Source organism: Staphylococcus capitis subsp. capitis, assembly GCF_040739495.1.
GTDB classification, from domain to species: Bacteria; Bacillota; Bacilli; order Staphylococcales; family Staphylococcaceae; genus Staphylococcus; species Staphylococcus capitis.
Window position 1 is genome coordinate 57,672 of record NZ_CP145263.1, and the last position, 230,686, is coordinate 288,357.

At 33.6% G+C, this 230,686-nt stretch carries 187 protein-coding genes, 1 tRNA gene and 19 pseudogenes (2 of these 207 only partly in view); 145 read left to right on the forward strand and 62 right to left on the reverse strand.

The features are described from left to right. Positions 1–275, reverse strand: the beginning of a protein-coding gene (locus V6C74_RS00370) for a sensor histidine kinase KdpD (protein ID WP_016898477.1). The gene continues 2,380 nt to the left of window position 1, outside the view; the window shows 275 of its 2,655 coding nt (coding positions 1–275); the start codon lies at positions 273–275; its stop codon lies beyond the left edge, outside the window. A 166-nt stretch (positions 276–441) separates the two neighbouring features. On the opposite strand from V6C74_RS00370, the gene V6C74_RS00375 reads away from it, so the two are divergent. The 15 genes from V6C74_RS00375 to V6C74_RS00445 all read left to right on the forward strand — a co-directional run bounded on the left by V6C74_RS00375 (position 442) and on the right by V6C74_RS00445 (position 14,684). Next, positions 442–522, forward strand: a complete 81-nt coding sequence (locus tag V6C74_RS00375; RefSeq protein ID WP_100209055.1) for a potassium-transporting ATPase subunit F — start codon at positions 442–444, stop codon at positions 520–522. A gap of 20 nt (positions 523–542) precedes the next feature. Next, positions 543–2,225: a potassium-transporting ATPase subunit KdpA gene (gene kdpA / locus V6C74_RS00380; protein WP_016898478.1), complete on the forward strand. Its 1,683-nt coding sequence runs from the start codon at positions 543–545 to the stop codon at positions 2,223–2,225. Between the two features lie 19 nt (positions 2,226–2,244). Next, a complete protein-coding gene (locus tag V6C74_RS00385; protein WP_016898479.1) occupies positions 2,245–4,266 on the forward strand; it encodes a K(+)-transporting ATPase subunit B in 2,022 nt (673 codons plus the stop codon). A 15-nt stretch (positions 4,267–4,281) separates the two neighbouring features. Continuing rightward, on the forward strand, positions 4,282–4,842 hold the full coding sequence (gene kdpC / locus V6C74_RS00390; RefSeq protein ID WP_016898480.1) for a K(+)-transporting ATPase subunit C: 561 nt from the start codon (positions 4,282–4,284) through the stop codon (positions 4,840–4,842). A 170-nt stretch (positions 4,843–5,012) separates the two neighbouring features. Next, on the forward strand, positions 5,013–5,705 hold the full coding sequence (locus tag V6C74_RS00395) for an ABC transporter permease subunit (protein ID WP_016898481.1): 693 nt from the start codon (positions 5,013–5,015) through the stop codon (positions 5,703–5,705). Beyond that, positions 5,705–6,622, forward strand: coding sequence for an ABC transporter ATP-binding protein (locus V6C74_RS00400; protein ID WP_016898482.1), 918 nt, complete (start codon positions 5,705–5,707; stop codon positions 6,620–6,622). The genes V6C74_RS00395 and V6C74_RS00400 overlap by 1 nt, the downstream gene beginning before the upstream one ends. 658 nt (positions 6,623–7,280) lie before the next feature. Further along, a complete protein-coding gene (locus V6C74_RS00405) occupies positions 7,281–7,829 on the forward strand; it encodes a TetR/AcrR family transcriptional regulator (RefSeq protein ID WP_016898483.1) in 549 nt (182 codons plus the stop codon). Positions 7,830–7,965: 136 nt separating this feature from the next. Beyond that, complete coding sequence (locus V6C74_RS00410) at positions 7,966–8,856, forward strand: 3-keto-5-aminohexanoate cleavage protein (protein WP_016898484.1); 891 nt, start codon at positions 7,966–7,968, stop codon at positions 8,854–8,856. After that, complete coding sequence (locus V6C74_RS00415; protein ID WP_016898485.1) at positions 8,853–9,815, forward strand: 3-hydroxyacyl-CoA dehydrogenase NAD-binding domain-containing protein; 963 nt, start codon at positions 8,853–8,855, stop codon at positions 9,813–9,815. Before V6C74_RS00410 ends, V6C74_RS00415 begins: the two co-directional genes overlap by 4 nt. 5 nt (positions 9,816–9,820) lie before the next feature. Continuing rightward, positions 9,821–10,288, forward strand: a complete 468-nt coding sequence (locus V6C74_RS00420; RefSeq protein WP_002454290.1) for a thioesterase family protein — start codon at positions 9,821–9,823, stop codon at positions 10,286–10,288. A 175-nt stretch (positions 10,289–10,463) separates the two neighbouring features. Beyond that, positions 10,464–11,651, forward strand: coding sequence for a betaine/proline/choline family ABC transporter ATP-binding protein (locus tag V6C74_RS00425; protein WP_002454289.1), 1,188 nt, complete (start codon positions 10,464–10,466; stop codon positions 11,649–11,651). Then, positions 11,648–12,283 carry an ABC transporter permease gene (locus V6C74_RS00430; protein WP_002454288.1) on the forward strand — a complete coding sequence of 212 codons (636 nt, stop codon included), beginning with the start codon at positions 11,648–11,650 and terminating at the stop codon, positions 12,281–12,283. The genes V6C74_RS00425 and V6C74_RS00430 overlap by 4 nt, the downstream gene beginning before the upstream one ends. An 18-nt stretch (positions 12,284–12,301) precedes the next feature. Continuing rightward, positions 12,302–13,264 carry an osmoprotectant ABC transporter substrate-binding protein gene (locus tag V6C74_RS00435; protein ID WP_016898487.1) on the forward strand — a complete coding sequence of 321 codons (963 nt, stop codon included), beginning with the start codon at positions 12,302–12,304 and terminating at the stop codon, positions 13,262–13,264. After that, the gene (locus V6C74_RS00440; protein WP_002454286.1) at positions 13,254–13,901 is read left to right on the forward strand and encodes an ABC transporter permease; all 648 of its coding nucleotides are present in this window, start codon (positions 13,254–13,256) and stop codon (positions 13,899–13,901) included. The genes V6C74_RS00435 and V6C74_RS00440 overlap by 11 nt, the downstream gene beginning before the upstream one ends. A gap of 21 nt (positions 13,902–13,922) precedes the next feature. After that, positions 13,923–14,684, forward strand: a complete 762-nt coding sequence (locus tag V6C74_RS00445; protein ID WP_016898488.1) for an alpha/beta hydrolase family protein — start codon at positions 13,923–13,925, stop codon at positions 14,682–14,684. A 241-nt stretch (positions 14,685–14,925) separates the two neighbouring features. On the opposite strand, the gene V6C74_RS00450 is transcribed toward V6C74_RS00445, so the two are convergent. Beyond that, positions 14,926–15,963 (reverse strand): PTS sugar transporter subunit IIC, encoded by a 1,038-nt coding sequence (locus V6C74_RS00450; protein WP_002454284.1) that lies wholly within the window; start codon positions 15,961–15,963, stop codon positions 14,926–14,928. A 294-nt stretch (positions 15,964–16,257) separates the two neighbouring features. Here V6C74_RS00450 and brnQ point away from each other — a divergent pair, with 294 nt between their 5' ends. Beyond that, positions 16,258–17,616, forward strand: a complete 1,359-nt coding sequence (brnQ, locus tag V6C74_RS00455; RefSeq protein ID WP_002454283.1) for a branched-chain amino acid transport system II carrier protein — start codon at positions 16,258–16,260, stop codon at positions 17,614–17,616. A 120-nt stretch (positions 17,617–17,736) separates the two neighbouring features. Here the strand turns inward: brnQ and V6C74_RS00460 are convergent, their stop codons facing one another. From V6C74_RS00460 to argF (V6C74_RS00470), 3 genes are all read right to left on the reverse strand, one after another. Then, complete coding sequence (locus V6C74_RS00460) at positions 17,737–19,293, reverse strand: YfcC family protein (protein ID WP_002469856.1); 1,557 nt, start codon at positions 19,291–19,293, stop codon at positions 17,737–17,739. A gap of 210 nt (positions 19,294–19,503) precedes the next feature. Then, complete coding sequence (gene arcC / locus V6C74_RS00465; protein ID WP_002454281.1) at positions 19,504–20,436, reverse strand: carbamate kinase; 933 nt, start codon at positions 20,434–20,436, stop codon at positions 19,504–19,506. Positions 20,437–20,457: 21 nt separating this feature from the next. After that, positions 20,458–21,459: an ornithine carbamoyltransferase gene (gene argF, locus V6C74_RS00470; protein WP_002454280.1), complete on the reverse strand. Its 1,002-nt coding sequence runs from the start codon at positions 21,457–21,459 to the stop codon at positions 20,458–20,460. A gap of 457 nt (positions 21,460–21,916) precedes the next feature. On the opposite strand from argF (V6C74_RS00470), the gene V6C74_RS00475 reads away from it, so the two are divergent. From V6C74_RS00475 to V6C74_RS00530, 12 genes are all read left to right on the forward strand, one after another. Continuing rightward, positions 21,917–22,141, forward strand: coding sequence for a hypothetical protein (locus V6C74_RS00475; protein ID WP_002435040.1), 225 nt, complete (start codon positions 21,917–21,919; stop codon positions 22,139–22,141). 23 nt (positions 22,142–22,164) lie between these two features. Beyond that, positions 22,165–22,821, forward strand: a complete 657-nt coding sequence (locus V6C74_RS00480; protein WP_100209056.1) for an MBL fold metallo-hydrolase — start codon at positions 22,165–22,167, stop codon at positions 22,819–22,821. Between the two features lie 141 nt (positions 22,822–22,962). Then, positions 22,963–24,162 (forward strand): MFS transporter, encoded by a 1,200-nt coding sequence (locus V6C74_RS00485; protein WP_002454277.1) that lies wholly within the window; start codon positions 22,963–22,965, stop codon positions 24,160–24,162. 117 nt (positions 24,163–24,279) lie between these two features. Continuing rightward, positions 24,280–24,690, forward strand: a complete 411-nt coding sequence (locus V6C74_RS00490; RefSeq protein ID WP_002434957.1) for a MerR family transcriptional regulator — start codon at positions 24,280–24,282, stop codon at positions 24,688–24,690. After that, on the forward strand, positions 24,683–25,240 hold the full coding sequence (locus tag V6C74_RS00495; protein ID WP_002454276.1) for an NAD(P)H-dependent oxidoreductase: 558 nt from the start codon (positions 24,683–24,685) through the stop codon (positions 25,238–25,240). Before V6C74_RS00490 ends, V6C74_RS00495 begins: the two co-directional genes overlap by 8 nt. 37 nt (positions 25,241–25,277) lie before the next feature. Next, on the forward strand, positions 25,278–25,700 hold the full coding sequence (gene fosB / locus V6C74_RS00500; RefSeq protein ID WP_002454275.1) for a FosB/FosD family fosfomycin resistance bacillithiol transferase: 423 nt from the start codon (positions 25,278–25,280) through the stop codon (positions 25,698–25,700). A gap of 298 nt (positions 25,701–25,998) precedes the next feature. Continuing rightward, a complete protein-coding gene (gene bioB, locus V6C74_RS00505; RefSeq protein WP_002454274.1) occupies positions 25,999–26,964 on the forward strand; it encodes a biotin synthase BioB in 966 nt (321 codons plus the stop codon). A 138-nt stretch (positions 26,965–27,102) separates the two neighbouring features. Continuing rightward, the gene (locus V6C74_RS00510; RefSeq protein ID WP_002454273.1) at positions 27,103–27,717 is read left to right on the forward strand and encodes a hypothetical protein; all 615 of its coding nucleotides are present in this window, start codon (positions 27,103–27,105) and stop codon (positions 27,715–27,717) included. 371 nt (positions 27,718–28,088) lie between these two features. Next, positions 28,089–28,334 carry a hypothetical protein gene (locus V6C74_RS00515; RefSeq protein WP_367141514.1) on the forward strand — a complete coding sequence of 82 codons (246 nt, stop codon included), beginning with the start codon at positions 28,089–28,091 and terminating at the stop codon, positions 28,332–28,334. A gap of 135 nt (positions 28,335–28,469) precedes the next feature. Then, positions 28,470–29,108, forward strand: a complete 639-nt coding sequence (locus V6C74_RS00520) for a hypothetical protein (protein ID WP_002435020.1) — start codon at positions 28,470–28,472, stop codon at positions 29,106–29,108. 307 nt (positions 29,109–29,415) lie between these two features. Then, positions 29,416–30,084: a hypothetical protein gene (locus tag V6C74_RS00525; protein WP_229716963.1), complete on the forward strand. Its 669-nt coding sequence runs from the start codon at positions 29,416–29,418 to the stop codon at positions 30,082–30,084. A 367-nt stretch (positions 30,085–30,451) separates the two neighbouring features. Then, positions 30,452–31,897: an MDR family MFS transporter gene (locus V6C74_RS00530; protein WP_016898490.1), complete on the forward strand. Its 1,446-nt coding sequence runs from the start codon at positions 30,452–30,454 to the stop codon at positions 31,895–31,897. Positions 31,898–31,978: 81 nt separating this feature from the next. Here V6C74_RS00530 and V6C74_RS00535 read toward each other — a convergent pair whose 3' ends face one another. After that, positions 31,979–32,191, reverse strand: coding sequence for a hypothetical protein (locus V6C74_RS00535; protein WP_002454270.1), 213 nt, complete (start codon positions 32,189–32,191; stop codon positions 31,979–31,981). Positions 32,192–32,582: 391 nt separating this feature from the next. Here V6C74_RS00535 and V6C74_RS00540 point away from each other — a divergent pair, with 391 nt between their 5' ends. The 7 genes from V6C74_RS00540 (at position 32,583) to V6C74_RS00570 (ending at position 48,831) form a co-directional block, all read left to right on the forward strand. After that, positions 32,583–33,359 (forward strand): 3-hydroxybutyrate dehydrogenase, encoded by a 777-nt coding sequence (locus V6C74_RS00540; protein WP_002454269.1) that lies wholly within the window; start codon positions 32,583–32,585, stop codon positions 33,357–33,359. Positions 33,360–33,454: 95 nt separating this feature from the next. Further along, a complete protein-coding gene (locus tag V6C74_RS00545) occupies positions 33,455–34,702 on the forward strand; it encodes an MFS transporter (protein WP_016898491.1) in 1,248 nt (415 codons plus the stop codon). Positions 34,703–34,893: 191 nt separating this feature from the next. Further along, positions 34,894–42,060: a non-ribosomal peptide synthetase gene (locus V6C74_RS00550; RefSeq protein WP_016898492.1), complete on the forward strand. Its 7,167-nt coding sequence runs from the start codon at positions 34,894–34,896 to the stop codon at positions 42,058–42,060. After that, entirely contained in the window at positions 42,057–42,680 is a 624-nt protein-coding gene (locus V6C74_RS00555; RefSeq protein WP_002454266.1) for a 4'-phosphopantetheinyl transferase superfamily protein, read from the forward strand. The genes V6C74_RS00550 and V6C74_RS00555 overlap by 4 nt, the downstream gene beginning before the upstream one ends. A gap of 366 nt (positions 42,681–43,046) precedes the next feature. After that, positions 43,047–45,377 carry a YSIRK-type signal peptide-containing protein gene (locus tag V6C74_RS00560; RefSeq protein WP_002454265.1) on the forward strand — a complete coding sequence of 777 codons (2,331 nt, stop codon included), beginning with the start codon at positions 43,047–43,049 and terminating at the stop codon, positions 45,375–45,377. A 233-nt stretch (positions 45,378–45,610) separates the two neighbouring features. After that, positions 45,611–46,951: a sugar porter family MFS transporter gene (locus V6C74_RS00565; protein WP_002434924.1), complete on the forward strand. Its 1,341-nt coding sequence runs from the start codon at positions 45,611–45,613 to the stop codon at positions 46,949–46,951. A 170-nt stretch (positions 46,952–47,121) separates the two neighbouring features. Next, positions 47,122–48,831 (forward strand): ABC-ATPase domain-containing protein, encoded by a 1,710-nt coding sequence (locus tag V6C74_RS00570; RefSeq protein WP_049390870.1) that lies wholly within the window; start codon positions 47,122–47,124, stop codon positions 48,829–48,831. Positions 48,832–49,072: 241 nt separating this feature from the next. On the opposite strand, the pseudogene V6C74_RS00575 reads toward V6C74_RS00570, so the two are convergent. After that, positions 49,073–50,731: pseudogene (locus V6C74_RS00575) on the reverse strand (FAD-binding dehydrogenase). 224 nt (positions 50,732–50,955) lie between these two features. Here V6C74_RS00575 and V6C74_RS00580 point away from each other — a divergent pair. Together V6C74_RS00580 and V6C74_RS00585 are read left to right on the forward strand one after the other, a co-directional pair. Next, positions 50,956–51,378, forward strand: coding sequence for a MarR family transcriptional regulator (locus V6C74_RS00580; protein WP_002454260.1), 423 nt, complete (start codon positions 50,956–50,958; stop codon positions 51,376–51,378). A 42-nt stretch (positions 51,379–51,420) separates the two neighbouring features. Beyond that, the gene (locus V6C74_RS00585; RefSeq protein WP_103175466.1) at positions 51,421–51,909 is read left to right on the forward strand and encodes a MepB family protein; all 489 of its coding nucleotides are present in this window, start codon (positions 51,421–51,423) and stop codon (positions 51,907–51,909) included. An 8-nt stretch (positions 51,910–51,917) separates the two neighbouring features. On the opposite strand, the pseudogene V6C74_RS00590 reads toward V6C74_RS00585, so the two are convergent. Beyond that, positions 51,918–53,064, reverse strand: a pseudogene (locus V6C74_RS00590) (MFS transporter). Between the two features lie 125 nt (positions 53,065–53,189). Between V6C74_RS00590 and V6C74_RS00595 the strand changes: the two are divergent. The 5 genes from V6C74_RS00595 to rarD all read left to right on the forward strand — a co-directional run bounded on the left by V6C74_RS00595 (position 53,190) and on the right by rarD (position 57,252). Further along, on the forward strand, positions 53,190–54,005 hold the full coding sequence (locus V6C74_RS00595; RefSeq protein ID WP_103175467.1) for a LysR family transcriptional regulator: 816 nt from the start codon (positions 53,190–53,192) through the stop codon (positions 54,003–54,005). Between the two features lie 155 nt (positions 54,006–54,160). Further along, complete coding sequence (locus V6C74_RS00600; protein ID WP_016898495.1) at positions 54,161–54,670, forward strand: YfiT family bacillithiol transferase; 510 nt, start codon at positions 54,161–54,163, stop codon at positions 54,668–54,670. Between the two features lie 209 nt (positions 54,671–54,879). Continuing rightward, complete coding sequence (locus tag V6C74_RS00605; RefSeq protein WP_103175468.1) at positions 54,880–55,884, forward strand: DUF418 domain-containing protein; 1,005 nt, start codon at positions 54,880–54,882, stop codon at positions 55,882–55,884. A gap of 80 nt (positions 55,885–55,964) precedes the next feature. Next, entirely contained in the window at positions 55,965–56,174 is a 210-nt protein-coding gene (locus tag V6C74_RS00610) for a zinc ribbon domain-containing protein (RefSeq protein ID WP_002454254.1), read from the forward strand. A gap of 175 nt (positions 56,175–56,349) precedes the next feature. Further along, positions 56,350–57,252 (forward strand): EamA family transporter RarD, encoded by a 903-nt coding sequence (rarD, locus tag V6C74_RS00615; RefSeq protein WP_002454253.1) that lies wholly within the window; start codon positions 56,350–56,352, stop codon positions 57,250–57,252. A 75-nt stretch (positions 57,253–57,327) separates the two neighbouring features. Here the strand turns inward: rarD and V6C74_RS00620 are convergent, their stop codons facing one another. Both V6C74_RS00620 and V6C74_RS00625 read right to left on the reverse strand, forming a co-directional pair. Continuing rightward, entirely contained in the window at positions 57,328–58,746 is a 1,419-nt protein-coding gene (locus V6C74_RS00620; protein WP_002435042.1) for an anion permease, read from the reverse strand. Between the two features lie 120 nt (positions 58,747–58,866). After that, positions 58,867–59,202, reverse strand: a complete 336-nt coding sequence (locus tag V6C74_RS00625; protein WP_002434996.1) for a helix-turn-helix domain-containing protein — start codon at positions 59,200–59,202, stop codon at positions 58,867–58,869. 103 nt (positions 59,203–59,305) lie between these two features. On the opposite strand from V6C74_RS00625, the gene V6C74_RS00630 reads away from it, so the two are divergent. Both V6C74_RS00630 and V6C74_RS00635 read left to right on the forward strand, forming a co-directional pair. Beyond that, positions 59,306–59,977: an MBL fold metallo-hydrolase gene (locus tag V6C74_RS00630; RefSeq protein ID WP_002454251.1), complete on the forward strand. Its 672-nt coding sequence runs from the start codon at positions 59,306–59,308 to the stop codon at positions 59,975–59,977. Then, positions 59,974–60,753, forward strand: coding sequence for a carbon-nitrogen family hydrolase (locus tag V6C74_RS00635; RefSeq protein WP_002454250.1), 780 nt, complete (start codon positions 59,974–59,976; stop codon positions 60,751–60,753). The genes V6C74_RS00630 and V6C74_RS00635 overlap by 4 nt, the downstream gene beginning before the upstream one ends. 1,026 nt (positions 60,754–61,779) lie before the next feature. Here V6C74_RS00635 and V6C74_RS00640 read toward each other — a convergent pair. Next, positions 61,780–62,244 (reverse strand): bacillithiol transferase BstA, encoded by a 465-nt coding sequence (locus tag V6C74_RS00640; RefSeq protein ID WP_103175469.1) that lies wholly within the window; start codon positions 62,242–62,244, stop codon positions 61,780–61,782. A gap of 154 nt (positions 62,245–62,398) precedes the next feature. On the opposite strand from V6C74_RS00640, the gene V6C74_RS00645 reads away from it, so the two are divergent. Further along, a complete protein-coding gene (locus tag V6C74_RS00645; protein ID WP_002454248.1) occupies positions 62,399–62,968 on the forward strand; it encodes a hypothetical protein in 570 nt (189 codons plus the stop codon). A gap of 84 nt (positions 62,969–63,052) precedes the next feature. Continuing rightward, positions 63,053–64,042, forward strand: a complete 990-nt coding sequence (locus tag V6C74_RS00650) for a ketoacyl-ACP synthase III (RefSeq protein ID WP_002454247.1) — start codon at positions 63,053–63,055, stop codon at positions 64,040–64,042. 78 nt (positions 64,043–64,120) lie between these two features. Here V6C74_RS00650 and pcp read toward each other — a convergent pair whose 3' ends face one another. Together pcp and V6C74_RS00660 are read right to left on the reverse strand one after the other, a co-directional pair. Then, positions 64,121–64,759, reverse strand: coding sequence for a pyroglutamyl-peptidase I (pcp, locus tag V6C74_RS00655; RefSeq protein ID WP_002454246.1), 639 nt, complete (start codon positions 64,757–64,759; stop codon positions 64,121–64,123). Between the two features lie 125 nt (positions 64,760–64,884). Further along, positions 64,885–65,847 (reverse strand): rhodanese-related sulfurtransferase, encoded by a 963-nt coding sequence (locus V6C74_RS00660; RefSeq protein ID WP_002454245.1) that lies wholly within the window; start codon positions 65,845–65,847, stop codon positions 64,885–64,887. A gap of 414 nt (positions 65,848–66,261) precedes the next feature. Between V6C74_RS00660 and V6C74_RS00665 the strand changes: the two genes are divergently transcribed. Next, positions 66,262–67,239 carry an SMP-30/gluconolactonase/LRE family protein gene (locus tag V6C74_RS00665; protein WP_002454244.1) on the forward strand — a complete coding sequence of 326 codons (978 nt, stop codon included), beginning with the start codon at positions 66,262–66,264 and terminating at the stop codon, positions 67,237–67,239. 168 nt (positions 67,240–67,407) lie between these two features. Here the strand turns inward: V6C74_RS00665 and V6C74_RS00670 are convergent, their stop codons facing one another. Beyond that, the gene (locus V6C74_RS00670; protein ID WP_002454243.1) at positions 67,408–67,923 is read right to left on the reverse strand and encodes a YceI family protein; all 516 of its coding nucleotides are present in this window, start codon (positions 67,921–67,923) and stop codon (positions 67,408–67,410) included. 249 nt (positions 67,924–68,172) lie between these two features. Between V6C74_RS00670 and V6C74_RS00675 the strand changes: the two genes are divergently transcribed. Then, on the forward strand, positions 68,173–68,697 hold the full coding sequence (locus V6C74_RS00675) for a VOC family protein (protein ID WP_002454242.1): 525 nt from the start codon (positions 68,173–68,175) through the stop codon (positions 68,695–68,697). 301 nt (positions 68,698–68,998) lie between these two features. On the opposite strand, the gene lqo is transcribed toward V6C74_RS00675, so the two are convergent. Together lqo and V6C74_RS00685 are read right to left on the reverse strand one after the other, a co-directional pair. After that, entirely contained in the window at positions 68,999–70,531 is a 1,533-nt protein-coding gene (gene lqo, locus V6C74_RS00680) for an L-lactate dehydrogenase (quinone) (RefSeq protein WP_256277536.1), read from the reverse strand. 320 nt (positions 70,532–70,851) lie between these two features. After that, complete coding sequence (locus V6C74_RS00685) at positions 70,852–71,346, reverse strand: hypothetical protein (protein ID WP_229716953.1); 495 nt, start codon at positions 71,344–71,346, stop codon at positions 70,852–70,854. Positions 71,347–71,707: 361 nt separating this feature from the next. Between V6C74_RS00685 and V6C74_RS00690 the strand changes: the two genes are divergently transcribed. Further along, positions 71,708–72,226: a GNAT family N-acetyltransferase gene (locus V6C74_RS00690; protein WP_002454239.1), complete on the forward strand. Its 519-nt coding sequence runs from the start codon at positions 71,708–71,710 to the stop codon at positions 72,224–72,226. A gap of 253 nt (positions 72,227–72,479) precedes the next feature. Beyond that, a complete protein-coding gene (locus tag V6C74_RS00695) occupies positions 72,480–73,613 on the forward strand; it encodes a polysaccharide deacetylase family protein (RefSeq protein WP_029625744.1) in 1,134 nt (377 codons plus the stop codon). A 140-nt stretch (positions 73,614–73,753) separates the two neighbouring features. On the opposite strand, the gene V6C74_RS00700 is transcribed toward V6C74_RS00695, so the two are convergent. Together V6C74_RS00700 and V6C74_RS00705 are read right to left on the reverse strand one after the other, a co-directional pair. Continuing rightward, complete coding sequence (locus V6C74_RS00700; RefSeq protein WP_002435025.1) at positions 73,754–74,344, reverse strand: type 1 glutamine amidotransferase family protein; 591 nt, start codon at positions 74,342–74,344, stop codon at positions 73,754–73,756. A 16-nt stretch (positions 74,345–74,360) separates the two neighbouring features. Then, entirely contained in the window at positions 74,361–74,768 is a 408-nt protein-coding gene (locus V6C74_RS00705; RefSeq protein WP_002454237.1) for a YjdF family protein, read from the reverse strand. A gap of 305 nt (positions 74,769–75,073) precedes the next feature. On the opposite strand from V6C74_RS00705, the gene pbp4 reads away from it, so the two are divergent. Next, complete coding sequence (gene pbp4 / locus V6C74_RS00710) at positions 75,074–76,240, forward strand: penicillin-binding protein PBP4 (RefSeq protein WP_002454236.1); 1,167 nt, start codon at positions 75,074–75,076, stop codon at positions 76,238–76,240. Between the two features lie 431 nt (positions 76,241–76,671). On the opposite strand, the gene V6C74_RS00715 is transcribed toward pbp4, so the two are convergent. From V6C74_RS00715 to V6C74_RS00730, 4 genes are all read right to left on the reverse strand, one after another. Beyond that, a complete protein-coding gene (locus V6C74_RS00715) occupies positions 76,672–77,259 on the reverse strand; it encodes a TetR/AcrR family transcriptional regulator (RefSeq protein ID WP_002435036.1) in 588 nt (195 codons plus the stop codon). Positions 77,260–77,601: 342 nt separating this feature from the next. After that, positions 77,602–78,192, reverse strand: coding sequence for a TetR/AcrR family transcriptional regulator (locus V6C74_RS00720; protein WP_016898499.1), 591 nt, complete (start codon positions 78,190–78,192; stop codon positions 77,602–77,604). Between the two features lie 656 nt (positions 78,193–78,848). Next, positions 78,849–81,104, reverse strand: coding sequence for an excinuclease ABC subunit UvrA (locus V6C74_RS00725; RefSeq protein WP_002454233.1), 2,256 nt, complete (start codon positions 81,102–81,104; stop codon positions 78,849–78,851). A 49-nt stretch (positions 81,105–81,153) separates the two neighbouring features. Further along, positions 81,154–81,939 (reverse strand): arylamine N-acetyltransferase, encoded by a 786-nt coding sequence (locus V6C74_RS00730; protein ID WP_002454232.1) that lies wholly within the window; start codon positions 81,937–81,939, stop codon positions 81,154–81,156. Between the two features lie 408 nt (positions 81,940–82,347). Between V6C74_RS00730 and V6C74_RS00735 the strand changes: the two genes are divergently transcribed. Beyond that, positions 82,348–84,711: a YSIRK-type signal peptide-containing protein gene (locus tag V6C74_RS00735; RefSeq protein WP_103175470.1), complete on the forward strand. Its 2,364-nt coding sequence runs from the start codon at positions 82,348–82,350 to the stop codon at positions 84,709–84,711. 186 nt (positions 84,712–84,897) lie between these two features. On the opposite strand, the gene icaC is transcribed toward V6C74_RS00735, so the two are convergent. From icaC to icaA, 4 genes are read right to left on the reverse strand one after another with little or no spacing between them, the layout of a single operon-like run. Continuing rightward, complete coding sequence (gene icaC, locus V6C74_RS00740; RefSeq protein WP_002454230.1) at positions 84,898–85,971, reverse strand: polysaccharide intercellular adhesin biosynthesis/export protein IcaC; 1,074 nt, start codon at positions 85,969–85,971, stop codon at positions 84,898–84,900. Beyond that, positions 85,964–86,827, reverse strand: a complete 864-nt coding sequence (gene icaB, locus V6C74_RS00745) for an intercellular adhesin biosynthesis polysaccharide N-deacetylase (RefSeq protein WP_002434961.1) — start codon at positions 86,825–86,827, stop codon at positions 85,964–85,966. Before icaB ends, icaC begins: the two co-directional genes overlap by 8 nt. Continuing rightward, complete coding sequence (gene icaD, locus V6C74_RS00750) at positions 86,824–87,129, reverse strand: intracellular adhesion protein IcaD (protein ID WP_002454229.1); 306 nt, start codon at positions 87,127–87,129, stop codon at positions 86,824–86,826. Before icaD ends, icaB begins: the two co-directional genes overlap by 4 nt. Further along, positions 87,093–88,331 carry a poly-beta-1,6 N-acetyl-D-glucosamine synthase IcaA gene (gene icaA / locus V6C74_RS00755; protein ID WP_103175471.1) on the reverse strand — a complete coding sequence of 413 codons (1,239 nt, stop codon included), beginning with the start codon at positions 88,329–88,331 and terminating at the stop codon, positions 87,093–87,095. Before icaA ends, icaD begins: the two co-directional genes overlap by 37 nt. Before the next feature lie 164 nt (positions 88,332–88,495). On the opposite strand from icaA, the gene V6C74_RS00760 reads away from it, so the two are divergent. Both V6C74_RS00760 and V6C74_RS00765 read left to right on the forward strand, forming a co-directional pair. Continuing rightward, positions 88,496–89,056 (forward strand): TetR family transcriptional regulator, encoded by a 561-nt coding sequence (locus V6C74_RS00760; RefSeq protein WP_002454227.1) that lies wholly within the window; start codon positions 88,496–88,498, stop codon positions 89,054–89,056. A 535-nt stretch (positions 89,057–89,591) separates the two neighbouring features. Continuing rightward, positions 89,592–90,236: a hypothetical protein gene (locus V6C74_RS00765; protein ID WP_016898501.1), complete on the forward strand. Its 645-nt coding sequence runs from the start codon at positions 89,592–89,594 to the stop codon at positions 90,234–90,236. Positions 90,237–90,498: 262 nt separating this feature from the next. Here V6C74_RS00765 and V6C74_RS00770 read toward each other — a convergent pair. Together V6C74_RS00770 and V6C74_RS00775 are read right to left on the reverse strand one after the other, a co-directional pair. Next, a tRNA-Thr gene (locus tag V6C74_RS00770) sits at positions 90,499–90,588 on the reverse strand. Positions 90,589–90,687: 99 nt separating this feature from the next. Next, a complete protein-coding gene (locus V6C74_RS00775; RefSeq protein WP_002435053.1) occupies positions 90,688–90,819 on the reverse strand; it encodes a hypothetical protein in 132 nt (43 codons plus the stop codon). A gap of 382 nt (positions 90,820–91,201) precedes the next feature. Here V6C74_RS00775 and V6C74_RS00780 point away from each other — a divergent pair, with 382 nt between their 5' ends. Then, on the forward strand, positions 91,202–92,371 hold the full coding sequence (locus V6C74_RS00780; RefSeq protein ID WP_002454225.1) for an MFS transporter: 1,170 nt from the start codon (positions 91,202–91,204) through the stop codon (positions 92,369–92,371). An 80-nt stretch (positions 92,372–92,451) separates the two neighbouring features. On the opposite strand, the gene V6C74_RS00785 is transcribed toward V6C74_RS00780, so the two are convergent. The 3 genes from V6C74_RS00785 to V6C74_RS00795 form a co-directional block, all read right to left on the reverse strand. Beyond that, positions 92,452–92,829: a DUF1801 domain-containing protein gene (locus tag V6C74_RS00785; RefSeq protein WP_002454224.1), complete on the reverse strand. Its 378-nt coding sequence runs from the start codon at positions 92,827–92,829 to the stop codon at positions 92,452–92,454. Positions 92,830–92,841: 12 nt separating this feature from the next. After that, entirely contained in the window at positions 92,842–94,377 is a 1,536-nt protein-coding gene (locus V6C74_RS00790; protein WP_002454223.1) for a bifunctional UDP-sugar hydrolase/5'-nucleotidase, read from the reverse strand. A 168-nt stretch (positions 94,378–94,545) separates the two neighbouring features. Continuing rightward, positions 94,546–96,105 carry an Ig-like domain-containing protein gene (locus tag V6C74_RS00795; RefSeq protein ID WP_002454222.1) on the reverse strand — a complete coding sequence of 520 codons (1,560 nt, stop codon included), beginning with the start codon at positions 96,103–96,105 and terminating at the stop codon, positions 94,546–94,548. Positions 96,106–96,339: 234 nt separating this feature from the next. On the opposite strand from V6C74_RS00795, the gene V6C74_RS00800 reads away from it, so the two are divergent. The 17 genes and pseudogenes from V6C74_RS00800 (at position 96,340) to V6C74_RS00880 (ending at position 118,463) form a co-directional block, all read left to right on the forward strand. After that, positions 96,340–97,305, forward strand: coding sequence for a phosphate/phosphite/phosphonate ABC transporter substrate-binding protein (locus V6C74_RS00800; RefSeq protein ID WP_016898503.1), 966 nt, complete (start codon positions 96,340–96,342; stop codon positions 97,303–97,305). A gap of 119 nt (positions 97,306–97,424) precedes the next feature. Continuing rightward, positions 97,425–98,198, forward strand: a complete 774-nt coding sequence (gene phnC, locus V6C74_RS00805) for a phosphonate ABC transporter ATP-binding protein (RefSeq protein WP_002435031.1) — start codon at positions 97,425–97,427, stop codon at positions 98,196–98,198. Position 98,199: 1 nt separating this feature from the next. Then, positions 98,200–99,006 carry a phosphonate ABC transporter, permease protein PhnE gene (gene phnE / locus V6C74_RS00810; protein WP_002454219.1) on the forward strand — a complete coding sequence of 269 codons (807 nt, stop codon included), beginning with the start codon at positions 98,200–98,202 and terminating at the stop codon, positions 99,004–99,006. Next, entirely contained in the window at positions 99,003–99,812 is an 810-nt protein-coding gene (gene phnE, locus V6C74_RS00815; RefSeq protein ID WP_002434989.1) for a phosphonate ABC transporter, permease protein PhnE, read from the forward strand. The genes phnE (V6C74_RS00810) and phnE (V6C74_RS00815) overlap by 4 nt, the downstream gene beginning before the upstream one ends. Positions 99,813–100,004: 192 nt before the next feature. Then, positions 100,005–100,655 (forward strand): SDR family oxidoreductase, encoded by a 651-nt coding sequence (locus V6C74_RS00820; protein ID WP_002454217.1) that lies wholly within the window; start codon positions 100,005–100,007, stop codon positions 100,653–100,655. Between the two features lie 525 nt (positions 100,656–101,180). Beyond that, positions 101,181–101,771 (forward strand): hypothetical protein, encoded by a 591-nt coding sequence (locus tag V6C74_RS00825; protein WP_229716951.1) that lies wholly within the window; start codon positions 101,181–101,183, stop codon positions 101,769–101,771. A gap of 144 nt (positions 101,772–101,915) precedes the next feature. Further along, a complete protein-coding gene (locus V6C74_RS00830) occupies positions 101,916–102,323 on the forward strand; it encodes a hypothetical protein (protein WP_016898505.1) in 408 nt (135 codons plus the stop codon). 622 nt (positions 102,324–102,945) lie between these two features. Then, entirely contained in the window at positions 102,946–103,347 is a 402-nt protein-coding gene (locus V6C74_RS00835; protein ID WP_064262714.1) for a hypothetical protein, read from the forward strand. Positions 103,348–103,702: 355 nt separating this feature from the next. After that, on the forward strand, positions 103,703–107,695 hold the full coding sequence (locus tag V6C74_RS00840; protein ID WP_219727473.1) for an LPXTG cell wall anchor domain-containing protein: 3,993 nt from the start codon (positions 103,703–103,705) through the stop codon (positions 107,693–107,695). Between the two features lie 146 nt (positions 107,696–107,841). Further along, positions 107,842–109,079, forward strand: a pseudogene (gene secY2, locus V6C74_RS00845) (accessory Sec system protein translocase subunit SecY2). Between the two features lie 10 nt (positions 109,080–109,089). Further along, entirely contained in the window at positions 109,090–110,658 is a 1,569-nt protein-coding gene (gene asp1, locus V6C74_RS00850; RefSeq protein ID WP_103175472.1) for an accessory Sec system protein Asp1, read from the forward strand. Next, entirely contained in the window at positions 110,642–112,201 is a 1,560-nt protein-coding gene (gene asp2, locus V6C74_RS00855) for an accessory Sec system protein Asp2 (RefSeq protein WP_002454205.1), read from the forward strand. The genes asp1 and asp2 overlap by 17 nt, the downstream gene beginning before the upstream one ends. Beyond that, positions 112,188–112,760, forward strand: a complete 573-nt coding sequence (gene asp3, locus V6C74_RS00860) for an accessory Sec system protein Asp3 (RefSeq protein ID WP_016898509.1) — start codon at positions 112,188–112,190, stop codon at positions 112,758–112,760. Before asp2 ends, asp3 begins: the two co-directional genes overlap by 14 nt. Beyond that, positions 112,753–115,143 carry an accessory Sec system translocase SecA2 gene (gene secA2, locus V6C74_RS00865; RefSeq protein ID WP_367141516.1) on the forward strand — a complete coding sequence of 797 codons (2,391 nt, stop codon included), beginning with the start codon at positions 112,753–112,755 and terminating at the stop codon, positions 115,141–115,143. The genes asp3 and secA2 overlap by 8 nt, the downstream gene beginning before the upstream one ends. Before the next feature lie 18 nt (positions 115,144–115,161). Beyond that, positions 115,162–116,670 (forward strand): accessory Sec system glycosyltransferase GtfA, encoded by a 1,509-nt coding sequence (gtfA, locus tag V6C74_RS00870; RefSeq protein WP_002454202.1) that lies wholly within the window; start codon positions 115,162–115,164, stop codon positions 116,668–116,670. Then, positions 116,663–118,000 (forward strand): accessory Sec system glycosylation chaperone GtfB, encoded by a 1,338-nt coding sequence (gtfB, locus tag V6C74_RS00875; protein ID WP_016898510.1) that lies wholly within the window; start codon positions 116,663–116,665, stop codon positions 117,998–118,000. The genes gtfA and gtfB overlap by 8 nt, the downstream gene beginning before the upstream one ends. Before the next feature lie 103 nt (positions 118,001–118,103). Continuing rightward, entirely contained in the window at positions 118,104–118,463 is a 360-nt protein-coding gene (locus V6C74_RS00880; RefSeq protein WP_016898511.1) for a membrane protein, read from the forward strand. A 107-nt stretch (positions 118,464–118,570) separates the two neighbouring features. Here the strand turns inward: V6C74_RS00880 and V6C74_RS00885 are convergent, their stop codons facing one another. Then, on the reverse strand, positions 118,571–118,807 hold the full coding sequence (locus tag V6C74_RS00885; protein ID WP_227489900.1) for an LPXTG cell wall anchor domain-containing protein: 237 nt from the start codon (positions 118,805–118,807) through the stop codon (positions 118,571–118,573). A gap of 527 nt (positions 118,808–119,334) precedes the next feature. On the opposite strand from V6C74_RS00885, the gene V6C74_RS00890 reads away from it, so the two are divergent. Beyond that, the gene (locus V6C74_RS00890; RefSeq protein ID WP_016898512.1) at positions 119,335–119,682 is read left to right on the forward strand and encodes a DUF4064 domain-containing protein; all 348 of its coding nucleotides are present in this window, start codon (positions 119,335–119,337) and stop codon (positions 119,680–119,682) included. Positions 119,683–119,969: 287 nt separating this feature from the next. After that, entirely contained in the window at positions 119,970–120,449 is a 480-nt protein-coding gene (locus V6C74_RS00895; protein WP_016898513.1) for a peptide-methionine (S)-S-oxide reductase, read from the forward strand. Positions 120,450–120,560: 111 nt separating this feature from the next. On the opposite strand, the gene V6C74_RS00900 is transcribed toward V6C74_RS00895, so the two are convergent. Next, on the reverse strand, positions 120,561–120,917 hold the full coding sequence (locus V6C74_RS00900) for a hypothetical protein (RefSeq protein ID WP_002436380.1): 357 nt from the start codon (positions 120,915–120,917) through the stop codon (positions 120,561–120,563). A 13-nt stretch (positions 120,918–120,930) separates the two neighbouring features. Beyond that, positions 120,931–121,983, reverse strand: coding sequence for an LLM class flavin-dependent oxidoreductase (locus tag V6C74_RS00905; RefSeq protein WP_016898514.1), 1,053 nt, complete (start codon positions 121,981–121,983; stop codon positions 120,931–120,933). 244 nt (positions 121,984–122,227) lie between these two features. Between V6C74_RS00905 and V6C74_RS00910 the strand changes: the two genes are divergently transcribed. The 4 genes from V6C74_RS00910 to V6C74_RS00925 all read left to right on the forward strand — a co-directional run bounded on the left by V6C74_RS00910 (position 122,228) and on the right by V6C74_RS00925 (position 126,126). Further along, the gene (locus V6C74_RS00910; protein ID WP_002454195.1) at positions 122,228–123,403 is read left to right on the forward strand and encodes an MFS transporter; all 1,176 of its coding nucleotides are present in this window, start codon (positions 122,228–122,230) and stop codon (positions 123,401–123,403) included. Positions 123,404–123,565: 162 nt separating this feature from the next. After that, entirely contained in the window at positions 123,566–124,252 is a 687-nt protein-coding gene (locus V6C74_RS00915; protein ID WP_002454194.1) for a flavin reductase family protein, read from the forward strand. A gap of 156 nt (positions 124,253–124,408) precedes the next feature. Further along, entirely contained in the window at positions 124,409–125,425 is a 1,017-nt protein-coding gene (locus tag V6C74_RS00920; protein WP_016898516.1) for an NADP-dependent oxidoreductase, read from the forward strand. A 14-nt stretch (positions 125,426–125,439) separates the two neighbouring features. Further along, positions 125,440–126,126, forward strand: a complete 687-nt coding sequence (locus V6C74_RS00925) for a type 1 glutamine amidotransferase domain-containing protein (protein WP_016898517.1) — start codon at positions 125,440–125,442, stop codon at positions 126,124–126,126. A gap of 81 nt (positions 126,127–126,207) precedes the next feature. Here the strand turns inward: V6C74_RS00925 and V6C74_RS00930 are convergent, their stop codons facing one another. From V6C74_RS00930 to V6C74_RS00950, 5 genes and pseudogenes are all read right to left on the reverse strand, one after another. Continuing rightward, positions 126,208–126,783 carry a TetR/AcrR family transcriptional regulator gene (locus tag V6C74_RS00930; RefSeq protein ID WP_016898518.1) on the reverse strand — a complete coding sequence of 192 codons (576 nt, stop codon included), beginning with the start codon at positions 126,781–126,783 and terminating at the stop codon, positions 126,208–126,210. 188 nt (positions 126,784–126,971) lie between these two features. After that, a complete protein-coding gene (locus V6C74_RS00935; RefSeq protein ID WP_016898519.1) occupies positions 126,972–127,928 on the reverse strand; it encodes a glycine betaine ABC transporter substrate-binding protein in 957 nt (318 codons plus the stop codon). Positions 127,929–127,951: 23 nt separating this feature from the next. Beyond that, entirely contained in the window at positions 127,952–128,206 is a 255-nt protein-coding gene (locus tag V6C74_RS00940) for a hypothetical protein (protein WP_016898520.1), read from the reverse strand. Positions 128,207–128,266: 60 nt separating this feature from the next. After that, positions 128,267–130,798 (reverse strand): annotated as a pseudogene (locus V6C74_RS00945) (MMPL family transporter); the annotation flags it as partial. Between the two features lie 225 nt (positions 130,799–131,023). Then, positions 131,024–131,200, reverse strand: coding sequence for a hypothetical protein (locus V6C74_RS00950; protein WP_002454188.1), 177 nt, complete (start codon positions 131,198–131,200; stop codon positions 131,024–131,026). Positions 131,201–131,472: 272 nt separating this feature from the next. On the opposite strand from V6C74_RS00950, the gene V6C74_RS00955 reads away from it, so the two are divergent. After that, the gene (locus tag V6C74_RS00955) at positions 131,473–132,270 is read left to right on the forward strand and encodes a hypothetical protein (protein WP_002454187.1); all 798 of its coding nucleotides are present in this window, start codon (positions 131,473–131,475) and stop codon (positions 132,268–132,270) included. A gap of 105 nt (positions 132,271–132,375) precedes the next feature. Here the strand turns inward: V6C74_RS00955 and V6C74_RS00960 are convergent, their stop codons facing one another. Continuing rightward, positions 132,376–133,275: a LysR family transcriptional regulator gene (locus V6C74_RS00960; RefSeq protein WP_002454186.1), complete on the reverse strand. Its 900-nt coding sequence runs from the start codon at positions 133,273–133,275 to the stop codon at positions 132,376–132,378. Positions 133,276–133,412: 137 nt separating this feature from the next. Here V6C74_RS00960 and V6C74_RS00965 point away from each other — a divergent pair, with 137 nt between their 5' ends. The 3 genes and pseudogenes from V6C74_RS00965 to V6C74_RS00975 all read left to right on the forward strand — a co-directional run bounded on the left by V6C74_RS00965 (position 133,413) and on the right by V6C74_RS00975 (position 137,805). Further along, on the forward strand, positions 133,413–135,500 hold the full coding sequence (locus V6C74_RS00965) for an extracellular solute-binding protein (protein WP_016898522.1): 2,088 nt from the start codon (positions 133,413–133,415) through the stop codon (positions 135,498–135,500). A gap of 1 nt (position 135,501) precedes the next feature. Then, positions 135,502–137,152, forward strand: a pseudogene (locus V6C74_RS00970) (ABC transporter permease). Positions 137,153–137,187: 35 nt separating this feature from the next. After that, positions 137,188–137,805 (forward strand): metallophosphoesterase, encoded by a 618-nt coding sequence (locus V6C74_RS00975; protein ID WP_002454182.1) that lies wholly within the window; start codon positions 137,188–137,190, stop codon positions 137,803–137,805. Positions 137,806–137,944: 139 nt separating this feature from the next. On the opposite strand, the gene V6C74_RS00980 is transcribed toward V6C74_RS00975, so the two are convergent. Next, on the reverse strand, positions 137,945–138,373 hold the full coding sequence (locus tag V6C74_RS00980; RefSeq protein WP_002454181.1) for an organic hydroperoxide resistance protein: 429 nt from the start codon (positions 138,371–138,373) through the stop codon (positions 137,945–137,947). A gap of 251 nt (positions 138,374–138,624) precedes the next feature. Here V6C74_RS00980 and V6C74_RS00985 point away from each other — a divergent pair, with 251 nt between their 5' ends. Together V6C74_RS00985 and V6C74_RS00990 are read left to right on the forward strand one after the other, a co-directional pair. Continuing rightward, positions 138,625–140,589, forward strand: coding sequence for a hypothetical protein (locus tag V6C74_RS00985; protein ID WP_002454180.1), 1,965 nt, complete (start codon positions 138,625–138,627; stop codon positions 140,587–140,589). Between the two features lie 150 nt (positions 140,590–140,739). Then, on the forward strand, positions 140,740–141,300 hold the full coding sequence (locus V6C74_RS00990) for an isochorismatase family cysteine hydrolase (protein ID WP_002454179.1): 561 nt from the start codon (positions 140,740–140,742) through the stop codon (positions 141,298–141,300). Between the two features lie 165 nt (positions 141,301–141,465). Here V6C74_RS00990 and V6C74_RS00995 read toward each other — a convergent pair whose 3' ends face one another. Further along, the gene (locus V6C74_RS00995) at positions 141,466–143,562 is read right to left on the reverse strand and encodes an amidase domain-containing protein (protein ID WP_002454178.1); all 2,097 of its coding nucleotides are present in this window, start codon (positions 143,560–143,562) and stop codon (positions 141,466–141,468) included. Between the two features lie 294 nt (positions 143,563–143,856). On the opposite strand from V6C74_RS00995, the gene V6C74_RS01000 reads away from it, so the two are divergent. Continuing rightward, positions 143,857–146,709 carry a YhgE/Pip domain-containing protein gene (locus V6C74_RS01000; protein WP_002454177.1) on the forward strand — a complete coding sequence of 951 codons (2,853 nt, stop codon included), beginning with the start codon at positions 143,857–143,859 and terminating at the stop codon, positions 146,707–146,709. A gap of 67 nt (positions 146,710–146,776) precedes the next feature. Here the strand turns inward: V6C74_RS01000 and manA are convergent, their stop codons facing one another. The 7 genes from manA to V6C74_RS01035 all read right to left on the reverse strand — a co-directional run bounded on the left by manA (position 146,777) and on the right by V6C74_RS01035 (position 154,559). Next, positions 146,777–147,712 carry a mannose-6-phosphate isomerase, class I gene (gene manA / locus V6C74_RS01005; RefSeq protein ID WP_002454176.1) on the reverse strand — a complete coding sequence of 312 codons (936 nt, stop codon included), beginning with the start codon at positions 147,710–147,712 and terminating at the stop codon, positions 146,777–146,779. A gap of 13 nt (positions 147,713–147,725) precedes the next feature. Further along, on the reverse strand, positions 147,726–149,702 hold the full coding sequence (locus tag V6C74_RS01010) for a fructose-specific PTS transporter subunit EIIC (RefSeq protein ID WP_002454175.1): 1,977 nt from the start codon (positions 149,700–149,702) through the stop codon (positions 147,726–147,728). A 79-nt stretch (positions 149,703–149,781) separates the two neighbouring features. Continuing rightward, entirely contained in the window at positions 149,782–151,659 is a 1,878-nt protein-coding gene (locus V6C74_RS01015) for a PTS sugar transporter subunit IIA (RefSeq protein ID WP_002454174.1), read from the reverse strand. Between the two features lie 309 nt (positions 151,660–151,968). After that, a complete protein-coding gene (locus V6C74_RS01020; protein WP_002454173.1) occupies positions 151,969–152,880 on the reverse strand; it encodes an aspartate carbamoyltransferase in 912 nt (303 codons plus the stop codon). Between the two features lie 180 nt (positions 152,881–153,060). Further along, entirely contained in the window at positions 153,061–153,696 is a 636-nt protein-coding gene (locus V6C74_RS01025; RefSeq protein ID WP_103175474.1) for a ThiF family adenylyltransferase, read from the reverse strand. Continuing rightward, positions 153,645–153,773, reverse strand: a complete 129-nt coding sequence (locus V6C74_RS01030) for a hypothetical protein (RefSeq protein WP_256277531.1) — start codon at positions 153,771–153,773, stop codon at positions 153,645–153,647. The genes V6C74_RS01025 and V6C74_RS01030 overlap by 52 nt, the downstream gene beginning before the upstream one ends. Positions 153,774–153,881: 108 nt before the next feature. After that, positions 153,882–154,559: a winged helix-turn-helix domain-containing protein gene (locus V6C74_RS01035; RefSeq protein WP_002454171.1), complete on the reverse strand. Its 678-nt coding sequence runs from the start codon at positions 154,557–154,559 to the stop codon at positions 153,882–153,884. A gap of 110 nt (positions 154,560–154,669) precedes the next feature. Here V6C74_RS01035 and V6C74_RS01040 point away from each other — a divergent pair, with 110 nt between their 5' ends. The 6 genes and pseudogenes from V6C74_RS01040 to V6C74_RS01065 all read left to right on the forward strand — a co-directional run bounded on the left by V6C74_RS01040 (position 154,670) and on the right by V6C74_RS01065 (position 162,041). Then, the gene (locus V6C74_RS01040; protein WP_002454170.1) at positions 154,670–156,052 is read left to right on the forward strand and encodes an MFS transporter; all 1,383 of its coding nucleotides are present in this window, start codon (positions 154,670–154,672) and stop codon (positions 156,050–156,052) included. A gap of 158 nt (positions 156,053–156,210) precedes the next feature. Next, positions 156,211–159,024: pseudogene (locus V6C74_RS01045) on the forward strand (type I restriction endonuclease subunit R). 260 nt (positions 159,025–159,284) lie between these two features. Further along, the gene (locus tag V6C74_RS01050; protein ID WP_103175475.1) at positions 159,285–160,841 is read left to right on the forward strand and encodes a type I restriction-modification system subunit M; all 1,557 of its coding nucleotides are present in this window, start codon (positions 159,285–159,287) and stop codon (positions 160,839–160,841) included. Beyond that, positions 160,834–161,265, forward strand: a complete 432-nt coding sequence (locus tag V6C74_RS01055; RefSeq protein ID WP_016898526.1) for a restriction endonuclease subunit S — start codon at positions 160,834–160,836, stop codon at positions 161,263–161,265. The genes V6C74_RS01050 and V6C74_RS01055 overlap by 8 nt, the downstream gene beginning before the upstream one ends. 5 nt (positions 161,266–161,270) lie before the next feature. Continuing rightward, a pseudogene (locus tag V6C74_RS01060) lies at positions 161,271–161,357 on the forward strand (hypothetical protein); the annotation flags it as partial. A gap of 144 nt (positions 161,358–161,501) precedes the next feature. Continuing rightward, positions 161,502–162,041, forward strand: coding sequence for a restriction endonuclease subunit S (locus V6C74_RS01065; protein ID WP_256277538.1), 540 nt, complete (start codon positions 161,502–161,504; stop codon positions 162,039–162,041). Between the two features lie 254 nt (positions 162,042–162,295). On the opposite strand, the pseudogene V6C74_RS01070 reads toward V6C74_RS01065, so the two are convergent. The 4 genes and pseudogenes from V6C74_RS01070 to V6C74_RS01085 all read right to left on the reverse strand — a co-directional run. After that, a pseudogene (locus V6C74_RS01070) lies at positions 162,296–162,455 on the reverse strand (recombinase family protein); the annotation flags it as partial. 371 nt (positions 162,456–162,826) lie between these two features. After that, a complete protein-coding gene (locus V6C74_RS01075) occupies positions 162,827–163,084 on the reverse strand; it encodes a hypothetical protein (protein WP_229716949.1) in 258 nt (85 codons plus the stop codon). Between the two features lie 62 nt (positions 163,085–163,146). Continuing rightward, complete coding sequence (locus V6C74_RS01080; RefSeq protein ID WP_016898528.1) at positions 163,147–163,245, reverse strand: type I toxin-antitoxin system Fst family toxin; 99 nt, start codon at positions 163,243–163,245, stop codon at positions 163,147–163,149. A gap of 163 nt (positions 163,246–163,408) precedes the next feature. After that, entirely contained in the window at positions 163,409–163,768 is a 360-nt protein-coding gene (locus V6C74_RS01085; RefSeq protein ID WP_016898529.1) for a hypothetical protein, read from the reverse strand. 215 nt (positions 163,769–163,983) lie between these two features. On the opposite strand from V6C74_RS01085, the gene V6C74_RS01090 reads away from it, so the two are divergent. After that, complete coding sequence (locus V6C74_RS01090; RefSeq protein ID WP_229716982.1) at positions 163,984–164,715, forward strand: (S)-acetoin forming diacetyl reductase; 732 nt, start codon at positions 163,984–163,986, stop codon at positions 164,713–164,715. Positions 164,716–164,764: 49 nt separating this feature from the next. On the opposite strand, the gene V6C74_RS01095 is transcribed toward V6C74_RS01090, so the two are convergent. Next, the gene (locus V6C74_RS01095) at positions 164,765–165,325 is read right to left on the reverse strand and encodes a hypothetical protein (RefSeq protein WP_002454163.1); all 561 of its coding nucleotides are present in this window, start codon (positions 165,323–165,325) and stop codon (positions 164,765–164,767) included. 267 nt (positions 165,326–165,592) lie between these two features. Between V6C74_RS01095 and V6C74_RS01100 the strand changes: the two genes are divergently transcribed. The 17 genes and pseudogenes from V6C74_RS01100 (at position 165,593) to V6C74_RS01180 (ending at position 183,980) form a co-directional block, all read left to right on the forward strand. Continuing rightward, the gene (locus V6C74_RS01100; RefSeq protein WP_016898531.1) at positions 165,593–166,135 is read left to right on the forward strand and encodes a hypothetical protein; all 543 of its coding nucleotides are present in this window, start codon (positions 165,593–165,595) and stop codon (positions 166,133–166,135) included. A gap of 62 nt (positions 166,136–166,197) precedes the next feature. Further along, on the forward strand, positions 166,198–166,719 hold the full coding sequence (locus V6C74_RS01105; RefSeq protein ID WP_002454161.1) for a hypothetical protein: 522 nt from the start codon (positions 166,198–166,200) through the stop codon (positions 166,717–166,719). A 443-nt stretch (positions 166,720–167,162) separates the two neighbouring features. Next, positions 167,163–168,401 (forward strand): ArgE/DapE family deacylase, encoded by a 1,239-nt coding sequence (locus tag V6C74_RS01110; protein WP_002454160.1) that lies wholly within the window; start codon positions 167,163–167,165, stop codon positions 168,399–168,401. A 202-nt stretch (positions 168,402–168,603) separates the two neighbouring features. Further along, positions 168,604–169,443 carry a M23 family metallopeptidase gene (locus V6C74_RS01115; protein ID WP_016898532.1) on the forward strand — a complete coding sequence of 280 codons (840 nt, stop codon included), beginning with the start codon at positions 168,604–168,606 and terminating at the stop codon, positions 169,441–169,443. A 332-nt stretch (positions 169,444–169,775) separates the two neighbouring features. Further along, a pseudogene (locus tag V6C74_RS01120) lies at positions 169,776–171,295 on the forward strand (M4 family metallopeptidase). A gap of 735 nt (positions 171,296–172,030) precedes the next feature. After that, positions 172,031–172,234 (forward strand): hypothetical protein, encoded by a 204-nt coding sequence (locus tag V6C74_RS01125; protein ID WP_002454155.1) that lies wholly within the window; start codon positions 172,031–172,033, stop codon positions 172,232–172,234. Between the two features lie 26 nt (positions 172,235–172,260). Continuing rightward, on the forward strand, positions 172,261–172,461 hold the full coding sequence (locus V6C74_RS01130; protein WP_002454154.1) for a hypothetical protein: 201 nt from the start codon (positions 172,261–172,263) through the stop codon (positions 172,459–172,461). 201 nt (positions 172,462–172,662) lie between these two features. Continuing rightward, the gene (locus V6C74_RS01135; RefSeq protein WP_002454153.1) at positions 172,663–173,124 is read left to right on the forward strand and encodes an arginine repressor; all 462 of its coding nucleotides are present in this window, start codon (positions 172,663–172,665) and stop codon (positions 173,122–173,124) included. A gap of 337 nt (positions 173,125–173,461) precedes the next feature. Beyond that, positions 173,462–174,696 (forward strand): annotated as a pseudogene (arcA, locus tag V6C74_RS01140) (arginine deiminase). A gap of 132 nt (positions 174,697–174,828) precedes the next feature. Beyond that, a pseudogene (gene argF, locus V6C74_RS01145) lies at positions 174,829–175,828 on the forward strand (ornithine carbamoyltransferase). A gap of 375 nt (positions 175,829–176,203) precedes the next feature. Then, positions 176,204–177,634 carry an arginine-ornithine antiporter gene (arcD, locus tag V6C74_RS01150; protein ID WP_002454148.1) on the forward strand — a complete coding sequence of 477 codons (1,431 nt, stop codon included), beginning with the start codon at positions 176,204–176,206 and terminating at the stop codon, positions 177,632–177,634. Between the two features lie 29 nt (positions 177,635–177,663). Next, positions 177,664–178,595, forward strand: a pseudogene (arcC, locus tag V6C74_RS01155) (carbamate kinase). 161 nt (positions 178,596–178,756) lie between these two features. Then, a complete protein-coding gene (locus V6C74_RS01160; protein ID WP_023351014.1) occupies positions 178,757–179,443 on the forward strand; it encodes a Crp/Fnr family transcriptional regulator in 687 nt (228 codons plus the stop codon). Positions 179,444–179,673: 230 nt separating this feature from the next. After that, a pseudogene (locus V6C74_RS01165) lies at positions 179,674–179,784 on the forward strand (YSIRK-type signal peptide-containing protein); the annotation flags it as partial. A 627-nt stretch (positions 179,785–180,411) separates the two neighbouring features. Continuing rightward, positions 180,412–181,494, forward strand: a pseudogene (locus V6C74_RS01170) (LPXTG cell wall anchor domain-containing protein); the annotation flags it as partial. 113 nt (positions 181,495–181,607) lie between these two features. After that, positions 181,608–182,366, forward strand: coding sequence for an alpha/beta hydrolase family protein (locus tag V6C74_RS01175; RefSeq protein WP_002454143.1), 759 nt, complete (start codon positions 181,608–181,610; stop codon positions 182,364–182,366). Positions 182,367–182,831: 465 nt separating this feature from the next. After that, positions 182,832–183,980 (forward strand): annotated as a pseudogene (locus tag V6C74_RS01180) (CapA family protein). 63 nt (positions 183,981–184,043) lie between these two features. On the opposite strand, the gene V6C74_RS01185 reads toward V6C74_RS01180, so the two are convergent. From V6C74_RS01185 to V6C74_RS01195, 3 genes are all read right to left on the reverse strand, one after another. Next, positions 184,044–184,409 carry a DUF4870 domain-containing protein gene (locus V6C74_RS01185; protein ID WP_002454140.1) on the reverse strand — a complete coding sequence of 122 codons (366 nt, stop codon included), beginning with the start codon at positions 184,407–184,409 and terminating at the stop codon, positions 184,044–184,046. A gap of 143 nt (positions 184,410–184,552) precedes the next feature. Next, positions 184,553–184,822, reverse strand: coding sequence for a Txe/YoeB family addiction module toxin (locus V6C74_RS01190; RefSeq protein ID WP_002436254.1), 270 nt, complete (start codon positions 184,820–184,822; stop codon positions 184,553–184,555). Further along, the gene (locus tag V6C74_RS01195; RefSeq protein ID WP_002436168.1) at positions 184,815–185,072 is read right to left on the reverse strand and encodes a type II toxin-antitoxin system Phd/YefM family antitoxin; all 258 of its coding nucleotides are present in this window, start codon (positions 185,070–185,072) and stop codon (positions 184,815–184,817) included. Before V6C74_RS01195 ends, V6C74_RS01190 begins: the two co-directional genes overlap by 8 nt. 184 nt (positions 185,073–185,256) lie before the next feature. On the opposite strand from V6C74_RS01195, the gene V6C74_RS01200 reads away from it, so the two are divergent. Continuing rightward, complete coding sequence (locus tag V6C74_RS01200) at positions 185,257–186,114, forward strand: ABC transporter substrate-binding protein (protein ID WP_002454139.1); 858 nt, start codon at positions 185,257–185,259, stop codon at positions 186,112–186,114. Between the two features lie 114 nt (positions 186,115–186,228). On the opposite strand, the gene V6C74_RS01205 is transcribed toward V6C74_RS01200, so the two are convergent. Continuing rightward, on the reverse strand, positions 186,229–187,869 hold the full coding sequence (locus V6C74_RS01205; protein ID WP_002454138.1) for an alpha-keto acid decarboxylase family protein: 1,641 nt from the start codon (positions 187,867–187,869) through the stop codon (positions 186,229–186,231). Between the two features lie 172 nt (positions 187,870–188,041). On the opposite strand from V6C74_RS01205, the gene V6C74_RS01210 reads away from it, so the two are divergent. Both V6C74_RS01210 and V6C74_RS01215 read left to right on the forward strand, forming a co-directional pair. Further along, on the forward strand, positions 188,042–188,497 hold the full coding sequence (locus V6C74_RS01210; protein ID WP_002454137.1) for a MarR family winged helix-turn-helix transcriptional regulator: 456 nt from the start codon (positions 188,042–188,044) through the stop codon (positions 188,495–188,497). Between the two features lie 372 nt (positions 188,498–188,869). Then, on the forward strand, positions 188,870–189,619 hold the full coding sequence (locus tag V6C74_RS01215) for a hypothetical protein (RefSeq protein ID WP_029625748.1): 750 nt from the start codon (positions 188,870–188,872) through the stop codon (positions 189,617–189,619). Here the strand turns inward: V6C74_RS01215 and V6C74_RS01220 are convergent. Continuing rightward, positions 189,514–189,771 (reverse strand): hypothetical protein, encoded by a 258-nt coding sequence (locus tag V6C74_RS01220; protein ID WP_016898538.1) that lies wholly within the window; start codon positions 189,769–189,771, stop codon positions 189,514–189,516. The two genes, V6C74_RS01215 and V6C74_RS01220, sit on opposite strands and share 106 nt — an antisense overlap. Here V6C74_RS01220 and V6C74_RS01225 point away from each other — a divergent pair. Continuing rightward, complete coding sequence (locus tag V6C74_RS01225; RefSeq protein ID WP_002454134.1) at positions 189,761–190,441, forward strand: poly-gamma-glutamate hydrolase family protein; 681 nt, start codon at positions 189,761–189,763, stop codon at positions 190,439–190,441. The genes V6C74_RS01220 and V6C74_RS01225 overlap by 11 nt on opposite strands. A gap of 212 nt (positions 190,442–190,653) precedes the next feature. Next, positions 190,654–191,499 (forward strand): poly-gamma-glutamate hydrolase family protein, encoded by an 846-nt coding sequence (locus V6C74_RS01230; RefSeq protein ID WP_002454133.1) that lies wholly within the window; start codon positions 190,654–190,656, stop codon positions 191,497–191,499. 103 nt (positions 191,500–191,602) lie between these two features. On the opposite strand, the gene V6C74_RS01235 is transcribed toward V6C74_RS01230, so the two are convergent. Next, positions 191,603–192,229: an FMN-dependent NADH-azoreductase gene (locus V6C74_RS01235; RefSeq protein ID WP_002454132.1), complete on the reverse strand. Its 627-nt coding sequence runs from the start codon at positions 192,227–192,229 to the stop codon at positions 191,603–191,605. Positions 192,230–192,499: 270 nt separating this feature from the next. Here V6C74_RS01235 and V6C74_RS01240 point away from each other — a divergent pair, with 270 nt between their 5' ends. Beyond that, entirely contained in the window at positions 192,500–192,601 is a 102-nt protein-coding gene (locus V6C74_RS01240) for an SE2200 family small protein (protein ID WP_016898541.1), read from the forward strand. Between the two features lie 184 nt (positions 192,602–192,785). Further along, positions 192,786–194,328: pseudogene (locus V6C74_RS01245) on the forward strand (NAD(P)H-binding protein). Between the two features lie 193 nt (positions 194,329–194,521). Here the strand turns inward: V6C74_RS01245 and V6C74_RS01250 are convergent. Further along, positions 194,522–196,006: an alkaline phosphatase gene (locus V6C74_RS01250; RefSeq protein ID WP_002454130.1), complete on the reverse strand. Its 1,485-nt coding sequence runs from the start codon at positions 196,004–196,006 to the stop codon at positions 194,522–194,524. A 326-nt stretch (positions 196,007–196,332) separates the two neighbouring features. Between V6C74_RS01250 and V6C74_RS01255 the strand changes: the two genes are divergently transcribed. From V6C74_RS01255 to V6C74_RS01385, 27 genes and pseudogenes are all read left to right on the forward strand, one after another. Then, positions 196,333–196,485 (forward strand): hypothetical protein, encoded by a 153-nt coding sequence (locus V6C74_RS01255; RefSeq protein WP_002436229.1) that lies wholly within the window; start codon positions 196,333–196,335, stop codon positions 196,483–196,485. 30 nt (positions 196,486–196,515) lie between these two features. Then, complete coding sequence (locus V6C74_RS01260) at positions 196,516–197,181, forward strand: response regulator transcription factor (protein ID WP_002436233.1); 666 nt, start codon at positions 196,516–196,518, stop codon at positions 197,179–197,181. 5 nt (positions 197,182–197,186) lie between these two features. After that, a complete protein-coding gene (locus V6C74_RS01265) occupies positions 197,187–198,083 on the forward strand; it encodes a sensor histidine kinase (RefSeq protein ID WP_002454129.1) in 897 nt (298 codons plus the stop codon). A 109-nt stretch (positions 198,084–198,192) separates the two neighbouring features. Beyond that, entirely contained in the window at positions 198,193–198,942 is a 750-nt protein-coding gene (locus V6C74_RS01270; RefSeq protein WP_002436183.1) for an ABC transporter ATP-binding protein, read from the forward strand. Between the two features lies 1 nt (position 198,943). Then, entirely contained in the window at positions 198,944–200,959 is a 2,016-nt protein-coding gene (locus V6C74_RS01275) for an ABC transporter permease (RefSeq protein WP_002454128.1), read from the forward strand. A 224-nt stretch (positions 200,960–201,183) separates the two neighbouring features. Continuing rightward, positions 201,184–202,002, forward strand: a complete 819-nt coding sequence (locus V6C74_RS01280) for a DUF4064 domain-containing protein (RefSeq protein ID WP_064262697.1) — start codon at positions 201,184–201,186, stop codon at positions 202,000–202,002. 307 nt (positions 202,003–202,309) lie between these two features. After that, on the forward strand, positions 202,310–203,902 hold the full coding sequence (locus V6C74_RS01285) for a solute:sodium symporter family transporter (protein ID WP_002454126.1): 1,593 nt from the start codon (positions 202,310–202,312) through the stop codon (positions 203,900–203,902). A 135-nt stretch (positions 203,903–204,037) separates the two neighbouring features. Next, complete coding sequence (locus V6C74_RS01290) at positions 204,038–205,213, forward strand: hypothetical protein (RefSeq protein ID WP_002454125.1); 1,176 nt, start codon at positions 204,038–204,040, stop codon at positions 205,211–205,213. Continuing rightward, positions 205,213–206,337 (forward strand): hypothetical protein, encoded by a 1,125-nt coding sequence (locus tag V6C74_RS01295; protein ID WP_016898547.1) that lies wholly within the window; start codon positions 205,213–205,215, stop codon positions 206,335–206,337. The genes V6C74_RS01290 and V6C74_RS01295 overlap by 1 nt, the downstream gene beginning before the upstream one ends. Before the next feature lie 250 nt (positions 206,338–206,587). Next, on the forward strand, positions 206,588–207,313 hold the full coding sequence (locus V6C74_RS01300) for a zinc ribbon domain-containing protein (RefSeq protein WP_002454123.1): 726 nt from the start codon (positions 206,588–206,590) through the stop codon (positions 207,311–207,313). A 480-nt stretch (positions 207,314–207,793) separates the two neighbouring features. Next, positions 207,794–208,019 (forward strand): annotated as a pseudogene (locus V6C74_RS01305) (NAD(P)/FAD-dependent oxidoreductase); the annotation flags it as partial. Between the two features lie 12 nt (positions 208,020–208,031). After that, positions 208,032–208,517, forward strand: a complete 486-nt coding sequence (locus V6C74_RS01310; RefSeq protein ID WP_002454122.1) for a glutathione peroxidase — start codon at positions 208,032–208,034, stop codon at positions 208,515–208,517. Positions 208,518–208,727: 210 nt separating this feature from the next. Beyond that, positions 208,728–209,459 carry a phosphoadenylyl-sulfate reductase gene (locus V6C74_RS01315; RefSeq protein ID WP_002454121.1) on the forward strand — a complete coding sequence of 244 codons (732 nt, stop codon included), beginning with the start codon at positions 208,728–208,730 and terminating at the stop codon, positions 209,457–209,459. Between the two features lie 271 nt (positions 209,460–209,730). Further along, positions 209,731–211,596, forward strand: coding sequence for an assimilatory sulfite reductase (NADPH) flavoprotein subunit (locus V6C74_RS01320; RefSeq protein ID WP_002454120.1), 1,866 nt, complete (start codon positions 209,731–209,733; stop codon positions 211,594–211,596). A gap of 19 nt (positions 211,597–211,615) precedes the next feature. Next, positions 211,616–213,334 (forward strand): annotated as a pseudogene (gene cysI / locus V6C74_RS01325) (assimilatory sulfite reductase (NADPH) hemoprotein subunit). A 21-nt stretch (positions 213,335–213,355) separates the two neighbouring features. Continuing rightward, complete coding sequence (cobA, locus tag V6C74_RS01330) at positions 213,356–214,135, forward strand: uroporphyrinogen-III C-methyltransferase (protein ID WP_002454118.1); 780 nt, start codon at positions 213,356–213,358, stop codon at positions 214,133–214,135. An 83-nt stretch (positions 214,136–214,218) separates the two neighbouring features. Next, positions 214,219–214,827 (forward strand): NAD(P)-binding protein, encoded by a 609-nt coding sequence (locus V6C74_RS01335; protein WP_002454117.1) that lies wholly within the window; start codon positions 214,219–214,221, stop codon positions 214,825–214,827. A 23-nt stretch (positions 214,828–214,850) separates the two neighbouring features. Further along, on the forward strand, positions 214,851–215,747 hold the full coding sequence (locus V6C74_RS01340) for a sulfite exporter TauE/SafE family protein (RefSeq protein ID WP_103175477.1): 897 nt from the start codon (positions 214,851–214,853) through the stop codon (positions 215,745–215,747). Between the two features lie 23 nt (positions 215,748–215,770). Continuing rightward, positions 215,771–216,948, forward strand: a pseudogene (sat, locus tag V6C74_RS01345) (sulfate adenylyltransferase). A gap of 21 nt (positions 216,949–216,969) precedes the next feature. Continuing rightward, positions 216,970–217,569 carry an adenylyl-sulfate kinase gene (gene cysC, locus V6C74_RS01350; protein ID WP_016898551.1) on the forward strand — a complete coding sequence of 200 codons (600 nt, stop codon included), beginning with the start codon at positions 216,970–216,972 and terminating at the stop codon, positions 217,567–217,569. A gap of 246 nt (positions 217,570–217,815) precedes the next feature. Then, on the forward strand, positions 217,816–219,186 hold the full coding sequence (locus V6C74_RS01355; protein ID WP_016898552.1) for a citrate:proton symporter: 1,371 nt from the start codon (positions 217,816–217,818) through the stop codon (positions 219,184–219,186). Positions 219,187–219,575: 389 nt separating this feature from the next. Further along, positions 219,576–220,340, forward strand: a complete 765-nt coding sequence (locus tag V6C74_RS01360; RefSeq protein ID WP_002436224.1) for a CHAP domain-containing protein — start codon at positions 219,576–219,578, stop codon at positions 220,338–220,340. A 195-nt stretch (positions 220,341–220,535) separates the two neighbouring features. Further along, positions 220,536–220,775 (forward strand): hypothetical protein, encoded by a 240-nt coding sequence (locus tag V6C74_RS01365; protein WP_002454110.1) that lies wholly within the window; start codon positions 220,536–220,538, stop codon positions 220,773–220,775. A 265-nt stretch (positions 220,776–221,040) separates the two neighbouring features. Then, a complete protein-coding gene (gene nrdD / locus V6C74_RS01370) occupies positions 221,041–222,891 on the forward strand; it encodes an anaerobic ribonucleoside-triphosphate reductase (RefSeq protein ID WP_002454109.1) in 1,851 nt (616 codons plus the stop codon). Continuing rightward, entirely contained in the window at positions 222,888–223,418 is a 531-nt protein-coding gene (gene nrdG / locus V6C74_RS01375; RefSeq protein WP_002454108.1) for an anaerobic ribonucleoside-triphosphate reductase activating protein, read from the forward strand. The genes nrdD and nrdG overlap by 4 nt, the downstream gene beginning before the upstream one ends. A 214-nt stretch (positions 223,419–223,632) precedes the next feature. Beyond that, on the forward strand, positions 223,633–224,931 hold the full coding sequence (locus V6C74_RS01380) for an anaerobic C4-dicarboxylate transporter family protein (protein WP_002454107.1): 1,299 nt from the start codon (positions 223,633–223,635) through the stop codon (positions 224,929–224,931). Between the two features lie 383 nt (positions 224,932–225,314). Then, entirely contained in the window at positions 225,315–226,937 is a 1,623-nt protein-coding gene (locus tag V6C74_RS01385) for a BCCT family transporter (RefSeq protein WP_002454106.1), read from the forward strand. A gap of 88 nt (positions 226,938–227,025) precedes the next feature. Here V6C74_RS01385 and V6C74_RS01390 read toward each other — a convergent pair whose 3' ends face one another. Then, positions 227,026–227,580: a GbsR/MarR family transcriptional regulator gene (locus tag V6C74_RS01390; protein WP_016898554.1), complete on the reverse strand. Its 555-nt coding sequence runs from the start codon at positions 227,578–227,580 to the stop codon at positions 227,026–227,028. Between the two features lie 293 nt (positions 227,581–227,873). On the opposite strand from V6C74_RS01390, the gene betB reads away from it, so the two are divergent. Continuing rightward, positions 227,874–229,364 (forward strand): betaine-aldehyde dehydrogenase, encoded by a 1,491-nt coding sequence (gene betB, locus V6C74_RS01395; RefSeq protein WP_002454104.1) that lies wholly within the window; start codon positions 227,874–227,876, stop codon positions 229,362–229,364. 166 nt (positions 229,365–229,530) lie between these two features. Continuing rightward, positions 229,531–230,686, forward strand: partial view of a choline dehydrogenase gene (gene betA, locus V6C74_RS01400; RefSeq protein WP_002432573.1) — the 5' portion only. Its footprint extends 563 nt past the window's final position; only the first 1,156 of its 1,719 coding nucleotides appear in the window; the start codon lies at positions 229,531–229,533; the stop codon falls past the right edge of the window.

A 230,686-nucleotide genomic window follows, 5' to 3' on the forward strand; every position in this document is an offset into this window, starting at 1 on the left:
ACAACATCTGGATGTGCCTCAACAATTTGATTCACGTCGATAAAATGAAAGAGATGACTCCCAAATTTTCGGCTAGATGTCTTAATTTCTGGTAGTTGTTTAGCGAGCGCACTTGTCTCAGGACGTTGATGTGGCTCAATATAGCCAATCTTAATATCTACACCTTCTTTATAAAGATCGATACCGTTCGATAGCATTTCATACGTCTTTCCAACACCAGGGCTATAGCCTAAATAAATGGTGAGTTTACCTCTGCTTCTATGTGAACTTTCCATATGCCACCACCTCTTAATTACATATTAATTAAGATTAATCCATTTATCCATTTATATTTTTATTTAATTTCTTATCTTTATGTTTCCTTTATAACTTTGTTCAAATATTAATACTTTAATTACAATGCTCTTGATAAGATGTCCATGAAAGTGAGGAGAAAGCACAATGATTACATTTTTAGTCTTCATAACCATCGGAATAATTTTATTCCTATTTTATGCATTACTTTGGAGTGAAAAATTCTAGTAGCGAAAGAAGGAAAGATTATGAGTATGATACTATTTTTAATCACATTTATCGTGCTCTCATACGTGATGAGCCGATATTTATATACAGTGGCTTTAATCGTACCGTCTAAGATGGATGTCTTATTCACACCTATTGAAAAGGGACTCTACAAATTGATTGGTACATCATTAGAGCACATGTCATGTAAAACCTATTTAAAACACTTTTTATGTTTTAACGGTTTAACTTGCGCTTTAGCATTTATCTTACTACTGACACAACAATGGTTATGGTTAAACCCCAATCATAATTTTAGTCAATCAGTGTCTTTGGCATTTAATACAGCAGCATCGTTTTTAACGAATACAAATTTACAACATTATGCTGGTGAGACGGGATTAACGTATTTCACGCAAATGGGTGTCATCACGTGTCTCATGTTCACTTCAGCCGCTTCAGGTTACTCAGTATGCATCGCAATGTTGCGTAGACTAACAGGGATGACAGACGTCATAGGTAACTTCTATCAAGACGTAGTGCGATTTATTATACGTGTTTTAATACCATTCGCACTCGTGTTGAGCATATTTCTTATCAGTCAAGGGACGCCTCAAACGTTACATGGCAATTTAGTTATTGAAACCATGTCAGGCGTGAAACAAACCATTGCATATGGGCCTATGGCTTCACTTGAGTCAATTAAACATCTTGGAACGAATGGTGGAGGGTTCCTAAGTGCTAACTCATCTACACCATTTGAGAATCCAACCTACTGGTCTAATTTCGCAGAAGCTTTAAGTATGATGCTAATTCCTGGGTCGCTTGTCTTTTTATTTGGGAGAATGCTGAAAGCTAAACAACATATCCATTCCCATGCGGTAATGATTTTTATAGCGATGTTTACGATGTTTGTTGTGCTTTTACTTATTTGTCTTCATTATGAAAATGCAGGAAATCCAATCTTACACCACTTAGGAATTGATGGAGGCAATATGGAGGGCAAAGAAACGCGTTTTGGTATCGGTCAATCAGCTTTATTTACAACGATTACAACTGCTTTTACGACTGGGACCGTCAACAACATGCACGACAGTCTCACTCCTATGGGTGGCATAATCCCAATGATTCTTATGATGTTAAATGCTGTCTTCGGTGGTGAAGGTGTCGGTCTAATGAATATGTTGATCTATGTCATGCTCACTGTCTTTATTTGCAGTTTAATGATTGGAAAGACACCAAGTTATTTAGGGATGAAAATCGAATCTAAAGAGATGAAGTGGATAGCACTGACATTTTTAGTCCATCCATTACTGATTTTAATATTTTCAGCATTAGCATTTATCATTCCAGGCGCTAAAGATGCGATAACAAATCCACAGTTTCATGGCGTTTCACAAGTCATCTATGAATTTGCATCCTCGTCTGCTAACAATGGTTCAGGTTTTGAAGGTTTAAAAGATAACACTGTATTCTGGAATATTTCGACAGCAATAGTGATGCTCATTGCACGTTATATTCCAATCATCTTGCAACTGATGATTGTGTCTAGTCTGGTCAACAAGAAAACCTATCAACATACAGATTACTCACAAGATGTACCGATTAGTAACCTGTTCTTTAGCACCGTGTTGATTATCTTCATCATCTTACTCAGTGGTTTGACCTTCTTACCAGATTTAATGCTTGGACCAATAGGAGAACAACTACTGTTGCATTCATGATGAAAGGAGATTGTAGAAAATGATGAAAACATCAAAAATATTTGAATCAAGTTTGGTTAAACAAGCACTTAAAGAAAGTGTTGTGAAATTAAACCCAAAATATATGGTGAAGAATCCCATCATGTTTGTGGTAGAAGTGGGCATGCTATTATCATTTTTATTAATTTTTGTGCCTAATTTATTTATACAAGAACATGTATCACGTATGTATGTGTTAAGCATTTTTATCATCTTATTGCTAACACTTATTTTTGCTAACTTTTCAGAAGCGTTAGCAGAAGGGCGAGGAAAAGCGCAAGCGAATGCCTTACGTCAGACACAAACAGAAATGACGGCGCGATTGATTAAAGAGGACGGCGCTTACGAAATAATAGATGCTAGCAACTTGAAAAAAGGAGACCTCGTTCGTGTAGAAACTGGGGAACAAATACCCAATGATGGTCAAGTTATTAAAGGTTTAGCAACTGTCGACGAGTCTGCGATTACCGGTGAATCAGCACCAGTGATTAAAGAGAGTGGTGGAGATTTTAATAATGTGATTGGAGGCACCTCTGTCACTTCCGACTGGTTAGAAATAGAAATCACTTCCGAACCAGGTCAATCATTCTTAGATAAAATGATTCATTTAGTCGAAGGCGCAACAAGAAAGAAAACACCAAATGAAATTGCATTATTCACGCTCTTAATGACGTTAACTATTATCTTTCTAGTTGTGATTGTAACGATGTACCCGTTAGCACAATTTCTTCATTTCAATTTATCGATAGTTATGTTGATTGCTTTAACGGTCTGCTTAATTCCTACAACAATTGGTGGATTGCTATCAGCTATCGGTATCGCTGGGATGGATCGTGTGACGCAGTTTAATATTTTAGCAAAAAGTGGGCGTTCCGTAGAATCATGTGGCGATGTAAATGTGTTGATTCTAGATAAAACTGGAACTATTACTTATGGCAACCGTATGGCAGATGCATTTATTCCTGTGGCATCAACGAGTTATGAAAGATTAGTGCGAGCAGCGTATGAAAGTTCCGTAGAAGATGATACACCGGAAGGAAGTAGTATTATTAAACTTGCACAAAGTCAAGGCATTGAGTTACCTCAAGAAAGAGGCGAATATTTCCCATTTACTGCGGAGACACGTATGAGTGGTGCGAAATTTGATGACCATGAAGTGTATAAAGGTGCACCTAATAGTATGATTAAGCGTGTTAAAGAAGCGGGTGGGGCTATTCCTGATGATTTAGATGAACGGGTCACTGAAGTGTCTAAAAAAGGTGGAACACCACTCATTGTTATTGAAAATAATGAAATATTAGGTGTCATCTACTTAAAAGATGTAATTAAGGATGGACTTGTTGAACGATTTCAAGAATTACGCGAGATGGGTATCGAAACCGTGATGTGTACCGGCGATAACGCACTTACTGCAGCAACAATTGCGAAAGAAGCGGGTGTAGATCGCTTTATCGCAGAATGTAAACCAGAAGATAAAATTAATGTTATTAGAGAAGAACAAGCTAAGGGTCATATTGTGGCAATGACAGGTGATGGCACAAATGACGCACCTGCTTTAGCAGAAGCTAATGTTGGTTTAGCTATGAACTCTGGTACAACAAGTGCGAAAGAAGCGGCGAATTTAATTGATTTAGATTCTAATCCTACTAAGTTAATGGAAGTAGTACTAATAGGTAAGCAATTATTGATGACACGCGGTTCTTTAACAACGTTTAGTATAGCGAATGATATCGCTAAATATTTCGCAATTCTACCAGCCATGTTTATGTCTGCCATGCCAGCAATGAATCGCTTAAATATAATGCATTTACATTCACCTGAATCAGCAGTGCTATCGGCACTCATTTTCAATGCATTCATTATTGTGCTACTCATACCCATTGCGATGAAAGGTGTTCAATTTAAAAGTGCTTCAACACAAACGATATTAATGAAAAATATGATGGTCTATGGATTAGGCGGTATGATTGTGCCATTTATAGGTATCAAATTCATTGATTTAATTATTCAATACTTTGTCTAAAGGAGGAGTCGCAAGATGGCAACAATACGAAAAAGTGTTGGACTTGTAGTCGTATTATTTGTACTATGTGGGTTTATATTCCCGCTAACAGTGACAGCAATAGGTCAAGTCGCATTTCCACATCAAGCCAATGGGAGTTTAATCAAGTATGGTGGGAAAGTAATTGGATCAGAACTGATTGGTCAACAATGGAACGATTCTAAATACTTTCACGGTCGAACAAGCGCTGTAAATTATAATATGGACAAAAAACTTTTGAAAGAGAACGGTGGACCTTTATCAGGTGGTTCAAATCTAGCAAATTCGAATCCTCAATTCAAACAACGTGTTGACGATGAGATTCATAAAGAAGGCCATCAACTTACTGCAGATGCTGTTACTGCTTCAGGTTCAGGATTAGATCCAGATATCACTGTTTCCAATGCAAATGCGCAAGTGAAAAGGATTGCAAACGAACGTGGACTTGAGGAAGCATCAATTAAACGCACGATTCAACAACATAAACAATCCTCTCCTATGACTGAGGACTACGTGAACGTACTTAAACTGAATATTGCACTTGATAAGATGAAATAGCTTTAGAAATTAAACTATGAAACATTTGAGCGAGATGATGAAACCAGCCATTGATTATATATTGAGGTTTCTACCTCGCTCTTTTTGGTTTTTTAAAAATTAATGATAATATATAAATATAATTGTAAAGTAATTATTTTTTAAAACAATTAGTTTATGGAGGAAAATATATGCTTTCGATAGCACGAAAAGAGTTTGTTTCATTATTTAAAAGTATTAAGTCTATCTTAATAGTTTTAATCATGATTGCTATAAGTTTAGGTATAGCTAAAATATTAAGCTTATTCGGTAGTCAGTTAAGTAGTGAAATTGGTATTCACAAAACACCATATCAATTAGCGCTTATGTTAACTGTAATACTTACCAGTCCGTTATTTGCATTTACACTATCGCATAACATTATCAATGAAGAAGTTAAAAATAGAACGATGCGATTCTTAGCTACTAAAACGACTAGAAATAATATTCTATTTGGTAAATTTTTAGGCGCTTTATTATTTTGGATTACTTGTTTATTGATTACTACACTATTGTTGATTATTTATTCACATGAGTTTTACTTTTTAGAGTTAATGCAAAGCATTGCATTTGTAAGTTATTTCTTAGGAATGGCAACATTATTATCTGTGTTTATCGATAACACAATGTTAACCAATTTCTTAGGGATAGCACTTTCTATAATATTGACTGTCTTAGGATTATGGAGTACTGAAACAAATAGAATCTGGTTAAAATTACTTAAATACATCATGCCATATTTCTATTATTGTAGTGAAAACAGGGCTGTTCCTTTTGTGATATTAATCTTTACTATTATTTTTCTGATCATCAGTCTATACATATTTAGAAAGAGGGATTTATAATGAATGCAATTCAAACTCATAACTTAACAAAAATGTACCAGAATAAAACTGTGGTCAATCATATCAACTTAAGTGTTAAAGAAGGTACGATATTTGGTTTCTTAGGTCATAATGGAGCAGGTAAATCAACATTTATTAATATGTTAACAGGGTTATGTCAGCCCTCTGATGGCACGTTCAACTTAAATGTTCAGAATAAGAGAGAAATGGGAGTTTTACCAGATTATTCTTCTTTCTATAATAATATGACTGGAAAAGAGCATGTAAAATACTTTTGCAGCATAATGAAATATGATGTTTCGAATAGCGAGATAGAAAACCTCTTTCAATCAATTGGATTAGAAAATGGTCTAAATTTAAAAGTTAAAAAGTATTCTTTCGGTATGAAAAAGAAACTAGGAATTATACAAGCAGTAGTTAATAAACCTAAAATACTATTCCTAGATGAACCTACTTCAGGGGTAGATGCTAATTCAATTTTATCTATACACAAACTTATTAAGACTATTGCAGAATCAGGGACTACGATATTCTTAACGTCACATAATTTGGATGAAATCCAAAAATTATGTGATGAAATGGCGATTATGAGTCAAGGTAATATCGAAGTGCAAGGTAATTTAACACAGTTAAGAGAAACTTATGAAGATAGTTTATCTTTAGACATCGTTCATAATGAATTAAATGAAAATCAAAAACAACACGTTAAAGAAGAATTAAATAAATTAAGTCAACAAATTAAAGACATAGATATTCATAGTGACCATACCAATTTAAAAATCAAAGATAAAAACACTATTCCATCCATTGTTAGGCTATATGTTTCTTTAGATATAGATATATTCAAAGTAGATTTAGAAGAGCTTTCGTTAGAAGATATATTTCTTAAAAGTAGTAAACATGAAAAGCAACATTAAAACGTTGATGTCTATGATTGAATTATAATCACTTATCTATAAGTGTAAGTGAGAAAAAAATTACTTTAAATCCTCTTCATTATAGCTTCTTGAAGGTTATAGGTAAGCCTTCGGTTTGTCTGACGTAACACATCGGGAAGTCTAATTATATACCCCTTTTAAGCTAGCATTGGCTTGTTTTTCAGTCTAAAAATTAATTCATTGAATTTGATTTATTAAAAAAACATCTACCTTGTTTGCGTTCTGATCTTACAATGGGTAGATGTTTCTTTATATATTATGACTGACTTTTACCTTCATTCCATGGCATTGGAATATGTAAGTGTAATAAGTCGAACTTTTTAATTAATGAGCCAATAATAAATGCTAAGACTAAGGATACTTGCAAGTACCAAATGTGGGGGTCTAGTCACGTGCATAATGTTAATGAGTATGATGAAAGCACGAAGTGTGCGTTAAAAATTCATAAGTTATAAATGTCCATTTTATTAGTACTAAAGCTTGAAGAACTATAACTTGTGATAAATCTAATTTTCACAGTTGGACTTTTACGAGAAAAAGTATTTATAATGAAACATACTATCTTAGTCATATTAATTGTTAAACGTTTATGAAAACATTGATTATAACAATTTTCAAAATAAAGGAATGAGGCGTAATGGCTAGAGTATCGAAAAAACAATACATTCTTGAATCCGCAGCCAGTATTATAAATGAACAAGGTGCAGACTATTTAACTTTAGATGCTGTAGCAAAGAAAGCTGGCGTAAGTAAAGGCGGTTTACTATATCATTTCAAAAGTAAAGAGGGGCTCATTCAAGAACTTGTGAATTATGCAAATAATCTTTACCAAGAAAATGTTAATAAATATGTCAATTCTGATTCTGAAGAGTCTGGACAATGGCTAAATGCATTTATAGAAGCGACGCGAGAACATAGAACGGAAAATGCGCCAATTACTTCAGGAATGCTTGCCGCCCAAGGTTCAAATAAGCTATTGTTATCACCTTTACGTGAATCCTATCAAGAATGGCAAAATCATATTGAAGGTGATGGTTTAGACGAAGTAGATGCGACCATCATTAGGCTAGCGGTAGATGGTTTATGGTTGTCAGAGATATTTGGTATTAGCGCAATAGATGAAAAAATGAGAGAACAAGTCATTCAAAGATTAAAAGAACAAGTTCAAAAAAATAAAAAAGTTTAAAATTTCTATACGCATAGAGCTGAGTGGTGTTAGACGCATTACTCAGCTCTATTTTTTTATTAAGCTGTTGAAACTAAACCGACTGGTTGGTATAGTAACTACTGTCTTAAAACTAAAAAATATAGAGGTGTTAAAGATGAATAAAGTTCTATTAACAGCAGCCATCACAGGGGCTGGCGATACAATTCAAAAAAATGAAAATGTTCCAGTTACACCACAAGAACTCGCTGATTCAGCAATTAAATGTGCCAGAGCAGGAGCTACAGTTGCTCATATTCATGTTAGAGATCCAGAAACTGGAGGCGTAAGCCATGATCCAGAACTTTACGCAGAAACAGTAAGACTTATAAGAGAAGCAGAAGAAGATATTATTATCAATATTACTTCTGGAGGTGGGGGTGACTTTATTCCAAGTCTAGAACATCCAGAAACAGGTGGAGAAGGCACTTGGATTCAAAGCCCAGAAGAACGTCATAAACCCGTTGGAGATTTATTACCAGAGATGTGTACATTAGATTGTGGCAGTGTCAATATGGGCGATTCTGTTTATTTAAGCCCCGCATCTTGGTTACGTAAACAAGCTGAAATGGTTAAAAATGCTGGGGTTAAACCTGAACTAGAATGTTTTGATACAGGCCATGTTAGTTTCGCTAAACAAATGATTGAGGAAGGCCTTATCGAAGGCGATCCAATGTTTCAATTCTGCTTAGGCATACCTTGGGGCGCTGAAAATGATCCAGAAACAATTGATTATTTAAAATCACGTATCCCTGATAATGCACATTGGTCAGCATTTGGTATTGGGAAAATGCAATTACCGACAGTGAGAGAAGCTGCTCAACGTGGCGGAAACATACGTGTGGGCTTAGAGGATAATATTTACATTTCTAAAGGTGTTAAAGCAACAAACGAAGCACTTGTCGAAGAAGCTAAAAAGATCTTAAAAGAACTAGATATCGAACCATTAACACCAGCAGAAGCTAGAGAAAAATTCAATCTTAGAACTCCTAAAGGAGGCCAATCATGAAAGTAGCAGTTGTAGGAACAGGTGTTATAGGAAGTGGTTGGATTACTCGAATGCTTGCCCACGGACATGAGGTCATCGCTACAGATCCAAGTGAAGGCGCATATGAGAGAATGTTGGCGCAAGTGAAACAGAATTGGCCATATGCTGAACAAATGGGACTTGCCGACAACGCATCTCTAGAGAATTTGACATTTAGCACAGATTTAAAAGAAGCTGTTAAAGAAGTTGAACACATACAAGAAAATGTACCTGAAGTTGAGGAAATTAAAGATACAGTTTTAAGAGAGATTGATTTTTATGCATCACCTTATGCAACAATTGGCTCAAGTACTTCAGGAATTATGCCTTCAGAATTACAGAAAAATTTATCACACCCAGAGCGCTTAGTCGTTGCACATCCATTCCATCCTGTGTATATCTTGCCACTTGTAGAAATTGTACCTGGTAAACAAACTTCAGAGGAAAATACTATAAAAGCTAAACAATTCTATGAAGGTATTGGAATGGACGTGTTACATGTACGCCATGAAATTGAAGGTCACATTGCCGACCGTCTAATGGAAGCATTATGGAGAGAAGCATTACACATTGTTAACGACGGTATTGCAACAACTGAAGAGGTAGATAAAGCTTTCACTCACGCAGCCGGTTTACGTTATGCACAATATGGCCCATTTATGACTTTCCACTTAGCTGGGGGCGAAGGTGGTATGCGTCATATGCTTAAACAGTTTGGTCCGGCACTCAAAAAGCCATGGACGAAACTTGTTGCACCTGAGTTAACAGAAGATTTATACGACAAGGTAGTTACAGGAAGTGAAGCATCTTCACAAGGTTATACAATGTCAGAATTAGACCAAAAACGTAATGAATTCCTAATAAAAGTCAAAGCGTTGGCAGAACAATATTGGCCTGAAGGTTCAGATATACTTAAAAATTCGAGTCAGGAGGTACGTTAAACGTAATGAATCAGTATCAATATGACACGAAAGTGATTCAAGAATGGGTGGATCATAATGGACATATGAATGATGCAGAATACAATCGCGTATTAAGTGATGCAACAGATGATTGGTTAGCACATCTAGGTTTAACTCTAGAGACCATTAAAACGTTGCATTATACTGTCTTCACTTTAGAGAATCATTTGACCTTTTTAAAAGAAATGAAACTTGATGAAGATATTAGTATTAAAGTCCACCTTTACGATTATGACAGTAAACGACTCCATGTATTTATGGAAATGTTGAATTCTGAACAAGCGCTTACATCGACTTATGAAGTGATGTTAATGGGGATAGATACTGAAAACGGAAGACCTTCGCCATTCCCTGATTCAATAGCTCATAATATTGAGGCATATTACAAGAAAGATGAGATGACAACTCGACCTAAACAATTAGGTCATCAAATTGGTATTACAAGAAAATAGCATGCTTAGTGTTAAGCACGACGCACTTGATTAGTGCGGTGAGATTACAAGTTCAACTTGATACATTTAAGGACTTACTGTGCCTTGTTTTTACTTAGTTACCTTTGTATAACATCCACATTAAGTCCTTAATTTTTAAGCAAAATCATTAAAATAAACAGAAAGGAATGGACGTATGTTAAGTATTAAACACTTATCAAAAGTCTATGCAGGTAAAAAAAGAGCTGTAGACAACATGAATATCGATATTGAAGAAGGAGATTTCGTTGCGTTTATAGGTACAAGCGGTAGTGGTAAGACGACGGCGTTGAGAATGATTAACCGCATGATTGAATCAACAGAAGGTGAAATTACTATCAATGGCAAGAATATTCGTCAGATGAACGCAGTGGAGTTACGTCGCAGTATTGGTTATGTCATTCAACAAATCGGACTCATGCCACATATGACTGTCAAAGACAATATTGTATTGGTACCCAAATTATTAAAATGGTCGCAAGAGAAAAAAGATCAAAAAGCGAAAGAACTAATTCGTTTAGTAGACTTACCTGAAGATTACTTAAATCGCTATCCTTCAGAATTATCAGGAGGACAACAACAACGTATCGGTGTAGTTAGAGCACTTGCTGCCGAACAGGATATCATTTTGATGGATGAGCCTTTCGGAGCACTTGATCCTATTACAAGAGATACATTACAAGATTTAGTAAAGAAACTTCAGAAACAGTTAGGTAAAACCTTTATATTTGTCACACATGATATGGATGAAGCGATTAAGCTTGCTGACAAAATTTGTATAATGTCTGAAGGTAAAGTCATTCAATATGATACACCTGATAACATCTTACGTCAGCCAGCGAATGATTTCGTCCGTGATTTCATAGGACAGAACCGTCTTATTCAAGATAGACCCAATATTCGTACAGTCGAAGATGCCATGATTAAACCAATTACTGTTCATGTGGATCGTTCTTTAGATGAGGCAGTTAATATCATGAGACAACGTCGTGTTGATACGATATTTGTTGTAGGTAATGATGAGCATCTATTAGGTTACTTAGATATTGAAGATATTAATCAAGGTCTACGTAAGAAAAATGAATTAATAGACACAATGCAAAGAGATATTTATAGCGTTCGAATTGATAGTAAGTTGCAAGATTCTGTTCGTACAATTTTAAAACGAAATGTAAGAAATGTTCCTGTAGTTAGTGATGACAATAAGACACTTGTAGGTTTAGTAACAAGAGCGAATCTTGTTGATATTGTCTATGACAGCATTTGGGGAGAAGACGGTAACGTGAGTTCCCAGGAGAATGATGGAATCATTGAACCTCATACATCAGGGGTTGATGAACGATGATTAAATACTTAACCGACAATGCAAGTGCACTATTTGAGAAAACGCTAGAGCATCTTTATATTTCAGTATTTGCTTTGTTAATAGCAATTATTATAGCTATTCCTTTAGGTATTTTACTGTCTAAAACTGATAAACTCTCGAAAATTTCGTTAACAATTGCTGGTATATTACAAACGATTCCAACTTTAGCAATCTTGGCACTTATGATTCCTTTATTTGGTGTCGGTAAAACACCAGCAATTATAGCTTTATTTCTATATGTTTTACTACCGATATTAAATAATACGATTATTGGCGTTCAAAATATCGATAGTAATGTTAAAGAAGCGGGACGTAGTATGGGGATGACAGGTATTCAACTAATGAAAGATGTTCAATTACCACTTGCATTACCAATGATATTGAGTGGTATTCGTTTATCTTCAGTATATGTAATTAGTTGGGCAACACTTGCAAGTTATGTTGGTGCTGGAGGACTAGGTGACTTTATTTTTAATGGTTTAAACTTATTTGAACCAGCGGTGATTATAACTGCAACAATTCTCGTTACATTATTGGCACTTATCGTAGACTTCTGTTTATCAATGATTGAGAAATGGTTGGTCCCTAAAGGTTTAAGAATTACCGGATAATTAGAGAAGGAGGACACTATGAACAAGTATAAAAAGTATATAGTAGTTTTAGTATTATGTTTAACCGTGTTATCTGGATGTAATTTACCCGGTTTGAAAAATAGTAATTCAGATGACGACGTTAAAATTACAAGTTTAGGTACTAGTGAATCACAAATTATTTCACATATGATGAGATTACTTATTGAACATGACACACATGGTAAAATCAAACCTACTTTAATTAATAATTTAGGATCTAGCGTCATACAACATAATGCAGTGGCAAGTGGTCAAGCAAATATGTCAGGTACTCGTTATACCGGTACAGATTTAACAGGTGCACTTAATGAAAAGCCAATTAAAGATCCTAAAAAAGCAATGAAAGCTACACATAAAGGCTTTGAAGAGAAATATCATCAAAAGTTCTTTAATTCATATGGGTTTGCTAATTCGTATTCTTTTATAGTGACAAAAGAGACAGCTAAAAAATACCATTTAAACACGGTCTCAGATTTGAAAAAACATGCCAAAGATCTACGTGTAGGTATGGACAGCTCTTGGAAAGATAGAAAAGGAGATGGCTACCCTGCATTCAAGAAGGAGTATGGCTTTGACTTTGGTACAGTAAGACCAATGCAAATTGGTTTAGTTTATGATGCATTGAATTCAGGAAAATTGGACGTTGCGGTGGGGTACTCAACAGATGGACGTATCGCAGCTTATGACTTAAAGGTATTAAAAGACGACAAAAAATTCTTCCCTCCATATGATGCAAGTCCACTCGCAACTGATCAACTATTGAAAGAACACCCAGAATTAAAACCGATATTAAAGAAAATGGAAGGCAAAATTTCAACTAAACAAATGCAAAAATTAAACTATCAAGCTGATGGTAAAGGTGAAGAGCCCGCTACAGTAGCTGAAAAATTCTTAAAGAAACATAATTATTTTGAAGATGATAATTCTAAGAAGAAAGGTGGTCAAAATAATGAAAGGTAATTTACTTCAACAGTTGGGACATTATTATCAAACGAACTTTGGCTACCTTTGGGAATTATTTGTTAATCATTTACTTATGTCAGTTTATGGTGTGATATTTGCTTCAATTGTTGGTATACCACTTGGAATACTTATTGCGCGTTTCGGTAAATTATCAACGCCAATAATGACACTTGCTAATATTATTCAAACGGTACCAGTAATCGCGATGTTAGCCATCTTAATGTTAAGTATGGGACTCGGTATGAATACAGTTATATTTACTGTGTTTTTATACGCACTTTTACCTATTATCAAGAATACTTATACCGGCATAAATGGTGTAGACGCGAACATTAAAGATGCTGGTAAAGGAATGGGAATGACACGTAATCAGGTACTTCGAATGATAGAATTGCCATTATCATTGTCTGTAATCATAGGTGGTATACGCATTGCACTTGTGGTTGCTATTGGTGTAGTGGCTATTGGTTCATTTATTGGTGCGCCTACATTAGGAGACATTGTTATTCGTGGTACAAACGCAACAGATGGTACATTATATATTCTTGCTGGTGCAATTCCGATTGTAATTATTGTCGTACTTATTGATGTGATTTTACGTTTGCTTGAGAAGAAGTTGGACCCTGCAAATTAATATTTCGGGAGGAACAAGATTATGGCACTTTTACAACTTAATTATTTATCTAAAACGATTGGAGCACACAATTCTCTAAATGTGATACTTCCAGAAGATGAGAGCTTTTTTGATACAAATCGAGAAGCCAAACCTTTAAAATCTATGCTAGTGCTACATGGACTATCAAGCGACGCCAACTCTTATATTAGATATACAAGTATTGAGCGATATGCAAATGATCATCAACTTGCAATTATCATGCCTAATGCAGATCATAGTTTCTATACTAATATGATTTATGGCCATAGTTATTACGACTATATTTTGGAAGTGCATGACTATGTCCATCAAATTCTACCATTATCTAAGAAGAGAGAAGATAACTTTATAGCTGGTCATTCAATGGGAGGCTACGGTACGTCTAAATATGCTTTAACACAGTGCCAACGATTCTCTAAAGCAGCAATGTTATCTGCTGCATTCAATGTTTCATTACTTAGAGAGTATGAGTATTATGACTTTTGTCCAGAAGCCATTGTTGGTGAAAATGAGGACATCAAAGGTACGCCTTTCGATCCTTATTACTTAGTTGATAAAGCTGTTACTAATAATGAAGACTTACCTGAATTATTAATCATGTGTGGCACTGAAGATGCATTATATCAAGATAACTTAGACTTTATTAGATATTTAAATGAAAAGGGTGTGAACTACCACTTTGAGAAAAGTTCAGGTGATCATGATTATGCCTATTGGGATAAGGCAATTAAACAAGTTATCGAGACCTTTACACGTGGATAGTACGTGTAATGTGAAAAGTTAGATTGTAATCTTTAATGAAGAAAGCTCTAAGACATTTCAAAGTGAAGTGATCTTAGAGCTTTTATTATGAGAGTAATTATTCAATATTGAAGTGACCTGAAATGTTTAGTTTAGTATTTTAAATAGTTTACTTATATATCTATGTAATTTGCATAATAAAATAAAAAACATCTACCTTGGTTGCATTTTAATCTTACAACGGGTAGATGTTTCTTATATATTACGACTGACTTTTACCTTTATTCCATGGCATTGGAATATGTAAGTGTAATAAGTCGAACTTTTTAATTAATGAGCCAATAATAGATGCTAAGATCAATCCAGTTACTGCAACTGCAGCAATCGTGATAATTGATTTAATTGGACTATTGAATCCGAATAGTACAATCGCACCTGCCATAGGTGTTGCCATACCAGTGACACCTATTTTTAATCCACTGAATGCGATGATACAAGCGTTAACCATACCAATAATTGCATTCGTTCCGTATAAGACGGGGGCGTATTTTACGATTAAATCAATTTGTGTCAATGGTTCGATAAATACTGCAAAACGGTTTGGTTTGTCGCCAATTTTTAGGATATTAAATAACGTAAAGTTAACAAATGATGCGCCAGTACATACAATTGCGCCAATTGCCATTGGTAAACCTGTTAGTCCTAAAATACTTGCAAGTACCATTGAACTTAATGGTGTCATACTTGTAACTGGGATGATGAGTCCTAAGATAATAGCTAAGGCATATGGACTGCTATCACCAACAGAGTTTACAGCTTTCGCAATTTGATTTAATACTGCAGTGACGCTAGGATTAATCAATGATGCCAAACCGTATACGAGGGCTGGAGCTATAAATATAACGACGATTAAGTCTAAGCCTTCTGGAACTTTCTTTTCAATAAATTTAATCACAAATGCTGTGAGGTATGCTGCGATAAATGCAGGTAGTAAGCTAAAGTCCTTTAATACTAACCCTACGATAACTGAGAATACAGGTGAAACACCTAAATTAATACATGCAAGGATACCCACTGCAATCCCGCCAAGACTTCCTGCAAGGTCACCAATCTCCTGTAGGAATTTAATATGGAAAATGCCTCCAATAGCGTAACTTAAGAAAGCCTGTGGTAGAAATGTAGCACAAGCAGCCCCTGACAGTGCTTGTAGACCTTCCTTACCATAAGGTGCAAACTTTAAGAACAATGTCATAATGATTAAAACTACGACTAATGTTCCTACTCCTAATAATATATTCATTTTTCTGACCCCTTTAGTATAAATCTAAATATGTTTCCCAAAACATTTCATAATTGTAACACAGTTAATAGAATTAAAATTAAATTACATTTAAGTATTAATACGAATTTAATATTTTTGAAAATTCGAAAGTGCAACAATAATGTAAAATTAGTTGCGCAGCATTTTAGAAAAATAAAAATTAACAGTATCTTAAGGAGAAAGATGTCATACTTTTTTCTGAAAATTGGCATTAATTTATAGAGAATTTCATGTATAATGGCTAATAACATAGACATAGGAGATATACATATTATGATGAAAAACAAACTCACGATTAAAGAAAATATTTTTATTGGATCGATGTTATTTGGCTTATTCTTTGGTGCAGGTAACTTAATCTTCCCAATTCATTTAGGGCAGACTGCCGGCGCTCATGTGTTTACTGCTAATTTAGGATTTTTAATCACAGCGATAGGATTACCATTTCTAGGTATTATTGCCATTGGTGTGTCTAAAACGAACGGGATTTTCGAAATTTCCTCAAGAGTAAGTAAAATATATGCGTATTTATTTACGATTGGTTTATATCTTGTGATTGGGCCATTTTTTGCATTACCAAGGTTAGCGACAACGTCATATGAAATTGCATTCTCGCCTTTTATTTCGCCAGTCCAAGCTAAATTTGTGTTACCAATATTTAGTATTTTATTCTTCTTGGTTGTATGGTTCTTTGCTAGAAAGCCTTCAAAAATTTTAGATTATATAGGTAAATTCTTAAATCCTGTATTTTTAGTTTTACTTGGTATTGTAGTGTTACTTGCGTTTATTCATCCTATGGGAGGCGTGAGTCATGCGCCAGTGAGTGCGCAGTATAAAGAAGGTGCTCTACTTAAAGGATTTATTGATGGTTATAATACTTTAGACGCTTTAGCATCTCTAGCATTCGGTATTATTATCGTTACAACAATTAAGAAACTAGGAGTCACTCATCCTAACATAATAGCTAAAGAGACATTTAAGTCTGGTACGATTAGTATCGTAGGTATGGGACTTATTTATAGCTTGCTAGCCATTATGGGTACGATGAGTTTAGGTAATTTTAAAGTTAGTGAAAATGGAGGCATCGCACTCGCACAAATCGCTCAACATTATCTAGGTGACTACGGTATCATAGTGCTTTCACTTATTATTGTTGTGGCATGTTTGAAAACAGCTATTGGTTTAATTACAGCATTTTCAGAAACATTTACTGAGCTCTTTCCTAAACAGAAATACATTATGTTCGCGACAGTAGTCAGTGTATTAGCATGTATATTTGCGAATGTTGGTTTAACAAAGATTATTATGTATTCAACACCAGTACTAATGTTTATCTATCCACTCGCAATTACATTAATTCTGCTGACTTTAGCAAGTCCATTATTCAATCATTCAAAAATTGTGTATCGATTTACAACATTCTTTACGATGATTGCTGCATTTATCGATGGAGTAAAAGCGAGTCCTGAATTCTTCGTGAAGACAAGTTTCGCGCGTTTTATTATTTCTTTAGGTGAAAAGTATTTACCATTCTTTACGATAGGAATGGGTTGGATTATTCCAGCATTGATTGGGTTCATCATCGGATTGATAGTGTTTAAAGTTCGAGGAAGTAAGCAACCACAATCGTAATAAAGTTCATAACATTAAAAGCTATGTTCATCTTTCATTTGTGTGATGAACATAGCTTTTTTTCTACCATAATACAATATGGTGCTATTTTGGAACTTCATTTTCCGAAAGGTCATTAATCTAAGAATAAATTAATACTTGTGCGATGAGTAGACCTCCACCGAAGACAAGCACGAAAGCGACCACAGGCCAGACGAACTTCAACCAGTGGGAGTAGCGCATGTTAAGCATCTGTAAGGTTGCCATGACGAGCCCTGTTGGTGCAAGGAATAACATAGCATATTGTCCAAATTGATAAGTGGTAACAATAACGAATCTAGGTATGCCAACTGTATCGGCAAGTGGTGCGAATATTGGCATAGATAGTACGGCTAAACCAGATGATGACGGTACGATAAAACCTAGGAAGAAGAAAATAACTAATAGAACGATAATAAATAATGGACCACTCATATGTTGCACGATGGAAGATGAGAAGTGCAAAATCGTGTCTGAGATTAACCCTTTATTTAACACTAAGTTGATGCCACGTGCTAGACCAATGATGAGTGACACTCCGACAAGACTTGATGCGCCGTTAACAAATGCATCTACAGTACCTTTCTCTCCTAGACCATATCTGCCCATGCCTGCAATAAACATAATAATAATAGTAAATATTAGGAATGCAGACGCCATAACTGGGAACCACCAGCCTTGAGTCATAACGCCCCATACCATGATAGGGAAGGGTATAACGAACAAGGTGAGGATGATTTTCTTACGTAATGTAAATTCTGATGAACTGTTTTGGTCCATCACTGACCATTGTTTCTCAAATTCAGCTTTATCTTCATATGCGTATGACGCTTTAGGTTCTTGCTTAATTTTTTTGCAGTACCAATAGAGATAACAAACAACGAATATCGTTCCGACGACACATGCACCTATTCTCCAGTACAACCCGTCTGTAAATGTGGTTCCTGCTGCGTTAGACGCGATGACTACTGAGAAAGGATTAATCGTTGAAAATGTACTACCAATAGAACTTGCTAAAAAGATGGCTCCCACAGAAACGATGGAGTCATATCCTAGTGCGATGAAAATGGGAACGAGTACAGGATAAAAGGCGACAGCTTCTTCCTCGATGCCACAAAGCGTACCTCCTAGAACCATTAAAATAGCGACGAAAGCAATTAACATGAATTCATGACCTTTGGTCTTTTGAGTTAAAGCGAGTAAACCGGATTCGAACGAACCACTTGCTTGGACTACGCCAATAAGTCCACCTAATACAAGTATGAATACCATAATATCTACAGCTTCTATGGTACCTTTAACCATACTACTCGTAATTTGATCGAGCCCTGCAGGATGTTGTTTTAAACGCTCATACGTATTTGGAATTGAAACAGGTTTATTAATCGCGCCAGATTTAAATTGTTCAATTTTAATTTTTACGCCCATCTTATCAAGTTCTTTTTGAGTTCCTGGGACTTTTTTAACATGATGATGTGGATTGACGATTTTTAATTCCTGTGAAGCGGGTTCGTACGATAATTTTGAATAGGCTCCTGCAGGAATAAGCCATGTTGCTATTACAGCAACAACAGTTAATAAGAATAGAATCATAAATGCCCCGGGCATCCGCAACTTGAATCGCTTTTTCTTTTTATCTGGTTTGATAGCATCTTCCAATTGAGTCATCTCCTTTATAATCTAATAACCGAGAATCATGAAGATTATGTTTATTTATCAAGAATTATTGATTAAATTTCCATTAAATAAGTGCACCCTGTTTCATTTGGGGAGTGGAGGGATGCAGGGTGCACCATTTTGTCAGTATTCATCATGAAAATTGCATATATAATAGTTAAATGATGTTAGTTTCTAGTACAACTTAAGATATTATTTTTTGATAAGGGTACCAATTTTACCTTCAAGTGCGTTGTCTAATTGATCTAATGAAGTAATTAAAACGCTACCTTTAGGATTGTTCTTAATAAATGAAATGGCCGATTCTATTTTGGGAAGCATGCTACCTTTAGCAAATTGATCCTCTTTAATATAAGCTTCCAATTCTTCTGGTGTTACCGTTTTGAGGGCTTTTTGATTGTCAGTGTTATAGTTAACGTAAACATAGTCAATAGCTGTCAAAATAATTAATTGATCACAGTGAATATCTGCGCCAAGGAGAGCACTTGTTTTGTCCTTGTCTATGACCGCATCAACGCCTTTAAAGCTATCGTGTTGTTCACGAATGACTGGTACGCCTCCGCCACCTGCTGCAATTACAAGTGTGCCATTCTCGATTAAAGTCTTGATACTTTCTAGTTCAACAATGGACTTTGGTTGAGGTGAAGGGACCACACGTCTGTAGCCACGACCGGCATCTTCAACGAAGCTATAATGTTTTTCTTTTTCAATACGTTCAGCAGTCTCTTTATCATAAAAGAGACCAATGGGTTTTGTAGGATGACTAAAGGCTTTATCATCTGGATCAACTTCAACTTGCGTCACTAGTGTAACCACTTGTTTGTCTATGCCCAACGCATGTAATTCATTTTGCAAACTTTCTTGGAGTTGATAGCCTATATACGCTTGACTCATTGCACCACATTCTGCGAAAGGAAAGGCAGGACCTTGATCATGTTCAGCCGCGTAGTTTAATCCTAAATTGATGCTACCGACTTGAGGACCATTACCATGACTAATAACAATTTCATGCCCTTTAGTTATGAGTCCAACGAGTGATTTAGCAGTGTTTTTTACTAATTCGAGTTGTTCTTTTGGCGATTGACCTAACGCATTACCGCCTAATGCTACAACAATTTTTGCCACTTGAATAACCTCCTGTCTGTCTTAGAATTCACCTAAAGTAGCAACCATAACTGCTTTTATTGTGTGCATTCTATTTTCAGCTTCTTGGAATACTACAGACGCTTTACTTTCAAATACCTCATCTGTAACTTCCATTTCACTTATGCCGTATTGTTCATAAATCTGTTTACCGATTTTAGTGTCAGTATTGTGGAATGAAGGTAGACAATGTTCAAAAATCACATTTGGATTGCCTGTTTTATCCATTAATTCTTTGTTTACACGGTATGGTTCTAATAATTTAAGACGCTCTTGCCATACCTCGTCTGGTTCACCCATAGATACCCATACATCTGTATAGATAACGTCAGAGTCTTTAACCCCTTTATCGATATCATCTGTAATAAGGATGTTGCCTCCATTCTCATCGGCGATACGTTTGCAACGGTTAAGTAATTCATCAGTAGGATTTAATTCTTGCGGACAAACAAGGTGGAAATTCATGCCCATGATAGCAGCGCCTTGCATTAATGCGTTTGCAACATTATTACGGCCATCACCGACATAAGTGAAGTTGATTTCGGAGTAGTCTTTCTTCAATACTTCTTTAGCAGTTAAGAAATCTGCAAGGACTTGCGTTGGGTGGTCTTCATCAGTTAAGCCATTCCATACTGGCACCCCTGAAAATTCAGCCAACGTTTCAACTATACGTTGTGAGAAGCCTCGGTACTCAATACCATCATACATGCCTCCTAGAACTCTTGCAGTATCTTTAGCAGTTTCTTTTTTACCCATTTGAGAGCCTGTAGGGCCTAAATACGTAACATTAGCTCCTTGATCATGAGCTGCGACTTCAAATGAACAACGTGTTCTTGTAGAGTCTTTTTCAAAAAGAAGAGCAATATTTTTATTTTTAAGCATAGGTTTTTCATTACCTATGTATTTGGCATGTTTCAAATCTTCAGCAAGATTTAATAGAAACTCCACCTCTTTCTGTGAAAAATCTAATAAAGTAAGAAAACTTCTGTTGCGTAAATTTTGCATTCTTTACAACTCCTTAAATTTGATTTCAAGGTCATTGTAAGCGTTAACTAATTAATATCAATAAAATTAAAAAGTTGTCATTTTTTATTAATAAATAATTGAAAATTTTTTTAAAATTTTATGTAATTTATGAAAAATTTGAATAAAAGGAGTATGTTTGTGGTATATCTGTTTTTAGATTGACGAATTTTTAAAGAAAATCATTATTATTTAAATATGATTTTCTTAATTTTAAAAAGTAAAAAAATCGTAGATAATAACATGAATTGTTAGCTTTTAAGTCATTGAAATTTAAGACAGACGTCAGTCTATTTAATAAGATTGTGACGCAAAATATTAATAAACTTTTAAAAACGTTTGGCACGTTTGGTTTTCTAGAAAAAGGGCATATGACACTATTGATAGAAAAAATACTTTAGAAAGATTCGGGCATATTAAATTTGAGGGGGAATTTCTCATGAAGATTTATAGGTTAGATTATCAACATCATAAAGATATTGTAGATGACAATGTGTTAACTGTATTTGTAGCGGCTAAAAATAAGAGTGAAGTAGAGGCATTTGCTAAAAAGTTAAGTTATTCTATTGAAACAATTACTAAGTTAACGCATAAAGAATTTGAGGAACAAAAAGCTGAAATCGAGCATTATAAACTTGAACATGCTGATCAATATTTAGATTAAATTGTTTATGGGGGAGAAACGTTATGGCTAATAAGCAATTCGAAACATTAACGGAAATCGCAAATGGTTTATATGTAACGCCTACATCAGAATTGCCATTTGATAAACGTTTCCGTTTTAAATCATTTATACTTCAACGTTCAGAAGGTAATGTAATGATTTATCATTCTGGTAGAATTGATGAGGCTGCAAAGGATATACAAGAATTAGGTGGCGTTGATAAAGTATTAATGAATCATCAACATGAATCGTTAGGTGGAGAGACAAATTTTGATGCACCTTACTATATTCACGAAGATGATAAAAAGGACGTTACCGATACCCTTCAAGTTACTGGTACATTTAAAGAACGGCAACATTTACATGAAGATTTAGAGGTGATACCTGCCCCTGGACATACACCTGGAACGACATTATATTTGTGGGATAATGGTGAGCATCGCTATTTATTCACTGGTGACTTCCTATGCTATGAAGGTGATGAATGGCGCACTGTAATACTTCCTTCAAGTGACAGAGAGGCTTCAATTAAAAGTCTTGAACTGATTCGTGATCTTGACTTTGATGCACTCGTACCATGGGTGTCAATTGAAGGTGAATCGAAGGTGAATCACCTGTGTTCTTTGTTGAAGATGACGAGGATAAAAAACAACGTGTACAAAAAATTATCGACCGTGTAAGTGACGGGGAAAATACTTAAAACATGATAGTAAATTGAAAGGTATATCTGGCTGAATGTTGGATGTACCTTTTTAAAATTAAAAATTTATAATGTTTCATTTCACTGCGATAGAGATATACAAATGTTGAGGTGAAGCAACTTGCAAAATTCTAAACATCAAAATCATAAAGTAAACTGGGGATTAATCAGTGCAGCCTATGCATTTCTTATTGTGATGATGGGGACGACATTACCTACACCACTCTATCCAATTTATAGTAAAGTATATGATTTATCACCATTAATGATTACAATCATTTACGCTGTCTATGCTGCTGGTGTGATTGGAGGATTACTTGTATTTGGTCAATTGTCAGACCGCATAGGACGACGTTATGTACTTATTCCAGGAGTGATTTTATCTGCAATCAGTGCGCTAGTGTTTTTATTTGCTACCAATGTAGGTTTATTACTTGCTGGACGAGTGATTTCCGGACTGTCAGCGGGACTTTTTACAAGTACAGCAACGACAACGATTGTTAATTTAGCTGCTGATGATAAAAAGGGCAGAGCCTCTACAATTGCAAGTAGCGTGAATATGCTTGGTTTAGGCTTTGGTCCGTTGCTATGTGGCATACTCGCACAATATCTTCCATGTGCGATGCGTTTAGTCTTTATCGTTGACTTTATTCTTATCATTCCGGCATTTATTGGAATATGGTTTATGCCAGAGCCTGTTAAGAATAAACAAAAATTTAAAATTGAAGTTCAAAAGTTGAGTGTACCGTCAGACATTCGCTCTACATTTATTTATGCTGTTATTCCTGTATTCGTAGGATTTTCAATGCTTGGTTTATTTACTGCGATTTCACCAAACTTTTTAGGAGACATATTGAACATTACAAATAAAGCAGTCATAGGTGTCATGGTATTCTTGATATTCTGTGCATCAACGCTAGGCCAATTATTGTTTAAAAGTAAATCTGATTATCACATATTGATGTTAGGTAGTGGCACATTAATTGTAGGCGTAATATTAGTAGGTTTATCTATTCAATTAGAATCATTCTTAATTTTATTTATTGGAGCTATTATTTCTGGATTTGGACAAGCATTCAGTTTCCGAGCTGGATTGTCCACAGTGAATGCCGTAGCACCTGAAGACAAACAAGCCGAAATTACGTCCACTTTCTTTACCATTGCGTATATAGCCATTTCAATACCAGTTGTAGGTGTAGGGTTATTAGAACTAGGATTAGGCATCAAACTTGCAGGTATTGTGTTTAGTATCATAATTGTGATTCTTGCGATACTTTCTTTAATTCTTCTACTAGCTAATAAGAAAAAATCAAATTCTTAAGGTAATTAGAATGGAAATCTCTATTTATTTAAGTAGAGATTTCCATTTTTATTTTTGACATTAAAGTATGGTTTAATGATAAGTTTCAAGTATCAAATTGGTAGGGGGGGGCTAAAAATGAAAATTAGTGAAGTTTCATCTATGTTGAAAATACCAAAGTCCATGATTAGATACTATGAAGAAAAAGAAATAATTAATATTCCTAGAGATGAAAATAATTATAGATATTTTGATGAGGAAACTATATCGTACTTGAAACTAATTATTGATTTAAAGCGATTGAATTTACAATTAAAAGATATAGCATATGTAATAAATCTGTTTAAAAAACCTGTTTCTAAGGACTGTAATAACAAAACGCTGAATTACCTAGATGATCTTATAAAACAAATCAAAATAGATATTAATCGTCAAAACACAATTTTAAATCGATTGGAATCAGTTAAAGATTTATCAAAAGATATGAATTATGAAAAAAATAAGAGTTTGATTTTAAATAAACTTTCAGGGGTGGAAGAAATTGATTAGTCTAATATATGGTGGAAATCAAAAAGGTGTTGGCTTTGATATCTATAATAAGTTAAAAGAGGAGCTTTGTAATAAAAAATTAGAAATTTTCAATTTACAGGAGATGGTTGGCGACATTCCTATTTTATCCGAAGGCTATAATTCAGAAATAAGCGAAGCTCAGTTTCGAAATACTGAAATAATAGATAATAGTAATATGTTGATTTTTATTTACCCTATCTATTGGTTGAATGTGCCTATGCTATTGAAAGGTTTTATTGATAGTACCTTTTGGCCTAATAAAGCATTTAGTTTTAATAATAAACAATACTTTAAAAGAGGATTATGGAAAGATAAAGATGCAATAGTTATATATACTATTGGAGGTTCAGAGTGGTTTCATAAGTTTAAAGGACATCTAGGTTATAAAGTTATTAAATATCCATTAAATCTCGTTGGAATTTACAATATTAAAAGATTTTATATAGATAATTTAAATAAATCGAATGCTCAAAGTATAAGTAATAAAGTTGAAAATATCGTAAATCAAGTAACGAAGTTAGTTGATTAAAATTATTTTTCTTAGTAATAAATTGGGTGGTGTAGTTATGAATATTCAAGGTATTAATCATATATGTTTTTCAGTTAGTAATTTAGTTGAATCAATTAAATTTTATAGAGATGTTTTAAAAGGGGAATTATTAGTTAGTGGCAAAACTACTGCGTATTTTGATATTGGTGGTTTATGGGTTGCTTTAAATGAAGAGGTTAATGTACCTAGAACAGAAATTAAATATTCTTATACACATATTGCATTTTCAATTAATGAAAATGAGTTTGAAGAATGGTACAAATGGCTTCAAAAACATAATGTAAATATATTAGAAGGACGAAAGAGAAGTCATCAAGATAAAAAGTCAATTTACTTTACTGATCCAGATGGTCACAAATTAGAATTACACACTGGTACTTTAAACGATAGATTAGATTATTATAAAAAAGAAAAAACACATATGACTTTTTATTACTAGTCTCTAAAATACTATTTAACTTCATAATAAAAGGTTGAAAACATCGAGAGTTAAATAAAATTTAAATCGAATAAACAAATTGATTTTTAATATATGGGAAATTAGACGGTTCATAAAATGTAAATATATGCTAGATAGCTATGCCTATACGCGTACGTATTGGCATGGCTTTTTTTATTTTAGTAAGCAAGGTTTCATTTATCAAAGTATTAATGTAAACTTATAAATATATAAAGTTTACATTAGTAAGAGCATCACTTGCTGAACTTTAATTTTCAAAAATGAGGGGTTAATTATCATGAATTTAAACTTAGCTGAACGTGTACTTTATCGCGAAGGATTATCACAAGATGAATGTTTGAAGATATATGAAGATCCAAATATCGATACGTTTGAACTCTTGAATGAAGCGTACATCGTAAGAAAGCATTACTATGGTAAAAAAGTGAAATTAAATATGATTCTTAATGCGAAAAGTGGAATTTGTTCTGAAGATTGTGGTTACTGCGGTCAATCGGTAAAGATGAAGGAAAAACAACGCTATGCATTGGTAGATCAAGATCAAATTAAAGCGGGAGCACAGGTTGCTACAGACAATCAAATTGGCACATATTGTATTGTCATGAGTGGACGAGGACCCACAAATCGAGAAGTAGATCATATTTGTGAAACGGTTGAAGATATTAAAAAAGTGCATCCACAATTAAAAATTTGTGCATGTCTAGGACTTACAAAAGAAGAACAAGCTGAAAAACTTAAAGGAGCGGGCGTAGATAGATATAACCATAATTTAAATACAAGTGAGCGATATCATGATGAGGTGGTGACTACGCATACATATGAAGATCGAGTGAATACAGTTGAAATGATGAAAGCTAATAACATTTCTCCATGTTCTGGTGTTATTTGTGGCATGGGTGAAACGAATGAGGATGTAATTAATATGGCATTTGCATTGAAAGAGATTGATGCAGACAGCATTCCGATTAATTTCCTACATCCAATTAAGGGAACGAAATTTGGAGGTCTAGACTTATTGTCACCAATGAAATGTTTGCGAATTATAGCAATGTTCCGTTTAATCAATCCCACGAAAGAAATTAGAATTGCTGGTGGACGAGAAGTTAATCTGCGCTCACTACAAGCAATAGCCTTAAAAGCAGCTAATTCTATTTTTGTTGGAGACTACCTTATTACGGGTGGTCAACCTAACGAAGAGGATTACCACATGATTAAAGATTTAGGGTTTGAAATAGATAGTTAAAGCAGATATTTAGAATTGTATTATAGCTATAGACGGAGTGCATAAACGCTGTCTATGGCTTTTTTAAACAGTGGTTAGTAAATTTATTGAGGTGTAATATTCGTTATTAGGGATATTGAACATGTGGGAGGGAGAACGATGGAGGATTATATACTATCTTTAAATCTATTAGATAATCGTTTAAATAAATTAGTTCATATTCATAATGATTTACATGATGAAGCAGACCAAACTTTAGATGAAAAAGAACCAAGTAATATAACATACATTAAAAACGCGACTTTGATTTTAATAAAGCTTTATTTATATAAACTCTCTAAAAACAAAGCACGTTATGGTAAAGCAATATCTAAAAACAGCTTAATACATATGTTAAATGATGAAGAAGCTTATTATGCATTTCATGAGTTTAATAGTGATTTAGAAATTGAAGAGCTTGCACTTACACCAAATTTAGAAAAAAAGTATGAAGAAGATGCATTGAGTTTGTTAAATATTAGAGGCAAACTAACACCTTTTATGAATGTAAATGAAGATGTTTGGGAATTTGAGAAATTTAACGAAGATATAACTCTAGTTATGAGAAACATTATAAAAAATAATGATGGCATCCTGACAGAAATTCTAGAAGATAACTATAGAAAAGAAAAATTAGACGAGGTTATTAAACTTACATTTATAGACACATACCAAACAAGAAATATGAATAATAAAGCTAGCAATGTAGCTGAAAAATTAATATCTGATTCATAAAAAATTTGAAGAAGGCGAGTTTTTATATTTATAAAGACACGTTTCTAGATAAATTTTTAAGATGTTGGGACAAAGCTGTTAATAACTGCACTTCGAATTAATGTATTTTACATACAAATGTTTTACGTGAAACATGTTTAACTTTTATGAGGCGTAATGAGCGTTAATTATAAGTGATAGTTTTGGCAACTTTAGACCATTTAAATTTGTATTTGTAGCTATACTTGATAAAGCTAAATATAAAGAGGAGGCGACAAGAGAATTCAAAAATTATCTAAAAAAGCAATGAATAAATATCTAAATTACGTTATTATGAAAAATGATAATACATAAAATATAATAGTTTTAAATATTGGAGGATACTTAAGTTTATGGAATATTTACATAAATTTTTACCGATAATCATTTATGTTCTTATTATGGCAATTCATTATGCTTTATCTAGAACAGGTATAAAACTTTTAGGATTTGTAGTACCTGTGATTGTTACGGCTGGATTAATCTATACTTATAAGACCGGAGATATACAATTAAATTTAGTTGGAACGATTATAATGATAGTTATTTCACTACTAATTTTATCTGTAGAATGGGAAGATGCTCAAAAACGTAATTAAGAGAAATAAATTTTGTGGTTTTTGATAAAAATAAGTTAGCTTTACATAAATAATTTTATTATAATAAAAAAATAATTATACAAAATAAAAGTAACCCACCACACCATGACTAAACACCGAGAGGATTTACATTTTATGAAGAAAATAATAATACTCATCACAGTATTTTCACTATTTTTAGGCGCGTGTAACACCGACAATTCTACAGATCATAAAAATGATAAAGCAGAAAATCCGACTAAAAAAGATAAAAATAACAAAGCATCCAATAAAGACGAGTCAATGACTAAAAATAAGGATGATAAGCACACACAAACAACATTAGAGAAAAAAATAGATGTGAAAGATTTAAGCGATAAAACTAGAATAGCGCTAGCATTTTTTGCGGATAAAAAAGGAGAATACTTAATAACTAAAGAAGAGATTCTCTCAGGAAAATATTATGCCGAACCACCTTTTAATAAAATTGAAAAATTAGAAAATATTTCCATAAGAAAGAGTGAATTAGTATTTAAAAATGCACCTCAGGGTATGAAATTTTTTAAAGTTGAACCGCCAAAAGGAAATTTTGCTTCAATAGTAGGAATTAATGACGAAAAGTTATTTATTGGAGGCACTCAAGGAGGAATTGAATATTTTGATCAATTAGCATCGCATAGCAAGATGTATAATTTAAGTGAAATTTATGATCAATACAAAAATAATCCTGAATTATATGCTGTTGAAAACAAAATTCAGTTTACTAATAATTATGTTGGTTCAAGCTCTTATTGATAAAAAATACCCACCTATACCCACGTTTAATTTCAGTAAATCAGATTATTAAAAAGTAACCCACCACACCATGACTAAACACCGAGAGGATTTACATTTTAATGAAGAAAATATTAATACTCATAACAGCACTTTCACTATTTTTAGGCGCATGCAATACAGACAATTTTACAGAACATAAAAAAACAAAGCAGAAACTTCTACTAAAAAAGATAAAGACAACAAAACATCCAACAAAGAAGCTTCATCAAAAAATACTAATACTGATATCAAAGCTAAAGATAAAGTGGAGAATTTATCAGAAAAGATGAAATTAGCACTTATCTTTTGCGCTGATGATAAAGGGAAATACACATTAACTAAAAATAATATTTTGATAGGTTCTTTTAGAAATGATAAAGATGAATATCGAAAGATAGGACAATTTGTATTAGTTAACTATCCAGAATTCACCAACGCGCCTAAAGGTATGAAGTTTTATTCAATATACCCTAGTAATCATGAAGCCCAAGCAATAGTTGGTATTAGTGACAAAAAGATTATCCTAAGTGGATCTCAAATTCGTATCAAAGATTATAAACAGTTATTAGAGCATGGTAAAGAGTATAGTACCCAAAAGGTCTATGACAAAGTTAAAAATAATAGGGCCCTTCCAGAACTTGCGAATAAGATGCATGTAAGCAATCAATTACCTATTTCAAATGATGAATGGAAATATAATGGATTATCACCGAGAGAATTGTATGAACGTGGTGGAGTCATGGCTCATGGAAGTAGCCAAGTATATAAATTTATTTCTGAACTTGAAGGTGGTTCATTAGATAATGATAAATATCTATGGGATGTTGTTCATTGGCTAAAAGATGGAAACTGGAAAGTTAATTGTCGTAATAAAGATGGTGAAATTGTAGCTACTTATACAACTGTTAATGGCAAAGTAGCTAAGTTTGATGAAAATGGTAAAAGAATTAAATAAAATAAGCTAAACTGGTTCTCAATATTTATAGAGAACCAGTTTTTATGTGTTGACCAAATAACAGTTAGGTATTCTAACTCAACTTTTAAGAATAATGATTCACTGTCCTATTTATTTTTGTTACATTATTCAATGGATATTTTTAGCATTCAACATTAAAAAGTTTGTTCACTTCATACACCATGCTCACTTCATAAGCTTCTTAGCAACGATGTTAACTCAATTTACAAATCCAAAAGCTATCAAGAAAATACTTTTTAAAAATCAAATTAAACTGAAAATCAAAATATAAACTTAAATAGTTTGCTAGGCTAACCAAAAGTGATACAGTTTTTAATGGACTTATTTTTGAAAGGGGTAAGATGTCATGGCGAGTAATGAAATGACAACCGCCAAACGTAACACCATTGTGTTAGTGATGCTTATTAGCGCATTTGTAGCAATGTTAAACCAAACGATCTTAAACACTGCATTGCCCGCAATTATAAAAGGATTGAACATTACAGAAACTACTGCACAATGGTTGATCACAGGTTTTATGCTAGTGAACGGAATTATGATACCACTCACAGCATTTTTAATGGATAAATATACGACACGTAAACTTTATATCTTTTCTATGGCAGCGTTCCTTATTGGTTCAATTATAGCTGCTTTATCTCCAGGATTTGAAATCCTAATGGTTGCTCGTATTATACAAGCAATCGGTGCTGGAATATTACTTCCACTAATGCAATTTACAGTGTTTACACTATTCCCTGTAGAAAAACGCGGATTCGCAATGGGTCTCACAGGTATAGTGGCGCAAACAGCACCAGCGATTGGGCCAACACTTACAGGATTACTTATCGATTTCTTTAGTTGGAGAATGCCATTCTACATCGTTGCAGCAATCGCACTTATCGCATTCGCAATTGGGTTCTTCTTTGTTGAGAATAACGGTCAAACTAAAGAAACAGTACTCGATAAAATATCAGTCGTTTATTCAACATTTGGTTTCGGCTTAATTCTATTCGCATTTAGTAGTGTAAGTACATTTGGAATCGCATCGATCCCAGTCATCAATACATTTATTTTAGGTTTAATCGTGATTGCTATTTTTACATTCCGTCAATTAAAAATCGACCATCCATTATTAAACTTAAGCGTATTTAAAAGCAAAGTATTTACATTATCTGCTATAGCTTCAATGCTTGTCTTTATAGGTATTGTTGGACCTGCTCTACTTATTCCTATGTACGTTCAAACTGGATTAGGTCTCTCAGCATTACTTTCAGGTTTAGTGATACTACCAGGTGCAGTGTTCAATGCATTTATTTCAGTTTATACTGGTAAGATTTTTGATAAATATGGCATCAAGGTACTTGTTATTCCTGGATTTACAGTATTAATCATAATGACGATATTACATGCATTCTTAACTACAGAAACGCCATTCTGGTATGTTGTAGTGATTTACGCAATACGTATGATTTCTGTAGGTTTACTTATTATGCCACTTAATACAGTAGGTCTTAATGCGCTTAAACCAGAAGAAATTTCACACGGCACAGCAATTATGAACTCTCTACGTATCATTGCAGGTGCGATGGGAACTGCTATCAGTATTACAATATTATCAATTGTAGCTAAGAATTATACGGCTACGCATCATACGATGTCTAAAGTGAAATTAGCACGAGAATCAACAGTTCAAGGTGTCGATGCAGCATTTATCTTCACCACAGTATTAATTGTGATTGGCTTTATACTTGCGTTATTTATTAAAGAGAATCGCAACGCCAAAGATACAGATTCTTCCTCTGAAAAATAAAACTCACAATTAAATAGCACAAAGAAAGATGGTAATTTCCTAGGTAATAGGAAACTACCATCTTTCTTTTTATATATGTAATTAAGCATCTTTTTGTCGTGCGCGTTCTTCTCTATGTCTTTGACGTCTTTGTTCTTCTTTCGAAAGGTGATTTGGGTATTTCTCAGGGTGTTTATAACCATCGATTGCACCTAAAAACATGCCTTTAACAAAACTTGTAATCCCTTTACCAATACCGAAAACAAATCGAATCATACCATAAATCGCAAAAATCCATAGCAATATATAGCCCATATTGAAACTCCTTTTTTATTTTACAATAACATAAAAAGACAATTTCGATGAAATTTATAAAAAACTTTGCTGGTAAATTTTTTAATACATAAAATATCGTAGCTACTAGTCTAAAAAAATTTAGGGGTAAGACTGCGCACCGTATGCATTAATTCCATTCTTATCGTGCTTTTTTAAAAATATCCTCAAGTGATATTCACGTTTTTTATAGAAAGTTAAAATGCAGTTGCCTATTGTATAAAATGTTACATCACACTATGATGTTGTTAATAGTTTTAAATAAAAAAAGAGATAGAAAAAAATTACATGTCGATATTTAATTAATTTAATGTAATATAAATATAACTAATACATTATTTGATATCTTAATAAAGTGAAGGGAGTTATACATATGATTAAAGATCAAGTAGCTATTATTACTGGCTCAGCGAGTGGTATTGGTTTAGAAATTGCTAAATCCTTTATTGAACAAGGCGCCAAAGTTGTCTTCTCAGACATTAATGAAGAAGGCCTTAATAACGTCTTCCACCAATTTCAGCGACAAGGCTATGACTGTCGGGCTATCAAAGCGGACGTCTCTAATGAGGAAGATGTGAAGCATCTTATCGCTGAGACGAGACATCAATATGGTCGTATAGATATTGTTATTAATAATGCTGGTTTACAGAATGTAGCTAATATAGAAGACTTTCCAACTGAAAAGTTTAAACAGATGATAGATATCATGCTTGTTGGTACCTTTTTAATGACAAAGCATGTTCTTCTTATTATGAAGGCGCAACACTATGGCAGAATCTTAAATATGTCATCTATTAATGGTGTCATCGGTTTCGCAGGAAAATCAGCTTATAATAGCGCTAAACATGGAATTATTGGTTTAACAAAAGTAACAGCTTTACAAACAGCTGAGGACGGTATTACAGTGAATGCGATTTGTCCTGGATATATCGACACACCACTTGTGAGAGGACAAATGGAAGACTTAGCACAAATGCGAAATGTAGACGTAGCGCAAGTGATGGATGAGGTGTTGTTCCCATTAATTCCTCAAAAACGATTGATCGATATTCAAGAAATTGCTGATTATGCCATATTTTTAGCAAGTAAATCGACAAAAAGTGTGACAGGACAAGCTATTATTATAGATGGTGGTTATACAGTCCAGTAATAGTATGACCTCTTAATTAAAAATAAAATACTGTTAAGCTAAGAAAAGTATCTACTATTAAATACTTATCAAGCTTAAGGGGGAGAAAAGATAGAATGAGAAAAATGAGCATCACCTTAAAAGTAAGATTAATATGTAGTTTCTTTGAGAATTTAATTGTTATGGCATTTTTGCCTTTTATAGCTTTATACCTAACGGATATGGTCAATCAGGCCTTTTCAGGTATATTTCTTTTTATTTTAGTTTTAATCAATTTTCCAATTTCGATGATTTCGGGGCATATTATTGAGCGTTATCCTAAAAAACGCACAATGCTTATATATCAAATTATTGAGTGTATAAGTTTGCTTGCAATGGCATTTTCAGTCTCTAATCAGACATTGCTTATCATGATATTTTGCATAGCTTATACGGTTTTTAGTATTTCGTCTGGTATGATTGCACCGCTTATTGAAACGATGATCATGGACGCGATTACACCAGAAGTTGAACATTACATATATAAAGTAAGTTATTGGCTTACTAACGTAGCCGTTGCTTGTGGTGCATTTTTAGGAGGAGCCATGTATCACGCGAATAAATCGGCGTTGTTTTTGATCGCTTTTGTGATTTTCGTACTAGTATTCGTGGCTTTATATATTTGGATTCCTAATGATAACGCCAAACCGTTGAAGAAAGAGGGACAAACTTTTGATAATGTATTAAGTTTGAAAGGCTTTTTACGTAATTATCAGCTTGTGCTAAAAGATAAATTATTTATGTATTTAATTATCGGCTCAAGTATTCTTTTAATGGGTGAATTATCCACGTCTTCATATGTTTCAATTAGACTTAAAAAGGAATTCGAAACTTTATCAATGTTTCATGTCTCAATTGATGGAGTTAAAATGTATTCAATTTTAATTATGACTAATACGCTAGTTGTAATAGCTTTAACGTATTTTGTATCTAAATATATCTTGAAAATGAATAATCAAAAAGCGTTATTTGTAGGTCTCATCATGTATGTAGTAGGTTATTCAGGCATTACCTATTTAAATGATTTTACTTTACTTATCATAGTTATGGTTATAGCCACGTTAGGTGAGATGATTTACTCTCCGATTACTGAAGAACATAGATATAAGATGATTCCTGCACATAAGAGAGGCACATATTCTGCAATACGTGCATTAAGTTTTAACTTTGCGCAATTAATTGCAAGACTGGGTATTATTTTAGGTGTATTGATGAACGCCCTGGGTATGACGATTTATATGGCACTGATTCTCACTTTAGGAAGTATATTGCTCTATCGTGCGGTGTACCAATTTAATTTAAAGGCTAATAATGAAAATCATTAATTGTGAATTTTATAACCTACTAAATTGCTCGTGATTAAAAATAAAATATATTTATTAAGATTTTGTAAAAAATTCACTTTAGTAATTGTTTTCAAACCTTTGAATGTACTAATATATAGCTTATCTAGAGAATATATGTAAGTTATTTGTTAGTGAGTATTATAAAGTATGAGTACGAAAGAAGGACTTGAATGACTATTGAAACATTGCATTTTCAACACTATTTTTATCAAAAATATTTACAATCAACTTCAACTACAAAGAGGGTGACGTACTGGGTTCGATTAGATCAAGATATCGAGCGTCATCGATTGATGTATGCACTGCTAGATGTAGTACAACATCAGCCGCAGTTGAGGGCGACATTCAAGCATTGTAACGACCAATTGCGCATCAATGTGCGAGAATTTTTCCCATTTATACAGATCAAAGAAGTGAATCAATGTTCTAAAAAAGTTGATATCACGACTTACCTCAACCAAGAGTTGAATTCCTACTATTTCAATCAATTACCTCTATTTAATTTTACAATTTATCAATTTTTAGATGAAACGTTCTTACTTTTAGATTTCCATTCCATGATTTTCAATGATAGCCAGTTAGATGATTTCTTTAAACAACTAAATATCGCGTATAGCTATGGTCTATTTCATGAACATACTGTATCGGATTTTTATCACATGATTAAAGAAATGAATGTAGCGACTGATGCTTCAAATGAGGACAATCAACAGCATTTAAATCACTTTGAAATGGCTCATGCCGATCAAGATTGTGAATCATACATGCCTATAAAACGAAATTCAGAACAACCACAAGTTGAACATACAAGTGTAGATCTTGAATCATTTGATATGACTCGTCTAGTTACAAGCACTTATTTAGCAAACTACTTTTTGAGTCAGTCTAATCAAGTGACGTTGGGAATTCATTTTCCAATGGAATATGACAAAACTGACGATATGATGTTACTTAACACACTTGTAGCACCACTGAGTTTAAATATAGACACTACGCTTTCTGCAGACGTAATTATGAATGAATGGGAATTAGCGATAGATGATATGAAAGCCAACGGGACAGGTTTCTTAAGTGAACCTAATGCAAGTGATATGGAATTCGAAACAATCATACATGCAACGCAATTTAACGAATACTTTGAGTTAAATCACACCGAACATAAAGTACATCGATTGCATAGTGATAGTTCTTTATTAGCTGACATAGAAATATATCCACGTCCTCACCAAGGCTTTGATATTGTATACAATACAAATGCCTATGATGAGCTAACGATTCAAACATTAGTTAGTTTAATTAGAAGTATTAATATGCAATTAACACATAATCCTTCAAAGATAATTAAAGATATAGAATTATGTAATGAAAATGATTTTGAAATCTATCAAAACATCAACCATTCAACAAGTTCATCACATTATCAAACGGTAATGGAACGTTTTGAATATCAAGTAGAACAGTATCCAAATCAAATAGCATTGCAATATGAACAACAATCCATGACATATGCGGAATTAAACCACCACGTGAATCGCTTGGCACAATATTTGCGACACACTTATCATGTACAGCCCAATGATATTATCGCGCTCTTGGCAGAACGAAGTATCGAAATGGTTATAGGCATGTTAGGTATTTTAAAGGCAGGCGCTGGATACTTACCGATTGATCCAGATTATCCGGAAGATAGAACAACCTTTATTATTGAAGATGCACAGCCTAAAGCAATCGTGACATATCATGCGACATTACAATCTGACATTCCTCAAATTGAACTAGACACATTTGATTGGAATGGCGACGAAGCGGAAACTGACAATCCAAGTCATATCAACACTGATGAGGATACTGCATACATCATTTATACTTCAGGTACAACAGGTAAGCCTAAAGGGACAGTGGTTCCTCATAGAGGGATTGATCGTTTAGTTCATGAACCTAATTATGTTGAATTAAATAATCAAACGGTCATTTTATTATCGGGAACTGTAGCGTTTGATGCTGCCACATTTGAAATTTATGGTGCGCTATTAAATGGTGGATGTTTAGTGTTAACGTCGAAAGATACTTTACTTAATCCTGTTCAATTAGGTCAAACGATTGTGAATCAACAAGTCAACACGATGTGGTTAACGTCATCCCTTTTCAATCAAATTGCAAGTGAACGTATCGAGGCGCTAGAACCCTTAACTTATCTATTAATTGGTGGTGAGGTGCTAAATGCGAAATGGGTGAATCTATTAAACTCACGTCAACGCCATCCTCAAATCATTAACGGTTATGGACCTACAGAGAATACGACATTCACGACGACTTATGCGATACCTGATGAAATGCCAAATCGAATTCCTATTGGTCAACCAATTAATGGAACGACGGTTTACGTGATGCAAGGCGAGCACTTATGTGGTGTAGGCGTGCCTGGAGAATTATGCATAGGTGGCGCTGGTCTGGCTAAGGGATATTTAAATCAACCAGAGCTCACTGCTGAAAGGTTTATCACCTCTCCCTTTGAAAATGAGTGCCTATACCGCAGTGGGGATTTAGTACGTCTTCAAGAAGACGGTCATATTGATTATCTCAGTCGTATCGATAAACAAGTTAAAATTCGTGGCTTTAGAATTGAACTATCAGAAATTGAAAAAGCAATTGAAGCGATTAGAGATATTAATAAAGCAGTCGTTATTGTGCGTGAAGAGGAGCAAGATAAACAAATTGTGGCATATTATGAAGCGCAACAATCTCAATCGACGAGTCACTTGAAAGAAGTGTTAAGTGAAACATTGCCACAATACATGATTCCAGTTCATTTCATGAAAATAGATAAAATACCTATCACTATCAATGGTAAATTAGACAAGCGAGCTTTACCGGATATTGATAGAGTTGATTTATCAAACTATGTGGCGCCACGTAACGAAGGTGAACGTATCATATGCCAAATCTTTGAAGATATCTTACATGTCGACCAAGTAGGTATTAAAGATAATTTCTTTGAACTTGGTGGGCACTCATTGCGTGCAACGTTAGTTGTAAATCGTATAGAATCTCAACTTAAGAAACGTTTAAAAGTCGGAGATATTATGAAATTACCGACTGTTGAACAATTAAGTCAACACATTATGGAAATGCAAAATGAAGACTATGAAGTCATACCTAAAGCGCAAAGAGCTGAGCAATACGAATTAAGTGCTGTTCAAAAAAGTATGTACTTATTGTGGAGTGTTAATCCTGAAGACACTGTTTATAATATTCCGTTCTTATGGCGATTGTCTTCTGAATTAAACGTAGAGCAATTGAAGCGAGCGTTGAACCAACTTATTGCACGTCACGAAATTTTAAGAACACAATATATAGTGGATGGCAATGAAGTGAAACAAAGAGTAGCAGAAAATGTTGCTGCTGATTTTAAAGAAGTGACGACACGACTTACAGATGAACAACAAATTATTCAGGCCTTTATGCAACCGTTTAATTTAGAGCAACCTAGTCAAATGCGTGTAAGATATATCCATGGTCCACATGAGGATTATTTGTTTATGGATACGCATCACAGTATCAATGACGGTATGAGTAATACGATTTTATTAGCAGATTTAAATGCTTTATATCAAGAAAAATCACTTCCTAATCTATCACTGCAATATAAAGATTATAGTGAATGGATGGCTCATCGAGATTTATCTATTCAACGTCGCTATTGGTTACAACAATTTGAAGATGGTGTTCCTGTATTAAATATGCCAACAGATTATCCAAGACCTAGTATTAAGACGACACATGGTCAAATGTTGACGTTCCATTTTGATAAGAACTTAAAATCACAGTTGCAAAATTATGTGGAGAAACATCAAATGACTGATTTCATGTTCTTTGCAAGTGCAATAATGGTATTGCTTCATAAATATACACGCCAAGATGACATTGTCATAGGGAGCGTTATAAGTGCCCGCACTCATCGTGACACTGAAAATATGCTTGGTATGTTTGCGAATACACTACTTTACCGTGGCCATCCAACGAACGATAAAACATGGGAACAATTGATGTCTGAAGTGAAAGAGACAAGTCTTGGTGCGTATGAACATCAAGAGTATCCATTTGAAAGCCTTGTTAACGATTTGATGGATGAACGAGATGCTTCGCGTAATCCGTTATTCGACGTAATGCTTGTATTACAAAATAACGAAACAAACCATGCTAACTTTGGACATAGTCAACTGACGCACATTCCACCTCAAACGACAACAGCTAAATTTGACTTGTCGTTTATCATTGAGGAAGATCGAGACGACTATGTGGTTAATATTGAATATAATACAGATTTATATGCGGAAGAGACGATTCATAATCTTGCTTACCAGCTTGAAAATATCATCCAACATGTGACATCTACTCAAGCTTTAAAAATTCAAGATATTCAAGAATCTCCGGATATGCTGGAATGGGTTGAAACAAATGTTAATCATCATACCCTATATTTCCCGGAAAATAATTCCCTACAGCAATTATTCAATCATGTAGTTAATGAGAAGAAAGATGAGATTGCACTGAAAATGAATGGGCAGTCAATGACGTATGATGAATTAAATCATTATGCAAATCGTATAGCCAATGAGCTTATGAAAAATGGAGTGACATATGGAGAGCGAGTTGCATTATTAATAGATAGAAGCTTTGAAATGATTGCGAGTATGATTGCATCATGGAAGATAGGTGCGTCGTATGTTCCAATTGATATAACGCATCCTGATAAACGTATTGAGTTAATGATTGAAGATGCTCAAGTTTCAGCCATTTTAACTTATGGTAAGGAGTTTGATTCTAACCCATTAACGATTGCATTAGAGTCTATTGATAAAGAATCGCCCGTTGAAAAGTCATTTTCAGAATATGAGGGTAGTCTAGAAGATGAACTTTATAGCATTTACACATCTGGAACAACTGGCATGCCTAAAGGTGTGGCCGTAAGACAACGTAATGTCTTAAACTTGGTAAATGCTTGGACAGAGAGACTTGAACTATCGGAAGATGAAACGTTTATTCAATATGCAAATTACGTCTTCGATGCATCTGCGATGGATATCTATTGCAGTCTGTTAAATGGTTATACACTTGTGATTGCAAACAATGAAGAACGTACTGATACAGAGCAGCTACAACAACTAATCGAAAGAGAACGTATTACGGTTGCATCTATACCACTTCAAGTTTGTAACGTAATGGAAGATTTCTATATACCTAAGTTAATTACTGGTGGTGCAACAAGTACTCCAACGTTTGTGCGTCATATTTCAGAGCATTGCGATACGTACTTTAATGCGTATGGACCTTCTGAATCCACAGTGATTGCTTCAAATTGGTCATACACTAAAGGTGAGCCTATTCCATCAACAATACCTATAGGACAACCTTTAGCTAACATTCAAGTATACATTTTATCGGGTATGCAATTGTGTGGTGTAGGTGTTTCAGGAGAATTGTGTATCGCAGGTGAAAGTTTAACGGCTGGTTATTTGAATCGACCTGAACTTACTGCTGAATCTTTCATAGATAATCCATTTGGTGAAGGCAAATTATATCGCAGTGGTGACCTTGCAAGATATACACATGATGGTCAAATTGAATTTATGGGACGAATAGATAATCAAGTTAAAGTCAATGGTTACCGTATCGAACTTGGAGAAATCGAAAACATTATCAATTTAGTAGAGGGCGTTTCTGATAGCGTAGTTATCGTTGATCAACAAGGAGAACATGAAGTTCTACATGCCTATTATGTAGGCGATAAAGACATTAAGTCAGACATCGTAAGACAGTTAAATCAATACTTACCTAAGTACATGATTCCAAAAACTGTCACAGCAATTGATGTTATTCCGTTAACACGTAATGATAAAGTAGATGAATCAAAATTACCTCGTCCACAAATTCAAAGAAATGGATATGTAGAACCTAGAAATGATATGGAACGCCAATTTGCTTCAATATTTGCTGACGTGTTAGAGCTTCCGACGATAGGCATAGACGATGACTTCTTCGAAATAGGTGGTACGTCACTAGATGCGATGGTTGCGGTATCTAAGCTTAAATCTCATGATATAAATCTCACTATGCAAGATATATATCAATATAAATCAATAAGACATTTGGCAGAAGTATTTGAAGGCGGAAAAGAGCTAGTGGAAGTTGAACTTCCAGATCACTTGTCTCAACTTCAAGCATTAGTCAAACGTCGTTACCAATTGAATGTAAGTAATGAGACTCAAAACTCGCTTGGAAGAGTTCTCCTTACTGGAGGTACTGGTTTCTTAGGTGCATATCTAATTAATGAGTTACAAGACCAAGCTACTAAAGTGACATGCTTAGTAAGAGGTCAAGATATCAAAGATGCACATGCTAAAGTTGAAGCGAATTTACGTAGCTACTTCGAGACAGATAAAGTTGAAGAACTCATGGATAAGGTAGAGGTAGTTCTAGGAGACTTAGCAAACTTAGATGCATTTAACGTTGAAGATACAATTGATACAATCATTCATGCTGGGGCGCGTACAGATCATTTCGGAGATGATGAAAACTTTATTCACGTAAACGTACAGAGTACCGAAGCTTTATTAGCTCTAGCACAGCAACATCAAGCGAAATTTATATACATTTCGACAATTAGTGTTGGAGCAGTCTTTGATGTCCACACCGAGGATAAGGCTTTTTCTGAAAAAGATGTTTATAAACAACAATTATTTACATCACCTTATACAAAAAGTAAATTCTATAGTGAAATCAAAGTTTTAGAAGCGGTTAATGATGGTTTAGATGCTCAAATTATGAGACTAGGGAATTTAACAAGTGCTTATTCTGGCGCGTTAAACATGACAAATCTTACGACAAACCGTTTTTCAATTATGATGCATGAATTATTAAAAATATCATCTATTGGAGAATATTTCGGTAAAACATCTGTAGACTTATCATTTATTGATATTACCGCACGTCATGTTGTGAAGATTGCTGCATCCCAAGCGCAATCAATTATTTATCATATTTATTCTCCTCATACGAGAACTATGCAAAGCGTATTAGAGAATGCAAAACAAACTCAGATGAATATCATTAGTGACGAGGAATTTGAACAAATGTTGCTTAATAATGGTATGCATGAGGTTATCGGTTTAAGTAGCGGAGATACAACCCAAGTTCCCGCACAAATCGAATCTGAGATGACCCAACATGTTATAGCACAGTTAGGTGACGGATGGCCTCATGTCACTTCTCAATGGTTACGTGCTTGGAGAGATTTACTCATTGAAAAATTTAAAGAATCTGAGGAACATGAATGACACTATTTTTAACGAAAATAAATGATGACATAACAAATATTGAACATCGTTTATTTCAATCATATCGACAATTAAAGAAACCTGAACGTTCAAAATATCGTTTTAAAAAAGATCGTGTCATGCATCAAATAGGAGATATGTTGATTCAGTACTGTATCGAGCAATGTTATGGTCTGAACATAAATCAGTGGAAGTATCATGTTACAAAGAATGGTAAGATTGAGATTCAAAGTAGGAAACATATTAATGTGAATCTTTCATACAGTTTTCCGTATATTGTATGCGCCATTGATCAACATCCAGTAGGCGTCGATATTGAAGAAATTAAAGATTTGAATTATTTAAACTTGGCTACACAATTTTCCGTAAATGAATTTAACCAAGTACGACAATTAAAAGATTTTTATACAATTTGGACGAAAAAAGAAAGTTATACGAAATTGATAGGAGAAGGGTTACTCAAAGGCTTAGATGTTTATGACGTAACACAGCCCTTATACTATCAAGATGACAAGGTGTTCTTTCAAGAATATATATGCCAAGATAGAATGATTCATTTGTGTTCAAATCATAGCCGTAAACATGAGATAGTTAAAAAATCACTAGATTGTTTATTTTAATCACTAGTAATTGAAAAGTCATCCATACTTCTTTATTCAACTTAATACTTATACATTAACGTGCAGCTGTACGTCTAAATTATAAATCATAGAATTTTATCAAAGACACTTTCTATTTGAGGTAATAGGAAGTGTCTTTTTGTATGTCTTTAACAAGATGTAAAAGTAACTTCATGCTAGCTTAATGTTCGTATTTTATGATAAAGGTACCTTTAGGTATTTGTAAGGTATTTTTAATAGAAAGGAGTATGAAGATGATAAAAGCATGGTTGAGTAAAATATTTGAGTTAATTCCACGCGCTATCGTAAATATTTTCGTTTAAAGCAAGCTTCTAAACTAAAAAATTAAAACTGAGGTGCTAAAAAATGAAAAACAGAAAGAACTCTTACAGTATTCGTAAATTAAGTGTTGGTGCGTCTTCAATCATTGTCGCATCGATGTTATTTATTGGGGGCGGCGCTGCACACGCGGCAGAACAGGATGTACAAGGGAATTCTGAAAGTCATACAGCACAATCACACGGGGCAGATAATGAAAATTTAAGTGAGCCACAAACGAATGATCAAAAAGATAGCCAAACAGTTGAAACTAAGAATGATACTTCATCAGCTATACATAAAGATGAAACACAAAACCAAGCGCAAACAAACACTGCGAACCATCCATCAAACAATGATAATCAATCTAATGAAGACCTAACGACAGATCAATCTACTTCGGAACAGACAGATAAAGATCAATCAAAAGAACAACCAGTTGATAATCAAACTACAGAAGATAAACAATCAAAACAAGATATTAATCAATCAAACTTACAAAAGCAATCACCTGAAAATAATGATGGACAAGAAAGTAAAACTCAACAAGATACAGTAAATAAGCAGGAAAGTGCAGCTAAAACAACACCTGCAAAAGAAAATCAAGATAATAAACAGCAAAATTTAGATGAAAATGCTAATACAACAACACAAGAGTCAAATTCAGAAGTAGCAAAGGTTCGAAATAATGAGGAAACTTCAAAATCTGAAGATACTCAATCAGATAATGAAAAAGAGCAAACAACATCTGAGGACGTGAAAGATCAAGCATCTTCATATGAAAATACATCAGAGTCTTCTCAAAATAATAAAGCTGATGAAACAACACCTAATAACGACAAAGATAAAACAAATAAAACTCAACCAGAGCAACGTAATCATAAAGTATCATCTTCAACTCAAAATAAAGAATTAAATCGTGAAACAACACAGCAATCTAAAGATAATGAACAACAAAGCGATGTTGCAGAAAAAGAAGCTCCAGTAGAAGCTTTAAATAATGATCAACAGTCAAATTCATCTCAAAAAGATGCAAAAGATAAACAACTTAAAGTAAATGATTTAAAGAATGATAAAGCGACAGACCATCCTTCACCTAGTGATAAAGATGATCAATCTAAAAAAGGATTAAATACGTTAACACGCAATGCGATTGCTACACCTAAAAAGAAATCAGCACAACAAGCTGAAACAAAAGTTAAAAAGCAAGGCGATAAATCCTTCCCACAAATTCAATATAAAAACCATGATCCAATCATACTTGTTCATGGTTTCAACGGATATACTGCAGATAATGGACCAGTACTAGGTCATAACTACTGGGGTGGTAAACGAATTAAACTTACACAAGAGCTAAGAGCTAAAGGTTACAACGTTAGTGAAGCGAGCGTGAGTGCATTCGGCAGTAACTATGATAGAGCCGTGGAATTATATTACTATATTAAAGGCGGTACAGTTGATTACGGTGCTGCACATGCTGCTAAATACGGTCATGATCGTTATGGTAAAACATATGCTGGGGCGTATCGCGATTGGAAGCCTGGTCAAAAAATTCATTTAATTGGTCATAGTATGGGTGGACAGACTGTTCGTTTACTAGAAGAAATGCTTCGAAAAGGTAACCCTGAAGAAGTTAAATATCAAAAGAAACACGGTGGCGACATTTCTCCTTTATATAAAGGTGGCCAAGATAACATGGTTTCTTCAATCACGACATTAGCAGCACCACACAATGGTACTCATGCAGCTGATATCGGCAACGAACCATTTATTCGCCAACTTGCATATGATTACGCTAAATTCCAAGGTAGTAAACATTCAAAAGTTGACGTAGGTTTAAAACAATGGGGTCTTGCTCAAAGAGACGATGAAACGAATGCTGAATATCTAAAACGTGTTAAGAATACTAGTAAGATATGGAAAACGAAAGATAATGCATTCTATGATTTAAGTCGTGAAGGTACAAGTAAGTTAAATCACCATACGTCACTCAATCCAAATATTGTATATAAAACATACAGTGGGGAATCAACAAGACCAGCATTGAATGGTAGACAAAAAGCTGATATTAATATGGGTATGTCCTATATCGTTACAGGCAATGTGATTGGTAAAGTTCCTGAGAAAGAATGGAGAGTGAATGATGGCTTAGTTTCAGTTGTTTCAGCACAACATCCATTTAACCAAGCATACACACCTGCAACGAAAGATATTAAAAAAGGTGTATGGCAAGTAATGCCTGTAAAACATGAATGGGATCACGGTGATTTCGTTGGATCAGATGGTACAGAAGCACGTATTTCAGTAGATGATTTAAGAGCATTCTGGGACAGCATTGCTGAAGAAATTGTTCAAAATGAAAAAGTAACAGATAAATAACTTTTCAATATATGCACGTCGTTGATAGAGAGGACCTTTATCTTCGGCGTGTTTTTTATGTAAGAAGCTATATGAAGATCGCAATCAAACAACACGATATATTGTGTCTAATGATATTTAATATCTAAAAGACTAAATAAACTAGTCGTAATTAAATTTTAATAAATTATAAATTGAAACGCTTTCATTTTAGGCGTATAATTGTTTTAGTTTTTAAAAAAGGGATGATTTACATGAAAGTGAATAAGTATTTAATATTCATATTGGGAGCATTAGGAGGTTTATTATACGGTTATGATAACGGTGTAATCTCTGGTGCATTACTTTTTATACATAAAGATATACCTCTTAACAGTACGACAGAAGGGATTGTCGTATCATCCATGTTAATTGGTGCCATTATCGGGGCGGGAAGTAGTGGTCCATTAGCCGATAAATTAGGACGTCGTCGTCTTGTAATGTTAATTGCCGTCGTTTTCATTATTGGTGCATTAACACTTGCATTCTCTACAAATCTCGCACTTTTAATTGTGGGACGATTGATTATTGGTTTGGCAGTCGGTGGTTCAATGTCTACAGTACCAGTGTATCTAACTGAAATGGCCCCTACAGAATATCGTGGCTCACTCGGTTCATTAAACCAATTAATGATTACTATTGGTATTTTAGCAGCATATCTTGTGAACTATGCATTTGCCAATATTGAAGGTTGGCGTTGGATGCTTGGTTTAGCAGTTGTACCATCTGTGATTCTACTTATTGGAATTTACTTTATGCCTGAGAGTCCAAGATGGTTACTTGAAAATAGAAGCGAAGAAGCGGCTCGTAAAGTTATGAAGATTACTTATGACGATAGCGAAATTGAAAAAGAGCTTAAGGAAATGAAAGAAATCTCAGCTATTGCTGAATCATCATGGTCAGTAATAAAATCGCCTTGGTTAGGTAGAACACTTATTGTAGGTTGTATCTTTGCGATATTCCAACAATTTATCGGTATTAATGCGGTTATCTTCTATTCTTCATCTATCTTCGCTAAGGCTGGTTTAGGTGAAGCGGCATCTATTTTAGGTTCAGTTGGTATAGGTATAATTAATGTTCTTGTTACAATTGCAGCATTATTTGTAGTTGATAAAATTGACCGTAAGAAATTATTAGTCATTGGTAATATTGGGATGATTGCATCACTTATCATCATGGCAGTATTGATTTGGACAATAGGTATAGCATCGTCAGCGTGGATTATTATCTTATGTTTATCTCTATTTATCGTTTTCTTCGGTATTTCATGGGGACCTGTGTTATGGGTCATGTTACCAGAGCTTTTCCCTATGCGCGCTCGCGGTGCAGCAACTGGTATCTCAGCATTAGTGCTTAATATTGGTACATTAATTGTGTCATTACTATTCCCAATTTTAAGCGATGCGTTAAGTACAGAATGGGTCTTCTTAATTTTCGCTGTAATTGGTATACTTGCAATGCTATTTGTTATTAAATTCTTACCTGAAACACGTGGACGTAGTCTTGAAGAAATTGAGCATGATTTACGCGAACGTACAGGCGCTAAAACACATTAAAACATCTAAATTACACTCCGTTTTCAATTTATGATTGAGAACTTGGAGTGTTTTTTAATTTTAAGTATGCGCGCATAGCTTAATTATTATTAATGAAAAGAACGTTTAATAGTTTTCATGTTCAGGGTAAAAAATGAAAGTTGGAAATATATTGAATGGAGGTGTCTATCTTGAAAAGTGCTCAAGCGCTAGAACGCACTTTAAAGTCATTAGATGGGCAAAAATATGGTGCCTATAAACGTACGAAAGGTGTGTATGAATTCGATCAATTTAGACTTGCGATAGACCATGTACAAGTCGATCCGTTTGCACCACCTTCTAAAATGAGATGTATCGTAGCTAGGGATGAGGCAGGCATACCTGATCAATTATTAGATGACAAATATAAACGTATTGCTGTGAGTGATTTCTTAACGCGAGCAGTGCACAATAAGGTGAGAGAGCTAACAAAAAAGGATAAAAAATCTGGGAAGATACAAATCGATCGTTGTGGACAAGAGATGTTAGAGCGTACCTCTGTGGTGATTAATGATACTGACATTGAAGCGCGTATCGAAGTGGGATTACCTGCAGCAGGCCGTAAAATTCTTGGTAAAGCAGTTGCACATACAATTATCGATACCTTACCAGAAATTGTTGATCAAGCATTACACTATCAACATCTTGACCATTCTAAACTTCAAGATCAAGTCAATCTCATTAAAGATCAGATGTATATTCGAGAAGAATTAGACAAACGCAACCTTGTTTCGTTTGTTGCTAACGATGCAATCTTACCTCGACAAAGTGGAGTATCTGACCGTCCTATGCATCACGCTATTCAGTTTCAAAGTCCAGAAAAATTTGAGATTCAATTAGACTTGCCTAGTGGAAAATCTATTAAAGGTATGGGCATACCTAAAGGAATTACTTTAATCGTAGGTGGCGGTTATCATGGTAAATCCACATTACTCGAAGCACTTGAGCGTGGTGTATATAATCACATTGACGGAGATGGTAGAGAGTATGTCATCACACAACATGATGCGATGAAGATTCGTGCTGAAGATGGCAGAAGTATTGAGAAAGTCAATATTCAACCATTTATCGATCACTTGCCAGGTAAGAAAGATACTACGGAATTCTCAACAGAAAATGCAAGTGGCAGTACGTCTCAAGCAGCAAATGTGATGGAGGCTTTAGAAGCTCAGACATCGCTTTTACTTATCGATGAAGATACATCTGCGACGAACTTTATGATTCGAGACGGACGTATGCAAAAGTTGATTGCTCCCGAAAAAGAACCGATTACACCATTTTCAAATAAAGTTAAACCATTATATGAGGATTACGATGTCTCAACAATTCTTATTGTTGGTGGCTCAGGAGATTACTTTGATGTGGCTGACCAAGTATTAATGATGGATGAATATCATTTGAAAGATGTGACAGTTGAGGCAAAAGACATCGCACAATCTACAGGATATGAAAGACTTGATATGTCCAACAGTGAATTTGGTAGCATTCCGTCTAGAGTCCCTCTTAAATCTACCTTCAATAAGAAAGGCAAAGATGGTCGTTTTAAAGCTAAAGGGCTTAATGCAGTTACTTATGGTAAAGAACCTATCCAAATCTCTGGTTTAGAGCAACTTGTCGATGATAGCCAGACTAATAGTTTAGCAGTGATGTTAGATTATCTTAACAACGAATTACTCAATGATAATGATACATTGATTGAAGCAACAGATCGTTTATATCAACGTATTGAAGCAGAAGGTTTAGAAGTTATTTCACATCATCAAGGTCACCCAGGTAATTTAGCCTTACCACGTAAACAAGAGTTGATAGGTACAATTAATAGATATAGAGGATTACACATTCGTAGCGATAAAACTGAATAGAGATAATGATTAAGCGTATTGTTAAATCTCACTTTGTTGAGTAAATTAACAATACGCTTTTTATGGTCCATTATGTATGCTATTTATAGCTCGGTTTTTCGCATCGTAGATATGACTTATTAAATTATTGCGAAAATAACATCACAAAATGTTAGTAAAATAGCAGAATACAAATTCGAGGAGTATAAAACCTAAAAAAAGGTTACCCATATCCTAAATGAGTAACCATAATTTCAAAATATTATAAGTTATGTTTATCGATACCTTCAGCAGCTCTAATATCACTAAAGATACAACCACCTAAGAAGGTACCTTCAAGTGCACGATAACCGTGAAGACCACCGCCACCAAAGCCAGATGCTTCACCAGCAGCATATAAACCTTGTATAGGTTCACGTTGTTGGTTGATAGCACGTCCATCTAAATCGGTTTGAATACCACCTAGTGTTTTACGACTAATAATGTTAAGTTTTACTGCAATTAATTTACCACTTTGATTACTTAGGAAAGGTTTAGGTTTTGCAGTTCGTACAATTTTATCTCCTAAAAACTGTCGTGCATTATGAATAAATGCTACTTGAGGGTCTTTACTAAATGAATTGGTAATTTGCAAATCACGTGATTTAATTTCAGCTTTAATATCTTCGTATTTTAAAAGATCACCATCTACGAGTTCATTCATTTTCTTAACGAGCGTGCCTAAATCATCGGCAACCACAAAGTCTTCACCTTTTTCCATAAATGCATTCACTGGTGAAGTCGCTTGTTTGCTTAATCGCTCTTTAATTAACAACTGAATGTCTTTGTTAGTTAAATCTGGATTTTGTTCTGAACCTGATAACACAAACTCTTTTTTAATGATATCTTCAGTCAAAATAAACCATGAATAGTCATATCCCGTTTTCATAATAGTTTCCAAAGTGTGTAAAGTATCAAAACCAGGATAATCTGGTGCAGACATACGATGTCCTTCAGCATCAAACCACATTGATGAAGGACCAGGAATGATGCGAATCCCATGTTGAGTCCAAATTGGACTATGGTTTTTAATACCTTCTGTATAATGACACATACGATCTTTATTAACGATGTTGACGCCTGCATTTTCAGAAATACCAATTAAGCGTCCATCAGTAGAGTCAGGCACACCTTGAATCATATGTTCAGGGGCTTGGCCTAGACGTTTAGGCCAATACTTCTTAATTAATTCGATATTTGCGCCAATACCGCCTGATGTAATAACAAGATGTTCGACATTATATGAAAATTTATCAATTACTTGTCGAGAGGAAGGGGCGCCACGTTCAACATCACTATCTTCGAGAATATTCCCAGAAATATGGCGTACTTGATTATCTTCAATGTCGATAGATGTGACTTGATGTCTAGGTAAGAAAGTGACGCGACCTTCTTGCTCTTGTTGAAGGACATAATTACTAAATGGTTCTACAAGACCAGGGCCTGTTCCCCATGTAATATGGAAACGAGGAACTGAATTACCGTGACCCGATGCTGAAGCGCCACCACGTTCAGCCCAACCTAAAATTGGAGTTAATTTAACGCCCATACGATTTAAGTAGTCTTCCTTTTCATATGTTGCGAATTTAACATAAGCTTTTGCCCATTGTTCAGCTCAATAGTCCTCGCCATCAAGACGGTCGAACTGTGCTGAGCCTAACCAGTCATTGAGTGCTAATTCATAAGAATCTTTGACACCATAACGACGTTGCACTTTTGAATTGACTAAGAATAAGCCTCCGAATGACCAGTATGCTTGGCCACCAATAGCTTGTCTAGGTTCTTGGTCGATTAAAGTCACATGGTACCCCTTCTTAAGAAGTTCCGTTGCAGCTACGAGACCACTTAAACCGGCACCGATGATATGTACAGTTTTAGTCATGAATATACTCCTTTATAAATTTTCGATTTTTATATGTAATATGCACAAGTTAACACATATTTTATCATTAAGTTCCCCTGACGCATAACCTTTATATGAAAATGAACACCACTATTGTGAACTTCATTTTCAAATGAATAAAATAATCCATGTTTATTTCTACAAAAGAAGCAACAATGTATAATAAGATTAAAATAACCAAAGACATCAATGGAGGTGCAAGAATGACACAAATCAACGGAATAGACGAGTGGGTTGAAGTTACAGAATATTTTCGATACATCGAGGACATGATTGAGCGTAATTTCAAACAAAACTATGGTGTTAGTTTAAGAGAGTTCTATGTACTTCATGAATTATATAAAGCGCAAGATAATAAGTATAAAATTAATGATTTAATAAAAGAAGTGAAATTGAGTCAGAGTGCGATGTCGCGTCTCATAGATCGACTGCGGTCTCCGAAGAAAGCATTAATATGTAAGGATATGAGTGAAGAAGATCAACGTGCGACGTATATTTATCTTACAGACAAAGGCAATTCTATTGTTCAACAACTCATGAAAGATTATAGAAAGTTAATTAGCAAAGTCGATATCGAAAGTATTGAACGACAAATAAAAAGAGCTAAACGTGCTAATTTATCTTAAATCATAATAGCGTTAATTATTAAACAAAAGGTGCGACTGTAAATGACATTTAAGTCTGTTCAATTGATGGAAGATTTAGTGAGAAATTTGAATATAAACTTTGAAATATATGCTAATGAAAAATGGAATAAAGAATATGAAGCACTAGATTTGAGTATTAATCATATAAAATGTAAAAGCAGATTAGCTAAGAAAACGAATAAAAAACAGGGATATTTCAAAACATTATGGACTAAAGATTCGATGTCAGTTAATCAACCATTTGAGTATGCTAATTTTCCTGAGAAATTAATAGTAAATGTGATTGATAAGGACAAACTGGGCCAATTTATCTTTCCAAAAGATGAATTATTAAAACGAGAGATATTAAGTAATCATTTTAAGAAAGGTAAAATGGCCTTTAGAGTTTATCCTAGTTGGGTTACACACTTAAATTCTACTGCCCTAAAAACGCAAGTATGGCAGAGTAAATATTTTATAGACTTAACGGAAAACATTGATAAACAGACTATATTAAGGTTATATGGGTAGATATGAATTTAAAATGACTGCTTTTTATCTATTAATATATTTGCTAGTTGGACTAATAAACCAATACTACAAATAAAAATAGATAAACTAGCATGTTTATATTGTGAGTGATAAATAATAATGAACCACATAAAGCTGATCCAATACTACTTCCCAAGTAATTAACTGAGCTATTTAATGCTACTGCAGTCTCACCATAACTTTTATAATTTTTAATAAGTATATGTTGTTGAGGAGCCTGTGTAGCCCAACCCATAGCGCCCCAAAGTAAAAAAGGGAGGCAGCTCGCGATAGGTGTGTGGATTGAGATAGGTAGAAGTATGAAGCTAAATAAAAGAAGTATCATTATACTTAGCACAATTAGGTTAGTAAACTTAAACCTATCTATAATAAACCCAATACTAAAGCTTCCTATCAAGCCTCCAACACCCCACAACATCAAATAAGTAGTAAGAGAATAGATACTTTGATAATGTTCAACAATTTTACTTAAATAGGTATATAAACCTAAACTAGCGATTGCTGCACACACTGTAACTGTCATTATTCGAATAATATGAGGATGTATAAATAGCTTAAATCTTTCTTTGATACTTTTGGTGGAGTCGGGGCAAATATTGCTCTAAAGTGAATAGCTATAAGTACACACGTTAGGGTACTTATTAAGACAATAAATAATAAAGTGACTCTCCAAGAGGTTAAATTTGATATTTGAATACCTAAAGGTACCCCGATGACAGTACCTATACTCATGCCTCCAACCACAGTTGCAAGAGCTTTCCCTCTATTTTTATTCTCCACTAATTGACTGCCTGTACTAACTGCCATTGGAGAAAAGATGCCTGCACCTAATCCAGCAATTGCTCTTGCCAAGAGATAAATAGGTAAATTAACTGCCAAAGATGTCATGATGTTCGCAAAAATAAAGATGATTAGAGCGAATATAAGTGTTTGCTTAACATTAATCTTAGCTAAAAAGATGGAAAATAATGGCGCAGAAATTGCAAATACAAGTGTAAATATTGTTACACCTTGTCCGATTGCAGTACTTGATTGATTTAAACTTCTACTCATTTCAGGGATTAAGCCTGCGACGATATAAGTATCCATACCTAATGAAAACATTCCCAAGGCTAATATTAGTATTTTCTTCATAATAACCTCCTGTGCAAAACTAAATAGTTTTTAATAATGTAAATTAAGGTTAGTATTTAAATATAAAACTTGGAATAATAAAAGAGTTTCATGGTGTATTAACTAAAAGTTTCAAGGGGATTAATATGGAGACAGATTATATTAGAGATATATTGGAAGTGGCTAAATATAATAGCTTTAACAAAGCATCAGAGGTAATGAATATCAGCACGCCTGCAATACGAAAAAGAGTTACTTCAGTCGAAAATGAATTAAATCAACAAATATTCATAAGAAACAGAAAAGGTGTGTTCTTAACTAAAGAAGGTCAATCAATACTAGAGAAACTAAATAAAATTTATGAAGAAGTTGAAAAAGTAAAAATTAGTAACTCACAGATAAACAAAAGAGACATAAAAGTAGGGTTACTTCCGAGTATTAACCCACATAATATTAAAAAAATTGAAGAAACTGAGGATTTGAATTTTCAATATATAATTAATGATAATACAGCTAGCTTGATAGAATCATTAAAAATTAAAGAAATAGATGTAGCTATTGGCGATATCGGTAACGTGGCGATAAAGAACTTTTATGCTCAAAAGTTTTATGAAGAAGATTACTTCATAGTCTATTCTAAAAGACGAGAAAAGTTGAATAATTCATTGTTAAATCTTGGTAATGAAAGAATTTACATTCAAACACCACCATGTGACACACTGCATTTTTTAAACAAAGTTTTAAAAATTAAAGAAGATCTATTAGTTTACAACGATTATTTTGAGACAATTTTAGCCAATGTCTCTGCAAATAAAGGTATAACTCTTTTACCAGAATCATACTTGGATAAGGTAAGTGATAACCTTAATTATATAAAGCTTGAAGAATACGTACGTGAAATAGGTCTCATATCATCTAGTGAATCGTCAAACGCGTATGTAAATGAGATATTAAGCAATTAGTTTATACAAGGATCTCAGCATAAAAGCAATCATTACACAAAAGTTTTAATGAAAATTATATCTATGATAAATGCCTTTGTTGCAAAAGTGTAATCTTTCTTTCGCTCAAATTATTCATTATACTGGATGTGTAATTATGAAAAGGGGTGGAGGATATGGATGTTAGATTTCCTATAGGAGAATTAGAGTTACCGAACAAAGTAACTTTAGTTGATGTGAACCAATGGATGAGTGAAGTAGAAACATATATTGATCAACTAAAAAATGTTGTTAATGACCTATCAGATGAGCAACTAACTAAAAAATATCGAGAAGGTAGTTGGACAGTTAGACAACTTGTACATCATATTGCAGACTCTCAAATGCAATTATTTAGCCGCTTAAAGTTAGCCTTAACTGAGGAACACCCATCAGCACCTGAGTTTGACCAAAATCAGTGGGTGGATTTAGCAGACTCAAGTTTACCTATCGAAATTTCTATACAATTACTAGATGCCCTAAATCAACGTGTTGTTGCTATTGGTAAAAACGTATCAAACTCGGACCTTGAAAGGAAAGTTAATTTAGAGGGAACAGGTGACTTAACCGTAGCATTCTTATTGGCTAAATTATCATGGCATGAGCGTCATCATCTAGAACACATTAAAATTGCACTTTCAAATTAAGACAGAGGGTTGTCTAATAATATGACGAAAGTCAAAAGGATGGGACAATATTGTCTTATCCTTATTACAATGATGTATTAATATTACTCTTGTTTAGACGCACTTTGGACAAACCTTTCATCTATGAAAGAAACTAACTGCAAAATGTAAGATTAGGTAAATGCACGAAATTTTTCAGCCTCCTATCATAAAGATAAGGAGGTTATGTTATGGATAAGAAGCGTATAGTTGAGTTAGATATTATTCGAGGCATAGCGATTTCAGTCGTTCTTTTTGCAAATGTTTCAGAAGTGTTGCCCATTTTCGGAGATGAAAAGAAACCTCATTTTACAAGTCTAGATTGTATGATTAAACAATTTTTCTCACTATTTATAGATGGACGTTTTATTATGTTGTTTACTTTATTATTTGGTATCGGAATGGGCATATTTATGAATAATGCGCGTAAAAAATCACTTTCACCGTTAAAGCTGATGTTTAGACGTTTACTCTTTCTATTTGTCGTAGGTATCTTTGGTATGATTTTATCATTACCATACGCAGAATATGCAATATGTGGCGCTGTCATCATGTGGTTATTCTTATTACCTCAAGCACGCTATAATTTATGGATTTCAATTCTTACACTATTAAGCATCATTATCATGACATTTGTAGATACGAATTCCAACTTATATTTAATTGATGCAATGGCAGTGATGCTATTTGGGATGTACATGTCACAAAGTGGTATGATTTATAGATTTAAGCACCATCGTAAGTTTTTCTTAAATACATTCCTTATTTGCTTAGCAGCTATTATTGTTTTAATCGGAATAAAGTATATTGGTTCTAATTTATCATGGATGAATATAGAAGACTTAGTCACACCATTCCAAACGCTCATTTACTTCATAATACTATTATTCATTACTGATAAAGAGAGTGTTCAACGTCTTTTAGTACCTTTTGAAAAGTTAGGTAAAACAGCGTTTACGAATTTTATGGCTCAAATGTTATTACTATATTTCTTTATAAGATTTGTGTTCCCATATAATCATCCAACACCAATTCAATCAATCTGTATTGCGCTACCTATCCTCATAATAAGTATGTTAGTGACACATTGGTGGCTTAAACGTTATCGTAAAGGCCCTCTTGAAGCGTTGTGGCGTAAATGGACCTATAAAAATGTACCTAAGAAAGTAAAAGTCGCTAAAGAAATTAATTCATAAAGTCCCTATTAAGAATAGTGTTTTATAAACCTTTCAATGTGTAATAGGTTAATTAATAAAAGAATTAAGGGGGAATAAAAATGACTAAAGAGAAAGGTTGCGTGAAGTGTGGTCATACGGAAATAGAAGAAGGAACACTATCTGCTACAGGATCAGGTTTATCGAAAATGTTTGATGTTCAGCACAATAACTTTAAAACAATCACATGTACGAATTGTGGTTATACCGAGTTTTACAAGGAAAGTTCTAACCGTGCAAGTGACTTCATAGACTTATTCTTTGGGGGATAATCATTTTTTTGAATCCAAATCTCATGCGTTATTAATTAAAATTCATTTTTTACCAAATATCTTTAAACAGATTTGTATCATTCATAGTAAAGAATTAGTAAACTAAATAAACATACTATAAAATGAGCTGAAATAACGCTCATTTTTTATTTTACATAAAGTGAGGGGGCTTCTAATGACATCTGAGTATAAAAAAGGAATATTTTTTGCGTTAGGTGCTTACGTTTTATGGGGGATACTCCCTATTTATTGGGAACTTATAGATCATATTGGTGCATTTGAAATTCTTGCTTTTAGAATTATTTTCTCAATGATATTTATGATTCTTCTGCTTGTAGTAGGGCGCAAACAACGAGAGGCGTTCCTTAGAGATGTGAATCAATTATTTATACATCCTGTACAACTTGTAGCAATTATTGTAGCGGGATATGTAATCACGATAAATTGGGGAACTTTTATATGGGCAGTAACAAATGGTCATGTACTTCAATCAAGTTTAGGTTATTATATTAATCCACTTGTCAGTATCGTGCTAGCACTCATTTTCCTAAAAGAGAGATTTAACAAATTTGAATGGTTAGCCATCATCTTTGCATTAATAGGTGTACTCTATATGACTATTAAAATAGGTGAATTTCCATTCGTATCTATCATGCTCGCCTTATCATTTGGTGTATATGGACTCCTTAAAAAGATTGTACATATCGATGCGATTAGCAGTATAGCGATAGAGTGTATTGTCACTGCGCCAGCGGGAATAATTTATGTTATCTACTTATGGCAACAACATCACATGACGTTTGGATTTAATATGTCGTCATTTTGGCTTGTCTTCTCAGGGGCAGTAACAGCAATCCCACTAATATTGTTCTCAGCAGGAGCGAAACGTATACCATTATCACTTACAGGTTTTATTCAGTATGTAGGACCAACAATTATGTTTATTCTTGGCATTTTCGTCTTTAAAGAAAAGTTTGATGTACATCAATTAATTACATTTATATTTATATGGATTGGAATTATTCTATATAGTATTTCGCAATATATGAATATTAAGAGAAATCCAATTGCGAAATAAACGCTTCGTGAGAAAGTATATTAAATAAGAAAAGAATCGCTCATTTGAGCGATTCTTTTTTATCATGTTCAAAAATTACATCATTCCAATTAATTTCATCCATAATGAACCTAATCCAATCCAAATAATAAAGTAAACGATACCGAGTACAAGGTTCATAAGCCACCAACGTTTCTGTGATACATAGCCAGAAGCATAAAGAATTGGTGCTGGACCACTACTATAGTGCGTAGTTGAGGCTAGTAAATTACCGAAGAAACCTAACATCAATGCACTGAATAACGGTGGCGCACCAGCTGCTACTGCAACCCCAAGTAACGCGGCATACATGGCACTGACGTGTGCAGTTGCACTCGCGAATAAATAGTGTGAGTAGAAGAAAAATAGAATGAGTAAAACTAACACTATTGGCCAACTAAAGCCACCTAAACTATGTGCGATGAGTTTACTTAACCAAGGAATAAAGCCTAATTTATTTAATTGATCTGCCATTAATACGAGTACCGAGAACCAAACAAGTGTATTCCAGGCACCTGTTTCATTTAATATATCTTTCCAATTTAATACGCCTGTAAGTAAGAGAAGAGATAACGCGATAAAGGCTGTTAACGTCGCATCAATATTGATAAAGCTACCAGTTATCCAAAGTATTAACGCTACGATAAAAATCCCAATCATAAATTTCTCAGCTAATGAAATTTTGCCCATTTCCTCTAATTGTTCAGTAGCCCACTTTTTAGCGTTAGGTGTTTCTTTAACAGTTGGAGGGTACATTTTATAAATAATGAATGGGACAACTATTAGTGAAATAAGACCAGGAACGATAGCTGCAACAAACCAATTCATCCAGGTAATATGAACATGAGCGGTCTTCTCAGCTAAACTTTGAGCGATAGGGTTACCTGCCATTGCGGTTAAGAACATAGCTGCCGTAATAAGGTTACCTTGGAACTCTGTAAATATTAAAAATGCACCCATCTTTCTCTCAGTGCCGTCTTTAGGTGTTGAACCAAATGATTCTGAGAGAGATTTAATGATAGGGAACATTATTCCACCTGCACGAGCAGTGTTACTAGGTGTTGCTGGTGCTAAAATTAAATCTACACCTACAAGGGAATAAGCAAGACCTAGCGTCTTCTTACCAAATAATTTTACGAATTGAAGTGCAATACGTCGGCCGAGTCCTGTTTTAACAAACCCTCTTGAAATGAAAAAGGCCATAGCGATAAGCCAGATACTACTATTCCCAAAACCTTCAACAGCTGATTTTGTATCCATGATGCCAACGAGTACCATAATCGTAAAGCCAATGATAGATACAGCACCGATTGTCATAGGTTGCGTAATACATGCGATAATTGTAGCCACAAAAATTGCAAACATATACCAAGCTTGGTCATTTAAAGCATCAGGTTTAAAAGGGGTGAGTGCCCAAATAATCAATCCTACAACAATTGGAAGTATGAATTTACGATATTTAACCGTATTCTCCATCGTCACTTTCCTTCTTTCTGTCTCAAATTAAACTTTTTACATTTCAATAATAGTCTTCTGAAAATGATATGTACAGACCTAAAAGAATATTAATGAGAAAGATTATCAATAGCGTGCATCTTAGCTTTGAAATAAATTTGCCATAGTTTTGAGTGAGTAATAAAGTTGTTCACCTTTAAGAGTTAATGCGTACTGAACTTTCTTAGGATTATCATTAGTTTCTATTCTACTTACAATATTTTCTGCTTGTAACTCTCTCAATTGATTCGTTAATATTTTCCTACTTATACCAGATATACTTCGATGTAATTCATTATAAAAACTTGGTGCTTCAAATAAATAATTGATGATGACACCGTTCCACTTTTTACCTAGGACGCTTAAAACATATTCTATAGGGCAACCATCACGTATGACCTTATTACAATTACCATAATTTAAAGTATTAAGACTCATTTTATCCCTCCAAGCAGTAGTTACAAAAAAGTGCCTTCTTGTTGACTAACCATCTAAGTTTTACGCTTAAAATGTACCAAAACTTATTGACGAGGTGAAGAAAATGAACTTAACCCAGATATCTGAGCACGTGTACAAACTTACAGTAAAAGCTGTAGTGGGAATACCTATTACGATTAATACCTGGTATGTAGTAAAAGATAACGAGGTTTACATTATTGATACAGGTATTGAGCAATACGCTGAATTACAAATTAAAGTTGCTCAATTACTAGGAGAACCTAAAGCTATCTACCTAACCCATGGTCATGTGGATCATATTGGAGCAGCAAAAACAATTAAAGATAAACTCAATATTGAAGTTTATGCCCATTCTAATGAACTTAAATATATAAATAATGAAGAAGCGTATCCGAATAAAGACAAAATTGAAAGCACTAACATTAGTCATGAAGTCAAAGCGCTTAATAGTAAACAATTTGATGAGTTACCACTTAAATATATATTTACTCCAGGTCATGCCCCTGGACATGTAGTTTTTTATCATGAAGAGGATGAAGTTTTAATTTGTGGAGATTTATTTATATCAGAGGAAGACGCCTTACATCCCCCAATTAAGAAATTTACTTATAATTTAAATGAAAATATTGAAAGTGGCTATATCATTAACGACTTAAAACCTAAAATAATTACAACATCACATGGTCGTGATATGAATTACTCCAAAAGTGCTTATGAAATTTATCGTTTTAAATATGAGGAGTCTTTAAGATGAAAATAAAAATACTTCAATTTGAAATTAAAGAGGCTGATTTTGAAGCAAATAAAGATACGATAGAATCTTTGATAAGTGAAAATTATAAAAATACAGATATTATCGTTTTACCAGAAATGTGGAATTTGGGGTATGCGCTCACTCAATTAAATCAGTTAACAGATGAAGCAATGGCAAAGTGTTATGATTTTATAAGTCGTTTAGCAAAACAATTTAATACTAATATAGTGGCTGGTTCTATAGCTAATAAAACTGAAAAAGGGATTTATAATACGGCTTTCTCAGTAGCAAGAAATGGTGCCTTTTTAAATAAAAACGATAAAGTTCATTTGGTGCCAATGTTAGATGAACCTCAATATTTAACTGCTGGAAAAGATAATCCTAACTGCTTTGAAGTTGAAGGTATGCCAGTTTCTCAATTAATTTGCTATGACTTAAGATTTCCTGAAGTGGCACGACACTCAATTATGGAGGGATCTAAAGTTATATTTGTTGTGGCACAATGGACTACCAAAAATTTAGAACACTGGAGAATATTATTGCGAGCCAGAGCTGTCGAAAATCATTGTTTTATTGTAGCCTGTAATAGTGTCGGTAGGGTGAATCACCCTAACCACATGACTAACACCTATGCAGGTCACTCAATGATTGTACATCCAAGCGGAGAGATTTTAATTGAAGCGAACGATGGTCCTCAAGTTATAGAATGTGAAATCAATATTGAAGAGGTAGACGTTCAGAGAGGAAACATACCTACCTTAGATATTTACAATTAATAGAAGAGCATAATTAAACTAAAAAATGGGAGATACGATAGCTAAAAATAATGCTACGCATCTCCCAAGTTCTTATTAAGACTCTATTAAAAACTCATCCACAATTAAATTATATTTGTTTGTCTAAGTGAACAATGTGAGTAATATTAGTTCTATTTTATAATTCTTATAAAGCTTAATATTTTGAAAGATCTAGTGAACCAACGACTTCTTCATCACGTAAATCATTATCTTGCATTGTTACTTTACCATTAGATTTGTAGACTTTAATGATTTGTAAACCGCCAACACCAGTAGTATGTATTGCTGGTATTTTGTAATAGTTACCTTTGTCGATGATTTTGCCAACTACACTAATGCTACCTGGTCTGCCATGAGTTCCTTTAATTGCTTCTTTTACAGCATCATTGACAAGTACTGAATGAGTATCTGCCTTTTTTAAGTTAATGTGACCTGCATTTTCAGTTTTATGAGTATCGTTATCTTCAAATGTTACTTTACCACTAGATTTATAAACTTTAATAATTTTTAAACCACCAGCTCCAGCAGATTCATAAGCCGGAATTTCGTAATAACTACCTTTATCAGTTATAGCTCCAGTTGTTTCAAGACTGTCATTTACATAATCAAAATGTTGAGAAACTTGAGTACGAGCTAAGTCAATAATGTAATTAGAGTTTTGTGCACTTGCATGAGCTGAATTTGGACTTGCTACTTAGATTGATCCTGTGATAGCTAATGCTGAAATTGTAGTTAAAGCTTTCTTTTTCATAAAATAACGCCCTCCTGAAATTTTTAATCATTTTGCATTATTAACGTAACATAAATGTAATAATATATGTTTTGAATTTACAAAATATTTACATTTATTATAGATTGATTTAACATTCTATAATTTTTTAAATAAAGAAAATTTTAAAAAATAATTGAGTAAAGTTAAATCTAAATCAAAAAAAGCACCTAAAAAGTTAAATTGAAATCTAACTTTTTAGGTGTGTCTTACTTGAGAGAAATATTTTAATTATATTATTGTTCAGCTTTTAAAACTCGAGTCATTTCTTCAATTTTACCTGCATGTAATGAGATGTGTAATGCATTAAGCACTAAAAGTTCTTCTAATGTTTTACAACCTGCGATAGGCTGGTTAATTTCTTTTTTGAGCTCTTTATCAGTTAAATGTGTAGCTCTTTCAGGTAATGTTTTAATGTCATTTAAAATGCTTTCGATTGAAGGAACTTCATCATTTCCCCAATCAGATGGCTTAGTTCCAGTTCCGAACAATTTACTATATTTATCAACATCAACAACTTCTTGATTACCCATTGCAAGTGCTTCTTCAAATACAGTTAGTACGTGACCATATTGCCAATGTAGTGTATTTGGGAAGACACTGTCATCTTTATCTAATACTTTCATAACATCCCACTTATCATAAACATCTTTAATATAACTTACACTAAAGTCTATAACGTTATAAACAGTTTTAGTCATTTTATACACCCTTTCAAGTGATTTCTAAAAAATTGCTTGCAACATGAGTCTACCCGCTTTTAAAAATGACTACGCATATAATGACGAAGCTATTTGAATTCATATGTAGACTTTGTTTATTATAAAAGTAAACAAAAGGAATATAGGTGAAATGATGTATAAATACTTTAAAAGAAATCGTTTCTCAACGAAAAGTTCTGATATTAAAGATGATTCTGGAAAAATAGTCGGTACCATTCAGAAAAAATTTAATAATATTTTTCAACGGTTGGTTAGTTTTTTTACATTAGGTTTTAAATTTAATCGATTCGTAATTTATGATCATAATGGTGATGTAAAAGCGAGTGTCAAAGTAAAAACGATAATGGCGCAAAAGCGTTTTGATGTTACATATGTTTCAAATAACGGGGAATCACAAGTTTTATTTGATAAGCAAAGTAATGGTCGTGGAGAAACTTATGGAATATTGAAATTTGATGGTAGAATCCTCAATATTCATTCAGACGAGAATAAATATACAGTGATAAAAGATTCTAAACAAGATAAAGAAATCGCAAGTTGGAAACAAAATGGTGACTATGCATATGTTGAGGGAAAAAGTGAGTTATATGAAAAGAATCATTTATTATTTATATTGATTTTGCATTCTTTCGCGAATGTTCATGTATCGCACAGTATTCTGAATCCATTTAATCCAGATACTACTGGCTCCCCAATTATATAAAATGTGTAAAAATTAGTACCTGGTGTTAAAAGTTTCGATATGATACGCTCTAATTATTCACGAAGATAAATAGGGGAGTTATATATGAATTCATTAGCAAGAGTTACTGCTCAAGGTGCATATGTGCCTAATAAAGTTTTAGATAATTATGAGCTTGAAAGAATGGTTGAGACCAATGATGAATGGATAGTCCAAAGAACCGGTATTAGAGAAAGACGAATCGCAGATGAACAAGAGCAAACAAGTGACTTAGCCTATTATGCGGTTAAAGATTTGGAAAATAAGTACAACGTTGACATCACTGATGTGGACTTTATCATAGTTGCTACCCTTACTCCTGATTTTAAAACACCAAGTGTTGCGTCTTATATTCAATATAAATTAGGTATTGAACATGCCGGCGCTATAGATCTCAATGCGGCTTGTGCAGGTTTTACATATGGATTACAATTAGCTAATTCATTAATTAGTTCAGGTATGCATCATAAAATTTTAGTTATAGGCGCTGAAACGCTTTCTAAAATTTCAGATTATACTGATCGTTCAACTTGTATCTTGTTTGGAGATGGTGCAGGTGCATTTCTAGTAGAAAGTAACAAAGACCAATCAAGTTTTATTGGACAAACCAATGGATCTAATGGTGGTAAGGGTAAAAATCTCTATGCTACGCACACTGCTAATCAATTCGACAATGAAACATTAAATGACCATGGTCTTATTGTTCAAAACGGTCGAGAGGTTTATAAATGGGCAGTAACTACAGTACCTAGAGAAGTCAATCGACTTTTAGATAAAGTGAAGATAGATATCAATCATATCGATTGGTTTGTACCTCATAGTGCAAATCAGAGAATGTTAGAATCAATTGCTCATAAACTTCATTTACCTAAAGAAAAATTATTAACAAGTATTCAATATTTTGGAAACACATCTTCAGCATCAATTCCTTTAGCTATAGACTCAGCCATGAAAGAACAAAAAATTAAAAATGGAGATAAGCTCTTATTATTTGGTTTTGGTGGGGGCTTAGCCTATTCAGGCTTGGTTGTAGAGTGGAACGTACCTACCGCTTAAAGATAATCTAAAATGTAAATAGCGATGAAGGCCATCATAAAAATAGGCATTCATCGCTTATTTTATTATTGCATATAATTAGTGCGTCTCACCCATAGCAACTTTAATATCTTCTTCTCGTGATATCGCCTTGATAGCAGAGGTTAATCCTTTAGTGATTGTATCGATAGACATTGATGGTTTCTCAGGTTTATCAGTAACTTGTTCTGGAATGTAAGGTACATGAATAAAACCAAACAATAAGTCTGGATAAGACGTATCTGCTAAATAACCTAGTTGATATAATATATGATTACATACAAATGTTCCCGCAGTATTTGATAATCTGGCAGGTACTCCTGCTCTTTTAATAGCTTCTACCATTTTTTTAACAGGTAAATTTGAGAAATAAGCCGGCGCGCCGTCTTCTTTTATTACTTTATCAATAGGTTGGTTACCTTTATTATCTGGAATACGAGCATCATCAATATTTAACCCTACGCGCTCAGGTGTGATTTCGAAACGACCTCCAGCTTGACCAATTGCTAGAACAACGTCATAAGTGTCTTCTTTCAACGCCTTACAGATAATGTTTTTAGATTCATGAAAGACAGTGGGAATTTCTAATTTAGTGATGACATGTTCGCCGATGTGCGTATCAAGACGATGTACGGCTTCTAAAGCAGGATTTGTGGATTCGCCATCAAATGCATCAAACGCAGTTACTAATATTTTCAAACTCAACGCCTCACTCTCAAATTCAATCATTTAGTTCCATTTTAAAATGATTCTTCACATAAAAACAACTCCGCTACACCTATGTAAGGATAGCGAAGTTGGCATATAAACACTTCAATGATGACTTAAGCGTGGGCATGCTCAGGAACGTCTTTAAAGTTCTCTAGGCGACGATTCCATTCTTCATTACTGATATCATGTTTTGCAACATAACGATTACGTTCGTGTTTCGCACAGTCGTATGAGCATGCGCCTAAGTATTTTTCTTCATTTTCTTCAGATACAAGGATTTGTTTGTTACATTCTGGGTTAGCACAATTAATGTAACGTTCACATGGTGTACCGTCGAAATGCTCTTTACCGATAACTGTTTTCTCAACTTGGTTAACATCTACACTTATACGTTCATCGAAAACGTACATTTTACCATCCCAGTATTCACCCTTAGTTTCAGGGTCTTTACCGTAAGTCGCAATGCCGCCATGTAGTTGGCCTACATTTTCGAAGCCTTCCTTAACTAACCAGCCAGAGAATTTCTCACAACGGATACCACCAGTACAATATGTCACGATATTTTTACCATCAAATTGATCTTTATTGTTGCGAATCCAATCTGGTAAATCACGGAAACGTGTAATATCAGGACGAATTGCACCACGGAAGTGTCCTAAATCGAATTCGTAGTCGTTACGTGCATCTAAAATAACAGTATCTTCATCTTCTAAAGCTTCTTTAAATTCTTTAGGTGAATAATATTTACCTGTAGTTACGCGTGGGTCTACATCATCTTCTAAACCTAAAGCAACGATTTCTGTTCTTGGTCGAACGTGCATTTTCTTGAATGCATGACCTTCAGCTTCATCAATTTTGAATGTTAAATCAGCGAAACGTTCATCCGCATACATATGTTCGATATATTTATCTGTGTCTTCTTTTGTACCAGATAAAGTACCATTAATGCCTTCAGTAGAAACTAAAATTCTACCTTTTAAATTATTTTCTTTACAGAATTCTAAGTGCTCTGACGCAAATGTTTCTGGGTCATCAATTGTTACGTATTTATAGTATAAAAGTACTCTATAATCCATTCTTACATTCTCCTCTTTTATTTCTTCTCTATATATGGGGCGATGATTTATAAATATTATTTTGTAGACAAACTAACATGACATAAACAAACTGTTAGAAAATCCTTCTCAATCGAGAAGTCGAAATGCATAAAACGTTGATGAGTGGTAAAAGGGCTTGTCTAAAGTCTGATATTAATACTGTTTACATTTTTTCCATTATAATATTGTACCAAAATGATAAATAGTTTCAATATGCTAGCTTATAAATCATTATTAAAGTTGATATTTTTTGAAAATGCAATCAAATATCGCGACATTTTTTAAGAAAATAAAATAAAAAAATAACCGTTATAATACCGCTCTAATGACAATTAAGTTGAGTTCTTATAAAATGGTATCAAAGTTTAAATGAGAGAAAGCGGGGATTAGACGATGGCTATTCAAGATTTACCAACTTTAAAATATACAGGGAAATCGGCAAGTGTTGCACCAATAGTGTCTGAAAATGAGTTGCAAACAGTGACTGCAGAACCTTGGATTAAAATTTCGGATAGAGGATTACAATTAGAAGGCTTAAATTTCGATCGCGAAGGCAATTTATTCTTATTAGATGTCTTTGAAGGTAATATATTTAAAGTGAATACATCTACCAAAGAAGTGACTCGACCATTCGTGTCTGAAAAAGCGAATCCAGCAGCTATTAAAGTTCATAAAGATGGACGTTTATTTATATGTTATTTAGGCGACTTTAAGACGACAGGTGGTATTTTCTCAACTACTGAAGAAGGCGAACAATTTGAAGAAATTGTTTCTGAATTAAGCACAGAATACTGTATTGACGATATGGTATTTGATAGTAAGGGTGGTTTCTACTTCACTGATTTCAGAGGATACTCAACAAATCCTCTAGGCGGTGTTTATTATGTATCACCAGACTTCAAGACAATTACACCAGTGATACAGAATATCTCAGTTGCAAACGGTGTCGCATTAAGTACTGATGAACGCGTATTGTGGGTGACTGAAACAACTACAAATCGTCTTCATCGTATTGAATTAGAAGAAGATGGTGTGACTATTGCACCATTTGGCGCCACGATTCCATATTACTTTACAGGTCATGAAGGGCCAGATTCATGTTGTATCGATAGTGATGATAACCTTTATGTGGCAATGTATGGTCAAGGTCGTGTCTTAGTCTTTAATAAAAAGGGTTACCCAATTGGTCAGATCCTAATGCCAGGCCGTGATGAAGGTAAAATGCTACGTTCAACGCATCCACAATTTATTCCAGGTACAAATCAATTGTTAATTTGTACAAATGATATTGAGAATAACTCTGAAGGCGGTTCAATGATTTATACGGTCAATGGATTTGCTAAAGGTCATCAAAGTTACCAATTTCAATAGATGCAAATTTTTTAAGAACAAGTTAATTATTAGAGATATAAATAAAAAATCAGGCTATAGCCCATCAATAAACAACCCCTCACTATAAGCGATGATAGTGAGGGGTTTAACTCATTTATAATTGTGTTTTACTATTTAAGAGATAAAATGATGGATATGTTTATTTTATTAATCTTCTAAACTGAATTCAGCTGATGCTTCAAATTTTACTTCTTTACCTAACATTACGCCGCCAGTTTCTAATGTTTGGTTGAAGCTCATGCCATATTTTTCACGGTCAATTGTACCTGTAACAATAAATCCTGTTACTTGTGAACCGTTCATTGGATTTTTACTAATACCATTAAATTCAACATCGAAAGTTTCTTCGTGTGTTTCACCTTTAATAGTTAAATCGCCCGTTACTTTGTTCTCTGAAACTTCTTTTGTTTCAAATGTCCATTTGTCGTTTTCATCTGTTGCGAAGAAGTCACCAGATTTCAAGTGATTATCTCTATCTTCATTTTGCGTGTCGACTGAGCTTGGAATGATAGTTGCAGTTGCTTTAAGTGAACTTAAGTCGTTAATATCTCCATCTAATTGAACATCATATTGGGAGAAAGTACCTTTCACTTTAGATACCATTAAATGTTTGATTTGGAATTGAATATCACTATGTGCTTGATCAAATGTGAATTGAGTCATGATTACATTACCCCTTTTTCATAAGTTTTTAAGTATAATAATTATACCTGATATAATTATTATAAAATCGTTTGCTCAAGTTGCAATCAATAAGTTCTCAATATACTCATTTTTGAAAAATAACTTCTATTAAACATTTACCAATTTTGAGTCATTGTTAGCTGTTATTTTTATAAAAAGAGATGTGTAAAACTTTATTATCTAGGGAATAATCGTTGTGATAAACAATTTCTAAAGAGGTGAAGAAATATGAAAGATATCTCAAGAGGTATCAAGCATATTGGTTTAACTGTACCGGATATAGAGGAAGCCACTGAATTCTTCAAAAAGGGTTTAGACGGAAAGATTGCCTATGATAGTCAAAGAAAAGATGAGAAACCACGTAGTGGTAAAGATGTAGAAAAAATATTGGGCATGAGTAAAGGTGCTCAAATCGTACATAAACGGATGATGGTATTTGGGAATGGTCCAAATATTGAGATGTTTGAATTCCAAAATGCAAAGCAACGAAAACCTGAAGCACTTCAAGATATTGGTTATACACATTTATCGTTTTATGTAGATGACTTTGAAGTGGCTGTAGCTAAAGTAAGATCAGCCGGTGGAGAACTTATTTCTGAGCCTCATAGTAATACGAGATATGAAGACACCGAAGGGAATCAAACAGTATATGTTAAAACACCATGGGGAAGTCTCATTGAATTACAAACCGTTCCAAATGGATTTTATTATCCTCCAGATAATGAAGCGGAACTCTTTACGCCAAGTGAATAATATATATTAAGTTTAACTTTTTATTATGTGAAACTGAGATAGTTCATCTGTCTCAGTTTATTTTTATAAAAATAATTTTTTAGATAGTAAAAGAATGAGTGTGTATAACTAGTGATTATCAAACTATACATAAAAACCCCCTTCAAAGTGGCTCTCTTTGAAGGGGTAGGGGAAATAAGGTTAATTTAGTTTCAACTTTTTGTTACTTCTAACTTTTACAATATTTATTAAGGGTTTTGGGGTCAGGAGAGAGCCCCAAGTAAGGACTTTAATATTTTATATTTTACAGGGAAAGGGTTAATTATTTAGATTTATAATAAATTAATTCTAAATCTTTTGATGTTTGTTTACGAGTTTCTCTCATTAATTGAACATCATCTATAAGTGATTGACCATATGAAGGAATCATATTTTGTAATTTAGGTTTCCATTCATTTTCGTAGTCAGCGAAGTTTCGTTCTAGAACTTCTAACGCTACAGAAACTGAAGTTGATGCTCCTGGTGATTCTCCTAATAATGCAATAACTGAGTGATCTTCAGAGTTCACAACTTCTGTACCGAATTGAATGAATCCTTTACCGTGCTCAGGTGTATCTTTGATAACTTGAACACGTTTACCTGCAGTGTATAATTGCCAATCTTCGTCACGAGCTTCAGGGTAGAACGTGCGTAAGTGGTTCATACAACCTTCTTTTGTCATCAATACTTGGTCGATTGAATACTTGATTAAAGGTAAATTTTTAACTGCAGATGCAAGTAGTGTTGTAATGTTGTATGGTTTTACAGATTTAAATAAATCTAAGTTAGAACCATTTTTTAAGAATTTAGGACCGATATTCGCAAATGGACCAAATAATAATGTTCTTTCACCATCAATATAACGCGTATCAAGATGAGGTACAGTCATTGGTGGTGTGCCTGGTGGTTCTTTACCATATACTTTAACGTCGTGTTCATTAATGACTTCAGGGTTAGTACAAATTAAGAACTGACCGCTAATAGGGAAACCACCGAGGTGCTTGCTTTCAGGGATACCAGTTTTTTGTAATAGTGGAATAGCGCCACCGCCAGCACCTATAAAGACGTAATCCGCGAATACAGTTTCCTCTGAACCATTGTTACGGTTTCTTACTTTCACTTCCCAGATGCCGTCTTGACGTCGGTTGAAATCAATGACTTCATGATTATATTGAACATCAGCATTAGGATGTTGCTCAATATTTTTAGCCATTTTACGTGTTAACTCACCATAGTTAACATCGGTACCTTCGTCAATTTTGCTAGCTGCCATGATTTCATTGCCAGTACGACCTTTCATCATCAATGGCATCCATTTTCTCATTTCTTCGATATCTTCCGTATATTCGATGTTGTCAAACATAGGGAAGTTACGCATCGCTTCGTAACGGTCTTTTAAGAATTTAACGTTATTCTTACCTCTTACGAAACTAATGTGAGGAAGTGGATTAATAAATTCTCTAGGGTTATCAATGTTGCCACTTTTCACAAGGTGTCCCCAGAATTGCTTAGAAATCTCAAATTGTTCATTGATTTCTTTCGCTTTTTCTATATCAATTGAACCATCCGGTTGTTGAACTGTATAATTCAGTTCGCATAACGCAGCATGTCCAGTACCGGCATTGTTTCTTTCGTTAGAACTTTCAATACCTGGACGATCTAAACGTTCATAGAGTTTGATGTTCCAATTAGGTTCTAATTCTTTAATCATAGAACCGAATGTCGTACTTAAGACACCAGCGCCAATAATAACTATGTTTTTTGACTCATTGTTAGCCATTTTTTGCTCACCTTTCTTAAAATAGAACTCGTGCAAAAATAATTAAATTATTGCGCTGAGTCTTATTATAATTGCTAACAATCTATAACAAAAATACATATTTTCAATAATACCTATTCCATTTTGTAATAATTTAGACATAATATGCTCATTGATTAGACACAAATTAGGAGTAGAACTTGAATTTAATCATATGTCCTACTCCTAATAAATGAGAAGATGGCTACCATAAGTTGGAGCCCCGTCAGCAAGAAGGGCTAGAATTGAAAGAAGCTTGATATAAGCACATTTTCAGTACAACCATCTACAGCATATATATTAATAAATAAGACTGCGACAATCATTTATGCCCAGCCTCAAATTTTATTCATTAATGCATGAGAGAGTATGATTAATAACTCTTCTATTGGTTTACTACTTTCATTTAAAATATGGAAGCTCACTTGTCCTTCATTTTTAGCCCAATGAGATAGTTTTTCATTCTCATAATTCGTAATAGTACATGTTTCTGGGCTCGTCTTTTTAATAAAATAATCTTCATTATCATAAGTGAATTTAACCGGTTTGTTCACCAATGTGAACTCTTTCATCTCAATATGAGTACCTCTGTAATTACAATGAATCTCTCTAAAGTTTCTAAAATTTGGAATACATTTAGAAGTAAATATTACATTTTTCTCTAAATCCCTAACGACATAAGAGGTATATATTCCTGCTTGAGGAATAATGATGTCTAACCCTTTAATAAATGGGTTAGGGTACGATTTACGTATGTATAAATAGAGATTCCCATCATCATACATCGTTTTCCATCTCGTATCAAAGTAATTGCTGAGTGTATAAGTAATCATCCTTCATCAACCTTCGATTTGTAAATTTTCATTATAAATATATTCCCTATTTTTAGGAAAATAAAAACTAAAATCATAAATTTTTTAAATTAAATAGATCTAAATAAAATAAAACACTATACGAGATAGTTTAACGAGCGTGGCTATGTCGTCGCATAGAGTTTTAATGTGTAAATGAGTTAGCTAAAAATTTCTCATTAAGTCTTACATTTGTAGGTGAGGGTGTGAGGCTTAGGTTTGTCTGAGGTAAGACATCCTGCATGCTAGCTCAACGTTGAATTTATAACTAGTTTGAAGTAAAAGTTAGAAAAAAGGGTATATGCTAAAAAGTCAGTAATAAACAAATTGAGGTGGTGAGTATATGTTAGAAACCGATAGACTTTACTTATTAAAACCAGATATTGAGCATCTTGATGCGCTTTTCCAACTACATACGAATAATGAATCAACAAAATACACTCCTAAAGGTATACACGAGAACAAAGATATTACTAAAGGATTTATAAAAGGTTGGAGAAGACATTGGGAAGAAAATGACTTTGGATACTTTATGTTAATAGCCAAAGATACTGGAGAATTAGTAGGGATGAGTGGTTTTGAATACCGCACCATTAATTATCAATTATTCTTAAACTTGTATTATAGACTTTTTCCAAAATATACAGGTGAAGGATTAGCTACTGAAGCAATCGAAATGATATCACGATGGATGAAACAATTTGATGCAGTAACACTAAAACTTATACGAACGAATCAGGTCAATGAATCTTCTATTAAGCTTGCCGAACGTTTAGGATATGAATTAAATGATACGTGGAATAATATTATAAATGATGGGGATCGTTGTTATTTTAAGCAACAGTTAAATGTTCCTTTGTAAATATTTACGTTATTGAGTGAGATAATTTTTATCTCGCTCTTTTTTTATGCGTATTCAAATCATTGTTTAGTCAGCCTGATACATAGATATATGTTTAAACTCATTATTCGTTTGAACTCTTAAAGTGAATATAAAGCGATAGTTTTTTATATTAACATTAAATCAAAATAAAATTAAGATATATTTAATAATATTGTACGCCTCATTAATGTTATATTGATTATTGTATGATGATATTAATTTGAGGGATGAGATAATGAGAAAGACTTTATATTTATTTTTTGTTTCTATTTTGTTGATGGTATTCATTTTAGAAGGATGCTCAAAACAGAAAGATTCTCACACTGAAGATAGTGAAAATGAAAATATGTATGCAAGTCATCAATCAAAAATGACTAAAGATTGGCAAACATACGATGGTGAAATATACCATATCTTTTATCATCCACTTATTACTGACGCTAAAGTGGCATTTTCGGGGAGCCCACAAGAAGCCAAAGGTAATAATGACTGGATGATTACAGCTAACGAATTTAAAAAATCTCTAGAAGAGTTACATAAAAGAAATTATATTTTAATTAATCCACACGATGCTTATGATTTAAAAGCAAAAACGATAAATAAGAAGAAATTAAAATTACCTAAAGGTAAAAAACCATTAATACTATCTATCGATGACATGAACTATTATGAGTACATGCGTGGAAAAGGGTATGCCGACAGATTAGTTTTAGATAAAAACAAACATGTTGTGTCAGAAACGAAGCGAAAGAATGGCAAAGTAACACATTCTAAAGACGATGATATCGTTCCAATATTAAATGACTTTGTTAAAAAACACCCTGATTTCTCTTTAAATGGACAAAAAGGTGTAGTTGCATTAACAGGATATAATGGCGTTTTAGGATATCGTACAAATGAAATAGATAGTAAGCATTATAAGGACCGTAAAGCTAAAGCAACAAAAGTAGCTGATGCAATGAAAAGAGATGGTTGGACATTCGCCAGTCACTCATATGGACATATTAATTTTGAACAATCATCTTTTGAAGGAATTGTTAAAGATACAAAACGTTGGGAGAAAGAAGTTACACCAATTATAGGTAAAACTGATTTATTTATTTTCCCCCATGGTGCCCAGGATAGAGATACGCCAGCATATAACTATCTGATTAAAGAAGGTCACTTTAAATATTTGGCTGGAGTAGGACCTAACAACTTTACAGATGTTGAACCAGATAATGTATATCAAGATAGAGTTGCAGTAGATGGTTTGAACTTATACGAATTTAAAGATAAATTAAAGCCTTTTATGAATCCTGAGAAGGTTTATGATAAACACGATCGCAGTTACTTTAGAGGGAATAAAGATTATCAACAAGAATAAATATTCGTTAATAAGATGAAGTTATGCGAATTATTTACTTTCATAATTTCATTCAGATAATTACTCATAACAAGTAAACAGGCTAAGACATTAACGTTATGTCCTAGCCTGTTTTACATTAAGAAATAGCATAATAAATCTTACTCGTAAGGATTGCCAAATTTTCTACAATATTCATAAAAGCCAAATCTGTTCATAAAAGAGATTTTATCAATGTTTTCATCAGAATCCAGATTTATCATTTTAAGAACTTGTTCGGTAAATTCAATAGGCGCAGTTCCATTAGCAGTAACAAGATGATTATCACGAATGGATTGAGTATTTTTAAATGATTTATGATTTAAATAATTAGGAAATTCAGCCCATAATTGAATTGAATTTCCAGTATGATGATATTGATTTAAGAAACCATTTTTAGCTAAATAGTCTACAGCACCACAAATCGCACCGATAGGTTTCGATGAATTAAAATTCTCATTAATGAAATTTAATAAAGTAGTTGATTCAATATGCCAGTTATTACCACCAATTAGTATTAATAAATCACCAGTTGGACATCTTTGGTTTAAATTATAATCAATCAAAGTTTTAAAACCACCTATCGATGTAACAATATCTTGTAGAGAGACAGTTTTAACTTGCCATTCAGAGCTTTGATTAAGTTCAGAATTAAGATATGAGGCTTCCCAATCTGCATATTCATCTAATAATAAAAATAGAGCTGTTTTCATAGTTAAACTCCCTTAATTAATGTCCTTTATGCTTTTCTTTCGATTTTTGTCTTTTTATAGACTTCTTATACGCTTTTAATTGTTCTTTATGGCTTTTCTTTAGTTTTTTTCGTGATTTCTTTTTTAACTCTTGTTCTTTCTTTATAGCTTCTTGAGCCATTGTAGTAAATTTAGGCTTTTTTTGCTCCTTAGCTACTTCTCTTTGTAATCTCTTGGGATTAACTTTCTTGACTTTCTTTTGAACACTTATCCGCGTATGTGTGTTATCAATTAAAGACTCTAAATCCTCCTTGATAAATTTAAGAACGTCTTCGTCATTTGGCTCTGGACCAAAGACGTGTTTAGAAAATCGAACTGAATTATTGTTATTGAATTCAACTAAACCTATAAAAAACTGACCATCATGAAATATTGATAATTTCATGTACAGTCCCTCCTCTATTAAATATTGAAATGATGGACAACCTGAGGAGGAGGGCTACTGACAAATCTTATGATTTGCATTGGGACTACCAACCCAATTGTGTTTTTACATTTCACTGATAAGTATTACATGAACAAGTCAATATTACAAAAACACTTAATTTATAGAGCTCTTGAAGCAAGTTAATTTAATCCTCTTATGCGCGTGTATTCGGTATTTTTGAAAAGTTGAGCAAAACTTGATATAAGTATATGTAAAGTACATAAACTAACAAGAATATTAGAAAAATGAAATCAGGTGATACGATGTTTCGAAGAATACTATATATAACAGGCACGATAGGATTAACATCATTACTTTTAACTTCTCAAAGTTATGCAGTAGAAAAGCCCACACCTCTAGTCAATAAAGAAGAAAATGCTAATATTTCAACTCAATATGAACCTCAATCACTCACGCTCACTACAAAACAAGGTCAAATTTTATACAATTACAACGAAAATAAAAAAGTAGATCCTGCCTCTTTAACTAAAATGATGACAATGTATTTAACATTGGATGCAGTTAAATCAGGAAAAATACATATGAAAGATAAAATAAAAATTACATCTAAACAAGCGCAATTATCTCAAAAGTCTAACCTTTCTTCGGTACCGTTAGAAGCAGGACAAACATATACTGTTAAAGATATATTGAGCCAAACAGCTTTAGCTTCAAGTAATGCTGCTGCTTTAATTCTAGGCGCAAAGGTATCAAGTTCGACTTCTACTTTTACAGATAAAATGAATCAGCAGGCCAAAACATTTCACATGAAAGACACACACTTTACAAGTCCAGCTGGAGCAGATACTGAGTTATTAGGATCTAGCGCACCTCAAAAGTATAAGAACCAAGGGAAGACTTCCAGTACGTCTAAAGATATGAATATCATGATGTATCACATGATCAAAGAGCACCCTGAAATACTTAAAACCACACAAAATAAATCAGATACACAAAAAGGACAATCATTTGAATCTACGAATTTATCTTTGAAAGGTCAGCCGAAATATTATAAAGGGACTGACGGACTCAAGACTGGTACGAGTGATTCCGGATATAGTTTAGCTTTAACCAATAAGCAACATGGTTTGAGATTAAATGAGACGATTTTAGATGTTACACCATATCCTAGTGAAACAGCTAAATTAAATCGTAATGAAATTGCGAATGATATGATGAAATATTATCGAAAGCAATATGAATATAAAAAGGTGTTATCTAAAGGTGAACATCAAATTGATGGCAAAAAATACACAGTAAAAAAAGACTTATATGACGTCGTACCTAAACATAAAAAATGGTATATTGCGATTAATGATAAAGGGAATGCTTACGTTCACTATCAACGACATTTTCTTGATGGTGCTTCTTATCCATCGGTAAAAGCTGAAAAGAAAAGTAGTGGCTTATTTGGATGGTTATCGCATTGAATAATGCGATAACTTTTTTATTGATCTACAAAAGCGCTATATCTTATTTATTACTTATGATTGCAAAAAGTGTGGTGCATTCACTATAAGACACTCGATGAACGTTCAATATGATTGCGCACAGTGTCCGCACTGTAATGAAAACAGCAATACGTGTTTTTAATGCCTTTTAAACTTAATAAAAGGATAGCAAGTTAAAGAAACGAATTGAAAGAGGGCATGAACCTTGGATTGTTCCTAAAACAAATTCACCCAAAACTAGACGTAAAAAAGCCATACAAGGAAGATCTTGGATGGCTGGACATTAATGATTAAAACCTCTATTATAATTTCTTCTGAAGATTCATAATCATTCTTGATAAATAGATGAGGGATTGCAAAACTATCTTTATATAGATGTGTTTTCAATCCCTCTCTTTTATGAATATAGTTTAGAACTTCTTTATATTTGTTTCTCTGATACCATTGATTATTTTAACTACCTCTATAGTTAACTCATCGACAGATCGTTCTTGACCTTCTTTAAGCCAAGCATAAATGATACGTAATATACCACCTGCTATAAATTCTTTATAAACTTCTAAATCAATAGTGAAACGTATACCGTGCCTTATGTCGAAATTAACTTGTCTCTCTACACCTTTATAAAGTTGCGTATAGACGATACGTGTCACTTCATCATAATACGAAATAGTAAAGATACTTTGAATCGTTTCTCGATTTTCAATTAAAAAATAAAGCGTATCTCTGACGATATTTTCAAAATATGATTTAGGCTGTTTGACTAATAAACTCTCTGAATGAGATTCATGCAAACTATTGGAAAAGTTGGCTAAGACTTGGTTTAATAAATCGTATTTATCACTATAGTGACGATAAAAAGTAGAGCGTCGTACCATAGCACGATCACACAAATCTTGAACTGTAATCTGACTAAAATTTTTAGTTTTAAGTAATTCTAAAAATGAATCCATTAGAGCACGTTGTGTCTTCTTAACACGTAAATCATTGCTATTCATTATTGTTCACCTCATTAATCGGACACTTCAAAATCTGTGTGACTTAAGCGACATTTTTTGTATTTTGGCTACTCAATAAAATTGAAGCCGATGTATAATTATTGTTAGTTAAAGTCTCTGACTTATTAATTAACTAAAGTATAGTTATAGTTTACTACTGTTATATGTGATAACAAAATATATAATTTAGTTATACAAATATTTATTCGTAATTAGAGAAGGGTTGTTAAAATATAAGAAGGAGATTTTAAATGATCAAGTCAGTATTCACTTGGCTTTTATGGGAAAGCATTTAATCGAGAGGGAATCATGACGAACATAATTATTCATCATGATTTTCTCTTAATTTTCACCTTTAGTATGATAGTTATGCACGCCATCAAGTAGGGTCACCATTTCTTTAGTTAACTCATTGATCGAACGTTCTTGACCATCTTGAATCCAAGCATACATTGTTCTCAATATTCCTCCGGTTATAAATTCAGCAAGTATTTCTATATCGACATCGAACTCAACGCCGTGCTGTATTTCAAACTGTATTTGTGCTTTCATCCCTTCATATAATTGTTTGAATATAATATCGGTCACTTCATCATAAAGCGCTAATGTTAATACATTTTGAACAATAGACTTATGATTATATAGATATTGTAATGATTCGTGAATGACCTTTTCGAAATGAGCTCTAGGATTCTCAGGGTTTAATGTTGAGAAATGCTTCTCTCTTACTCTGAAAATTAATTTTCGTATTAATAACTTAAGCAAATCGTATTTATCATCAAAACGTCGGTAAAACGTTGAACGTCTTACGAGAGCTTTATCGCACAAATCTTGTACTGTTATTTGATTGAACTCTTTTGTTCTTAAAGTTTCAAATAAAGCATCTAATAGAGCTTTTTCTGTTTTTTCTACACGCAAATCTTTACTCTTCATTATACACCTCTAAAAAAGAGACATTTTTAATTAAATGTCACATAAGTATCAGATAGCTTAATTTGGATATACATTGTTTGAATTTAAGTTGGTATAATAATTTAATTAACATGTTCAAAGCAATGGTATTACTATGTAAGCCATACTAACTCATTTAATTGGGCTTTGTGGGTTAGTATGTTTTGTGTGGTAATTAGAGTATACTTTTTTATTTTTCTCAAAATCACTTAAACAGCTTAATTGCTGTATCCCTAAATTTTTGTGTATTAATGTAGTCAAGTATCTCTAGTTATTGCGTGTGTAAAGCAAAATGCTGATCGTTATCGATTGGTATTTTGCTTTTTTTGTGGATTTTTAAAAAATGTATCGGTGAAAGTTTTAATATTTATAAGTATTTAATAAATATATGTATAACTACTTTTAGAATAATATATCCAGTAGATTCAAACAAGGCGAATCGTCCCTTTAACCACATATTTCACACGTTTTTTTAAAATTAATATTTTACTCAAGTGCAGAAGGAATACATCATTATAAAAATGTTCACTTGATGAACGACAATATATTAAACAATAGTAAATTTGAAAAATTTAGATATAAAATAAAATTTTAGCTCGACGTTGATTAGATGATAAATCATCGCCGAGCTTTTTCAGTTAAAGGATATATCTTTTTAAGTGTTTAGCGGTTACTGAATTTTTAATATTTAAAAGTCCCGCAGGCTGACCACTATACAATAGTTGTCCACCTTTATCTCCAGCATAAGGGCCTATATCGATAAACCAGTCAGCTTGTGTCATCATCGTTAAATTATGTTCGATAAGAATAACCGTGTTATGATCGTCAATTAAATGATTGAAGCAATCAATCAGTACAGGTAAATCATCTTCATGAAGCCCCGTCGTTGGTTCATCAAAAATAAAAATATGATCATGTACATCTTCAGTTAAATAGCGACTTAGTTTAACGCGTTGAATTTCACCGCCTGACAATGTATCTAAAGATTGTCCTAATGTCATATATTGAAGTCCTGTATTAGCCAAAGCTTGAAGCGGACGAGTGATACTGTCTTGACCTTCAAATTGAGAGATGGCTTCACTTACAGTAAGGGCAAGTATATCTGCGATAGAATATCCCTCTACCTTCGCCTCTAATACTTCAGGGCGATATCTTGTGCCACCACACATTTCACACACTTGAGAAAAGTCTGGCATAAATACGAGTTCGGTCTTAAGTACGCCTTTACCATTACATTCAGGGCAAGCGCCCTCAGAATTATAGCTAAACATACTTTTCTTCATACCAGTATGTTGACTAAAGAAACTTCTTACCTCATCGAAGATATCTAAGTATGTGAGTAAATTAGAGCGATTCGATGCGTGAGGCGGTTTCTGATCGATGAAGATAGCACGTTGCTCTTGTTCAAAGGCTGCTGAGATAAGGGAACTCTTACCTGAGCCAGCCACACCAGTAACTACGGTCATCGCATGTTTTGGTAATTGAGTTGAAATATGATTTAAATTGTTACGTGAAATATTCTCAATATTAAACATGTCATGAGTTGCTTTAGGATGGTCTTTAAGTTGATGTGTTCTGTTTAAAGCTTGACCTGTGCTCGTCTGAGATTTAAGAAGGTCTTGATAACTTCCTTCAAACATAATCTCTCCACCATCTTTGCCTGCATTCGGACCTATATCAATAATGTGGTCAGCCGTTTGAATAACATCAGGGTCATGTTCAACAACGATCACCGTATTACCTTTTTGTTTAAGTGATTCAATCATGTCATTAATTCTCTGAATATCTTCTGGGTGAAGTCCTACACTCGGTTCATCGATGATGTAAACTAAATCACTTAATGGACTATTTAAATGATGAATAAGTTTTATCCGTTGAGATTCGCCGCCAGAAAGCGTTGTCGTTTCACGAGATAACGTTAGGTAATTCAAACCTATATAGCTTAATGCTTGTAATTGCTGCTTTAAAGGTTCGATAATCACTTTTGCTGTGTTTGAATCTATTTTTTCTAGAAAATGAACAGCCTCATCAATGGGTAAATCTGTAAATTCAGCAATGTTTAAGCCATTGATTTTACAACTCAACACTTTATCATTAAGCCTTTTACCATGACATGAAGGGCAATCATGCTTAGTAACGACTCGATCAATATCCGCTTTGAAGCGTTTCTTCTCAAAGTTATCATTTAGTAAGAAAGAGCGTCTGAAACGATGAATTAGACCTTCAAATTTAGCTGTTCTAGGCCAATTTGATGGCGGATTCTTCAACTTTGTAGGTTCAGTGTATAAAAAAGTGTCCAATTCTTCTTTTGTATAATCTTTTAACTTTTTATCATTATCAAATAGACCTGTATAAAGATATCTTTTACCTCGCCAACTATCGGGTCTAAACGACGGGAATTTAATGGCATCTTCATTGAGCGATTTATCAAAATCAAGTAACTCATTTAAATCAATGTCTTCAACATAACCTAATCCTGAACATGTTTCACACATACCTTTTGGATTATTAAATGAGAAAATATCAGAATAACCAACAAAAGGTTCTCCTATTCTTGACCATAATAATCTCACAGAAGCATAAATATCAGAAATAGTTCCTACCGTCGAACGTGAATTACCACCTAGGCGTTTCTGATTAATAATCATTGCAACGGGAAGGTGATTGATTTGATCAACGTCTGGTTTTTCATATTGTGTGAGTTGATGTTGAACATAACTTGAGTATGTTTCATTTAATAGACGTTCAGATTCAGCAGCAATGGTATTAAATACTAGTGAAGACTTACCTGAGCCTGACCGCCCTGTAAATACAATTAATTGATGTTTCGGTATATTAACATCGATATTTTTTAAATTATTTTGTCTAGCGCCTATGATTTCAATTTGTGACATGGAATTCACCTCATTACTTAATACATACCCCAGGTACACTAAAGTATTACTACTGTTCAAGTCTATCAATCGTGATATTAAGATTAAAATATTTCTTTAGAAAATACTTATAATTGTGGGACGATACCTCACATTTTTCTTTAGAACTTTGTGAAGTTAACGTAAGACTTTGATGTGTCATCGTCGCACGTCCAAATGACTGTGGTTGTGTGATTAATAGCTGCTTAACAAAGATAGAGTTTGGATTACTCTCGTTATAAATGATTTTATCGCTGAAATCTTGAATTGATTGAGGCTCTAAGTAGGCGTGATATAGAGTAGTCCATTTATTATTTTTCAATTTTTGAACATGATAGCAGTCTTCTTTGTAAAAAATTGCGCGAAATTCTCCATTTATATCAGAAATACTCACTGGTTGAGACGGATGTGAAATCGGGATTGCATGTAGAGGTAAGTCACCAAACCCAACGTCTGTCACATAATAAGTATCATTTAAAATTGTGTATAAAGACATATGTGAGCCTTCTAAAGCAACACCGCCATCTGGAGTATGAACTGTTCCAGAAGCTCGATGGACAGCAAAACCTTTTTTCTCTAAGTACGTTCCGAACAAGTGGTTCATTTCATAACAGAACCCACCGCGATGTTGGTTTATAACTTTGTCCAATAAATCATCAGTATTAACAGAGATCGGAACTTGATTTTGAACGTTAATATTTTCAAATGGAACAGTCATCATATAGCGTTCCATAAAATAATCTAGCGAGGCTTTATCATTATTGTCATAACGAGAAGAATCAATATTTAAATAGCTTTCAAACTGCGATAGTTCCATATTTCTTCCTCCTACAATTTTTATTTTCACACTCATCTCTATTTTAAAAAAGACACCCATTAATATGTAAGTTTATAGGTTTAATCGGCTTTATAATGCTTGATTTAATTGTGTATAATTATTGACAAAATTGCAATTATCTCGTAATATTTGTTTTAAATTAAATCGAAAAGAAAAGTGTTTTGATTCTTATATACTTTTTATATAAAGAGTGTGTGAGAAAAATTTTTCATAATAATTGGAAACGCTTTCTTAACGATGGAAAGGATGGTCATTATGGAAGCTATTAAAGCGATATTTAGCAAGATCTTTGAATTATTACCACGCGCAATCGTAAATCTATTTATTTAGAAATACGCTATTGTGGAGTTCATTTTTCAAAAATAAACAAATAGAGAGGTGCTTACTATGAAAACAAGACAAAACAAGTATAGTATTCGTAAATTTAGTGTGGGGGCATCATCCATCTTAATCGCAGCTTTATTATTTATGGGTGGAGGCTCAGCACAAGCGGCCGAACAAAATCAGGAACAGGGAAATCCTGAGAAGGCAACAGCACAATCTATTGGGGATGAAAATGAAGATTCAAATGGGCAACAGGCGACAGAGGATGACACGTCTCAATCAGCTAAAGAAACTACGTCTGAACAGCCAAATGTTGAAAAAGATAATAGCGAAAATGCTAATGATAATCAAACAAGCTTACATAATGAAAATAATCAAAACACTGAACAACAAGATTCAGAAACTGAAGAACAAGATACAGCACAAAATACAGAACAAACGAAGTCTACTGAAGAACAAGGTAAAGAGGAACAAACTTCTGAACAAGATACAACTCAAGATTCAACTAAGTCATCAGATGAACAAGTGGAATCTAGTGAGGATTCACAGGTAGATAATAGTAAAGAGGACGCAAATCAAGAGGATGCTGACCAAGCGGACTTAAAATCTGAACAAACAGAAGAACAAACGGATGTTCAAACACAACCAACAGAAAAATCTGATGAAGATAAATCAACTCAATCTAAACCAGAAGTGAATCAAAATCAAGAAAGTGAAAAAGATTCATCTGAGACTCAAGATAATCTAAAACAAGACAATCCAAAAACTGAAGATAAAACAGAAGAAGTATCAAATTCACAAAAAGATTTACAAAAAGATACTCAAAATAACCAACAAAAAGACGACTTATCTTCAGATAAAGAGACAACTCAATCAGACAGAGCAGTAAAAAATCAAGCTAAAGAGGAAACTGAAGCGTCTCAAACTGATAAAGATCAAACTCAAACTGCGACTGCAACTGCAACAAAACCAAAAGCATCACAACAAGATAAAGAAAATGATGCAGAAGAACAGCAAAAAGTGTCAGCGCAAGACGAAGCAACTTCAGAAGAGACTCCAGCTGAAACAGATAACCACAAAACTCAAGCATTGAGTGTAAGTGACAAAGCAAATCCTAAATCTGAGAAAGATGAATCATCTAACAATGACAAAGATTCTAAAGATGGATTAGGTACGCTTAAGAGTAATGCTGTAGCTACTACAAATAAAAATTCTAAGCAACAAACAACGAAACAACAGAAAGATCAAACAAATAAAGCGGCTAAACAAAGCCAATATAAAAATCATGACCCAATCATTTTAGTTCATGGTTTCAATGGTTTCACTGATGATATCAACCCTTCAGTGCTTGCACATTATTGGGGCGGCGATAAAATGAATATCCGTCAAGATTTAGAAGAGAATGGTTATAAATCTTATGAAGCAAGTATTAGTGCATTTGGTAGTAACTACGATCGCGCAGTTGAACTATATTACTATATTAAAGGTGGCCGTGTAGATTATGGTGCTGCACATGCTGCGAAATATGGTCATAAACGTTACGGTAAAACATATGAAGGTGTATACAAAGATTGGAAACCAGGCCAAAAAGTTCATCTTGTTGGACATAGTATGGGTGGTCAAACAATCCGTCAATTAGAAGAGTTACTAAGAAACGGAAATCCTGAAGAAGTCAAATATCAAAAAGAACATGGTGGCGAAATTTCTCCATTATATAAAGGTAATAATGACAATATGGTTTCTTCAATCACAACTTTAGGTACACCACATAATGGTACGCACGCATCAGATGAATTAGGTAATGAAGCGCTAGTACGTCAAGTTGTGTATGATTTAGGAAGAGCATTCGGTAATAAAAATTCTCGCGTAGACTTTGGATTATCACAATGGGGTCTTAAACAAAAACCAAACGAATCACGTATTGATTATGTGAAGAGAGTTCAAAAATCTAAATTATGGAAATCTAAAGATAATGGTTTCAATGATTTAACTCGTGATGGTGCGACTGACCTTAACCGTAAAACATCATTAAATCCTAATATTGTTTATAAAACATATACAGGTGAATCTACGCATAAAGGTCTATTTGGTAGACAAAAAGCAGATTTAAATCTTTTCTTCCCATTCACGGTAACTGCCAATGTTATTGGTAAAGCTAAAGAGAAAGAATGGAGAGAAAATGACGGTTTAGTATCAGTTATTTCTTCTCAACATCCATTCAATCAAAAATATGTTGAAGCTACAGACCAAAATCAAAAAGGTGTATGGCAAGTGACACCAACTAAACATGACTGGGATCATGTGGACTTTGTTGGACAAGATAGCTCAGATACAGTACGCTCAAGAGAGGAACTACAACAATTCTGGCATGGACTTGCAGATGATTTAGTTCAAAGTGAAAAACTGACATCAACTAAAAAAGCATAACGATGAAACATGAATTTTAAAAAATTATTTAAAAAGGAGTGAATCCAATGACAGGTGATGTATTCCAATTAATCGGCTCATTTTTCAAAGTCTTAAAAACATTATTCTCATAATGAGATAACTGCTTTACATAAAGCCTCCCACAGAGATCCAGTTATTATATCTCTGTGGGAGGCTTTTTCAACATTAGTGTGATTTCCAACTAGGTTGATAGTTATTAAATTGTAGCTTATACGGTTGTTTGCCAATAACAAATCTAAAAATATAAAATTCTCTTAACATCATGCCAACACCAATACATATTCCGATAATCATTAACAAGGAAACCGCTAAGAAGACGACCGTGTTATCTTCAAAGATATTGGTATAAGCAAATAGTGAATCTAAGATAATTGGATGTAATAAATAGATGAAAAACGAAAATGCGCTTATCATTTGAACCGTGTTTAATAGCATCGTTTTAAAATGCGCACAAATGCCAATAAGCACAAAGAACATAATACTATTGTATAACGTAAGTGAATAAGTGAAGCTGGTTACATTCCAATAATCATCACCTGAAAGTGCTATAAATAATACATATGAACCTAAAGCTAACATAATCATGATAACGAGATATTTTTCTAAGAATGATAGGACACGTTGATAGTTATATCCTATGAAACCACCTAAAAAGAAATAGAAAATCCATCCTAATATCATCGTATTTTCACTTAAAGGATAGTAATGTTTTACAAATGTATGGAAAGCATCACTATGATTAAAGTAGTATAAAAATGTTTGTTGTACTACAAATGCTAATACTAATAATATCTTACTGTTAAACAGTTTATAATTAATTTTATAAATTAAATAAGATAATATGAAGAATTGCATGATGATAATGATGAAATAACCATACCATTGCCCTAATATTACATTTTCAAAAAATTGCTTTTTGAAAGAAGAAGCAGTCAATAATGATTCACTATAACTATAGAATAATCCCACTAATAAATATGGAATAAAAATATATTTGAACCGAGAAATCAAATATTGTACGCTTACAGATTTATAATTTAATGTTGTTAGCAACTGTGATAATACAATAAAACTTGGAGTTCCAAAGATAACAATATTCCGAATATAATATTGTAGAACAAGAGAACTCCCTGACAAATGTTCATGTTCTAGTGTGATTTGAGTCAATAAGTGTGTCACTATAATAATGATGCAAATAAAAGTACGTAAATATACTAATTCAAGTCTATTTTTATTCATGGAAACCGTCCCATTTCTTAATTAAAGTTTCGAATGCGTCGTTACTTACTAAAATACGTGGAATTTTATAATTATTATCATGAGGAGTGACTGCTTGCTCCTTCAATGTAAATCCGTATTTCATACCTGCATCTTTAGAAGCTTGAATTTTACTATTATTGATTAGACCGTAGGGGTAAGCAATGGCATGTTGTGTTTTACCAAACTTCGATTTTAGTTCATCTTCACTTACTTCAATGTCTTTAGTAGCAGACACATTAGACGCCTCTAGAAATTTAGATTTATTTCCTTTCTTAAGAGAATGTAAATCATTCGTGTGTGTTTCAAAGTCCCAAAGTCCTGAACGATACATTTTTGATAATTGAGGCTGCGTGATCATATCCAAATTATGAAAATTCTTCTCTCCAACGTGTCCTGTAATCACGAAGCCAGTTGCAGGAATTTTATATTTTTTTAGTACTGGATAAGCATTTTGATAAATTGTCTTATCCATATCATCGAAATTTATCCATACGCTACGCTTTGGAAACTTCCCTTTCTGTTTATACTTCAAAAACTCTTTCAAAGTAAGAAACTTTGCATCATGTTTCTTAAGCCACTTGATTTGTGATTCAAATTCTTTATCTGTCACACTATAATTTTTAATTTCCTTACTACTAGAGAAAATCGTAATAAAGTCATTTAACGGGTCATTTTTTCTCACTCTGTGATAGTTTAACGCTAAAGCGCTATTCTTCTTATACTTTAACTTCTTGTGGTCTTCATCGGCTTGTGCATAATGATGAAAGCTAGGTGTTACATTCGTCATTACTAACATCACTACTAAGCTAATGAAGATGAATTTGAAAGGTTTCATACTTCACGACCTTTCTTAATTTTTTGGAAAATCAAACTATATGTGAAGAATAGGAAAATGATAATTGAAAATAATCCCATTAATTCAAAAATCTTATAAATTTCAATATTCTCCACGTTAAGAGCGATACGTATTGTTATCACACTTTCCACTTGAGAATTGATTAGCGTTCCGATATATACAATCATAACGACTACGCAATAAATCCAAAATGCACAAGATATCGCAATGAATAAGCTCTCCCTAACTATATTCAACGACGATTTTACCGTTGGATATTTCCTCTGTCTGGGCTTGACCATGTAGCATAGCCACCTTTCTTTCTTTTTAATGCTTTAGGAAATGCGAAAATGACAACGGCGGCATTGATAATCCAATAGATTGTCGGATACCAACTCACAAATATTAAACCAGCGATATTTTTCTTTTCGTAGCGACTGTCTATAAACAAAGCAACTGTAAATTGAATAATATTGATAAAGGTCATCGTAAATGATGATAGGAAAAATATTGAAAAACTATACTTCAAATATGTGTAATCTAAGAAGTTTGCTGTCATTAATAGAAATGCTAAGTACAGCAAAATCATATAAACCCAAATAATTGAAAATATTTGTTCAAACATGAGGATATAGAGCGATAATTTCTTAGATTTCATTGTTGCCCAAAAATCTCTTAATAGAACTTCATGTCCACCTTGAGCCCATCGCAAACGTTGTTTCCATAGCCCCCCAATTGTTTCAGGTACTAACATCCGACACATGGCACGTGGTTCATAATTAATACGAAAATCTGCAAGATGCAGTTTCCACGAAACAGCAATATCCTCAGTAATCATATCAGTATCCCAGTAACCAACTTCTTTAAGTGCACTTTTTTTAAATAATGTAAACACTCCAGAAATAGTATTAATGGCACCAGCAAGTGATTGACTACGTTTGATACATCCAATTAAGCTTGCGTATTCTATCGTCTGAATTTTCCCCAATATAGAACTTTTATTGCGTATACGTGGATTACCTGTAACAGCACCTAGTTTAGGATCTTGTTTAAAGTTATCCATCATATAATATGGCGCATCTTGATTTACGATTGTGTCTGCATCCAAACACATGATGTAATCATATGAAGAATGTTTGACGCCTTCGTTTAAAGCGTTAGCTTTTCCTCTATTAACCTGTAAATCAACAAATTTAAAGTCGTGATGTTGCTTCATCTCATAAATAATTTCAGCGGTATTATCTGAACTACCATCATTTATGATGATGATTTCTTTTTTTGGATAGTTGAGAGCCAACACATTTGACAGTGTATCTCTAACAGTTTCGCTCTCGTTGTAACAGGCCAGCAAGAAAGAGATACCTTCAATCTGGTCCTTGTTTTTAGAGATTACTTTTTTCTTACTAAAAGGTAATTCTTTAGTGAAAAAGTAATAAAACGCCCCAACAATCCAGTAAATGGACATAAAAATGGGGTAAAAAAGTAAAAAGTTAAAAAATTGCAACTTATCTACCTACCTTTCGTTAGTTAGGTTGTATCGCATATCTAATCGAAAGTGTTTCAATTTGCAATAGAATGTTGTTATACTTGAACAGTAATATTTGTAATTTTAACTTAATTTTCCTGTAATATAACGAATTTAAATTAAATAAGGGGGAGATTTTAGAATTGAAGAATAAGATTATTGATAATGCAATAACCTTATTTTCTGAAAAGGGGTATTACGGTACTACACTTGATGATATCGCTAAAAGTGTAAACATCAAGAAAGCGAGTTTATACTATCATTATGACAACAAAGAAGAAATTTACCGTAAAAGCGTAGAAAACTGTTTTAATTACTTTAAAACTTTCATTCTTGAGAGCAACAACGATTCTAACTACTCTATAGATGGGCTTTACCAGTTTTTATTTGAATTTATATTTGATATTGATGAAAGGTATATCAGGTTATACGTCCAATTATCCAGTGCACCAGAAGAGTTATCTTCAGAGATCCATAATCATCTCTTTGGAGTTAATGAAGTGCTAGATAGTGAAATTATAAAATATTATGATCCCTCCAATATATCTATGGGTAAAGAAGATTTTCAAAATTTGATACTCCTTTTTTTAGAGAGTTGGTATCTGAGAGCGTCCTTTTCACAAAGATTTGGGGTTACTGAAGAAAATAAGAATTGCTATAAAGACCAAGTACATTCTTTATTAAATGTGTTTATAAAAAAATAATTTTGGTAACTAGTATGTAATAAATCTCTTATTTTTATAAGGAATTGCATTGCATATTTTTTTGAAACCAAAAAATAGTTGACAATATATAAAAATTGAGACTCTAAAGTTATAGCTAATAAAATTCGAATTTTATATAATTACTTGGAGATTTGAATAATTCAAATTTAATAAGAGTTGTTCATAAGTGTGATTTTAGTATTTCAAAATTTGATCGTGAACCTAGTTATAGTTAAGTTAAAATTATAGAGGCTTAATTAAGATTGTTAAATTCATATATAATCGAAAACAGCCTATAAACATGAGTCATAGACATTTAGTTAATAAAATTTATAATATATTTGAGCATCTACAATCGTCATTGTGGGTGCTCTTTTTTTAAAATTTTTAAAAATAAAAGTTAATTAAGCAATTTAATTACAAGTCAATGATGTAAAAATATAGTAAAAATTATGTAACATAAATGAAATAATTAAAAATCTGTGATAACGTAGAATATGTAGAATTCAAAATTTCTGAAAGGGGTTACAGTTTAATGAAGAAAGTCACTTTATTAAGTAGTGCAGTATTAGCAGGTACGATTGCTTTATCAAGCGTAACAGGAGTAGCAAATGCGAGCGACTATCATCATGGCAACTTCGCTACTTATAAGGAAAAAGTTGAATCACTAAAAAAATTAAAAAAAGATGGAGCTATTAGTAATAAAGAATATAAAGGTAAAATGGAAGCTTTAAAAGAGTTTGATAAACAAGGACGTACGAATATGGGATCTAGACCATATGGTGGTATGCCTCCTAAAGGTATGACTAGTGAGCAATACCGTGAATTAGAATATAATGTTGGTAATGCTAATGAGATGCCTAACTCAGTATTTAACAAGAGAATAGATCGTGAAACACAGAAAATTGCAGATAAATATAAAACTACGATTTATGCACCTCAAAAGACGTTCAAACCACATACTCAACAAACTAAACAAGGGGACCGTCCATATGGTGGTGTAGCACCTAAAGGAATGACAAACGCTCAATACGCAGAATTAGAGAAAAAAGTAGGAAATGCATCACAAATGTCTAAAAAAGCATTTGCGAAAAAAGTAGACCAAGAAACACAAAAAATTGCAGATAAATATAAAACTACGATTTATGCACCTCATAAAACGTTCAAACCACATAAATAAATAATCACAAAAGTAAACAATGTGATTTAATTAAGTAAGTCATAGTGTGTGACATTTAGATAAGGACCATGAAGATAATTTTCAAAATTATGTTTCTGACCCAATTCTAAAAACATGCTATGGCTTTTTATATAATAGAAAACTAATCTTAAAATATATACCATATAATAGAAGAAACACGTTCAATTTGATTTTGCAAAATCAAATTGCAAACAAAAAAGGGCAGGTTCTTGTAATAAGAACTTGCCCTTTAATAAAGTAGCGGAGGGAGAAGGATTTGAACCAACGCGAGCTAAAAGCTCCTACCAATCACGAATGATTGGCCTCTTAAGCCAGACTTGAGTATCCCTCCAAAATCAGAACATTAACTATTATAAAACGCTCATATTCTTTTGTAAAGAGAAAATGTTATTTTCTTTAAATTTATGTAAATACCAATTTCATACACTCATTAATTCCATTGTTTAAATACCTTAACTAGACCAATAATTAAATAGTAAATAAGATCTATAATAATATCCACAAACCACCAAAACCATTCAAATTTTCGTTTTTTCTTTTTCTCTGTGGGTGTTGAACTCATTATTATCCTCCTATTTTAATACTGAAATAAACATAACAGTTACAATGTGATTTTTCAAAAGTCGTCGTTAATATTTATTTCAATAGGGAAGATAAATAAGTAATTAGCACGTGTTGTCACAAAATAGACAAAAATTATGAATATGCATTTCAATTTATCTATATTAAAAAGTATTTTAATTAATCATTTTACAATTGGCTTAATACCACGTCATCTAAAATTGTCTTAATTTTATTATAATGAAAACAAAATGAAAGCTTATGATACTTGAGTTCAAACTCAAAAATTAATTTCTAAATACCTCTTCACAAGTACCATAATTTTTTATAGTATATCACTCATGTTGATTTTTTGAGAAAAAATAATAAGGGAGGAAGCAAAAATGAGAGAAAACAAAATGATGTTCTTCATATTCATGTTAGGAACTTTCACAGTAGGTATGGCAGAATATGTAGTGACTGGTTTGTTAACGCAAATTGCTGACGACATGAAAGTCTCTATTTCAAGCGCTGGTTTACTAATAAGTGTCTATGCAATTAGTGTAGCTGTGATTGGTCCATTCATGAGAATATTCACTTTAAAAGTGCATGGACATCGATTATTGCCTATTCTAGTGGCTATATTCATTGTCAGTAATTTAGTGGGTATGTTAGCTCCTAATTTTAATATACTGCTATTATCTAGATTGATGTCAGCAGCAATGCACGCGCCATTCTTTGGTGTATGTATGAGTGTAGCGGCTGCGGTTGCTCCTCCCGCTAAGAAACCACAAGCAATTGCCTTAGTTCAAGCTGGGTTAACTATCGCGGTAATGATTGGTGTGCCGTTTGGTTCATTTCTTGGTGGATTCGCAAATTGGAGAACAGTATTTGGTGTAATGATCCTATTAGCTATCATTACAATGTTAGGTATGATTAAATTTGTTCCAAAAGTATCATTAAGTGCAGAAGCCAATATTGCTAAAGAATTAAAAGTATTTAAAAATCCACATATCCTTATAGTTATTTCTATCATTGTATTTGGATATAGTGGCGTATTTACAACTTATACTTTTATGGAACCAATGATTAGAGATTTCTCACCTTATAAAGTGGTAGGCCTTACAGTGTGTCTATTTATGTCTGGTCTTGGTGGCGTTATCGGTAATTTAGTTACTGGAAGTATTCCAGAATATAAATTAACTAAAAATCTCTATCTTACGTTTTTATTATTGTTCATCACAATTATTTTATTTGTTACTGTTGTGCATAACGCAGTTTTAGCGTTAATTGTATGTTTCATGTTTGGTTTTGGAACATTTGGTACGACACCATTACTCAATAGTAAAATTATATTAAGTGCTCATGAAGCGCCACTACTTGCGAGTACATTGGCTGCATCTGTATTCAATGTAGCGAATTTCTTGGGCGCAATCATTGGTTCAATTCTATTATCTATAGGTTTACCATATATTCAAATTACATTTATTTCAGGTGGTATCATTATTCTAGGTATCATACTTAACTTTCTTAATAATATTTATGAAAAGAAACACATTACATTCAATAATTAATTAAAAAATGCCTGTTCGCTATCTTTAGCGAGCAGGCATAATTGATTTAATATAAATAAACTTACATCATAAATCACTCTTTACTTATGATCTCTCCAAAATTTCGTATAATCTTTTTTCTCTTCCATATTTAGTTTAATCATGTCACCGATTAAATCATAATCAATCTCTTGGTTCCATTTGATTCTAAATAAATTTTCTGTCTGTGTATAACCACCGTTGGTCACACGTTTCTTAAATTGTTTCAAACAAGCTGCTTCAGGCATAATTGAGAAATGTTGTTTGGCTTTGCTGAAGGCAATTATAAACGTTTCGTTGTACGTGTACATTGGTTGATTCCATTTCACTACCGGTTTTAAATCTGAATATTGTGTTTCAATCCATTCAAATAAGTGTTTCAATTTTTCACGATGTTCTTCATTCTCGATCTCATTTATAAAAAGGTTAAATTCTGACATAACTTGCACCTCTCATTTTACGACTTTGAAATTTACGACTTTAGGTATATGACTCAAGTCGTTAGTTGATAAGTAATTGATTAATAGTTGTGCGCCTTCAATTTGGATGTCTTTAATGATTGGTTTATTTTCATACATATTATAATTACCACCACCAACAGCACGATAATTATTGACGCAAATAGTGTAGCTTTTATGTTCATTTAAAGGCTCCCCATTCACAAATAAATCACTCACTCGTTCTCCTAGAGCACGACCTACATGAATCGTATAATCAATTCCCGCAAAGATATCATAATTAAAATGTTGAGGTTTTGGCTCAAGGAAGTCTGCGCTCACACTTATTTCCTCATCATGCAAATCGAAATAAGCAGCTGACCGTTCAATAGCTAATTTAATATCACGACCTGTAAGTTCGATTACTTTAAATGTGTTAGGAAATGGATAGTTGTTGATGATATCACGCATAGTCACATCTTTATCGAAGCCTTTAGCAGAATCGAAAAGGGCAGTACAAGTAATATCAGCGCCACTACTTTCAAGTAAAATGTAGTTTAGTAAATTAATAAACGGATGAGGCTTAACTCTAGCATCAAAAGCATTCTCAACTCGCATTGAAGTGGGTAAAGTTGCAACTTTCTTATCTAGCCAATCTTCTAAATGAACTCTTAAATTTTGATCTTGTTGATTTATTTCAAAACTTGAACAATCCTCGACATCTAATAAGTGACAACTCTCTATTTGAACGTCATTGTCATGTTCAATATTTAAGACGATTTTTCCAACTTTAGTCCCTCTTGTACCAGGCTGTATGACGGCAGTTTGATTGTAAATGGTAGCAATATCACGATGTTGATGACCAGTAATTAATACATCAATGTCATCACTGAATAAACGCAAAATTTCAGAAGCTTCATTTTCTCCAGTCAGAGCTTCAGTAGGCTCATCAGTTTCTAAATCACGTTCAAACCCACCATGATAACTTACGACTACCACATCACTTTGTTTTCGCAATTCAGGTAATTGTGAATATAGAGTTTCAACAGCACTTTGAAATGTCAAAGTTTCAATGTATTCAGGCTGTTCCCAATGTGGAATAAACTGCGTTGTTAAGCCAATTACACCTATAGTTAACCCCTGACTTTTTATGTAAGTGATACCTTGCCCTGTAAACGGTTCTCCATTTTCAAAAATATTCGCACATAGCATAGGATAATCAAGCTGATGTATGGTTTGTTTAAGATACTTTAGACCGTAATTAAACTCATGATTTCCAATTGTACCGAAATTAAAATTGAAACGATTATAAATATCAGTTAATGGACGACTAGTGGCTAATTCAGAAACTAAATAGTTACACAAAGGGGAACCTTGTAAAAAATCGCCGTTATCTATTTTTATACTGCCGTCATAGTGCGCGCGGTCTTGTTCAATGATATGATTAGCTTTTAATAATCCCATGGGTAATTCAACATCACGATGTGAGAAGTCAGTTGGAAAGATAAATCCATGCACATCACTTACAACATAAAATGCTAATTGAGTCATCCACTTAGAACCTCCTTGAATAAAGAAAAGGTTGGGACTTTAAAAGTTTAAGCTTTGGGAAACTAATTTATGATGTCCCAAAGCGGGATTTTAGCAGTAAAACTTATGGTTCTGCTTCAATCCTAAAACTTTCGTCCCGACCTCTTTTTAAATATTATATCTATAGTGTTAATGAATGTCTGTAGTTGTAACTACTTTTTTACCTTGTTTGAGTCGAATATGAGCATCATTAATATCTTCAGAAACTTTAGCAGTAAGTGTTAATGTTGCTTCTCCATTACTATCCGTTTTAACAGTTTGATCTTTACTATAGCCTGGTTGACTAAATTGGGACCCATCTGATGAGAAGCTACCGATTTGTTTACCTCCATCTTTATAAATACCAACTGTTAAATTATTAATTGTACTATTTGCATCATAACCTTTAAGTTTTACTGTTACTTTAAATGGATGGTTGGGCTGAATGCCTTGAGGTAGGTTGAATTCAGCGTTACCAGTTTGGTCATGATGAGAGTTGCTATTGTCATTAGAGCTACTTTCATCATTATTATCCGAACCACTTTGCGAACTACCGTAACTACCAGGTTTAAAAGTTGAACGGTCATACCATTTATAGCCTTTTTCTGGCTGTGACCAAGGTTCATGTTGAGGTTCAGTGGAATTTTCAGGTTTTTCAAAGTTTAGTAATGGGGTTTTATTATCAATTTTGACACCCGTATCCTTCATTGATTCGTGACTATCTGATTTTCCTAACCAAGTTGTGAGATTTTTTAAAAGTGTTCCATTATCCTGTTCTTTAAAGCCGTCATATGTTTTTTTCGATTTGCCATTATCTTCACGTTTATATTTAGGAGAACTGTCTTCTACAAGTGAAGTATCTCCAATAAATGCAGCCTTACCTTTACCAACTTTTGAAATAGCTATGTAAGGTCCTTCTTTAGTACCGCCACCACTATATATACCTTGGTCTACGGCGTGAGACCATTTTTGTTTATTAGATAAGTTTTCAGGCATATATACGATACCTTTAGCTTTATCAGGATCAGTAATAGCTAGAGTTGAACCTGAATGCATAGATACTGATTTCACATCTTTAGTAATTCCAAAGCTCTCTTTACTAGATACAATATTCTGAGTATTTAAATCGCCTAATGCATTGTATCTAAAGCGAACGCCGAATTGATTAGAAAGCCAATCTGAGCTTTTCACACCTTGCATTGCTTTAGAGTTTTTCTCTCCACTATTCATATCTTTTGTCATATCTTGGTAAGCACCACGACGATATCCATTCATAGATTCAGATGAATCGATTCGATTTAAATTTCTATCTGCATTGTAGTGGTCTGAAATAAATATGACACTACCCCCACGTTTTACAAAGTTAACAATAGCTTGTTGTTCTTTCTCTTTAAATGGATTATTAGCTTCCGGAATTACTAAAATATGAGCATTTTTAAGTGTTTCATTACTAATATTTGCTTCTCCATCTAATTCTTTAACGTTATATCCTTTGTTCTTCATAGAATCTGCATAATCTGAAAATGCACCGTCAATTACCCAGTCTGCGGCACCAGCTGTTTGTGCATGAGAGTTATCGAAAAGCACGGTTTGGTCAGATTGTCCCGAACTTGAAGATGTAGATTGTGTCGTTGCATGAGCTGATTGAATCGTAGTTACAGAAATGGCAGTAGCTAAAACAGTTGAACTTAACACTTTAAATAATTTCATCTCTTTATTTACTCCTCATTAAAAATGTATACCTTTCAAAATTATAGTATAAAAATTGGAGGGTAAGTAGAGACTTAACGATATTTTTACAAAGCCTTAGTAATTAATATAAAGTTTTTATAAATTTAATTAAAATTAAATGCTCATTACTTATTAGATGTGCTAATCTATAAATATGGTTTCTAAAATATACATATTACACTAACTTTTATTGTGAAGGGGACAGTTATGAGAATGAAGAATTTTAAGTTTTTAGTTGTACTTGTATTATCGGTAGTTATCTTTGCGGCAGCGTGTGGGAACTCTAGTTCATTAGATAACAATAAGAAAAGTTCAGATAGTGGATCAGATTCTGGTTCAAGTTCGGGAGATTATAAACCTAAAGAATTAACTGTACAGTTCGTACCATCTCAAAATGCTGACAAACTTGAAGCGAAAGCTAAGCCTTTAGAAAAGTTATTATCTGATAAATTAGGTATTCCTGTAAAAGTATCAGTATCAACGAATTACAATACAATTGTTGAAGCGATGAAGTCAAAAAAAGTAGACGTTGGTTTCTTACCACCAACTGCTTATACGTTAGCTCATGATCAAAAAGCAGCAGACTTATTACTTCAAGCACAACGTTACGGTGTTAATAAAGACGGTTCATCTAATAAAAAATTAGTGGATGATTACAAATCTGAAATCTTAGTTAAGAAAAACTCAGGAATTAAGAGCTTAAAAGATTTAAAAGGCAAGAAAATCGCACTACAAGATGTAACTTCTACAGCTGGGTACACATTCCCATTAGCTACACTTAAAAAAGAAACAGGTATCAATGCTACAAAAGATATGAAGATTGTAAATGTTAAAGGTCATGATCAAGCTGTTATTTCTTTATTAAATGGTGACGTTGATGCAGCTGCAGTATTCCAGGATGCACGAACTATAGTTAAAAAAGATCAACCAAATGTCTTTAAAGATACTAAGATTTTAAAACTAACTGAATCTATTCCTAACGATACAATTTCAGTACGTCCGGATATGGATAAAAAATTCCAAGAGAAACTTAAAAAAGCATTTAAAGACATCGCTAAATCTAAAAAAGGTCACAAAATCATTAGTGAAGTATATTCACACGAAGGATACACAGATACAAAGGATTCTAACTTCGATATCGTAAGAAAATATGAAAAAGATGTTCAAGACATGAAGTAATCAATTATACGATAAATTGAATAGAGTCAAAAAATAGAAAAGCTAGGAGACTGAATGAAAGATGATGATATCAACTATTCAGCTTCTTAGCTTTTCTTTATAAAAGAAGGGTGTTTGTTATGAGTCAAATTGAATTCAAGGATGTTAATAAAGTATATCCTAACGGGCACGTGGGGTTAAAAAATATTAATTTAAACATTGAAAAGGGTGATTTTGCCGTTATTGTTGGTTTATCAGGTGCAGGGAAATCGACTTTGCTACGATCTGTCAATCGCCTACATGATATTTCATCAGGTGATATTACAATTGATGGACAATCCATTACGAAAGCGCGTGGCAAACAATTATTAGAAATGAGACGTAATATTGGAATGATTTTCCAACATTTCAATCTCGTAAAACGTTCAACCGTACTAAGAAACGTACTGAGTGGCAGAGTGGGATATCATCCAACTTGGAAGATGGTACTCGGTTTATTCCCTAAAGAAGATAAAATCAAAGCAATGAACGCCTTAGAGCGAGTGAACATTTTAGATAAGTACGATCAACGCTCAGATCAACTCTCAGGTGGACAGCAACAACGTATATCAATCGCGCGAGCATTGTGCCAAGAATCAGCAATCATTCTTGCGGATGAGCCTGTTGCATCGTTAGACCCCTTAACAACAAAACAAGTTATGGATGATTTAAAGAAAATTAATGAAGAATTAGGAATTACAATCTTAATCAATTTACACTTTGTAGATTTAGCAAAGGAATATGGATCTAGAATCATAGGTCTTAGAGCTGGAGAACTTGTCTATGATGGACCAGCAAGTGAAGCGGATGACGATGTATTCAATCATATTTATGGTCGGTCAATTAACGAAGATGAAAAGTTAGGGGTGGAGTAAAATGGCAACACCTACATCATCAACGAGTAAATATGATCAATATTTAAATAAAAAGATGTCAATTAAAACAAGCTTTACAATTATTCTTATAGCGGTTCTCATCATATGGAGCTTTATTTATACAGGTTTTAGTATTGGAGATTTAATGATAGGTATTCCACAAATTGGTGCATTCTTTGGACAGATGGTACCACCAGATTGGAGTTACTTAGATCAAATTACGAAACCAATGTTAGATACAATTCGTATGGCAATTGTAGGCACATTCTTAGGGAGTATTGTATCAATACCTGTAGCTCTTTTGTGTGCAAGCAACATCGTTCAAACTAAATGGATTGCTATTCCAGCACGATTTATTCTCAATATTGTACGTACAATTCCAGACTTACTTTTAGCAGCAGTGTTTGTTGCGGTATTTGGTATTGGTCAAATTCCTGGTGTTTTAGCATTATTCATATTAACTATCTGTATCATCGGAAAGTTACTATATGAATCATTAGAAACAATTGAACCAGGACCTATGGAAGCTATGACGGCTGTAGGAGCAAATAAAGTTAAATGGATTGTCTTTGGTGTTGTTCCTCAAGCAATTTCTTCATTCATGTCATATGTTTTATTCGCTTTTGAAATTAATATTCGTGCATCGGCAGTTTTAGGACTTGTAGGTGCAGGGGGTATTGGATTATTTTACGATCAAACTCTAGGTTTATTCCAATACAAGAAAACTGCAATGATTATTTTATTTACTCTCCTCATCGTTGTCATTATTGATTTTGTAAGTTCGAAAGTGAGGGAAAAATTAGCATGAATGAACAAAAATACAAACTCAATTCAAAGAGATATCGTGAGAGAATTATAAAAAATTGGATTATTGCAGTTATTGTAGCAGCGATTATTATTTGGGCATTTGCAGGTATGCCAGCTTTAGAATTAAAAAGTAAATCGATTGAAATATTGAAGTCCATATTCAAAGGCTTATTTCATCCAGATCTAGGCTACATATATATTCCTGCCGGTGAAGACTTACTTAGAGGACTATTAGAAACATTTGCAATTGCAGTAATAGGGACATTCATTGCCTCTATTATATGTATTCCATTTGCTTTCTTAGGTGCAAGAAATATGGTGAAGTTAAGACCAGTAACTGGCATAAGTAAATTTATCTTAAGTATTATTCGTGTATTTCCAGAAATTGTAATGGCACTTATCTTTATCAAAGCCGTAGGACCAGGTTCATTCTCTGGAGTACTTGCATTAGGTATTCACTCCGTTGGAATGTTAGGAAAACTTTTTGTTGAAGATATTGAAAGTTTAGATTTTAGTGCTGTTGAATCATTAAAAGCTAGTGGTGCTAATAAAACTAAAACATTAATATTTGCAGTGATACCACAAATATTACCTTCATTTATATCATTAATTCTTTATCGATTTGAACTAAATCTACGTTCTGCCTCTATTCTAGGTCTAATAGGTGCAGGAGGTATTGGTACGCCATTAATCTTTGCACTCCAAACACGTTCATGGGATCGTGTGGGTATCATTTTAATAGGATTAGTGATTATGGTTGCGATTGTCGACCTAATATCTGGTGCTATTCGTAAGCGTATTGTTTAGTCATTTTATCTGAAAATAAGTATGCCTACCGTCTAAAAAGTTATGAATCATAAAAATATATAATAAGACGTCAGGTATACTTATTTTTTAAAAGAAAAAGAGTTTTACGAGCGTAAGCACAAGAGTTGAGTGAGAACGACACGCATGTTAATATGCATGTGCATATAAAATTCGAGGAAGGAGCTTTTAATGATGAATGTACTAGTAATTGGTTCAAATGGTGCAGTGGGCAGAAAAGTTATTTCGCAATTAAAAGACACTGAACATTCCTCTGTAGCACTTGTACGTAAAGAAGAACAAGTAAGTGAACTAAAAGAGTTAGGTGCAGATAAAGTCGTTGTCCAAGATTTAGAGGAAGATTTTTCAAGTGCTTTTGAAGGCGTAGATAGTGTCATATTTACAGCAGGTTCAGGTGGTAGTACTGGTGCAGATAAAACTTTATTAGTAGATTTGTGGGGAGCTAAAAAAGCTGTGGACTACGCTACTAAACATCAAGTGAAGAAATTTGTTCATTTAAGTGCTACAGATAGTGTTGAACCTGATAAAGAAACTGATGTTATGAAACCATATGCCGTAGCTAAACATTTCTCAGATCTTTATATTGAAAATTCAGATCTAAATTACACTATTGTCCATCCTGGCCCACTTCAAAATGAAGAAGGTACAGGTAAAATTAATGCTGAATTAGATATCACAAGAGATCCTAATAGCTATACAATTCCTCGCGAAGACGTAGCAACTGTATTAATCGAAGCTCTTGATGCGTCAGCAGTTGAAGGTAAAGATATCTTCATTCAAACAGGTCAAACTGATATTAAGGATGCAATCAACAATATAAAATAAGTGATATATACTACCCGTTCAAAGTTCATAAAACATTTTGAACGGGTTTTTAATTTAAGGTTATTAGACTTATGTTGAATCATGGTAGTGGTTATTAAGTATTCGTGTCCTAACAACTCGTGATATAATTATAGAAAGCTATTTAATAATAATAGAATTATAAAATGATTGAATATATAAAGTTTAACCTATCTTTAAATGTGAAAGTAGGTTTGAGATCAACGATAGATAAGAGACTGTAATGTTTATAGCGTATAAGTTATAGACTTAAGTTCCCAATTTACATTTCCAAGAACATCATAATAGAATTTACAACTAGAAGGTTTGGAGAACATTTAAATGAAACATTTTTTAAAAATACATAAACATACTCTAAGAGAAAATACATTGATAAGTCTTATTTTTATAATGAGTTTATATAATAAATGGTTGCTACTTTTAGCGATTATTTTATCGGTTCTCTTGTTAAAAAGAGGAATACTTGGAGTGATCCAACTTATTTACCTCTATACTATAAGGAATTTAATGATTTCATTTTTCGACATGAGTGATAGCGCGTATAATCTTACATATGCGATTTACATTCTCATTTATGTTATAGGAATATTTTTCTTAATTAGACATATCAAACGTTGGGTAAGAAGCTATCTGATATTTACCTTTGCTCTAGCTTCAATCACTTTGATGCTAATTTATATCATAATGTCTTTGATTACATCTAATGATCCTCTTTATTCAATAACTAAACTCATTAATTACTTTATTCCATTAATCATTATTGTTACTTTAGTTTATCTTATCAAAGAAGTAGATGAACTTATTAAATGGCTAGCGAATCAAGTTGTAACATTCATTCTTTTTACATTAATACCTTTAGTGATGTCATTAATAAAAGTTCTTTCTCAAGAACAATCATTTAAAGGGTTCTTCAATGACTCAAATACGTTTGCAGTCTTTCTTATATTAGGTTTATTAACTCTCATTATTTCATCTATGAAATATCATAAATTTAACTTCTTCGTCATGTTTGTTATGATGTCGGGAATTTTTGAACTTTATGTAACTCATTCTAAGTTGGCATGGTTTGTATTTATAGTATGTTTATTTCTCTCTTGATTGCTTTTAATTTTGAAAAAGCGTTATAAATATTTAACGATTCCCTTAATAATTTCAATAATTATATTAAGTATCTTTCAACCGTCAATTCATTATTTAATTAAAAGCTTTGTGTTAAATGGTAACTCAGTTAAGAGTGTTTTAATGCCAAAGGATAATCAAATTAAAAATATCGAGAATGTGCTAGAAACACATATGCTTATGGGGAATGGATTTGGTATGTCATTGCACGGTTTGACTAAAAATATGGATATAGAGGCAGGGAATGTGGTTTTTCAACTTATCATGTTTACTGGGGTAATTGGTTTAGCTTGTTATGTGATATATGTATTAAAAGTTATACTGTTAGCCACATATATGTTTAAACTCACGTTTGTGCTCTTTATAGCAACCTTACTGACTAATACCGTAGAAATCGTAATGTTTAACTCAATAAATATCGGTGCTCTTTGTTACATTCTTTGGGTGATTTATCTCAAGGATGGTTTACATAGGGATAGTAAGAATAAAATGGTTAAAAAATCTCTAGAGGTTGATAAAAGAAATATATAATCAAGGTTGTCCTATATACATTTATTTATTAATTTGAAATTTAAATAAATGTATATGTCTTTAGATAAATTGCCAATAATCTAATGAAAAACAATAAAGTCGTCTTGAATTCCTATATATCAAGTCGGCTTATTATATGCATTTTTATGTATATTAATACATCAAGCTAAATTTATTTTATAGCTGAAAACGATTTAAATCCTAATTGATTTACCTATAAAATTAATATAACGCTTTCATAAAAAGAATTTAATTTCAATAGTTATGAGGTAAAATTTTTGTTTATTTTTCGAAAAATCACGCTTATCTAAGCGTCTCATTACACCTAAAGTGTATAAAGATACCTTAACGATATTTTTAAAATTTAGTTATATAAATATTGTGTTAAATTGGTTGCTTTTTACATATAGCGGGTTATATACTTAAGAAAATGAATATTTATGGTATAAATAACTATTTTTTACAAATTTTTAGGGATAAGTGAAAGGTCGATTATGTCAAAAAAGAAAGAGATTTTAACAAGAGTCTTGGCCAAGAAAAAGCCCGGGTCAAACTCTATAAGTCCGGTAAAAACTGGGTTAAAGCGAGTATTAGTGAATTTGAATTATTAAGAACAATGGGAGTGCCTTTTTTAAGTAAAAATATTAAAAAAGAAAGCCAAACTAAAGATAATAAAGGTAGTAGATTCAAGAAGAATGCTGCTAAGACAACGGCCCTAGTCGGCGGAGCGTTCACATTCAACATGCTTCAAGATCATCATGCGTTAGCTGCTTCTGAGACGCCAATGACTTCAGAAATTTCATCTAATAGCGGAACAGTTGCCAATCAAAACTCTACTACTATAAGAAATTCGCAAGCAAAGGTAACGAATAACACAACGTCAAATTCCACGCAGCAAAGTAGTGAAATCAAAAATTCTACTACTAAAACATCATCATCAGAAGTGATAAATAAAAACGAATCTAGTAGCGAAAAAGCTGTAGAAAGCAATCAAAATAGTGAAAGCATAAAAAAAAGAAGCTAGTGAAAGTACGAATAAAGCACAAAATAGCGAACAATCTAAATCATCTTCAGAAAAATCTTCTATAAGTAAATCAACTGTTTCAAATACATCATCCACGAATAATGACAAAAATTCCCAACAACCTAAGAATACATCCACATCAGAAAAAACTTCTCAGGAATCTCAACAATTAAAATCAACATCAGAAAGTTCAAATAATAAAAAAGAGGGTCAATCTAGACTTACTCAACATAGCCAAACAGCAACTCAAAAAGATACTATTAATAACCAAACAAGCACTCATACTTCAGAAAAGCCGACTATTAATAAGAACTCTCAATCAGCAAGTGAATCATCGACATCAAAAGTAAGTAACTTGAGAACATTCAGTCGAATGAGTGTCTTTAAAACATTGGCAGCTACACCAGCTGCTTCTACAACAACTACTGCGTCAAGCGTATCTTCAAATTCAGTAGTAGTAACTAAAGATAACTTTAACGATCATATGAATGTTTCAGGTTCAGCGGTATATGATCCTAAAACAGGTATTGTCACTTTAACGCCAGATGAAAAGAGTAAAAAAGGTGCCATTAGTTTAAATACACGTTTAGATTCAAATCGTAGTTTTCGTTTTGATGGTAAGGTCAATCTTGGTAATAGATATGAAGGATTTCATAATTCTACGGATGATTTTGATGGAGGAGACGGTATAGGTTTCGCCTTTTCTCCTGGTGACCGAGGTGAGATAGGTAAAGAAGGTGCAGCTGTAGGAATAGGTGGATTAAAAAATGCATTTGGGTTTAAATTAGATACCTTCCATAATACTTCACCACCTAAAGGGGATGCCAAAGCTAATAAAGATCCAAGTAGTATGATTGGGAAAGGTGCCTTCGGTGCGTTTGTCTCAACAGATACAAATGGTGTGGCGACAACTGATGTAAATAGTGCATCTCCTTTAAAAGTGCAACCAACGGATAATTCTCTCCAAGACTTTGTGATTGATTATAATGGAGATACAAAAGTTATGACTGTTACCTATGCAGGTCAAACATGGACTAAAAATATGTCCGACTGGATTAAAAGGAGTGGTTCTACAACGTTTTCATTATCAATGACTGTGTCTACAGGTGGAGCTAAAAACCTTCAACAAGTTCAATTTGGTACATTTGAATATACACAATCTGCTACGGCACAAGTAAGGTATGTGGATGCTAATACAGGTAAAGATATCATCCCTCCTAAAACATACGCTGGCGAAGTTGATGGCAGTGCGACTATTGATAAACAAATAGATGCAATGAAAAGTAAGGGATATAACTATATTGGTGTAGATAGTACTGGTGCACCTAATTATATAGATAGTACTGGAACAGTTAAATTAACTAATGCTGGTCAAAATATTATTTACAAATTTAATGATGCACAAAAACCGACGATTAGTGTCAGTAATCCAACTATAGAAGTAGGGAAACCTACGTCACCAATTAGCGTTACAGTTACAGATAATAGTTCAGATCCGGTTAAAACAACTGTAACAGGATTGCCAGATGGATTATCATTTGATAGTACTACTAATACCATTACAGGTACACCTACTCATATAGGTACAACGACTGTACAAGTGCATTCTGAAGATTCAACTGGTAATGCTTCAGATAGCAGCTTTGTCATTACAGTTAAAGATTCTACTGGACCAACGATTACACAGATTAGTAATCAATCATCAGAAGTTTATAATCCAATCAATCCAATTACTATTAGTGCAACAGATAATAGCGGTGCTAAGGTAGATAACGAGGTATCAGGATTGCCAGATGGTCTTACATTTGATTCGAATACGAATACGATTAGTGGCACGCCAAGTAAAATGGGTAGTTTTACCATAACTATTACTTCAAAGGATGAGACTGGGAATACATCAACGTCTACATTTAAGTATGATGTTACTAGAAATAGTACTAGTGATTCCATATCTACTTCTTCAAGTAAGAGCCTTTCAACATCAAAAAGCAATAGTATAGCTAATTCAGAAAGTGCGTCAACAAGTAAGGCGAATTCAGAAAGTACGTCAACAAGCACAAGTATTGCAGATTCGCAAAGTAAATCAGCAGCTGAAAGTACGTCAAAATCAATAAGTGAGAGTAATTCGAAAAAAGCATCAGAGAGTACAAGTAAGTCAGCAAGCACTAGCATATCAGATAGTGACTCAGCTAGCACAAGCACGTCATTAAGTGACTCAACTGCTAGTGTAAGTGCATCAGAGTCAACGAGCACAAGTGCATCAGGATCAGTGAGTGAATCAGAAAGTACATCTGACTCAACAAGTGAATCAGAAAGCACGTCAATAAGTGGTTCAGAATCAGAAAGTACATCTGAATCCACAAGTGAGAGTGATTCAACAAGCGCAAGCACGTCTGAATCACTAAGTACGTCAACATCAGAAAGTGAATCTGCTAAAGAGAGCACTTCAACGTCAATGAGCACGAGCGATTCGAGCAGTGAGAGTACATCAACATCTAACAGTACATCAGAGTCAACAAGCACAAGTGCATCAGATTCAGAAAGTGAAAGCACGTCAATAAGTGATTCAGAATCAGAAAGTACATCAGGATCAACAAGCGTGAGTGAATCAGAAAGCGCGTCAGAGTCAACAAGTGCATCAGAAAGTGCATCTGACTCAACAAGTGAATCAGAAAGCACGTCAATAAGTGGTTCAGAATCAGAAAGTACATCTGAATCCACAAGCGAGAGTGATTCAACAAGCGCAAGTACGTCTGAATCACTAAGTACATCAACAAGCACAAGTGAATCGGATAGTGAGAGTATGTCAACATCAACAAGCGCGAGTGATTCAGATAGTACAAGTGAATCAATAAGTGACTCAATTGCTAGCGTAAGTGCATCAGAGTCAACAAATGCAAGTACATCAGTTTCTACGAGCACAAGCGAATCAAGTAGTACAAGTGAATCAATAAGTGACTCAAGCAGTGAGAGTACATCATTATCTGACAGTATTTCAGAATCATTAAGTACTTGTGAAAGTGAATCCACTAAAGAGAGCACGTCAACGTCAATAAGCACAAGCGACTCAACAAGTACTTCTGACTCAGAAAGTACATCAACATCTACGAGTGAGAGTGACTCATCAAGTCTAAGCACCTCAGACAGTACAAGTACATCAATGAGCAATTCAAATAGTGCGAGTGAGTCACTAAGTGGCTCAACAAGTACCTCAGGTAGTACTTCAAGTAGCGCAAGTACATCGGATTCATTAAGTACATCAACATCAGGTAGTTTAAGTAGTTCACAAAGCGACTCATCAAGTGCAAGCGCATCAACAAGCACTTCAGACTCAGAGAGCACATCAACATCAACAAGCGACAGTGTATCAACAAGTCTAAGTACCTCAGACAGTACAAGTACTTCAATGAGTGCTTCAAACAGTGAAAGCGAGTCAATATCATCTAAGAGTCAATTCTCATCCTCTATGGTTGAATCGACTAGCTCTATGGTTGAACCGACTAGCACATCGTTGCCAGAATTTGATTTACCATCATACTTGGCTTCAGAATCAATCAGTGCTTCAACATCAATGAGTAGTTCAGAATCACTAAGTACATCAACATCAGATTCCTTAAGTGATTCGACATCGACGAGCGTATCGCTTTCAAACAGTGATTCAACATCAAATTCTCAATCAGTCAGTGATTCTAACTCTAGTAGCACATCAAGTTCAGAAAGTGTCTCTACGTCAGGTAGCACATCAAGTTCAGATAGCATGTCAACATCAATTAGCACATCAACAAGTATGAGTAATTCTGAATCAGAAAGTGCATCAGACAGTAATTCGACATCAACAAGTGAATCAATAAGCGCATCAACATCAACGAGCGGGAACACTTCAAATAGTGTAAGTACTTCAGATAGTACAAGCACATCCGACTCAGATAGTACTTCAATGAGCACAAGTACGTCTGACTCAATAAGCACATCAACATCAACAAGCAACTCGGATTCTTCAAACCATCAAGGTTCGCTTGTGGATCCTAGTGGATTCAAACCTAGTCACCAAAATCCAGGTGAACAACATCTTAGTGGTAGTATGGATTCTTCAGAATTCATTAATTCTAATCAGTCGAATAAAGAATCTAATTTCACTTCTGAAAATGAACACAATCATAATCAAGTGACTCAACATGGTGAAAAACATTCAGATCAACAAAATGACAAATCATTACCTAATACTGGTGAAGATGAAACAAATAGAGGCGGATTAGTTTCATTAGTATTAATAATGTTAGCTGGTTTAGGATTAATTAGAAGATCTAAAAAGGATAAAAATAAAGATAGAAAAAATAATGAAGATTAATCATAGCGATTAGTTACTTAATATTAAAAAGGCTAGGGTAATATAAATAAAATGATTACTATCACAAGTAAAACTAATTTATTTATCTCCTTAGCCTTTTTGATATCATTTGAAAATGAAATAAACCATTTGATTAGGGTGAAAATATGTTGAAAGAATTTGAATATAAAATTCTATATAAAAGAATATTATTTACATGTTTCATTTTAATTATTTACATACTTGGCAGTAATATTTCTATTGTCGGTAATGAAGCAATTAAACAACATAAGGATTCATTCTTTAAGCTAGCAATTTCCAATGTCGGTGGAGACTTAAATACATTGAATATTTTTTCACTAGGACTTGGACCATGGTTAAGCTCAATGATTATCATTACCCTAATGAATTATAAAAATGAAGATAAAGTGAAAACATAAACGCGCGTAGAACGTCATTTTAAAGAAAGATTATTAACACTTCTTTTAAGTACGATTCAGGGATTCTATATCATACATTCATTTATTAATAAAAAGGCGATAACTGATACAAATATTTTTATATTGTTACTTGTCTTAATTACAGGAACGTTATTTTTATATTGTTACTTGTCTTAATTACAGGAACGTTATTTTTAGTATGGTTAGCTGACCAAAATACCACATACGGCATTGCTGGACCTATGCCAATTGTATTAATGAGCCTTGTTAAATCAATGTTCAATAGTCATTTTGCTAAATTAAATTTAAATCCAATACTATTGGTAATTATCATCTGTTCATTGGCTTTGATACTCTTCATCTTACTCTTTATAGAACGGTCAGAGTATCGCTTAGAATACAATGATATTATGAATATTTCTTCAAAGGATACACCAACTTATTTGTCGTGGAAGTTAAATCCGGCGGGAAGTATAACGATAATGATGAGTTTATCTATCTTTATACTTGAGAATAATATAGTTAATCTCATAGGTAGACTTGCCGTAGATAAGGATTTTGAGACGACTATTTTCAGTTTTTCAAACCCTATAGGTATTACAATCTATTTATTGATGCAAATCGTATTAGGGTATGTCTTATCACGATTTTTAATTAACACGCGACGTAAATCGAAAGAATTTCTTAAAAACGGAAATTATTTTGAGGGGATATATCCAGGTAAGCATACGACACGATTTTTATCACAAAAAGCACGCCGTGTTTGTTGGTCTGGTTCAATCATTGTAGCTATTGTGTTAGCTATTCCATTATATTGTTCATTACTTGTGCCACATTTATTTGAGGAAATTTACTTTTCGATTCAATTGATTGTCTTTGTTTATATAGGTATCAATATCGCAGAAACACTGCGTGCGTATTTATATTTAGATGGTTACAAGCAAATATTAGATAAATATTGGTAAGGAGGAAATTATGAAGCGTTTTATTCCTGCATGGTATAGTCATGATAAATGGTGGGAAAGTACATCAGTACCTTTCTATCAAAAGCGTCAATACACAGACTTTGATGATATGATCAGTTTAATGACAATGCATAGTAAAAATAATGTGAATTATCAGTTGATGATACTTAGTTTCAGTCCTTATCTCAGAACTTTCCTCCATAGATATGATTTGTTTGAAACCAACTATTGGTCTGTGTTTGATGATATTCAAGGTGTTAGTCATCAAACGCCACAGGCAATTGATTATCGAGATTTAGCGTGGCCTGAAAATACAGAATTTATATTTACTCCTTATAAAATTCAGGCGGTCACAGGGGAACATACTTTTTCAAAGATACACTTTAGTCAAGAAGGATATTTAATGTGGATAGAAGACTTTCAACACAATATAATCCAACGACGCTATGTCATTGATGATAGAGGTTTTATTTCAGCGGTTAGAACATATACTGAAACGGGTCAAAGTAAAATGAAACATTACTTCTCAATCAAAGGAGAAGAAATATTTAAAGAAGATTTGAGAAATAAAACAGTGACAATTAAGGAGCAATTCCAATCAAATTTTAAACAAACAACTTATGCAACTATGGCAGATTTAATTGAAGAAAAGTTCAAAGAGTATGCCGAAAGAGAGATGAAAAAAGATGACTTAATCATCGTTGCATCAGATGAAAGACACAATTCAGTGATGGCTCATACGATAGATGAGTCTTCTTTATGTTTTTCAGTATTTACTGAGCGAAATAAGAAAGTAACGCCCGAACTATTTGATTCGATCTCTCAAGCACGCTATTGTCTAGTCGATACGCAAGACAATCAGAGAGAGATTCAACGTTATGCTAAGGAGTCTCAAACACATCTACATTTATTAAGAGTAACTCCCTTTGATGCGCAAACGATATCTAATAAAAGTAGTCAACTCTATGATACGTATGTAGGGTTATGGATAGATCAATTACCTAAACATGAATTGCGAGTGATTTTAACTTCATTATTTCAATATATTCAGCAAAAAGATCATTTCAAGTTAAAATTACTTACCAAATACAAGAATGATCCAAACGACTGGTTAATGGAAGAAATTGCTCGACTCAATGATACGTACCACCAAGAAAAACAAGAACATTCTGAAGAAATAGAGGATATATTGGCATCACAAATAAAAAAAGAGTCGGTCATAGGATTGGAGTATGTACCTTTTTCAGAAGACTTTGTTAGAGCTGTCTCAAATTTAAGGTTAGTTGTCGATTTATCAAATGAACCAGACCTCTTTCTACAAATCTGTTGTATAGGCGCAGGCGTGCCACAAGTTAATTATAGAGGGACTGATTATGTTAAATATGAACAGAATGGTTTAATCATAAAAGATATTTCTCAAATCGTCTCAGCTTTAGATTACTTTTTAGTACATTTAAAAAAGTGGAATTATTCGTATGCATATTCCATGAGATTAGTAGATGAATTTAGTTCTATAAATATCATTCATCAAATTAATCAATTGTTTGAAGGTGATGATAAGTATGCCACGTACATTTAAAGTACTCCAAATTGGAGGAAATGATTTAGAAAACCTTTTTGAAAATAAAAGAGAAGTCGAATGGGATTATATAGATACGGCTGTATTTGATTTTGAAAGTGGTTATCTCGAAGCAGTAGAAGCTCTTATAGAACAAAACGGGGCATTTGATTTTGTGTTTACACAAGCGCTGTACTCTGAGTCACTTATCAATTTATTCAAAATCGTTAGCACGCCCTATAACACGGTGATAGACGAGGCATATTGGGATGTGCATTTTCAAGAAGAAAAGATCGTTCAGCAGAATTTTATCAAACCTCTCAAGTATGATAATGAGGAAGATTTGCATCAGAAATTACAGGCGATAACATTTCCTGGGCAATATGGTGATAAGGTAACACCTATACATTGTCGTGTAAATACAGCGTTTATTGGTAAATACCAATTTAACGGTAATGAATCGTTAGAGATTTCGGGAAACTTTGGCGACCAACTTACACCTCTTGTCACATGGAGTCGAAACATTATTGCTGATGAAAATAAAGTCAATCAAATATGGCCAGAATTTAAAATTGAAGGTGAAGTTAAGAAACAGTATACGCTACGTATGATACCGGTCTACTCTACTGAGCAACCAGTTGAAACATTCATCTTTGAACAGAATGAATTAGACCAACCGATAGAGTTGCCTGCGAGACCGTATAAAGCTAATGTGAGTGTTTCTCTCAAAGCGCAAGGAGAAGGTAAGTTATATGTAGGTTCAATTCACAAGCGTTGGTCTAGGTTGGAATTAGGTCAATTTATTCTAGGAGGACAATGGTTTAGCGATAAAAACCGTAATGAGTTCTTTCATTACTTCAATCCAGGTGATTTTAAACCACCATTGAATGTGTATTTTAGTGGCTATAGAACTGCTGAAGGCTTCGAAGGTTTCTTTATGATGAACCGTTTGAATGCACCTTTCATTTTAATTAGTGATCCTCGAATTGAGGGTGGGGCCTTTTATTTAGGATCTGAAGATTATGAGAATGGCATTAAAGATGTCATCCTGGGTGCGTTAGATTATTTAGGTTTTACCCATGACCAATTGATACTTTCAGGATTATCAATGGGATCTTTTGGTGCTTTATATTATGCGACACGACTTCAGCCGGCAGCAGTGATAGTAGGTAAACCATTGATTAATGTCGGAACGATTGCTAATAATATGAAGCTAGTCCGTCCTAACGACTTTGGTACATCTTTAGATGTTTTAAGATCTAATGAAGGCGGTATTTCTGAAAATGAAATCAACCAACTTGATCAAAAATTTTGGAATCAAATACACAACAGTCAACTCACCCAGACAACATTTGCGATTGCATATATGGAGCACGATGATTATGATATCAATGCCTTTCATGAATTATTACCAGTACTTACAAAACAATATGCGCGTGTAATGAGTAGAAGTGTACCAGGGAGACATAATGATGATTCTTCGACAATTACTAACTGGTTTATCAATTTTTATCATTTAATCATGGCACAACAATTTGGGAGAGAGTCACATGCAAGAAGCTAAACAATTTGAAGTGAAATGGCGATTAGTCAATCTAACTACATTTATGTATGGCACTAAGTTACATTTTAATAAAGATGATATTTATTTTGAAAATCCACTAATGCCTTCAGGTACAGTGATTCACAATTGGTATATGCTGACGAACTTTACAGAAGATCGTGTGAGTCCTAAACTTCCGATATTAAAAAAAGGACATCGTTACTTATTTAAATTTAATTTTCAAGTCGAGCCTGAAGGAGCAGCCTATTTCAAAATTAAGTTTTATCGTAAAAACAAAGAACAATTTGAATACAAAATTATTAAAAATAAGGAAGAAGAAATCGTTTATTCGTTAGAAGCGCATTCTTATCAGTTGGAGTTAGTTAATGCTGGGATGGATCATCTTCACTTTCAAAATATAACGATTGTGGAGCTAGGAAATGGGACATACCGTAACTCAAGTACTGCAAAAGGCATTAACACTAAAGAGAAGTTTGAAATTATGAATCGTGTGATAAAAAATGCAAGAACGTATGACTTGGATGCACTTTCCGATGCTGGAGGTGAAAGCCGTGAATAGCGGTATTAACCCAATCATAAACAACATGAGATTGCGTCGAGTAAGTAAATCTTTAAATCAAATTAATGCATTAAGCAATGAATATGCGAACTATACAGATGAACAATTAAAAGCGAAAACGTTACAATTTAAAGAACGGTTACAATCTAGTAAAACTACCTTGGACAAGTTATTGCCTGAAGCGTATGCCACTGTACGTGAAGCGTCGAAACGTGTGCTTGGAATGTACCCAAAGGATGTTCAAGTACTTGGAGCAATTGTCATGCACCAAGGTAATATTGCTGAGATGCAAACGGGTGAAGGTAAAACTTTAACGGCTACGATGCCACTGTATTTAAACGGGCTCACAGGAAAAGGTGCCTACCTTATTACTACTAATGAATATCTTGCGAAACGTGATTATCAAGAGATGAAACCATTATATGAATGGCTTGGCCTTAGCGCATCTCTTGGCTTCGTCGATATACCAAACTATGAATATGAAGAAAATGAGAAGTATCATCTATATCATCATGATATCGTTTATACGACGAACGGACGTCTTGGCTTCGATTATTTAATTGATAATTTGGCTGACGATATACAAGCTAAATTTCTACCAGACTTAAATTTTGCAATTATTGATGAGGTCGACTCAATTATTCTAGATGCAGCTCAAACACCACTCGTTATTTCAGGTGCACCACGTGTACAATCTAATTTATTTCATATTGTTAAATCATTTGTAGAAACACTTGAAGAGGATGTTCATTTTCAAGTGAAATTTAATAAAAAGGGAGTTTGGTTAACTGAAGAAGGGATAGAAGCGGCGAATCATTACTTTAAAGTAAATAATATGTACGAGAATCAACATTTTGATTTAGTCAGAATTATCAACTTATCGCTTCGTGCAAAGTATTTATTTAAGTATAATTTGGATTATTTTATCTTTGATGGTGAAATCGTGTTAATTGATAGGATAACAGGGCGCATGTTACAGGGCACTAAACTACAGTCAGGTTTACATCAAGCGATTGAAGCGATTGAGGATGTTGAGATTTCTAGAGATATGAGTGTGATGGCGACGATTACATTCCAAAACTTGTTTAAGCAATTTAATCAATTTTCCGGAATGACAGGGACCGGTAAACTAGGGGAAAAAGAATTCTTCGATTTATATTCAAAAATAGTGGTAGAAATCCCAACTAATAGTCCAATTAAACGTGACGATCGTCCAGATAGAGTCTTTGCGAATGGAAATATTAAGAATGAAGCGATTTTAAAAAGTGTCGTTGATATTCATCGCACCCAGCAACCAGTACTTCTTATTACTAGAACAGCTGAAGCTGCAGAATATTTCTCACAGCAATTATTCAAAAAAGACATACCTAACAACTTGCTTATCGCACAAAATGTTGCGAAAGAAGCACAAATGATAGCAGAAGCTGGGCAGTTATCAGCGGTAACAGTGGCGACAAGTATGGCTGGACGAGATACTGATATTAAATTAGCTAAAGATGTCTTCGAAATTGGTGGATTAGCAGTCATAATTAATGAGCACATGGAAAATAGCCGTGTAGACCGTCAATTGAGAGGGCGTTCAGGACGTCAAGGAGACCCAGGATATTCTCAAATTTTCGTATCATTAGATGATTATTTGGTAAAACGTTGGAGTAATTCTAATTTAGTGGGAAATGAAAAACTACTAACGTTGGAATCTTCAAAATTAGAAAATAGTACACTATTCCAAAGACGAGTGAAGTCAATCGTTAATAAAGCGCAACGTGTTTCTGAAGAAACTGCCATGGTTAATAGAGAAATGGCTAATGAATTTGAAAAAAGTATTAGTATTCAGCGAGAAAAAATTTATGACTTAAGAGATCAAATTCTTGAGAGAGAACACTTTGAGGACTTTAACTTTGAACAAATAGCGCGAGACGTCTTTGCGAATGATATTAAATACAAAAAGTTAATCAACGAAGAAGCACTGATTAATTACATTTATAAAAATTTAAGTTTTGTTTTTAATGAAACTGTTACAAATATAGACATTAAAAATCGTGAAGAGGTTATACAGTTTTTAATAAAACAGTTTAAGCAACAACTTAATCATAATCTGAAAGAAGTATCTGACCCATACTTAAAACGCCGTTTTTTACAAAAGTCCTTTCTAAAAGCAATTGATAGTGAGTGGATAGAACAAGTGGATAACTTGCAACAACTTAAAACAAGTGTCAATAATCGACAAAATGGTCAACGAAACATCATTTATGAATATCATAAAGTTGCTTTAGAGACGTATGAATTAATGGCGAAGGACATCAAAAGAAAAATCATTCGAAATTTATGCTTAAGTATTCTAACATTCGATAAATCTGATGATATGGTCATCCATTTTCCATAAATAAAGAGGTGTAAAGGCATGACGATTTATAATATAAATTTTGGTATTGGGTGGGCAAGTAGTGGGGTTGAATATGCGCAAGCCTATCGAGCTCAGCTGCTTCGTCAACTCAACTATCCAATCAAGTTTGTGTTTTTAGATTTTATTCAATCTGAAAATATTCAAACTCTAACGAGTAATATTGGGTTCAAAGATGATGAAATTATCTGGTTATATCAATACTTCACAGACATTAATATCGCTCCCACTACATATACATTTAATGATTTAATATCAGAGCTTGGTAACGAGGTCTCAAGTTATGAGCGAAATGGGAAAGTATTGAGACTGTATTTAGACAATAATGAGACTTTCGTTACATGCTATTTAAAAAATCCTGAAGAAAACTATGTCGATCGTGCAGAATTTGTAGTGAATGGCATGTTAATTCGTAAAGATTTTTATAGTTATGTGCGTACATTTTCTGAGTATTATGCGCCGTATGATAAGAGAGCTAAACTATATATGCGTCAATTCTATAATGAGGACGGATCAATTGCTTATAAAGAATACATAGATGATGAGGCACATGTATATGTATTTGATGATGCACGTTTATATAGTAAAGAAGAATTTATCGCGTATTTTATTCGCAAACTTCACTTAGAAAGTGACGACATTGTCATTATTGATCGCGCTACAGATGTAGGCCAGGCTATTTTACAAAATAGGGGCGAAAGCAAAGTGGGTGTGGTTGTCCATGCCGAGCATTATAGTATGAACTCAACTGATGATACACATATTTTATGGAATAATTATTATGAATATCAATTTGAGAATGCAAAATACATCGATTTCTTTATTACAGCAACAGATTTACAGAATAAGATATTAAACGAACAATTCAAAAATTATACGCATGATTCTCCTAGAATCAGAACGATACCAGTGGGTAGTCTACATCAATTAATCTATCCGCAAGAACCTAGAATGCCTTTCTCTATAATCACTGCTTCGCGCTTAGCAAGTGAAAAACATGTGGATTGGATAGCCCTAGCAGTAATTAAAGCGAGAAAAGCGCTACCCGAATTAACATTTGATATTTACGGCCATGGTCCTGAACAAGAAAGAATCGAGAATATAATCCAAGAACATCATGCTCAAGACTATATTCGGTTAAAAGGACACGTGAACCTTCAAGATGTCTATCGTCATTATCAACTATTTGTTGCCGCTTCACAAAGTGAAGGCTTCGGTTTGACACTAATGGAAGCAGTAGGTTCAGGTCTAGGCATGATAGGATTTGATGTCAATTATGGTAGTCCAACATTTATTAAAGATGCTCATAATGGTTACCTTATTCCTATTAACTTAGATAGAGAATCCATCAACGACGTCACAGATCACATGGCGACTAAGATCATCCAATATTTTGAAAAGGGCCCCTCACACCCGCACGATGTATCATACGAAATTGCTGAGGAGTTTAAGACAACTCATATAGTTGAAAAATGGGAACAATTAATTAAAGAGGTGCTACATGATTAATTTATTCGAGAATTATGATAGTAATACCCGTGAGTTACATGAATCACTTAAAATAGCTGGCTATCATCCTTTTACAATTGTATTAAATGATGATGGTTTCTTACCGGATGAAGTGACTTCACCTTATCAATACTTTGCAAATTATCAAATCTATGATGATGACAAACCTGCATTTTTTAATGATGTAACTACACCGCCCTTTTGGGAAATAAAAGGAAACGGTACGATGGCTCAAGTCATAGACATGGGCGAGTTGCGAGGTAAAATATTCTATAAAGAAAATTATAAAACGAGAGTCGTAAGTTATGTAGAATGGTTAGATAAACACCAACGACTTCGTTCGGTCGAGTACTACACAAAAGAAGGATTCAAATACGCTGAAAAGGTCTATGATTTGTCCGGTACACCCATATTAAAAAAATATGTGGATAGAAATGGTAAAGAAGTTATATACGAAAACTATGTGACTCAAAATATAGTTTTGGATTACAGAGGGAAGTCTTATTTCTTTGAAACGACGAAAGAATTTATAGCATTTTATTTAAATGAACTAAATATTGATTATAAACAAGTCGTTATTAATTCCCTTTCAACACCGTTTATTACGCTTTATCATCAACCTATTGCGCAACAAGTCGTGTTATTTTGGCAAGAACAGTCTCATGGGCATGTCCCGGGGAATATGAAATTAATGTTTGAGCCAAATAATTTCAGCCAGTTTTCAGTAATTATTCCTGAAAGAGAAGAGTATCAAATGGTTACTAATCAACTGAATTCAACTGAAAATCAATTCGTATATCCTTCTGGGTATTTATATAGTAAAAAGAAAGAAAATCAATTATCAAAAAATATTTTAATTCTAACTAATTCCGATCAAATTCCGCATTTAGAGGCATTAATACAACGACATGATGATTTTAACTTTCACATTGGTGCAGTGACAGAAATGTCTACTGTACTTACAAGCCTAGAACACTATCCGAATGCGAAACTTTATCCGACAATTAAAAGAGATATGGTAGAGGAACTTTATCAACGATGTGATATTTATCTAGATATTAACGAAGGTGGGGAAATATTGAATGCTGTTAGAACAGCATTTGATTATAATTTACTCATACTTGGGTATAAAGAGACTGCACACCATTTAACTATGACTTCACCATCACACTTATTTTCAGCTGAAAATGTTGCAGAATTGAGCCGAGTACTTACTGAGGTAGGTTCTAATAAAGATATATTTAAAGATAAACTTGATCAACAGTCGTCTCACGCGAATGAAGTCTCGGTTTCAACATTTAAGACGGCACTCAATCAAGCATTGAATTAAAAATGCTAAGTATTACGTTGTTAAACTTACAGAGTTGTAATTTTAAGCATTATATCTTAAATTGTGTGCAATGATATGTTTAGATATAACTGAGGTGAAAAAAATGAACAATTTTGATGAAAGATATGATGAAAGACATAATGAAAAAGCTAATAATGTATTAGGCGCTTTAAGTTATCTTAGTGTGTTTTTTGCACCTGTGTTATTCCCACTCGTTGTATGGATTATAGCGAAACCACCAGGTTCTACTCATTCTAGAAATGCTTTATTTAATCATATTTTCACTTGGCTATTTGTAGCTATTGGATTGTTAAGCTTTATGATTATTCCAGCGTTATTTGATAGTGCGCATTCTGGAATAGGAATAACAATTGCATTTATCGTTGCAGCAATTTTCTTTATATGGGCAATTGTCCTATTCTTTACAAATATAATCAGAGGTATTAAATTACTCATTATTTAATTTATTTAAGAAGAGTTGGAGCGTTTAGTTCCAACTCTTTTTTTATGTAATTTAAAAGAGCTTGTCGATGATCAATCGAAAAGCCCATTTTTTAAATAAAATAGTTATTATTTTCTAGCAGAAATCTTTTTATGAATCAAAATAACTAAGCCCAAAACGAGCGCTATAATTCCTGCCATAACAGGAGAATGAGATATAGATTTACCTGTTTCAGGAAGTGTGGATTTTGATGTCGTTTGATAAATAGGATGTTTATGTTCTACTGCGTTGGATTTAAAAAAATATGGCTCTGAACTGGCATCTTTTGAATCATCTTTTAATGAATGTAGTTGTAATTGATTCATTGTTTGATTCTCATTAGGAGTTGCGGCAGATACTGGTTGATTGCATACCACAAGAAAAGCGAGAGTAATTAAGACAATACTAATAGTGCAAGTGACAAATTTTTGAGTCAAAATAATCTCTCCTTAAAAATTTAAAATCTATACATCAGAGAAATATAATAAAAGTCTCCCAAGAAGCATTGTTTAAAGTACAACAAATTTACAAATCATTCACGTTCTCTATGTATAATAAATAAGATATCACAAGCTATTTATGAACTCCTGTGTATGAGATATCAAATCTATGACAAAATTGTTACTTTGATATTTATAGTAATATTTAAGATTTTTGAAATTATACAAAATATACAAAAATGTAGATTGGAAGAAAACAATATTGATTTTACAAGATAATATAATAAAATAAAAAGGTGGGCATGCTTTAATGTGTTGCAACGCATATGTTAATAAGTATCGCATAAAGAATTTAGTCTTATATATAATCCTTATTAACTATTTTTAATTTAATTAATAAAGGAGGGAAAATTATGAATGAAATGCAAAAAGTTAGACCTACAAATCGAGTTGCTGAAATGGTGTTAGGGATCATGGGTAGTATATTTGGTATATTAGGTGGTTTGTTCGCTATTATGCTCCAAGGTGTTAGTTCTCAACTTGACACTGATGGTGGCAATGTAGGTGGATTAGGCGTAGCAGTAATTATTACTTGCATTATAACTCTTATTTTAAGTTGTATTATTAACAAAAAAAGAGTTTTAATTGGTGTGCTTTTAATCATTGGTGGAATCCTAAACTTTATTTTTATTAGTTTTTTTGGAATTCTTTCAGGAATCTTGATTTTAGTAGCAGGCATACTAGCGTTGGTAAGAAAATAAATCGGTTAATAAAAATTGACTTTAATTTCTTAATAACATAACAAGTGCATTATTTTACAAGGATTCGCGATATATATTTGTGAGTAATTGAAATAATGATAATTAAATTTTACTAAATAATAACCTCTATATTGTTAACAACGATATGGAGGTTTATTTTATTTATATATTAATATAGCAATAGCAAGTCACTTTGGAGTATGCAGTCAATCAAATAGCAACACATTCTTTATATCATTTGTTATTTAATCTTAGTTAAATGCTACAATGTATACGAGGTGATAGAGTTGGACATCGTATATCTTGTAGGCGGATGTTTATGGGGTACAGAAGCCTTTTTTAAAACGATACCTGGCGTGATTAATACTGAGGCAGGAAGGGTTAATGGAACTACAAATAACTTAGATGGCCCGTACGACGGGTATGCAGAATGTGTAAAAGTTGAATTTAACTCAAATCAAGTAACCATTAAAGAGTTAATGAGTTATCTCTTTGAAGTGATAGATCCATATAGCTTGAATAAACAAGGACAAGATGTAGGTGAAAAATATCGTACCGGTATATATAGTGATGATTCTAATCACTTAAATGAAGCTCGCGATTTTATTGATAGTAGATCAGACGCACAACGAATTATGGTGGAAGTTAAACCATTATTAAACTATGTGAAAAGTGCTGAAGAACATCAAGATCATCTTGATAAGCATCCTGAAGATCAATATCTTTGTCATGTTCCTGAATCACTTTTAAATAAATATAAAAAGTAAATTTATTAACTAAAGTATCAAGAAGATATGTAAAATGCATTTAGAGTTATGAAGAAGTATTTAAATAATAAATAAACTCCCCGCCGATACGGAGAGTCTTAATTTTAACTCTTATCTTTTAGAAGTGAAAGTATCTAATAAGCTTAAAGTAGCTAAACCTAGTAAATCAAGGGCATGTTGAGCACCTTTTTTACCGTGGCCAGCTTCAAAGTGTTTATAAGTTGCAACACCTAATACTGAAATAGTAGCAAGTGAACCTAGACGTGAGATGTTTTTGTTTAAGAAACTTGCAGCGAATAATGCAGCTGCAGTAGCTTCAACACCACCCGCTACTTTAACTGAACTAGCTGGTAAACCGAATGTATTAGTGAAAGTATCCACCATACCTTGGTCACCTTGTAATTTTGGTTTGCTTGCATTGTATAATTCTTTAGCAAGTTTTAAATTTGTAGCATAACGTAAAATCATAAAATATTTCCTCCTATTTATCTTCAAAATATTTATCTACTATAGGTTTAACCCTTTCCCCAAAAAGACGAATTGAATTCATCACATACTCATGTGGCATAGAACCTACAGGCGTATGAATCATAAAGCGATTAATACCTAGAGTTTCAATTGTATCAATAATCTTTTGTGCAACTGTTTCAGGGCTACCTAAGTAGATAGCACCATGACTGCCTATTTCTCTTTCGAATGCATTCTCATCGAAAGCTGGCCAACCTCTTTCTTTACCTATAATATCTTGATGTGCTTTAAGTGAAGGGAAGAATTCTCGTTTAGCTTGCTCATCTGTTTCAGCCACATAACCCCATGAGTGTACACCAATAGGTAATTTTGAAGGATCATGGCCGTAAGATAACGCAATTGATTTGTATATTTCAATATTACGTGCAAATCGTCTAGGATTTCCCCCAATGATAGCATACGTAATAGGTAAGCCAAACGCACCAGCTCTGAGTGATGATTCAGGCGTACCACCTGTAGCAATCCATATAGGTAATTCGCCATTTTCTACTCGTGGGTAAATGCCAGTGTCTTCTAAACTTGGTCTTAATTTACCTTCCCAACTTATGATTTCATGTTTGTTGATTTTAAGCAACATTTGAAGTTTTTCATTAAATAGATCTTCATAGTCATTTAAATTATAACCGAATAAAGGAAAAGATTCGATAAATGAACCTCGACCAATCATGATTTCAGCTCGGCCATTAGATACAGCATCTAAAGTCGAAAATCTCTCATAAACTCTGACCGGATCATCTGAAGATAAGACCGGAACAGCGGATGATAACTTAATGTGCTGTGTTCTTGTATCTGCAGCGCCTAAAACTGTTACTGGATCAGAAACTGCATAGTCTTTTCTGTGATGTTCGCCTAAACCATAGATATCTAAACCAAGTTGATCGGCGAGTTCAATCTCTTCGACAATATTTCGAATTCGTTGTGCATGACTAATAGATTCATGCTTGCCATCAGACATAACAATGTCGCTATTCTCAGCAAAAGATGTTAATCCCAATTCTATTTTCATCACTCACACCTACTAGTATATTTTTTATACTAGGTATATATTAAGCTTCCATTTTTACTATGTCAATATAAAAGTTTCCTTATTATAAAAAATAATATTGAGCATCGTATGCATCATTATAGACTTCAGCTAATTTATCTTTAATATAGGTAATATTCGGCAATTAAATCTCCCCTTTAGAATTTAAAATCAAACTGGCATAATAGTAACGTCGACTAAAAATTTGAAAGGAGTATGAAGATGAATGGAAGACAGTAGAAACTATAATCTCATCACGACAATTATGTTTATTTCAGGAATTATCGTGATGGGTAGTTTATACACAGCATTGCCTTTAACCGCAGCTTTTGCAGAAGACTTTCATGTTCCTCAATCAGTAGCAACATTGAATGGAGTGGTTTTCTCACTCACTTATTCAATAAGTTGTCTTTTCTACGGCACCATCTCTGAAAAGTTCGGCAGAATAAAAACGATACTGGTGGGTATTAGCGCGCTAGTCATCATTTGCTTAATCATAGGATTCGTACATTCATTTATGCTTTTACTTATCATGCGCGCATTGCAAGGTGTCTTCGCTGCAGCATTCTCTCCAGTAGCAATTACGTACACAACTGAAACATATCCTCCCGTCAAACGAATTACAGCAATCAGCTTTATTAGTACAAGTTTTATGTTATCAGGCGTGCTCGGTCAAAATATGAGTGAAATAGTAGTCAGTTATCTCAATTGGCATTGGGTTTATTTTATCTTAACGATATTATATTTAGCACTGACACTTATTATTTATAAAAATGTGCCAGAAAGCCCTTATAAAAAACCAGATTTAAAACTACTTAAATTTTTCAATAACTTTAAGGACTTTGGTCAAAATCTTAAAGTATTGTATAGCTTATTTATTTCTCTTACGCTACTCATTATGTTTATTAGTATGTATAGTATTTTAAATTCATATATCACCTCTAATAAAGTTGGTGGGGATATGTCAGTTGCATCAGTCGTAAAATTATTTGGTGTGATAGGAATGTTTTTATCATTATTAGTAGGACGTTTGAGTGGTCGATTAGGTACGAAACGTGTCCTAACTTTAGCGCTCTCTACATGCGTGGTATCACTTATACTCATGGGAACTTTCACGAACATTGTACTCATCACTATTTTTAGTGTGACATTTGTAGCTGGCATTGCATTTGCTATACCTACAGTGATTTCTAAAGTAGGTGTTGTGGTGAACAGTAATCAAGGTTTCTTTTTATCAGTTAATACAGTGATTTTATTCTTAGGAACGGCTATTGCACCAATTTTAATGATTTATGTTAAGCAAATTCCTAATTTCTTCTTAGAGTTTTTAACTATTGCAATGATAGGTGTTCTAGCAGTTATCGTTTCTATATTTATGCCGAATGACCATCATGTGAATTAATTTTTTAGGAAAATGACTCAACATTTCATAGTTATAGAGTATAAGAAAATGATTTGTTTATAGTATGAAGCTATAGATAAATCATTTTTTAATATTAGACGTTAAGCGACAATGTCATGTAGTCTGAATATAACAACATTAAAACAATTGGGGTGGAGTCAATTGAATTATTCTCCAAAGCAAGGCACGAGAAGTCACGGGTTACCGCATGACCCATTTAAAAGTAGTACCGTACCAAGACCTATCGGTTGGATTTCGCCAGTATCTAAAGATGGTGAAGATAATTTAGCACCTTATAGTCAATATCAAAATTTAACATGGGATCCACCGATGGTTATGTTCGCAGCTAATCAATCTGTATTAGGTAATCATGAACGAAAAGATACAGTAAAGAATTCTGAAGAAACAGGTTGGTTTGTATGGAATATGGCAACATATGACTTACGTGAAGCGGTTAATCTTTCTTCTAAGGCTTTACCACCTGAAGAAGATGAATTTGAATTCGCCGGCGTTACAAAAGAAGAATGTATTGAAGCGCCTGGATATAGAATTAAAGAATCACCAATACACTTTGAATGTGAATATGTTCAAACAGTACGTATACCGACAGGCGATCCCGTCTCAACTGTGGATATTGTTATAGGACGTGTGGCACAAGTCCATATCGATGACAAAGTCATTTTCGATAATGGTAAATTAGACATTCAATCCATTCGACCTATCGCACGTTTAGGATATTATGACTATACAGTAGTGGACGAAATCTTTGAAATGAAAGCACCATCTGCTACTAAAGAAGAATTAGCTGGATTAGAAGGCCGAAATTTTGATAATAAATCGGAAGAGTAAATTTAAAATATTAGGATGCATGACGCTCTCAGGAGTGGCATGCATTTTTCTTGTAATGAATACAAATGCACTTTACACTTGATGAAACTTAAATTTATCAGACGCACAATCTTTTAGGAATTAAATGAAATTTACATTTAAAGAGAGGCGAAAAAGATGAAAACAGATATGCAAGCAATGGTCATCCATCATTATGGTAAAGGACCTGTATCACTTGAAAGAATGCCATTACCAAGTATGAGTCCTTACGAAGTTCGTGTAAAAATTAAAGCAGCAAGCATTAATCCCATCGATTTTAAAATTCGTGATGGTGGGCTTAAAATGTTATTAACATATCAATTTCCACTCATTTTAGGCAATGACTTTGCTGGTGAAGTATATGAAGTAGGAGACAAAGTCACTCAATTTAAGGTAGGGGACAAAGTTTATGGTCGTCCAAGAAAATCTAAAATTGGTACATTTGCTGAATATATTTCGGTTAATGCAGAAGAAATCGCGCCAATGCCTAAAGGATTATCGTATGAAGAAGCGGCGAGTATACCTTTAGTGGGCTTAACAGCTTATCAGGCAATCAATGAGGTTATTCAAGCGCAACCAGGGGACAAAGTACTTATTCAAGCTGGATCTGGCGGTGTTGGAAGTTTTGCAATCCAATACGCGAAAGCTAAAGGACTCTATGTTGCAACAACGGGAAGCGATAGTGGTAAAGAACTCATTGAGTCACTCAATCCAGATGAATTTATTAATTATAAAGAACAAGACTTCTCAGAGGTACTCAAAGACTTCGACGGTGTATTTGATACGCTTGGAGGAGATAACCTCGAGAAATCGTTCCAAATTCTTAAGCCACAAGGCATCATAGCGTCCATTTCAGGACTGCCAACTGAACGTAACGCACGAAAATTAGATAAAAGTATCTTTAAACGTGGCATACTCAAAGCAGCTTCATATAAATATCAACGTTTAGCTAAAAAATACGATGTTCAATATGAATTCCTGTTTATGCATCCAAGTGGTCAACAATTAAGAGAAATCACAGAACTCATTGAAGTTGGAAAAATTAAACCTATTATTGATAAAGTATATGACTTTAAAGAAACACAAAAAGCTTTAGAATACTCTGAGAGCGGCAGAGCTAAAGGTAAAATTATTGTGAAGATGGAAGATGAATAGAAGAGGTGAAACTAATGAAGAAAATAATGATTGTTAATACAAGTACAGAGTACTTCGGTAATACGGAAACGCCCACGGGTCTTTGGCTAAGTGAACTTGTTCATTTCTATGATGCTTTCAAAGACACGAATGTAGATATTGATTTATTCAACATCACAGGAGGTAATACACCTATTGACCCAGTGAGCCTTAGTCCATTTATGTTAGACAATACTACAAAGGCATATTATAACAATGAGCATTTCATGGATATGTTGAAATATTCTCAACCTATCAGCGAAGCTCAACCTGATAAATATGATGCTGTATATTTCACTGGGGGTCACGGTGTCATGTATGATTTCCCGGAAAATAAATTTATACAAAGTGCAGTGAACACGATATATGAGCAAGGTGGTATTGTGTCAGCAGTTTGTCATGGTGTTGCTGCGTTGCTAAACGTTAAAGATGCAGGAGGCACATTTCTCATACAAAATAAAAATGTGACTGGTTTTTCAAATGTTGAAGAAGTACTAGCTAAACGAGATACGATGATTCCATTTCATTTACAAAATGAAATCAAACACCGTGGTGCCAGCTATCATTTCGGACGTGTGCCTTTTACATCAACTCTTGAAGTCGATGATCGAATCATTACAGGACAAAACCCTCAGTCTCCATCACAAGTTGCTGAAGCCGTTAAAAAACAACTCTTATTCTAAATTAAATCAAAAGCACGTATCTCTATCTTACTTATGTGAGCAGGTAAGTAGGAGATACGTGCTTTTTTAAAACTTATTCATTTATGAATTTTTACAACCGTTTAGAGAACTTTCTAGTGTTGCATTTAGTGTTTCAAAGATTTCATCAACAGAATAATTGTAATCATTTTCAACCCAGCGTCTTAAAACTTCTATGACGCCACTACTATAGAAGTCAGCTAAATTTTTAGGGTGCTTACTTTCTCGAATTTTAAGTGCTAATGGATCATTGTGATTATTCTTTGAACCATACAACATCATTTCGCGACTTGCATGTGTCAGACTTCTAAATACATCGACTTGCCTTGAAGATACGAGCAAGTGTTTGAATACAGTTTTATGTTGTTCTATATAATAAATAAACGCTTTAAATGACTCAGCGGTATCAATAGACTGCTCTGTATTTGGATCACCCATGATTTCGCCCGTCATATATGGAGGTAATGAATAGAGTAGGTCATATTTATCTTGAAAATAACGATAAAAGGTACTGCGATTAATTTCAGCTACTTCACATATCTTTTGTACAGTAATCTCATCAAAGTGATAATCATATAACAGTTCGAAAACAGTTTTATTGATATGTCGAATCATACGTTTTTGCGTTGATGTAGGCATACACATTTCTCCTCTATATTTCTTCTCAAAGGATACTTCATGACTTAGAATATACGTTAATTTATCATAAGTAGCGTGTTTTTACCAAATATAACTCCTGATGATTATCATTTTAAGATAAGTGAACAAAGAAAAGCCCCTTCACTGTCATTCAATGTGAAGGGGTTAATGATACTATCGATTTTTAGTTAGTGATCAATACCTTTTAGCCATTTATCGACTTTAGTATCATGATCATCTACATAATCTTTAGCAACATCTTCAGGGTTTTTATTATCTTTGAAGATTTTTTTCGCTAATTTTTCTTCATCATCTTTGCTCCAATTATCGGAAATACGTGTTGCAATCGTATATGCAGCAGGATGATCATCTTTAAAATTTTTATTAAACACTAGGTTAATATGTTCATCATCTTTACCGTAAATCTTCTCAGGATCTTTCAACATTTTAATATCAAGTTCCTTAGAGAACCAGCTTGGTTCCATAGCAGTAAAGACGATAGGTTTTTGTTGTTTATAAGCTTTTTGAATCGTTTTAAATTGATCTTGGTCAGATGACTCTTTAAGACTATATTTGTCTAATTGACCATCATCTAATTCACTTTTAGTTTGTTTCATAACACCATTTCTAGCATCTGTACCTTGTATTGTCCAATCGACAGATTTACCAAAGCTGTTACTACTAGTAGTAGATTTCTTGCTATTTAAGTCTGAAATTGAATCAATAACCTGTTCATACTTAGGGACAGCTAAGCCAACTTTAACATTATCAACTAAATTCTTCTTATCACAAACAGTTAAATTACTTTTGAATTTATTGTAAAAGCTTTTATCAGTTGAAGGGAAGATGCCTGATGCGTGGAATGAGTCAGAGTCTTGAGATACTGACGCATATAATGGACCACTCGCTTGTATTGGCGTAGTAGTAACATTGTAACCAGCTTTTTTAAGGACTTCCGCAATAACTAATGAACGTGGTGTAGAATTATCGCTTGCAATATAAGGGATATTAACATCTTTCTTACCTAGCGACGTATTTCCATCACTCGATGATCTACTGTCGCCATTACCACACGCACTTAGCACAATTGCTAAGGCGAGTGTGGCAAGTAGTCCTAAAACTTTGAAACTACTTTTCTTGAACATTCGGCGTTTCCTCCTTTGTGATTTTACTCTCTCTCATCTTCATTATCATGTCTGCGAGGTGCACGACGCGCATAGTCATCATATAAATATTTGTTATTTTCACGTGCATATAACATTAATGCGTTAAATAACATATCTTGATCGTTAGTTTCGCGAGACAATTGTTTAAATAAATCAGTTGTACGAGACTCACTATCAGAACGTTGCGCATGACCTCTATAATGACGTTCATCGTATCGGCCATCCTCGTATCGAGATTGAGGGTCATATCTTTCCACACGATGAGGGTTGCGTTCATATCTGTCTCTTTCGCCTTCACTACGGTAATGATTACCTTATTGTGTGTAAAGAGATTCATAATCTACATGCTCACGTCGTTGACGAGATGGTTCATCTACATTTGATTCTCTCTCATCTTGTCTATATTGTGATCTACGATATTGTGAGTCATTTTCCGAAAAATGATCTTCCCCATAGCCACGACGGTCATCATCTAGGCGAACGTAGCGAGGATAGTCCTCTTTATCATTATTGCCATAGCGATCACGATTGAAATAGCGCTCGCGGTCATCATAACGTCTATGTCTCTCATCATGTGCATCACGTTTATCATATGCTTGATTATGACGACGTGTATATTCTCGGTCATCATAATAAATGTCTTCATCACGATTACGACGGTTATAGCGAGGTGCTTTATTCGTAGAAGTATTCGTGTTTGAATGACCTTCTTCTAAAGCTTTACCTTCGATATCAATCTTAGGTAAGATGCCGCCTAACCATTTAGGAATATACCAAGAACCTTTACCAAATAATTTAGTAAGTGCTGGAATTAAAGTCATGCGTACAACGAATACATCGAAAAGAACGCCGAATGCGATTGAAATACCCATGGATTTAATCGCTGAATCTTCTTGGAAGACAAAGGCGATAAACACACTGAACATAATGAGTGCTGCTGCAACGATGACTGGACCACTTTCTTTGGTACCTACACGGATAGAATGATTGTTGTCACCCGTTTTACTATACTCTTCATGTACATGTGTCATTAAGAAGAGTTCATAGTCAATGGCAAGTCCGAAGAGTAAGCCAATGGTGATGACTGGTAGGAATGCTAATAAAGGACCCGTATTTTCTACACCGAATAGGCTACCTAAGAAGCCATCTTGCATCACGAGTGTCGTAAATCCAAGTGTTGCTAGTAATGATAATACGAAGCCGAGTACAGCTTTTAATGGTACTAGGATTGAACGGAATACAAATACTAGTAGCACAAATGCTAAGAGTACAATAACGCCAGCAAATACTGGGATAGCTTCATTAAGTTTTTCAGACATATCAATGTTAATTACACTTTGTCCTGAAATCTCTGTATTAAAGTCATATTTCTCTTTAGCAGTTTTATTATAATCACGTAAATCATAAACTAAATTATTTGTAGACTGTTCATTTGGACCATCTTCAGGAATGATAGAAATCAATGCATAGTGATTATTATCATTCAATTGTGGTGATGCCACTTTATCTACATTATCCATATCCTTAATATCATTTCTAATATTATTTAAATCTTGTTGGATATCTTTCTTGCTTCCGCCATCTTTCGTGTTTACTAACATAACGATTTGGCCATTATAACCGGAACCAAAGTTATCAGTAATTAAGTTATAAGCTTTGTGCGCTGATGTATTGTTAGCTTTAAGACTATCATCAGGTATACCTAAACGTATACCACTCACTGGAAGGGCAGCTGCAATTAAAATAAGTAAACTAATAATAATAGCAATGATTGGTTTACCTACAACAAATTTAGCCCATGGATGATTTTTAGGATCTTTATTCTTTTCAGGTTTATCTTTAATCTTAATACGTTTATGGAACACGCTAATAAGTGCTGGTAAAAGTGTTAACGCAGCAAGCACAGCGAATAATACACTAATTGCTGATGCGAATCCCATAATAGCTAAGAAATCAATGCCAACTAGTGATAAACCACAAACTGCAATCATCACGGTTACACCAGCGAAGATAACGGCACTACCTGCAGTACCAACTGCTGTCGCAATAGCTTCGACAGGTTCTAGACCACGTTTACGCACATCCTTATATCTAAAGAGTATAAATAGAGAGTAGTCTATTCCAACGGCTAAACCTATCATTACAGCTAGAGTCAGTGTGAAGTTTGGAATATCGAATATAAATGTTAATAGAGCGATGATTCCAACACTGGAACCTAGTCCGATGAGTGCACTGACAATTGGCATACCAGCTGCAATTAATGAATCAAATGTGATAAGTAGAATGATGAAGGCAGTGACAATACCTACAAGTTCTGAAGAACCACCTACTTCAGAATTCATTGAGCCACCTTGAGTTTGCTCAATTTTAAGACTATGATCTGCTTTTACATCATCTAATTCTCTATCGATAATTTTCTTAGAAGAATCTTGCAACGCTGTTTGGTTAACGACATAATTAACTGTTGCGATTGCAGTATCTTTGTCATCATTAACTTGATGAGAATCATAAGGGTTACTTACGTTTTGTACGTAATCATCATCTTGTTTGATATTATCAAGTGCTTTTTCAATATCTTTCTTAGTATCTTTGTCTGTAATACCATTCTTCTTATCGGAATGGAAGACAATCTTCATCGAGGCTTTTTGACTATCCTGATGAAATTCTTTAGTGATTTTATCATTTGTATCTAATGATTTTAGACCATTCATTGTGATGTCATCATCAAACTTAGGTGAGTTAATCATTAGCGGGGTGATAATAACGCCTAGAACGATTAACCATGCAAGGATACTCACCCATTTGTTCTTAGCAATGAATTTGCCCAATTTGTATAAAAGTTTTGCCAAGACATTTCCTCCTATTTGTATATTATTTTGCAACAGAGCATGGAATTCTTAATAATTTTAACGCGATTTGGAGGCATTAAAATTAAGGTGCTTGTGAGTTACATATACTAATTTAACAATTTCCCAACGCCCTAAACACCACTAATTTGAGTAAGACGTTGAAAAATGCAACAGATAGTCAGAATTGTTGTTACTTTTTTAGAAAATGATTAAGCAATAAGATATTTAGAGTGAAGCATTAACAAAATGACCAATTAAACAAAGCGTACCTATTAAGAGTAAACACAAACCTGGTACATAAATTTTCTCTCTTAAATCAAATGATTCAGCTTTAGACACGATTCTACTCACTAAAATAAGTATTAGACCAATTACCATAAAAATAATGGAAGTTGTTAACATACATCGTCCTCCTACAGTATCTCGTTGTCGCCTAGTTCTTGATATATATAATGAAGAAATAGTTTATGAAGTTACTTTCATATTCCCTTTTAATCTTGAAATATCTAATGTGATAGGAGAATATTTTTAACAAACTGTGAAATATAGTAGTGAGAATATAAATTTTATAAAAGTATATATTCAAAAACTTTATAAAAATTTATTATCTATTTATTTTAATGTCATGTTTGCTACATAAACATCGTTTATGTTGAAAGTGGAGGTGGGAGCGAATGACAAGTTCATTAATTAAAGTTGGAATGGTTACAACAGCAATTTTACTTGGTAGCGGAGTAACGCATAATGCGCAAGCTGAGACAAATCAACCAGATCAATATGAAGTTAAAGTATATGCAGATAGTCATAAAATAGTAAGAGACAATCGCCATATTAAGCACAGTGTCTTAGAAGATTTAGGTTCAGAAGACAAAGATGAAGACTTTCAAGTTCAATATTTAGATGATGCCAACCGTACGAATTATCAAAACAACGTCTCTTATCGTATACGCAAATCTGAAGATGATAGTAAACATAAACTGCAGTATAAAAAGAGATATGCTATTTCTAATCATGATGTGTCTAGCTCCATTCAACAAGCAAAAGCAGATGGCTATAATGGAGATGGGTACGAAGTAGAATATGGTGAAGGTAAAGAAACATTAAGCGTGACAAAAGAAGCAAAAGAAAAACTAGGTTCAGGAAGTTTAGCTATGCCTAATGCTCAAGATAGTTTAAAGATTTTAAAGACTCATGCTGAACAACCTTATAGTGATGCATTAGATAAAATCAAACAACCTCATTTAATTGGACCGGTTCATTTTGAACGACATAAAGGTAATATTGATGGTAATGAAGTGAAGATCGAAAACTGGGATATTAAAGATCAAAATGTTGTAGAAATCTCCTCTAAAGTTACCAATGAAGCGGAAGCGAAAAAAGTTCAAAGTGCTATCATTAAGAGATTAGATCAATTAGGAATTCATGAGAAGAAAGATCAACTTAAAACCAATCTGATATTTGAAAATTACTAAGAATTAAATGTTACTTTCATGAAAGTAGGGAAGTGAGTTGAGACAAAGTTAGGTTTAATTTCTACTTTGTGTTTCAAACACTTCCTGCTTTTTATTTTACGTTATCTACGTACGTTGATTTGGAGCTTCCCCGAAATTTACATTGTATATGAGTAAGATAAAATTCTGTATAACTGGAGTTAAATACATATCATCACGGTAAACTATTGATATGTATCGAGGTCTAGGTCCATTAGGTAGCTTTTTACTTACGATGTCTTGACGATGTTGAATTGCACTATGACTAATTAAACTTAAATAATGAGAATGTTTAATCGTTTCTAAAATACTACTCAAACTATTCGATTGCATACGTGCACGAAGTTGTACTAAATTATCGCGACGCCACTCATCAATACTTTCTCTGGTAGATCCTCCACTATGTATAACAAAATCATAGTATTCTAAATCCTTCATAGTTAACGCTTCTTTATGAGCAAGTGGATGTTCTTTGTCCATAGCTATCATTAATTCATTTTCCATAAAACGTTTTACCTTTAAATCATTCTCGTAAAAGGCATTTTCAGAAATGACAGCTAACTCAATTTCTCTACTTCTCAATTTATCAATAATATGAGGCGCTGTATCTACTGTTAAATCAATTTGTATATTTGGATGATTATTCATATAACTTTTAAAGGCTTCTGGCAAAATGTGGTAAACAGGCGCATGGCTTGCACCAATTTTTAAAGTTCCTCGCTTAGAAGCTTTGAAGTCTGACATGACATCATTTGTTTCCTGCATTAAATTTAATAATTTAGTTGTATTTCGATATAACAATTCCCCAGCTTCAGTTAATTTAAAATGCTTTCCTTTTTTGTAATATAAAGGAATACCATAATATTTATTTAAATTTTTTAAATGAAATGTAACGGTCGGTTGAGTAATATTCATTGATTCAGCTACCGCATTTTCATTTTGAAATTCAACAAACTGCTTAAATATCATCATCTGCTTTGTATTCAAAGCATGTCACCTCCCAAATATAAATTTTCTCTATACATTTATACATATTACATATAATTTTTTGAGTTAGCGTTAACATTCTGTTTAATAATTATTAACAATCTTTTTCTATAGTAGTAATTGAAAGAGGTGAGGATGTGGTTTTAGAACTTAAAAATATTAAAAAATCATTTGGTTCAAGGACTGTGATTCAAGATATTAATTTAACGATTGAGAGTGGTAAATTCGTATCGCTCCTAGGGGCATCAGGATGTGGTAAGACCACGTTGTTACGATTAATTGCCGGTTTAGAAACACCAGATTCTGGAAGTATCAATCATGATGAGCGCACTTATTATGATTCTAACCAACATACATATGTATCACCGGCTGAGAGAGACTTAGGGATGGTCTTTCAAGATTTCGCACTATGGCCACACATGACTGTTTTCCAAAATGTTGCGTATCCATTGAAGGTAAATAAAGATACGAAAGATTTAAAAACACGTGTGATGCAAGCGCTGAAAGAGGTTCACTTGGAAGAACACTATGATAAAGCGATTCATGAACTTTCAGGTGGTCAACAACAACGCGTGTCATTAGCCAGAGCAATTATTTCACAATCCAAACTGATATTGATGGACGAACCATTATCGGCTTTAGATGCAAGTTTAAGGGAAGATATGCAGTTATTGATTCAAAGATTAATTAAAACATATGACATGACCGCTATATTCGTCACACACGATCAATATGAAGCTATGAGTATGTCAGATTATATTGCAGTCATGTCGAATGGACGTATCGTTCAATATGGAACGCCTGAAACATTGTATCAACATCCTAAGAACAAGGAAGTTGCCACATTTATTGGGAAGGGGACATTTTTAGAAGGCGTGAGTCATAATCAAGTTTTAAGCACGAATGAAGGTTTTCAACTTAATCATTCTATCCAAACTAAAGAGGGGAAATATGGCGTATTAATTCGCCCAGAACACGTACATATAGAAGAAGCCACTCATTCGAAAGCGACACCCGCTGTCATTGAGACAGTAAGCTTCACAGGTGAACGTTATCAATATACAGCATCATCGCATGGTGTCTCGATTATGTTTTACGATAGTAACTATTTTCAAGAGAATGAGACGGTCAATTTAACCTTTGATATTCCTGAAAATTACTTTATAAAAATGGGGAAACTAAACATGAAGCAGTTCACTAAATATATCGTAATCTTAATTGCAACGGTAGTTTTATTAGCAGCATGTCAAAATAAACCAGAGAATGGCGACAAAGGGAGTAATAGTTCTAAATCGAGTTCAAATGACAGAAATAGTAAAGATAAACTCGTTTTATATGCAGCAGGACCAGATAATTTAGTTAATGATATGGTCAAACAATTCGAAAAACAAACGGGGAAAAAAGTACAAGTTTTCCAAGGAACTACTGGAGAAATTCTTGGTCGCTTAGAAGCTGAAAAAGATAATCCTAAAGCAGATGTAGTTCAACTCGCATCACTACCTGCAGCATTAGATTATAAGAAGAAAGGGTTAATTGAACCTTATAAAGTTAAAAATCATAAAAAATTATATAAAGATTGGATAGATAAAGACGGATACTATTATGGATTTAGTGGCAGTGCATTAGATTTATCTTACAATACTAAAAACGTTAAAAATCCACCTAAAGACGTCAAAGACTTAACTCAATCTAAATTTAAAAATAAAATTGCCATTCCTGATCCTTCAGAATCTGGTACGGCATTAGATTTATTATCTATTAAAGTGAATAACGAAGGAAGTAAAGCTTGGGATGAATATAAAGCATTGAAGCAAAATGGCATGAAACTTGCTGGTGCGAATAAACCTGCATTAGAATCAGTGATTAAAGGTGACAATGATGTTGTATATGGTGGTGTAGACTACATGGTATATGCAGCGAAAGCAAAAGGTGAACCGGTAGACATCAAATATCCTAAATCAGAGACGGCTATTTCACCACGTCCAGCATTTATTCTAAAATCATCAAAACATAAAGAGTTAGCTAAAAAATATATGGACTATGTCACTAGTTCTAAAGGTCAAAAGCAAGTGGATGATCATTATTTAATTCCAGCAGACAAATCAGTAGAGAAGAAAAAATGTAAAGCTAAACGTAAAGATATCAAAGAGTATAAATATGATTGGAATCATTTAAGTGATAAGAGTGAAAAAGTATTGAAAAAGTTCACGGAATTGATGAGATAATATGCGACATCATTCTTCATTCTATCGTGTGAACCAAGTACTAGCAGTCATTGTGTTGTTCCTACTCATCATTTTGCCCTTATGTTTAATACTTTTTAAAGGGTTTGTGTCTGGTGAGGATGGCACATTTGGGGAACACATCCAACAACTAGGTCAACCTTACCACCTTAAAATATTATGGAACTCAGTTATTTTAGGTATTTCAGTCGTCATATTATGCACAATCATTGCACTACCACTGAGCTATATTATGACAAAGACTTCACTTTCTAAACATCAATGGTTAGATCTTGTTATTATGATTCCATTTATGACACCACCTTATATCGGATCAATGGGATGGATGCTAACAATGCAGAGAAATGGGCTGTTGGAACAACTCAGCCCCATTTTCTCACGTGTGACACCATATTTCTTTAGCTTTTTTGGGATGGTGTTGATCATGAGTTGCCACTTGACACCATTTTTATATATTATTTTGAAAAATGCACTCATGACAATTCATCAATCACAAGAAGAAGTAGCTGAAATTTACGGAGGTACATTCTTTTATCGTTTTCGTAAAATTATAGTGCCACTTTTTGCACCAGGATATAGTATGGGAGCATTGCTTATTTTCGTCAAAACAATCGGAGAATTTGGTACACCAGTCACAATGGGAAACAGAATAGGCTTTCAGGTATTAACCTCAGAAATTCATCATAGTGCTTCTATATGGCCGATTGATTTTCAAAGAGCAGCGTTATTATCTACTTTATTATTAGCTGTGAGTATGACAGTATGGGCATTTCAACAATGGTTTCAATCGCGAAATCACTTAAGTTCTAATGCTGGAAAAGGACATAAAGTGAAAGTTCATTCTCGCAATAAGTGGAATATATTATGTTATGTATTTATTATTTGTGAAATTATCGTTACTATCGTTTTACCTTATGCTAGTATCTTTATGAATGCCTTTATGAAACAGTTATCGTCAGGATTTCATCTAAGTAACTTTACTTTGCAAAACTTTGTTAATGTATTATCGGGTAATGGTGGCATAGCTTTATTTAATAGCGTCATGTTAGCTACTATTTCGGCTACGTTAGCAAGTTTAATTGGTCTATGGGTTGTATTAATCACACGAAAACGTAATCCCTTAGGTCGGGTGATTGACTTTTCAAGTTTATTACCAAACACAGTACCTGGTATTATTGTGGTTATTGGGTTAATCCTTTTTTTGGAATAATAAACATAATCCCTTACCGATTTATAATACAATCGGAATATTAGTAGTTGCTTACACAGTGCTTTATATTCCATACGCTGTTCAAAACATAAGAACGGTTGATCAACGTTTAAGTAAAAATCTTATTGAAGCAGCTCAAATTTCAGGTAGTAAAGGATGGACATTGTTTAGAACAATTACATTTCCTTTATTAAGACCAGGCATTATTTCTGGATGGATACTTATATTTTGCATATCTATGAGAGAATTAGTTGCTTCGTTAATGTTGAGACCACCTAATACGGATACATCTTCAACGTTTATTTACCGTCAATTTGAGCAAGGGGATTCTGCCCAAGGCATGGCAATGGCAATAATGTCTATAGGTATTACTTCAATCATTTTATTCATATTAGAAACGTATCAAAGAAAGAAAAAGCTTTAAGAGTTCAGTAGTAGTGAGAGGAGCGTGATGCACAGATGCCTAAAAGATTATTAGCAGTATCGGACATTCATGGGCATGGTAAGTCTTTAGCGCGATTGCTGAAAGCAGCTCACTATGATGCAAAAGATGACCAACTTGTACTTATCGGGGACTATGTCAATAATGGCCCAGATTCAGTAGGAACATTAAAATTTGTAAAACAATTAGTAAACGACGGGGCTATCGCGTTAGTGGGGAATCATGAATTAAGATGGCTCGAACGTAAAGACAAACCAGCGATTCAGTGGCATCAATTTATCAATGAACTTCCATATTATAAAGTCATTGATCAATATATTTTTGTGCATGCAGGAATTGATACAAGTAAGTCGATGCGCAAACAATCAAGAGCAGTTGTTACAGGCCATGCTCCAGAAAATTTAAACCACTTCTTACCTAAAAATAAAGTTATTGTTCACGGCCATGTGCCGAATTATAGATTAGGATATAAAAAAGATAACATTCATATTGAACATCGTGTCATAGATATTGATACAGGCGCAGGTCATAATCAATACTTAACATTACTAGATTTAACATCGCAGAAACAGTATTCTGTGAAGGTTTCTGATAATGATGCTAAAATTCAAGAGCGTCGCGTTAAATTAAAGTAGTATAAACAAACGTTACTACAAAATGAAATGTTAAGCGTCATAATACATCAGAAAATATCTAGCATAGGTTAAACACCAAATCCCCTTACTACTGATAATAGTAAGGGGATTTTTAAATGGTGTGGCTTTATCGTCTTTTTTATTGTGCTGTTACTTCTAATTGCACGTCGATGTTACCTCGTGTTGCTTTAGAGTAAGGACAGAATTGATGAGCTTGTTCTACATATTTTTCAGCGTCTTCTTGAGAGATATTTTCAAGTGTTACTTTGATATCTGCCGCAAGTTTAAAGCCATTGTCAGTTTCATCTTTAATTAATTCAATAGTGATTTCTACTTCTGGGTTAGCATCGTTTACTTTGTTTTGGGATAAAATTAATGATAAAGCACTGTTAAAGCATGCACTATATCCAGCAGCAAATAATTGTTCAGGGTTCGTGTCATTACCACCTTGACCACCCATTTCTTTAGGTGTTGCTAGATTTTGAACGAATGTATTATCAGGGCTAAATACGCGACCATCACGGCCACCATTTGAAATTATTGTCGTAGTATATAAAGGTTTTGCCATTTTGAAAACTCCTTACCTTATTTGATTACGCTTGATTAGATATTTTGTTTAACTAATCAAGGTTATAACGAAGTATAATACCATTTAAGTCAAAATTACAAGAAATGTGATTTTATATTTAATATTATTTTTAAATAATCTACAGAAATCTAAAAGAGTGTAATAAAAATGATAAGTGTATCTTTATGTAAAATGGTATATAATGATATTGAATTGAGTAATTGGGAAATCTATAGAAGGAGAGTAAATATATGAAGAGAACACGTGTAAACCAACTTAGCGGATATTTAAAAATCTCATGTACAGCACTACTTGTCAGCGGGACAATCATTGGTTATGGATTTACGCACAATACACACGCAGATTCTACAGAGACATCTCGTACGATGACGCAAGTGCAAGATCAAAATCATTCTTTAAGTAAACACATTAAAGAAGCTAAAGATAAACTAAATCACTTAAAAGACTTATCAAAAGAAGATATCAAAGATTATCAAACTCGTATAGATCGTGCCAAAGATGACTCTAAAATAGACGCTATTATTAAAGATGCGAAACAACATAATGAAAAGTTAGTAAACTCAACGGTCTCTAATGATAGTAACAACGATTCAAAAGCGTCTAAGGAGTTAGATCAATTTTTAGAAGATTTGGATGCCATTTCTAATAATGTTGATAACTATCAACCAAACAATGGTGTAAATGAAGACCATCCCAATATAGACGCTATTCATAAAGAAGATACACAGAATACAGAAGCTAAAGACAATGATACTAAAGCACAGGCTAATGATACGACCATTTTCAAGAAATTAGACTCTATCAAAGATGATGTGGATTCTCTCCGCTCAAATGAAAGTTCTAGTACGAGTCAAAGTGATAAAAAGGCTTCAAATCAATCTGATAACAAAGAGCGTCAAAATCAAATAGAACATGATATAGCAACACTAAAATCAGAAGCTAATCAAAATAGGGATGATGCTGAGGATACGATTGGAAAAATCACTAAGGACTTACAAGGTAGTGATAAAATCACACATGCGCTTGCACAGAGACAATCACGACAAAATGATAATAATGAGAACTATCTAAGTCGTAAATTGAATGATTTAGGTGCTTTAGAAAGCAAAGTTAAGAAAGATAACCATTTATCCGACGATAATAAGCAAAAATTAAAACGTGAAATTGATCGAGCGCATCAAAAACTTGATGGACAACAAAGTGCGATATTAAATCAACTTAAAAATGATAAAGATAAAGCTAAGACCACTGAAAATATACTTCATAGCATCATGAGTAACAATGAAGCTCAACGTGCATTGAAAAACATTAAAATTAAAGGTCAATCTGATAAAGACATTGCTAATCAAATCGCGAAACAGATCGATGGCGTTGCCACAACTTCAAGTGATGATATTCTTAAATCAATGTTGAATCAATCACATAATAAAGAAAAATTGATTAAAGAACTATTATCTACGCGACTAGGAAACAAAGAAGCTTCTCAAATAGCAAAGAAATTAGCCAATGGTCACTTGAGTCAATCTCAAATTGTGGAGCAATTAAAACACTATTTTGATAAAAATGGTCACGCAACAGCAGATGATATTTTAAATGACGTATTAAATAATGCTAAAAATAAAAAAGAAGCAATCGAAACGATATTAGCTACACGATTGAATCAAAATAAAGCGAAAATTTTAGCAAGTGTCATTACACGTATCCAAAATGATAAAACAGATGCGTTACAACTGATACAATCCGCTTTAAACGGTAAAGCAAATGACTTATTGCAACTTCAAAATCGTGTTAAACGAGCTAAAGGTGATTTAAATTATATTTTATCACCAATAAAAGATCGCCCATCATTACTTGATAGAATCCATGGTAATCATCACAACAGTAGTCAATTCGCTGATATATTAAATCAACTCGCAGGTTTAACAAATGGATCAGGTATATTAGATGGTTTAAACTCTAAAGATTCTATACTAGATGGTATTGGTAATATGGATACACCATCCCCAGAGAACAATTTATCGTTAGGTTCAGGTGATGGCTTATTGAGTGGAATATTAAATGACGACGGCAATATCTCTTTACCAGCTGCAGGTAAAGTTCTTAAATTGAGTGTTTTACCATTTGCAATCATTGCTTTAGTGATTGGAAGCACGTTGATTTGGGTAAGTCGCCGTAAGAAACATCATGCATCATAATTAATAAATTTAGTCACCCGGACGTCTTAAAATTGTTAAAATGTTTGGGTGACTTTTCAATGGAAATAAATATAAATAATTGGAGAATGAGTATCTCATATCGTTCTAATGTAGAAACTGTTCATGAAAAAGAGTTGAAGGAGTATGACTATGACAAATCAAACAGCACTATTAGTGATGGATATGCAAAAAGGTATCGCAGATAATGTGCCACAAATTAATAGTTTAATTAAAGCAAATCAACGCGCAATAGAAGCAGCACGCGCACACCAAATTCCGGTAGTCTTTATGCGTGTTGCATTAGAGAAAAACTTTGCAGACGTTTCACCTCATAATCGTGTGTTCTCAAGTTTTAAACAACGTGGTATATCCATGACAGAGGATGATGCGTTTGCACAAATTCTTGAGGAATTAGAACCTGCAGAGGATGAACCAATCATGACTAAACGACGTTTTAGTGCCTTTACAGGTAGTGGTTTAGAGGTCTTCTTGAATGCGAATCAAATTAATCATCTTGTTTTAACAGGTATTTCGACAAGTGGAGTGGTGTTAAGTACCGCACTTGAAGCTGCAGATAAAGATTATCAAATTACAGTTTTAGAAGATGCTGTGGGAGATCGTTCAGATGATAAGCATGATTTCATAATAGAACAAATTTTAAATCGTTCATGCGAAATAGAATCAGTCGAATCATGGAGAAACCATTTATAGTAAAGTAACATCCTTATATAACGATGAAATACAAATTGAGCAATCCCTCCGTAAACATTGTTTATGGAGGGATTATAATAAATACATATCAAACTCAACTATTTCCCGGAAAATAAAAAAGATAGCAAGCTCTATGAAGAGACATGCTATCTTGAGTAACTCTTATTATTTTCCTTGAATATAATCTAAATCATTTGCATCTTCTGCATCAATGGTTCTGTATGAAATAACGCCAAGACCTTTAACATTAGATTCTGAAATCACAATTGAACCATCGTCGTTGACTTTTTCAACGAAACCAACATGACCATATTGTGTATCTGCACCAAGTTGGCCAGCTTCGAAGACAACAGCAGTATGGTTTTTAGGTGAATGTGTTACAGTATAACCTTCTCTTTCAGCGTGATTGTTCCAATTGTGTGCATCACCCAAATCACCAGAAATAGATGAGTCATATTGTTGCATACGTTGATAAACATACCACGTACATTGTCCTTGTGGATATGGTGAAGATCCACTAGCTTCAACAAATGGTTTGAAATCACTTCCTGAAGTTTCTGTTCCAATAGATTGAGTATATTTTTTAAGATTTGGCATACGTTTTTTATCAAATGCAGTTAAATTGTAATGTTTAATGATATTATTTAACTTTTTAGCATAATTCGGATCTGTCGCATAAGAATGTGATAAGTGTGACGTTGCCTCTTTATATGTTAATGCTTCGCTCTTCCAAGTAGGTTTATATATTGTAGGGTTGCCTTCAATACCATTTTTAATTAAGTCAGCATAATCTTGGAGTGAGGATTTCAAATTAGGATATTTACGGAATCCAGCGTTTATACTAAACATTTGGTTATCGCTACCAGCCTCTAGTGTATTGAAGTTCACAGATTCCCCATTATAACTACCTTTAACACCGAATAAATTATAGTTAGGTGATTGAGCTAGATTACTTTTACCTGAGTCAGATTCTAAGATAGCTTGAGCCATCATAACAGAGGTATAAATTTTTTCTTTTTGGCCAATTTTATGTGCATCTTTAGCAATCGATTTAATAAATTTACGAGTATCTTGGCTGTCTACCACATTAAAGTTATCGTCTGACACTTTGCCATCTTCAATTTGTGGGACTTGTTGGAATAAACTTGTTGAACGCGTATTAGATTTTTTAATATCATTCTCAAACGATTGAACCGGTTTAGATTTATGTTTCAATTCATCCTCTGTAGGTAGTTGCGGATTATTATTTTGAGAAGACTGCGATGTGTTCTTCTGATGTTTAGATTTCTGCTCATAATTAGATTGGGTTTTCTTAGCATCTTCACTATATTCATCAAGAATGGTATCTAGAGCTGAATCAGATATGCTTGAATGATTGTTGTTACTCGATGAATGTGATGTTGTTTGATTAGAAGATGATTGATGCGTTTGATTTGATGACTGTTTAGATTCATCTTGTTGAGACGATTGACCTTGTGACTGGGAAGTATTTTTATCATCGTCATGTTCCCATTGAGATAGTGCGTCACTCACCTTTGAATCATCTGTTTCTGCTTTAGAAGATGATGTACTACTTTGATGTGATTGATCTTCAGAATGAGAGGAATGACTTCCTTCAGAAGGAATGTCTGAATTAGTATTTTTATTCGATGTTACCTCTTTAGAATCATTGTTATCACTATCAGTAGAATCATCTCTATTTGAAGTGGAAGGTGATTGACTTGTATGATCGTCTGACTGTTCATAATTTGAAATATTAGAATCAAAGTTAAAAAGATTTTGAATTAATGTAGTTAAACTAAAGCTATCATCATATTTATCAGGTTTTAACAGGTCGTTCATATGAGACTGACTTTGAGCAACGTTATGGTAAAATTGGTCAACTAAATTTGTATTTTTTTGCTTATTTTGATCAGTAACTGCTGTTGTAGTTTGATGTGAGTGGTTAGAATTTTGATCTGAGTGATTAGATGTTTTGTTTTTATCCGCTTTAACATCATTATCTTTATTATGCGTTTTAGATGTTTTACCGTTCTCTTTAGAAGGATATTTCTCAGAAGAAGCTTTTTCAGCTTGGTGCGCACGTTGATTGCTATCAGTTTGCTCTTGTTTATCTTCTTTCGACTGTGAACTTTTATGAGTTACCTTTGTTTGTTGATTTATGTCATCTGTATTATCTTTCGCAACGGCCGTAGGGGTAGTGAATGTTGGAAATACCAACGTAGTTGATAGTAAATAAATTAACAATTTGTTTTTCGACATCATATTTTTTCTCCCTCGAAAAGTTTAATTTTGGTGTGATAATAATTGAGAATATGGTATAATTTAACTTATGACTTATATTGTTGATATCTATCAACGAAACGTAATGCACCTTAATACATTTATTATACAAATCTTACTTGTAAAAATAAATTACTTTCCTAGAAATGTTATAAAATAATATAAGTATCTCCTCAATGATCAAGTAATGATGGGGGGGAGTCATTTTCAAGAATAAAAATAGAGTTATTATAAAGAATAAATATTAAAGACCTTCTCAATAGGAGTGTGAATATGAAGAACGCACTAAAACTCTTTATCACGGATTTGAAGAGGGTAGCGAAAACGCCGGGCGTTTGGGTGATCTTAGCAGGTCTAGCTATTCTACCTTCGTTCTATGCATGGTTCAATTTATGGGCGATGTGGGATCCGTATGGTAATACAGGCCATATTAAAGTAGCAGTAGTAAATGAAGACAGTGGTGACAAAGTTCGAGGTAAAAAAATTAACGTCGGCGATACAATGGTCAAATCGTTAAAGAACAATGACAGTTTCGATTGGCAATTTGTTAGCCGAGAAAAAGCTGACCATGAAATTAAGATGGGTAAGTACTATGCCGGTATATACATACCAAGTAAGTTTACACATCAAGTTGCTGGCACCTTAAGAAAGCATCCGCAAAAAGCAGACGTTAATTTCAAAGTGAACCAAAAAATTAATGCCGTAGCGGCGAAACTGACAGATACAGGTTCATCGCTCGTTGTAGAGAAAGCCAATGAGCAATTTAATAAAACAGTTACGAAAGCATTGTTAACTGAAGCAAATAAAGTCGGTCTAACATTAGAAGACAATGTGCCGACAATCACTAAGATTAAAAATGCGGTATATCAAGCGAATGATGCATTACCTAAGATTAACGACTTCGCTGACAAAGTTATTTATCTTAACAATCATCAAGACGAGTTAGATCAATATGCGAATAAATTTAGAGATTTAGGTAAATATAAGGCTAATATTACTGATGCTCAAGATAAACTCAATGCAGTCAATTCGGCTGTTCCCGCTTTAAATGAGAAGGCGAAACTCATCCTAGCACTTAATGATTATATGCCGAATATTGAACGACTACTCAATGTAGCTTCCAATGATGTGCCAGCACAATTTCCTAAGATTAATAAAGGCGTAGACATTGCTAGTGAAGGCATTGATGTAGCAAGTAGTCAATTAAACGACGCACAAGGATATTTAACTCAAGCGAAGCAGCGTGTGAAAGACTATCAAGAAGCTGCCGGTAGAGCACAAGAAGTGAATGGTGCTGTGAATAAAGATTTAAACAATCAGACAACGACACAGCAACAAAGTGCTACCCAAAGCCATAAAGATCAAGGGCATAGTTACTCTAATATAAAGACCAGCCAAATGAGTACGATAGGTGATTCATCTAACAATGATTCAGATTTAACACAAAACGACGTTAAATCAATGAACACCGCCTTAACAGAATCGTTATTATCATTATCAAATCAGACAGACAAACAAGCTCAAGCCACTCAACAAGATATTAAAGCGTTGAAGAACATGGCATATGGTATTATCGCATCAGATAAACCTACACAATTTAAAGAACCACTTGAGAATATTAAATCTCGATTGGAAAATGCTACTAAATATAATCAACAAATGATCGATATTCTCTCAGAATTAGAGAAAAGTGAAGATGTAGATTTATCATCAGAAATTAAACATATTAAAAAGGCGAATAACCAAATTAATGATAGTTTACGTACAACTAATCAATTAATTGATGCTTTATCAAATGGTAGTTCAGGCCAATCTGAAGCAGTAAAAGTACTTCGTGGACTGCCAAAACTGAGTGATAATCTTGATAACTTCCGTTCATATATTAAAAATGAACTAAACAACAATTTATTAGCTGTTTCAAACGAAATTACAGATCAATTAAATAAAGGTCAGAATACTTTATCTACAATTCAATCGAAATTGAACTCAATCAACCAAGTGATTAATGCAGGTCAAGATATTTTAAGTGATGGTAAAGAACGTATTGATACTATACAAAGCACTTTACCTGGTATTGAACAAACATACATTAATGCCATGAAAACTGCTCAAGCTTACTTCCCAACTATGAAGAAAGACGTTGCACAAGCCGCTAGTTTCGTGCGCAATGACTTACCACAATTGGAACAAGAGTTAGCTAATGTCACTCAATCAGTAAACCAAAACTTACCGGCATTATTTAATCGATATGACAACGCTGTTAATTTATTAAATGAGAATCAACCACGTGCGAAAGAAGGTTTAGCTTCACTAGCTGACTTCGCACAGAATAAATTGCCTGACGTTGAGAAGGATCTTAAAAAAGCAGATAAAGTCTTCAAGAAACTAGACAAAGATGATGCTATCGACAAACTTATAGACACATTAAAGAACGATTTGAAAAAGCAAGCAGACACAATAGCAAATCCTATTAATAAAAAGACTACGGATGTCTTCCCAGTGAAAGATTATGGTTCAGGAATGACACCATTCTATACAGCGTTATCAATATGGGTAGGCGGCTTATTAATGGTAAGTTTACTTTCAGTTGATAACAAACATGAACATTTACGACCTATATTAACAGCACGACAAATCTATATGGGAAAAGCTGGTTTCTTCTTCCTCTTAGGTATCATTCAAGCACTTATCGTGTCGATAGGTGACTTAGTGATACTTAAAGCGGCGGTGGAATCACCAGTCTTATTCGTAACCATCGCTGTATTCAGTTCACTCGTATTTAACTCAATCATCTATACATGCGTATCCATGTTAGGTAATCCAGGTAAAGCTGTAGCGATTATCTTGCTCGTATTACAAATCGCAGGGGGTGGAGGAACATTCCCAATTCAAACGACACCACAGTTCTTCCAAACCATTTCACCATATCTGCCTTTCACTTATGCCATTGGCGCCTTACGTGAAACTGTAGGTGGTATTGTACCTGAAATATTAATTACTAAAGTTGTCGTACTCACATTGTTCGGCCTCGGATTTATTATATTTGGTATATGTATGAAACCTGTGATGGATCCAATTATGCGTAAAATTGCTAAACGTGCAGCAGAAAGTAAAGTAACTGAATAATATACTAAAATCCCTCGAATTGTAAGGTTCAATTCGAGGGATTATTTTAGTTATAAGCAATGCTTATTTAAGGATGGCTAATAATTAGCTCCATGTTTCCATTAAACTGAATTGCTTTATCTTCTGTAGTTAAAATAAAATGCGTACCTTTTTGAACAGTGAATGTTTCGTCATCAACTGTTAATTGACCATCACCCTCAATAACTGAAACTAAGCAATACGGATGAGGTTTCGTTAAAGTTAGATGTTCAGAAATATCCCATTTCTCTACTGTGAAGAACGTATTCGACACATACAGCGTATAAGTGTTACCATCAATCGCTTTAGTATGTGGAGAAGTATTCGGCTGTCGATTAGAAATATCGATAACCTCTTTACTTTGTTCTAAATGTAATTCACGTGTGTTGCCATTTTTATCTTTTCTATCGTAATCATAAATACGATATGTGGTATCAGAAGATTGCTGTGTCTCTAAGATGAGGATGCCTGAACCTATCGCATGTACTGTACCAGCAGGAACATAATAGAAGTCGCCAGGTTGAACTGGAACATGAGTAAATAAATGGTCGAAGTCTTTATTATCAATGAGTTGTTCTAATTCTTCTTTTGTTTGTGCTTCTACACCATAGATGATTTCTGAGCCAGGTTCTGCATCAAGAATATACCAACACTCTGTCTTACCATATTCACCTTCATGTTTAAGTGCATAGTCATCATTAGGATGAACCTGTACTGAAAGTTGATCATGAGCGTCTAGAATTTTAGTTAGAAGCGGGAAGTGCGTTCTAGAATCGTTATCGAACAACGCACGATCTTCTTCCCATACCTCATCTAACGTCTTACCTTGATGTTTGCCATTTTCAATGACATTAGGTCCGTTCTGATGTGCTGAAATAGCCCAACATTCGCCAGTTTGATCACTTGGAATATCGTAACCAAACTGAGTTAAAGCATTGCCACCCCAAATGCGCTCTTGAAATACAGGCTTAAGAAACAATACCATATCTTACACTCCTTTATATCTCTTTTAAAATGTTGTAGATTTCATTTTTATCTTGAGCATGCACGAGGTTGTCTCTTGTATCATTATGCATTAAAGCTTTTGATAAGCGTTGTAACAATCTTAAGTGCGTATCATTACTGTCATTAGGCACAGCGATAAGGAAGACCAATTGCGGTAATGAACCATCAAGACTTTCCCACTGAATGCCCTTTCTATTTTGCATAACTGCTACGGCAGGTTGATTGACTGCACTTGATTTCGCATGAGGAATCGCCACATTCATACCAATGGCAGTAGTTGACTCTGCTTCTCGCTTAAGAATAGCTTCTTTAACTTCTTCAACATCAGAGATATAGTGATGTTCATTTAATTTAGAAATGAGCGTATCAATCGCATTGTCACGCGTAAGTTCAGTATTTGATATTTCAATAATATTCTCGGCAAATACTTCATGTTCTTTACTTTCATTTGTAGGCTCACTTTGTGGAGCAGTCGTTGCTACATTACTTTGTGTTGTTGTGTCATTTGCTGATGTAGAATCATTTTCAAGGGTAGGGTCAGTCTCGTGTGCATTCACTTCATTCGCAGGTGTATGTCTCTTGAAAATTAAAACCGTCATCATTGTGACTAAACTACCGATAATGACAGCGATAAAGAACCAAAGGACCTTATCAATACCGCCAAGTACTGCTACAACTGGGCCACCATGAGCTACTCTATCTCCAACACCTCCCAGCGCGGCGATGACAGATGCTACCATAGCACCAATCATATTAGCTGGAATCGTTCTAAGTGGGTCTTGTGCAGCGAAAGGTATCGCACCTTCAGTGATACCGAAGAGACCCATTGTAAATGAGGCTTTACCCATTTCTTGTTCAGCTTTGTTAAACTTACGTTTTTGAATAAATGTTGCTAAGCCTAAACCGATTGGAGGCGTACATACTGCTACAGCAACCATTCCCATCACTGCATAGTTACCTTCAGCAATTAATGCAGAACCGAAGAGAAAGGCAACTTTGTTAATCGGACCACCCATATCGAAGGCAATCATAGCGCCGATAATCAACGCTAGAATAATAATGTTAGCGCCTTGCATACCTTTTAACCATGTCGTCAATGCAGCAAAGATACTTGAAATCGGAGCGCCAATGACAAAGATAAATATCAGTCCCACTATCAGTGAAGAAATAATAGGTATGATAATAATTGGCATAATCGGTGCCATCGCTTTAGGAACTTTAATTTGTTTAATCCATTTAGCGATATAACCAGCTAAGAAACCGGCAACAATACCACCTAAGAAACCAGCACCTGCAGTACTGCCATAGAGACTTCCGTCAGCAGCGATAGCTCCACCAATCATACCTGGAACAAGTCCGGGTTTATCAGCAATACTTACGGCAATATAACCGGCTAGGATTGGAACCATAAATTTAAAAGATAAGCTTCCAATATTTTCAATTGATTTCCAGAATGAATGCTCTGGAATGACGAGGCCTTTAGAAGTCGCTTCGCCACCTATAGTTAAAGCAATGGCCATCAGCAATCCGCCTACAACGATGAATGGCACCATGAAAGAGACACCATTCATTAAGTGTTGATAGACCATTTGCATGCCACTTTTATGTTCATTATCTTCTTCAGAATTGTGGCTGTGAGTTTCTGAATCATTTCCATGATAGATACGGGCGTCTTGATCAATGATACGTTGAATTAATAGTTTTGGATGATGGATACCTTCACGCACGTTCTCATTAATGAGGCGTTTACCATTAAAACGTGAAAGATCAACTTGTCTATCAGCGGCAATAATGATGCCATCTGCTTCTTTAATTTCCTTGGCAGTTAAAATGTTTTCAGCACCTACACCGCCTTGCGTTTCAACTTTGATATCTACGCCCATTTCCTTAGCAGCTTGTTCTAATTTTTCTTGAGCCATATATGTATGAGCGATACCGTTCGGACATGATGTTATAGCAAGTATTTTCATCGCTTTCACTCTCCTTTATTTAAAGTGTAAGCGTATTCAATACTGTATAAAAAAGAATAATTGCCGTTATTAGTGGCAATTATTCTCGAATTTGAGCGATTAACTTATTTTTCATGACTTGGTTATCCATCAGACACCACTGATCAACCGTATGTTCATCAAGTTGAGCCAGTGACTGAATCATATTTTTCATCATTTGTGCATCTTTCTTCGCAATCGCTAGGAAGAACACTAACTTCACATCATGTTGTTTCCATGGAATGGGGTGTTTGAATTTATAGACAATCACATGAGATTTCAGCACCTTCTCAGGATTACCGTGAGGAATCGCCATACCATTGCCTATGAAAGTTGAAGACTGACGTTCGCGTTCCATCGCAGATTCAATGTAACCGTCTAAAGTCGCTTGATGCTGTTCTAGAATCTCTTGAGTTCTCTTAAAGATTGAGAGTGCAATGGAAGGTTCATCTTGTTCGATGTCGGACTCAACCACAAATTCTATTGGTGACAGGGCATCTCTTTGTAACGTTGGATTTTTAAACGTTTTAATTACATGTTCAACTTGGCGTTCATCATCTTTCGAAAATAATGGCGACACCTGAATCACTTTCGGAAGGTGTGATGAACGTTTGTGACTTAAGTTGATATCATGCGTCGTGATGAGCATATCCACTTGCGCAAAGTCATAAGTTTCAACATCTTCAAGTTTCAATGTATCAACAATTGATATTGAAGGACTTAATTTCTTAATTCTTTCAGCTAATAAAGTTGAAACCCCTAAGCCGTAATAGCACACAATGACAACGTTAATGGTCGAGTGCATTTGTCGTTCAATTGATGATTGAAAATGGATCGTCAAAAAGGCAATTTCATCTTCGCTAAGTTGTATGTCAGTGTCTTTAGATAACTGATGAATCACATCGTAAAGCGTGTTAAAGATAAAAGGATAGAGTTGTTTGATTTCAGATGTCAGCGGATTGTTGAGGTAAACATTGCGCATCAATCGTAAGTAGGTACGACTAAAGTGCATATAAATATTTTCTTTTAGAATTGAATCTTTAGAAAAAAGAATATCTACATTCGTTTCCATCAATTGTATTAACCGTTGAATATAACTTTGAATAAAGAGTTGTTGGAAGCTTAAATCAAATTGATTGAAATGATAACTAATGAAGAATGAAAACAATTGACTCGTTTCATCAGTCAGCTGGTAACCTAGTTGTTGATTAATATCTTTAATACACTGTCGTGCTATGGCTAGTGAAGTTGGATTCGACTCCCAATCTAACTCCTCAGAGTTAGTACGCTTGATAATTAAGATTAAATGCACAAGTAATTGTCGCACTTGATTATCTGACGTTTGAAGCTCGGAAGCTTGAATATGTTTCTTAATAATATGATGAATACGCTGAATATGTCCCTGTGGTAATTCTTGGAGAATCAAATCTTCTACCTTAATTTCATTCGAAGAGAGTTGATTCAGATGAAGAACCGCATTACTTAAATCCGAACCACTAGCATCGATAATGATGCCTTGTTTCCTTTTCAAAGTGATGGTGACATCAAATTTTTCACACCAAGTTTGGATACGTGTGACACAATCGAGTACATCTGACTTTGATAGATGAAACTGTGATGCAAGATCACTCAAAGTATATGTATGATGATCCATCAATAATTTATAAGCAATCGTAATTAATAACTTTCTCTCTTTAAGAATACTGTCATTTAATTGTCCCTCAATATAACTAATAGAATATGTATCTAAATTTAATTGATAACCTCTAGATTTAACACTCACTATAAGATTATCAATAAATGTAGAATTAATAACTTTAATATCATTCCTAACTGTGCGATTAGACACATTTAAATAAGCCGAAACTTTATTCCCGCTAACGTACGTTTGAGCGTTATTGATTAAGAGTTGAATGAGTTTAATCTGTCTGTATATCATAGTCCATCTCACTTCTCCCACAAAGTTTGTTTAGGAAAACGCTTACTCCACAATCAAAGTTTACTTGTTAGCGAGGAGATAGGCAAGTGGCAGGGTGAATTAAAACATTTATATAAATTATATTAAACTCCCCAAACCACGGTGATAGTTAGGGGAGTGATGTATAATTGTATACATGCTATTTTTATTAATTAATTGAATTTTTAATTCTAAAGGGCAAACTTCTTAAGAAATATTATTAAATTATTACTTTTGTAAGGAAACGTTTTCAAGTTTTCTTTACTTTTATTTAAATATTTGAAATGCACTTTAGTTGTCGTATTTCATAAAGTAATACAATAGAGACATTCTTATTAGCATGCCATTATATGCTTGTTTAGTAAATATCACATTGCTCATACCATCTGTATCTGAGGAAAGTTCGTCCTCTCTTGGACCAGGACTTAAAACGGGGATAGTATTTTTATTATTAAATTTATCTTTAGATACAATTAGATTATTTGGTAACTGAGGTTTATTATCCACTTTTTCAGAATAAGCAGAATTAAAATCAGGCAATTCAAAAGGGATTATATCCAATATATCGGCTTGTTCTAATATTCTTTCTACATTATGAACTATAGAATAATTAGTGTTCCTTAATAAGTGTAATATATCACTATTCAATTCTTCGCCATTCGGTAAAAGGAAGATAATTTTTTTAATATCAAATTTTTCTAATCCCATAACTATAGAACGAATTACTCTACAATTAATATCTCCACCTATACCTATAATCTTATTATCTAAACCACCTAATTCCTTAGTCATTGTATATAAATCTAGTAAGGCTTGTGTCGGATGTTCGTTTGTACCATCACCCGCATTAATCATAGGTATGTTAGTAATATTGGACGCTTTTTCGACTGCGAAGTTTTCATAATGACGCATAACCATTGCATTTGAATATTGAGAGATATATTTAATAGTATCTGCCATACTTTCATCAAAGTAATCATCGGTACGTGCTACCTTTGGACCTCCCATATCTATAACTTGACCACCTAACCTAAACATAGCACTAGCAAAACTCATTCTAGTTCTCGTACTAGGTTGATAAAATAAGGTTGCTAAAACTTTTCCATTCAAATCTTTGATAATTTTGTTATTTTTCAAGGCTCTTTCATAGCGATTAGCTTGTTCAAATAAGTTATTAATAAAATTTAAGTTTATATCATTCATTGATAATAAATTACCAATCAATTTTATTCGCCTCTCTTTCTATAACTTTAGTTTTCCAAGAGGCTGAATCAAACATAGAATAACTAGGTGTTGTAGGTAGTTCTTTATATTCAGGGATATTTTTTAAATCTACTATTTCAAAACTCAGTCTTTCTACTAGAAGACCTTGTGCTAGAGGGGTCAACCAGCAAAAATGGGACATTCTTTATTATGAATCAACCATTCATCTAATTTTTCTTTGGATGGAAATTGGGGATACTTAGGAAATAGGGAATAAACAATTTTTCTTGTATTATGTTCATCTAACTTTGAGCCGGGTTTGATATTGAAATAGTCTTTTGCAGACATAGAATCTTTGGTCCATTTAAAAAAGAAGGCTCTATGACCAAACACGGGGACTGTTAACATGAATTTACAACGGCTATGGGTTTTAAAAGCGTCATGTAATGCATAACGAGCTTCCAACTCAAACAATTCTATTTTATCTAAAACATAATCACAACCTTCTACAAATTCATCAGCAGTATTATCGTTGATGCCTTCAGGGAAAATATCAACATTAACATCTCTAGAAATATTAAATATAGATTCTCCAACAACTTCAGCTTTATTTTTACCGATGGTGCTGAGGGAAGCGCCATACTGTCTATTAATATTAGAAAGGTCGAAATAATCAGGATCGGCAATTTTTATATGCCGTACGCCTAATCTCACTAGTCTCTCAGCTACAGCACCTCCTATACCTCCACAACCTGCTATACCAATTACAACATTGCTGATTTTTTTCTGACGTTCTTTAGTGTATTTCCTAGCCAACCTAAATTTCGTTTAACTCTTTCCCAATAACGTTGTTCATCGAATTCAGCAGTGTACTTAATAACTTTAGACTTCATAATGAACCTCCCAAAAATAAGTAATTGCTAATACTAGGTCTCAAGGAAAAATTGAAATATAAGTAATCATATAACTTCTTGCTTTGTCAAAAGCTTTCATTTTACTTATCAATTCGTATTCATATCTAAATGAGTTTTAAAAGATTTTTCTCCCTTTTTAGTTATCCTAAGACATCGATTTATTTCACATTTTTGGATCCAAGACAATTCAAATAATTTTTTTGTAATCTCTAAAGCAATAGGTCCGGCTATATGGTGTTTTCTTTCAGTCCAATCTATATGTTTAATAATAGGTTTAGAATATAGTTTATTATCTGTTTCTAATCCTAGACATTTCAACCAAGCTTTTCCACTTTCAGTTAATTTATAATATTCTTCACAATCTTCCATATAACCCTTTTCTAATAATGATTCCGTAAATTTAACACCCATTTTTCCAGCAATATGACCATAACAGGTCCTCATAAATGATAACTTTCTCTTTTTAGTTGTTTCTTTCAAAGACTTACTTTCCATAGATGGTGATATTATGGCTAATGCATTTATAGCATCTATAACCTTCTCATCAGTTATTTTGTAATAGCGATGTCTTCCCCACTTTTCTACAGTAATTAGGTTAGCCTCTATTAATTTAGAAAGATGATCACTAGCAGTTTGAGGTTTCACATTAGCTAATTTAGCCAATTCACCAGCTGGGAGTGCTTTACCACTAGATAATTCTATTAACATTGTCAAACGTGTTTGATGTCCAATAAGTAGAATGTTATTAGCAAACTTTTTATACATATATTCACCTTCTCTATTTATATTATTATTCTATACCCATAAAATATTTCGGTGTTAAGCGAAATTTTATGTGGGTATGAATAAATTAGTTAGATAGGGAGGTATTATAGTTGAACATTTCTTCTAAATATTTTGATTATTTAGTTGTTTTTACCGCAGGCATAGGAATGTTTTTATCTACCTTAGATAGTGGAATTATTAACGTAGCATTACCTACTTTATCAAAATCATTTAATGTTGATACATCATTGATAACATGGAGTGTCACTTTATATACTTTATTATTGACGGGAACGATTATCATATTTGGAAGATTGAGTGACAAATATAGTCGAATAAATATCTATAGTATTGGGCTTATTGTGTTTTTAATAGCTTCAATTTTATGTGGTTTTTCAAGTAATGTTATCCAATTGATCACATTTCGAGGTTTACAAGGTATAGGAGCAGCAATGTTGCAAGGCACTGCCACTGCTATTATTACAACTAGTATTCCTGAAGATAGACAAGGATCGGCCCTAGGAACGCTAAGTATACTTTTAGGAATAGGACCAGTTTTAGGACCTAGTGTAGGAGGGAGTTTACTCTCTTTAGGAAGTTGGAGATGGATATTTTGGATGAATATTCCCTTTATCGTAGTAGGGTTAGTTGGTTGTTTAATATTGAAGAGAAATATTAAAGAAAATAGAAGTACATCTATTCACCTAGATTTGCGAGGAAATATATTGTTATTTCTATCTATATTTTGTTTATTAATCAGTCTAACTGCATGGTCTCATAATTCTATTAAAAGTTTACTCGTTTATGGGAATTTAATAACTTTTATCATACTATTTAGTTTGTTTGTAGTATGGGAATTAAAAAATAGTCATCCAATCATAGATTTACGCATGTTTAAAAATATATCTTTTTCTTCTCCTATTTTTGCGATATTTGTTTTTGGCGGTACGACCTCTCTAGGATTTATCGTTCCACCGTACATATTAGAGAAAGCTAACCATCTCGGTTCATGGCAAGTGGGCTTAGTTAATTTAGCATCTCCTTTAGGCTTAGTCATTGTTTCAAAACTTGCCGGAAAGTTGATATCTCGTTTAGGAAGTACCATATTAATGGTGATTGGATTAATTATAATGACTATTGCTTATACAAGTTTAGGAGGCTTCCAATTTATTTTAAGTCCAATAGCATTAAGTCTATTATTACTACTATATGGTTTAGGAGGTGGATTCTTTCTTCCTTCTAATACTTCAGCAATTATGGGCTCCGTTTCTCAAGATATGCAAGGTACAGTAGGAGCAGCTCAAAGAATGGTTCAAAATATAGGTATTGCTATTTATACAGCTATAACTTCATTATTTATTAATAACTTCTCAAGTTCTAATAAACTAATAGCAGGGGCTAGTGAAGCGTGGTTATTTGCAGCTGCATCTTTATTTATAGCACTACTCCCTTTCTTATTAAAAATCTTACGAACCAAACAACGTGCTGAATAAAAGATATTCTAATTTAAAATGATCTATTAAAAGATTTCTTGCACTCATAACAGTTTTTTCATTAATAATTGTTATGTGTGCAATTTTTGTTTTTCACTATATATTGACCCAAGTAAATATGATATATTTTAATTAAATTATTTATATTGGGTGATAGTATGGGGTATCAAAGCGAACAAGCTCTAGAAGAAGATGTAATTAAACAATTAGTGAGTCAAGGATACGAGAGAGTTCAAGTACGTGATCACGCACAGCTAGTCGATAATTTCCGCTCAATTCTAAACGAACGTAATGCTGATAAACTTGAAGGGAAGCCATTATCAGATGCGGAATTTCGTAGAATTATGATAGATATTAGCGATAAAAGTATATTTGACAGTGCCATGATATTAAGGGATAAGTATGTTCTTGAACGTGATGATGAGACGAAAGTATATCTGAGTTTTATGGACACGTTAAAGTGGTGTAAGAATAAATTCCAAGTAACGAACCAAGTTTCTGTTGAAGATACATATAAAAGTCGTTATGATGTGACGATTCTTATCAATGGTTTGCCTCTTGTTCAAATTGAGTTAAAAAGAAGTGGTATCGCTATTGCTCAAGCATTTAATCAAATTGAACGATATCGTAAATTTAATTACACAGGTCTGTTTAGATTCATTCAACTCTTCGTTATTAGTAATAAGATGGAAACACGTTACTACGCAAATAGCGACCAAAGAATTTTTAAGAGTGCGATGTTTTATTGGAGCGATAAAAATAATCAACGTATCAATAACCTGAAAGATTTTGTTGAAGATTTTCTTAGCCCATGCAAACTTGCTAAAATGATTAGTCGCTACATGATTATTAATGAAACGGATAAAGTGCTTATGGCGCTTAGACCTTATCAAGTTTACGCAGTTGAGGCACTAATTAAACGTGCGACAGAGACGAATAATAATGGCTATATTTGGCATACGACAGGAAGCGGTAAAACGTTAACTTCGTTCAAGACGAGTCAGATTCTCTCTAGGGAACCTAATATCAATAAAGTCATCTTCTTAGTCGACCGTAAGGATTTAGATAGTCAAACGCTTGCTGAATTTAATAAATTTGAAAATAACTCTGTCGACCTTACAGACAATACACGTAAATTACTTCAACAGTTAGACGACCCTACTTAGAACCTTATCGTAACGACGATACAAAAGATGGCAAATGCAATTAAAACAGGACACAAAGCGATTGAACGTTATAAAGAAGATAAAGTAGTATTCATTATCGATGAGTGTCATCGTACACAGTTTGGTGATATGCATCGTGTGATCAAACAACATTTTAAGAACGCGCAATACTTTGGATTCACAGGTACACCACGTTTTGAAGAGAATGCGAGTCAAGACGGACGTGCGACGGCGGATATATTCGGGAAATGCCTCCATACTTACCTTATTAAAGATGCGATTCGTGATGGCAATGTACTAGGATTCTCTGTTGAATACCTCAATACATTTGATACATTGAAGGACAATATTGATGAAGAATATGTTTCTAAGATAGATGAGAATGAGATTTGGATGGCTGACGACCGTCTTAAGAAAGTAGCTAAACATCTTGTCGCAAACCATCACAAGAAGACGCGTAATCAGATGTATACTTCCATTTTTACTGTTCATAGCATACCGATGGCGATTAGATATTATAAAATCTTCAAAGAGATGAAAGAAGCAGGTTTACACAACCTCAATGTTTCTACAATTTTCACTTATAATCCTAATGAAGATATGCATAAAAATAGAGAAGTGTATCAACAAAATGAAAATCCTAAGCATTCACGTGAAGAGTTAGAAACAGTAATTAAAGATTATAATAAAATGTTTGATAAAAATTATTCTACAGATACTTTTGATGGATTCTTTAATGATGTTTCTCAGCGAGTGAAACGAGGCATGCCAGGTGAACGATTAGATATTTTAATTGTTGTCGATATGTTCTTAACAGGCTTCGATAGTAAAAAGTTAAATACGTTATATGTTGATAGAAATTTACAATACCATACATTAATTCAAGCTTATTCTCGTACGAATCGAGTTGAAGATGAGACCAAACCTTATGGCAACATTGTGTGTTATCGTAATTTGAAAGAGAATACAGATAAAGCAATCGAGTTATTCTCACAAACAGATGATGTAGACACGGTATTGAGTGCATCATTTGATGAGTATTTAGTTGAGTTTAAAAAGCAATTAATAGAGTTGTATAAAGTTGCAGATACGCCAGAAGCAGTAGACCGATTAGAACGTGAAGATGATATTAAAGAGTTTGTATTAACTTTCCGTAGTTTGTCACGTTTAATGCAAATGCTAAAAACGTTTGACGAATTTAGCTTTGACAAGGATAAACTCGGCATAGCTCAGCAAACTTTTCAAGATTACAGAGGTAAATATCTTAATTTATATGATGCTGTGCGTCAGAAAAATAAAAGAGAGATAAACAAAGTCTCTGTTTTAGATGATATTGACTTCGAAGTCGAGATATTAAGAAATGATTTGATTAATGTTCAATATATTCTAGATTTATTGAACCAGATTGATTTAACGAATAAAGAAGAACCAGATAAAGCATGTAAGCAGATACGTAAGTTACTTGAACAAGCAGATGATGATAAATTAAGACTGAAGGCAGACTTAATTCGCGAGTTCTTAGATAGTGTGATTCCACATCTTGAAGAGGAAATAGCGATTGATGATGCATATTATGAGTTTGAAGAGGAAGTCAAAGAAGGAGAGTTACAAGATTTCGCCAAAGATCAAACCTATCCAATTGATTTATTAAAACAGCTTGTCAGTGAATATGAGTACAGCGGACAATTAGATAATAATTTAGTTGAAGAGGGTGTCTCTGGTGGCTTACTCGTACGTACTAAGAAAATTGATAATGTTAAATCCTTCGTCCAAGAAACCGTTGAAAAATATGGTGCCGTTGATTAATCAGAGTAAAGTTTTATATGACTTTAATGACGATGCTTTTAAAAGGGACTAGGGCGAGCCACGGTTTAGATAATTATCCTGCTCCCTTGGAAGTCGTGCGTTAGATTTTATATCTAGTAAAATATTCTATAAAAACTGTAAGTTAGGTGGATGTTCCCACTTAACTTATTTTATTTTGTGCTATAAAATTATAAATAAAAGACAAAATAAGTGGACAACTATTTATTTATAGATTTTGTACTAAATGGAGGGAACGTACATTGACTACATCTGAGAAGCAACGTCAACAACAAGCAGAACTACAAAAGAAATTATGGTCCATTGCGAATGACTTACGTGGGAATATGGACGCCAATGAATTTAAAAATTACATTTTAGGCCTTATCTTTTACCGTTTCTTGAGTGAGAAGGTTGAAGAGACATCCGCAAGACTTCTTGCAGAAGATAATATTACATATTCAGAAGCAATGAATAATGAGGACTATCGTCCTATTGTTGAGAAAGAATTAATTCAACGTATTGGTTTCGTCATTGAACCGGAAAATTTATTTAGTAATTTAAAAGCTAAAATTGAAAACCAGACATTTGAAATTGAAGACTTAAGCAATGCGATTAAAAATGTTGAGAACTCTACACGTGGTCACGAGAGTGAAGATGACTTTATTCATTTATTCGATGACATGGATTTGAACTCCAGCCGATTAGGGAATACGAATGCAGCTCGTACGAAATTAATTGGGAAAGTCATGATGAATATTTCTACATTACCATTCGTGCATAGTGATTTAGAAATCGATATGTTAGGCGATGCGTACGAATACCTTATTGGTCAATTCGCGGCTAACGCGGGTAAAAAGGCTGGTGAATTCTATACACCTCAACAAGTATCAACGATACTTGCGAAGATCGTTACAGATGGTAAGGAAGATTTAAGAAGTGTGTATGACCCGACATGTGGTTCTGGCTCATTACTATTACGTGTAGGTCGTGAAGCTAAAGTACGTAACTATTATGGTCAAGAATACAATAGTACAACTTATAACTTAGCTCGAATGAACATGTTACTTCACGATGTGAACTTTAAAGCCTTCCAAATTGAAAATGGCGGTACATTAGAAGATCCAGCGCATCGAGGCGAACAATTTGATGCGGTAGTCGCAAACCCACCATACAGTGCGAAGTGGAGTGCTGAACCTTCATTCTTAGATGATGAACGTTTTAGTGATTACGGCAAACTTGCACCTAAATCTAAAGCAGACTTTGCATTTATTCAACATATGATTTATCACTTAGATGATGAGGGGACAATGGCAGTTGTTCTTCCACACGGTGTTCTATTCCGTGGCGCAGCCGAAGGCACAATTCGTAAATATTTAATCGAAGAGAAGAATTATTTAGACGCCGTGATAGGCTTACCTGCCAACTTGTTCTTTGGGACAAGTATTCCAACGTGTGTCCTAGTCTTTAAGAAGTGTCGTAAAGCAGATGATGACGTAGTATTTATCGATGCGTCTCAATCATTTGAAAAAGGTAAAAACCAAAACCACCTTACAGATGAAGATGTAGAAAAAATTGTCGAAACATACAGCAAAAGAGAGACAATAGATAAATACAGTTACGTCGCAAGTTTAGATGAAATTAAAGAAAATGATTACAATCTTAATATTCCTAGATATGTAGATACATTTGAAGAAGAAGAGCCGATTGACTTAGACCAAGTCCAACAACAACTCAAAGATATTGATAAAGAAATCGCCAACGTAGAGTCAGAAATCAACGAATACCTTAAAGAACTAGGAGTGTTGAACAATGACTGAACAAAATACTCCAGAATTAAGATTTCCAGGAATTAATGATAGATGGGAGAGTAGTACGTTAAATCAAATTACATCTATATTAAAAGATGGCACGCATGGCACTCATAAAGATAGTAAAGAAGGACCTTGGTTGCTAAGTGCTAAAAATTTAAAAAATAATAAAATATCTATAAATGAAGATGATAGAAAGATTAGTAAAGTAGATTTTGATCGCATATATAAAAATTACAATTTAAAAAGAGGAGATTTGCTTTTATCAATAGTTGGTACTATAGGGAACGTAGCAATTGTAAAAGACCCTGAAAATATTGCTTTTCAAAGAAGTGTAGCAATACTAAGAATGAGAAATGAGTTTGAAATAAATTTAAAAAGAATTTATTTCAAACTCATTCTTTTAAGAAAAAACTCAAACGAAATCAAGTAGTATCAGCACAACCAGGTATATATCTAGGTGATTTAGGAAAATTTCAAATTAAATTCCCTTTAAATTTAAAAGAACAAAATAAAATTGGAAATTTCTTTAGCAAACTCGACCGCCAGATTGAGTTAGAAGAAGAGAAGCTTGAATTATTAGAAAAACAAAACCATTCTTATATAAATCAGATTTTTACAAAACAATTAAAATTTAATGATGATGAAGGTAATAAATATCCTGAATGGATAACTAAGAAGTTAGGGGATATTGGTAAAGTAGCTATGAATAAACGTATATACAAAAATGAAACAACTGAGAGTGGTGAAATACCTTTTTATAAAATAGGGAACTTTGGAAAGAGTGCTGATACATTTATAACTAGAGAAAAGTTTAATGAATATAAAGAGAAATATCCTTACCCTAATGTTGGTGATATATTAATATCAGCATCAGGAAGTATTGGTAGAACCATAGAATATACAGGGGAAGATGCATACTATCAGGATTCAAACATTGTTTGGCTAGATCATAATGATGAAGTCCTAAATAAATATTTAAAATACTTCTATAAAATTGTTAAATGGGCAGGAATTGAAGGAACAACTATTAAAAGGTTGTACAATAAAAATATCTTAAATACTAAAATTGAATTGCCAAATATAGAAGAACAAGAAAAAATAGGAGAATTTTTAACTAAATATGAAGAATTAATTAAAAAACAATCTTCAAAAGTCGAATTGTTAAAGCAACGCAAGCAAGGATTATTACAGAAGATGTTCGTCTAATTCTGATAAAGTCCTATTATGTTAAGTAAAAAAGAGAGATCGTATTTTCTCTCTTTTTTTATCTTATTTTCAAATTTCATATAATAGATTATTAACATGTGTTTTAGGACGATGTAAAAAGTACTCATTTGCATTGAAGCAAAGTTTATTAAACCTAATCATTATCGTGTTTAATTCTATAAATAGTATGTCTTATTATATTAACTTCTTTCTAAACAATCAATCGATTTTATCATAAACCAATCGACTATTTACACAAAGCTAAGCGCTTCTTGAAACACTGGTCTATTTTCAATTGATTTCCCATACTGTTTTTCTGTAAATATTTTTTTCAACACCAAATTTTTTTAAAATTTTAAGGTGCCTTTCTAAATTTTGGGAGATAGATGATACTCTCGTATAGCCAATAATCATTATTTTTCACCTGTAATTAACGTACATCTTAACCGTTCAATTAGATTGTTACAATTTCAACAATTCTTTTGTATGTTTAGGGTGTACCTATTTTATACATTTTCAGCTTTTTTTATTTCTTTTTTTCATTTTAAAAGCTTTGTAACCTTGAACTTGACTTAACACTATGCCTAGTATTACTCCTATAGTTACTATATATATGATGGACTGTAAATAATGGTTTTTCACAATATTTCCTACATAATCTAAAAATGTGAAAGCTGTTGCAAAGTCAATTATACTCTTTATAAAATCATGAGAGTATTCGTATTCCTTTTTATATTTAACTTAGAAAAAGGTGAAAAAAGTATATAATGATTTCAATCCCACCCCTAAAAAAACGTTATAATTATAGGTATTAATGTACTTACCTTTTCTTCTTTTAAGAAATTCGTTAAGTTAAAAATTACGATTAAATATAAATTACTAATTAAAGCCACACTCACAAAAATAATATTAAGTAGTTGCATATATGTTTTATCTTTCATTTCTTCACCTTCTAAAATTATTTTAGTATTATTGATAATTTTACTTTTTGCATTTCTCCACTGACCAGTGTTATAATTTAAATAACGAAAATAAGTATTCACTTATACACCAATCCCCCCACTACTCGCAATAGTGAGGGGATTTTTGTTGGTGTGGCTATATGTCACCTATTTTTATTGCCTTTACTTAGCCAATGAGAAAAAAACGCAATGGCACAGCCACTGATGACTGGTGCTATGATGTGAACGAAAATAAGCATCACTCTATACACCTCCTCTCTACGTCAAATTGACGCCTGAGGGATAGGCGACCTATATATTATATCATCTCCGAATATACGATGAGAGTTAACTTCCGATAAGTCATTTATGTTAACTAAAAAAGACTCTAGTTCAATTTGATATGTATTAGAGTCTTTTTGTTAGTTAGTCATTTAATTCTACTGATTTTATTTTTGGTTTCTCTGGTAGTAATGCATACTTAATTTTTACAGTTAAAGTCGCTGGTTTGTCATTAATATTCACTTGATAATAACCTATATGACCGCTACCTTGATTATCTGATTGTCCATTAATAGAAACTTTATCTTGGCTTTTTAGAAATTGATAAGTTTTATTATCTTTAGCAATTTCTTTTAAGTTTTTAGTATTTTTATTTTTGATATAGGTATTTATCTGTTCTTCACTTGAATATAAAGCCCATTTATCAAAGAATAAAAAATTTAGAATCATATAACAAATGGCTACTACTATAATTACAAGAGTTATATAAATTAACTTTTTCAACGTTAAACACCTTTTTAAAATTATTTATAATTTATGATAACTCATAAGTATATGTAATTGCCAAATAAGATATAAAATTTAAATAAGTATTCACAAACTCTACAAACCATTCTTATATCTTAGTGATAATATAATAATTGAATATATTATCTGCAGGAGTGATTTGGATGAGTAATTCTAAAAAAGTAGCTGTTGTTACTGGAGCGGCTTAAGGTATTGGTTTGAAAATTGCTGAACGTTTATTTAAAGATGGATTTAATTTAGCCATAGTTGATTACAATGAAGAAGGTGCTAAAACTGCTGCGTCATCTTTAACGAATAATGAACAAGAGGCCATTGCGTTTAAAGCTGATGTTTCTAATCGAGATGAAGTCTTTTCAGTATTAAGAAAAGTGGTCGAGCATTTTGGAGAATTTAATGTATTAGTAAACAATGCAGGTTTAGGTCCAATGACGCCAATTGATACAGTGGCACCTGAACAATTTGATCAAGTTATTGGAGTCAATCTAGGTGGCGTATTCTGGGGAATACAAGCTGCATTAGAACAATTTAATAAACTAGGTCATGGCGGTAAAATTATTAATGCTACTTCTCAAGCAGGTGTAGAGGGTAATGCGGGATTATCTTTATATAGTAGTACTAAATTTGCTGTTAGAGGTTTAACACAAGTTGCTGCTCGTGATTTAGCTGATAAAGGTATTACAGTTAATGCGTATGCACCTGGTATTGTTGAAACACCAATGATGGAAGGTATTGCAATAAAATTAGCTAAAGAAAACAATCAACCTGAAGAGTGGGGATGGAAACAGTTTACTGATCAAATCACTTTAAAACGTCTTTCAAAACCGGAAGATGTAGCTAACGTTGTCAGCTTCTTAGCAAGTAGTGATTCAGATTATATTACAGGACAATCTATCATTGTTGATGGTGGTATGAGATTCCACTAATAAAAATAAAAACGTTTATGCATACATCTGTTTGCATAAACGTTTTTTATTACTCGTGTTTATTTTGTGTGCTGTTGTTATTGTTTTGTTGGTTACTTGGTTTGTTTTCAGAGTTTTGTGAGCTAGATTGCTGGTTGTTTGGTTTCTCTGATGTTGATGGTTGTGTAGAGTTCTGGCTATTTTGTTGTGAATGATTATTGTAGTTATTATTGCTCGTGTTATTTTGTGTGCTTGGTTTGTAGTTGTTCTTAGATGGTTTATCTTTAGTTTCGTTTGTGTTGGTTTGTTGTTTATCGTTTTGATATTGATTATTGCTAGGTTGCTTAGTTGTGTTGTTGGATTGATTGATATTAGAGTTTCCGTTATATGTGCCAGATGCTGGTTCTGATTGCGCATTTTCTTGACTTTGGTTAGCGTTATTATTTCCATTATATTGATCACTGTCTTGATTAGATTTATTTTTCTTCTTATGTTTCTCTTCAGTTTTTTGATTGTCTTTATCTGAGTCAGTATTAGAAGATTTGCTTTCATGCGTCATTGCGGCATAAATTGAGAAGCTTAAAGCAACGACAAGAAGGATCACTACGATGCTTGCTAATATCTTTTTCAAATGGTTGTCCTCCGTCCTAATTAAATTTTTCTGTATTCTATTATAATCGTTTTCGGGTCATAAGTAGAACTATTTTGAAACAATAAGTTACATATATCATACCAATTATTTTTGAAAATATAAAAAATTACAAGAATGTAATAAAAACCATTAAAGAAAAATTTGCACTTTATGTAATCTAATTGTAATATTGTAATTGAATCGTAATATCCCATCTTTGTTGTACATAAATAGCGATTCCAATAAAAACAGAGGAGAGATCCATTTATGAACAGAACTACAAAAGTAATCTTATCGTCAATGTTAGCAGCCGGAACAGTATTTGGAGTTGGCCTTTCAACAGATACGCCACCAGTGAATCAAGCCCATGCAGCAACAGCACCTTACTACTCATATACAGGATATGCTGGTAATCATGCCTCATTTGTTTTAAACCAATTATTTATTAATTCGTTAAAGTATGACACTTTTAGAATGAATGGAATTAAAATTCCTTACACAACTGGTAAAAATCATGTGAACAAATATAAAGGCACGGTTAAGAAATATGACCAAAGCTTTAGTGGAGTTAATACTAAGAAAACAAGAGCAGGTAGCGTAGAGTTTAAAGTTACAAGTCATCTATCTGTGAAACAACTTAAAGAAGCTTATGGTAAAGGTTTGAGAGCTTTACCTAACAAGCATAAAGGCACTAAAACGTATGCTTATAGCCCAGGAAATAAACACTATGGTATATCTTTTACTACTAAGAATAATAAAGTAACTAAAATTACAATCGGAACACTAGGTGTGACTGGAGAAAAATTTTAGCTAATCATTTATTAATACGTAATAAACAAGCAATATTAAATATAGAAAAGAGATAGCTTATCATGAGAAAACTAACTAAAGTCTTTGTAGCATCAACTATCGCAATGGGAACATTAGTAGGAGCAGGTGTTTCTACAGCTACACCAGTTAATGGCATTGCTCAAGCTACAAACGCACATTACTATACGTATCAAGGTTACATTAAAGGAAATGGATCATTCTTAATTAAAGAGCAATTTATTAAAGCCGTTAAGAGTAATAATGTGACATTTAATGGAATTAAATTGACACGTACGACTGATAATAAAATGGTCGATAAATATGATCAACATTTCGAAGGTGTCGCAAATGATGGGATTAAGGCTAAACAAGTCCAATTTACTGTGACTAGAGATTTAACCTTAAATCAGCTGAAAAAAGCTTATGGCAAAGATTTAATTAAGAAAAGTCATAATAAAAACAAGGATGGCGGTATTTTTTGTTATACACCTTCAGGTAAAGGTTTAGGTGTATTGTTTGTAGTAGATAATAGTCGTGTCGTAGCAGTGACGATTGGCTACTCACTTTCTACACCAAGTAAATAAGATTTATAGGTGGAGGCTGTAACATAAATAATTGTCTCAACCTTAATTAACATATTGGCAATAGATATCTGAATTGGAAGTGCACTTATGCTAAGCTTCTTTCAATCTTAGTCATCCTTGCCGGAGTGGTACAGAGAAATTAATTTTGACAAATTATATTTCTGTGCCACTCTTTTTTATTTAGTGGAGAAATATTTATTCAAATCTATAAAATTAGAGTAGGGAAAACTGATATGATGAATAGAGAGACACTGATAAAGGTCAATGATGATGACATCCTCCCCCTTATTAAAGTGCACCAGCGCTAAAGAAATTTAATTTTCCTTATACGTAATTTAAGTTGTATCAATGAAATATTAAAATTTGATAAAGTTCACTTTCTGTCGGAAAATTAATTTTAAAAGTGAGTGGGTATAGAAGTCATGGAAAGGTGGTAATCATTCATGAGTGTATTAACAAATGAAGAGAGAGTCAAAATTCTATCGGATATCGTCGCAATTAAAACAGTGAACGACAATGAATTGGAAGTAGCGAAATACTTACAAAAGTGGTTCGACAAGTATGGAATTGAATCAAAATTAGATGAAGTTTCAGAAGGACGTACCAATTTAATCGCCACTGTTGGTTCAGGTCAACCTGTCATCGGTATTTCAGGTCACATGGACGTGGTCGCTGAAGGAAATCATGATGACTGGACTTATGATCCATTTGAATTGACTGAGGATAATGGTTACTTATATGGACGTGGTGCTGCTGATATGAAATCAGGTTTAGCAGCATTAGCCATTGCGTTAATCGAAATTAAAGAAAGTAACCAGTTAAATAAAGGTACAATTAAATTTATGGCGACTGTTGGAGAAGAAATGGAACAAGCAGGTTCTTCACAATTATACGAAAAAGGCTATGCAGACGATTTAGACGCGTTACTTATCGCAGAACCGTCTTATCCAAGTTTAGTCTATGCGCATAAAGGTTCTATGGATTTCCGAATCACTTCTAAAGGTAGATCTTCACATAGTTCAATGCCATTCTTAGGTGAAAATGCGATTAAACCACTACTCGAATTTATTCAAAATATTGATAAAGAATATGAAGAACTTACGCAAACTGTTAAAGGTGAATCTTTAGACTACAGTAATATGGTGAATAAGTTAGCAGGTCAATTACCTGAAAATGTCACTAAAGAACAGGCTAAAGATTTAATTGAAGGTTTAGTCATGACAAATAGTATCTTTAACGGTGGTTCACAAGTCAATTCTGTACCGGATAGTGCGACTGCTGAATTTAACGTGCGTACTATACCAGAATATAATAATGACAAAGTTAAAGAATTATTTAATAAATATTTAAAACAAGCTAACGAAAATGGTTCAAGTTTATCTCAAGAAATCTATCTTGATTTAGCGCCTGTTGTAACAACTGGTAAAAATAGATTGGTAGAACTTGGCCATGAGAAAGCACAAGCACATTTCCCTAATGAGGAAGGTTTAATTATCACGCCGACTGTTGCGGTTACAGATGCGTCTAACTTACTTCGTGGTAAGGATGAGCACTTCCCATTCTTAATGTTCGGCCCTGGTATTGGACCTCACCAAGTTGACGAATGTGTTGAAAAACAAAATTATCTTGATTTTGTTGATTATTATATCGATTTCTTAACGTCATTTACTGATGAATTTTAAGTACTAATTGATAAGGTGAAAGCCCATCTCGCTAGAAAAAGTGAGGTGGGCTTTTTGTGCATTTTTGATTGAATGGATATTTTTAGTGAGTTCGTAGGCTTTTATTTGTAAGGGTCTAATTTATATATATAAAGATGAAATATGATAATTATATATAAATTAGGGAATATAATAATGTATAGGACATCTGGGGGGGATGAAAATGGACTTAAACAAATTAATTACTCTAATCGAAAATAAAAAGCACAATGAGTTATATAGGATGTTTTCTAAAAGTTTTAAGCGCTCTATTAGTAAACGCATGTTAATGGAAACATTAGATCTATATATGAAATATGCGAAGAAACATACTTTGTATGTGGATATAGGCAATGAAAAGAGTGGCGAAAAAATTTGGCTAGATGAATACCAAAATTATGGTGTTTTCGTGTTATTGGAAAATGATATTATTTATAGTTTAATACTGAAACCCCTCTATTATTTTAAAGATAAATGGACGAAACAGACTTATGATCTTCCTATTAAAGATGAATGGCTAATATATTGGGGTGGAGATAACGAATTATTCAATTATCACTATAACTACGAAACGCAACGTTATGCATACGATTTAGTCAAACTAGTTAATGGTAAAACGATGTATGATGGTGGTCAATTTTGTTCAAATTATTATAGTTTTGGGGCGAATGTGATTGCACCGATTTATGAAGAGGTTGTTAAAGTGGTGAACCATATCAATGATAATACGCCTGGAAACACAAATGAGAGTGAGCCATATGGAAATTATGTAATGATGAAGCATGGCGATCATGAGTATAGTGTTCTTGCCCATTTAAAGAGGGATTCGATTACTGTACATGAAGGGGATTTAATATATGCGCAAGAAGTGATTGGCCAGTGTGGCAATTCAGGAAACTCTACCGAACCTCATTTACACTTTCAAGTTATGAATGCCCCTGACTTGGAAAATGGTCAATCATTGAAGATTCAATTTAAAGATTATAATAATCCTATTAAAGGTGAAATATTAAAAATTGATTGATGGAAATTACTCGATTGAATGTCGAGTAATTTTTTTATGTTATAAAACCCTTGATATCAAAGGTGTTACGCACAATACGCTTTTACTTAATTTCATTATGCATAATATAATTATTAATTTTATTGAAGTTTAATTAATAAAAATAAATAAATACAGTTTATCAAAGTTTAAATACTAACATAAGTTTTTGACATAATGAACATATTATTTATACAAATAATTTATAAATGAAAAGTATGTGAATAAAATGCAGTTTCCATTTACTTAACAGAAAATTAAAATTACGATGGCTCCGTAAGTTGCTTTTTCAAAAATTTATAGGAGGTTACGAGATGAAAAATTTTTCAAAATATGCACTTACAAGTATCGCAGCACTTACGGTTGCAAGTCCCTTTGTCACTATGGATGGCCATGCTAAAGACAAGTCAGTAAAACAAGACATTGATGCGAAGGTTACTCAACAGACTGACGCACCAAAAGCACTTAAAGCATTGCCCGGTTCAGAAAACGTTAAGAACCATTATAAAGACTATGTTGTCACTGATGTAAAAAAAGACAACAAAGGATTTACGCACTACACTTTACAACCTAAGGTAGGTAACGTCTTTGCTCCTGATGAGGAGGTTAAAGTACATGTGAATACTGAAGGTAAAGTTGTATTAATTAACGGTGACACAGATGCGAAGAAGGTGAAACCAACTAATGAGGTGTCGATCAACAAAGAACAAGCATCTAAAAAAGCGTTTGAAGCAGTTAATCTTAATCCTAAAAAAGCGAAAAATATGAAAGAAGACGCCGTCAAAAAAATAAAGTAGAAATCGATGGTAAAACAAATAAGTATGTTTACAATGTAGAATTGATTACTACAACACCTAAAATTTCACATTGGAATATCAAAGTTGATGCAGAAACTGGTGAAGTTGTTGATAAACTTAATCTCATCAAAGAAGCAGCGACGACAGGTACCGGTAAAGGTGTACTTGGTGATACGAAACAAATCAATATCAATAGTGTAAATGGAGGATATGCGTTACAAGATTTAACGCATCAAGGACAATTAGCAGCTTACAATTATAGTGATAACACTGGCCAAAATTCGCTCATCAAAGATAACGATAAAAACTTCACAGATGATAATCAACGTGCTGGTGTTGACGCTAATTACTACGCTAAACAAGTGTATGACTACTATAAAGATACTTTCGGTCGTGAATCATATGATGATAGAGGAAGTTCAATTATCTCTCTAGCACACGTAAACAAATTCCAAGGTTCTGATAATAGAAATAATGCCGCATGGATTGGCGATAAGATGATATATGGGGATGGAGACGGACGAACATTTACAGCACTATCTGGCGCGAATGACGTTGTAGCTCATGAAATCACGCATGGTGTAACCCAAGAAACAGCGAATCTTAATTATCGTAATCAATCAGGTGCTTTAAATGAAAGTTTCTCAGATGTCTTCAGTTACTTTGTCGATGATGAAGATTTCCTAATGGGTGAAGATGTTTATACACCAGGACAAAATGGAGATGCACTAAGAAGTATGTCCAATCCAGAACGATTTGGTCAACCATCTCACATGGATGATTACGTAAATACACAATCAGACAATGGTGGTGTACACACTAACTCCGGAATTCCTAACAAAGCAGCTTACAATACAATACGTAGTATTGGAAAGGGTAAAGCACAACAAATTTACTACAGAGCGCTCACAGAATATTTAAGTTCAAATTCAAACTTTAGTGATGCTAAAGAAGCGCTGTATCAATCAGCTTTAGATTTATATGATAAAAACACAGCTAACCAAGTAGCAGATGCATGGGACGACGTTGGTGTATAAATAATTGAAACTTTAAATCAGCCATAAACAATCTATCAACGAACATAATCAACGCCTTAATAAACAAGAATTAATGTTAAACACTTACAAATATTAAACGCCTTAATAAATGATGATCAAACAATGTTTGGCTTCATGTGGCCCTTACTCTAACAGTAGAGTAGGGGCTTTAAAATATTCTTAGGGAGGAGACTGCGGGTTGTCTAGCCGAAGTGAGACGGCAGTCTATTGATTGAAACTATTAATAGATATTCTTAACTCTACCTAACCTTTTTGTTCTATCTTATAAATGTTATAAAGAGTGAAAGAGACAATACATATGAGGGGTTATAAACATGAATGATCCAATGAAAGATTTTAATTTAAGAGACGTTATAGGAATATTGATTATGGGATTCGTTAGTTTTTTAAGTTGCCTTTACTAAGTGTCGTATTATTAGCATTGCTTATGATTATTGTGACATCTTTTATAAATGAAAAATTATGCTCTAAAAGCAATATTACTAGGAGAGAAGAGGATGAAAAAGATAAAACATCTTGAAGTTATTGATATTCTGTTAATCATTATTAGTTTATTAGTCGTTTTAATTGGAGTTTTGCAGATATTTAATTTAATACACGTATCACCAATCATTACGTTAATACTTCTTATAATCATTGTCGTACTTAATCTGTTTAAGTCATTGGATGAACATAAACATTCCAAATAGAAAATATGATGTTAGGAGGTAAGAAGTGCGTAAATTATTAAAGAAGTTAACTAAAAAAGATTTCATATTGATTGTCATTTTATTTATAGTTGCAGTGATGTGCTTCTTAAATACCTTTGACATAGTAAAGCTGTCAGAAAGTCAATCTAATTATGTTGCCACTATTTTTACCATTATCGTTTTTATTAGTTTAATTCGAATAAATAAGAAAGATAAACACGATCAATGATAGAAAGTTTTAGGAGTTGATTGAGGTTGAATAAATCTGAGCAAGGTCTGAATATTATAGATTTCATTTTATTTACACCACTAATAATTCTTTTCTTCATTAATATTTTAATATTCACTCATTTGATTCACGTACCTGCATTTTATTCTAACTTATTATCAATTATTAATTCGGCTTTATTAATGATTGGATGGATTAGAATGATTTATAAAGATAAGACATCTTAGACATTGTACAATTGATTGTTCAATGTCAGTTATACATTAAAGTGATGTATGGTACTACCTGTGTTACTCAATATTTGTCACAAAATTTTACATACTTTCTCATATATTTTTAACATTAGAATAATAAATTATTATTAAATAAAAAGAATTATTAAAGTTTAAATGAATTTAAATTAGATTTAGTGAGGAGTTTATCATTTAATGAAAAAGAGTAAACGTCAGGATTTAGTAACCATGATTGTTAAACAAAATCACATCTATAAAAAAGCAGATATCATTGATTATATTGATGATCACTTTGGCATTCGTTATAGTATGACAACCATTGCGAGAGACTTGAGAGAACTTAATATTTTTCGTCTGCCAGCTGAGAGCAAACAATTTGAATACAAAATTTTAAATAATCAATCGCAAATCGACGCTAAAATTAAGCTAGATGATTATTTAGAAACAGAAGTCATTAGTACCGTGATTAAAGAATCATATATACTTATAAAGACGTCACCAGGATTTGCGCAAAGTATCAATTATTATATTGACCAATTACAACTTAAAGAGATTGTTGGTACTATAAGTGGCAACGACACTATTATGATACATACTCATTCTAAAGCAATGGCTGAATATGTGTATTACAAAATATTCAATCATAATTATTCATAATCTCTCATATCTGAATAATGAATAGATAGGCCTGGTAAACGTATTACATGCGTTTGCTAGGTCTTTTATATTACTAAAGTTATTAATTCGCATATTGACTAACTATTCATTTAAGTGAATAAAAAACTTTTTATCGAAACATTCATTATTTAATATTAGCTGAATATTCATTTTCTATACGAAATAACAATACAAAAATGTATAAACAATCATATAAATGTATTGAATAACCAAATTGTACAAAACTTTCTACATTGAACTTGTGAATATAATCACATAAATGTATGTGAAATCACTATATACTCATGTTGAAGTTACAGAAAAGGAGGAAATGAATATGGCAGATGGACCCATTCAAGTAAACAGTGAAATTGGTAAACTTAAAACCGTTTTACTTAAACGTCCAGGTAAAGAGTTAGAAAATTTAGTTACAGATTATTTAGGTGGTTTACTATTTGACGATATTCCTTATTTGGAGGTTGCTCAACAAGAGCACGATCGGTTCGCCAAAGTGTTACAAGATGAAGGAGTAGAAGTACTATACTTAGAGAAACTTGCTGCAGAAAGCATTGAAGATTCAGATATTAGAGAACAATTCATCAATGATGTGTTAGCAGAATCTCGTAAAACAATTATTGGTCATGAGAAGGAAATAAAAAATTATTCTCAACATTATCTAATCAAGAGTTAATTGATAAAGTTATGGCTGGTGTGCGTAAAGAAGAGATAAAATTAGAATCTACGCATTTAGTTGAGTATATGGATGACAAGTATCCATTCTATTTAGACCCAATGCCTAACTTATACTTCACTCGTGACCCACAAGCATCAATAGGTCGAGGTATGACAGTGAATCGTATGTTTTGGAGAGCTAGACGTAGAGAATCAATCTTCATATCATACATTTTAAAACATCATCCTCACTTCAAAGATGCGGATGTTCCGGTATGGTTAGACCGTGATTGTCCTTTCAACATTGAAGGTGGGGACGAACTTGTACTTTCTAAAGAAGTACTAGCAATTGGAATATCAGAACGTACGTCAGCTCAAGCTATCGAACGCTTAGCACGACGTATATTTAAAGATCCGTTATCCACTTTTAAAAAGGTAGTAGCAATTGAGATTCCAACTAGCCGTACATTTATGCACTTAGATACAGTTTGTACAATGATTGATTATGATAAGTTCACAACACACTCTGCAATCCTTAAAGCTGAAGGTAATATGAACATTTTCATTATTGAAAATGATGAAGCTAGTGATGACATCAAAATCACTCATTCAAGTCACCTTAAACGAACATTGGAAGAAGTACTTGGTGTTGATAATATCGAGTTAATCCCAACTGGTAATGGTGATGTGATTGATGGTGCACGTGAACAATGGAATGATGGTTCGAACACATTATGTATCCGTCCAGCTGTAGTAGTCACATATGATCGTAACTATGTATCAAATGATTTGTTAAGAAAACGCGGTATTAAAGTAATTGAAATTCCTGGAAGCGAACTTGTTCGCGGACGTGGTGGCCCAAGATGTATGAGTCAACCATTATTCAGAGAAGATTTATAGAATCGTATTCAAACACCTGTTATAGTGTAGTTGAAATCGATTTCAATTTAAAAGCTTATCATATTAAGTTTTGAAGGCGCTGATGATTTACGCTGCGACTAATTAGATGAAAGGGGCGTATATTATGGAAAAATCCGGAAATCATTTGACTTAAAAGGAAGAACACTACTTAAAGAATGTGATTTTACCAAAGAAGAATTTGAAGGTTTAATAGATTTTGCCATGACGTTAAAAACGTATAAACAACAAGGCACACCGCATCGTTATTTAGAAGGTAAAAACATTGCATTACTTTTTGAAAAAACGTCTACACGTACGCGTGCTGCATTCACAGTCGCATCTATTGATTTAGGTGCACATCCTGAATTTTTAGGAAAAAATGATATACAATTAGGAAAAAAAGAATCTGTTGAAGACACTGCGAAAGTATTAGGCAGAATGTTTGATGGTATAGAGTTTAGAGGTTTCTCACAAGAGAAAGTAGAACAACTTGCAGAATTCTCTGGTGTACCAGTTTGGAACGGATTAACAGATGATTGGCATCCAACACAAATGTTGGCAGATTTTATGACAGTAAAAGAAAACTTCGGACATCTTGAAGGCATTAATTTGACTTATGTCGGTGATGGACGTAACAACATGGCACATTCATTAATGGTAGCTGGTGCGATGCTTGGTGTAAATATTAGAATTTGTACACCACAAGCACTAAGTCCTAAAGATGCTTAATGTAGAAATTGCTAGAGATTGTGGCTCTAAATATGGTGGTTCCGTGTTAGTCACTGATAGGATCGAAGAAGCAGTTAAAGATGCCGATGTTATTTATACAGATGTATGGGTATCTATGGGCGAAGAAAGTGAGTTTGAAGAACGCATTAATTTATTGAAGGACTATCAGGTCAATAAAGCGATGTTCGAATTAACTGGTAAAGACAGTACAATCTTCTTACATTGTTTACCAGCATTTCACGATACACAAACAGAATACGGTCAAGATATATATGATAAATATGGCCTCAGTGAAATGGAAGTTACTGATGAAATCTTTAGAAGTGAGCACTCTAAAGTATTTGATCAAGCCGAAAATCGCATGCACACAATTAAAGCTGTTATGGCTGCTACACTAGGCTAGATTAAATCAACACAACATCATGAGGAACTATAGACTTACAACATACAAAACAAATTGAGCCACTCCAAGTGTATGAAGTCAAATGAGTGATTGTGTTTATCATATTCGAGCAGTGATGAATCAAGATTAAACGTTCATCATCATTAAGTCGTTACGAATTGACCGTTATCAATCCGTCCGTAGTCACATGTTTACTAACCCATTTAATGTAACGGTCGTAACTATCTTTCACACCTTTCCACAACACCCACTCTCGCATACTGACTTAATGAAAGGATATGAATGAAAGAAAATACACTATTGGTTTCAGCACAATGATAACAATTAGAGGGAAAAGTAAGTCTATAGATTCCTACTTCTAAAGGAGAAATGAATATGAGCGAACAAGGAGAAAATAAGTTAAGTCGATCATCATTGATAGGTCTTGTAATAGGATCAATGATAGGTGGCGGTGCATTCAATCTCATGTCTGATATGGGAGGACAAGCTGGTGGTTTAGCCATTATTATAGGATGGGTTATCACAGCCATAGGCATGATTTCATTAGCATTCGTTTTCCAAAACCTTACAAATGAACGACCGGATCTTGATGGCGGTATATACAGTTATGCCCAAGCTGGTTTTGGCGATTTTATCGGCTTTGCAAGTGCATGGGGATATTGGTTCTCTGCATTTTTAGGGAACGTCGCGTACGCAACATTACTAATGTCTTCCGTCGGTAACTTTTTCCCAATTTTTAAAGGTGGTAACACATTCCCAAGTATACTCGTTGCTTCAATTTTATTATGGGGTGTTCACTTTTTAATACTTAAAGGGGTAGAAACTGCGGCGTTTATTAATAGTATTGTTACGGTTGCCAAGTTAATACCTATTTTATTAGTCATTATATGCATGTTAGTCGCCTTTAATTTTGAAACTTTTAAAGAAGGATTCTTCGGAATGAATGCACATGGTGCACTACCATTTAACTTTGGAGACACAATGTCTCAAGTGAAAAGTACAATGCTCGTCACTGTATGGGTATTTATTGGTATAGAAGGTGCTGTCGTCTTTTCAAGTCGTGCCAAACGTAAGAAAGATGTAGGTACTGCAACAGTAATAGGATTAATTTCAGTGTTACTCATCTATTTCTTATTAACTGTATTAGCACAAGGTGTCATCATTCAAAACCATATCTCTCAATTAAACACACCATCTATGGCACATGTCCTTGCTTACATCGTAGGAGATTGGGGTTCAACACTTGTAAACATCGGACTAATTATCTCAGTTTTAGGTGCATGGTTAGGTTGGACACTACTTGCCGGAGAGTTGCCTTTTATCGTTGCGAAAGATGGATTATTCCCGAAATGGTTTGCTAAGGAAAATGAAAACGGCGCACCAGTCAATGCATTATTAATCACTAACATATTAGTTCAAATTTTCTTGATTAGTATGTTGTTCACTGACAGCGCGTACCAATTTGCATTTTCATTAGCATCTAGTGCCATTTTATACCCATATATGTTCAGTGCCTTTTACCAAGTTAAGTACACTATTGAACATAAACAACACGCGACACCTAAACAATGGACAATAGGTATACTCGCCTCACTATACGCAGTATGGTTGGTCTATGCTGCAGGATTTGATTATTTATTATTAACAATGTTGCTTTACATTCCTGGTCTTATCGTTTATTCAATCGTTCAAAAAAATAACCAAACACGCTTAACACGCATTGACTATATCTTCTTCACTATCATTATCATTCTATCTATTGTTGGACTTATACGACTATGTAGTGGCGCGATTAACGTGTTCTAGAAAAAGGAGCGAACTGTTATGGATAAAAAATTGTCATCGCATTAGGTGGTAATGCGATTCAGACGTCTGAAGGTTCAGCAGAAGCACAACGACGGGCTATTCGTATGACCATGCAAACACTTAAACCACTATTTCAATCCGATAATGATATTGTCATTTCGCATGGTAATGGTCCTCAAATAGGTAATTTATTGATTCAACAATCTCAATCTGATAGTGAACAAACGCCCGCTATGCCACTTGATGTATGTGGGTCTATGACACAAGGTATGATAGGCTACTGGTTAGAAACAGAAATTAACCGTGTACTATCTGAGATTGGCAGTGACAGAGCTGTCGGTACTATTATTACTCGTGTAGAAGTCGATAAAGATGATCCGAGATTTGATCGACCAACTAAACCGATTGGTCCATTTTACACTGAAGAAGAGATGCAAGAATTGAAAGAAGCACAACCTGAGGCTATCTATAAAGCAGACTCAGCTGGTCGGGTTATAGAAAGGTTGTAGCATCACCTTTACCAATTTCAATACTTGAACATAAATTGATAAGTACACTTGTTGAACAAAAAAATATCATCATTGCATGTGGTGGTGACGGTGTACCTGTTATTAAGAAAGATAATACTTATGAAGGTGTCGACGCCGTCATTGATAAAGACTTCGCTAGCGAGAAGTTAGCTGCCTTAATTGATGCGGATACGCTAATGATTTTAACCAATGTAGAGCACGTGTATATTAATTTTAAAGAACCTAATGAAGAAAAGTTAACAGATATTGATGTTGAAACTTTGAAACGTTACGCGAAAGAGGGTAAATTCGCTGAAGGATCAATGCTACCTAAGATAGAAGCGGCGATTGATTTCGTTGAAAGTGGGGAGCATAAAGAAGCGATCATCACTAATTTGGAAAATGCTTATCAAGCGTTCGACAAGCAAGCAGGTACACATATTCATAAATAATGAATGATTATGCTATTGGACATTTATGAACGATGGCCCCCTAATCAAAAAATATAACATCTTTGAAGCGGTTCTTCTTTGACACTTCCCCCGTTAACAACTTGCAAAAGATGTTTGGTTGTTCCTCTATCCAATAGCTTAGGTAGTAAGGAGTTTATGTTATGGCTGGAAATCAAATGTTTTGTAGAGAAAATGAACTTGATGAAAGTTTTAAACAATTAGCGTCATATATTCATATACCTGTAGGTGTCTTACTTCCATTTAAAAGCCAATGCTTTGTGAGACATTATAGTAAGGGTCAGGTTATTTACTTTTCGTCAGATGAAACGACGCATATCTATTTATTAATAGAAGGGAATATAATGAGAGAAAACTTTAATCTTAATGGTGATGTATATCGCTATTTAAATAGAGAAAAAGTGTTATTTCCCTTAAACAATTTATTTCAAGATAAGGCGCCAAATGAAATGTGCACCGCATTGACGAATTGCGAAGTGATTGGCATACCTAAAGATTTAATTGAATATCTTTGTAAAAATCATGAAGATATCTTTGTAAGGTTATTTGAATTGTTGAGTGCAACGCAATGCCAACACATTGAGTATAATATGGCGTTAACCAGCAAGCTTGCGAAAGAACGCGTAACAAAGATATTACGCTATCTTTGCCAAACAGTTGGTTATGATAATGATGAATTTTATGAAATTAAGCAATTCATGACGATACAACTGTTGAGCGATATGGCCGGTATATCTAGAGAAACCACAGGTCATATCATTAATGAACTTCGAGAGGATAAAGTTCTATTCAAAAGTAATAAAAACTGGTTAATCAGCAAAGATTTATAATGACACTTAAAAAATTTACTAATATAAAAATAATACGTTGAAACGCTAAGTATTCTGAAATAAAATTGAAATTCAAAAAAATAACACCAAAAACAAATTTCATATATTTTGTGAATTATTAATAACATTTTAATTAACTCTTTTATATAAAAAGAAATTGTAGTATTATATTCTTTGTGATTATATAAATCACAAAATTTTTTTAGGAGAGAAGTAATTTGAGAAAAAGAATGGATTTCGTGCCTAACAGGCACAATAAGTATGCCATTAGAAGATTTACAGTAGGAACGACATCAATATTAGTTGGTGCAACATTAATATTCGGAGTGAATCATGAAGCTAAAGCGGCTGAGACTTCAACTGAATTAACTCAGGCACAAGCGGATGAAGATTGTTCGGGTATTACTGATCAAGGCCAGCAAGAAGAAATGTTAACAGAAACTCAAAACACACAAAACGACTATAACGAGCAACAACCAACTCAGCAAATAGACAACGATTGTATTATTGATGAAGTTCCTATGAACGAAGTTGAATATAGTGATGATGCATCATCCAAAGCCCAAGAAGAAGATGCTACATCATTAGAAAATGTTTCAACAGATATTAACACACGTAATACGGAGAATGAATCAGTTGACGCCCAATCAACTGATAACTGCATTGCAAATGAACAAACTTTTGACAACGAATCAGTGCAAGAACAAACAGATAACCAAGTGAACAACGACAATAACATAGATGAATTACAAAAAACCCAAGAATATGAAACTCAAGAAGAAAATAATGATGCAAATCAATCATTGTCAGAATCAGCAGACTGTGAAAATGGTATTCAAGCAGGTTCTAACAATTACGATATAGAAGCAATAAGTGGTGTTTCCGAAAATAATAATGATAATTTAGATAATTCATCTGATGTCTCAGCTAATGGAGACGTTGCTGAAAATGTTTCAGCTTTAGATAGCAACTCAGATTGCGATTTATACGCGGATCGTAGCTTAGACTATGACACTGACTCAACAAGCTATGATTACAACACAGATAGTGGTTACGACACAAACAGTGAATATAATACTGATAGTGATTACAACACAGATAGTGATTACAACTCAGACTGTGATTATAGCTCAGATAGTGATTCAGGCTTAGATTATGATTCAGATTCAAGCTATGATTCAGACTCAAGCTACGATTCAGACGCAAGCTATGATTCAGACGCAAGCTATGATTCAGACACAGACTGTGATTACAACTCAGACTGTGATTCAGACTCAAGTTATGATTCAGATTCAGACTATGATTCAGATTCAGATAGTGATTTAGATTCAGATAGCGACTCAGATTCAGACAGCGACTCAGAGTCAGATTGTGATTCGGACTCAGATTGTGATTCGGACTCAGATAGCGACTCAGATTCAGACAGCGATTCAGACTCGGGTTGTGACTCAGATTCAGATAGCGACTCAGATTCAGACAGTGATTCAGACTCAGACAGCGATTCAGACTCAGATAGCGACTCAGATTCAGACAGCGACTCAGATTCAGATAGCGACTCAGATTCAGACAGCGACTCAGACTCAGATAGTGATTCAGACTCAGATAGCGATTCAGACTCAGACAGTGACTCAGACTCAGATAGCGATTCAGACTCAGATAGTGACTCAGATTCAGATAGCGATTCAGACTCAGACAGTGATTCAGATTCAGACAGCGACTCAGACTCAGACAGTGACTCAGACTCAGATAGTGATTCAGATTCAGACAGCGACTCAGACTCAGATAGTGACTCAGATTCAGACAGTGGCTCAAATTGTGATTCTGGTTCAGAACATAAGGTACCAGTAGTACCAACACAATATCATGAAATGACATCACATCATGATTCAAACCATCATTATAATAATCTAGTGATGGAGCAGCATCATAAGCAAGAACTACCAGATACTGGTTATGATGTGGCAAATAATGGTACGTTATTTGGAGGTATTCTTGCAGCATTAGGATCATTACTTTTAGTAGGAAGCAAACGTAGAAGTAAGAAATACTAAACCATCATTTACTATTTAATCTTTAAACCCGAGCTTTGGTGCTCGGGTTTTTCTATGAAATAAAACAAAGTAAATGTAAAATAGAATTGAACACGAATGAAGGAGTGAAGCACATGGCTTTAATGACATTGAATTATAGTTCACCGACAATAGGTATGCATCAAAATCTTACAGTCATCTTACCGGAGGACTCAACTTACTTTGATAGCTCCACTTCACCTAAACAACTTAAATCATTATTACTTTTACATGGTTTGTCGAGTGATGAAACAACTTATGTGAGATACACAAGTATTGAGCGATATGCTAATGAACATCAGCTCGCAATTATTATGCCTAATGTAGATCATAGTGGTTACGCTAATATGGCCTATGGTCATAGTTATTATGACTATATATTAGAAATATATGAGTATGTACATCAAATTTTGCCACTCTCTAAAAAACGTGAAGATAATTTTATCGCGGGACATTCAATGGGTGGTTATGGAACGATTAAATTTGCGCTTACCCAACCAGATAAATTTTCCAAAGCAGCACCATTGTCTGCTGTATTCCAAGCGCAAACTCTCATAGATTTAGAGTGGATAGATTTTTCTGCTAAAGCTATCACTGGAGAGAATACTGATATTAAAGGTACAAATCTAGATACGTATCATCTTTTAGAACAAGCAATTGTTTCAAATGCGCAATTACCAGAACTTCTTATTATGTGTGGAACTGAGGATTTCTTATATGAAGATAATTTAGAATTTATTCGCACGCTTGATGAAAAAGGTATTAGTTATACATTCGAGGACAGCCCGGGTGAGCATAATTATGCATTTTGGGATAAGGCAATCAAAAGGGCTATTGAGTGGTTTGTAGAATAATTCAAGTTGAATATTAAAATTCAACGATTATCTAAATATATTGAAATTTATATGAACTCAAAGCGCTTTCAGTTTGAAAATTCTACTCCGTGGTAGACACACATATCGTATTAAGTATGACTCTAAAGATTTTGTCAGTCGCTACTCTTATTTTCTTGAAATTGATATAAAAGATTATATAATTACGCAAAGATATTTAGTTTATAACCGTAGTAATCTTATTTCCTAGAAAATAATTTATTTACCCCGTGTCATAATTAATTTGACGCGGGGTATTTGTATTTAAGATTTTTACCTTGGAAAATTCAAAACCAAACAACTAAACCTAACTTTTAAAATGTAAAGAAAATGTAAAATTTTATAGAAAACTTAAAATAATTTACATTATATTGTTTTAAAATCTTGCTAAGTTTAAAATAAGAGTAATATATTAAATGTTTTGAAGATTGGATTTTTAAACTAGGAGTGACGCCATTGCTGAAATATTATATTTCTACAGTTATATTCTTTATTGCGTTTTTATGTGTAAGTGGATTAACCTTAGCTACTAATCTAGAGTCAGAAGCATCGGTTGTAGCTGTAGGTGATAATTTGATTCACCCTGAAGTCTATAATGATGCGAAAACAGGTAAAAATAGTTTTGATTTCAAACCTATGTATGAGCCTGTTAAAAAAGATATTCAAAACGCCGATATTGCATATGTTAACCAAGAATCTCCACTTGGTGGCGATGATAGACCTTATCATGGATTTAAGCGTTTTAATACACCAAGTAGTGTGGCTCAGGACTTAGTAGATACAGGCTTTAACTTTGTAAATGGCTCTAATAATCACGCAATGGATTAAGGTGAATCGGGTATCAATAACAGTATACATACATGGGATAAATTTAAAGACAAAGTTTTATTTACAGGTGTTTTTAACTCTCAAGAAGCTCGAGATAATATTCCAACAAAAACAGTTAATGGTATAAAAGTATCAATGTTAAGTTATACATTTGGCACTAATGGTATTAAACCTTCCCATCCATACACAATTAATACATTTGATGAAACACAAATTAAAAAGGATGTTAAAGAAGCTAAAAAACACAGTGATGCTGTGATTGTATCGGCTCACTGGGGCAATGAAGGTCATCATAAAGAAAATAAAACTCAAGAAAAATATGCAAAAGTCTTTGCAGATGCAGGAGTAAATGTAGTTTTAGGAATGCATCCTCACGTTATCGAGCCGGTGAAATGGGTGAAAGGGAAAGATGGCAATAAAACACTTGTTGCATATTCACTTGGTAATTTTTTAAATGGCCAAGCTACAGGTAACGAAAGCAATGATTTATTAGGTCGTCTTAATTTTAAATTAGTTAAAAATGCAAAAGGCGTCAAAGTGGAAAACGTTAAATGGAGAAGTATGGTCAATCATTATGAATTAGCCAATGTATATGATAAGAATTCTAAAAAAGATTTTAAAGTTTATCCATTACATGACTATACGGATAAACTAGCAGAGAAGCATGGCTTGCATTACGTTAATGGGGCAAATATGACTAAAGAGAGATTACAAGAAATCACTAAAGAAGTCATTGATAAAGAATTTTTAGATGATGAAAGCTTATAGAAGATAAAGATAAGCGCATAAACGTTTTAACGTTTATGCGCTATTTTTATTTCGTAACTTAAATTATTTAATAAACTCTATCGTAAAAGGCACAACGTAGTCTTCGCCTTTGAGTACAAATATCATTGCGACGATTGAATAAATGATCATTGCTATACCTAGGATGAACAATAAGACGACGCCTATAAGTACAAAGACTAAAACGGATGCAATAATTGTATAAATAAGATAACTAATTAAGTAATTAAGATAATTTTTACCTTGTTGATCGATAAAAGCAGAATCATCTCTTTTTAATACCCAAATAATGAGTGGCCCTAAGAAAGTTGTGAAAAATGATAATAACCAAATGACCATAGCAATCGTAGTTTCATTATCAGAAACATCTTTAAATGCATGAGGATTTTTAGATTGATTCACCAATTTCATATATCATTTAGCCCCTTTTTGTATGATTTACTTTAAATATATACATTTTAATTATTAAAGTAAATGACTAAATAATAGTAACTAAGGGTTATATTGTTCAAAGTAATTTTAATTATGTAACTGTTTCACGCGAAACGGTTACTTTATTGATAATGAAATCTGCAAGACACTACGAATATTGAATCATCCTTAATTTTGTATATTAATCGGTGTTCTATTGAAACTCTTCTACTGAAATAGCCTTCGTAGTTTCCTTTTAATGCTTCTGGTTTTCCAATACCATCGACACAACCATCTCTTGCAATACTTTTAAGTAAAGCATTCACTTTTTTAAAATAATTTTGATTGTGTTGTTGCCAATATTGATAATCTTTAAATGCTTGAGCTGTAAAAGTTACACTAAACTTACTCATTATCATCAATCTCTATTGTAATTGTTTGGTTATGATTCAATTCCATAATTGATTGATTTAAGTGAGACACATTAGCGAGATTGGATTGAAGGTACATCGTTTCCAACATCGCATTATAATCCTTTTCAGCTAAAATCACTGCATTTTCATTTTCCTTTGTCGTAATAGTGTAAGCCACACTATCCTCGTTCACTTTAGTAATAAGTTCTTTGAAATTCTGTCTAGCGTTTGAATAATTAACTGAAGGCATATTAACAGCTCCTTTAAACGTTGTACAATTTATTGTACAATGATTCCGCTCTGTTGTCATCAATATTTTTTGTCTATAAATCATATTGATGTTTAAAAATGATAAATTCGGACATACATCATATGTAACCATTTTCAAAAGCACTTAATAGAACTAATCATTAATTTTTGGAGGAATGTTTCGCATGACTAAAGAAATTAAACAAAATGTTGGCACAGTTGAAGTTCCTGATACAGTTGAATCTGCAGTTGCTTTAGAGTATTCATTTGTAGAAGCATTAGTGAAATTAGACGTAAATGTAACTGGTATTGCAGATGATAACAATGTAGACAATTTAGACAGTGAAACTCGTAAAAATGTAGGTAGTTATCAATCAGTTGGCCATCGTCAAACACCTAGTGTTGATGACATTAAAAATGCTGAGCCACAAGTGATTTTCGCAGATGAGGATAGACATAAATCTATCTTTGAAGATTTAAATTCAATTGCACCTACAGTATTAGTTAAAAGTTTTGATGCAGACTATAAACAAAACAAAGAATCATTTGATTATATTGCGAAAGTTGTTTCTAAACAAGATGAAGGTAAAACAATTTTAGATAATCATGAAAAAGAAATTAAAGATTTAAGTTCTAAAGTACGTATTGATAAAGATGTTGCTACAATCGCTGGCGTTGTTACTGATCAAGATTTAATCATTCATGCTTCTAAATCTTATGTTGGTCAATTATTAGAAGATGTAGGTTTCAAAGCTGGTATTTCTAAAGAAAATGAAAATGATTTACCTGGTTATATGGGTGCTGATTATCATAAATTACCTATTAGCAAAGTTGCTGAAGTTAATCCAGAACGCTTAATTGTTATGGTAGATGAAGATAACCAAAAAGATTTCAATAACTTTAAAGAGTCAGATGTATGGAATCAATTAGATGCTGTTAAAAACAATCGTGTTCATGAAGTTAATCGTGAAACATGGGCTAAACATCGTGGTTTAGTAGCAGCAGAACAAATTTTAGAAGACATTACACAATTTACTGAGTAATAAAACGTTTAATTGTTTAAAACAATAAAGCATAAAGAAAATGCCCTCTTATCAATTCATTGATAGGAGGGCATTGTTATATCTCATTCAATTACAATGAGTATGAAATTCAATTTATTTATTTTGAGAAGCAAATGCTTTGGCAATTTCACTTAATTTTACTGGTGCATCTTCCACTGCCATTTTTACTTCTACATAGTGCATACGATCGCTATTTGCATTAATTTTTTCAAATACACGCTTTAATTCTTCAGACGTGTTAACATCGTGAACTTCGACATTGTCTCCGCCAAATACTGCAGGTAAAGCTTTATAATCCCACATACGTATATCATTATATGGTTCTTTCATACCATGAATCATTCTCTCAACAGTGTAGCCATCATTATTGATAACAAAGATAACAGGTTTCAAGTTTTGACGTATCATTGTAGATAATGATTGTACCGTTAATTGTAATGAACCATCGCCAATGAGTAAGACATTTCTACGTTGAGGGTCAGCAATTTGAGTACCTAATGTTGCTGGTAACGTATAGCCAATTGAACCCCAAAGTGGTTGACCTATAAATGTATTATTTTTATGCATTGCTAAGTCATATGCACCGAAGAAAGATGTCCCTTGCTCTGCGATTAAGATATCGTCTAATTGTAAGAAATCTTGAATCATGTTGAAGTATGTTTCTTGAATTAATGGCTGATCACTTAGTTCATAATTATTCTTTTGTGGTCTTTCATATTGAGGGTAGTCGTTTTTATTTTCAAAATGAAGATCCTTCAAACCATGTACTAAGCTAGGTAATGTAACGTCATTCGCAACTGTATCATTCATCTTGAAGTTCTTATGATTAATCATCACGACATCATCAATGTCGAATTCGTAAGAGAAGCCAGCTGTTGCTGAGTCAGTTAATTTCGCACCGATATTAAAAATCGCGTCACTGTTATTCACATAATCTTTAATCTTATCTTCAGCAATTTCACCATCAAATACTCCAATATAATGAGGGTTTTCTTCATTAAAGGCACCTTTACCTAGTGATAATTGAGCGACTGGAATATTTGTTTGATTAACAATCTCTTCTAACTCTTTATGCAAGTTGAAACTATTAATTTCATGTCCTGCAATAATAAGTGGTTGGTTCGCTGATTTCAATTTATCTTCAATCATATCAATATATTTTTTAACATCTTGATGAGGCACGTCTTCAGGTTGGAATGTTTCTGAAACTTCGATTTCAGCTAATGCAACATCAATTGGTAAGTGTAAGTGAACTGGTCGACGCTCTTGAATTGCTGCATTGATCAATCTAGGAATTTCAGTTGTTGCATTTTCAGGAGTAATGTAACCTTGAGCAGTTGTAATAGGTTCGAACATCTTTCTGTAATCATCAAATGTACCTTCACCAAGTGAATGGTGTACAAACTTTCCAGCTTCTTCTACTGCACGAGTTGGTGCACCTGTGATAGCTATTACTGGTACACGTTCGGCATAAGAACCTGCAATGCCATTTACTGCACTAAGTTCACCAACACCAAATGTAGTGACCATAGCACCTAAACCATTGATACGTGCATAACCATCTGTGGCATAACTCGCGTTTAATTCATTCGTATTGCCAATCCATTCTATATGTTCATGTGAGATAATATCGTCTAAAAAGGCTAGGTTAAAATCCCCGGGAACACCAAAGACTTTATCTACTCCGGCTGCATAAACTGCGTCCATTAAATATTGTCCTACGCGTTGTTTCATATTCAACTCCACCTTTGTATTGTATTTATATTACATCTAAAATATTATCTGTTATAATAATTAAAGTCAATAAACTTGACCTTTATTGAAAAGTTAAAAAAATCTGAAATTGATGACGAATAGCATTATTTTTATTATAATGACGATATTGAAGAGAAGGGAAAGTACACAAATGTCGATGAATAAAAATGATTATGAACACATGTTATTTTACTTCGCTTACAAAACTTTTATTACAACGGCAGATGAAATTATTGAAGAATATGGTATAAGTCGTCAACATCATCGCTTTTTATTTTTCATCAATAAATTACCAGGCATTACTATTAAAGAATTATTGTTAACTCTAGAAATATCTAAACAAGGCTCTCATGGAACGTTACGTAAATTGAAAGAAGAAGGTTTGATTTATGAAGAAACGTCTGAAGTGGATCGTCGTGTAAAAAAATTATATTCTACACAAAAAGGCGATGCGTTAATTCATAAGTTGAATAAAGCACAAGATGATTTATTTCATCAGACCAAGCAAAATGTTGGTAATGACTGGTATGCTATAATGGAAGAATTAGCGAATTATCGTGAAGGATTTAAAACAGTAGAACATTTAAAGGAAACTGATAAAAGCTGAGACTGTATGAATGACGGTCTCAGCTTTCTTTGTTTTCAAAATATATATAATGATGATTATTGGCTATTCTTTTTAATTAGACTTACAACTAATGCAATAAAACCTACTGGGATTAATAAAATAAGTAATGCAATTAACCCTAAAGCACCTAATACCATTGCGATTCCTCCTCATTTGGTTTAGTTACTTAATTCTAGGTTAATTAAGTAATAAGTGTTATTCAATGATTTGTAGGTTAACTTTCAATAATGTAAGAAATAAAAAAGGTAAGTATGTTTTAAATGTTTACTACAACTAAATAAAAAAGTATTGCTTTTAACAGAAAATGGTATATTATTGTTTTATATTAATTCATTTTTAAGGGGAAATGGTATGAAAATATTAGGACATACTCGTGCATTTTCATTTAGAAAAGTGACTTTGGGAGCAGTCACTGCTTTAATTGGATTAGGCACTATAGGCGCAATGGGTAATCAAGCTCAAGCTAGTACGCACTCGAGTTATTCACAATCTCATCGAACAACGACTAATGGTAAAAGTACATCAACGCAATCGAGGGTTAAAACAACTACAGTTAAACCGAAAGTAACATCTACAAAGGTAGTTAAGCCAGTTCATCAGACAAGCAAAGTTCAAACTACTAAGAAAGTCGTGCCTACTAAACAATCGACTAAGAGTATAAAACCTGTAGTTACGAAAGCACCAACTAAACAAGCTACGAGTAGTAAAACTTCAGTTACTGTATCCAAAGCACCCACAACTTCTACGGGTAAAACGACAACTACTAAGTCAGTTACTACTCGACCAAAATATACATCAGCAGTAAAATCTACATCTACTAAGCCGACAGCTAAAACTTCAACTTCAAGAACATCATCAACATCTAAAAAATCAACTACTACGACTAAAGCAACAAAGTCTACTACAACTACGAAACGTAAGTCGTCATCAACATCGGGAAGTAAGAGTGGAACGACAACATCTCGCACAACAACTCCAAGAAAGTCGACTGCTACTCATACAAGCACATCTACTCGCACAAGTTCGACTAAAAAGTCTACAACATCTACAACAAAGCCATCAACAACAAAATCAACTTCAACGTCGACAAAGCCTATATAATCAACTAAGAAATCAACTACGACAACGACTAAACCTACAACTTCAACAGCGAAGTCTACAACTTCAGCAACAAAATCAACTACGACACCGACAAAACCATCAACATCAACTAAGCAGCCTACTTCAACACCGACAACTACCGTGCCTACCACTAATCAAGAAATGATTGGTACTGCACCAGAAGGACATATAAAAGATAAGTACCAATCAATGACACAACTTGAGAATGAAACGGTGGAAGGTGTAGATTGGAAAAAAGATACAAGAGATAATGGTACGAAAGTACTTATTGTTGCGCCACATGGAGGAAATATTGAACAAGGAACGACAGAAGCAACGAAAGCTTTGGCGGAAAAAGGAAATTATGATTATTTCTCTTTTGAAGCTATAAGACCTAAAAATAATACAGAATTACATGTTACTTCAACGCATTATGATGATCCTACTCTTAACCAAATGATTAAAAATCGCACAGCTACAATTTCTATTCACGGTGCAGCTGGTACAGATCAAATTATTTATTTAGGAGGGCCACGTTCAACTTTAAGAGATGAAATGGGAACACAATTAAAAAGTAGTGGTTTTACAGTGATGGTTCCACCTGATCGTATCGGAGGAGTAAAGAAAAATAACTTTATAAACAGAGAAGAAAACAATACAGGCGTTCAACTTGAACTAACAACTGCACTCAGAAAAGCTTTCTTCAATAATGGTGATACAAGTACTAAGAATCGTTCTAATGAAAGTAATTGGACGCCGCTGATGCAGACATTTGTTGATGCGTTATATACGAGTATCAACAATATTTATCCAAATAATTAATTTTGTAGAAGTAAATTAATTCAAAAACTATATAACAATATTGTCATAATAGGGCTAAAGGATGATTTCGATAGCCCTATTATTTTTTATATTTATAACTAATAGAAATTGTTCAAATTTAATAAATTGATTTGAAATACTTCTTTTATAAATGGTAAGAAGGGAAATGTTTGATTTTGAAAAAGAGAATATCAATAAGTACCTCAAGTAAAATGAAATTATCAATACTTATTTGCTTGGTCATTCTAATAATAGGAATCACTAGCGCCTGTGCTATAACACATGAACATAAGCATTCTGCAACGCATCACTCAAAGTTGCATCATGTACCACTGATTGTAGGTCAAGGAGAAGATAAGGGACAGGCATCCACTGTCAATCTTGAGCCTTCAGAATCAGCACAAGAAGATGTACATCATAAAGACCGTTTTAAATCTATGACTGATTTATTTAAGCATACAAAACGGAATGTGGATTGGAAGAAAGAAGTTAAAAAAGTAGGAAGTCATGTATTAATTATTGCGCCTCACGGAGGAAACATTGAAGCGGGTACCACAGAGTTAACTAAATTAATAGCTAACGATAATCACTATGATTATTTTTCATTTACCGTTTTAAGAAAAAAACATGCTGAAGATTTGCATGTCACTTCAAGTCATTATAATGATCCTACATTATTAAATATGGTTAAATCTAAAGATTATGCAGTTTCCATACATGGTGCTAAAGGGGATAAACCTGTCATTTATCTTGGAGGGTTGGATACACCTTTAATAGAATCAATTAAAAAACAATTAGTCAAACATCATTTTGTTGTTAAAATCGCACCGACTTATTTAGGCGGAGATTTAAAAGAAAATTTCATTAATGAAGATATCAAAGGGAAAGGTGTGCAACTTGAATTAACGACAGCTTTAAGAAAATCTTTGTTTGTGAATGAGAAACTATCCGCGAAATCTAGAATTAATCGAAGTAATTGGTCACCAGCGATGTATCGTTTTTCAGATGCCATTGATAAAGCCGTACAACAAGTTGATGAATCAGGAAAAGATAGATAAAGTGTGGCTATATGAAAGAATATTAAATACAAAAATTAAAATAGTAGAAAATAAAAAATCTCAGAATCGCAAGTGCTTTTCTGAGATTAGTCTCTAATATATTTTAGAAAGTTTTAGCTAGTTCTTTTGCTTCTTCAATGCCGGCTAATTTGATTTCTTCAGCCTTTTCAGGTTCAGCGTTATGACCTTCAATAATAACAGTTTCGTATGAAGGTACACCTAGGAATGTCATAATGTTTCTTAAGTATCGGTCTCCAGATTCAATTTCTGCAGTGGGTCCTTCGCTATAGTATCCGCCTCTAGATTGAATGTGAAGTACCTTTTTATCAGTGAGTAAACCTTGAGGTCCTTCTGAAGTGTATTTAAATGTTTTACCAGCTACTGTAATTGCATCGATATAAGCTTTTAAAACAGGTGGGAATGATAAGTTCCACATTGGGCTAACAAATACGTATTTATCAGCTTCTAAAAATTCATCAAGAATGGCTCCTAAACGAGTAACTTTTTTACTTTCTTCAGAAGTAAGTTCTTCGCCTTTTGCAGCTTTTCCCCAACCAATTAATACATCTTTATCAATATGAGGAATATCTTCAGTAAATAAGTCGATGTGTTTAACTTCATCTCCTGAGTGATTGTCTTGATAAGCGTCGATGAAAGCTTTGCCAGCTGCCATAGAATTTGAAACGAGTTCATCGAGTGGATGAGCTGTAATGTATAATAATTTTGCCATTTTTTAGTTCTATTAAAAATGTTGTATAGTTGATATAATAATTATACTTAGTCGGGGAGATTTCACAATATGTTAAATTAAAAATCATCCTAATGGACTATAAAATAATTCTATATGTGCCTATTTCTACAAGAACACAATTTATTTTCATGAAATTAATATTATCTGAATTTGAAGTTTTTAAAATTAACTTTAAAAAGTGTATAATAGTATTAAAGATTTGAACAGCTTACATGTTCATATTAAGCATCCTAGAAAGGAGTGTAACAGATGAAAAAATTAGCAGTTATTTTAGCATTAGCTGGCGCAGCTTATTATGGTTTTAAAAAATACCAAAACCATGTTAACCAAGCACCAAATATCGAATACTAAAATTTACTTATCAAGTAAGTGATTATATTGAAGATAAAAGACAAAATCCATTTGGATTTTGTCTTTTTTTTGTAAATTTCGGGTATATATATTGATATAGGAAATGAATATCAACTTATTGAAGTAGGGGGCTTTCATTTTCAAAAGCATCAAGAATCCACAATAGTTAAGAAGGGGTGGAAAGATGTCTAAAATTTTACTAACTGGGGCCTCGGGATATATCGGTGGTCACCTTAAAGATAAATTAAAAGATCAACATGAAATCATTGCGATTTCTAGAAATACGAGTAACAAGCAGAATGAGGAGAATGTTACTTGGAAATCTGCAGATTTATTTGATTTAGATGAAATTACTGAAGTAATGGAAGGGATTGATACAGCCATTTATCTCGTCCATTCAATGATGCCATCAGCAAAGTTAACACAAGCTAACTTTGAAGATATGGATGCACTGCTAGCAGATAACTTCGCACGTGCAGCGAAAAAGCAGGGCGTTAAGCATATTGTCTTTATGAGTGGTTTGATTCCAGATGACAATCATTTATCAGCTCATTTAAGAAGTCGTCTTGAATGTGAAAAGATTCTTGGAGATTATGGTATTCCGGTTAGTACATTACGCGCTGGATTAATTATTGGTGCGAAGGGAAGTTCTTATCCGATACTTAAGCGTTTAGTTGAACGTTTACCAGCTATGGTATTACCTAGTTGGGCATATAACAAGATAGCACCAGTAGCGATAGAAGATGTCATAGATGGGTTAGCAGCACTTGTTGAACGCTCTCCATCTGAAAATGAATCTATCGATATTAGTGGGCCTGAGACAATGAATTATAAAGAGTTGATTCAGCGAACAGCTAAAGTATTAGACAAACCATTACCTATGCTTGACTTGCCCATTATACCGATAATTGTAAGTCGTTATTGGGTTCAATTGATTTCAAGTGTACCGAAAGAAATGGTTTATCCGTTAATGAATAGTTTAATTCATGATATGGTACCGCATGATAAACGCATCGTACCTAAATTATCATTAGGAAATATTACATTTGAAGATAGTGTGAAACGTGCTTTAGACGAAGAGAAAGAAGAGAAAAAGAAGAAGGCGAAACAAAGTTCTAGTCACTCTAAATCTAAGAAAGAAGAAATTAGAGATGTGCGCGCCATCACACGATTTGAAATTCCTGATGGATATAGTATTAAAGATGTGACAACGGAATATGCTCGTTTCATAAATAATATTACGTTGCACTTAGTGAAAGGTACGATTAATGAACATGAATTCAATATGAATGTACCATTTATTAATAAATTTATTCTGAAAATGAAAAAAGATGAACATGACTCAAGTGAAGAAATGGCAGTATATCGCATTGTCGGTGGCGATTTAGCACATGCGGATAATGGAGGAAATGCACGTTTCGAATTTCGCAGATTGAGAAATACAAATGAAGGGACTATTGCCCTTCAAGAATATGAACCAACATTACCATGGGTCGTTTATTAAATTAACACAAGCGAAAGCCCATAAAACGGTAATGAACATATTTAAGAATAGAATGGCAAAATTATCAAAACAAAAGAAAGGATCAGGTGAGCAAGATATGACAAGAAATATTATTATTGGTGTTTCAATAGCAGTTGCATTAGTGGCAGGAGGAGCAGGAGCGTTTGCTTTAATTAAGCGCAATCAAATGAAAAAAGAAAGTATGTCAAACGCAGAATTATAAATAGTTGGTAATGACAACTTATTGTACTTCTATCAAGATGAAAATGATCTAAATAGCGTAATGAAAAAATATAAAGAAAACTTAGATTAATAAGCATATCAACCAGTTAGGACACTAAGATGTTCTAACTGGTTTTTCATTAAAAATGACGACCTGGCATATACCAAGTCGTCTTTATCATTAAATATCTGTATTATTGTTGATTTTGATTAGATGTTACATCATTTTTGAAAAAGTCGAAGATGTTTTGAGCACTCTTAGTGTTTTCCATGTTGCCTTTAAACTTGCTAGATCCTGGACCGTAAGCGTAAGTATTCACATCTTCACCAGTATGACCGTTTGTAGTCCATCCAGTGTGGGACGTATCATTAATTGGTTCTTGGATGGCATTTTGTAATTTTGTAGTAGCTTCTGCTACCTTAGGATCTTTATCATCTTTACCTTCTTTTTGAAGTTTGCGTAAATCTTTGGCAGCTTGTTTCACTTTATCCATTTGTTTGCTAGGGAAGTCAATGCCGTAACCTTCTTTGATGACTTTTTCAGGGTCTTTTCCTGCAGCAATTTCTTTAGTCATATACATACCAGAATGTTTCATTTTATGAATAGCTTCTGGATTCCATTTGTAATCTTTACCTTTAGCAATTGTCATACCACCAGTTGAATGGTCAGCTGTTGCTACGACTAAAGTATCTTTGTGTGTTTTCGCATAGTCGATAGAGTTTTGGAATGCTTTTTCAAAGCCTCCCATTTCTGACATTACACCAGTAACATCATTTGGATGTGCAGCTTTATCGATAGAAGCACCTTCAACCATTAAGAAGAAGCCTTTATTGTTCTTATCTAATTTACTTAATGCACTTTGTTCCATATCTACGAGTAAAGGATTTTTAGATGGTGCATCAATTTGAAGAGGCATATCTTTCTCAGAGAAAGTTCCTAATACTTTGTCACTTTGAGAATTAAGAAGTTGTGTTTTATTACTTACTAAATCATAACCGTCTTTTTTGAATTTTTTATCAAGGTTGCCATTTTCTTTACCGAAGTATTTAGAACCGCCACCTAGGAGAACGTCTACTTTATGTTGACCATTAATTTTATCATTATAAAATTGTTGAGCAATTTCATCTTTTTTATCACGAGAGTCAACATGTGATGCGTAAACAGCAGGAGTTGCATCAGTAAGTTCAGCCGTTGTAACTAAACCAGTTGATTTACCTTGCTCTTTAGCTTGTTCTAAAACAGATTTTAATGCCTTTTTATTATTATCAACGCTGATTGCGCCATTGTATGTTTTATGACCAGTCGCGAAAGCAGTTCCGCCCGCAGCTGAATCTGTTACGTTTTCTTTTGGATCATTAGGATATGTACGATTTGTACCTTTAAGGTATTTATCAAATGCAGTTGCATTCATTTTTTTAGCGCCAGGTTGATTTTTATAATAACGATATGCTGTATTGAAAGATGGGCCCATGCCATCGCCAACCATGAAAATAACATTTTTAGGATTCTTAGTATTACCAAATGCTACTGCATCATCTTGTCCTTGCTGTCCTTGAGCATTTTCACCTGGACCCGTACCACTTCCTGAAGCATGTGATACATTTGAAGCACCTAATACAGATGCAGCTACAATAGAACTTGCTATCGTTGTTTTACCAAATTTATTAATGAAACTCATAATTAATGTGCCCCCTAAATAAGTTATGTATTGCATTTTTAAGTATAGGGTATGAACTTTGATTAAAAGTAATTTTTAAGTAAATGAATAGTAAATGTATATAAATTTGAAAAGAATTTAAATTCTAATTGCTTAAAATTAAATTGAGTTATTATACTAAAAGATACAGAGATTACCTTTTTTCATTCAATATATTAGGTCGAACAAATTGTATGAACGTGTTTGTTTAAAAATGTATTTTTTAGATACAAACATGTAAAATAGTGATAAATAGAAATTTTATAATAAAAGGATGAGGACGAAACAGCCTCAAAGAAGGTGAAATAATGATACTTGTTATGTTATCTCCAATATTGATTATTGGATTTATAGCTTTAGGTATTTTTGAAGAAAGAAGAAGAAGTAAAAAAGCTCAAGATCAAAAAGACCAAATTGAAAAAGATAAAAATAAAGTTTATGATTCAGAAGAGAACAAATAGTTAAAGTATGTCGTTGAAAGGTGAACAGTTATGAAGATTCTCATAGTCGAAGATGATTTAGTTATTGCTGAGAGCTTGGCTAATGAACTTTCAAAATGGAATTATGAAGTGAATGTTGTTGAAAACTTTGATCAAATTATGGAAGATTTTCGTGAAACAGAACCACAACTAGTATTATTAGATATCAACTTACCTACACTCAATGGATTTCATTGGTGCCAAGAAATGCGCAAAGAATCTAATGTTCCTATCATGTTTATTAGTTCGAGAACTGATAATATGGATCAAATTATGGCTATTCAAATGGGTGGCGATGACTTTATTGAGAAACCATTCAATTTATCGCTAACAGTAGCGAAGATACAAGCGTTACTTCGCCGTACATACGATTTATCCGTATCAAATGATGAATTAGATGTGAAAGGTTGCAAGTTGATTCTCGATGAGGCGAAACTCGTAAAGGATGATGATGCTGTTCAATTGTCATTAACAGAACTTCAAATTTTGAAAATGTTATTCCAAAATGAAGGAAAATACGTGAGTCGTACAGCATTAATTGAAAAGTGTTGGGAATCTGAAAACTTTATTGATGACAATACCTTAGCAGTTAATATGACTAGATTACGCAAGAAGTTATTATCTATAGGCGTTGATGATTTTATTGAAACTAAGAAAAATGTCGGATATAGGGTTTAATGATTATGTTGCTATCTTTTATAAAATCGATTCGAAATGAGATTACAATTATATTTTGTATATTTTTATTATTTGCATTAATATTTTACTTATTTTCATTACCATTTAGTGCCTTCGGTCTTGCGTTAGGAATCGTATTACTCATCATTTTTATTCATTGGTGGGTAAAGTACCTTGGATTTAAGAGAAATGAGGATCTTAAAGAGAAGATAGATAATTTGGAAAATGAATTAACTGAAGTAAAAAATCGCCAAGTTGAATATCGTAATGATGTGGAAAGTTACTTTTTAACATGGGTACATCAAATTAAGACACCTATCACAGCGTCACAACTATTACTCGAACGTAATGAAGAAAATGTTGTCAATCGCGTAAGACAAGAAATTGTTCAAATTGATAACTATACAAGCTTAGCATTGAGTTATTTAAAATTACTCAACGAAGAATCTGATATGACAATTACATCAGTGACAGTGAATGAATTAATACGTCCGCTAATCATGAAATATCGAATTCAGTTTATCGAACAACATACTAAAATTCACTATGAAAAGTGTGAAGCAACTGTTTTAACGGATGCACAATGGGCGTCTATTATGATAGAACAAATTTTAAATAATGCTTTGAAGTACGCGCGTGGAAAAGACATTTGGATTGAATTTGATTCTGCTAAACAAACATTAATCATTAAAGACAATGGTGTAGGTATTAGTAAAGCAGATATTCCTAAAATATTTGATAAAGGCTATTCTGGTTACAACGGCAGACTTAATGAAGAATCAAGCGGCATAGGATTGTTCATTGTTAAGCATATTTCTAATCATTTGAATCATGAGGTCGATGTAGATTCAGGACTTGGTGAAGGTACGACATTTAAAATACATTTTCCCAACGAAGATTAGCTAACTTTCAAAATTGTAAGTTTGCCAACAATATTTGTAAGAAATTATGAATGTTGTTGGCACTTTTTTATTTTATGATAATAAGTGAAATGAGAAAGGGGCATTCGTGATGTTATTAGAAGTGAAAAACGTAAAAAAAGTATATGGAAGAGGACTTAACTCAACTACCGCATTAAATAATATGAATTTAGAAATTGATGACGGCGAGTTTGTAGCTATCATGGGTGAATCAGGCTCAGGAAAATCTACGCTACTCAATCTTATTGCGACATTCGATAAGGTGACAGAAGGTTTTATTTCGCTTAATGGAACCGCAATCAACAAACTGCGAAATAAAGAAGTTGCCCGTTTTCGAAGAGAAACTTTAGGATTTGTCTTTCAAGATTTTAATGTCTTAAACACTATGACCAATAAAGACAACATTCTAATGCCACTTGTCCTTTCAAATGAACGTCCTAAAACAATGAATGAACGACTTGAAACAATAAGCACTCAATTAGGTATTAATGATTTGTTGGACAAATATCCATACGAAATCTCAGGCGGGCAAAAACAGCGAATTGCTATAGCACGAGCACTCATCGCTCAGCCCAAATTATTACTAGCCGATGAACCTACAGGGGCACTAGACTCCAAAACTTCTAAAAACCTTATGAAATTATTTCGAGAAATTAACCAAAATAATCAAACTATCTTAATGGTGACACATTCTAATATCGATGCGTCATATGCCGAAAGAGTTATTTTTATTAAAGATGGGAAACTTTATCATGAAATCTATCGTGGTGAAGAATCTCGAGATGAATATCAGAAACGGATTGCAGATAGCTTAGCTATCCTAAATGGAAGAGGTGATTAGTGTGACATTCAAGATGATATGGAAAATGATAAAACGTGGGTATGTCACACAACGTCATATTATTGTTCCGTTTATTATTGCTGTGAGTATCATGTTTGGTATTGAGTATATATTAATATCGATAACTCAGAATACGTATACTCAACGACATAGCGTCACACTTCCGCTATTTGCTGTTTTAGGTAATGTACTCATGTCTATGTTGACGTTAATATTTGTTGTATATGCTAATAACTTTGTAATTAAAAGAAGGCAACGAGAATTTGCTGTGTACATGATTTTAGGGATGGAGAAAAAACATATAAAAGTTTCTTTGGTTATTGAATCTTTGATCAATTTCGTAATTATTAGTTGTATAAGTTTAATTGGGGGATACTTGTTCGGCTCTTTATTTTTTATGCTTATAAGTAAAATATGGATAGGGAAGAGTGCAAGTTTAATTGATTACCCATTTGATATTAGAGCAATGTGGATAACTTTAATCATGCTAGTAGTAGTTTTAGGCGTACTTAATGTTATTAATATTATAAAGGTAACCTTTCAAAGTCCACTCAAATTAGTTAACCAAAATAGCAAAAAAACTGGAAAAACGTCTAAAATTTTTACTTACATTTCATTGTTGTTAGGAATTCTTCTAACTGGGTTTGGGTATAGTATTGCCTTACAGAACAATACTATGATTGGTTCATTAGCGAGTATATTTGTAGCTATGCTTAGTGTTTTTATAGGAACATACTTCCTCTTTATATCTTTAAGCGTATTAATATTAGATTGGTTAAAAAGAATACCTAACTTTTATTACAAGACTAATAATTTTTTTACTGTATCTAATTTGAGAAGTAGATTAAAATCTAACGCAGTAAGCTTAGCTACTATATCATTATTAGCTACATTCCTCATAGTTACTTTAGGTATGACAATTCACACTTATAGAGGTTTCAATGAACGAATAGATCAAATATGGCCAAATGAATATTTTATCAGCCTGAGTGGAGATGTTCATAAAGATAAAAAAGTAAAAAAAATAATGGATTCATTAGAAAATGATATTCAAAGGCACGTTAAAACCGATACCTTTAAAATGTATAGTCTAAAAAGCAATAAGGCTGAATTTGTAAATAATAAAAATAACACTATATTAAGGCCGAACTCAAAAAAGTTTGATGGTCGTTTATTCTATTTATCTAAAGAATTACCTCACTATATTACGACATATTTTATGACACTTAATGATTATAATAAATATCATCCTAACTTAAGTCTTAAAAGTAATGAGATAGCAATTAATACAGATAATTCCGTTTTAAATAAGACAGATAAAATAAAAATCAATGGAACTGAATATAGGTTGAAGCATATTAAGAAAATGAATATAAATACGCTATCAAATTTTATGGACGGTGCTTATTTAGTAACGAAAAATAATAAAATTAAAGAAAAGTTATATAATTATCTAAATAATTTTTCTAAAGATGATGACTACTATCCACGATCTTTTTTAGAATTCAATGTTATGGGGGATAAAAAACTCAGTGCTTCTCAAATAAATAAAATAAATAAAAATAGCAATAATGGAGCGTTTGTAGAGGATAGACCCAGATTTGAAAAGGAGTGGACTGGCGTTAATGGCGGATTGATATTTGTCGGGACTGTGGTATCCTTCGTATTATTCATCGCTATCTTCCTAATGATGTATTACAAACAAATTTCTGAAGGTTATGATGATAGACGTGAATATGAAGTAATGAGAAAAATTGGACTTGAACAAGACTTAATTAAGAAAATTATCAATAAACAAATTATATGGATATTTTCAATACCTGTTATTGTAGCAATTATCCATACCTTAGTTGCTTCCAAAATTATTTTTAATCTTCTTGGATTTATAACACCTAAAAATAGTGGAGCATTTGCTACAAGCTTTATAGGAGTTACTTTAGCATTTATAGCTATTTATTCTCTTATGTACTGGGTAACTTCACGTATTTACTATATGATCATTAATAATAAACATTAATATTTCAAAGGCTAAGACATGATTATCTGTCTTAGTCTTTTTTATACGCTATAAAACTTGAATTTCTAGCGCTAATATTGTTTTAAATTTAATTGAAATGACCTTTATATTTTCATAAAATTAATAAATTCAAATTAAATGTTAAATTCTTTTTTTAATTTTTAAGAATAAATCTAAATTTTTAGGGTATTAAACAAATATCTTGCAAAGGAGGAATTATAAACATGATAAAACGTACTGTTGAAAAAGTTCTATCTTGGATAGGAAATATACTCCATCTTCTATACTTAGGTTTTATTGCTTTAATGGTTTCAATGATGGGTAATAAAGATTTTAAACATGAAATGATTCATAATACTCAAGATTCAAATCAAGGTGTATCATCTGACCAACTTAATCAGTCATATGGAATGTTATCAAGTATGGGTACATGGTACATCATTGGTTTTATAGTATTATTAATTCTTGCAATTATTGCTACATTATTAATCGGTAAAAAATCTAAAATTGCAGGTATCATCTTATTAATCGTAGGTGTTATTGCGTTACTTACTTCAAGTTTCTTAGCAGGTATTTTATGGATAATTGCAGGTATCATGCTATTAGCACGTAAACCTAAAAATGATCCAAATCAATACAATGATAATCATAATGCCTATGCAAATAATGAGCACCATAAAAATAACAATCATAATGAATATGACAGAAACAATAATTACAATAACAATCATAATGAATATGATAGAAATCATAGTCACGACGACAATCATCATAATCATGATCGCCATAATGCTCATGACAATTATCAAAATAATGAGCACTATGAAAATGGTGACAGACAAGTTAATGAGAAGAATAACTCATTTATTTTATCTGATGATGACAAAAAACATGAACAACAAGAAATTAAAGATCAATATTCACACAATAGTGACAGAGAGTCTCATGATTTTAACTCTAATGACACTAAACGTGATGATTTTATTAAAGAAGAAGAGCGTCATCGTAAAAACGAAAAAGAAGACGATCCATTTAAATATTAAATTAATAACTGTATAAGTTTATTAAGTACAAAGACCGATCCACCAAAATGAGTGGGTCGGTTTTTTCAATATCTATAAATATATGATGAACGAGTTTCTTCCTATTATATAATATAAAACTTTGAACAGATTTATTATCGAAAATGAAATTTACATACAACTATTGAAAATGTTAATGAATTAGTCTAGAATTTTTCAATGCACACAATTCAATGTACATTTAAAAACGAAGCTTAAATGATTATATTTAAGTCTATATATTTTTGCATGCTAATGTTCAAAATGATTGAGGGAGGAATTATTGAGGATGAATTGGATATCGATACTCTTATTCATTCTGGTGGTAGGTGGTATTTCATTATACGCTTATCTACAATCGAAAAAAGTTAAAACAGATAGTTCAGATGGTTACTTTATGGGAGGTAACAGTCTGACAGGATTTACAGTTGCTTCGACGATTATTATGACTAATTTATCTACGGAGCAAATCGTGGGACAGAATGGACAAAGTTATTCACAAGGTATGGAAGTTATGGCATGGGAGGTTACTGCAGCTGTAGTGGTTGTACTATTAGCTTGGGTCTTCTTACCTAAATATTTACAATATGGTGTTACGACTATATCTGAATTCTTAGAATTAAGATATGATACTTTTACTAAGCGATTTGTATCTATCTTATTTATTTTCACATACGTCGTTTCATTCTTACCCGTTGTACTTTACTCTGGTTCACTCGTGTTCAACAAAATGTTTAACATTGATAAATATTTAGGAGTAAGTAGTACAACTGCCGTTATCATTATTTCCTTGGTCATAGGCGTTGTAGGAATCATCTATTTATTTGTCGGTGGTTTATCTCTTAGCGCATTCAGTGACTCTATTTATGGTATGGCGCTTATTATCGGAGGACTTGCGATTACAATTCTAGGTCTCGGACATCTAGGTGACGGTAATTTTATCCATGGTTTCGATAAAATGGTTCAAAAAACGCCAGAGAAATTGAATGGCTTCGGTAAAATCGATTCTGATATTGTGCCATGGCCTACGTTATTCTTCGGTATGTTCTTCAACAATTTATTCTTTTGGTGCGCAAACCAAATGATTGTTCAAAAAGCGCTTGCTGCTAAGAACTTAAAGGAATCACAAAAAGGTGCTATTTACTTAAGTTTATTCAAGGTATTCGGGCCTTTATTTACAGTGCTTCCAGGAGTAGTTGCATACAACTACTTTAATGGCAGTATTAAAACTCCAGACAATGCGTATCCAGCGCTTGTAAGTTCAGTACTACCTGATTGGGCTTTCGGTTTATTTGGTGCCGTGATTTTCGGTGCAATCTTAAGCTCATTTGTAGGTTCATTAAACAGTACAACGACATTACTTACGCTTGATTTTTATAAACCCATCTTTGGAAAGAATAAATCTGATAAACATATTGCACGTGTAGGTCACATTGCGACAATCGTTATTGGCGCAATTGTAGTAGGGCTTGCGCCAGTCATTTCATTATTCCCAAGTGGTTTATACGCTGTTGTACAACAATTCAATGGTGTTTACAGTATGCCAGTACTCGTACTTGTGTTAGTCGCATTCTATTCTAAGAAGACATCTAAATTAGGTGCTAAAGTTGCACTTGCTACGCACATTGTAATATATGCGATTGTGAGTCTCGTATTTACAGAAATTAACTATCTATATACATTCAGCGTATTATTCTTTGTAGATTTAATTATTGTATTAATTTTCAATAAGATTAAACCTTCTAGTGAATATGACTTAAAATCACGTCAAGAACAGGTCGATATGACACCATGGAAATATCGCTATGTTGCTGGAATAATTATCTTGGCATTAGTGGTAATAAGTTATATCATCTTTTCACCACTCGTACTTGCGAAATAAATGTTACAATTGGAACTTGATAAATGAATGAATAGAAGTGTACGTTGGCACGCTAGAGGTAGTGTTAACGTACACTTTATCTATATTAAATTTAATTTTCCTGAAAATGAAAAACGAAAGGAGGTTCTAACGCATATGCATACAGTCGGCATCATACCTTCACCAGGTGTTGCACATCATCATGCGAAGAGAATCATACCAAAAGTAAAAAAATTGCTTACTGAACGTATCGAAGGTGATAGCCATTGGAACTTCGATATTAAAGTAGATTTAATGATAGGTTCAGCTGAAGATGTACATGAAAGTGTGGACAAGGCCGCTCAATTAAAGGACGACCATCACTGGGATTATGTCATCTGTTTAACTGATTTACCGAGTATTTCTGATAATAAAGTCGTGATTAGTGACTATAATAATGATAAGCAAGTAGCTATGTTATCTCTACCTTCACTTGGCTTTATGGGTTTGAACAGTAAATTAGTCAAGACTGTGACATCTTTGATTGAACAGTTATACTATGAAGATCCGAAAAGTAAAAATGCGCCACATCCATTTGTACGCATGAAATCAGTTGAACCTAGTGAAGATGAATCTGAAAAAAGACGTTATATTAATACTTTATTTATCATTAGTTGGATTCAACTTATTGGTGGTTTAACACGAGCCAATCAGCCATGGAAGAATATCTTTAATTTTAAAAAGATTATCTCCGTTGCATTTGCTACAGGTACGTATATTTCAATTTTCTCTATGCCTTGGGAACTTAGTGTTATTTATTCACCGTTCAGACTCATACTGCTTATGATTATTGCGATATTAGGTATGGCAGGTTGGTTATTATACGCACATCAATTATTAGAAAGAAAGAGTGCGAAATCCCAACGCGTTTATCGTTATATCTATAACTCAACGACACTAGTTACATTGAGTGTGATTACTTTAATGAATTATTTTATTCTATACATTTTACTCATTATCAGTATTACGCTATTTGTACCAGTTGATTTATTTAATAGTTGGACAAGTGCAAAGGCTCAATTTACCTTTACTAATTATTTAAGATTGATTTGGTTTGTCGCGTCATTAGGTCTATTAGCAGGCGCTATGGGTTCTACAGTTGAAGATGAAGAAAAAATACGACGCATTACGTATTCATATAGACAATATCATCGCTATAAAGAGGCAGAAGAAGAACAAAAAGAACAACAACAATCTCAAGACGTATCACATCAGAAAGTTGAACAACAAGCTTCAAGTAATGATCAGCAAGATGAAGGTAAAAAACAAGGTCACAGAGAGGAGGATGAGTAATGGCAGATTTGGAGAAAAGAACGGTTGGACTAGTTGTAGCGCCAGGGGTTACAGAACGTCTAGCAGAAAGTTTGATGGAAGAGTTGCCAGATATGTTGTCTGAACAATATAACAACGAAAAAGAATGGACATTTGATTTGGTTACAGATCCATTAACTGGCTTCGCAGAATCTGTAGATGAAATATTTAAGAAAGTTGCAGATTATCATGATAAGCGCCAATGGGATTATGTCATTTCAATTACTGACTTGCCGATGTTTGCTGATCATCAAGTGATGGCATTAGATATCAACATGTATAACGGCGCAGCAATCTTCTCATATCCAGCATTCGGCTGGCGCCCAGTAAAAAATAGATTTAAACAAGCAATTCTTAGTATCATTCAAGAACTCCATGAAGCAGAACACGAAAGTCGTAATTACGATGATAATAACAATATAGAGACATCCGTTAAAAAACAATTTCCTCTCTCTAAAATAGATAAAACTCAAGTGTATTTAGAAGAAACTGAGTCATATCATTTAAGATATTTATCAAGTTCTCGTTCTAGAGGTATGTTTAGACTTGTCAGTGGTATGACATTTGCTAATAATCCATTAAACATGATGGCAAGTTTAAGTAATATAGTTGCCATTGCCTTTACGACAGGCGCTTTCGGGCTTGTCTTTACAACGATGTGGCAAATGGCTAATAACTTTTCAATGTGGCGTCTATTTGGTATATCCATTATCGCGATTATTGGCATGTTAATATGGATTATGATGTCTCATGATCTTTGGGAATCTGTTAAATCAAGTAAAAATAAAAGGATAACTTGGTTATATAATGCAACGACGATTATGACGTTAATCATTGCCATTATCATTTACTATATTATTTTATATACATTATTCTTGATTGCAGAGTTAGTGCTGCTACCGGCAGACTTTTTAGGACAACAAGTAAGTCTTAAAGGTCCATCAGGTCCAGATCTTTATTTAAGTATTCCTTGGTTTGCAGCATCTGTTTCTACAGTTGCAGGTGCTATAGGTGCAGGTCTATTAAATGATCAGTTAATTAAAGAAAGTACGTATGGTTATCGACAACGTATTCGATACGAAGATACCCATGATAAAACTCAATAAGAATATGTTATAAATTTATATGTATAATATGAATGATTGTATATAAAGCCACTCCATAATTTTGGGAGTGGCTTTGTTTATAACTAACTCTTTTCATAATTTATATTAAATTGTAATTTTTATATTAAAAACTAGAAGCAAGGTAAATAACAGTATTTTCAACTATTAAGAGCATAGATTTTCTATAAAAAATATTTTAAAATATTGTTTAACAACTTAATTTGAGTAGAAATTGAAAGTAGGGTTAGTTATGTACTGTTCAAATTGTGGACATCAATTAAAAGAGGGCCAATCGTTTTGTAATCAATGTGGAGCACATATTAGGCAATCATATCAAAATCACCCACCTCATTATAACCAAAACCATTCTAACTACAATGTACAACGTGCGTCTCGTGGTAAGAAGCCAACAGGTTTAATTATTTTATTATCACTCATCTTTATAGGATTCATTGCTGCTATGCTTTACGGAGCATATTATGCTTATGAACATTATGTCAAAGATGATGATAAGACATCAGAATCTGTTCAATCAAGTCCATCTAATACAAATGATTTAAAAAGTGAGAAAGATTCAACTTCTAAAGGTACGCATATTGATGTCTTTAGTACAGCATTTGATAAAGGATATATGAAATCTGCGTCAACGAGTGGTTATCAAGGTATATATACAGGTATGACACGTAAAGAAGTTGAAGAAAAATTTGGTAAATCCGATGGAAATGTTGATAGTTCAAATTATACTTACGAAAAGTATGGGAACTTAGCAGTTGCGTATGAGAATGATGAAGTTGTTCATGTAGGGGTGGCTCCTAATGATATTTCAGAAGACCAATTTATCCAAAAATATAACGAACCTGATGACAGAAAGCCAAATCAATTAATCTATGATAGCAATAAAGATAATGATTTCTCTATATTAGTTAATGTTAAAAATGGGAAAATATCTGTTATCGAAAATGTTGATCAATTATAGAGAGTTGCGAAAGCAACTCTTTTCTTTTATATAAAATTATGCAAATATTTTGAATTGTGAAATACAATGTAATAGAATTCAACCAATCGTACTCGATTGAAAAGAGGTGAATGTGTGAATAAGTAACACATGTTACTAGAAAACTAGTTATATTTTAAATTTATCATGTGAGTCGATGATTGACGCAATTATGAAAGAAAGAATTTAAATGGTTTGGTTTAACCAATTCGTAATATCTCGTGTGACTTGCTTTATGAGTTAAGGACACTTAAACTCACAATGGCATGAATAAATAATTAGACCAATTTAATGAAAAGAAACTAAGAATTAAATGTTAAACAGTCCGAAATACTGTTCGCTAAGACGAGGTAACGAAGTCATAAAAGTATAACTTTTATTGTAGCGGGTATCATATGTATAGAATTCGTATCTGTCATGTTTAAAAAGGAGTCGAAGCCGATATCATTTGCCATATCGCGCGGTAAACAAATGATTTCTGAGTATAATAATAAAACTGAAACGGAAATATCTATTATCTTAGATAATCACAAGCAATGATTGTAGAAATTCACAGTAATAATGCAAGTGATTTAGTAAATTTATTATTAATAACAAAATGACAGCTCAAAAATTAATTCAAAATATTTTTGCTTTCCCTGGAGCATCTAGTGGCGTTATTGATTTATTAAAATTCGCAATGATGTAGAGGTGTATCTCAATGAGTAAGCGTGTTTATGATATAAAAGTAGAAAGGTATGACGGTTCTACTTACTTTTTAGAAGAATATAAAGGAAAGGTTCTTATTATCGTAAATACAGCAACTAATTGCGCATTAAACGATCAATTTGAAGGATTGGAAACGTTATATCAAAAATATAAAAATGATGGATTAGTTGTTTTAAGTTTTCCTTGTAATAACTTTGACAATCAAGAACCTGGGTCGATGGATGAAATCTACAATACTTACCGTCGACGGTTTGGTATTACATTTCCTATCCACTCGAAAACAATTGTAAATGGTGACAATGAACATCCTTTATATACGCTTTTAAAATGCGAGAAACCTGGATTATTTGGTTCGCAAATTAAGTGGAACTTTACAAAGTTTGTTATTGATAGAGAGGGTAAAGTAGTAGGCAAGTATCTTCCTTATGACTCTCCAGAAGAGATGGAGGAATTCATTAAAGAATTATTAAATGAATAAATGATGATGTGTTAGCTCTCTTTTAAGTCGAAGTGACTTTTAAGAGAGTTTTTAGTATTTAATCTTTAAAAATTAATGATGAATATTTACACTGGTATCTTGACTTTCAAATTAAAAGTAGTTAAAGTAGTAAACATAATTATTCTGACAATTCAGATAGGAATTTAAGTGTTTGAATGAATTTATGAAATGAGGGGGGATCATAAATTGATGTCAGTAGATAAGATTACGTATGATAGTTTTACGGGTGATCCTTTTATCGACACTATCGATGCTGACGACCAAACCAAAGGTGCCTACCAAATATTAGAATGGGCTTACCAAATCTATGGTGACGATATCGTCTATTCATGTAGTTTTGGGGCTGAAAGCATGGTGCTTATCGATTTAATTTATCAAATTAAACCAGATGCACAGATCGTCTTTTTAGATACAGACTTACATTTCCAAGAAACTTACGATTTAATTGATAGAGTGAAAGAGAAATATCCACGACTTCGAATTAAAATGAAAAAACCAGAACTTACATTAGAAGAACAGGCTAATAAATATAATCCCGCTCTATGGAAGAATAATCCTAATCAATGTTGTTATATTCGCAAGATTAAACCACTTGAGGAAGTTTTATCTGGCGTGGTAGCATGGGTTTCAGGATTAAGACGTGCCCAATCACCAACACGTGCAAACACGGACTTTATTAATAAAGATGAACGATTTAAATCAGTTAAAGTATGTCCGCTTATTTATTGGACTGAAGACGAGGTTTGGGACTATATCAAGAGCAATGATTTACCTTACAATGAATTGCATGATCAACATTATCCTAGTATCGGTTGTATCCCTTGCACTGCACCAGTATTTGACTCAAATGATTCTCGTGCTGGCAGATGGTCTAATTTCGAAAAAACTGAATGCGGCTTACATGTTGCAGACAAACCATAATAAGGTAATCAAAATTTCTTGACTTCAAAACATAGTATTCCGATAAGATATAACCAAAAACTTACTTTGTTATAGTAAAACTCATTTAAAAAATGCTGAAGCATAAAATAATTCTCGGCTGTAAATGAATAGGGATGGATGTATTGTGTATCACTCTCTTTCATTTACTGTCGTGAATATTTAGTACATACTAGAATAAACGATATTGGAAACATTTTCAGAAATAAATATAAACAAATATCGGGATAATTAAGATAAGAGGTGTATATGATTGAACTTAAGTGTCACTAATAGCCCCTTTACTGAAGGGCAAGCAGCACAGATTAATGAATTACTCCAAACTTTAACACCAGAACAACAAACTTGGTTAAGTGGCTACCTCATGGCAAACCAATCATCGAATGCTACAAGTGAGGGAGCTTCTGACAATATAGCATCATCTTCAACGTCTTCAGTAAGTCAAGAAACTGAAGCCATGTTACATCGAAAAGAGCCTGAAGTAACGCCAGAACAACGCTCGATTACTATTCTTTATGGTTCTGAAACAGGTAATGCACAAGGGTTAGCAGAAATCTTTGAAGAACGTTTATCTAACATTGGAAATGATGTCACACTTAAATCTATGGACGACTTCAAGCCTAAAGATCTTAAAAAAGTTGAAGATCTATTTATTGTGACTGCAACGCATGGGGAAGGTGACCCTCCAGATAATGCTGTAGAATTGCATGAATATATCCATGGTCGTAAAGCGCCTAAATTAGATGGTGTAAGATTCTCAGTTTTAGCATTAGGAGACCAAACTTATGAATTCTTCTGTCAAACTGGTAAAGACTTTGATAACCGCCTTGTAGAATTAGGTGCTGAGAGAATTTATGACCGTGTCGATTGCGATGTTGATTATGATGAAGACGCTGAAAAGTGGATGGCGAATGTCATCAATGCGATAGATTCAACACCAGCAGGCACTGACAGTGAACAAGTGGTAAGTGAGTCTATTAAATCCGCAAAGGAGAAGAAATATTCAAAGTCTAATCCTTATGAAGCCGAAGTCTTAACGAATATTAATTTAAATGGTAGAGGTTCAAATAAAGAAACAAGACACATTGAATTATTACTTGATAATTTCGGTGAAGAATATGAACCTGGCGATTGTATTGTTGTCTTACCTCAAAATGATCCAGCCCTCGTCGACTTGCTCGTCAGTACATTAGTATGGAGTCCGGACACGCAAGTGTTAATTAATGAAGATGGCGATACACTTAATTTTGAAGATGCATTAACTTCTCATTTTGAAATAACGAAGTTAACAAAACCTTTAGTTGAGAATGCGGCAACGTTCTTTAACAATGATGAACTTAGCGAGAAAGTTCAAGACAAGGAATGGATTCAAAATTATATAGAAGGTCGCGACCTCATTGATTTATTAAATGATTTTGCAACAACTGAACTCCAGCCAGAAAATATGTATCAATTACTCAGAAAGTTACCACCGAGAGAGTACTCAATTTCAAGTAGTTATAAAGCAACGCCTGATGAGGTGCATATTACGGTGGGCGCTGTAAGATATAACGCGCATGGTCGTGATCGTACAGGTGTATGCTCAGTACAGTTTGCGGAGAGAATTCAAGAAGGTGATACGGTTCCAATTTACTTGAAACGTAATCCAAATTTTAAATTCCCTCAAAACGAAGAGACCCCAGTGATTATGATAGGTCCGGGAACTGGTGTTGCGCCATTCAGATCTTATATGCAAGAACGTGAAGAGCTAGGATTTGAAGGTCATACATGGCTATTCTTTGGTGAACAACATTTCACTACTGATTTCTTATACCAAACTGAATGGCAAGAATGGCTCAATGATGGCACCCTCTCTAAGTTAGATGTGGCATTTTCAAGAGATACGGATCAAAAAGTGTATGTACAGCATAAAATTGCTGAAAATAGTGAGCAATTTAATCAATGGATTGAAAATGGTGCAGCGATTTATGTGTGCGGTGATGAGAGTAAGATGGCTAAGGATGTTCATCAAGCTATTCGTAATGTATTAGTGAAAGAACAAAATCTTTCTGAAGAAGATGCAGAAGAATACTTGAAGCAATTGAAACGAGATAAGAGATATCAACGAGACGTGTATTAATAGAAAGGATGGGGGATACATGGCTAGAACAAATAAACAAATTTCAGAAGAACTTGATAAGAATCTTGATGAAATGGAATTTTTAAAAGCCGACAGTGATTTTCTACGTGGAACAATCGAACAAGGGCTTGCCGATCCAATTACGGGCTCAATTTCACAAGATGACGCTAAGCTATTAAAGTTCCACGGAAGTTACATGCAAGACGATAGAGATTTAAGAGATGAACGTCGTAAACAAAAATTAGAACCAGCATATAGTTTTATGATACGTGTTCGTGTACCAGGGGGGAAAGCGACACCAAATCAATGGATTGCTATGGATGAAATCTCTAATAATCATGCTAATCAAACGATTAAATTGACCACAAGACAGGCATTTCAATTTCACGGAATTTTAAAGCGTAACTTAAAACAGTCTATGAAGGAGATCAACGACTCTGTCTTAGATTCAATAGCTGCTTGTGGCGATGTAAATCGTAATACGATGTGTAACCCAAATCCCTATCAATCTAAAGTTCACAAAGAAGTGAACACATATGCTACTGACATTAGTAATCATTTACTTCCAAGAACTGGCGCATATCATGAAATTTGGCTAGATGGCGAGAAAGTATTAGATTCCAGTGAGGAAAAGGAGCCGATATACGGTAATACGTATCTACCACGTAAATTTAAAATCGGTATTGCTGTACCACCCTCTAACGATATCGATGTCTATTCACAAGATATCGGACTTATTGCTATTGTAGATAACGATGAATTACTAGGATTTAATGTCACGATTGGTGGAGGTATGGGTATGACTCACGGTAATACTCAAACGTATCCACAACTAGGGCGTTTAATAGGATTCATACCAAAAGAAAAAGCCGTAGATGTTTGTGAAAAGCTTTTAACAATTCAAAGAGATTACGGTAATCGTGAAAATCGTAAAAATGCACGCTTTAAATATACAGTCGATCGTCTTGGTGAAGCTTGGGTCAAAGAAGAATTGAACCGTCGATTAGGATGGGATATTGAAGATGCACGTGACTTTGAATTTGAACATAATGGTGATCGTTTAGGTTGGATTGAGGGTAATGGCAATTGGAATTTTACGTTGTTTATTCAAAATGGACGAGTCAAAGATACTGAAGATTATAAATTGAAAACAGCACTTAGAGAAATTGCTGAAATGCATACAGGTGACTTCAGATTATCACCGAATCAAAATTTAGTAATCGCTAACGTTACACCTGAGAAAAAAGATGAAATCCAAGCTATCATTGATAAGTATGGTCTTACAGATGGTAAGAACTATACTGGATTACGTAGAAACTCTATGGCATGTGTAGCCTTTCCAACTTGTGGATTAGCGATGGCAGAATCGGAAAGATACTTACCATCTTTAATCTCTAAAATTGAAGATTTATTAGATGAAGCTGGAGTTCAGGAAGAAGAAATTACAATCCGTATGACAGGATGTCCAAATGGTTGTGCAAGACCTGCACTTGCTGAAGTCGCATTTATCGGAAAAGCACCTGGTAAATATAACATGTATTTAGGTGGTGGCTTCAAAGGTGAGCGTCTCAATAAATTGTATAAAGAAAATATCGGTGAAAATTAAATATTAGAAAGTTTACGTCCATTGTTGATGAGTTACGGTAAAGAACGACTCGAAGGCGAGCACTTTGGTGATTTCGTCATACGTTCAGGTGTGGTAGCAAAAGTCCATGATGGTCGCGACTTCCATAGCTAATCTAAAGGGGGAGTGATTAATATGGGCAAGGTATTTCTAGTTGGTGCAGGTCCTGGTGATCCTGATTTATTAACAATTAAAGGTTTAAAAGCAATTAAAAAAGCAGATGTGATTCTTTACGATCGTTTGATTAATAAAGAAATTTTAGAATTCGCCTCTCCTTCCACCAAATTCTTTTATTGTGGTAAAGATCCTAATAAGCATTCATTACCACAAGAAGAAACGAATAAAATGATGGTCACTTTAGCTAAGAAAGGGCATACTGTTACACGATTAAAAGGTGGCGATCCTTTCGTCTTTGGTAGAGGTGGCGAAGAAGCGGAAGTACTAGCAAATCACAATATTCCGTTTGAAATTGTACCTGGTATTACATCGGGTATTGCTGCACCAGCATACGCAGGTATACCTGTCACTCACAGAGATTTTAGTTCATCTGTCGCATTCGTAACCGCAGTCAATAAATCAGGTATGGATAAAGAACAATATTGGGAACATTTAGCGAATGGACCAGAAACGTTATGCGTTTATATGGGAGTTAAACGACTTCCAGAAATTTGTGATTTATTAACGAAACATGGTCGTTCATCAGAAACACCAGTCGCACTCGTTCACATGGGTACATCAATACGACAAAAAACGATTACTGGTACACTTGGTAATATTGTAGATAAGGCACATCAAATAACGAACCCAGCTATGATCATCATTGGTGATGTAGTTCGTATGCGAGAGAAGATCAATTGGTTTGTGGAGCAAGCTGATGTAAACAAATTATCAATTCCTAAAGTGACATCTAAATAGGACTGTTTTAGTTTTATCATTTATTTTCTGAAAATGAAGAAAAATAGTAAGATGAATATGACAAATACGAGGAGGGATTTACCGTGAATATGCCATTAATGTTAGATTTAACAAACAAAAAAGTTGTCGTTGTCGGTGGTGGAAAAATTGCTACACGACGTATTAAAACATTGTTAAATTACACAGAACATATTCACGTTGTAAGCCCGGCTATCACTAATCAAATAGCACAATGGGTTGAAACTCAGCGCATCACTTATTTGGAAAAATGTTTCGAACCTACTGATATTGAAGAGGCAGATATGGTAATTGCTGCTACCAATCACTCAGAGGTCAATGAAGAGGTAAGGTTATCAGTACCTGAACATGTGTTATTTAATCATGCAGAACAATCTGAATTAGGTAATGTTACGTTTCCTAATGTTTTTCGAAGGGATCGCTTAACGATTAGTGTATCCACTGAAGGTGCAAGTCCAAAGTTAGGACAACGTATTATTAATCATTTAGAGGATACATATAATGAGGAGTATGTAACTTATGTTCAATTTCTATATGAAAGTAGACAATACATTAAAGCACTCAGCATAGAGCCATCTGATAAACATGCGTTACTTGAACAAATTTTATCAGACACATATTTAGATGAGAATAAGCAACATGAATTCATCCGATGGCTTCAATCACAGGTTTAATGAAGAATGGGGGAATTTGATATATGCGCAAAGTATTAATATTCGCAATAGCGGGATTTTTAGCACAACTTGTAGATGGGTCACTCGGCATGGGATTTGGTGCATCATCATCCATTTTACTCACTTATGGTATTGCGCCAGCAGTAGTTTCTGCAACAGTTCATTTCTCAGAAATTGCTACCACTGCAGCTTCTGGTACATCTCATTGGAAATTTGAAAATGTTCATAAGCCAACGATGTTAAAGCTTGCGATACCTGGTTCTATTTCAGCCTTCATAGGTGCAGGCGTTTTAACGTTTATTCACGGTAATTATATTAAACCATTCATTGCACTCTTTTTATTAAGCATGGGATTCTATATTTTATATCAATTCTTATTTAAAAGAACACATGAACACCATACGCATGTTGGTGATTTGAGTAGTTTCAAAGTGATTCCACAAGGTGCGATTGCAGGCTTCTTAGATGCTATCGGTGGTGGAGGCTGGGGCCCAGTGAATACACCGCTCTTACTTTCAAGCAAGAAAATTCAACCACGTTATGCGATTGGTACGGTTTCAGCTAGTGAATTCTTTGTTACATCTTCTGCAGCAATAAGTTTTATTATATTTTTAGGATTAACTCAGATTAACTGGTTTGCTGTCATTGCACTAAGTGTTGGTGGCATGCTAGCTGCTCCAATTTCAGCATATTTAGTTAAAATTTTACCTATAAATATTTTAGCAATATGTGTGGGTGGGTTAATTATTTTCACAAATAGTAATGCATTATTAAGTTATTTTATTAAAGATACAACAATCTCAAATACAGTTAGATGTATTATTTTAGCAGCAATTATTGTTTTACCCATCGTTCAGGTGATTCGAAACAAGAAATTGTCTTTTTCTTACAAGAAAAGCCGAGTAAACAAATATAATTAATTGGATAAAGGGGTTATAAAACGATGTCTAAAAATGAAGAAGTAATTAACTATACAATTCAACCACATGGTTGTGAATTAATTAACCGAGTTGTTGAAGGTGAAGAAAGAGAACGTTTAATTAATGAAGCATCATCATATAAATCGATTACTTTGAATCCTTGGGGTATTTCAGATTTAGAATTAATTGGTATTGGTGGTTTTAGTCCATTAACAGGATTTATGAATAAAGCAGACTATACCAAAGTAGTCGAAGATACTCATTTAGAAAATGGATTAGTATGGAGTATTCCCATTACTTTACCAGTATCTGAAGAAGAAGCGAATCAATTAGAAATTGGTGATGACATTGCTTTATACGGTGAAGATGGCGAATTATATGGAACATTAAAATTAGAAGAGAAATATACGTATGATAAAGAAAAAGAAGCAAAATTAGTCTATGGAACTACTGAAGAACAACATCCAGGTGTCAAAAAGTGTATGAAAAAGGTGATGTGTACTTAGCTGGACCTATTCAATTAATCAATCGCCCTAAACATGATGAATTTTCTGATTATCATCTAGATCCATCTGAAACAAGACAATTATTCCATGATTTAGGTTGGAAAACGGTTGTCGGATTCCAAACTAGAAATCCAGTTCATCGTGCACATGAATATATCCAGAAATCAGCTTTAGAAATTGTAGATGGATTACTTCTCAATCCTTTAGTTGGAGAAACTAAATCAGATGATATACCTGCTGATGTTCGTATGGAAAGTTATCAAGCTATCCTCAAAAATTATTTCCCTGAAAATAGAGCACGACTAGTGATTTATCCTGCAGCAATGCGCTATGCGGGCCCTCGTGAAGCAATATTGCACGCAACAGTGCGTAAGAATTATGGTTGTACACACTTTATAATGGGACGTGATCATGCGGGTGTGGGTGATTACTATGGCACATATGAAGCGCAAGAGCTTATCACTCAATTTGAAGATGAACTAGATATTCAAATCTTAAAATTTGAACATGCTTTTTATTGTGAAGCATGCGTTAATATGGCGACGGCTAAGACGTGCCCTCATGATGCCTCTCAACATTTACATTTAAGCGGTACAAAAGTTAGAGAAAAATTACGTAACGGAGAATCCTTGCCGACTCAATTTTCAAGACCAGAAGTCGCTGAAGTACTAATTAGAGGTTTACGAGAAAAATAATAAAGTAAAAGGAGAGATAGCATGAGTGAATCTAACAATATTACTTGGCATGATTCAGAAGTGACGAAAGAAGAAAGACAAAATTGTAATGGTCATAAAAGTGCAGTTATTTGGTTTACGGGGTTATCTGGTTCAGGTAAATCGACCGTTTCTGTCGCTTTAGAAAAAGCGCTATTCAATGAAGGAAAGCAAACATATCGTTTAGACGGGGATAATGTGCGTCATGGTCTTAATAAAAATTTAGGATTTAGTCCTGAAGATCGTACTGAAAACATACGCCGTATAGGTGAAGTTGCCAAACTCATGGTTGATGCAGGTTCAATCACTGTGACAGCTTTCATTTCACCGTATAAACAAGATCGCGATAATGTACGCGCGATTCTCGAAGATGATGAATTTATAGAAGTATATACGAAATGTAGTGTTGAAGAATGTGAGAACCGCGATCCTAAAGGATTGTATAAGAAAGCACGCTCTGGAGAAATTCCTGAGTTTACAGGTATTAGCGCCCCTTATGAAGCTCCAGATCATCCAGAAATCATTTTAGATACTGAACATGAATCAATTAATCAATCAGTTGATCGTGTGATTCAATACCTTAAGCAACATCAATATATTTAACTAACAAGCATGTATGTCAATGAACATACATGCTTTATGTTTGAATTGTTATATGTCTATACATATTTTTTATTTTGAAAATCTTTGTTACAATTATGGAAAGCGCTTACAAAATACGAGGGAATTTAACGAGTATGATGAGGCATGACTTATCGGGGGATGATTAAAATTTTATACATCTGTGTATAGTAATACTTATTAAACCAACGTATGACATAGCGGAGTTAATAAAAGGGGATGTTAAATATGCATGGAGATAATATATGGTTAACGATGATTGGGTTAGCGATTATTGTTTCAATTGTAGGTTTACTCATAGCGAAGAAAATTAGCCCGGTTGTTGGCATGACATTGATACCATGTATCGGTGCAATGATATTGGGATACAGTGTGGGAGATTTAGTAAAATTCTTTGATAAGGGCTTATCACAAGTTATGAACGTTGTCATAATGTTTATATTTGCCATCATCTTTTTTGGCATTATGACTGATAGTGGATTATTTAAGCCTTTAGTGAAGCGATTGATATTAATGACGAGAGGTAATGTGATTATTGTTTGTGTAATGACTGCGTTAATTGGTTCATTTGCGCAATTAGATGGCGCTGGGGCAGTGACTTTTCTACTTTCAATACCAGCATTGCTTCCATTATATAAAGCGCTAAATATGAATAAATACCTCCTAATATTATTACTTGCGCTAAGTGCAGCAATTATGAACATGGTTCCGTGGGGTGGACCTATGGCACGTGTGGCAACAGTATTGAAAGTGAAAAGTGTGAATGAATTATGGTATGGTCTGATTCCAATTCAAATTATTGGATTCGTCCTCGTAATCATCTTCGCAGTATACTTAGGATTTCGTGAAAAGAAACGTATTAAGAAGGCGATAGAAAAAGGCGAAGTAGAAGAAACGCAAGATGTAGATATACATAGATTAGTTAATATTTATGAACGTGAACAAGATATTAAGTTTCCGGTTAAAGGCCGTGCTAGGAATAATCCTTATATTATATGGATAAATGTAGTATTAACGATTTTAGTTATCGTCATCATGCTAACAAATCTAGCGCCACCAGAGTTTGCTTTCATGATAGGCACTTCACTCGCACTAATTATCAACTATAAAAGTGTTGATGAACAAATGGATCGATTAAAGGCTCATGCTCCTAATGCCTTAATGATGGCGGCAGTCATTATTGCAGCTGGAATGTTCTTAGGTGTTCTTAATGAAACGGGTATGCTCAAAGTGATTGCTACTGATTTTATTAAGATTATTCCAGATGCAGTAGGTCCATATTTGCATATCATTGTTGGGATATTCGGTGTGCCATTAGATTTATTAACAAGTACGGATGCATATTACTTTGCTGTTCTACCTATTGTTGAACAAACTGCTAGTCAATTCCATGTTTCAGCTGTTTCTACAGCATATGCAATGGTGATTGGTAATATTATTGGTACATTCGTAAGTCCGTTTTCACCAGCATTATGGTTATCCATTGGACTTGCTGAAGCGAATATGGGTACTTACATTAAGTATGCATTCTTTTGGATTTGGGGATTTGCCATTGTGCTATTACTTATCGCAGTACTTATGGGCGTCGTGACTGTTTAGAGTTTAATTAAATCATATGCTTAGTGTGAAGGCGCTATCACAAAAGGGATGAAACGAAGTTTTCATCCCTTTTTCTATGAAATAATTTACTCTAAAAATTATCAGATAAATTACAACAACTGTAACAACGATGTTGATTAAATCGCTATAACTACTGTCATGAAAGTGATTTAAATTGTGTAAAATTGACACACGTTTTTTACAAGAGGGCGTTACATTATTATGATTCATTTACAAAGTATTAACATTGTACACAAACGGTTGTGTGTCTGTTACAGTGTTTCTTGTCGTTAATTAACGAAGAAAAAATTAAACTTAAATGTTAAAGATAATTGAAGGTAGCCACGAGATAGTTAAAAGATTTACCCAAATTATAGGAGGATATTAAAATGAAAAAAATCGCTACAGCTACAATCGCTACAGCAGGTATTGCAACATTTGGAATCATGCAACACGATGCAGATGCAGCGGAAAATAACAATAATGGATATAACCCTAACGATCCTTATTCTTACAGCTACACTTATACAATCGATCAACAAGGTAACTATCATTACGATTGGAAAGGTAACTGGAGTCCACAACAAGCTCAACAAGGAAACAACTCTAACTACTCAAATGCTAACCAAAGTACACAAAGCTACAATTCATACAATAACTACAATAATTATAGAACAAATAACCAAACTCAAAGCTACAACTCAAATAATGGTGGAGGTTTAGGTGCAAATTATTCAACTTCTGATAGAAACGTTAAAGTAACAACTCAATCAGCACCAACTCAAAAATCTTCAAGCAATGCATCAGCTGCATTCGCAGGTCAAACATCTTCAGGTTCAAACCTATACACTTCAGGTCAATGTACTTACTATGTTTATGACAAAGTTGGCGGCAAAATCAGCTCAACTTGGGGCAACGCTAACAACTGGGCTAACGCAGCAGCATCATCAGGTTACACTGTAAATAATACACCTAAACAAGGTGCAATCATGCAAACTTCACAAGGTGCATTCGGTCACGTTGCATACGTTGAGAACGTAAATAATGACGGTTCAGTAAAAGTATCTGAAATGAACTATAACGGTGGACCTGGAGTTGTATCTACTCGTACAATCTCAGCAAGCCAAGCTGGCGCTTATAACTACATTTCATAATCGAGTGACTAGAAATATTTTTAGTATTGAAGCCATGAACTTAAACGGTTCATGGCTTTTTTATATAGATAAGAAACTTTATACATATAAAGAGTTAAGTCAATGATTATGTGATTGAAGTTATTTTAAAAGGGAAATTTAAAAACAAAGGGATTAGAGTTGAGCTATTTTTAGCTTTAAGGAAGGTGAAGTAACATGGAATTTAACATTTGGATGTGGATTATTTTTGCAGTTATTATCATTGTCACTATAGCTGTTATTCTTATATTAACAGTTGGTTCAGTTTATGAAGAACGTGCTTATGATAAACGTTCAAAAGAAGAAAAACGTAAAAACACAGAAAAGAACCTTCAAATGGCAAAAGGTCACACAGATGAAGAAAGTGAAAAGAGTGAAACACCACACCATCAAACTGAAGATAAATCACATCATTAAGTAGATAATGAAAAAGTTGAAGAACGGTTTAAAGACAAAGATAGATAAGTAGAATATTTTTTATTCATAAGGCTCTGACATGTAGACGATAATCACACATGTTAGAGCTTTCTAATTGTTCACAATAAAGTGTTCTTTCTACATATAGTTCATGAAACGTTAAAATCTTTTTGACACTTTCGTTAACGTCTAAGTTATCGATTGTAATACTATATATAGTATTATATTTTGTAAATAGATACCATATATAGAAAAAGGTGATAATATGACGGCTTTAGAACAATCATTAACACGATTGATAACAAAAGATCCGACAATATTAAATGAAAATGCAAATAAAGATAGTAATACTTTCTCTACAATGAGAGATTTGACAGCTGGAACTGTATCTAAGTCATATGCACTAGAAAATCTACTTCCAAAACACGTAGCTAAAGCACATTTATCTGGAGATATACATTTCCATGATTTAGACTACCATCCTTTTCAACCATTAACGAATTGTTGTCTAATTGATGCTAAAGATATGTTAGAAAATGGCTTTGAAATAGGTAATGCACATGTGACCTCCCCTAAATCAATACAAACCGCATCTGCACAACTTGTTCAAATTATCGCAAACGTATCAAGCAGCCAATATGGTGGTTGTACAGTTGACCGCGTAGATGAATTATTAAGTACATATGCTAAATTAAATGCAGAACATCATCGTGAAATGGCACAACAATATGTCCAACCAGATAAAATAGAATCTTACGTTGAGCAACAAGTGACTAAAGATATCGGCGATGCCATCGAAAGTTTGGAATACGAAATTAATACACTTTATACCTCCAACGGTCAAACGCCATTTGTAACATTAGGATTTGGTCTAGGTACAGATGAACTTAGTCGCAAAATACAACAAGCCATTTTACGTACTCGTATTAAAGGACTGGGTAAAGACCGTATGACAGCTATTTTCCCGAAACTTGTCTTCTCAATTAAAAAGGGTACTAACTTTAGCCCCGATGATCCCAATTACGATATTAAACAACTCGCACTTGAGTGTTCAACGAAACGTATGTATCCTGACATCTTAAATTATGATAAAATCATTGAGCTTTTAGGAGATTTTAAAGCCCCAATGGGTTGCCGTTCATTCTTACCTAGTTGGAAAGATGCAACTGGAAACTTTGAAAATAATGGCCGCTGTAACTTAGGCGTTGTCACATTGAATATCCCAAGAATTGCAATAGAATCTAATGGTGATATGGCCAAGTTTTGGGAGTTATTTGATCAAAAAATGCAATTGATGCATGATGCATTAGTTTATAGAATTAAACGCTTAAAAGATGCAATACCTAATAATGCGCCAATTCTTTATAAAAGTGGTGCTTTTAAATACAAATTAAATGCTTCTGAAAATGTAGAAGAACTGTTTAAACATCAACGTGCGACGATTTCAATGGGTTACATTGGCTTATATGAAGCCGCAACAATGTTTTACGGTCCTGATTGGGAGGATAATATTGAAGCTAAAACATTTACATTAGATATTCTAAGAGAAATGAAATATTATCAGAATGCATGGACTAACCAATATGATATTTGGTTTAGTATTTATAGTACGCCAAGCGAATCTTTGACCGACCGATTTTGTCGCTTAGATAAAGAGCGCTTTGGTGAAATACCTGATATTACCGATAAAGGATACTACCAGAATTCCTTCCATTATGATGTGCGTAAAGATGTAACACCTTTCGAGAAGTTAGATTTTGAAAAGGATTACCCTTACTATGCAAGTGGTGGTTTTATCCATTATTGCGAATATCCTAAACTTAATCACAACATTAAAGCGTTAGAGGCAGTGTGGGATTATTCTTATGATAAAGTTGGCTATTTAGGAACGAATATTCCTATTGATCATTGTTACAAGTGTGATTATGATGGTGATTTTGAAACTACTGAAAATGGTTATAAATGCCCGAACTGTGGAAATAGCGATCCTAAGACCGTCGATGTCGTGAAAAGAACATGTGGTTATTTAGGAAATCCAGTACAACGACCAGTGATAGAAGGACGTCAAAAAGAAATTTGTGCAAGAGTTAAACATATGAAGGAACCACGTTCATGAGCATGTTAGACATTAAAACAGGACAAAATCACATTGCTAAAATTGAAAGGCATAGCTTTGTGGATGGCGAGGGTGTACGTTGTAGCGTATATGTATCAGGATGTCCTTTTCAATGTAAAAAGTGTTATAACGAAAAAGCACAGAATTTTAAATATGGTGAAACATTTTCTGAAGATATCTTGCAAGAAATACTTGAAAATTGTGCCCCTTCGTATATTTCTGGAATCAGTATTTTGGGTGGAGAGCCTTTTTGCAATTTGAATATATCTTTAAAGATTGCACGAGCGTTTAGAGAGAGATTTGGTTACAGTAAAACGATTTGGATATGGACTGGCTTTCTATTCGAATATTTGAAACATCAAACGGATGAACGACGAGAATTACTTGAACTTACTGATATTTTGGTTGATGGACTATTTATGTATCAGCTATATAAACCCAATTTACCTTATAAAGGCTCTCTTAACCAACGTGTGATAGACGTTCAAGATTCTTTGCGTAGCCATGGGATTATTGAATATGTGTAATAATGAAGCGGGTGTTAACACTCGCTTCAGTTTATTTCATAATCTAAAATGTTAAAAGAGTTATTAAACACTAAAGTAGGAAAAATGATAATACCTAATCAAATTTAAAGTGATAATAAATAATAGTCTACCTATATATATACTATTTACATCTTTAAGTGATAAAATATTAATGTATACAAAATTTGTTCACCAAGTTTAAGGAGATCTTCTCATGGTTTTATTTATCATAGAAATCATAATAATGATTCTTGCGATATTATTAGGTCTTAGAACAGCTGGCGCACTTGGATGTGGTATCTTTGCGATTGTAGCTCAGTTAATAATGATATTTATCTTTCGATTACCTCCAGGTTCAGCTCCTGTTACAGCAGTTTTAATTATCCTATCTATTGGTATCGCAGGCGGAACTCTTCAAGCAACAGGTGGTATTGATTATCTCGTTTATATTGCTTCGCGTGTGATTGAACGCTTTCCAAAATCGATTATATTTATTGCTCCGATGATTGTTTTCCTTTTCGTCTTTGGTATAGGTACGGCTAATATAGCTTTATCCTTAGAACCTATTATTGCAAAAACGGCGCAGAAGGCACATATACAACCTAAGAGAGCCTTAACTGCATCAGTTTTAACTGCAAATTTAGCACTGCTTTGTAGCCCTGCAGCTTCAGCTACCGCATATATCATTTCAGTTTTAGCAGGATATCATATATCGATGGGTAAGTATTTAAGTATCGTTTTACCAACTGCTCTTATTAGTATGTTGCTACTTAGTATTTTTTGTACTTTTGTAGGGCGTAAAGAGAAAGTACATGATTCATCTGAGCGTTTAGTTCAAATGCCAGAGGACGAGCTTGAAAATCAATTTTCAAGAAAAGTAAAAATAGGCGTGCTAAGCTTTCTATTATGTGTGTTAGGCATCTTAACATTTGGTATATTCCCACATCTTATGCCTACATTCGATGTTAATGGAAAGACAGTCAAAGTAGAAATGACTGAGATAGTACAATTCTTTATGTATTTAAGTTCAGCAATTAATTTACTATTAGTCAAAATTAACACATCAGATATTTTGACTTCTCATATTACGCAATCAGCAACGGGAGCTTTATTTGCTGTGCTTGGACCGGGTTGGTTAGGTGCAACAATCTTTAATGCGCCACAAAATTTAAAAATATTAAAAAATGATATCGGACAAACGATTAGCCAAGTTCCATGGTTAGTCATTATATTAGTTTCCATTGTAGCGATGATTGTAATATCTCAGACTGCCACTGCGTCGATTATGGTGCCTATCGTTATGAGTTTAGGCATTCCACCTATTTATTTTGTAGCCATGGTACAAACGTTGAACGTTAACTTCGTGATACCAGCTCAACCAACATTACTATTTGCTGTGGAGCTAGATGAAACAGGCAGAACGAGACCAACCAGCTTCGCCGTCCCAGGATTCTTTGTGATTACTGTATCTATCATCATTGGGTTCACTATTAAAGCACTATTAGGTTATTAAAAATTAAATCATTCTCTACGGTTTACTTAAACTACTTTTCAATGAAATTGGAAAATAGTTTTTCTTTTGTATAAGGAATTATTTCTTTAAGAGTTGAAGTTTTGAAAAAAATAAATATTCTTTAAATGCGTATTTTTATGCATAATCAATATTCTGTAAAATTCGTTTATTTTGTTAAATTTTAATTTAACACTGTTGTCATAGTCATTTTAAATGAACATTAAAATGCCTCAAACTATATAAATATTCACTATAACGGTTAAAAATCTTTGTATGTAATTTGCATTATTATTAAAACTTCGTTATTGTCTTTTTTGTGAATCAATAAATATTGAGCGTAATTGAACACACGATTCATAAAAATAATATTAGGGGGATCACAATTGAAAAAGGAAAAAGTTATGGACTGGACGATCTTCATAGGCGTAGTCATAGTATTACTTTTTGCCGTTATACCTATGATGGTTTTTCCGAAAGCAAGTGAAACAATCATCACAGACATCAATAGTGCCATTTCTAATTCAATTGGTTCTGTGTATTTATTTATGGGACTGGCAATCTTTTGTTTCGTTCTTTACATAGCGTTTGGTAAATACGGCAATGTCACATTAGGGAAAGCAAGTGACAAGCCAGAATTTAATAATTTCACATGGGCTGCGATGCTATTTTGTGCGGGTATCGGCTCAGATATCTTGTATTGGGGTGTGATTGAGTGGGCATTTTACTACCAAGTGCCACCTAACGGTGCAAAACCAATGTCAGATGAAGCACTTCAATATGCGACACAATATGGTATGTTCCACTGGGGCCCTATTGCATGGGCTATCTATGTATTACCAGCACTACCAATCGGTTATCTTGTGTTCGTTAAGAAACAACCGATTTATAAAATTAGTCAAGCTTGTCGACCTATTTTAAAAGGTCAAACTGATAAATTTATTGGTAAAGTTGTAGATATATTATTTATATTTGGTTTACTTGGAGGTGCCGCTACGTCATTAGCACTTGGTGTGCCAATGATTTCAGCTGGTGTTGAGAAGTTAACTGGTTTAGATGGAACTAATATGGTGTTACGTTCAATCATCTTATTAACCATTACAGTTATATTCGCAATTAGTTCTTATACTGGATTGAAAAAAGGTATCCAAAAATTAAGTGACGTTAACGTGTGGTTATCATTCATATTACTAGCGTTTGTGTTTATCGTTGGTCCAACAGTGTTTATTATGGAAACTACGGTAACTGGGTTCGGTAACATGTTAAGAGATTTCTTCCACATGGCGACTTGGATGGAACCATTTGGCGGTATTCATGGTCGTAAGGAAACTCATTTCCCTCAAGATTGGACAATTTTCTATTGGTCTTGGTGGTTAGTATATGCACCGTTCATCGGTTTATTTATCGCCCGCATTTCTAAAGGTCGTACACTTAAAGAAGTAGTATTAGGTACAATGTGTTACGGTACATTAGGATGTGTATTATTCTTCGGTATTTTTGGTAACTATGCAGTTTACCTACAAATTACTGGACAATTTAATGTTATTAATTATTTAAATAGTCATGGTACTGAAGCAACAATTATCGAAGTAATGCATCAGTTACCATTCCCAACAATTACAATTATTTTATTCCTAATCTCAGCATTCTTATTCTTAGCAACAACATTTGATTCTGGTTCTTATATCCTAGCAGCTGCATCACAGAAAAAAGTTATCGGGGAACCTTTAAGAGCTAATCGTTTATTCTGGGCATTCGCATTATGTTTACTTCCATTCTCACTCATGTTAGTGGGTGGCGAGAGAGCGCTTCAAGTATTGAAAACAGCGTCAATATTGGCCAGTGTACCTTTACTCGTCATTTTCACCTTTATGATGATTTCCTTCCTCATCATACTGGGTCGAGATCGAATAAAACTTGAAACACGTGCAGATAAATTGAAAGAAGTTGAACGACGATCACTTCGAATCGTTCAAGTCAAAGAAGAACCAGAAGACGATAATTTATAAATACTAATTCAAAAAAGCCAAGGGATATTCACGTTTAAATACGTTTGAATATCCCTTGGCCTTTTTACGGTAAAATCTAAATTTAATTTTATTCATTTTCATGTTCAGGAATAGGGAAGTATTTGAATATTTCTCCAGATTCCAATGACTCGCTTAATTGTTCTAACCATTCATAATATATTTTTGAATGATTTAATTGAGCTTTAACATTTAACGCATCTTCTCTTGCTTCTTCATCTAAATTTTCTTTATCTAAAAGCGGATTGATAATCTTTTCGGCATCTTTAATTGCCTCCATATTTGTATTAATCTCTCGTTCCCATTTTCTTGTAAAGAAGTTTCTGAAGAAATTAAAGAAGTCTTTCTCTGCGATAAAATGTTGTTTACGACTTCCGCGTGTAAATTGTTGTTTAACAATGTCGTATTCTTGAAGTTTCTTTACACCTGAACTCATACTTGGTTTACTCATTTGTAATTGTTGACGCATCTCATCTAGTGTCATGCTGCCTTCAAAAACCATGATGCCATATAAACTGCCGACGCTACGATTAATACCATACAAATCCATCGTTTCTCCAATAGAGTTTATCACTAAATCTTTCGCTTGTTCGACTTGGTGCGCGTCATTATTCGTACGTGTCATCACTGCACCTCCAATTCTAATATTCAATTTTTTTACCACGTCAATTAAGTTAAATAACTTAAAATTGAAAATTTTACATGCCAAACTATTATAAAACATTTTTACAAAAATTAAAATTAAAATTAATTTATCAAATTAAAGTTGTAAGTAAGGAGAATAATGTTAAGTTTGGATATTTACTTGTGTATTACAAAGGTATTTTAAGAAATTGACACGTTTTCAATACCTATGCTAACATAAATTTGTAAAATTCGTTAAATAAAAATTTAACAAACTTAACGGAGGTTGTTTTGATGGAACTTGTAGATAAATTATCAAACCGTCAGTATATCGATGGTGAATGGGTTGAAAGTTCAAACAAAAATACAAGAGATATTATAAATCCTTATAATCAAGAAGTTATCTTTACAGTAGCTGAGGGGACTAAAGAAGATACGGAAAGAGCAATTTTAGCTGCAAGAAGATCATTTGAAGAGGGCGAATGGTCACTTGAAACAAGTGAAGTTAGAGGTAAAAAAGTAAGAGCCATCGCAGATAAAATTAAAGAAAATAGAGAAGAATTAGCTAAACTTGAAACATTAGATACTGGTAAGACATTAGAAGAGTCTTATGCAGATATGGATGATATTCATAATGTATTCATGTATTTCGCAGGATTAGCTGATAAAGACGGTGGCGAAATCATTAATACGCCAATTCCAAATTCAGAAAGTAAAGTCATCAAAGAACCTATCGGTGTAGTTACACAAATCACACCTTGGAATTATCCTTTACTTCAAGCATCATGGAAGATTGCACCTGCATTAGCTACAGGTTGTTCTTTAGTTATGAAACCTAGTGAAATTACACCATTAACAACAATTCGTGTATTTGAATTAATGGAAGAGGTTGGTTTCCCTAAAGGTACAATCAACTTAATTCTAGGTGCAGGTTCAGAAGTTGGCGACGTTATGTCTGGCCATGAAGAAGTTGACTTAGTATCATTCACAGGCGGTATTGAAACAGGTAAACACATCATGAAACAAGCTGCTGACAATGTAACTGAAGTTGCTTTAGAACTTGGTGGTAAGAATCCAAACATCATTTTTGACGATGCAGACTTTGAATTAGCAGTGGATCAAGCGCTAAATGGTGGTTATTTCCACGCAGGTCAAGTTTGCTCTGCAGGTTCTAGAATTTTAGTTCACAACGATATTAAAGATAAGTTTGAAAAGGCACTGATCGACCGTGTAAGTAAAATTAAAATTGGTAATGGTTTCGATCAAGACACTGAAATGGGACCAGTTATTTCAACTGCACATCGTGAGAAAATTGAAAATTACATGGAAGTTGCTAAACAAGATGGCGCTACAATTGCTATCGGTGGTAAACGTCCTGAACGTGAAGACTTACAAGCAGGTTTATTCTTTGAACCTACTGTTATCACAGATTGTGATACATCAATGCGTATTGTTCAGGAAGAGGTCTTTGGACCAGTCGTAACTGTTGAAGGTTTCGCAGATGAAGAAGAAGTAATTCGTTTAGCTAACGATTCAATCTATGGATTAGCTGGTGCGGTATTCACTAAAGATATTGGTAAAGCACAACGTGTAGCTAACAAATTAAAATTAGGTACCGTTTGGATTAATGATTTCCATCCTTATTTCGCTCAAGCGCCATGGGGTGGTTACAAACAATCAGGTATCGGTAGAGAACTTGGTAAAGAAGGACTTGAAGAATACTTGATTACTAAACACATCTTAACAAACACGAATCCAGAACCAGTGAATTGGTTTAGTAAATAATTCTTCCATTTGAAAAAGTATGCTGATTTAATTTTCGAAATTAAAAAATATTCATTGCGAGTGAGCGCTTAGAAAAACATAATGGCGCTCACTTCAATATGTAAAACCTTTTAAGAAAGAGATGTTGAAAAACAAAGAAAACTATCAATTTTGGAGGTCGAATTTGATGAGTAGAAAACATGATTCATATGATTACATCATTATTGGTGGCGGAAGCGCAGGTTCAGTACTAGGTGCCCGTCTATCTGAAGATAAAGATAAAAATGTATTAGTATTGGAAGCTGGACGTAGTGACTATTTCTGGGATTTATTTATTCAAATGCCCGCAGCATTAATGTTCCCATCTGGTAACCCATTCTATGACTGGAGATATCAAACTGAAGAAGAACCTCATATGGGACGTAAAGTTGACCATGCTAGAGGTAAAGTGCTTGGTGGATCAAGCTCAATTAACGGTATGATTTATCAAAGAGGTAACCCAATGGACTATGAAGGCTGGGCAGAACCAGAAGGTATGGATACATGGGACTTCGCTCACTGCTTACCATATTTTAAAAAGTTAGAAACAACTTATGGTGCATCACCTTATGATAAAGTACGTGGACATAACGGACCGGTTAAATTAAAACGTGGACCTGCTACAAATCCACTATTTAAATCATTCTTTAATGCAGGTGTTGAAGCGGGATATCATAAAACACCAGATGTAAATGGCTTTAGACAAGAAGGATTTGGTCCATTCGATAGTCAAGTTCATCATGGTCGTCGTATGTCAGCATCTAGAGCGTATTTACGCCCAGCAATGAGACGTAGAAATCTAGACGTAGAGACACGTGCTTTCGTTACGAAACTTAACTTCGATGATAACAATAGTAAAAAGGTAACAGGCGTCACTTATAAGAAAAATGGTAAAGAACAAACGGTTAAAGCTAACGAAGTCATCTTATCAGGCGGTGCGTTCAACACACCTCAATTATTACAATTATCTGGTATAGGTGATTCAGAATTCTTAAAATCTAAAGGCATAGAGCCACGTATGCACTTACCAGGTGTGGGTGAAAACTTTGAGGATCACTTAGAAGTATACATTCAACATAAATGTAAACAACCTGTATCATTACAACCAAGTCTTGATGTAAAACGTATGCCGTTTATCGGTTTACAATGGATCTTTGCGCGTAAAGGTGCCGCAGCATCTAACCACTTCGAAGGTGGCGCATTTGTAAGATCAAATGATGAAGTGGATTATCCTAACTTAATGTTCCACTTCTTACCTATAGCTGTACGTTATGATGGCCAAAAAGCACCTGTTGCGCATGGTT

Excerpts from the sequence above, each read along its gene's own strand:
- V6C74_RS00375 (WP_100209055.1), top strand. The coding sequence starts at position 442 with ATGATTACATTTTTAGTCTTCATAACCATCGGAATAATTTTATTCCTA.
- kdpA (WP_016898478.1), top strand. The coding sequence starts at position 543 with ATGAGTATGATACTATTTTTAATCACATTTATCGTGCTCTCATACGTG.
- V6C74_RS00385 (WP_016898479.1), top strand. The coding sequence starts at position 2,245 with ATGATGAAAACATCAAAAATATTTGAATCAAGTTTGGTTAAACAAGCA.
- kdpC (WP_016898480.1), top strand. The coding sequence starts at position 4,282 with ATGGCAACAATACGAAAAAGTGTTGGACTTGTAGTCGTATTATTTGTA.
- V6C74_RS00395 (WP_016898481.1), top strand. The coding sequence starts at position 5,013 with ATGCTTTCGATAGCACGAAAAGAGTTTGTTTCATTATTTAAAAGTATT.
- V6C74_RS00400 (WP_016898482.1), top strand. The coding sequence starts at position 5,705 with ATGAATGCAATTCAAACTCATAACTTAACAAAAATGTACCAGAATAAA.
- V6C74_RS00405 (WP_016898483.1), top strand. The coding sequence starts at position 7,281 with ATGGCTAGAGTATCGAAAAAACAATACATTCTTGAATCCGCAGCCAGT.
- V6C74_RS00410 (WP_016898484.1), top strand. The coding sequence starts at position 7,966 with ATGAATAAAGTTCTATTAACAGCAGCCATCACAGGGGCTGGCGATACA.
- V6C74_RS00415 (WP_016898485.1), top strand. The coding sequence starts at position 8,853 with ATGAAAGTAGCAGTTGTAGGAACAGGTGTTATAGGAAGTGGTTGGATT.
- V6C74_RS00420 (WP_002454290.1), top strand. The coding sequence starts at position 9,821 with ATGAATCAGTATCAATATGACACGAAAGTGATTCAAGAATGGGTGGAT.
- V6C74_RS00425 (WP_002454289.1), top strand. The coding sequence starts at position 10,464 with ATGTTAAGTATTAAACACTTATCAAAAGTCTATGCAGGTAAAAAAAGA.
- V6C74_RS00430 (WP_002454288.1), top strand. The coding sequence starts at position 11,648 with ATGATTAAATACTTAACCGACAATGCAAGTGCACTATTTGAGAAAACG.
- V6C74_RS00435 (WP_016898487.1), top strand. The coding sequence starts at position 12,302 with ATGAACAAGTATAAAAAGTATATAGTAGTTTTAGTATTATGTTTAACC.
- V6C74_RS00440 (WP_002454286.1), top strand. The coding sequence starts at position 13,254 with ATGAAAGGTAATTTACTTCAACAGTTGGGACATTATTATCAAACGAAC.
- V6C74_RS00445 (WP_016898488.1), top strand. The coding sequence starts at position 13,923 with ATGGCACTTTTACAACTTAATTATTTATCTAAAACGATTGGAGCACAC.
- V6C74_RS00450 (WP_002454284.1), bottom strand. The coding sequence starts at position 15,963 with ATGAATATATTATTAGGAGTAGGAACATTAGTCGTAGTTTTAATCATT.
- brnQ (WP_002454283.1), top strand. The coding sequence starts at position 16,258 with ATGATGAAAAACAAACTCACGATTAAAGAAAATATTTTTATTGGATCG.
- argF (WP_002454280.1), bottom strand. The coding sequence starts at position 21,459 with ATGCAAAATTTACGCAACAGAAGTTTTCTTACTTTATTAGATTTTTCA.
- V6C74_RS00475 (WP_002435040.1), top strand. The coding sequence starts at position 21,917 with ATGAAGATTTATAGGTTAGATTATCAACATCATAAAGATATTGTAGAT.
- V6C74_RS00480 (WP_100209056.1), top strand. The coding sequence starts at position 22,165 with ATGGCTAATAAGCAATTCGAAACATTAACGGAAATCGCAAATGGTTTA.
- V6C74_RS00490 (WP_002434957.1), top strand. The coding sequence starts at position 24,280 with ATGAAAATTAGTGAAGTTTCATCTATGTTGAAAATACCAAAGTCCATG.
- fosB (WP_002454275.1), top strand. The coding sequence starts at position 25,278 with ATGAATATTCAAGGTATTAATCATATATGTTTTTCAGTTAGTAATTTA.
- bioB (WP_002454274.1), top strand. The coding sequence starts at position 25,999 with ATGAATTTAAACTTAGCTGAACGTGTACTTTATCGCGAAGGATTATCA.
- V6C74_RS00510 (WP_002454273.1), top strand. The coding sequence starts at position 27,103 with ATGGAGGATTATATACTATCTTTAAATCTATTAGATAATCGTTTAAAT.
- V6C74_RS00515 (WP_367141514.1), top strand. The coding sequence starts at position 28,089 with ATGGAATATTTACATAAATTTTTACCGATAATCATTTATGTTCTTATT.
- V6C74_RS00520 (WP_002435020.1), top strand. The coding sequence starts at position 28,470 with ATGAAGAAAATAATAATACTCATCACAGTATTTTCACTATTTTTAGGC.
- V6C74_RS00525 (WP_229716963.1), top strand. The coding sequence starts at position 29,416 with ATGAAATTAGCACTTATCTTTTGCGCTGATGATAAAGGGAAATACACA.
- V6C74_RS00530 (WP_016898490.1), top strand. The coding sequence starts at position 30,452 with ATGGCGAGTAATGAAATGACAACCGCCAAACGTAACACCATTGTGTTA.
- V6C74_RS00535 (WP_002454270.1), bottom strand. The coding sequence starts at position 32,191 with ATGGGCTATATATTGCTATGGATTTTTGCGATTTATGGTATGATTCGA.
- V6C74_RS00540 (WP_002454269.1), top strand. The coding sequence starts at position 32,583 with ATGATTAAAGATCAAGTAGCTATTATTACTGGCTCAGCGAGTGGTATT.
- V6C74_RS00545 (WP_016898491.1), top strand. The coding sequence starts at position 33,455 with ATGAGAAAAATGAGCATCACCTTAAAAGTAAGATTAATATGTAGTTTC.
- V6C74_RS00550 (WP_016898492.1), top strand. The coding sequence starts at position 34,894 with ATGACTATTGAAACATTGCATTTTCAACACTATTTTTATCAAAAATAT.
- V6C74_RS00555 (WP_002454266.1), top strand. The coding sequence starts at position 42,057 with ATGACACTATTTTTAACGAAAATAAATGATGACATAACAAATATTGAA.
- V6C74_RS00560 (WP_002454265.1), top strand. The coding sequence starts at position 43,047 with ATGAAAAACAGAAAGAACTCTTACAGTATTCGTAAATTAAGTGTTGGT.
- V6C74_RS00565 (WP_002434924.1), top strand. The coding sequence starts at position 45,611 with ATGAAAGTGAATAAGTATTTAATATTCATATTGGGAGCATTAGGAGGT.
- V6C74_RS00580 (WP_002454260.1), top strand. The coding sequence starts at position 50,956 with ATGACACAAATCAACGGAATAGACGAGTGGGTTGAAGTTACAGAATAT.
- V6C74_RS00585 (WP_103175466.1), top strand. The coding sequence starts at position 51,421 with ATGACATTTAAGTCTGTTCAATTGATGGAAGATTTAGTGAGAAATTTG.
- V6C74_RS00595 (WP_103175467.1), top strand. The coding sequence starts at position 53,190 with ATGGAGACAGATTATATTAGAGATATATTGGAAGTGGCTAAATATAAT.
- V6C74_RS00600 (WP_016898495.1), top strand. The coding sequence starts at position 54,161 with ATGGATGTTAGATTTCCTATAGGAGAATTAGAGTTACCGAACAAAGTA.
- V6C74_RS00605 (WP_103175468.1), top strand. The coding sequence starts at position 54,880 with ATGGATAAGAAGCGTATAGTTGAGTTAGATATTATTCGAGGCATAGCG.
- V6C74_RS00610 (WP_002454254.1), top strand. The coding sequence starts at position 55,965 with ATGACTAAAGAGAAAGGTTGCGTGAAGTGTGGTCATACGGAAATAGAA.
- rarD (WP_002454253.1), top strand. The coding sequence starts at position 56,350 with ATGACATCTGAGTATAAAAAAGGAATATTTTTTGCGTTAGGTGCTTAC.
- V6C74_RS00620 (WP_002435042.1), bottom strand. The coding sequence starts at position 58,746 with ATGGAGAATACGGTTAAATATCGTAAATTCATACTTCCAATTGTTGTA.
- V6C74_RS00625 (WP_002434996.1), bottom strand. The coding sequence starts at position 59,202 with ATGAGTCTTAATACTTTAAATTATGGTAATTGTAATAAGGTCATACGT.
- V6C74_RS00630 (WP_002454251.1), top strand. The coding sequence starts at position 59,306 with ATGAACTTAACCCAGATATCTGAGCACGTGTACAAACTTACAGTAAAA.
- V6C74_RS00635 (WP_002454250.1), top strand. The coding sequence starts at position 59,974 with ATGAAAATAAAAATACTTCAATTTGAAATTAAAGAGGCTGATTTTGAA.
- V6C74_RS00640 (WP_103175469.1), bottom strand. The coding sequence starts at position 62,244 with ATGACTAAAACTGTTTATAACGTTATAGACTTTAGTGTAAGTTATATT.
- V6C74_RS00645 (WP_002454248.1), top strand. The coding sequence starts at position 62,399 with ATGTATAAATACTTTAAAAGAAATCGTTTCTCAACGAAAAGTTCTGAT.
- V6C74_RS00650 (WP_002454247.1), top strand. The coding sequence starts at position 63,053 with ATGAATTCATTAGCAAGAGTTACTGCTCAAGGTGCATATGTGCCTAAT.
- V6C74_RS00660 (WP_002454245.1), bottom strand. The coding sequence starts at position 65,847 with ATGGATTATAGAGTACTTTTATACTATAAATACGTAACAATTGATGAC.
- V6C74_RS00665 (WP_002454244.1), top strand. The coding sequence starts at position 66,262 with ATGGCTATTCAAGATTTACCAACTTTAAAATATACAGGGAAATCGGCA.
- V6C74_RS00670 (WP_002454243.1), bottom strand. The coding sequence starts at position 67,923 with ATGACTCAATTCACATTTGATCAAGCACATAGTGATATTCAATTCCAA.
- V6C74_RS00675 (WP_002454242.1), top strand. The coding sequence starts at position 68,173 with ATGAAAGATATCTCAAGAGGTATCAAGCATATTGGTTTAACTGTACCG.
- V6C74_RS00685 (WP_229716953.1), bottom strand. The coding sequence starts at position 71,346 with ATGATTACTTATACACTCAGCAATTACTTTGATACGAGATGGAAAACG.
- V6C74_RS00690 (WP_002454239.1), top strand. The coding sequence starts at position 71,708 with ATGTTAGAAACCGATAGACTTTACTTATTAAAACCAGATATTGAGCAT.
- V6C74_RS00700 (WP_002435025.1), bottom strand. The coding sequence starts at position 74,344 with ATGAAAACAGCTCTATTTTTATTATTAGATGAATATGCAGATTGGGAA.
- V6C74_RS00705 (WP_002454237.1), bottom strand. The coding sequence starts at position 74,768 with ATGAAATTATCAATATTTCATGATGGTCAGTTTTTTATAGGTTTAGTT.
- pbp4 (WP_002454236.1), top strand. The coding sequence starts at position 75,074 with ATGTTTCGAAGAATACTATATATAACAGGCACGATAGGATTAACATCA.
- V6C74_RS00715 (WP_002435036.1), bottom strand. The coding sequence starts at position 77,259 with ATGAATAGCAATGATTTACGTGTTAAGAAGACACAACGTGCTCTAATG.
- V6C74_RS00720 (WP_016898499.1), bottom strand. The coding sequence starts at position 78,192 with ATGAAGAGTAAAGATTTGCGTGTAGAAAAAACAGAAAAAGCTCTATTA.
- V6C74_RS00725 (WP_002454233.1), bottom strand. The coding sequence starts at position 81,104 with ATGTCACAAATTGAAATCATAGGCGCTAGACAAAATAATTTAAAAAAT.
- V6C74_RS00730 (WP_002454232.1), bottom strand. The coding sequence starts at position 81,939 with ATGGAACTATCGCAGTTTGAAAGCTATTTAAATATTGATTCTTCTCGT.
- V6C74_RS00735 (WP_103175470.1), top strand. The coding sequence starts at position 82,348 with ATGAAAACAAGACAAAACAAGTATAGTATTCGTAAATTTAGTGTGGGG.
- icaC (WP_002454230.1), bottom strand. The coding sequence starts at position 85,971 with ATGAATAAAAATAGACTTGAATTAGTATATTTACGTACTTTTATTTGC.
- icaB (WP_002434961.1), bottom strand. The coding sequence starts at position 86,827 with ATGAAACCTTTCAAATTCATCTTCATTAGCTTAGTAGTGATGTTAGTA.
- icaD (WP_002454229.1), bottom strand. The coding sequence starts at position 87,129 with ATGGTCAAGCCCAGACAGAGGAAATATCCAACGGTAAAATCGTCGTTG.
- V6C74_RS00765 (WP_016898501.1), top strand. The coding sequence starts at position 89,592 with ATGAAGAAAGTCACTTTATTAAGTAGTGCAGTATTAGCAGGTACGATT.
- V6C74_RS00775 (WP_002435053.1), bottom strand. The coding sequence starts at position 90,819 with ATGAGTTCAACACCCACAGAGAAAAAGAAAAAACGAAAATTTGAATGG.
- V6C74_RS00780 (WP_002454225.1), top strand. The coding sequence starts at position 91,202 with ATGAGAGAAAACAAAATGATGTTCTTCATATTCATGTTAGGAACTTTC.
- V6C74_RS00785 (WP_002454224.1), bottom strand. The coding sequence starts at position 92,829 with ATGTCAGAATTTAACCTTTTTATAAATGAGATCGAGAATGAAGAACAT.
- V6C74_RS00790 (WP_002454223.1), bottom strand. The coding sequence starts at position 94,377 with ATGACTCAATTAGCATTTTATGTTGTAAGTGATGTGCATGGATTTATC.
- V6C74_RS00795 (WP_002454222.1), bottom strand. The coding sequence starts at position 96,105 with ATGAAATTATTTAAAGTGTTAAGTTCAACTGTTTTAGCTACTGCCATT.
- V6C74_RS00800 (WP_016898503.1), top strand. The coding sequence starts at position 96,340 with ATGAAGAATTTTAAGTTTTTAGTTGTACTTGTATTATCGGTAGTTATC.
- phnC (WP_002435031.1), top strand. The coding sequence starts at position 97,425 with ATGAGTCAAATTGAATTCAAGGATGTTAATAAAGTATATCCTAACGGG.
- phnE (WP_002454219.1), top strand. The coding sequence starts at position 98,200 with ATGGCAACACCTACATCATCAACGAGTAAATATGATCAATATTTAAAT.
- phnE (WP_002434989.1), top strand. The coding sequence starts at position 99,003 with ATGAATGAACAAAAATACAAACTCAATTCAAAGAGATATCGTGAGAGA.
- V6C74_RS00820 (WP_002454217.1), top strand. The coding sequence starts at position 100,005 with ATGAATGTACTAGTAATTGGTTCAAATGGTGCAGTGGGCAGAAAAGTT.
- V6C74_RS00825 (WP_229716951.1), top strand. The coding sequence starts at position 101,181 with ATGATTTCATTTTTCGACATGAGTGATAGCGCGTATAATCTTACATAT.
- V6C74_RS00830 (WP_016898505.1), top strand. The coding sequence starts at position 101,916 with ATGCCAAAGGATAATCAAATTAAAAATATCGAGAATGTGCTAGAAACA.
- asp1 (WP_103175472.1), top strand. The coding sequence starts at position 109,090 with ATGAAGCGTTTTATTCCTGCATGGTATAGTCATGATAAATGGTGGGAA.
- asp2 (WP_002454205.1), top strand. The coding sequence starts at position 110,642 with ATGCCACGTACATTTAAAGTACTCCAAATTGGAGGAAATGATTTAGAA.
- asp3 (WP_016898509.1), top strand. The coding sequence starts at position 112,188 with ATGCAAGAAGCTAAACAATTTGAAGTGAAATGGCGATTAGTCAATCTA.
- gtfA (WP_002454202.1), top strand. The coding sequence starts at position 115,162 with ATGACGATTTATAATATAAATTTTGGTATTGGGTGGGCAAGTAGTGGG.
- gtfB (WP_016898510.1), top strand. The coding sequence starts at position 116,663 with ATGATTAATTTATTCGAGAATTATGATAGTAATACCCGTGAGTTACAT.
- V6C74_RS00880 (WP_016898511.1), top strand. The coding sequence starts at position 118,104 with ATGAACAATTTTGATGAAAGATATGATGAAAGACATAATGAAAAAGCT.
- V6C74_RS00885 (WP_227489900.1), bottom strand. The coding sequence starts at position 118,807 with ATGAATCAATTACAACTACATTCATTAAAAGATGATTCAAAAGATGCC.
- V6C74_RS00890 (WP_016898512.1), top strand. The coding sequence starts at position 119,335 with ATGAATGAAATGCAAAAAGTTAGACCTACAAATCGAGTTGCTGAAATG.
- V6C74_RS00900 (WP_002436380.1), bottom strand. The coding sequence starts at position 120,917 with ATGATTTTACGTTATGCTACAAATTTAAAACTTGCTAAAGAATTATAC.
- V6C74_RS00905 (WP_016898514.1), bottom strand. The coding sequence starts at position 121,983 with ATGAAAATAGAATTGGGATTAACATCTTTTGCTGAGAATAGCGACATT.
- V6C74_RS00910 (WP_002454195.1), top strand. The coding sequence starts at position 122,228 with ATGGAAGACAGTAGAAACTATAATCTCATCACGACAATTATGTTTATT.
- V6C74_RS00920 (WP_016898516.1), top strand. The coding sequence starts at position 124,409 with ATGAAAACAGATATGCAAGCAATGGTCATCCATCATTATGGTAAAGGA.
- V6C74_RS00925 (WP_016898517.1), top strand. The coding sequence starts at position 125,440 with ATGAAGAAAATAATGATTGTTAATACAAGTACAGAGTACTTCGGTAAT.
- V6C74_RS00930 (WP_016898518.1), bottom strand. The coding sequence starts at position 126,783 with ATGCCTACATCAACGCAAAAACGTATGATTCGACATATCAATAAAACT.
- V6C74_RS00935 (WP_016898519.1), bottom strand. The coding sequence starts at position 127,928 with ATGTTCAAGAAAAGTAGTTTCAAAGTTTTAGGACTACTTGCCACACTC.
- V6C74_RS00950 (WP_002454188.1), bottom strand. The coding sequence starts at position 131,200 with ATGTTAACAACTTCCATTATTTTTATGGTAATTGGTCTAATACTTATT.
- V6C74_RS00955 (WP_002454187.1), top strand. The coding sequence starts at position 131,473 with ATGACAAGTTCATTAATTAAAGTTGGAATGGTTACAACAGCAATTTTA.
- V6C74_RS00975 (WP_002454182.1), top strand. The coding sequence starts at position 137,188 with ATGCCTAAAAGATTATTAGCAGTATCGGACATTCATGGGCATGGTAAG.
- V6C74_RS00980 (WP_002454181.1), bottom strand. The coding sequence starts at position 138,373 with ATGGCAAAACCTTTATATACTACGACAATAATTTCAAATGGTGGCCGT.
- V6C74_RS00985 (WP_002454180.1), top strand. The coding sequence starts at position 138,625 with ATGAAGAGAACACGTGTAAACCAACTTAGCGGATATTTAAAAATCTCA.
- V6C74_RS00990 (WP_002454179.1), top strand. The coding sequence starts at position 140,740 with ATGACAAATCAAACAGCACTATTAGTGATGGATATGCAAAAAGGTATC.
- V6C74_RS00995 (WP_002454178.1), bottom strand. The coding sequence starts at position 143,562 with ATGTCGAAAAACAAATTGTTAATTTATTTACTATCAACTACGTTGGTA.
- V6C74_RS01000 (WP_002454177.1), top strand. The coding sequence starts at position 143,857 with ATGAAGAACGCACTAAAACTCTTTATCACGGATTTGAAGAGGGTAGCG.
- manA (WP_002454176.1), bottom strand. The coding sequence starts at position 147,712 with ATGGTATTGTTTCTTAAGCCTGTATTTCAAGAGCGCATTTGGGGTGGC.
- V6C74_RS01010 (WP_002454175.1), bottom strand. The coding sequence starts at position 149,702 with ATGAAAATACTTGCTATAACATCATGTCCGAACGGTATCGCTCATACA.
- V6C74_RS01015 (WP_002454174.1), bottom strand. The coding sequence starts at position 151,659 with ATGATATACAGACAGATTAAACTCATTCAACTCTTAATCAATAACGCT.
- V6C74_RS01020 (WP_002454173.1), bottom strand. The coding sequence starts at position 152,880 with ATGAATGATATAAACTTAAATTTTATTAATAACTTATTTGAACAAGCT.
- V6C74_RS01030 (WP_256277531.1), bottom strand. The coding sequence starts at position 153,773 with ATGAAGTCTAAAGTTATTAAGTACACTGCTGAATTCGATGAACAACGT.
- V6C74_RS01035 (WP_002454171.1), bottom strand. The coding sequence starts at position 154,559 with ATGTATAAAAAGTTTGCTAATAACATTCTACTTATTGGACATCAAACA.
- V6C74_RS01055 (WP_016898526.1), top strand. The coding sequence starts at position 160,834 with ATGACTGAACAAAATACTCCAGAATTAAGATTTCCAGGAATTAATGAT.
- V6C74_RS01100 (WP_016898531.1), top strand. The coding sequence starts at position 165,593 with ATGAACAGAACTACAAAAGTAATCTTATCGTCAATGTTAGCAGCCGGA.
- V6C74_RS01105 (WP_002454161.1), top strand. The coding sequence starts at position 166,198 with ATGAGAAAACTAACTAAAGTCTTTGTAGCATCAACTATCGCAATGGGA.
- V6C74_RS01110 (WP_002454160.1), top strand. The coding sequence starts at position 167,163 with ATGAGTGTATTAACAAATGAAGAGAGAGTCAAAATTCTATCGGATATC.
- V6C74_RS01115 (WP_016898532.1), top strand. The coding sequence starts at position 168,604 with ATGGACTTAAACAAATTAATTACTCTAATCGAAAATAAAAAGCACAAT.
- V6C74_RS01135 (WP_002454153.1), top strand. The coding sequence starts at position 172,663 with ATGAAAAAGAGTAAACGTCAGGATTTAGTAACCATGATTGTTAAACAA.
- arcD (WP_002454148.1), top strand. The coding sequence starts at position 176,204 with ATGAGCGAACAAGGAGAAAATAAGTTAAGTCGATCATCATTGATAGGT.
- V6C74_RS01160 (WP_023351014.1), top strand. The coding sequence starts at position 178,757 with ATGGCTGGAAATCAAATGTTTTGTAGAGAAAATGAACTTGATGAAAGT.
- V6C74_RS01175 (WP_002454143.1), top strand. The coding sequence starts at position 181,608 with ATGGCTTTAATGACATTGAATTATAGTTCACCGACAATAGGTATGCAT.
- V6C74_RS01185 (WP_002454140.1), bottom strand. The coding sequence starts at position 184,409 with ATGAAATTGGTGAATCAATCTAAAAATCCTCATGCATTTAAAGATGTT.
- V6C74_RS01190 (WP_002436254.1), bottom strand. The coding sequence starts at position 184,822 with ATGAGTAAGTTTAGTGTAACTTTTACAGCTCAAGCATTTAAAGATTAT.
- V6C74_RS01195 (WP_002436168.1), bottom strand. The coding sequence starts at position 185,072 with ATGCCTTCAGTTAATTATTCAAACGCTAGACAGAATTTCAAAGAACTT.
- V6C74_RS01200 (WP_002454139.1), top strand. The coding sequence starts at position 185,257 with ATGACTAAAGAAATTAAACAAAATGTTGGCACAGTTGAAGTTCCTGAT.
- V6C74_RS01205 (WP_002454138.1), bottom strand. The coding sequence starts at position 187,869 with ATGAAACAACGCGTAGGACAATATTTAATGGACGCAGTTTATGCAGCC.
- V6C74_RS01210 (WP_002454137.1), top strand. The coding sequence starts at position 188,042 with ATGTCGATGAATAAAAATGATTATGAACACATGTTATTTTACTTCGCT.
- V6C74_RS01215 (WP_029625748.1), top strand. The coding sequence starts at position 188,870 with ATGAAAATATTAGGACATACTCGTGCATTTTCATTTAGAAAAGTGACT.
- V6C74_RS01230 (WP_002454133.1), top strand. The coding sequence starts at position 190,654 with ATGAAATTATCAATACTTATTTGCTTGGTCATTCTAATAATAGGAATC.
- V6C74_RS01235 (WP_002454132.1), bottom strand. The coding sequence starts at position 192,229 with ATGGCAAAATTATTATACATTACAGCTCATCCACTCGATGAACTCGTT.
- V6C74_RS01240 (WP_016898541.1), top strand. The coding sequence starts at position 192,500 with ATGAAAAAATTAGCAGTTATTTTAGCATTAGCTGGCGCAGCTTATTAT.
- V6C74_RS01250 (WP_002454130.1), bottom strand. The coding sequence starts at position 196,006 with ATGAGTTTCATTAATAAATTTGGTAAAACAACGATAGCAAGTTCTATT.
- V6C74_RS01255 (WP_002436229.1), top strand. The coding sequence starts at position 196,333 with ATGATACTTGTTATGTTATCTCCAATATTGATTATTGGATTTATAGCT.
- V6C74_RS01260 (WP_002436233.1), top strand. The coding sequence starts at position 196,516 with ATGAAGATTCTCATAGTCGAAGATGATTTAGTTATTGCTGAGAGCTTG.
- V6C74_RS01265 (WP_002454129.1), top strand. The coding sequence starts at position 197,187 with ATGTTGCTATCTTTTATAAAATCGATTCGAAATGAGATTACAATTATA.
- V6C74_RS01270 (WP_002436183.1), top strand. The coding sequence starts at position 198,193 with ATGTTATTAGAAGTGAAAAACGTAAAAAAAGTATATGGAAGAGGACTT.
- V6C74_RS01280 (WP_064262697.1), top strand. The coding sequence starts at position 201,184 with ATGATAAAACGTACTGTTGAAAAAGTTCTATCTTGGATAGGAAATATA.
- V6C74_RS01285 (WP_002454126.1), top strand. The coding sequence starts at position 202,310 with ATGAATTGGATATCGATACTCTTATTCATTCTGGTGGTAGGTGGTATT.
- V6C74_RS01290 (WP_002454125.1), top strand. The coding sequence starts at position 204,038 with ATGCATACAGTCGGCATCATACCTTCACCAGGTGTTGCACATCATCAT.
- V6C74_RS01295 (WP_016898547.1), top strand. The coding sequence starts at position 205,213 with ATGGCAGATTTGGAGAAAAGAACGGTTGGACTAGTTGTAGCGCCAGGG.
- V6C74_RS01300 (WP_002454123.1), top strand. The coding sequence starts at position 206,588 with ATGTACTGTTCAAATTGTGGACATCAATTAAAAGAGGGCCAATCGTTT.
- V6C74_RS01310 (WP_002454122.1), top strand. The coding sequence starts at position 208,032 with ATGAGTAAGCGTGTTTATGATATAAAAGTAGAAAGGTATGACGGTTCT.
- V6C74_RS01315 (WP_002454121.1), top strand. The coding sequence starts at position 208,728 with ATGTCAGTAGATAAGATTACGTATGATAGTTTTACGGGTGATCCTTTT.
- cobA (WP_002454118.1), top strand. The coding sequence starts at position 213,356 with ATGGGCAAGGTATTTCTAGTTGGTGCAGGTCCTGGTGATCCTGATTTA.
- V6C74_RS01340 (WP_103175477.1), top strand. The coding sequence starts at position 214,851 with ATGCGCAAAGTATTAATATTCGCAATAGCGGGATTTTTAGCACAACTT.
- cysC (WP_016898551.1), top strand. The coding sequence starts at position 216,970 with ATGAGTGAATCTAACAATATTACTTGGCATGATTCAGAAGTGACGAAA.
- V6C74_RS01355 (WP_016898552.1), top strand. The coding sequence starts at position 217,816 with ATGCATGGAGATAATATATGGTTAACGATGATTGGGTTAGCGATTATT.
- V6C74_RS01360 (WP_002436224.1), top strand. The coding sequence starts at position 219,576 with ATGAAAAAAATCGCTACAGCTACAATCGCTACAGCAGGTATTGCAACA.
- V6C74_RS01365 (WP_002454110.1), top strand. The coding sequence starts at position 220,536 with ATGGAATTTAACATTTGGATGTGGATTATTTTTGCAGTTATTATCATT.
- nrdD (WP_002454109.1), top strand. The coding sequence starts at position 221,041 with ATGACGGCTTTAGAACAATCATTAACACGATTGATAACAAAAGATCCG.
- nrdG (WP_002454108.1), top strand. The coding sequence starts at position 222,888 with ATGAGCATGTTAGACATTAAAACAGGACAAAATCACATTGCTAAAATT.
- V6C74_RS01380 (WP_002454107.1), top strand. The coding sequence starts at position 223,633 with ATGGTTTTATTTATCATAGAAATCATAATAATGATTCTTGCGATATTA.
- V6C74_RS01390 (WP_016898554.1), bottom strand. The coding sequence starts at position 227,580 with ATGACACGTACGAATAATGACGCGCACCAAGTCGAACAAGCGAAAGAT.
- betB (WP_002454104.1), top strand. The coding sequence starts at position 227,874 with ATGGAACTTGTAGATAAATTATCAAACCGTCAGTATATCGATGGTGAA.